This is a genomic window from Methylocystis iwaonis (assembly GCF_027925385.1).
In the GTDB taxonomy this organism is placed as follows: domain Bacteria; phylum Pseudomonadota; class Alphaproteobacteria; order Rhizobiales; family Beijerinckiaceae; genus Methylocystis; species Methylocystis iwaonis.
Genome location: NZ_AP027142.1, coordinates 595,642 through 820,544, shown reverse-complemented (window position 1 = coordinate 820,544; position 224,903 = coordinate 595,642). Strand labels below are relative to the sequence as shown.

General features: G+C 63.8%; 211 protein-coding genes, 2 tRNA genes, 2 pseudogenes and 1 riboswitch (2 of these 216 only partly in view). Of the genes and pseudogenes, 80 read left to right on the top strand and 135 right to left on the bottom strand.

What is annotated here, in order from left to right; translation table 11 throughout:
- Together QMG84_RS03920 and QMG84_RS03915 are read right to left on the bottom strand one after the other, a co-directional pair.
- Positions 1-76, bottom strand: partial view of a creatininase family protein gene (locus QMG84_RS03920; RefSeq protein ID WP_281930605.1) — the start only. The gene continues 722 nt to the left of window position 1, outside the view; 76 of the gene's 798 nt are visible here — the first part of the coding sequence; its start codon is at positions 74-76; the stop codon falls past the left edge of the window.
- A 186-nt stretch (positions 77-262) separates the two neighbouring features.
- The gene (locus QMG84_RS03915; RefSeq protein ID WP_281930603.1) at positions 263-784 is read right to left on the bottom strand and encodes a Spy/CpxP family protein refolding chaperone; all 522 of its coding nucleotides are present in this window, start codon (positions 782-784) and stop codon (positions 263-265) included.
- A gap of 124 nt (positions 785-908) precedes the next feature.
- On the opposite strand from QMG84_RS03915, the gene QMG84_RS03910 reads away from it, so the two are divergent.
- Complete coding sequence (locus QMG84_RS03910; protein WP_281930601.1) at positions 909-1,379, top strand: DUF411 domain-containing protein; 471 nt, start codon at positions 909-911, stop codon at positions 1,377-1,379.
- Here QMG84_RS03910 and QMG84_RS03905 read toward each other — a convergent pair.
- The gene (locus QMG84_RS03905) at positions 1,307-2,671 is read right to left on the bottom strand and encodes a BaiN/RdsA family NAD(P)/FAD-dependent oxidoreductase (protein WP_281930600.1); all 1,365 of its coding nucleotides are present in this window, start codon (positions 2,669-2,671) and stop codon (positions 1,307-1,309) included. The genes QMG84_RS03910 and QMG84_RS03905 overlap by 73 nt on opposite strands.
- Positions 2,672-2,749: 78 nt before the next feature.
- Here QMG84_RS03905 and QMG84_RS03900 point away from each other — a divergent pair, with 78 nt between their 5' ends.
- A complete protein-coding gene (locus QMG84_RS03900) occupies positions 2,750-3,772 on the top strand; it encodes an RluA family pseudouridine synthase (protein WP_281930599.1) in 1,023 nt (340 codons plus the stop codon).
- Positions 3,773-3,843: 71 nt separating this feature from the next.
- Complete coding sequence (gene smbP, locus QMG84_RS03895) at positions 3,844-4,194, top strand: small metal-binding protein SmbP (RefSeq protein WP_281930598.1); 351 nt, start codon at positions 3,844-3,846, stop codon at positions 4,192-4,194.
- Between the two features lie 268 nt (positions 4,195-4,462).
- Here the strand turns inward: smbP and QMG84_RS03890 are convergent, their stop codons facing one another.
- Positions 4,463-5,164 carry a hypothetical protein gene (locus QMG84_RS03890; protein ID WP_281930596.1) on the bottom strand — a complete coding sequence of 234 codons (702 nt, stop codon included), beginning with the start codon at positions 5,162-5,164 and terminating at the stop codon, positions 4,463-4,465.
- Positions 5,165-5,266: 102 nt separating this feature from the next.
- Positions 5,267-5,626 (bottom strand): hypothetical protein, encoded by a 360-nt coding sequence (locus tag QMG84_RS03885; RefSeq protein WP_281930595.1) that lies wholly within the window; start codon positions 5,624-5,626, stop codon positions 5,267-5,269.
- Between the two features lie 73 nt (positions 5,627-5,699).
- On the opposite strand from QMG84_RS03885, the gene QMG84_RS03880 reads away from it, so the two are divergent.
- Positions 5,700-6,122, top strand: coding sequence for a DsrE family protein (locus QMG84_RS03880; RefSeq protein WP_281930593.1), 423 nt, complete (start codon positions 5,700-5,702; stop codon positions 6,120-6,122).
- A gap of 171 nt (positions 6,123-6,293) precedes the next feature.
- Here QMG84_RS03880 and QMG84_RS03875 read toward each other — a convergent pair whose 3' ends face one another.
- The gene (locus QMG84_RS03875) at positions 6,294-6,539 is read right to left on the bottom strand and encodes a DUF6496 domain-containing protein (RefSeq protein ID WP_281930591.1); all 246 of its coding nucleotides are present in this window, start codon (positions 6,537-6,539) and stop codon (positions 6,294-6,296) included.
- Positions 6,540-6,659: 120 nt separating this feature from the next.
- On the opposite strand from QMG84_RS03875, the gene QMG84_RS03870 reads away from it, so the two are divergent.
- Positions 6,660-6,908 (top strand): hypothetical protein, encoded by a 249-nt coding sequence (locus QMG84_RS03870; RefSeq protein ID WP_281930589.1) that lies wholly within the window; start codon positions 6,660-6,662, stop codon positions 6,906-6,908.
- Between the two features lie 45 nt (positions 6,909-6,953).
- Here the strand turns inward: QMG84_RS03870 and typA are convergent, their stop codons facing one another.
- The 4 genes from typA to QMG84_RS03850 form a co-directional block, all read right to left on the bottom strand.
- Entirely contained in the window at positions 6,954-8,777 is a 1,824-nt protein-coding gene (gene typA / locus QMG84_RS03865; protein WP_281930587.1) for a translational GTPase TypA, read from the bottom strand.
- A gap of 234 nt (positions 8,778-9,011) precedes the next feature.
- Positions 9,012-9,896, bottom strand: a complete 885-nt coding sequence (locus QMG84_RS03860) for a DUF1259 domain-containing protein (RefSeq protein WP_281930585.1) — start codon at positions 9,894-9,896, stop codon at positions 9,012-9,014.
- 81 nt (positions 9,897-9,977) lie between these two features.
- Positions 9,978-10,565, bottom strand: coding sequence for a phosphatase PAP2 family protein (locus tag QMG84_RS03855; protein WP_281930583.1), 588 nt, complete (start codon positions 10,563-10,565; stop codon positions 9,978-9,980).
- A gap of 276 nt (positions 10,566-10,841) precedes the next feature.
- The gene (locus QMG84_RS03850) at positions 10,842-12,080 is read right to left on the bottom strand and encodes an argininosuccinate synthase (RefSeq protein ID WP_281930581.1); all 1,239 of its coding nucleotides are present in this window, start codon (positions 12,078-12,080) and stop codon (positions 10,842-10,844) included.
- Between the two features lie 200 nt (positions 12,081-12,280).
- Between QMG84_RS03850 and QMG84_RS03845 the strand changes: the two genes are divergently transcribed.
- From QMG84_RS03845 to QMG84_RS03830, 4 genes are read left to right on the top strand one after another with little or no spacing between them, the layout of a single operon-like run.
- On the top strand, positions 12,281-12,775 hold the full coding sequence (locus QMG84_RS03845; protein WP_281930580.1) for a hypothetical protein: 495 nt from the start codon (positions 12,281-12,283) through the stop codon (positions 12,773-12,775).
- A 45-nt stretch (positions 12,776-12,820) separates the two neighbouring features.
- The gene (locus QMG84_RS03840) at positions 12,821-13,249 is read left to right on the top strand and encodes a Fur family transcriptional regulator (protein WP_202073112.1); all 429 of its coding nucleotides are present in this window, start codon (positions 12,821-12,823) and stop codon (positions 13,247-13,249) included.
- A 1-nt stretch (position 13,250) separates the two neighbouring features.
- Positions 13,251-14,084 (top strand): TPM domain-containing protein, encoded by an 834-nt coding sequence (locus QMG84_RS03835; protein WP_281930577.1) that lies wholly within the window; start codon positions 13,251-13,253, stop codon positions 14,082-14,084.
- Positions 14,084-14,692 carry a TPM domain-containing protein gene (locus QMG84_RS03830; protein ID WP_281930576.1) on the top strand — a complete coding sequence of 203 codons (609 nt, stop codon included), beginning with the start codon at positions 14,084-14,086 and terminating at the stop codon, positions 14,690-14,692. Before QMG84_RS03835 ends, QMG84_RS03830 begins: the two co-directional genes overlap by 1 nt.
- A gap of 257 nt (positions 14,693-14,949) precedes the next feature.
- Here the strand turns inward: QMG84_RS03830 and purD are convergent, their stop codons facing one another.
- Positions 14,950-16,230, bottom strand: a complete 1,281-nt coding sequence (gene purD / locus QMG84_RS03825) for a phosphoribosylamine--glycine ligase (RefSeq protein ID WP_281930575.1) — start codon at positions 16,228-16,230, stop codon at positions 14,950-14,952.
- Positions 16,231-16,473: 243 nt separating this feature from the next.
- On the opposite strand from purD, the gene QMG84_RS03820 reads away from it, so the two are divergent.
- The 3 genes from QMG84_RS03820 to QMG84_RS03810 all read left to right on the top strand — a co-directional run bounded on the left by QMG84_RS03820 (position 16,474) and on the right by QMG84_RS03810 (position 20,018).
- Positions 16,474-17,157, top strand: coding sequence for a hypothetical protein (locus QMG84_RS03820; RefSeq protein WP_281930573.1), 684 nt, complete (start codon positions 16,474-16,476; stop codon positions 17,155-17,157).
- A gap of 159 nt (positions 17,158-17,316) precedes the next feature.
- Positions 17,317-18,969, top strand: a complete 1,653-nt coding sequence (ettA, locus tag QMG84_RS03815; protein ID WP_202073042.1) for an energy-dependent translational throttle protein EttA — start codon at positions 17,317-17,319, stop codon at positions 18,967-18,969.
- An 86-nt stretch (positions 18,970-19,055) separates the two neighbouring features.
- The gene (locus tag QMG84_RS03810) at positions 19,056-20,018 is read left to right on the top strand and encodes a hypothetical protein (protein WP_281930571.1); all 963 of its coding nucleotides are present in this window, start codon (positions 19,056-19,058) and stop codon (positions 20,016-20,018) included.
- Between the two features lie 47 nt (positions 20,019-20,065).
- Here QMG84_RS03810 and QMG84_RS03805 read toward each other — a convergent pair whose 3' ends face one another.
- On the bottom strand, positions 20,066-20,362 hold the full coding sequence (locus QMG84_RS03805; RefSeq protein ID WP_202073044.1) for a DUF3175 domain-containing protein: 297 nt from the start codon (positions 20,360-20,362) through the stop codon (positions 20,066-20,068).
- A 289-nt stretch (positions 20,363-20,651) separates the two neighbouring features.
- On the opposite strand from QMG84_RS03805, the gene QMG84_RS03800 reads away from it, so the two are divergent.
- Entirely contained in the window at positions 20,652-21,149 is a 498-nt protein-coding gene (locus QMG84_RS03800) for a transglycosylase SLT domain-containing protein (RefSeq protein WP_461649592.1), read from the top strand.
- A gap of 299 nt (positions 21,150-21,448) precedes the next feature.
- On the opposite strand, the gene QMG84_RS03795 is transcribed toward QMG84_RS03800, so the two are convergent.
- The 4 genes from QMG84_RS03795 to QMG84_RS03780 all read right to left on the bottom strand — a co-directional run bounded on the left by QMG84_RS03795 (position 21,449) and on the right by QMG84_RS03780 (position 23,756).
- Entirely contained in the window at positions 21,449-21,991 is a 543-nt protein-coding gene (locus QMG84_RS03795) for an LptA/OstA family protein (RefSeq protein ID WP_281930567.1), read from the bottom strand.
- Positions 21,992-21,998: 7 nt separating this feature from the next.
- Entirely contained in the window at positions 21,999-22,769 is a 771-nt protein-coding gene (lptC, locus tag QMG84_RS03790) for an LPS export ABC transporter periplasmic protein LptC (RefSeq protein WP_281930565.1), read from the bottom strand.
- A gap of 47 nt (positions 22,770-22,816) precedes the next feature.
- Positions 22,817-23,431 (bottom strand): ribonuclease D, encoded by a 615-nt coding sequence (locus tag QMG84_RS03785; protein WP_281930563.1) that lies wholly within the window; start codon positions 23,429-23,431, stop codon positions 22,817-22,819.
- Positions 23,432-23,501: 70 nt separating this feature from the next.
- On the bottom strand, positions 23,502-23,756 hold the full coding sequence (locus QMG84_RS03780; protein WP_202073048.1) for a hypothetical protein: 255 nt from the start codon (positions 23,754-23,756) through the stop codon (positions 23,502-23,504).
- A 297-nt stretch (positions 23,757-24,053) separates the two neighbouring features.
- Between QMG84_RS03780 and QMG84_RS03775 the strand changes: the two genes are divergently transcribed.
- Entirely contained in the window at positions 24,054-25,214 is a 1,161-nt protein-coding gene (locus QMG84_RS03775; protein WP_281930560.1) for an AI-2E family transporter, read from the top strand.
- A 278-nt stretch (positions 25,215-25,492) separates the two neighbouring features.
- Here QMG84_RS03775 and QMG84_RS03770 read toward each other — a convergent pair whose 3' ends face one another.
- The 4 genes from QMG84_RS03770 to QMG84_RS03755 form a co-directional block, all read right to left on the bottom strand.
- Positions 25,493-26,710 (bottom strand): lytic murein transglycosylase, encoded by a 1,218-nt coding sequence (locus QMG84_RS03770; RefSeq protein ID WP_434085970.1) that lies wholly within the window; start codon positions 26,708-26,710, stop codon positions 25,493-25,495.
- Between the two features lie 195 nt (positions 26,711-26,905).
- Positions 26,906-27,496, bottom strand: coding sequence for a hypothetical protein (locus tag QMG84_RS03765; protein ID WP_202073050.1), 591 nt, complete (start codon positions 27,494-27,496; stop codon positions 26,906-26,908).
- A 287-nt stretch (positions 27,497-27,783) separates the two neighbouring features.
- Complete coding sequence (locus QMG84_RS03760; protein ID WP_281930559.1) at positions 27,784-28,071, bottom strand: hypothetical protein; 288 nt, start codon at positions 28,069-28,071, stop codon at positions 27,784-27,786.
- A 124-nt stretch (positions 28,072-28,195) separates the two neighbouring features.
- The gene (locus tag QMG84_RS03755) at positions 28,196-32,365 is read right to left on the bottom strand and encodes an SEL1-like repeat protein (protein ID WP_281930557.1); all 4,170 of its coding nucleotides are present in this window, start codon (positions 32,363-32,365) and stop codon (positions 28,196-28,198) included.
- A gap of 384 nt (positions 32,366-32,749) precedes the next feature.
- Between QMG84_RS03755 and QMG84_RS03750 the strand changes: the two genes are divergently transcribed.
- The 6 genes from QMG84_RS03750 to QMG84_RS03725 all read left to right on the top strand — a co-directional run bounded on the left by QMG84_RS03750 (position 32,750) and on the right by QMG84_RS03725 (position 41,237).
- Positions 32,750-34,543 carry an acyl-CoA dehydrogenase C-terminal domain-containing protein gene (locus QMG84_RS03750; protein ID WP_281930555.1) on the top strand — a complete coding sequence of 598 codons (1,794 nt, stop codon included), beginning with the start codon at positions 32,750-32,752 and terminating at the stop codon, positions 34,541-34,543.
- A 167-nt stretch (positions 34,544-34,710) separates the two neighbouring features.
- On the top strand, positions 34,711-35,919 hold the full coding sequence (locus QMG84_RS03745) for an acetyl-CoA C-acetyltransferase (RefSeq protein WP_281930553.1): 1,209 nt from the start codon (positions 34,711-34,713) through the stop codon (positions 35,917-35,919).
- Between the two features lie 145 nt (positions 35,920-36,064).
- A complete protein-coding gene (locus QMG84_RS03740) occupies positions 36,065-38,272 on the top strand; it encodes a 3-hydroxyacyl-CoA dehydrogenase NAD-binding domain-containing protein (protein WP_281930551.1) in 2,208 nt (735 codons plus the stop codon).
- Positions 38,273-38,444: 172 nt separating this feature from the next.
- Entirely contained in the window at positions 38,445-39,269 is an 825-nt protein-coding gene (lgt, locus tag QMG84_RS03735; protein WP_281930549.1) for a prolipoprotein diacylglyceryl transferase, read from the top strand.
- A complete protein-coding gene (locus tag QMG84_RS03730; RefSeq protein ID WP_281930547.1) occupies positions 39,266-40,348 on the top strand; it encodes a class I SAM-dependent methyltransferase in 1,083 nt (360 codons plus the stop codon). The genes lgt and QMG84_RS03730 overlap by 4 nt, the downstream gene beginning before the upstream one ends.
- Before the next feature lie 109 nt (positions 40,349-40,457).
- Entirely contained in the window at positions 40,458-41,237 is a 780-nt protein-coding gene (locus QMG84_RS03725) for a purine nucleoside phosphorylase YfiH/LACC1 family protein (protein WP_281930545.1), read from the top strand.
- A 144-nt stretch (positions 41,238-41,381) separates the two neighbouring features.
- Here QMG84_RS03725 and QMG84_RS03720 read toward each other — a convergent pair whose 3' ends face one another.
- Both QMG84_RS03720 and QMG84_RS03715 read right to left on the bottom strand, forming a co-directional pair.
- Positions 41,382-42,692, bottom strand: a complete 1,311-nt coding sequence (locus tag QMG84_RS03720) for an IS4 family transposase (protein WP_281928760.1) — start codon at positions 42,690-42,692, stop codon at positions 41,382-41,384.
- A 176-nt stretch (positions 42,693-42,868) separates the two neighbouring features.
- Positions 42,869-43,888 carry a TonB family protein gene (locus QMG84_RS03715; protein ID WP_281930544.1) on the bottom strand — a complete coding sequence of 340 codons (1,020 nt, stop codon included), beginning with the start codon at positions 43,886-43,888 and terminating at the stop codon, positions 42,869-42,871.
- 229 nt (positions 43,889-44,117) lie between these two features.
- On the opposite strand from QMG84_RS03715, the gene QMG84_RS03710 reads away from it, so the two are divergent.
- Positions 44,118-45,797, top strand: coding sequence for a multicopper oxidase family protein (locus QMG84_RS03710; protein ID WP_281930543.1), 1,680 nt, complete (start codon positions 44,118-44,120; stop codon positions 45,795-45,797).
- A 13-nt stretch (positions 45,798-45,810) separates the two neighbouring features.
- Here QMG84_RS03710 and QMG84_RS03705 read toward each other — a convergent pair whose 3' ends face one another.
- The 5 genes from QMG84_RS03705 to QMG84_RS03685 form a co-directional block, all read right to left on the bottom strand.
- On the bottom strand, positions 45,811-45,978 hold the full coding sequence (locus tag QMG84_RS03705) for a hypothetical protein (protein ID WP_202073061.1): 168 nt from the start codon (positions 45,976-45,978) through the stop codon (positions 45,811-45,813).
- A gap of 113 nt (positions 45,979-46,091) precedes the next feature.
- Complete coding sequence (locus QMG84_RS03700; RefSeq protein WP_202073062.1) at positions 46,092-46,376, bottom strand: hypothetical protein; 285 nt, start codon at positions 46,374-46,376, stop codon at positions 46,092-46,094.
- 284 nt (positions 46,377-46,660) lie between these two features.
- A complete protein-coding gene (locus QMG84_RS03695; RefSeq protein WP_281930541.1) occupies positions 46,661-47,464 on the bottom strand; it encodes a Spy/CpxP family protein refolding chaperone in 804 nt (267 codons plus the stop codon).
- 209 nt (positions 47,465-47,673) lie between these two features.
- Entirely contained in the window at positions 47,674-51,213 is a 3,540-nt protein-coding gene (mfd, locus tag QMG84_RS03690) for a transcription-repair coupling factor (RefSeq protein WP_281930539.1), read from the bottom strand.
- Positions 51,210-51,515 carry an FAD assembly factor SdhE gene (locus QMG84_RS03685; protein ID WP_202073065.1) on the bottom strand — a complete coding sequence of 102 codons (306 nt, stop codon included), beginning with the start codon at positions 51,513-51,515 and terminating at the stop codon, positions 51,210-51,212. The genes mfd and QMG84_RS03685 overlap by 4 nt, the downstream gene beginning before the upstream one ends.
- A 170-nt stretch (positions 51,516-51,685) precedes the next feature.
- Here QMG84_RS03685 and QMG84_RS03680 point away from each other — a divergent pair.
- Positions 51,686-51,762, top strand: a tRNA-Asp gene (locus QMG84_RS03680).
- A gap of 189 nt (positions 51,763-51,951) precedes the next feature.
- Here the strand turns inward: QMG84_RS03680 and QMG84_RS03675 are convergent.
- The 13 genes from QMG84_RS03675 to QMG84_RS03615 all read right to left on the bottom strand — a co-directional run bounded on the left by QMG84_RS03675 (position 51,952) and on the right by QMG84_RS03615 (position 69,612).
- A complete protein-coding gene (locus tag QMG84_RS03675) occupies positions 51,952-52,794 on the bottom strand; it encodes a hypothetical protein (RefSeq protein WP_281930537.1) in 843 nt (280 codons plus the stop codon).
- Positions 52,795-53,119: 325 nt separating this feature from the next.
- A complete protein-coding gene (locus tag QMG84_RS03670; protein ID WP_281930535.1) occupies positions 53,120-55,531 on the bottom strand; it encodes a TonB-dependent receptor domain-containing protein in 2,412 nt (803 codons plus the stop codon).
- A gap of 107 nt (positions 55,532-55,638) precedes the next feature.
- A riboswitch (cobalamin riboswitch) is annotated at positions 55,639-55,830 on the bottom strand.
- Positions 55,831-56,205: 375 nt separating this feature from the next.
- Entirely contained in the window at positions 56,206-57,483 is a 1,278-nt protein-coding gene (locus QMG84_RS03665; RefSeq protein WP_281930533.1) for a glycerate kinase type-2 family protein, read from the bottom strand.
- A 331-nt stretch (positions 57,484-57,814) separates the two neighbouring features.
- Positions 57,815-58,786 (bottom strand): HpcH/HpaI aldolase/citrate lyase family protein, encoded by a 972-nt coding sequence (locus QMG84_RS03660; protein ID WP_281930531.1) that lies wholly within the window; start codon positions 58,784-58,786, stop codon positions 57,815-57,817.
- 62 nt (positions 58,787-58,848) lie between these two features.
- Positions 58,849-61,596, bottom strand: a complete 2,748-nt coding sequence (locus tag QMG84_RS03655; protein WP_281930530.1) for a phosphoenolpyruvate carboxylase — start codon at positions 61,594-61,596, stop codon at positions 58,849-58,851.
- Between the two features lie 125 nt (positions 61,597-61,721).
- Positions 61,722-62,609 carry a succinate--CoA ligase subunit alpha gene (gene sucD, locus QMG84_RS03650; protein ID WP_281930529.1) on the bottom strand — a complete coding sequence of 296 codons (888 nt, stop codon included), beginning with the start codon at positions 62,607-62,609 and terminating at the stop codon, positions 61,722-61,724.
- A gap of 17 nt (positions 62,610-62,626) precedes the next feature.
- Entirely contained in the window at positions 62,627-63,799 is a 1,173-nt protein-coding gene (locus tag QMG84_RS03645) for a malate--CoA ligase subunit beta (RefSeq protein WP_202073073.1), read from the bottom strand.
- Between the two features lie 77 nt (positions 63,800-63,876).
- Positions 63,877-64,506, bottom strand: a complete 630-nt coding sequence (fchA, locus tag QMG84_RS03640; RefSeq protein WP_281930527.1) for a methenyltetrahydrofolate cyclohydrolase — start codon at positions 64,504-64,506, stop codon at positions 63,877-63,879.
- A 1-nt stretch (position 64,507) separates the two neighbouring features.
- The gene (locus QMG84_RS03635) at positions 64,508-65,368 is read right to left on the bottom strand and encodes an NAD(P)-dependent methylenetetrahydromethanopterin dehydrogenase (RefSeq protein ID WP_202073075.1); all 861 of its coding nucleotides are present in this window, start codon (positions 65,366-65,368) and stop codon (positions 64,508-64,510) included.
- Positions 65,369-65,377: 9 nt separating this feature from the next.
- Positions 65,378-65,542, bottom strand: coding sequence for a hypothetical protein (locus tag QMG84_RS03630; protein WP_281930525.1), 165 nt, complete (start codon positions 65,540-65,542; stop codon positions 65,378-65,380).
- A gap of 13 nt (positions 65,543-65,555) precedes the next feature.
- Complete coding sequence (locus QMG84_RS03625; protein WP_281930523.1) at positions 65,556-66,497, bottom strand: D-2-hydroxyacid dehydrogenase; 942 nt, start codon at positions 66,495-66,497, stop codon at positions 65,556-65,558.
- 92 nt (positions 66,498-66,589) lie between these two features.
- Entirely contained in the window at positions 66,590-67,786 is a 1,197-nt protein-coding gene (locus QMG84_RS03620; RefSeq protein ID WP_165055706.1) for an aminotransferase class V-fold PLP-dependent enzyme, read from the bottom strand.
- An 89-nt stretch (positions 67,787-67,875) separates the two neighbouring features.
- Complete coding sequence (locus QMG84_RS03615; RefSeq protein ID WP_202073077.1) at positions 67,876-69,612, bottom strand: formate--tetrahydrofolate ligase; 1,737 nt, start codon at positions 69,610-69,612, stop codon at positions 67,876-67,878.
- 101 nt (positions 69,613-69,713) lie between these two features.
- On the opposite strand from QMG84_RS03615, the gene QMG84_RS03610 reads away from it, so the two are divergent.
- Positions 69,714-69,992 (top strand): hypothetical protein, encoded by a 279-nt coding sequence (locus tag QMG84_RS03610; RefSeq protein ID WP_202073078.1) that lies wholly within the window; start codon positions 69,714-69,716, stop codon positions 69,990-69,992.
- Positions 69,993-70,206: 214 nt separating this feature from the next.
- On the opposite strand, the gene msrB is transcribed toward QMG84_RS03610, so the two are convergent.
- Positions 70,207-70,623 (bottom strand): peptide-methionine (R)-S-oxide reductase MsrB, encoded by a 417-nt coding sequence (gene msrB / locus QMG84_RS03605; protein ID WP_202073079.1) that lies wholly within the window; start codon positions 70,621-70,623, stop codon positions 70,207-70,209.
- 126 nt (positions 70,624-70,749) lie between these two features.
- Between msrB and QMG84_RS03600 the strand changes: the two genes are divergently transcribed.
- Both QMG84_RS03600 and QMG84_RS03595 read left to right on the top strand, forming a co-directional pair.
- Positions 70,750-72,324, top strand: a complete 1,575-nt coding sequence (locus tag QMG84_RS03600) for a phytoene desaturase family protein (RefSeq protein ID WP_281930517.1) — start codon at positions 70,750-70,752, stop codon at positions 72,322-72,324.
- 482 nt (positions 72,325-72,806) lie between these two features.
- The gene (locus tag QMG84_RS03595; RefSeq protein WP_281930516.1) at positions 72,807-74,030 is read left to right on the top strand and encodes a PepSY-associated TM helix domain-containing protein; all 1,224 of its coding nucleotides are present in this window, start codon (positions 72,807-72,809) and stop codon (positions 74,028-74,030) included.
- A 76-nt stretch (positions 74,031-74,106) separates the two neighbouring features.
- Here the strand turns inward: QMG84_RS03595 and aqpZ are convergent, their stop codons facing one another.
- The 5 genes and pseudogenes from aqpZ to QMG84_RS03570 all read right to left on the bottom strand — a co-directional run bounded on the left by aqpZ (position 74,107) and on the right by QMG84_RS03570 (position 77,791).
- Positions 74,107-74,757 (bottom strand): aquaporin Z, encoded by a 651-nt coding sequence (aqpZ, locus tag QMG84_RS03590; protein ID WP_281931894.1) that lies wholly within the window; start codon positions 74,755-74,757, stop codon positions 74,107-74,109.
- 282 nt (positions 74,758-75,039) lie between these two features.
- Positions 75,040-75,363: pseudogene (locus tag QMG84_RS03585) on the bottom strand (HdeD family acid-resistance protein); the annotation flags it as partial.
- A 284-nt stretch (positions 75,364-75,647) separates the two neighbouring features.
- Entirely contained in the window at positions 75,648-76,793 is a 1,146-nt protein-coding gene (locus QMG84_RS03580) for a GSCFA domain-containing protein (protein WP_281930515.1), read from the bottom strand.
- Complete coding sequence (locus tag QMG84_RS03575; protein WP_202073084.1) at positions 76,793-77,557, bottom strand: hypothetical protein; 765 nt, start codon at positions 77,555-77,557, stop codon at positions 76,793-76,795. Before QMG84_RS03575 ends, QMG84_RS03580 begins: the two co-directional genes overlap by 1 nt.
- Before the next feature lie 3 nt (positions 77,558-77,560).
- Positions 77,561-77,791, bottom strand: coding sequence for a hypothetical protein (locus QMG84_RS03570; protein WP_281930514.1), 231 nt, complete (start codon positions 77,789-77,791; stop codon positions 77,561-77,563).
- A gap of 170 nt (positions 77,792-77,961) precedes the next feature.
- Here QMG84_RS03570 and QMG84_RS03565 point away from each other — a divergent pair, with 170 nt between their 5' ends.
- Together QMG84_RS03565 and QMG84_RS03560 are read left to right on the top strand one after the other, a co-directional pair.
- Positions 77,962-79,107 carry a class I SAM-dependent methyltransferase gene (locus QMG84_RS03565; RefSeq protein ID WP_281930512.1) on the top strand — a complete coding sequence of 382 codons (1,146 nt, stop codon included), beginning with the start codon at positions 77,962-77,964 and terminating at the stop codon, positions 79,105-79,107.
- Positions 79,104-80,096, top strand: coding sequence for an alginate O-acetyltransferase AlgX-related protein (locus QMG84_RS03560; RefSeq protein WP_281930510.1), 993 nt, complete (start codon positions 79,104-79,106; stop codon positions 80,094-80,096). The genes QMG84_RS03565 and QMG84_RS03560 overlap by 4 nt, the downstream gene beginning before the upstream one ends.
- On the opposite strand, the gene QMG84_RS03555 is transcribed toward QMG84_RS03560, so the two are convergent.
- The 3 genes from QMG84_RS03555 to QMG84_RS03545 all read right to left on the bottom strand — a co-directional run bounded on the left by QMG84_RS03555 (position 80,072) and on the right by QMG84_RS03545 (position 85,008).
- Entirely contained in the window at positions 80,072-80,383 is a 312-nt protein-coding gene (locus QMG84_RS03555; RefSeq protein WP_281930509.1) for a DUF2513 domain-containing protein, read from the bottom strand. The genes QMG84_RS03560 and QMG84_RS03555 overlap by 25 nt on opposite strands.
- 300 nt (positions 80,384-80,683) lie before the next feature.
- Positions 80,684-83,830, bottom strand: a complete 3,147-nt coding sequence (locus tag QMG84_RS03550) for an efflux RND transporter permease subunit (RefSeq protein ID WP_281930507.1) — start codon at positions 83,828-83,830, stop codon at positions 80,684-80,686.
- A gap of 11 nt (positions 83,831-83,841) precedes the next feature.
- Positions 83,842-85,008: an efflux RND transporter periplasmic adaptor subunit gene (locus QMG84_RS03545; protein WP_281930505.1), complete on the bottom strand. Its 1,167-nt coding sequence runs from the start codon at positions 85,006-85,008 to the stop codon at positions 83,842-83,844.
- Positions 85,009-85,312: 304 nt separating this feature from the next.
- On the opposite strand from QMG84_RS03545, the gene QMG84_RS03540 reads away from it, so the two are divergent.
- The 3 genes from QMG84_RS03540 to QMG84_RS03530 all read left to right on the top strand — a co-directional run bounded on the left by QMG84_RS03540 (position 85,313) and on the right by QMG84_RS03530 (position 86,930).
- Positions 85,313-85,609 (top strand): HdeA/HdeB family chaperone, encoded by a 297-nt coding sequence (locus QMG84_RS03540; RefSeq protein WP_281930504.1) that lies wholly within the window; start codon positions 85,313-85,315, stop codon positions 85,607-85,609.
- 21 nt (positions 85,610-85,630) lie between these two features.
- Positions 85,631-85,924 (top strand): HdeA/HdeB family chaperone, encoded by a 294-nt coding sequence (locus QMG84_RS03535; protein ID WP_202073092.1) that lies wholly within the window; start codon positions 85,631-85,633, stop codon positions 85,922-85,924.
- A gap of 133 nt (positions 85,925-86,057) precedes the next feature.
- On the top strand, positions 86,058-86,930 hold the full coding sequence (locus QMG84_RS03530; RefSeq protein ID WP_281930499.1) for an SDR family oxidoreductase: 873 nt from the start codon (positions 86,058-86,060) through the stop codon (positions 86,928-86,930).
- Here QMG84_RS03530 and QMG84_RS03525 read toward each other — a convergent pair whose 3' ends face one another.
- The 7 genes from QMG84_RS03525 to QMG84_RS03495 all read right to left on the bottom strand — a co-directional run bounded on the left by QMG84_RS03525 (position 86,931) and on the right by QMG84_RS03495 (position 93,611).
- Positions 86,931-87,866, bottom strand: a complete 936-nt coding sequence (locus QMG84_RS03525) for a nickel/cobalt efflux transporter (protein WP_281930498.1) — start codon at positions 87,864-87,866, stop codon at positions 86,931-86,933.
- Positions 87,867-88,104: 238 nt separating this feature from the next.
- A complete protein-coding gene (amoB, locus tag QMG84_RS03520) occupies positions 88,105-89,364 on the bottom strand; it encodes a bacterial ammonia monooxygenase, subunit AmoB (RefSeq protein WP_202074342.1) in 1,260 nt (419 codons plus the stop codon).
- 120 nt (positions 89,365-89,484) lie between these two features.
- On the bottom strand, positions 89,485-90,243 hold the full coding sequence (amoA, locus tag QMG84_RS03515) for a bacterial ammonia monooxygenase, subunit AmoA (protein WP_202074341.1): 759 nt from the start codon (positions 90,241-90,243) through the stop codon (positions 89,485-89,487).
- A gap of 318 nt (positions 90,244-90,561) precedes the next feature.
- The gene (gene amoC / locus QMG84_RS03510; protein WP_281927381.1) at positions 90,562-91,332 is read right to left on the bottom strand and encodes a bacterial ammonia monooxygenase, subunit AmoC; all 771 of its coding nucleotides are present in this window, start codon (positions 91,330-91,332) and stop codon (positions 90,562-90,564) included.
- A 568-nt stretch (positions 91,333-91,900) separates the two neighbouring features.
- On the bottom strand, positions 91,901-92,380 hold the full coding sequence (gene folK / locus QMG84_RS03505; RefSeq protein ID WP_281930496.1) for a 2-amino-4-hydroxy-6-hydroxymethyldihydropteridine diphosphokinase: 480 nt from the start codon (positions 92,378-92,380) through the stop codon (positions 91,901-91,903).
- Positions 92,381-92,383: 3 nt separating this feature from the next.
- On the bottom strand, positions 92,384-93,244 hold the full coding sequence (gene folP, locus QMG84_RS03500) for a dihydropteroate synthase (protein WP_281930495.1): 861 nt from the start codon (positions 93,242-93,244) through the stop codon (positions 92,384-92,386).
- Positions 93,237-93,611, bottom strand: coding sequence for a 4a-hydroxytetrahydrobiopterin dehydratase (locus tag QMG84_RS03495; RefSeq protein WP_281930494.1), 375 nt, complete (start codon positions 93,609-93,611; stop codon positions 93,237-93,239). Before QMG84_RS03495 ends, folP begins: the two co-directional genes overlap by 8 nt.
- Before the next feature lie 110 nt (positions 93,612-93,721).
- On the opposite strand from QMG84_RS03495, the gene QMG84_RS03490 reads away from it, so the two are divergent.
- The gene (locus tag QMG84_RS03490; RefSeq protein WP_281930492.1) at positions 93,722-94,690 is read left to right on the top strand and encodes a beta-ribofuranosylaminobenzene 5'-phosphate synthase family protein; all 969 of its coding nucleotides are present in this window, start codon (positions 93,722-93,724) and stop codon (positions 94,688-94,690) included.
- A 42-nt stretch (positions 94,691-94,732) separates the two neighbouring features.
- Here the strand turns inward: QMG84_RS03490 and QMG84_RS03485 are convergent, their stop codons facing one another.
- Positions 94,733-95,230, bottom strand: a complete 498-nt coding sequence (locus tag QMG84_RS03485; protein ID WP_281930491.1) for a cytochrome P460 family protein — start codon at positions 95,228-95,230, stop codon at positions 94,733-94,735.
- Between the two features lie 121 nt (positions 95,231-95,351).
- Between QMG84_RS03485 and QMG84_RS03480 the strand changes: the two genes are divergently transcribed.
- Complete coding sequence (locus QMG84_RS03480) at positions 95,352-95,813, top strand: MerR family transcriptional regulator (protein ID WP_281930490.1); 462 nt, start codon at positions 95,352-95,354, stop codon at positions 95,811-95,813.
- Between the two features lie 4 nt (positions 95,814-95,817).
- On the opposite strand, the gene QMG84_RS03475 is transcribed toward QMG84_RS03480, so the two are convergent.
- The gene (locus tag QMG84_RS03475; RefSeq protein ID WP_281930489.1) at positions 95,818-98,133 is read right to left on the bottom strand and encodes a glycosyltransferase family protein; all 2,316 of its coding nucleotides are present in this window, start codon (positions 98,131-98,133) and stop codon (positions 95,818-95,820) included.
- Between the two features lie 123 nt (positions 98,134-98,256).
- Here QMG84_RS03475 and QMG84_RS03470 point away from each other — a divergent pair, with 123 nt between their 5' ends.
- From QMG84_RS03470 to QMG84_RS03455, 4 genes are all read left to right on the top strand, one after another.
- Complete coding sequence (locus QMG84_RS03470; RefSeq protein ID WP_281930487.1) at positions 98,257-98,766, top strand: tetratricopeptide repeat protein; 510 nt, start codon at positions 98,257-98,259, stop codon at positions 98,764-98,766.
- A 133-nt stretch (positions 98,767-98,899) separates the two neighbouring features.
- Entirely contained in the window at positions 98,900-99,559 is a 660-nt protein-coding gene (locus tag QMG84_RS03465; protein WP_434085984.1) for an ABC transporter ATP-binding protein, read from the top strand.
- Positions 99,556-102,033, top strand: a complete 2,478-nt coding sequence (locus QMG84_RS03460) for an ABC transporter permease (RefSeq protein ID WP_281930471.1) — start codon at positions 99,556-99,558, stop codon at positions 102,031-102,033. Before QMG84_RS03465 ends, QMG84_RS03460 begins: the two co-directional genes overlap by 4 nt.
- Positions 102,034-102,256: 223 nt before the next feature.
- Positions 102,257-103,252: a lipocalin-like domain-containing protein gene (locus QMG84_RS03455; RefSeq protein ID WP_434085983.1), complete on the top strand. Its 996-nt coding sequence runs from the start codon at positions 102,257-102,259 to the stop codon at positions 103,250-103,252.
- A gap of 13 nt (positions 103,253-103,265) precedes the next feature.
- On the opposite strand, the gene QMG84_RS03450 is transcribed toward QMG84_RS03455, so the two are convergent.
- The 6 genes from QMG84_RS03450 to QMG84_RS03425 all read right to left on the bottom strand — a co-directional run bounded on the left by QMG84_RS03450 (position 103,266) and on the right by QMG84_RS03425 (position 109,281).
- Positions 103,266-104,573: a glycosyltransferase family 4 protein gene (locus QMG84_RS03450; protein WP_281930467.1), complete on the bottom strand. Its 1,308-nt coding sequence runs from the start codon at positions 104,571-104,573 to the stop codon at positions 103,266-103,268.
- Positions 104,564-104,860 (bottom strand): hypothetical protein, encoded by a 297-nt coding sequence (locus QMG84_RS03445; protein ID WP_281930466.1) that lies wholly within the window; start codon positions 104,858-104,860, stop codon positions 104,564-104,566. The genes QMG84_RS03450 and QMG84_RS03445 overlap by 10 nt, the downstream gene beginning before the upstream one ends.
- Entirely contained in the window at positions 104,857-105,867 is a 1,011-nt protein-coding gene (hpnA, locus tag QMG84_RS03440; protein WP_281930464.1) for a hopanoid-associated sugar epimerase, read from the bottom strand. Before hpnA ends, QMG84_RS03445 begins: the two co-directional genes overlap by 4 nt.
- 334 nt (positions 105,868-106,201) lie before the next feature.
- Positions 106,202-106,948 (bottom strand): CDP-alcohol phosphatidyltransferase family protein, encoded by a 747-nt coding sequence (locus QMG84_RS03435; RefSeq protein WP_281930462.1) that lies wholly within the window; start codon positions 106,946-106,948, stop codon positions 106,202-106,204.
- Positions 106,949-107,149: 201 nt separating this feature from the next.
- Entirely contained in the window at positions 107,150-108,343 is a 1,194-nt protein-coding gene (locus QMG84_RS03430; RefSeq protein WP_434085969.1) for a polysaccharide biosynthesis/export family protein, read from the bottom strand.
- Positions 108,344-108,597: 254 nt separating this feature from the next.
- On the bottom strand, positions 108,598-109,281 hold the full coding sequence (locus QMG84_RS03425) for a CDP-alcohol phosphatidyltransferase family protein (RefSeq protein ID WP_202073956.1): 684 nt from the start codon (positions 109,279-109,281) through the stop codon (positions 108,598-108,600).
- Between the two features lie 215 nt (positions 109,282-109,496).
- Between QMG84_RS03425 and QMG84_RS03420 the strand changes: the two genes are divergently transcribed.
- Positions 109,497-110,243, top strand: a complete 747-nt coding sequence (locus QMG84_RS03420; RefSeq protein ID WP_281930459.1) for an enoyl-CoA hydratase-related protein — start codon at positions 109,497-109,499, stop codon at positions 110,241-110,243.
- A gap of 6 nt (positions 110,244-110,249) precedes the next feature.
- Here the strand turns inward: QMG84_RS03420 and QMG84_RS03415 are convergent, their stop codons facing one another.
- Positions 110,250-110,735, bottom strand: a complete 486-nt coding sequence (locus QMG84_RS03415; protein ID WP_202073958.1) for a hypothetical protein — start codon at positions 110,733-110,735, stop codon at positions 110,250-110,252.
- A 127-nt stretch (positions 110,736-110,862) separates the two neighbouring features.
- Here QMG84_RS03415 and QMG84_RS03410 point away from each other — a divergent pair, with 127 nt between their 5' ends.
- The gene (locus tag QMG84_RS03410) at positions 110,863-111,567 is read left to right on the top strand and encodes an SOS response-associated peptidase (protein WP_281930457.1); all 705 of its coding nucleotides are present in this window, start codon (positions 110,863-110,865) and stop codon (positions 111,565-111,567) included.
- A gap of 168 nt (positions 111,568-111,735) precedes the next feature.
- Here the strand turns inward: QMG84_RS03410 and QMG84_RS03405 are convergent, their stop codons facing one another.
- From QMG84_RS03405 to QMG84_RS03370, 8 genes are all read right to left on the bottom strand, one after another.
- Positions 111,736-113,088 (bottom strand): FAD-binding oxidoreductase, encoded by a 1,353-nt coding sequence (locus QMG84_RS03405; protein WP_281931893.1) that lies wholly within the window; start codon positions 113,086-113,088, stop codon positions 111,736-111,738.
- A gap of 102 nt (positions 113,089-113,190) precedes the next feature.
- Entirely contained in the window at positions 113,191-113,319 is a 129-nt protein-coding gene (locus QMG84_RS03400; RefSeq protein ID WP_255537318.1) for a hypothetical protein, read from the bottom strand.
- Positions 113,320-113,502: 183 nt separating this feature from the next.
- The gene (locus QMG84_RS03395) at positions 113,503-114,765 is read right to left on the bottom strand and encodes a class I SAM-dependent RNA methyltransferase (RefSeq protein WP_281930455.1); all 1,263 of its coding nucleotides are present in this window, start codon (positions 114,763-114,765) and stop codon (positions 113,503-113,505) included.
- A complete protein-coding gene (locus QMG84_RS03390; RefSeq protein WP_281930453.1) occupies positions 114,762-115,490 on the bottom strand; it encodes a TlyA family RNA methyltransferase in 729 nt (242 codons plus the stop codon). Before QMG84_RS03390 ends, QMG84_RS03395 begins: the two co-directional genes overlap by 4 nt.
- A gap of 126 nt (positions 115,491-115,616) precedes the next feature.
- Positions 115,617-116,435, bottom strand: coding sequence for an ABC transporter permease (locus tag QMG84_RS03385; protein ID WP_281930452.1), 819 nt, complete (start codon positions 116,433-116,435; stop codon positions 115,617-115,619).
- The gene (locus QMG84_RS03380; RefSeq protein ID WP_281930449.1) at positions 116,435-117,187 is read right to left on the bottom strand and encodes an ABC transporter ATP-binding protein; all 753 of its coding nucleotides are present in this window, start codon (positions 117,185-117,187) and stop codon (positions 116,435-116,437) included. The genes QMG84_RS03385 and QMG84_RS03380 overlap by 1 nt, the downstream gene beginning before the upstream one ends.
- A gap of 193 nt (positions 117,188-117,380) precedes the next feature.
- Entirely contained in the window at positions 117,381-118,250 is an 870-nt protein-coding gene (mutM, locus tag QMG84_RS03375) for a bifunctional DNA-formamidopyrimidine glycosylase/DNA-(apurinic or apyrimidinic site) lyase (protein ID WP_281930448.1), read from the bottom strand.
- Between the two features lie 71 nt (positions 118,251-118,321).
- Complete coding sequence (locus tag QMG84_RS03370) at positions 118,322-119,032, bottom strand: L,D-transpeptidase (RefSeq protein WP_281930447.1); 711 nt, start codon at positions 119,030-119,032, stop codon at positions 118,322-118,324.
- A gap of 248 nt (positions 119,033-119,280) precedes the next feature.
- On the opposite strand from QMG84_RS03370, the gene ubiE reads away from it, so the two are divergent.
- Together ubiE and ubiB are read left to right on the top strand one after the other, a co-directional pair.
- Complete coding sequence (gene ubiE / locus QMG84_RS03365; protein WP_281930446.1) at positions 119,281-120,051, top strand: bifunctional demethylmenaquinone methyltransferase/2-methoxy-6-polyprenyl-1,4-benzoquinol methylase UbiE; 771 nt, start codon at positions 119,281-119,283, stop codon at positions 120,049-120,051.
- A gap of 8 nt (positions 120,052-120,059) precedes the next feature.
- Positions 120,060-121,622: a 2-polyprenylphenol 6-hydroxylase gene (gene ubiB / locus QMG84_RS03360; protein WP_281930445.1), complete on the top strand. Its 1,563-nt coding sequence runs from the start codon at positions 120,060-120,062 to the stop codon at positions 121,620-121,622.
- A 65-nt stretch (positions 121,623-121,687) separates the two neighbouring features.
- On the opposite strand, the gene QMG84_RS03355 is transcribed toward ubiB, so the two are convergent.
- From QMG84_RS03355 to QMG84_RS03340, 4 genes are all read right to left on the bottom strand, one after another.
- On the bottom strand, positions 121,688-122,188 hold the full coding sequence (locus QMG84_RS03355) for a hypothetical protein (RefSeq protein ID WP_202073967.1): 501 nt from the start codon (positions 122,186-122,188) through the stop codon (positions 121,688-121,690).
- 44 nt (positions 122,189-122,232) lie between these two features.
- Complete coding sequence (locus tag QMG84_RS03350) at positions 122,233-122,544, bottom strand: hypothetical protein (protein WP_202073968.1); 312 nt, start codon at positions 122,542-122,544, stop codon at positions 122,233-122,235.
- A 100-nt stretch (positions 122,545-122,644) separates the two neighbouring features.
- Positions 122,645-123,217: a GTP cyclohydrolase I FolE gene (gene folE / locus QMG84_RS03345; protein WP_202073969.1), complete on the bottom strand. Its 573-nt coding sequence runs from the start codon at positions 123,215-123,217 to the stop codon at positions 122,645-122,647.
- Positions 123,218-123,329: 112 nt separating this feature from the next.
- Entirely contained in the window at positions 123,330-124,478 is a 1,149-nt protein-coding gene (locus QMG84_RS03340; RefSeq protein ID WP_281930443.1) for a serine/threonine-protein kinase, read from the bottom strand.
- A 243-nt stretch (positions 124,479-124,721) separates the two neighbouring features.
- Between QMG84_RS03340 and QMG84_RS03335 the strand changes: the two genes are divergently transcribed.
- Complete coding sequence (locus QMG84_RS03335; protein ID WP_202074129.1) at positions 124,722-124,922, top strand: CsbD family protein; 201 nt, start codon at positions 124,722-124,724, stop codon at positions 124,920-124,922.
- A gap of 40 nt (positions 124,923-124,962) precedes the next feature.
- Here QMG84_RS03335 and QMG84_RS03330 read toward each other — a convergent pair whose 3' ends face one another.
- Entirely contained in the window at positions 124,963-125,343 is a 381-nt protein-coding gene (locus QMG84_RS03330; RefSeq protein WP_281930442.1) for a hypothetical protein, read from the bottom strand.
- 323 nt (positions 125,344-125,666) lie between these two features.
- Here QMG84_RS03330 and QMG84_RS03325 point away from each other — a divergent pair, with 323 nt between their 5' ends.
- Positions 125,667-126,893 (top strand): cytochrome-c peroxidase, encoded by a 1,227-nt coding sequence (locus QMG84_RS03325; RefSeq protein ID WP_281930440.1) that lies wholly within the window; start codon positions 125,667-125,669, stop codon positions 126,891-126,893.
- On the opposite strand, the gene murI is transcribed toward QMG84_RS03325, so the two are convergent.
- From murI to rimP, 8 genes are all read right to left on the bottom strand, one after another.
- A complete protein-coding gene (gene murI, locus QMG84_RS03320) occupies positions 126,872-127,678 on the bottom strand; it encodes a glutamate racemase (protein ID WP_281930439.1) in 807 nt (268 codons plus the stop codon). The genes QMG84_RS03325 and murI overlap by 22 nt on opposite strands.
- A 116-nt stretch (positions 127,679-127,794) precedes the next feature.
- Complete coding sequence (locus QMG84_RS03315) at positions 127,795-128,097, bottom strand: hypothetical protein (protein ID WP_281930438.1); 303 nt, start codon at positions 128,095-128,097, stop codon at positions 127,795-127,797.
- 242 nt (positions 128,098-128,339) lie between these two features.
- Entirely contained in the window at positions 128,340-129,242 is a 903-nt protein-coding gene (gene truB, locus QMG84_RS03310) for a tRNA pseudouridine(55) synthase TruB (protein ID WP_281930437.1), read from the bottom strand.
- An 8-nt stretch (positions 129,243-129,250) separates the two neighbouring features.
- Entirely contained in the window at positions 129,251-129,673 is a 423-nt protein-coding gene (gene rbfA / locus QMG84_RS03305) for a 30S ribosome-binding factor RbfA (protein ID WP_202073976.1), read from the bottom strand.
- Positions 129,674-129,820: 147 nt separating this feature from the next.
- Positions 129,821-132,475, bottom strand: a complete 2,655-nt coding sequence (gene infB, locus QMG84_RS03300; RefSeq protein ID WP_281930436.1) for a translation initiation factor IF-2 — start codon at positions 132,473-132,475, stop codon at positions 129,821-129,823.
- A complete protein-coding gene (locus tag QMG84_RS03295) occupies positions 132,468-133,217 on the bottom strand; it encodes an RNA-binding protein (protein WP_202073978.1) in 750 nt (249 codons plus the stop codon). Before QMG84_RS03295 ends, infB begins: the two co-directional genes overlap by 8 nt.
- A gap of 5 nt (positions 133,218-133,222) precedes the next feature.
- On the bottom strand, positions 133,223-134,827 hold the full coding sequence (gene nusA, locus QMG84_RS03290) for a transcription termination factor NusA (RefSeq protein ID WP_281930435.1): 1,605 nt from the start codon (positions 134,825-134,827) through the stop codon (positions 133,223-133,225).
- Between the two features lie 2 nt (positions 134,828-134,829).
- Positions 134,830-135,600 carry a ribosome maturation factor RimP gene (gene rimP / locus QMG84_RS03285; protein WP_281930433.1) on the bottom strand — a complete coding sequence of 257 codons (771 nt, stop codon included), beginning with the start codon at positions 135,598-135,600 and terminating at the stop codon, positions 134,830-134,832.
- 278 nt (positions 135,601-135,878) lie between these two features.
- On the opposite strand from rimP, the gene QMG84_RS03280 reads away from it, so the two are divergent.
- From QMG84_RS03280 to QMG84_RS03270, 3 genes are all read left to right on the top strand, one after another.
- Positions 135,879-136,295 (top strand): CopG family transcriptional regulator, encoded by a 417-nt coding sequence (locus QMG84_RS03280; protein WP_281930432.1) that lies wholly within the window; start codon positions 135,879-135,881, stop codon positions 136,293-136,295.
- 30 nt (positions 136,296-136,325) lie between these two features.
- On the top strand, positions 136,326-137,498 hold the full coding sequence (locus QMG84_RS03275; RefSeq protein WP_281930430.1) for an extracellular catalytic domain type 1 short-chain-length polyhydroxyalkanoate depolymerase: 1,173 nt from the start codon (positions 136,326-136,328) through the stop codon (positions 137,496-137,498).
- A 181-nt stretch (positions 137,499-137,679) separates the two neighbouring features.
- Positions 137,680-139,485 (top strand): hypothetical protein, encoded by a 1,806-nt coding sequence (locus QMG84_RS03270; RefSeq protein WP_281930428.1) that lies wholly within the window; start codon positions 137,680-137,682, stop codon positions 139,483-139,485.
- A 39-nt stretch (positions 139,486-139,524) separates the two neighbouring features.
- On the opposite strand, the gene QMG84_RS03265 is transcribed toward QMG84_RS03270, so the two are convergent.
- The 8 genes from QMG84_RS03265 to QMG84_RS03230 all read right to left on the bottom strand — a co-directional run bounded on the left by QMG84_RS03265 (position 139,525) and on the right by QMG84_RS03230 (position 147,033).
- Positions 139,525-140,565, bottom strand: coding sequence for a linear amide C-N hydrolase (locus QMG84_RS03265; RefSeq protein ID WP_281930426.1), 1,041 nt, complete (start codon positions 140,563-140,565; stop codon positions 139,525-139,527).
- 36 nt (positions 140,566-140,601) lie between these two features.
- Positions 140,602-141,276 (bottom strand): 4'-phosphopantetheinyl transferase family protein, encoded by a 675-nt coding sequence (locus tag QMG84_RS03260; RefSeq protein ID WP_281930424.1) that lies wholly within the window; start codon positions 141,274-141,276, stop codon positions 140,602-140,604.
- Positions 141,277-142,326, bottom strand: a complete 1,050-nt coding sequence (locus QMG84_RS03255) for an NAD(P)/FAD-dependent oxidoreductase (RefSeq protein ID WP_202073985.1) — start codon at positions 142,324-142,326, stop codon at positions 141,277-141,279.
- A gap of 298 nt (positions 142,327-142,624) precedes the next feature.
- On the bottom strand, positions 142,625-143,014 hold the full coding sequence (locus tag QMG84_RS03250) for a 2Fe-2S iron-sulfur cluster-binding protein (protein WP_210340712.1): 390 nt from the start codon (positions 143,012-143,014) through the stop codon (positions 142,625-142,627).
- Positions 143,015-143,262: 248 nt separating this feature from the next.
- The gene (locus QMG84_RS03245; RefSeq protein ID WP_281930420.1) at positions 143,263-143,811 is read right to left on the bottom strand and encodes an ABC-type transport auxiliary lipoprotein family protein; all 549 of its coding nucleotides are present in this window, start codon (positions 143,809-143,811) and stop codon (positions 143,263-143,265) included.
- 363 nt (positions 143,812-144,174) lie between these two features.
- Entirely contained in the window at positions 144,175-145,065 is an 891-nt protein-coding gene (locus QMG84_RS03240) for an MlaD family protein (protein WP_281930418.1), read from the bottom strand.
- A gap of 8 nt (positions 145,066-145,073) precedes the next feature.
- Entirely contained in the window at positions 145,074-145,880 is an 807-nt protein-coding gene (locus QMG84_RS03235; RefSeq protein ID WP_281930416.1) for an ABC transporter ATP-binding protein, read from the bottom strand.
- A 10-nt stretch (positions 145,881-145,890) separates the two neighbouring features.
- Positions 145,891-147,033 (bottom strand): ABC transporter permease, encoded by a 1,143-nt coding sequence (locus QMG84_RS03230; protein ID WP_281930414.1) that lies wholly within the window; start codon positions 147,031-147,033, stop codon positions 145,891-145,893.
- A gap of 120 nt (positions 147,034-147,153) precedes the next feature.
- On the opposite strand from QMG84_RS03230, the gene dgcA reads away from it, so the two are divergent.
- Entirely contained in the window at positions 147,154-148,137 is a 984-nt protein-coding gene (gene dgcA, locus QMG84_RS03225; RefSeq protein ID WP_281930413.1) for an N-acetyl-D-Glu racemase DgcA, read from the top strand.
- On the opposite strand, the gene QMG84_RS03220 is transcribed toward dgcA, so the two are convergent.
- On the bottom strand, positions 148,138-148,473 hold the full coding sequence (locus QMG84_RS03220; RefSeq protein ID WP_202073990.1) for a rhodanese-like domain-containing protein: 336 nt from the start codon (positions 148,471-148,473) through the stop codon (positions 148,138-148,140). It abuts the gene before it with no gap.
- A 218-nt stretch (positions 148,474-148,691) separates the two neighbouring features.
- Here QMG84_RS03220 and QMG84_RS03215 point away from each other — a divergent pair, with 218 nt between their 5' ends.
- The gene (locus tag QMG84_RS03215) at positions 148,692-150,506 is read left to right on the top strand and encodes a putative bifunctional diguanylate cyclase/phosphodiesterase (protein WP_281930411.1); all 1,815 of its coding nucleotides are present in this window, start codon (positions 148,692-148,694) and stop codon (positions 150,504-150,506) included.
- A 150-nt stretch (positions 150,507-150,656) separates the two neighbouring features.
- Here the strand turns inward: QMG84_RS03215 and ppc are convergent, their stop codons facing one another.
- Entirely contained in the window at positions 150,657-153,449 is a 2,793-nt protein-coding gene (gene ppc / locus QMG84_RS03210; protein ID WP_281930409.1) for a phosphoenolpyruvate carboxylase, read from the bottom strand.
- A gap of 284 nt (positions 153,450-153,733) precedes the next feature.
- On the opposite strand from ppc, the gene QMG84_RS03205 reads away from it, so the two are divergent.
- Positions 153,734-154,948 carry an LL-diaminopimelate aminotransferase gene (locus QMG84_RS03205; RefSeq protein WP_281930408.1) on the top strand — a complete coding sequence of 405 codons (1,215 nt, stop codon included), beginning with the start codon at positions 153,734-153,736 and terminating at the stop codon, positions 154,946-154,948.
- A 173-nt stretch (positions 154,949-155,121) separates the two neighbouring features.
- Here QMG84_RS03205 and murA read toward each other — a convergent pair whose 3' ends face one another.
- A complete protein-coding gene (murA, locus tag QMG84_RS03200) occupies positions 155,122-156,417 on the bottom strand; it encodes a UDP-N-acetylglucosamine 1-carboxyvinyltransferase (RefSeq protein WP_281930405.1) in 1,296 nt (431 codons plus the stop codon).
- Between the two features lie 344 nt (positions 156,418-156,761).
- The gene (locus QMG84_RS03195; RefSeq protein ID WP_281930403.1) at positions 156,762-157,979 is read right to left on the bottom strand and encodes a beta-ketoacyl-[acyl-carrier-protein] synthase family protein; all 1,218 of its coding nucleotides are present in this window, start codon (positions 157,977-157,979) and stop codon (positions 156,762-156,764) included.
- 217 nt (positions 157,980-158,196) lie between these two features.
- On the opposite strand from QMG84_RS03195, the gene QMG84_RS03190 reads away from it, so the two are divergent.
- The 6 genes from QMG84_RS03190 (at position 158,197) to QMG84_RS03165 (ending at position 160,988) form a co-directional block, all read left to right on the top strand.
- Positions 158,197-158,817, top strand: coding sequence for a 50S ribosomal protein L25/general stress protein Ctc (locus QMG84_RS03190; RefSeq protein ID WP_202073998.1), 621 nt, complete (start codon positions 158,197-158,199; stop codon positions 158,815-158,817).
- Positions 158,818-158,961: 144 nt separating this feature from the next.
- On the top strand, positions 158,962-159,567 hold the full coding sequence (gene pth / locus QMG84_RS03185) for an aminoacyl-tRNA hydrolase (RefSeq protein WP_281930401.1): 606 nt from the start codon (positions 158,962-158,964) through the stop codon (positions 159,565-159,567).
- Positions 159,564-159,812 (top strand): hypothetical protein, encoded by a 249-nt coding sequence (locus tag QMG84_RS03180; protein WP_281930399.1) that lies wholly within the window; start codon positions 159,564-159,566, stop codon positions 159,810-159,812. Before pth ends, QMG84_RS03180 begins: the two co-directional genes overlap by 4 nt.
- A 120-nt stretch (positions 159,813-159,932) precedes the next feature.
- Positions 159,933-160,256: a ComEA family DNA-binding protein gene (locus QMG84_RS03175; protein WP_281930398.1), complete on the top strand. Its 324-nt coding sequence runs from the start codon at positions 159,933-159,935 to the stop codon at positions 160,254-160,256.
- A 178-nt stretch (positions 160,257-160,434) separates the two neighbouring features.
- Complete coding sequence (locus QMG84_RS03170) at positions 160,435-160,707, top strand: ribbon-helix-helix domain-containing protein (RefSeq protein WP_281930397.1); 273 nt, start codon at positions 160,435-160,437, stop codon at positions 160,705-160,707.
- Positions 160,704-160,988 (top strand): type II toxin-antitoxin system RelE/ParE family toxin, encoded by a 285-nt coding sequence (locus tag QMG84_RS03165; protein ID WP_281930395.1) that lies wholly within the window; start codon positions 160,704-160,706, stop codon positions 160,986-160,988. The genes QMG84_RS03170 and QMG84_RS03165 overlap by 4 nt, the downstream gene beginning before the upstream one ends.
- 93 nt (positions 160,989-161,081) lie before the next feature.
- Here QMG84_RS03165 and rplA read toward each other — a convergent pair whose 3' ends face one another.
- From rplA to QMG84_RS03150, 3 genes are all read right to left on the bottom strand, one after another.
- The gene (gene rplA / locus QMG84_RS03160) at positions 161,082-161,786 is read right to left on the bottom strand and encodes a 50S ribosomal protein L1 (RefSeq protein WP_202074004.1); all 705 of its coding nucleotides are present in this window, start codon (positions 161,784-161,786) and stop codon (positions 161,082-161,084) included.
- Between the two features lie 4 nt (positions 161,787-161,790).
- Complete coding sequence (gene rplK, locus QMG84_RS03155; protein ID WP_165052563.1) at positions 161,791-162,237, bottom strand: 50S ribosomal protein L11; 447 nt, start codon at positions 162,235-162,237, stop codon at positions 161,791-161,793.
- Positions 162,238-162,404: 167 nt separating this feature from the next.
- Positions 162,405-163,460, bottom strand: a complete 1,056-nt coding sequence (locus QMG84_RS03150; protein ID WP_281930393.1) for a helix-turn-helix domain-containing protein — start codon at positions 163,458-163,460, stop codon at positions 162,405-162,407.
- Between the two features lie 117 nt (positions 163,461-163,577).
- Here QMG84_RS03150 and QMG84_RS03145 point away from each other — a divergent pair, with 117 nt between their 5' ends.
- The gene (locus QMG84_RS03145) at positions 163,578-163,994 is read left to right on the top strand and encodes a hypothetical protein (RefSeq protein WP_281930392.1); all 417 of its coding nucleotides are present in this window, start codon (positions 163,578-163,580) and stop codon (positions 163,992-163,994) included.
- Positions 163,995-164,021: 27 nt separating this feature from the next.
- Here QMG84_RS03145 and nusG read toward each other — a convergent pair whose 3' ends face one another.
- On the bottom strand, positions 164,022-164,552 hold the full coding sequence (gene nusG, locus QMG84_RS03140; RefSeq protein ID WP_165052571.1) for a transcription termination/antitermination protein NusG: 531 nt from the start codon (positions 164,550-164,552) through the stop codon (positions 164,022-164,024).
- A 27-nt stretch (positions 164,553-164,579) separates the two neighbouring features.
- Positions 164,580-164,771, bottom strand: coding sequence for a preprotein translocase subunit SecE (gene secE / locus QMG84_RS03135; protein ID WP_165052574.1), 192 nt, complete (start codon positions 164,769-164,771; stop codon positions 164,580-164,582).
- 476 nt (positions 164,772-165,247) lie between these two features.
- Here secE and QMG84_RS03130 point away from each other — a divergent pair, with 476 nt between their 5' ends.
- On the top strand, positions 165,248-167,581 hold the full coding sequence (locus QMG84_RS03130; RefSeq protein ID WP_281930389.1) for an ATP-dependent helicase: 2,334 nt from the start codon (positions 165,248-165,250) through the stop codon (positions 167,579-167,581).
- A gap of 196 nt (positions 167,582-167,777) precedes the next feature.
- Positions 167,778-169,001, top strand: a complete 1,224-nt coding sequence (locus QMG84_RS03125) for a carbohydrate porin (RefSeq protein WP_281930388.1) — start codon at positions 167,778-167,780, stop codon at positions 168,999-169,001.
- A 4-nt stretch (positions 169,002-169,005) separates the two neighbouring features.
- Here the strand turns inward: QMG84_RS03125 and QMG84_RS03120 are convergent, their stop codons facing one another.
- Positions 169,006-170,169, bottom strand: a complete 1,164-nt coding sequence (locus QMG84_RS03120; protein ID WP_281930386.1) for a hypothetical protein — start codon at positions 170,167-170,169, stop codon at positions 169,006-169,008.
- A gap of 327 nt (positions 170,170-170,496) precedes the next feature.
- Between QMG84_RS03120 and QMG84_RS03115 the strand changes: the two genes are divergently transcribed.
- Positions 170,497-172,089, top strand: a complete 1,593-nt coding sequence (locus tag QMG84_RS03115; RefSeq protein WP_281930385.1) for a L,D-transpeptidase family protein — start codon at positions 170,497-170,499, stop codon at positions 172,087-172,089.
- Between the two features lie 348 nt (positions 172,090-172,437).
- A complete protein-coding gene (locus QMG84_RS03110) occupies positions 172,438-174,252 on the top strand; it encodes an ABC-F family ATP-binding cassette domain-containing protein (protein WP_281930383.1) in 1,815 nt (604 codons plus the stop codon).
- 174 nt (positions 174,253-174,426) lie between these two features.
- Here the strand turns inward: QMG84_RS03110 and QMG84_RS03105 are convergent, their stop codons facing one another.
- The 9 genes from QMG84_RS03105 to QMG84_RS03065 form a co-directional block, all read right to left on the bottom strand.
- Positions 174,427-175,725 carry an MFS transporter gene (locus QMG84_RS03105; protein WP_281930382.1) on the bottom strand — a complete coding sequence of 433 codons (1,299 nt, stop codon included), beginning with the start codon at positions 175,723-175,725 and terminating at the stop codon, positions 174,427-174,429.
- A 57-nt stretch (positions 175,726-175,782) separates the two neighbouring features.
- Positions 175,783-176,631, bottom strand: a complete 849-nt coding sequence (locus QMG84_RS03100; RefSeq protein WP_281930380.1) for an NADPH-dependent oxidoreductase — start codon at positions 176,629-176,631, stop codon at positions 175,783-175,785.
- A gap of 214 nt (positions 176,632-176,845) precedes the next feature.
- Complete coding sequence (cysN, locus tag QMG84_RS03095) at positions 176,846-178,477, bottom strand: sulfate adenylyltransferase subunit CysN (protein ID WP_281930378.1); 1,632 nt, start codon at positions 178,475-178,477, stop codon at positions 176,846-176,848.
- Position 178,478: 1 nt separating this feature from the next.
- The gene (gene cysD, locus QMG84_RS03090) at positions 178,479-179,396 is read right to left on the bottom strand and encodes a sulfate adenylyltransferase subunit CysD (RefSeq protein WP_202074015.1); all 918 of its coding nucleotides are present in this window, start codon (positions 179,394-179,396) and stop codon (positions 178,479-178,481) included.
- Positions 179,393-180,157, bottom strand: a complete 765-nt coding sequence (locus QMG84_RS03085; RefSeq protein WP_281930375.1) for a phosphoadenylyl-sulfate reductase — start codon at positions 180,155-180,157, stop codon at positions 179,393-179,395. The genes cysD and QMG84_RS03085 overlap by 4 nt, the downstream gene beginning before the upstream one ends.
- Positions 180,158-180,245: 88 nt before the next feature.
- Entirely contained in the window at positions 180,246-180,752 is a 507-nt protein-coding gene (locus QMG84_RS03080; RefSeq protein ID WP_281930373.1) for a DUF934 domain-containing protein, read from the bottom strand.
- Positions 180,736-182,457, bottom strand: a complete 1,722-nt coding sequence (locus QMG84_RS03075; RefSeq protein WP_281930372.1) for a nitrite/sulfite reductase — start codon at positions 182,455-182,457, stop codon at positions 180,736-180,738. Before QMG84_RS03075 ends, QMG84_RS03080 begins: the two co-directional genes overlap by 17 nt.
- A 1-nt stretch (position 182,458) precedes the next feature.
- Positions 182,459-182,773: a DUF2849 domain-containing protein gene (locus tag QMG84_RS03070; RefSeq protein WP_202074019.1), complete on the bottom strand. Its 315-nt coding sequence runs from the start codon at positions 182,771-182,773 to the stop codon at positions 182,459-182,461.
- Positions 182,773-183,144: a 2Fe-2S iron-sulfur cluster-binding protein gene (locus QMG84_RS03065; protein WP_281930369.1), complete on the bottom strand. Its 372-nt coding sequence runs from the start codon at positions 183,142-183,144 to the stop codon at positions 182,773-182,775. Before QMG84_RS03065 ends, QMG84_RS03070 begins: the two co-directional genes overlap by 1 nt.
- A 372-nt stretch (positions 183,145-183,516) precedes the next feature.
- Here QMG84_RS03065 and QMG84_RS03060 point away from each other — a divergent pair, with 372 nt between their 5' ends.
- Genes QMG84_RS03060 through QMG84_RS03050 form a run of 3 tightly spaced genes read left to right on the top strand, consistent with a single transcriptional unit; the run spans position 183,517 to position 186,067 of the window.
- Positions 183,517-184,260: a hypothetical protein gene (locus QMG84_RS03060; protein WP_202074133.1), complete on the top strand. Its 744-nt coding sequence runs from the start codon at positions 183,517-183,519 to the stop codon at positions 184,258-184,260.
- A gap of 35 nt (positions 184,261-184,295) precedes the next feature.
- Positions 184,296-185,009 (top strand): hypothetical protein, encoded by a 714-nt coding sequence (locus QMG84_RS03055; protein WP_281930368.1) that lies wholly within the window; start codon positions 184,296-184,298, stop codon positions 185,007-185,009.
- 8 nt (positions 185,010-185,017) lie between these two features.
- Positions 185,018-186,067, top strand: a complete 1,050-nt coding sequence (locus QMG84_RS03050) for an NADP(H)-dependent aldo-keto reductase (RefSeq protein WP_281930366.1) — start codon at positions 185,018-185,020, stop codon at positions 186,065-186,067.
- A gap of 384 nt (positions 186,068-186,451) precedes the next feature.
- Here the strand turns inward: QMG84_RS03050 and QMG84_RS03045 are convergent, their stop codons facing one another.
- Positions 186,452-187,096, bottom strand: a complete 645-nt coding sequence (locus QMG84_RS03045; RefSeq protein WP_202074023.1) for a YqgE/AlgH family protein — start codon at positions 187,094-187,096, stop codon at positions 186,452-186,454.
- Positions 187,097-187,174: 78 nt separating this feature from the next.
- On the opposite strand from QMG84_RS03045, the gene QMG84_RS03040 reads away from it, so the two are divergent.
- Positions 187,175-187,987 (top strand): protein-disulfide reductase DsbD domain-containing protein, encoded by an 813-nt coding sequence (locus tag QMG84_RS03040; RefSeq protein ID WP_281930365.1) that lies wholly within the window; start codon positions 187,175-187,177, stop codon positions 187,985-187,987.
- 4 nt (positions 187,988-187,991) lie between these two features.
- Here the strand turns inward: QMG84_RS03040 and QMG84_RS03035 are convergent, their stop codons facing one another.
- From QMG84_RS03035 to mgtA, 3 genes are all read right to left on the bottom strand, one after another.
- Complete coding sequence (locus tag QMG84_RS03035) at positions 187,992-188,660, bottom strand: pirin family protein (RefSeq protein WP_281930364.1); 669 nt, start codon at positions 188,658-188,660, stop codon at positions 187,992-187,994.
- 105 nt (positions 188,661-188,765) lie between these two features.
- Complete coding sequence (locus QMG84_RS03030) at positions 188,766-189,980, bottom strand: PQQ-dependent sugar dehydrogenase (protein ID WP_281930362.1); 1,215 nt, start codon at positions 189,978-189,980, stop codon at positions 188,766-188,768.
- Between the two features lie 153 nt (positions 189,981-190,133).
- Positions 190,134-192,734, bottom strand: coding sequence for a magnesium-translocating P-type ATPase (gene mgtA, locus QMG84_RS03025; protein WP_281930360.1), 2,601 nt, complete (start codon positions 192,732-192,734; stop codon positions 190,134-190,136).
- A gap of 164 nt (positions 192,735-192,898) precedes the next feature.
- Between mgtA and QMG84_RS03020 the strand changes: the two genes are divergently transcribed.
- Positions 192,899-193,606 (top strand): right-handed parallel beta-helix repeat-containing protein, encoded by a 708-nt coding sequence (locus QMG84_RS03020; RefSeq protein ID WP_281930358.1) that lies wholly within the window; start codon positions 192,899-192,901, stop codon positions 193,604-193,606.
- Between the two features lie 6 nt (positions 193,607-193,612).
- On the opposite strand, the gene QMG84_RS03015 is transcribed toward QMG84_RS03020, so the two are convergent.
- The gene (locus QMG84_RS03015; RefSeq protein ID WP_202074029.1) at positions 193,613-194,425 is read right to left on the bottom strand and encodes an IS5 family transposase; all 813 of its coding nucleotides are present in this window, start codon (positions 194,423-194,425) and stop codon (positions 193,613-193,615) included.
- Positions 194,426-194,491: 66 nt separating this feature from the next.
- Between QMG84_RS03015 and QMG84_RS03010 the strand changes: the two genes are divergently transcribed.
- From QMG84_RS03010 to QMG84_RS02995, 4 genes are all read left to right on the top strand, one after another.
- Complete coding sequence (locus tag QMG84_RS03010; protein ID WP_281930357.1) at positions 194,492-195,919, top strand: TIGR03808 family TAT-translocated repetitive protein; 1,428 nt, start codon at positions 194,492-194,494, stop codon at positions 195,917-195,919.
- Positions 195,920-196,001: 82 nt separating this feature from the next.
- Positions 196,002-196,769 (top strand): class I SAM-dependent methyltransferase, encoded by a 768-nt coding sequence (locus QMG84_RS03005; protein WP_281930355.1) that lies wholly within the window; start codon positions 196,002-196,004, stop codon positions 196,767-196,769.
- Positions 196,766-197,998: a glycosyltransferase family 4 protein gene (locus QMG84_RS03000; RefSeq protein ID WP_281930353.1), complete on the top strand. Its 1,233-nt coding sequence runs from the start codon at positions 196,766-196,768 to the stop codon at positions 197,996-197,998. Before QMG84_RS03005 ends, QMG84_RS03000 begins: the two co-directional genes overlap by 4 nt.
- Positions 197,995-198,864, top strand: a complete 870-nt coding sequence (locus QMG84_RS02995; RefSeq protein ID WP_281930351.1) for a glycosyltransferase family 2 protein — start codon at positions 197,995-197,997, stop codon at positions 198,862-198,864. Before QMG84_RS03000 ends, QMG84_RS02995 begins: the two co-directional genes overlap by 4 nt.
- Here QMG84_RS02995 and QMG84_RS02990 read toward each other — a convergent pair.
- The 3 genes from QMG84_RS02990 to QMG84_RS02980 all read right to left on the bottom strand — a co-directional run bounded on the left by QMG84_RS02990 (position 198,859) and on the right by QMG84_RS02980 (position 202,396).
- A complete protein-coding gene (locus tag QMG84_RS02990) occupies positions 198,859-200,304 on the bottom strand; it encodes a lipopolysaccharide biosynthesis protein (protein WP_281930350.1) in 1,446 nt (481 codons plus the stop codon). The two genes, QMG84_RS02995 and QMG84_RS02990, sit on opposite strands and share 6 nt — an antisense overlap.
- 37 nt (positions 200,305-200,341) lie before the next feature.
- Positions 200,342-202,015, bottom strand: a complete 1,674-nt coding sequence (locus QMG84_RS02985; protein WP_281930348.1) for an outer membrane beta-barrel protein — start codon at positions 202,013-202,015, stop codon at positions 200,342-200,344.
- Positions 202,016-202,141: 126 nt separating this feature from the next.
- Complete coding sequence (locus tag QMG84_RS02980) at positions 202,142-202,396, bottom strand: DUF2312 domain-containing protein (protein ID WP_202074036.1); 255 nt, start codon at positions 202,394-202,396, stop codon at positions 202,142-202,144.
- A gap of 218 nt (positions 202,397-202,614) precedes the next feature.
- Between QMG84_RS02980 and QMG84_RS02975 the strand changes: the two genes are divergently transcribed.
- From QMG84_RS02975 to QMG84_RS02960, 4 genes are all read left to right on the top strand, one after another.
- Complete coding sequence (locus tag QMG84_RS02975; RefSeq protein WP_350356509.1) at positions 202,615-203,100, top strand: RDD family protein; 486 nt, start codon at positions 202,615-202,617, stop codon at positions 203,098-203,100.
- A gap of 67 nt (positions 203,101-203,167) precedes the next feature.
- Positions 203,168-203,905: an arginyltransferase gene (locus tag QMG84_RS02970; protein WP_281930346.1), complete on the top strand. Its 738-nt coding sequence runs from the start codon at positions 203,168-203,170 to the stop codon at positions 203,903-203,905.
- A gap of 123 nt (positions 203,906-204,028) precedes the next feature.
- On the top strand, positions 204,029-204,580 hold the full coding sequence (locus QMG84_RS02965; protein ID WP_281930344.1) for a LemA family protein: 552 nt from the start codon (positions 204,029-204,031) through the stop codon (positions 204,578-204,580).
- A gap of 147 nt (positions 204,581-204,727) precedes the next feature.
- On the top strand, positions 204,728-206,053 hold the full coding sequence (locus tag QMG84_RS02960; protein WP_413661903.1) for a L,D-transpeptidase family protein: 1,326 nt from the start codon (positions 204,728-204,730) through the stop codon (positions 206,051-206,053).
- Between the two features lie 111 nt (positions 206,054-206,164).
- On the opposite strand, the gene QMG84_RS02955 is transcribed toward QMG84_RS02960, so the two are convergent.
- Both QMG84_RS02955 and QMG84_RS02950 read right to left on the bottom strand, forming a co-directional pair.
- Positions 206,165-207,334 carry an alpha/beta fold hydrolase gene (locus tag QMG84_RS02955; protein ID WP_281930342.1) on the bottom strand — a complete coding sequence of 390 codons (1,170 nt, stop codon included), beginning with the start codon at positions 207,332-207,334 and terminating at the stop codon, positions 206,165-206,167.
- A gap of 247 nt (positions 207,335-207,581) precedes the next feature.
- Positions 207,582-208,064 carry a CC0125/CC1285 family lipoprotein gene (locus tag QMG84_RS02950; protein ID WP_434085982.1) on the bottom strand — a complete coding sequence of 161 codons (483 nt, stop codon included), beginning with the start codon at positions 208,062-208,064 and terminating at the stop codon, positions 207,582-207,584.
- Between the two features lie 229 nt (positions 208,065-208,293).
- On the opposite strand from QMG84_RS02950, the gene QMG84_RS02945 reads away from it, so the two are divergent.
- The 3 genes from QMG84_RS02945 to QMG84_RS02935 are packed head-to-tail and all read left to right on the top strand — an operon-like array spanning position 208,294 to position 210,593.
- The gene (locus tag QMG84_RS02945; protein ID WP_281930340.1) at positions 208,294-209,790 is read left to right on the top strand and encodes a sigma-54-dependent transcriptional regulator; all 1,497 of its coding nucleotides are present in this window, start codon (positions 208,294-208,296) and stop codon (positions 209,788-209,790) included.
- A 42-nt stretch (positions 209,791-209,832) separates the two neighbouring features.
- Positions 209,833-210,309 (top strand): glutathione peroxidase, encoded by a 477-nt coding sequence (locus QMG84_RS02940; RefSeq protein ID WP_281930338.1) that lies wholly within the window; start codon positions 209,833-209,835, stop codon positions 210,307-210,309.
- A complete protein-coding gene (locus QMG84_RS02935; protein WP_281930336.1) occupies positions 210,306-210,593 on the top strand; it encodes a hypothetical protein in 288 nt (95 codons plus the stop codon). The genes QMG84_RS02940 and QMG84_RS02935 overlap by 4 nt, the downstream gene beginning before the upstream one ends.
- 43 nt (positions 210,594-210,636) lie before the next feature.
- On the opposite strand, the gene QMG84_RS02930 is transcribed toward QMG84_RS02935, so the two are convergent.
- The gene (locus QMG84_RS02930; protein WP_281930334.1) at positions 210,637-212,766 is read right to left on the bottom strand and encodes a carbohydrate porin; all 2,130 of its coding nucleotides are present in this window, start codon (positions 212,764-212,766) and stop codon (positions 210,637-210,639) included.
- A gap of 245 nt (positions 212,767-213,011) precedes the next feature.
- Between QMG84_RS02930 and QMG84_RS02925 the strand changes: the two genes are divergently transcribed.
- The 3 genes from QMG84_RS02925 to QMG84_RS02915 all read left to right on the top strand — a co-directional run bounded on the left by QMG84_RS02925 (position 213,012) and on the right by QMG84_RS02915 (position 216,430).
- Positions 213,012-214,427, top strand: a complete 1,416-nt coding sequence (locus tag QMG84_RS02925) for a circularly permuted type 2 ATP-grasp protein (protein ID WP_434085981.1) — start codon at positions 213,012-213,014, stop codon at positions 214,425-214,427.
- A 137-nt stretch (positions 214,428-214,564) separates the two neighbouring features.
- Complete coding sequence (locus QMG84_RS02920) at positions 214,565-215,512, top strand: alpha-E domain-containing protein (RefSeq protein WP_202074136.1); 948 nt, start codon at positions 214,565-214,567, stop codon at positions 215,510-215,512.
- A gap of 93 nt (positions 215,513-215,605) precedes the next feature.
- Positions 215,606-216,430 (top strand): transglutaminase family protein, encoded by an 825-nt coding sequence (locus tag QMG84_RS02915; RefSeq protein ID WP_281930332.1) that lies wholly within the window; start codon positions 215,606-215,608, stop codon positions 216,428-216,430.
- 293 nt (positions 216,431-216,723) lie between these two features.
- Here QMG84_RS02915 and QMG84_RS02910 read toward each other — a convergent pair.
- Positions 216,724-216,859, bottom strand: a pseudogene (locus tag QMG84_RS02910) (transposase); the annotation flags it as partial.
- A 397-nt stretch (positions 216,860-217,256) separates the two neighbouring features.
- Here QMG84_RS02910 and QMG84_RS02905 point away from each other — a divergent pair.
- Both QMG84_RS02905 and QMG84_RS02900 read left to right on the top strand, forming a co-directional pair.
- Positions 217,257-217,331, top strand: a tRNA-Thr gene (locus QMG84_RS02905).
- A 389-nt stretch (positions 217,332-217,720) separates the two neighbouring features.
- The gene (locus tag QMG84_RS02900; protein ID WP_281930331.1) at positions 217,721-218,029 is read left to right on the top strand and encodes a hypothetical protein; all 309 of its coding nucleotides are present in this window, start codon (positions 217,721-217,723) and stop codon (positions 218,027-218,029) included.
- Positions 218,030-218,134: 105 nt separating this feature from the next.
- Here QMG84_RS02900 and QMG84_RS02895 read toward each other — a convergent pair whose 3' ends face one another.
- The 10 genes from QMG84_RS02895 to QMG84_RS02850 form a co-directional block, all read right to left on the bottom strand.
- Positions 218,135-219,232: an EscU/YscU/HrcU family type III secretion system export apparatus switch protein gene (locus QMG84_RS02895; RefSeq protein ID WP_281930330.1), complete on the bottom strand. Its 1,098-nt coding sequence runs from the start codon at positions 219,230-219,232 to the stop codon at positions 218,135-218,137.
- Positions 219,233-219,250: 18 nt separating this feature from the next.
- Positions 219,251-220,261 carry a flagellar motor switch protein FliG gene (locus tag QMG84_RS02890; RefSeq protein WP_202074057.1) on the bottom strand — a complete coding sequence of 337 codons (1,011 nt, stop codon included), beginning with the start codon at positions 220,259-220,261 and terminating at the stop codon, positions 219,251-219,253.
- Positions 220,262-220,279: 18 nt separating this feature from the next.
- On the bottom strand, positions 220,280-220,558 hold the full coding sequence (fliN, locus tag QMG84_RS02885) for a flagellar motor switch protein FliN (RefSeq protein WP_246744982.1): 279 nt from the start codon (positions 220,556-220,558) through the stop codon (positions 220,280-220,282).
- A gap of 154 nt (positions 220,559-220,712) precedes the next feature.
- Positions 220,713-221,645, bottom strand: coding sequence for a FliM/FliN family flagellar motor switch protein (locus QMG84_RS02880; RefSeq protein ID WP_202074059.1), 933 nt, complete (start codon positions 221,643-221,645; stop codon positions 220,713-220,715).
- Positions 221,645-222,514: a flagellar motor stator protein MotA gene (gene motA, locus QMG84_RS02875; RefSeq protein ID WP_202074060.1), complete on the bottom strand. Its 870-nt coding sequence runs from the start codon at positions 222,512-222,514 to the stop codon at positions 221,645-221,647. Before motA ends, QMG84_RS02880 begins: the two co-directional genes overlap by 1 nt.
- An 85-nt stretch (positions 222,515-222,599) precedes the next feature.
- On the bottom strand, positions 222,600-222,914 hold the full coding sequence (locus QMG84_RS02870; protein WP_281930329.1) for a hypothetical protein: 315 nt from the start codon (positions 222,912-222,914) through the stop codon (positions 222,600-222,602).
- A 328-nt stretch (positions 222,915-223,242) separates the two neighbouring features.
- Positions 223,243-223,668, bottom strand: a complete 426-nt coding sequence (locus QMG84_RS02865) for a hypothetical protein (protein WP_281930328.1) — start codon at positions 223,666-223,668, stop codon at positions 223,243-223,245.
- A gap of 73 nt (positions 223,669-223,741) precedes the next feature.
- A complete protein-coding gene (locus QMG84_RS02860; protein WP_281930327.1) occupies positions 223,742-224,089 on the bottom strand; it encodes a hypothetical protein in 348 nt (115 codons plus the stop codon).
- Between the two features lie 275 nt (positions 224,090-224,364).
- Positions 224,365-224,823: a hypothetical protein gene (locus tag QMG84_RS02855; protein ID WP_281930326.1), complete on the bottom strand. Its 459-nt coding sequence runs from the start codon at positions 224,821-224,823 to the stop codon at positions 224,365-224,367.
- Positions 224,824-224,843: 20 nt separating this feature from the next.
- Positions 224,844-224,903, bottom strand: the end of a protein-coding gene (locus QMG84_RS02850) for a DUF8776 family protein (protein WP_202074065.1). The gene runs 300 nt beyond the window's last position; the window shows 60 of its 360 coding nt (coding positions 301-360); its start codon lies beyond the right edge, outside the window; its stop codon occupies positions 224,844-224,846.

Genomic DNA, 224,903 nt, shown 5'->3' with positions numbered 1-224,903 from the left:
CGGCGATGACGCCGGACATGTCATGCGCGCGCATGTCGCGCAGGGAAAGCTCGGACCAGAAGCAAGAGGGCAGCATGGGCCGATTAAAGCCCGGCTGCGGTGAAAATGCGAGCCTGAAGGCCGGACCGCGCGCCTTCAGGCGCGCTCAAACTGTTGACAAAGCGGCGATGGCGCATTCGCCTTGTGAGACGGGCGCAGAATGCGAGCCTGAAGGCTCGCGGTCCATCGCGCGGACCGCGCGTCTTCAGACGCGCCTCATCGATCAGTCGGGACCGGCGCCGAACTCTCCCGGTCCCCTGCCGCCCATATGCCCCGGGTGGTGGCCTCCCATATGGCCCCGATGCGGATCGACCGCCCCTTCGACGAGCGCGCCGAAGCGGCGCTTCTGCGCCTCGTCGAGGCTGTCGTAGAGCGGCTTGGCGGCGGCGGCGATCTTATCCAATTCGCCGGCGTGCGCGACCATATGTTGCGCGCGCCGCTGCAAGGCGCCGAGGGCGTCCGAGTCAGGAGCCGGCGGCGCCTTGTCGCGCCTCTCGGCGAGATGCGCGATGCGCGCCTTGGCGATGTCGCGCAGCGCCGTCTCGAGCGCAGGCCAGTTTTTCTCCTGGTCGGATTTGAGTTGGAGACCCGCCTTCAATGCGGCGATGCGGGCGTCGGAAAAGGCGGCGATGTCCTGCGCGGAGGGGTGCGGCGGATGCGCGAATGGCTCGGCGTTCGCCGCTTGCGCGGCCGCCGCGCCGCAAAGAGAGAAGGCTGTGGCGATAACAAGAAGAGACTGACGCATGAGATGTCCTAAATCACTGTCCACGCCCCGGATTGTTTCGTCTCAGCTCGCGCGCGGCAATTTAAAGTTCGGTAATGTCGCGCTACCTTCGGCATGAGACCTAACCGGACAAAGGAACCTATCTGTGCCGCTCGACATTTCCCGTCGCCAGGCGACGCTCTTTTTCGCCGCCGCTGGCGCGCTTCTCTCGGGCGCCGCGCGCGCCGAGGACGCCAAGAAGATGATCGTGCACAAGAGCCCGACCTGCAGTTGCTGCGGCGGCTGGGCCGAGCGCATGCGCGCCGCGGGCTTCATCGTGGAAGAGATCAAAGAGCCCGACATGAACATTTTGAAAGCCAAGCTCGGCGTGCCGGAGCAAATGACGTCCTGCCACACCGCTGAGCTGGACGGCTACGTCATCGAAGGCCATGTGCCGCCGCAGGCCGTCGCGCAATTGCTGAAGGACCGCCCAAAGGTCACGGGCGTCGCCGCGCCCGGCATGCCGATGGGTTCGCCCGGCATGGAGATGGGCCCGCCGGAGACCTACACGCTGTATTTGTTCGACGCCTCGGGCGCGCGAGAATTCGGCAAATGGCTCGGCGACAAGCCCGCCTGACCGGCCGCGTCGAGCAAGCCCAGATAGCGGGCGGCGCCCCTGCCCGCGGCGCGTCCCGTGGCGAACGCCGCCTGCAGCAAATAGCCGCCCGTCGGCGCGTCATAGTCGAGCATTTCCCCGGCGACGAAGACGCCCGGCATTTTCCTCAGCATGAGATCGGCGTCGACCTCGTCGAAGGCGACGCCGCCCGCCGTGGAAATGGCGCGTTCCAGCCCGGCCACTCCCGAGACCTTGAGCGGCGCGTTCTTGATCAGCGTGGCCAGGGCCTCGGCGTCTCGCGGCAAGCCCTCCGGCTGCGCCTCCCGTAGAAGGCCGATCTCGGCCTTGGAGAAGCCGGCGCGGCGCAGGAAGGTCGCGTGAGACTGTTTGGGCGGGCGACGCGACAGCTTGCGGGCGAGGCAGACCTGGCTGGTGTCGGGGCGCAGATCGACGAGAAGCGTCGTCGCGCCATCCGTCTTCGCCGCCTCGCGCAGGCGCGAGGAGAGTGCGTAAACCGGCCCGCCCTCGAGCCCCTTGGCGGTCACGACCATATCGCCGCGCGCCGTCGCCTCGCCGTGGCGGAGCAGGACAGTCTTGATCGGCTGGCCCTCGAAATCGGCGCGGAAGATCGGACTCCAGCGGACAAGCGCGCCGCTGTTTGCGGCCGATAGCGGCGTCACCTCGATGCCTGCGGCTTTCAGAAGGCCGACCCAGCCGCCCTCCGAGCCGAGCTTGGGCCAGGAGGCGCCGCCCAGCGCCAGCACCACGGCGCCGGCTGCCCGGGAGAATTCGTGTCCGTCCGGACCTCTCAGCCGCAGGGCGCCGTCTTGGGCAAAGCCCAGGAAGGAGTGCCGCAGAGCGAAGGTCACGCCGAGCTTGCCGAGACGCGTGAGCCAGCCGCGCAGCAAGGGCGACGCCTTGAAGCTCGCCGGAAAGACCCGGCCGCTGCTGCCGATGAAGGTCGCCTCACCGAGCTCGGCGCAGAAATCGCGCAGCGCCTGAGGCGGAAAGGCGCGCACGAAAGGCGCGAGACGCTTCGCCGCCGCGCCGTAGCGCGAGACGAATCTGTCGAGATTTTCACTGTGCGTAATATTGAGACCGCCACGGCCCGCCATCAAAAATTTGCGCGCGGGGCTCGGCTTGTGCTCATAGATAACGACGCGCGCGCCAGCGCGGGCAAGGACCTCGGCGGCGAACAGCCCGGCGGGCCCGGCGCCGATCACAGCGCAGAACGGAGCGGCGGCGGCGTTAATGTGAGCGGCCTCCACGCGAACGGCGGCGGAAAATGCGAAGGGGGGATGGACTTGTCCCATCTCTTGTCACGCTTCTTGACCGGCGTTTTGTTGCGCCCCAGTTAGCACGGGCCCCCTGCAAGCGGAAGTAAACTTTATATGACGGTGGATGAAATTCAGCAAAATGACGCAGAGGGCGAACGCTTCGGTTTTGTCGTCGGGGAGGGCGAGACCGGCGCGCGGCTCGACCGCTTTCTGGCGGAGCGGCCGGAGCTCGTCGAGGCGCATCTCTCCCGCAGCCGCATCAAGGCGCTGATCGAGGAGGGGCGCGTCTCGCTCCGCGGCGCCGCCGTCAGTGATCCTGCGAAGAAGCTTTTAGCCGGCGACGCCGTGACGCTCGACGTGCCGCCGCCCGCCCCCGCCGAGCCGCAAGCCGAGGATATTGCGCTCAATGTCGTCCATGAGGACGCGCATCTCATCGTCATCGACAAGCCGGCGGGACTCGTCGTGCATCCCGCGAGCGGGCATGAGAGCGGCACGCTGGTCAACGCGCTCATCGCCCATTGCGGGGAAAGCCTTTCCGGCGTCGGGGGCGTGAAGAAGCCTGGCATCGTGCATCGCATCGACAAGGACACGACTGGCCTTCTCGTCGTCGCCAAAACAGACGCCGCGCATCACGGCCTCTCGGCGCTCTTTGCCGACCACGGCCGCACGCTCTCCCTTACACGCGAATATCTGGCCTTTGTCTGGGGCGTCCCCGACCGCGCGCATGGGACGATCGAAACCTATCTCGGCCGCCACTCGATCCAGCGCGAGCGCATGGCCGTCGTGTCGGAGTCGCGCGGACGCGAGGCGATCACCCATTGGGAGAAGATCGCCGATTATGGCGTCGCGTCGCTGATCCGCTGCCAGCTCGAGACGGGCCGAACCCATCAGATCCGCGTGCATATGGCGCATATCGGCCATCCGCTGATCGGCGACTCGACCTATGGCGCGGGGTTCAAGACCAAAGTCGCCAAGCTCCCCGAGGCGGCGCGCGCGGCGGTGGAGAAGCTCGGCCGGCAGGCGCTCCACGCGGCGACGCTCGGCTTCGAACATCCGATCACGGGCGAGGAGATGATGTTCGAAAGCGAGTTGCCGCAGGACCTCGCCGCATTGATGGCGGCGCTCGAAGAGATTTGAGCGCAGTTGAGGCCGGGGCAAAAATAAGCACTATACGCGAAGAGGGTTTTCATCGCTCGAGGAGGCAAAATATGTTGTCGCGCCGGTTAACCATCATCGCCATGATGAGCATGGGCCTCGGGGTCTTCGCGCAGCCGGCCTTCGCCGACCCCGCTTATCTGGAAGACGCGATCGCGGAAACCAGGGAAGCCATCGCGGCCGGCAAGCAGCTTCAGGCCGGCTCTTTCGTCGAGCACGCCGATCAAGCGATCGACCACGCGCGCAGCGCCGTCTGGCAAACGCCCGTCGACGAGATCCGCAAAGGCATCAAATTGATGCGCAAGGCGGTGAAGCTCGCGAAGGGCACGAATTCCGACAAGCGCATCGCCAAGGCGACCGAACAGGCGGAATTCGCTCTGGTGCAGTTCGAAGCGGTGAAGTGATTTGGGGGGCCATTATAGCGTTGGCCCCTACGCCGACCCATCCCCGCAAGCGCTATAGGATCACGCATCTCAGAACCGTCATGGCCGGGCTTGTCCCGGCCACCCACGCCGATGGGCATGGCTGACCTAGGGACGGGACCGTGTTTTACGCCAAGACCAATCCGCCCAGGTGAGCCGCCATTGCCCGGCGTGGATGGCCGGGACGAGCCCGGCCATGACGGTGTGGTGCGGCCCTACGCACAGATGACGTCGGTTATCGTCGCCTTCTTCACCGCCCCTCGCAGGCGGAGAGCGGCATCGGCTCCAGACGATAGACCTTGTCGTCGCTCTGCGTCTTTTTCTCTTGCCCGCAATAGGTTTCGAGCTGCAGGCCCATATTGGCGTTGCCGAGCATCATGAAATCCTTTTCGCCGCGCCGCAGATAAATGGTGCGCGACTCGCCGGTCGTGCAGCCCGTGGCCTTGGCGTTCTCGATGTCTTGCGGCGCGCAATCCGCCTCACTGCCCGTCTTGCAGAAGGCAGCGCTGCATTGCCACTGATCCTCGAAAGGCGTGCAATTATATTTGAGCGTCGCAGGCTTGCCGTTCTTTCGCGTCGTCACCGACGCCGAGACGCTCGCGCCGTCCGGCCAATCCGGCAGAAGCTTCTTGGCGCGGTCCGCGCCGATTTGCCGGAGGTCGCGCGACACACGAACGGAAACCGTCTGCTGCTGCGGATGCGACGCCAGATGCTGGGTCGAATAATCGCGGCCATAGCAGAACGGAACGTCGGGTTTGAGCCGCTCGCGCAGCGGCGCGCCCAGGCCGGCGTAGGGCGAATTGGTCTTGTTCGCCTCCGCGACACAGTCCTCGATCGGCCGCCGCTCCAGGCGGAAACTCTTGTCGTCGGCTCCGAGCCTCGATGTGACGTCGCCCGCTTCCTCATCCTCGGGATCCAGCAGAAGATCCGCGCCAACCCCATCGACGATCACGTGTGTATCGTCTTCCGCGCGCAGGCCGCCAATATGACGATCGCATTCGCCGCCGCATTGCAGGCTGGCTTTCGACTTGTCGTCGTAATCGTTTTTGTAGCACTAGCCGGAGACATTCTCCGGCTTCTTGGCGCCGCGCAGTGTGACCAGCGCCGCGACATGGGTCGTGTCGCGATTCGAGGCGTCCGCTTCGGGGTTCGCGTGCTTATGCGGGCTTTCCTCGCTGTGGCGCAGATTGGGGTCCTCCCAATAGGTCGAGGCCTTGTCCTTGCCGATCATGAAAAACAGCCGCTCGACCTTCTGATGCGGATGCGCGGCGAGATGCGCGGAATCATAGACCCTTGCGAAACAGAGCTTGCCCTGCGCGAAGATCATCTTCTCGATGCGCGAGGGCTCGTCGGCATGAGCGGCAAAGGGCGTAACCGCCGCGCTCATCACGAAGATCAATGTCGAAAATCGCACGCGCCCCTCCCCAGCTTCTGACGTTTCGCGGACTATGCCATAGTTTTCTTTTCTCGCATGAGGGCTGGCGCACATGGATAGACGCGGCGTTTTTCAGGGGGCTTTAGTGGCGGCGGCCGGCTGGTTCGGCGTTGCGCGGGCGAGCGAGGAACGCGCGCCGATGAAGGTGGTCTATCACCTCTCGGATTTCGAGAAGGCCGACTTCGTCCTGCACAATATGCGCGTGCATTACGAACACGCGACCGCCCCCACGGCGCTCGCCCTCGTCGTGCACGGCCCCGCCGTCCGCGCGTTCCATCGCGACGGGTCAGGCGTCACGCAGGAGCGCTTCGCGGGTCTCTCGAAGCGCGGCGTGACTCCTTACATCTGCGCCGTCGCCTTGCGCGGGCACAATATGGAAGAGAAGGATTTGACGCCCGGCTTTCAGGTGGTCGAAGCCGGCACGGTCCGTCTCGCGGAGTTGCAACGCGACGGCTATCTCTACATTCGGCCGTGATCACGCGAATGTTTTTGGCTTGAGCAACACGCGTGGGGCTTGTCATTCCCGACGGGCCGAAGGCCCGATCGGGAATCCAGAGCCGAGATAGCGTCGGTTGCTCTGGATTCCCGATCGGCTCGCTTTGCGAGCGTCGGGAATGACGGTGTGTCATCAAGAAAGAACGCCTAACTAACCGCCCTCTTTTTCGGCTTTAGCCGTCTTGCCGCTGCGTTCCTTCGCCTTGGTCTTGCGGAGGTTCTCCGCATTCTTCTGAGGCGTTTCCTCCTTGGAGGCTCCGGCCTCATGCAGGGCGATGGCGACGGCTTGTCTTGGATTCTCGACCTTCTTGCCGGCGCCGCTCTCGAGTTCGCCATGCTTGTATTCGTGCATGACGCGGCTCACGGTTTTCTTCTGTTCCGGCGACTGCTTGGGCATGACAGCGCTCCCGCTCGAGGAATGCTGACTGAACGCGTCGCGAAGGCGGATGATCCTAAATCGAAACATTCGCGCCCCAGCGCGCGTTATTCGATCATGTGGCCCACCGGGAGGTCGGAAATGTGGTCGAGCCGCCAACCCACGCGCCTTTGCAAGACGGTCGCGATCGCGCTCATTGTCACATTCGCGAGCGACGCGCTCGCGCAAACTATCTGGCTTCCAAGGCCGCCGGCCAGAATACACCGCTCGCAGCCGTCCTATGCCGGCGATTGCGGCCCCAACCCGCCGCCCGGCTATCGCTGGGACCTGAAAGGCTGGCGTAGCGGGTTCAACCGGGATTTCGAGTGCTACATGCTCGACGAATATTGAGCGCGCGCGGCCGACCAGCAGGGCCGGCCGCGCACGACATTTGTCCTACTCAACCAGCGCGGCCTTCGCCTTGCCGAACTTCTTGCGATCGTTCGAATCGAGATAGACCTTGCGCAGGCGGATCGACTTCGGCGTGACTTCCACCCGCTCGTCGTCCTCGATATAGGCCAGCGCCTTTTCGAGCGTCATCTGGATCGGCGGCGTCAGGCGCACCGCTTCGTCCTTCGATTGCGTGCGGATGTTGGTGAGCTGCTTGCCCTTGAGCACATTGATCTCGAGATCATTGTCGCGCGTGTGCTCGCCGACGATCATGCCGCGATAGACCTTCCAGCCGGGCTCGATCATCATCGGGCCGCGATCTTCCAGCTTCCACATGGCGTAGGCCACGGCCTCGCCCTGATCGTTCGAGATCAAGACGCCGTTGCGGCGGCCCTGAATCTCGCCCTTATAGGGCGCGTAGCTGTGGAACAGGCGGTTCATGATCGCCGTGCCGCGCGTATCGGTGAGCAACTCGCCCTGGTAGCCGATGAGGCCGCGCGTCGGCGCGTGGAACACGAGGCGCAGGCGATTGCCGCCCGAGGGGCGCATTTCGATCATCTCGGCCTTGCGCTCGGCCATCTTCTGCACGACGACGCCGGAATGTTCCTCGTCGACGTCGATGACGACTTCCTCGATCGGCTCCAGTATCTCGTCGCCCTCGCCCCGCTTGAAAACGACCTTGGGGCGCGACACGCCAAGCTCGAAGCCCTCGCGGCGCATGGTCTCGATCAAAATGCCGAGCTGCAATTCGCCGCGGCCCGAGACGATGAAGGCGTCGCCCATCGGCGCGTCTTCCACGCGAAGCGCGACATTGCCCTCGGCCTCCTTCATCAGCCGCGCGCGGATCATGCGGCTCGTAACCTTGTCGCCTTCCGTGCCGGCCAACGGGCTATCGTTGACGAGGAAGGTCATGGAGAGCGTCGGCGGATCGATCGGCTGCGCCTGCAGCGGCTCATTGACCTCGAGCGCGCAAAGCGTGTCGGCGACGTTGAACTTTTCGAGGCCCGCGATGGCGACGATGTCGCCGGCTTCCGCCTCATCGATCGGCTGGCGCTCGATGCCACGGAAAGCGAGAATCTTCGAGACGCGGCCTTGCTCGACCACTTTGCCCGTGCGGTCGAGCACCTTCACGGCCTGGTTCGGCTTCACGCTGCCGGAGAAGACGCGGCCGGTGATGATGCGGCCGAGATAGGGGTTCGCTTCCAGCAGCGTGCCGAGCATGCGGAAGCCGCCTTCTTCGACGGTGGGCTCCGGCACATGCTTGAGCACGAGATCGAACAGCGGGGCCATGCCGTCCTGCGGGCCGGTCGGCTCCTCGGCCATCCAGCCCTGCTTGGCGGAGCCGTAGATGATCGGAAAGTCGAGCTGCTCGTCGGTGGCGTCGAGGGCGGCGAAGAGGTCGAAGACCTCGTTGACGACTTCCGAGACGCGCGCGTCGGGCTTGTCGACCTTATTGACGCAGACGATGGGCTTCAGGCCGATCTTGAGCGCCTTGCCGACGACGAATTTCGTCTGCGGCATGGGCCCTTCGGCGGCGTCCACGAGCACGATGGCGCCGTCGACCATGGAGAGAATGCGCTCGACCTCGCCGCCGAAATCGGCGTGGCCGGGGGTGTCGACGATGTTGATGCGCACGTCCTTCCAGGTGATGGACGTGGCCTTGGCCATGATGGTGATGCCGCGCTCTTTTTCGAGATCGTTCGAATCCATCACGCGCTCGGCGACGCGCTGATTGTCGCGGAACGCGCCCGACTGCTGGAGGAGGCGGTCGACAAGCGTGGTCTTGCCGTGGTCGACGTGGGCGATGATGGCGATATTGCGAAGCTGCATGGCGGCTTTCGAGTAAACAGCCGCGACCCGTTCCGTCAGGCTTGAACTGGCCCGGAAGACGCGGCGGCGACTTTTGTTGCGATGCGGCGGCTTTTACAGGAGCGGGGCGGCGAAGGGAATAGAAAAGGGCGGATCGGGGCGCGTTGAGCGCCCTCCAGCATGGGTTTAGCTCGTTTTCTGCCTTTGGATGCTCCCCGCCGCTATGGTGGGGAGCGGCTCGCGAGGCTCCTGAGGCTAGCTTCTCTCCGGGGCGTGCACCGCGTCCAGGCCGGCGCGCAAAGCATGGGCGAGCTTCACGGCGTCGTCATTGGCCCAGAAATGCACGAAGAAAAGCCTCGGCTCGTCATCCAGCATGTGGTTGTGAAGCGCCGTGACCTCGACGCCGTTCGAGCGGAGCGCTTTCAGCAGCGGCTCGACCTCCCTGGCCTCGGCGACGAAATCACCGCTGATCGCCGCCTTTCCGCCGCCGGTGGGTTCGAAATTAAGGGCCGTCGCCGTGCCCATCGCCGGGGCGACGGTCATGCCGCCGGCCCTTATCTGGTCGCTACGCGGGAAGCTGAATTGATAGACGCCGCCATTATTCTTGCCGTGGGCGCCAAGGGCTTCGTCCAGCCGGGCGGCGTCGAAGCCGAGCTCCGGGGCTTGCTGGCCACCGCCGGAAGCCTCGAAAGGCGTGCCCGACGCCCCCAGAGCCTCCCGGACCAATTGCGCGAGTTTCGCGGGATCGCCCTGCGCGGAGACATGCATGTAGTAAGTCGCGGGCTGCGCCCGCAGAAGATGATTATGGACGCCGGTGATTTGCACCCCGGCGGCGAGCAGCGACGACATCACCGGGTTGATCTCGGGCTCGGTCAAGACTAGGTCGCCCATCATCATGGCGTCGCGGCCCATCGGCTCGAAGGCGACCCAGCCCCCAAGCGCGAGCGCCGGCTTGATATCCACGCCGTCGAGGGTGACGTGGAGATCGCTCCGCGGCAGTCCGTATTTGTGAACGGCGCCGCTGACGATCGGCTTTTTGCCGAAGGCGGCGTCGACGCGGGACCAGTCGACCTCGGCGGGCGCGGCCGGCGACGACAGCACAAGCGCAAAGAGCGCCAAGGTCGCAGGGATCTTTCGCATTGGCTTCCCTTTCGTTGAAGGCCTCCCCTCCAGCGAAATAGGGCCGCGCGCGCCGGCGCGCTGGGAAAAGGTCGCGCCTCGCTACAGGCCGAGATTTTCCCTGAGCCAGAAGGCGGCTTTGAACAGCCCCCCCTCTGAAATATTTGCGCCGAAGGCGAGATAGCTGGCGACAGACGTCGTGAAGGCGAGCGTCGGCGCGACCGCCTGGAGACGCGCCTTGACGTCGAACGGGCCGGCAAGACGGAAAAAGAGCGCGAAACAAGCCAGTCCGACCGACGCGCCGACGACCGTATCGGGGAAGGTATGGCCGCCGACGAGGAAGCGATTGAAGAACACCAAAAGGGCGACCGACCAGGACGCGGCGGCAAAAAAATAGCCCGCCGGGGACCGGGTCGCGAGCGCCATTCTGCCGAACGAGCAGAAGAAGAAGCAGGCCAGCGCCGCGTGCCCGCTGGGACTGTAAAGCCCGCCATAGCCATGGATGGCGAGGAAGACGATCTTGCCGAAAGAGATCAGCGCCGCGCACAGGCCCGCGGAGAAGATGAAAGCCGCCGCGGGTCGCCGCAGGCCGGCAAACCACAGCGCGGCGGCAAGTCCGACGCAGGCGGACAAGACGAGGTTCGACGCGCCGAAGGGCGTGAAAAAAGCCAGAAGCCTGGACCCAGTCACCGACAAGCCTCGAAAAAACTATTACCGAAAGCATACATTCTCATGTCACCGCCCTCGTCATGGCCGCCGAGATACGGAATCCGCTTGATTGGTTCGATGTCATTCCCGACGCTCGCGCAGCGAGCGATCGGGAATCCAGAGCAAAACCAGCGCTTTTGTGGCTCTGGATTCCCGATCGGGCCTTCGGCCCGTCGGGAATGACAAGGCCCCATGCGAGCTATTCAAACGGAAACGGCCCGACTCCCTTAGCCCATAAGGGGAGAGCGCCTCGTCCGGTTACTTCTTCGCCCCGCGCGCCGCGCGCTTGGCGAGCGTGCGCAGCCGCAGCGCGTTGAGCTTGATGAAGCCTTCGGCGTCGCGCTGGTCGTAGGTGCCGCCTTCCTCGAAGGTCACGAGATCCTGGTCGTAAAGCGACCACGGGCTCTCGCGGCCGACGAGCGTCGCCGATCCCTTGTAGAGCTTCAGCCGCACGCGGCCGGTGACGAGCTCCTGGCTCTTGTCGATCGCGGCCTGCAGCATCTCGCGCTCGGGCGAGAACCAGAAGCCGTTGTAGATCAGCTCCGAATAGCGCGGCATCAGCTCGTCCTTGAGATGCGCCGCGCCACGGTCGAGCGTGATGCTCTCGATGCCGCGATGGGCGACGAGCAGGATCGAGCCGCCGGGCGTCTCATACATGCCGCGCGACTTCATGCCGACGAAGCGGTTCTCGACGAGATCGAGACGGCCAATGCCGTGCTGGCGGCCCAGCTCATTGAGCTTGGCGAGCAGCGCGGCCGGCGTCAGCGCGACGCCATCGACCGCGACCGCATCGCCCTTCTCGAAGTCGATGGTGATATATTGCGGCTCGTTCGGCGCGTCCTCCGGATGGCCGGTGCGCGAATAGACGTAATCGGGCGTCTCCTGCGCCGGGTCTTCCAGCACCTTGCCCTCGGAGGAGGTGTGCAGCAGATTGGCGTCGGTGGAGAAAGGCGCCTCGCCGCGCTTGTCCTTGGATATGGGGATCTGATGCGCCTCGGCGAAGGCGATGAGATCGGTGCGGGAATGGAAGTCCCATTCACGCCAGGGCGCGATCACCGTGATGTCCGGCTCCAGCGCATAATAGCCAAGCTCGAAGCGCACCTGGTCGTTGCCCTTGCCGGTCGCGCCGTGGCAGACGGCGTCCGCCCCCATCTTGCGCGCGATTTCGATCTGTTTTTTCGCGATCAGCGGACGGGCGATGGAGGTGCCGAGCAGATACAGCCCCTCATAGACGGCGTTGGCGCGAAACATCGGGAAGACGTAATCGCGCACGAATTCCTCGCGCAGATCCTCGATGAAGATGTTCTCGGGCTTCACGCCAAGGAGCAGCGCCTTTTCGCGCGCCGGGCCCAGCTCCTCGCCCTGGCCGAGATCGGCCGTGAAGGTGACGACCTCCGCGCCATAGGTCGTCTGCAGCCATTTGAGGATGATGGAGGTGTCGAGGCCGCCGGAATAGGCGAGGACGACCTTCTTGATGTCTTTTTTGGCGCGGGTCATGTCGGGCTCGGTATTGGTGCTTGGTCGGCGCCGTTATAAGCCCGCCGCCGCCGCGCGCAAGCGTTGGGCCTGGGTTGCGAGCGGTCAGCGCCCGCCGGCGATGACAGAGGGCGTCATTCTCGGTGTGCGATAAATCACAAGCGAGGCGGGTCGGACTGCGCTAGGCTTTCGTTTCCGCCTTCCCTTTTTAGGAGAAGCTCGTGATCAGGAATGCGCTTGCGAGATTTGCCCTGGCCAATTGCGCTTTTTTCATTCTTTGCGCCCCGGCCCCCGCCAAGGACGAGCGGGTTTGGACGCTTTCGGGCCTCGAAGAAAAGAAGCCGGACTTGATTTATCTCAACTACGGCGTTCCCGAGACGGACGACAGCTTCGGCGCCTTTCGCTGCAAGCCCAAGAGCGGCGTCGTGACCTTCTTCGTCTCCGAGACGAGCGGGAAACTCAAACCCGGCAAGAGCGCCACCGCATCGCTTTCCATCGGCGATGTTCAGACGAAAATCGCCGGCAAGCTTTTGCCGAATGAAGAAGCGGGCGTGCCGAGCTTCGAAGGGCGGCTGCCGGCGAATGCCCCGATCTTCGAGGCGATGGCGACGGGCGAGACATTGGCCGCAGTCGTCGGTCCCTCCAAGCAGACCGCGCCGCTGAAGGGCGCGGCAGAGAAGGTGAAGAAATTCGTCGCGGCTTGCGCCAAGCCGTGACGGCGCGGCCTCGTCTTTCGCCCGGCGGGCCGCTACAATGACGTCATGAGCAGCCATCCGCCGCAAGATACGGCCAAAACCATCGCGGGGCTCACCCCCGCGCGCCGTCGCGCGCTCGACATTCTCATCGAGGCCAACCGGCCCGTCGGCGCCTATGAGATGATCGATCTCATGGCGAGCGCCGACGGCAAGCGGCCGGCGCCTGTTTCGGTCTATCGCGCGCTCGCCTTCCTCCTCGACAATGGGCTTGCGCATCGGCTCGAATCGAAAAACGCCTTCGTCGTCTGCGGCCATTGCCATGGCGCCGAGGAGCCGGTGGTGTTTCTCATCTGCGAGGAGTGCGGCGAGGTGAAAGAGGCGACCTCGCCCGGCCTTGCCCGCGAGCTCTCCGCGCTCACCAGCGAAGCGGGCTTCAAGGCGCGCACGCGCGTCGTGGAGATCGCCGGCCGCTGCGCGCGCTGCGCCGGCGCCTGACATGAACGCGCCGGCCTTTGCGCCCCGGATTTTGGCGCCCCGGACTTTGGCGCTGCGGGGCTGTCTCGTCTTCGTCTTCTGCCTCCTCGCGGCGCTGGCCTTGGCCGCCCCGAATTATCCGGCGCTCACCGGCCGCATCGTCGATCAGGCGGGCGTCATCCCGGAAGCGACGCGCGCCAGCCTGCTAACGAAGCTCAAGGATCTCGAAGACAAATCCAGCATCCAGCTTGTCGTCGCGACAATCAAAACGCTGGACGGCTACGACATCGAGACCTACGCCAACGGCCTCTTTCGCTTCTGGAAGCTGGGCGAAGCCAAGAAGAACAATGGCGTCCTTTTCCTCGTGGCGCCCAGCGAGCGCAAGATGCGCATCGAGGTCGGCTATGGGCTGGAAGGCACGCTGACCGATGCGCTCTCAAAGGTGATCCTCGCCAGCGCCGTCGCGCCGAAATTCAAGGCGGGCGATTATGGCGCGGGCATCGAGCGCGGCGTCGAAGGGATCATCGAAATCCTGAGCGGCGACTCGGCGGAATGGGTGAAAAAGGCTGCGCCGGCGCCCTCGGTGGTCGACGAGCTTCTTCCTTTGCTCATTTTCGCGCTCTTCGTTTTCATCTTCATCATGATGGCGCGAAGCGCCGGACGTCCGAAGGATTACCGCCACTATCGCCGCGGCGGTCCGCCGATCGTCATCCTGCCCCCGAGCCGCGGCGATTGGGGCGACGGCGGCTCTTTTGGCGGCGGCTCGTCCTGGGGCGGCGGCGACGGCGGCGGCTTCGACAGTTTCTCGGGCGGCGGCGGTTCGTCCGGCGGCGGCGGCGCCTCGGGAGATTGGTGATGCGGCTGACCGAGCAAGACCTCGAAGCAATCGCTCAAGCCATCGGCAAGGCGGAGCAGAAAACCTCTGGCGAGATCGTTTGCGCTTTGGCGCGCCGCGCGTCGGACTACGCCTATGTGCCGCCGCTCTGGGCCGCTTTTTTCGCGCTCGTCTCGCCCTGGCCGCTCGCCGAATTCACCGATCTTTCCGCCAAGACGATCTACGCCGCGCAGATCGGCGTCTTCATCGTCTGCGCGCTCATCGTCTCCTGGCCGCCGATCCGGCTCGCGCTCACGCCGCGCCTCGTCAAGAAGCGCCGCGCCGAGCGGGCGGCGATCGAGCAATTTTTCTCCCGCGGCGTCTCGGGCACCAAAGGCCGCACCGGCGTGCTGATCTTCGTCTCCTTCGCCGAGCATTACGCCCGCATCATCGCCGACGAGGGGTTGAACGGAAAAATCTCGGACGCGGAATGGAAGGCGGCGCTGGAGCCCCTGCTGACCTGTCTCGCCCAGCGCCGCTGCGCGGAAGGTTTTGTCCTGACGATCGACGAATGCGCGCGCCTCCTCGCGCGCGCCGCGCCGCCCGGCGAAGAAGGCGACGAGCTGCCGGATAAGGTCTATGTGAGTTGAACTTTCGCATAGAGGGCGCGCCCGGCGAGCGCTGCGCCGAACGGTCGCTCGCAAAACGAGCGGTCGGGAATTACCGCCGTCATTGCGAGGAGGCGGAGCCGACGAAGCAATCCAGCGCCGCACCGCTGCCCTGGATTGCTTCGCTTCGCTCGCAATGACGGGCTCTGAGCAAAACGACAGCCCGCCGGGAATGACGCGTCCCCATGCGAGCTATTCAAACGGAAATAGTGTTAGAAGCCCCCTAACCTCGCAAGAGATCAGCCGCGCCGTTCCCGCGCGACCTCGCGCCAGCCGATGTCGCGGCGGCAGAAGCCGCCCGGCCATTGGATGGCGTCGACCGCCGCATAGGCTTTGGCCTGCGCCTCCGAGACGCTGTCGCCAAGCGCCGTGACATTCAGCACGCGGCCGCCCGCCGCCAGCAGCCGCTCCCCCTCCAGGCGCGTGCCCGCATGCGTGACGATAACGTCGTCTATCGCCTCGGCGTTCGCGAGGCCGCGAATTTCCGAGCCGGTCAGCGGCGTGCCCGGATAGCCCTTGGCCGCGAGCACCACGGTGAGCGCCACGCGGTCGCAGAAATGCGGGCGCGCTTCGGGCAGCGCGCCGCGCGCGGCGGCGAGCATGATCGACAGCAAATCATCCTCCAGCCGCGGCAGAATGACCTGGGCTTCGGGATCGCCGAAACGGTTGTTGTATTCGATGAGCTTCGGCCCCTCCGCCGTCAGCATCAATCCGGCGTAAAGCACCCCCGTGAAGGGCGCGCCCTTCTCCTGCATGGCGCGCATCGTCGGCGCGATGATCTCCGCCATGACGCGCCGCTCGATGTCCGGCGTCACGACGGAGGCCGGCGAATAAGCGCCCATGCCGCCGGTGTTCGGCCCCGTATCGCCGTCGCCGACGCGCTTGTGGTCCTGCGCCGTGGCGAAAGGCGCGGCGCGCGTCCCGTCGCAGATGGCGAAGAAGGAGGCCTCCTCGCCCTCTAAGAATTCCTCGATCACCACCTCGGCGCCCGAGCGGCCGAAGAGCCCCGCGAACATCGCCTCCACGGCGCGCTCGGCCTCCTCCAGCGTCTGCGCCACCACGACGCCCTTGCCCGCTGCGAGCCCATCGGCCTTCACGACGATGGGCGCGCCCTTCTCACGCAAATAGGCAAGCGCTTTGTCCTTATCGGCGAAACGTCCATAGGCCGCGGTGGGAATGCCATAGTCGCGGCAGAGATCCTTGGTGAAGCCCTTGGAGCCTTCGAGCTGGGCGGCCGCCTGCGTCGGGCCGAAGGCGAGAATTTCGGCGCGCGCCAGCGCGTCCACCAGCCCGCCGATCAGGGGCTGCTCCGGCCCCACGACGACGAGCGCGACGCCCATCTCGCGGCAGAAGCGGATGACCGCGCCGTGATCCCCCGCGTCGAGATCGATATTCTCGCCCACCCGCTCGGTCCCGGGATTGCCGGGGGCGACATAGAGGCGGGTGAGCAGCGGGCTCTTCCCCAGCGCATTGGCGATAGCGTGCTCGCGGCCGCCCGATCCGATGAGAAGAATGTTCATGCGCTGTCCGCCCGAGTTGAACCGATGCCCGCTTCTAAAGCAGGATTGCGGAAAAGTGGAAATCGGATTTCCACCGGTGATGCGGCGAAACCAAAAATGAGCCGTCTTTCGCCGCGCCGCCAGTCTGCCCGGACGCCCGCCGGACAAGACGCGACGGCGGCCATTTAGCGACGAACGCCATGCTTGCTGGCCATTTATACGGCGCTAGCTACCGGCCCCGGGGGCCATGGCCGGAGTAAAGAAATGTCCATCACCCGAGAGGTCGCCACGCATGAAAATGCGGTTGCGTACGGCGGCTTGATCGACGCTATCGGCGGCGTCGCGACAATCGTCCTGGCCGTCTGCGGCCTGGTCAATATCGCGCCCGTCTACATGACAGCGATCGCGACGATTGTCTTTGGAGTCGCGCTTCTCATCCAGGGCGGCGCCATGGTCTCCGAATATGCGCAGATCGCCTTTCCCGCCGAGACGAGAGGCTTTACGGCCGAACAGTTCGGCGGCAACAGTCTGGCGGTCGTCTTCCTGGTCGGCGCGGCCGGAATCGTGCTCGGCATTCTGGCCTTGCTGGGCATTAATTCGGGCGTGCTCATGCCCGTGGCCGTCATCGCCTACGGCACGGCGCTCGTCCTGAGCAGCAACGCCGTCTGGCATCTCTTCCTGCTGCGCCGCGCCTCGCGCATGCAGGCGGTGACGTCGGGCCGATCGATGATCGGCGGCGAAATGCTCGCAAGCGAAATGGCCTCCGGGTCGGCGGCGCTGCAGGCGCTCGCGGGGCTTGCCGCGATCGTGCTCGGCATTCTCGCATTGGCCGGCAATGTCAACGATCTGACGCTGAACCTCTGCGCGCTGCTCGCCTTGGGCGCCACGCTCGTCCTGACGGGCAGCACGCTCAGCGCGACGGTCATGGGCTTCATGCGGACAACCTGACCCCGCGCCGACCGCTCGTTCCCGGCGGGCCTCAGGCCCAGCCGGGAATTCGGCGTTTGGAGAGCGGGTAGCCGGAACCGCCGGGGCCTCGCGCGCCCCCTCCCCACGGCCGCGAAAATGCTCTAAACACGGCGCCAACTTCTCTCGTTGCGAGGCGATATGGCGCGCCAGTTCATCTACCACATGCAAGGCCTCACCAAGACCTATCCGGGCGGAAAGAAGGTCTTGGACAATATCCATTTGTCTTTCTACCCGGACGCCAAGATCGGCGTGCTCGGCGTCAACGGCGCGGGTAAGTCGACCCTGCTGCGCATCATGGCCGGCATCGACAAGGAATACACCGGCGAGGGCTTCGTCGCGGAAGGCGCGCGCGTCGGTTATCTGCCGCAGGAGCCGCAGCTCGATCCGGCGCTCACAGCGCGCGAAAACGTCATGCTCGGCGTCGCGGAGAAGAAGGCCGTTCTCGACCGCTACAACGATCTCGCCATGAATTATTCGGACGAGACTGCGGACGAGATGACGAAGCTCCAGGACGAGATCGAGGCCAAGGGCCTGTGGGACCTGGACAGCCAGGTCGATCAGGCCATGGACGCGCTCGGCTGCCCACCCGACGACGCCGACGTCACCAAGCTCTCCGGCGGCGAGCGGCGCCGCGTGGCGCTCTGCCGCCTGCTGTTGGAGCAGCCCGACATGCTGCTGCTCGACGAGCCGACGAACCATCTCGACGCCGAGACGGTGAACTGGCTCGAGGGCCATCTGCGCAATTACCCGGGCGCGATCCTGATCGTCACCCACGATCGCTACTTCCTCGACAATGTCACGGGCTGGATTTTGGAGCTCGATCGCGGCCGCGGCATTCCCTATGAGGGGAATTACACGAGCTGGCTGAAGCAGAAACAGAAGCGCCTCATGCAGGAGGCCTCCGAAGACAAAGCCCGCCAACGCGCGCTGGAAGCCGAAAGCGAGTGGATCGCCTCCTCGCCCAAGGCCCGCCAGGCCAAGAGCAAGGCGCGCATCCAGCGCTATGAGGAGCTCGTCGCCAAGCAGGGCGAGAAGGCGCCGACCACCGCGCAGATCATCATTCCGGTGGCGGAGCGCCTCGGCGGCAATGTCATCGACTTCGAGCACATCACCAAGGGCTTTGGTGAAAATCTCCTGATCGACGATCTCTCCTTCAAGCTGCCCCCTGGCGGCATCGTCGGCGTGATCGGCCCGAACGGCGCGGGTAAAACCACGCTCTTCCGCATGATCACCGGCCAGGAAACGCCCGACAAGGGCACGATCACCGTCGGCGACAGCGTGCAACTGGGTTACGTCGATCAGTCGCGTGACGCGCTGCACGCCAATAAGACCGTCTGGGAAGAGATCTCCGAAGGCAATGAGGTGATCTATCTCGGCAAGCGCGAGATCAACTCCCGCGCCTATTGCGGAGCCTTCAACTTCAAGGGCTCCGACCAGCAGAAGAAAGTCGGCCAGCTCTCGGGCGGCGAGCGCAATCGCGTGCATCTCGCCAAAATGCTCAAGAGCGGCGCCAATGTTCTGCTGCTCGACGAACCGACCAACGATCTCGACGTCGACACCTTGCGCGCGCTCGAAGAAGCCCTCGTGGATTTTGCCGGCTGCGCCGTCATCATCTCGCATGATCGCTTCTTCCTCGACCGCATCGCCACGCATATCCTCGCCTATGAAGGCGACTCGCATGTGGAGTGGTTCGAAGGAAACTTCGCCGATTACGAGGAAGACAAGAAGCGCCGCCTGGGCGTCGACAGCGTCATCCCGCACCGGCTGAAGTATAAGAAGTTCGCAAGATAATCCTCACTGCGCCGGGCCGTGTTTTCCCGCACTGAGGCCCGGCGCATTGGCCTTTACCTTCGTCTCGCGGCTTGAAAGTTCGTGACATGAAGGTCCAATCGCAAAAACCTTTCCTTTGGATTCCTGGCCAGGGCTGCGACGCCGCCGCCCTCGCGCGCATGCGCGCCGCCTTCCCCCGCCCGCGCCAGCCCATGGGCGAAGCCTGGTTCATGGGCGAGACCCGCGCCATGTTTTGTGATTTGCTCGGCGATCTCTCAACGCTGCCGATCGGCGACATTCAGACAGCCCTCTTTGAAATCGCGAGCGGCACAAAAAATTTTGGCGAGCGCGCCGAGTGGACCGATTGGTATCACCATATTCTCGCACAAACCCTGCCGCGCGCTCACGAAAGACATATCAGCAGCTATGTCGAGACGCTCATCACGACCTTCATGTCCCTTTATTTCGATGGCGTGACGCGTGAACCCTATAAAGGCTTCCGGCGCGACGCGCTGAATACGCTCGGCCGCTCGATAATGAACCCTGAGTGCTGGGACGGCGAGCGGATCAGGATCGGGCGCTTCCTCCACCGCGAATATAATCCGCGTGTCGGCGTCTGGTTCTGGCGCGACGCCTCAGGCGACTTTTCCGCCTCCATGTTTTTCTGCCTGAAATACCTCGACGCCGAAGAAATCGCGCCTTGGCTCCGTTCGGTCCTCTCGATTCCCAATCCGCATTGGCGGGCGCAGATCATGGTTTGGTTCATCGGCGCATATGACCTTCTCACAGGTCGGATCGTCGATCCCTCGCGCTACGAAATTTCGGATTGCCCGAGCGTCTACTGGGACAGCGCTCATCTGCTGACCCGCGCCGCCTCAGACGGAGCGCCGACGCATTTTTTGCCCCAAGCCAATCGCGACGCGGCGCTGACGACCTTGGCGGCGGTTATGCTAGATGAGGTCTACCTCGACTGGCTGTGCTCTATCGCGGCGTTCGATTATCTGGAAAGCGAGCTTGCGGATTTGCCCGAGCGCTTTCGGATGCTCTACATTTTAGGCGCGGCGCCCTGAGCATGCCACGGTTCGGACCCACAGCGCGCCTGCATGTACCGCAGAGGCTAGCAGCCCGTCCGCCCGAACGCCTTCCGCAGCTCGTCCTTCGCCGCCTCCAGCACGCGCCGCCGCTCCGGGGCCAAATCCTTACCGGCGCGGTTGATATAAAAAGTGAGCATCGACATCGCTGAACGAAACGGCGTCGTCTTGCGGCGCGTGCTCGCCTCCGCCGAGCGTTTCAGCGACTGCGCGATCGCCTCGGGATCGTCGCGTGTAAAGACCCCCGCTTCGAGATCGAGCGCATTGCTGTGGCGCGTGACCTCGTTCGACCAGTAAGCGTTTTTGTCGTCCCGGCGCGCCATTCGTCCAGAAGTAGTCGGCGTCGGTGGGATCGAAAGGCCCGGCCGCGATCGCGGCCGGGCCGAGGTCACTGAAATTGCTCCTGAAAACCCGGCCCCTTGATTTGCCCCAGAAACAACTGCAACAACACGATTAAGGTGACGCTTTCGTTACGGGCCCGCCGTGCGGCCGCACACATGGCCGCCGCTTGGCTGGTCCACAGGCTCCCAGCCTACCGCCACGATTTCGCCATCTGGGCGTGGCGAGCTAGCCGAGTTGCGATTCATGCGGGCGATCGAGGGAATGTATTGAATGAAGTCAACGACCTGTGCCGCAACCTTGGCGGCTCTCGTCCTCGCCGGATGCGTCCAGACGGAATCGCCAGTGGCCTCCGCCCCAGAATCCTACGTCAATGAGCCCCGCCCGGAGACGGCGCTGACCGGCAAGGACGCGCTTCACGCCCGCATCGCCCATTTCGCCCGGATCTACGATATTCCCGAATCGCTCATCCATCGCTCGGTGCGGCGCGAGAGCAATTACAATCCGGCCGCCCGCCACGGTCCCTATTGGGGCCTGATGCAAATCCGGCACGATACCGCCAAGGGCATGGGCTACTCGGGCCCGGCGAACGGGCTGCTCGACGCCGAGACCAACCTCACCTACGCCGTGCCTTATCTCGCCAACGCCTATAAGCTCGCGGGTGGCAGCGAAACGCGCGCGATCCGGCTCTATGCCGGCGGCTATTATTACGAGGCCAAGCGGCGCGGCATGCTCGGCCTCCTCCACAAGGAAGCGCTGTCGCCGGAGTGACGCCCGTTTGAACGGCTCGGATTGCCGTTTGTCATTCCCCGCGGGCTGAAAGCCCGACCGGAATCCAGAGCAGCAAAGGCGCTGGTTTTGCTCGGCGCCCGTCATTGCGAGCGAAGCGAAGCAATCCAGAACAGCGATGCGGCCCTGGATTGCTTCGTCGGCTCCGCCTCCTCGCAATGACGGCGGGGAACCGACCAAGAATCCAGAGCCACAAAGCGCTGGTTTTGTTCTGGATTGCCGATCGCTCACTCAAGTGAGCGGCGCGAATGGCGCCGCACCAATCAAGGAACTGATAAAATTTACTGCGCCTTGGCGGCGCCGGGCGTGAAGGTGGAGCGCACGCGCCCGCCTTGCGCGCCGCCGCCCTGCACGGTCGCCATCCCGGTCGTCACGTCGTAGACGAGCCGCTCGCCTTTCACGATATTGTCGCCCTGGGTCAGGGTCACATTGCCGGAGAGATAAACCTTGCTCTCGGCCTTATCGTATGTGCCGTGGTCGCCCGTGCCGATCTGATCTTTCGAGACCAGCGTCACGGGCCCGTCGGCCTCGATATGCTTGACGCGGTCGTCGCTGTTCGCGCCGCCCGGCGCGCCCTTGCCCTCGAGCAAGATCGTGATGCGCGTGGCCTTCAGCGTCGAAGGGCCATTGGTGACGATCACGCTGCCCGAATAGACGAGCTTCTGCTCGTGGTCGAAATAATCGAGCTTTCCCGCGTCGATATTGAGCGGGTCCTTGGCGGTGGCGCCGGGAAGAATGCCGCCCGAACGGCCCTTGGCGGCGACGGGCGCCGCCGCGGCGGCGAATAGCGCGGCGAGGCCGGCGAGGATGATCTGACGTTTCATGCTTGTCTCATTGGGCCGCGGTCGGCTTGCTTGCCTGCGCCGGCGGGCCGTCCTCGCCATACAGCACGGAACGGACATTGCCGGAAAAGCTGGCGCGGCGCTCTTTTTGCGAAAACGTGACCGAGTCGGCGACGACCTGGCCGCCGTCGATGTCGAGGGTGACCGGCTTGTCGGAGGTCATCACGCTGGCCCTGAAATCCATGGCCGCGCTCTCCATCCGCATATCGAAACTCTTCTTGTCGGAGATGACCACGCCGCCGCTCATATCGGCGCGGTCGTCTTTGGTGCTGTAGCGGGCCTTGGCCGCGGTGAGCACGACGGGCTTTTCGCCCTGCGTTTCCACGCGCACGTCCAAGCCGTCGAGATCGAAAAGCTCCGGCGTCGTGATGTCCTGCACGCCGACGCGCGCCCGGATCTCATAGGGTTTGCCGTCCTTGCGGTAACCGACGAGCTTCGGCGTCTCGATCACGATGCGGGTGCCTTTGAGGGCGACGCGCGACAGGCTCAAATCGATGGGGAGAAATCGCAGAGAGCTCACCACGAGCCCGAGCGCGACCAGACCGACCGTGCCCCCGACGCCCCACAGAATCCAGCGCCGCAGCCGCGTGACGCGGGCCGTGTGGCGCAGAGCGTCGGGAAAGGCGCTTTCGCGGCGGGCCGTCAAAGCGGCGAGCCGGTCGCGGCCGCCGGGCGGCGGCGCGCGCAGACCCGTCCCCGACGGCGGCGCGCCGGCAGAGGGTGGGGCCGGTCTCACGTCAGCGGCGCCGCTGTTGCTCATGTCTCGATCATCGGGCGGCGGGGTGGCGAATTCGAGGCGCCCGCTGCTCATTCATGGGAAAAGATGTCCGTCTCCGGCCAGCCGGCGATGTCGAGCTGGGCGCGGGCCGGCAGGAAGTCGAAGCACGCCTGGGCGAGCTCCGTCCGCCCCTCGCGGGCCAGCATGACGTCGAGCTTCTCTTTGAGCTGGTGCAGATAGAGAACGTCGGAGGCGGCGTAAGCCTGCTGGGCGTCGGTGAGCGTCGCGGCGCCCCAGTCCGAAGATTGCTGCTGCTTCGAAATCTCGACGCTGGCCAGCTCGCGCACGAGCTCCTTCAGCCCGTGCCGATCGGTATAGGTGCGCGTGAGCTTGGAGGCGATCTTGGTGCAATAGACCGGCGCCGGCATGACGCCGAAGGTCTTGGCCAGGATCGCCAGATCGAACCGGGCGAAATGGAACAGCTTCAACACCTTCGGGTCGGTCAGCAGCCGCACCAGATTGGGCGCGCTGGTCTGGCCCTTGGCGATCTGGACAAGTTCGGCGTCGCCGTCGCCGAAGGAAAGCTGAACAAGACACAGCCGGTCGCGGTGCGGATTGAGGCCCAGCGTCTCGGTGTCGATGGCGACGATGGGCGATGTCGTAACCGCCGAGGGGAGGTCGCCTTGGTGCAGTCTGATGGTCATAGCGCCCGATTCGTTAGGAAGGCTTTCCCCATCCTATTCGAAAAGGCGGACGCATGTCTAAAATCCGCCTTTATTCCTTACCGCGGGCGCCGGGGCCGGTGGTGAAAGGATTCTCGCCCTGTTGAAGCCGCTCCCCGACGAACCGGGCCCAGCCGATCAGCAACTCCGCGATAGAAACCGTAATGGCCGCGTAACGGAAGTCGCGATTCCCGGCGAGCGCCCGCAAGGACAGGCCGAGGTAATGCGCTTCCACCAGCGCCTGCTCCAGCTTCGCGAGATCGCCTTCCGGCCCATGGGTGGCCTCGGCCTCGTCGATCTCCGCCATAGAAAATAGCTCCTGTCCGGTAATGTTGGCGTCCGCCAGCGGCAACAAGCGCGACCTTGGCGCGGCGACGAACATTACACGGCGGTAACATGCCACTGTAACTCAGTCGTTGCCGCAACAAGTCTGATTTGAAACGCTTTTTAACGAATGGACAGAAAAGCGCGCGCGGACGCGCCTGGCCGCATCCTAAAAAAATGGGTTAGCGGCGCCAGGCCCCGAAAGCGCGCACGCCCCTTGCCAGAGGAGCGGCGCGCGTCCACTCTCCGGCCGCATCACAGCGCATCGCAGGATTCCCGCGTGGCCGACGAGACAAACATCTTCAATGGCGCCGACCGGCGTTTCAACGCCGTCTTCATCGAAGTGTCGATACGGCTCTTCGTGATCGGTTTCCTGGTCTATTGGACCTTCGTCATCATCCAGCCCTTCGGGGCGATGATCGTCTGGAGCGTCGTTGTCGCGGTTGCGCTCTTTCCGCTCTTCGACAAGCTCTCGTCCTGGCTCGGCGACCGGGGCACGATCGCCGCCGCCCTCATCACCGTGGCGGCGCTGATCCTGGTCATCGGCCCCGTGACATGGATGGGCGTCGGCGTCATCGACCCGGTCAAAGGCGTGATCGCCGGCTTGAACAATGGCGACATCGCCGTTCCGCCGCCGCCGGAATCGATCAAAAGCTGGCCGATCGTCGGGGCGCAGATCCACGCCTATTGGGAGCTCGCCTCGACCAATCTCAAAAGCGCGCTCGCGCAGATCCTGCCGGAGCTCAAGCCTGTCGGCGAATATCTGCTGTCCATGGCCCGCAATGCGGGCCTCGGCACGCTGAAATTCCTGTTGTCGGTGATCCTCTCGGGCTTTTTGCTCGCCTATGCGAGCCAGCTCATGATCGGCATGCGGGCCCTGGCGCGGCGCATCGATCCGGCCAATGGGGAAAAATATCTCAGCCTTGCCGGCGCCACCATCAACGCCGTGTCACGCGGCGTGATGGGGCTCTCGATCATGCAGGCGGTGATCGGCGGCCTGGGCATGTATCTTGCCAACGTCCCGGGCGCGAATCTGCTGTCGGTCGCCATACTGGTGCTCGGCATTATTCAGATCGGGCCGCTGGTGATCGTCGCGCCGGTGGTTTTCTGGGCCTGGACAAATCTGTCGACCCCCGGCGCGATCGGCCTGACGATCTGCATGCTGAGCGTCAATTACATGGACAATGTGTTGAAGCCCTTCATCTTCGCACATGGGCTCTCGACGCCGATCCCGATCATCTTCATCGGCGTGATCGGCGGCGTGCTCGCCCATGGCGTCGCGGGCCTCTTCGTTGGCCCGGTGGTGCTCGCCGTCGTCTGGGAGGTGGGAAGCGCCTGGGTTGCGGAGGAAATCGCGTCGACGACGCCCGAAAAGGCCGCCGCCAAGGAGGCGCCGCCCCAGCTTTTGTCTTCGTCCCGCAGCGGGGCTGAAGCCGTTTGAAACCCCCTGGACCGCGAGCCTTCAGGCTCGCATAGGCTGCTGAGATAGTGGCGATAACGCCCCTTGTGCTTCGAGACGCCTGCTGCGCAGGCTCCTCAGCATGAGGATCTTTTGCTACTTCTCTCAAACACTTAGGCCTCATCCTGAGGAGCGAGCAAAGCTCGCGTCTCGAAGGACGAGGCCGCCTCCGAGGTTCGTCTACAGACTGCGCGAGCCTTCAGGCTCGCTTTTCCCTGAGAAAGATTCCTGGAGCGAGCCTGAAGGCTCGCGATCCGTTGTCAGCGGCCCCGCAGCGCCTGCAGCACTTTCAGGCTTGCCCTGCCGTTGCGCGGCAGGCCGACGCGGCTCTGATAGTCGGCGATGGCTTCCTTCGACTTGGTCCCGATCACGCCATCGGGGTCGCCGACCTCATAGCCCGCGCGGATCAGAAGCGACTGCAGCTCCCGCCGCTCCGCCCGCGACAGGCCCGGATCGTCCGTGGGCCAGGGCGTCTGAATGCCGGGACGCCCGCGCAGCCGGTCGGAGAGCACGCAAATCGCGAGCGCATAAGACTCAGCCGCGTTATAGGCGTAGACCGCGTCGAAATTCTTGGTCACGAGAAAGGCCGGACCGTTGCGTCCCGCCGGCAGCAGTAGGCCCGCGGCGCCGCCGCCGAGCCCGCTCCCGTCGAGACGAGTCACGCCGCGCGACTCCCAAAAGGACATCGGCTGCTTATGCGTGCGGCCGGAGGGGCCGGAATAGCCCTCGGGCAGACGCACCTCGAAGCCCCAGCGCTCGCCCGAGCGCCAGCCGCTCTTTCTCAGATAATTGGCGGTGGAGCCGAGCGAATCGGCTGCCGAGCTCGCAATATTGCGACGCCCGTCACCATCGAGATCGACGGCCGTCCCTAAGAAGGTCGAGGGCATGAATTGCGTGTGGCCGAAGGCGCCGGCCCAGGAGCCGATGAACTCATCGGCGCGAATGTCGCCGCTATCGAGAATCTTGAGCGCGGCGACGAATTCCTTGCGCCAATAGTCGTTGCGCCGCGGGGCCTCGCAGGCGAGCGTGGCTAGCGACTGCACGACCGGGCGTTTGCCGAAGCTCTTGCCGAAATCGCTCTCGACGCCCCACACAGAGACGACGGTCGCCGGATCGACGCCGTAATGCCCCTCGGCCGACTGCAGCGCATGGCCGTATTTATGCAGCATCGCGCGCCCTTCCTCGACGCGCTCCTCGTCGACGAGGCCGGCGACATAATCCCAGACCGGGGTCGTGAACTCCGGCTGCTTGTCCATGAAACTGACTGCGTCATTGGGCTCCAGACCGTCCGTCGCCGAGGCAATTGTCTGCTGGCTGACGCCGGCGCCCGCCGCCGTGTGACGCAGGCTCGAGAGACAGGAAGACCATTCCGCGCGGGCGGGGGCCGCAAGGAGGAGAAGCGCGGCCGAGGCCAGGAGGAGGTGATTCGCCTTCATGCAGGAAGGGTAGCCCAACAAGGGTTGTTTTTCATTCGCCATGCGCACGCTCGGCGCGTTGTCTCGGGCGCGGCAGGCTCGCTCTGTCGCCGCGCGCCGTTCGCCAGCGTTAACCGCCGCGCGCTTCGAAAATAAGGCGCAAGGAAGGAATTGTGGCGAACATACAAAATGCGCCGCCGGCGCATCACCGGCGGCGATCAAGATCGGTTGCGAAGAATTCGAGCAGTTCCAGCCCGCCTAGACAGGCCGGTTCGCGTTCCTGTTGCGGACCGGGCCCATGCGCTCCACGCCCTGAGCGTAGCTGATCACGTCATATTTGGCGTTGAAGCCCAGCGCCGCGTCGGCGACGGCGTCGGTCTTGCCGGCGGTGGAGAGCTTCTTGAGGTCGCCCTTCTCGAGATAGAGCAGCTCGAGCAGCTCGTTATAGACCGTCGCCTCGTCGATCGGCAGCACGTTATAGGTAATGCCGTCGATCTCGACCTCATATTTGGCGAGGAGGTCGATGTTGTTGCAGAAAATGAAATACTTCCCCTCGGGCGAGAACAGGCCCTTCGTCACCGAGGCAAGGTCGGTCAGCCATTCGAAGGAATGAAGATAACAAGCAAAGAACGGAATTGTCGGTTCTCCGACATTCGCGATTGCAATCACCTGGTCGACCGAACGCTCCGGCGGGCGCTTCTCATCGGCGAGCGTCTCCGCGAAAATCAGCGCCAATTCGCCACGAAAGCCATAACGGCCGGGCTTTTCCGTGGGGCCCTTGAGGACTGCGTTGAGAAGGCGGCCCTGCTCCTCGAGGGTCTTGAAGGCGGTATCGAGAATGCTCGTCATGTGGTTACTCTTCGCCATTGGAATTGGTGCGGCGAAGAACGAGCAACCGACGTGCCACTGCGCAAAAAATGAGCGCCGGACCGCATGCAGCGGTCCGGCGCTCTGTCTCTTATGCGAGATCCGCTTGGTTGGTTCGCTGTCATTCCCGACGCTCGCAAAGCGAGCGATCGGTAATCCGGGGCAACACGAGCTACTGTGGCTCTGGATTCCCGGTCGGGCTTTCAGCCCGCCGGGAATGACATGCCGCGAGGCAAGCTGTTCAAACGGAAATGGACTCGTGGAGTCTCTTATTCGCAGATACGGCGCGGGCGCGAGCCGATTTCGACGCCATATTCGTCGAAGACAGGGCGGCGCTCGACCCAGCAGCGCGGCGGCGGCGGCGGCGGCGGGGCGTAATAGACCGGCGGCGGCGGAGCCGGCTGAGCCAGTGCGCCGCCGGCGATAGCGCCGAGCGCGAAGCCGCCGATGCCCGCGGCCACAGCGGCGCCAGCCGAATCCGCCCGCGCCGGCGCGGCCGCAAGCGTCAAAGCCCCGATCGCCGAGACGGCGAGGATCGCGGCGGTGGTTTTTCTCATCCCGATTCTCCCAAAAAGCGGCCGCGGCTCTCAAAAAGCCTGCGACATCGCGACGTTATGCGTCAGGCGTCGATTAACCGTAAATGAACGGCGAAAACTTGACGGCTCGCGCCCTTCATAGCGCTCAAATCGCCGAGAGTTTAGCCTTTTGCGCCGGCTTCGTCCCGCCCTTCGCGGCGGCCGGATCCTTGACGCTTTCCCAGCCGCCCTTGGGCGGCAGCACGTCATTGGCCTCGCGAACCGGCTCCTTGGCGTGGAAGCCCGCCGCCAGAGATTTGGCGGTCGCAAGCTCCTTCGAGTCGAGCCGCGCGGCGACCTCGTCGCGCTTCTTGCCGGCGTCGGCGTCGCCCTGTTCCGCGGCGGCGGAGAACCACAGGTAAGACTGCGTGAGGCTCTGCGTGACGCCGAGCCCCCGGGCGTAAAGGATCGCCAGATTATACTGGCTGTCGCGCACGCCATATTCCGCCGCTTTGCGGAACCATTCCGAGGCCGCAGGATAATCCGGCTTGCCGCCGTCCCCGCCCTCGGCAAGCAGCACCGCGAGATTGTGCATGGCGCGGGCGTTGCCCGCCTCGGCGGCGGAAAGATAGTATTTGCGGGCGCGCCCATAGTCGCGCTCGACGCCCACGCCCTTTTCATAGAAGGAGCCGAGCCGGTATTGCGCCGGAACGAGGCCCTGGCTCGCCGCCTTCTCGAACCACTCCGCGGCGGCTTTCGCGTCGCGGGCGACGCCGCGACCGTCGGCGTAGCGGACCGCCAGCTCATATTGCGCCGCCGGCAGACCTTGCTGCGCCAATACTTTGATGACGCCGATGGCGTCGGGCGCCGACAGCGGGCTGGGGCTCGAGATCGATCCAACGGGCGTCGGATCGACCGGCGCATTTTCGGTATGGGGCGCGATCATGCGCGGCGGCGGCGCTTTCGGCGTCTCCGGCGCGCGGGCGGGAGCGGCGGGCGCAGCAGCTTTCGCCGCCGGAGCGGGCTCGGCCGGCGTGGCAACGGGGGCTTCGGCGCCGGGCGCCGTCTCAGCCGGAGCCGCGTCGCTCATCTCGTGATTGGCGTGGGCGTTGACGTCGGCGGTCTGGATGCCGACGCGGGCGATCTGATAGGCGCCGATGAGCAGCACCAAAGCGCCGAGGCCGAGCAACAGCGGGCGCTTGCGCTCCTGAATGGCGCCGACCAAGCCGCCCTTGGCCGGGTTCTGCTCCGCCGCCGGCGCGCTTGCCGGCCGGGCGGCCGAACGGCGCGCCTGCTGCGATTTTTCAGCCGCCTCGGCGTCCATGGCGGCCTGTTGCGCCGCGCGGCGCGCTGCCGCGATAAAGTCGGTCTGAACCGGCTCGGACCTTTCCTGCTTTGCCCCAGGCGACGCAAATCCCGGCTCGCGGCGCTGCGGGCGCGGCGCGCCCGGCTGCACCAGCAAATCCATCAGATTTTCGGCGTCGTCCAAGCCGCTGCGGGGAGCCGAGCGCGGCTCGACCGCCAGCTCCGGCGCGCGCCCGTCGCCCCGGCGCGGGGATGCGGCGGGGGCCGAGAATGGGGCGGCGGGCGCAGGGGCCGCCGCTTCGCTGCGCATGTCGCTCAGCTCGTCCTCGAACATCGCCAGACGGTCGACGACGCGCTCCAGCGTCTCGTGCACGGCGAGCAAAGTCTCATGCGTGCGCTCGCCCGCTTCGTCTTGAGCCTTGCGAATGTCGGCGAGCTCGCGCTCCAGCGCCTCACGAAGCGCGCCCGGCGCCGGGTTCGCCTGACGCAGAATGTCCTGCGTGGCGCGACGCACCGCTTCTTCGGCCGCGAGCGTCGTCGCCGCCTTGGTTTCCTCCATCTGCGCGACGAGGGCGGCGATCCGCGACTCGACGCCGCTGAGCGCCGCGCCGTTGCGATCATTGCGGTCGAGGCGCTGCGACAGGGCGCCGATCTGGCTTTCGAGGGCCTTCAGCGCCTCGGCGTCGCCGCGCGGATCGAGCGCCTGATTCATGCGCGTGGCGAGCTGCTCGACGAGCGCCGTCAGATCCTTTTGTTGCGTCTCGACGCGATAGGAGTCCTCGGCGCGTTGCGTGAGCGCGCCGTGCATGCGCTCGAGACGTCGGGCGATCTCGTCGAGCTGAGGATTGTCGAGCGCGCCCGGCTCGAGGCGCTGCGCCAGCGTCTCGCGAACCACGTCGATGCGCTGCGCCAGCTCGGCGAATTGCCGATCGGCGACGGGATGCGCCGACATCTCCGCAGGATCGAAGCGTTTTTCCAAGCGCTCGAGCTTGCGGCCGAGCTCCTCGAAACCCGGCGCATGCGGCCGATCGTCGAGAACAGAGTCGATCTTGCGGCCCAGATTGGCGATCAAATGCTCGAGCGAGGCTGTGTCCGCTGGCTTCTGGGCGACGGCGCTGTCGATCCGTTCGCCGAGATCGCGACCGAGCGCATCGATGCGCTGCCCGAGTTCGTCGAAGCGTTGAGCGCCCGCGCCGAGAACGGCCTCGTCGAACTTGCCGGCAAGATATTCGAGACGGCTGTTGAAGGTCTCGAAGCTCGTGCCGGTTTCAGAAGCGACGATCGAGCGGATCGACCGCACCAATTCGCCCATGTCGAGAGCCGCTGCGGCTTGCGCCGGACCGGCGCTCGCATGCGCGAGCCCCTCGACGCGCTGCGTCAGATCGAAAAGCCGCGTCTCGATTTTTTCCAGGGGCAGCGGACGCGCCGCCATGGCGCCGAGCTGGTCCTTGATCTCGCGCGCCTGCGTCGCAAGCTGCCGAACCGCCGCCATATCGGCGGCGTCGGGCGCCTGCATGGCGTCGAGCCGGCGGCCGATCGCCTGAACGTCGGCGTCGAGGCTGCGCAGGATCGGGCTCGGATCGAGGTCGCGCACGACGGCGCGCAATTCTCCTGCAATCCCCTCGGCAGGCGCCAGGAGGTCCGCGGCGACGCCGCGATCGCGCTGCGTCTCGATGCGGCGCGACAGGTCGCGCAACGCCGATTCGACGGAGGCGACGGAGGCGCGCGGCGCAAGATCGCCGACGGCGCGCGCCATCTCCTCGATTTCGCGGCGCAGACCCTCGATCTGCCGCATGGTCACGAGCTGCTGGTCGGCGCGTTCGCCGCCCTGCTGGCGAAGGCCTTCCACTTGCTGCAACAGGGCGTCGAGCGAGGCGTTCACAGTGGTGAAGCGCTTGGCGGGCGTTTCGTCGTCGGCAAGATCGGCCGCGGGAGCTGGGGCCGGCGCGGCGGAAGGCGCGGCGAAGTCGTCGAGGACGCGCTGACGCTGGGTGATCTCGGCGATGGCGTCTGCAAGCGGCCGGCGGGAAAGTTGCTGGCCCGAGCGCAGGCCCTGCTCCAGGGCGGCGGAGCTGGCGCCGCCCATCGCAGCGGTCGCCGCCGGCGCCGTCTGCTCGTCTTCGAGACGACGTGAAATGTCGTCGCGCCGACGATCGCGGCCGCTCGGCGCCGTGTCGACATCGCAGTCGTCCTCGGGGCCCGCCAGGCGGTCCAGCCGCGATTCGAGCCGCGCCAGGGCCGAGCGGATCGGCCGCACGCTCGCATTGGCGGAAGGCTGCTCGGCGAGCCGCGACTCGATGCGCCCGAGACGCTCGGCGAGAAAAGCGAGACCTTCCTCCGCCGTCTCGCGCCCGCGCTGATGCTGCTCCAGCAGGCCGGCGAGATTCTTCAAAGCGCGTGCGGTGTGGCGCTCATTGGCGTCGGCGCGTTCCGCGAAAGCCGAAACCGCGCGTTTGACGGCGGCGCTCTCGCCGCCGCGCTGGCCACGCTTGATCAGCTCGGCCAGATTCTCGAAGGCGCGCGCCGTTTGGCGCTCATGAGCCGCGACGCGGCGCTCGACGACCTCCGTCGCCTCGGCGACGATGGCTTCCGGATCGACGCGACGCTCGTCGCGGGGCCGCCGTCCAGCGAATTCCGGCTCGCGCCGGTCACGGCCGCGCTGCGAATGGGACGCAAAGTCGTCGCGCTCCCACGTGGAGCGCTCCTCATCTTCGTCAAAGGCGTCGTCCTGTCGCCGGCGGGCGGACGCGCGACGGTCGTCAACCTCGTCCCGCCAACGACGCGGCTGCCGGAAATCCTCGCGCTCATGGCGGCGCTCGCCGCTCGGGCGCGCGAGGCGGCGCGTGATTTCCTCCAGCCGATCGCCGCCGTCGGCGTCGAAGTCGCCCTCGTCGTCGTCCCTGGCGGGCTCCCGGATCGCGTCGTCGAGCCAGTCGCCGAGGCTTTTTCCCGAACGGCGCGCCTCGGCGCGAGCGGCCTCGCGCGGCTCGTAATCGGGACCACGGTATTTGCGGGAAAGACCCTTGCTCATAAGTCTATGTCCGGCGGATCCGACTGACGGATAGCTCGAGAAAAACTGGGGGAACCGACGCAGGGACCGCGCGAATCGCGCTTTACGCTCGACGCCGTGGCGTCGGTGACGGCGACTTTCCGTCAATCAAGGTAAATATGCCGTTAACCGCCGCCTGGGCGTCGCGGGCGCTCAACGCATCGTCACCAAAATCTGATCCGCTCGAGCAAGCGAATCGCTCAGCCCGCGGATAAGATCGCTGAAATAGACAGTCCATCAAAGCCGTTTTGAGCTGCGTTCATGTACTATTGCGCGGACCGGCGGCCCTCTCTACCTAAGACGCGAACGGCGTCCCTCCCCCGAGTCGGGGCCACCCGGCTCTGGGGAATCTGCAAGGAGCCCTTGATGCCGAGCTATAAAGCGCCCGTCGACGACACGCTGTTTCTGCTCAATGACGTCCTGAACATTCAACGATTCGGCAATCTGGAGGGCTTCGCGGACGCCTCCCCCGACCTGACGGGGCAAATTCTCGGCGAAGCCGGCAAGCTCTGCGAGGAGGTCCTCGCGCCGCTCAACGCCTCCGGCGACGCCAATGGCTGCAAGCGCCATCCAGACGGGAGCGTCACGACGCCCGCGGGCTTCAAATCGGCTTTCGAGGCCTATGCCGGCGGGGGCTGGATCGGCCTCTCCGCGCCGCCCGAATATGGCGGCCAGGGCCTGCCCTATTCGCTCACCATGGTGATGAGCGAGTTCGCCTCATCGGCGAACATGGCCTTCGCCATGTATCCGGGCCTCACGCAAGGGGCGCTGGCGGCGCTGCTGACGCATGGCTCGCCGGAGCAGAAGAAGCTTTACGCGCCGGCGATGATCGAAGGCCGCTGGACCGGCACGATGAATCTGACAGAGCCGCAATGCGGCACGGATCTCGGGCTGCTCACCACCAAGGCGGTCCCGCGCGCCGACGGCGCCTACGCGATCACCGGGCAGAAGATTTTTATCTCCGCCGGCGAGCATGATCTTTCCGAAAACATCATCCACCTCGTGCTGGCGCGACTCGAGGGGGCGCCGGCCGGGGTGAAGGGCATCTCACTCTTCATCGTCCCAAAGGTGCTGGTGAACGCCGACGGGTCGCTTGGGCAACGCAACGGCGTCTCCTGCGGCTCCATCGAAGAGAAGATGGGCATTCACGGCAACGCCACTTGCGTGATGAATTACGACGGCGCGACGGGCTATCTCATCGGCGAGGCCAATCGCGGCCTCAACGCCATGTTCGTGATGATGAACGAGGCGCGGCTCGGCGTCGCCATGCAGGGGCTCGCGCAGTCCGAGGTCGCGTACCAAAACGCGCTCGCCTATGCCAAGGAGCGCCTGCAGGGCCGTGCGCTGACGGGGCCGAAATATCCGGAAAAGAAAGCCGACCCGATCATCGTCCACCCCGACGTGCGGCGCATGCTGCTCGAGATCAAGGCCTTCAACGAGGCGGCGCGCGCTTTGGCGCTCTCCGCCGCGCTCGACAGCGACATTGCGCATCGCTCCGGCGATCCGGCGGCGCGACAGGCGGCGGACGACAGGCTCGGGCTGTTGACGCCGGTGCTGAAAGGCATGCTCACCGACGTCGGCTTCGAGAACGCGGTAAAGGCGCAGCAGGTCTTTGGCGGGCATGGCTACATTCGCGAATGGGGCATGGAGCAATTCGTGCGCGACGCCCGCATCGCCATGATCTACGAGGGCGCCAATGGCATTCAGGCGCTCGACCTCGTCGGCCGCAAGCTGCCGCGCGAGGGCGGGCGCGCCATCATGGCTTTCTTCAAGGAAGGCGCGGAGCTTCTGGGCGGCCATAGCGCCAATGAGGCGATGAAGCCCTTCGTCGCGCCCGCGCAGGCGGCGCTCGCCGATCTGCAGAAGGCCTCCATGTGGCTCATGCAAAACGCCATGGCGAAGCCCGACAACGCCGGCGCCGCGTCCTATGATTATATGCATCTCTTGGGGCGCGTCGCGCTCGCTTTGATGTGGGTGAAGATCGCCGCGGCGGCTTTGGAGAAGCAGGTCCGCGAGCCCGAGACGGCGGCGCTGATGGAGGCGAAGCTGACGACCGCGCGCTTCTATATGGAGCGCATGCTCCCCGAGACGAGCCTGCGCCTCGCGCGCATCGTGAGCGGCGCCGACACGATGATGTCACTGGCGCCGGAGATGTTTTAAGCAAGCGAATCCCTTCTCCCGCCCGCGGGAGAAGACGTCATGCCGCAAGCTTCTTTGAGATGACTCATGGCATGATGGATGAGGGCCCTCACCCGACCCTCGCGCACGCGAGGGCCACCCTCTCCCGCAAACGGGAGAGGGGAAAGCGATAAGAAAGAGGAAACACCATGCCCGAAGCCTATATCTACGACGCCGTTCGCACCCCGCGCGGGCGCGGCAAGCCGGATGGTTCGCTGCATGAGGTCTCCTCGCTCGGCCTCGCCAATACGGCGCTGAAAGCGATCAAGGAGCGCAACAATCTTGCCGGCGTCGAGGTCGACGACGTTATTCTTGGTTGCGTCGATCCTGTCGGAGAAGCGGGCGGCGACATTGCCCGCGCTTCGGCGATTGCCTCGGGCTATTCGTACAAAGTGCCCGGCGTGCAGATCAACCGCTTCTGCGCCTCCGGCCTCGACTCAGTGAATTTCGCAGCCGGCGAAATCATGTCGGGCCAGCACGATCTCGCCATCGGCGGCGGCGTCGAGAGCATGAGCCGCGTCGGCATCGGCGCCTCGGGCGGCGCCTGGCCGGTCGATCCGACCATCGCCATTCCCTCTTATTTCATGCCGCAGGGCGTCTCGGCCGATCTCATCGCGACGAAATACGGCTTCTCGCGCGACGACGTCGACGCCTATGCCGTCGAGTCGCAAAAACGCGCCGCGACCGCCTGGACGGAAGGCCGCTTTACGAAATCCGTCGTGCCGGTAAAGGATGTGAACGGCCTCACCATCCTCGATCGCGACGAGCATATGCGGCCAGACACCAATATGCAGTCGCTCGCGGCGCTGAAACCTTCCTTCGGCTTCTTCGCCGAGCAGGGCGGCTTCGACGCGGTGGCCATCCAGGCCTATCCGGCGATCGAGAAGCTCAATTACGTGCATCACGCCGGCAATTCATCAGGCATCGTCGACGGCGCGGCGGCCGTGCTTGTCGGCTCGAAGGAAGCCGGCGAAAAACTGGGTCTGAAGCCCCGCGCAAAAATTCGCGCCTTCGCCAATATCGGCTCCGAGCCGGCGATCATGCTGACGGGCCCGGTGGACGTGACCAAGAAAGTGCTCGCGCGCTCCGGGATGACGCTCGACGACATCGACCTCATCGAGATCAATGAGGCTTTCGCCGCGGTCGTGCTGCGCTACCTGCAAGCCTTCGATCTCGATCCCGCGAAAGTGAATCCGAATGGCGGCGCCATCGCCATGGGCCACCCACTCGGCGCGACGGGCGCGATGCTCGTCGGCATCGCCTTGGACGAGCTGGAGCGCACGGGCAAATCGACGGCGCTCGTGACGCTTTGCATCGGCGCAGGAATGGGAACTGCGACGATTATCGAGCGGGTGTGACGACGCCCCTCCTTCTCCCGCTCGCGGGAGAAGGTGTCATGCCGAAGGCATGACGGATGAGGGCCCTCACCCGACCCCGCTTCGCGGGGCCACCCTCTCCCGCGAGCGGGAGAGGGAGTCGAACAGATCTTTTGGGAGCGAAACAATGAACCTCGCCAATTTCCGCTTCGAGACCGGCGCCGATGGCGTTGCGCTCCTGACCTGGGACATGCCCGGCCGCTCGATGAACGTCATCAACCCGGAGGTGATGGCGGAACTCGACTCTGTCATCGACGCTGTGGTCAACAACGCCGACATCAAGGGTTGCGTCATCGCCTCGGGCAAGAGCGCCTTCTCGGGCGGCGCCGATCTTTCCATGCTGCAACAGGGCGCGGCGCAATACGCCAAGGCGCTGAAGGAGCAAGGCGAGGAAGTCGCGAACAAGCTCTTCTTCGAAAATTCGCGCAAGCTCTCGCTGCTCTATCGAAAGCTCGAGACCTGCGGCAAACCTTTCGCCATCGCCATCAATGGCGTGTGCCTGGGCGGCGCCTTCGAGCTGGCGCTCGCCTGCCATTATCGCGTGATGGCCGATGACGAAAAAACCAAAGTCGGCCTACCGGAAATCAAGGTCGGCCTCTTCCCCGGCGCCGGCGGCACGCAGCGCGTCGCGCGCATCATGCAGACCGGCGACGCGCTCCAATTCCTGTTCCGCGGCGATCAGGTAAAGCCGAAAGCCGCGCTCGGCGCCAAGCTCGTGCAGGAGATTGCGCCTCGGGAAGAGATCGTGGCGCGCGCCCGCGCATGGATTGTCAATGGCGGCAAGGCGCTGGCGCCCTGGGACGTGAAGGACTTCAAAAATCCTTCCGGCAAAGTGTTCTCGCCGACCGGCATGATGATCTGGCCCGCCGCCAACGCCATTCTGCGTCGCGAGACCTACAACAACTATCCTGCGGCGCGCGCCATTCTGCATGCGGTCTATGAAGGCCTGCAATTGCCGATGGATCAGGGCCTCACCGTCGAGTCGCGCTGGTTCGCGCATATTCTGCGCTCGAAGGAAGCTGCGGCCATGATCCGCTCGCTCTTCCTCTCGAAGAACGAGCTGGAGAAGGGCGCCCATCGCCCCGCCGACGTTCCGCCGACCAATCTCAAAAAGATCGGCATTCTCGGCGCGGGCTTCATGGGCGCCGGCGTCGCCTATATCAGCGCGCTCAACGGGCTCGATGTCGTGCTCATCGACCGCGATCAGGAGAGCGCCGACAAGGGAAAAGCGACGATCGACAAGCTCATCTCGGGCTCCGTCGCCAAGGGCCGCGCCACGCCGGCGGAGAAGGATGCGCTACTTGCGCGCGTTCACACCACCGCCGATTACGCCGCGCTTGCGGGCTGCGATCTCGTGCTGGAAGCGGTGTTCGAAGACCGCGCGGTCAAGGCTGACGTCACCAAGCGCGCGCAGGATGTCGTGGGCGGCGATGTGATCTTCGCCTCCAACACATCGACGCTGCCGATCACCTCGCTCGCGGAGACGGCGCAGAAGCCCGAGAACTTCATCGGCATCCATTTCTTCTCGCCGGTCGAGAAGATGCTACTCGTCGAAGTGATCGTGGGTAAGAAGACCGGCGACCGCGCGCTCGCCACGGCGCTCGATTTCATCCGCATCATCAAGAAGACGCCCATCGTCGTGAACGACACGCGCGGCTTCTACGCCAATCGCTGCGTGCTGAACTTCGTACGCGAAGGGCAGATCATGCTCACCGAGGGCGTGCCGCCGGCGATGATCGAGAATGTCGCGCGCATGGCCGGCATGCCGGTGGGCCCCCTGTCGCTCAACGACGAAGTCGCGCTCGATCTCGGCTGGAAGATTTTGCAGGCGACGAAGAAAGACCTCGGCGAAAAGGCGATCGACCCCGCCCAGGAGCGCGTACTCGGCTATATGGTCGAAAAAGAAGGCCGCTTCGGCCGCAAAAACGGCAAGGGCTTCTACGACTACCATCCGGACGGCAAGAAGAGCCTGTGGCCCGGCCTCTCGGCGCTCGCCGAGGCGCAGCTCGATCCCGATACGCTCGACGTCAAGGAGCTCGAGCAGCGCTTCCTCGTGACGCAGGCAGTCGAGGCCGCGCGCACCCTCGCCGAGGGCGTCGTCACCGATCCCCGCGAGGCCGACGTCGGCTCGATCCTGGGCTTTGGCTTTGCGCCCTTCACCGGCGGCACGCTGAGCTATATCGACGGCATGGGAACGAAGGCATTCGTGGCGCTCTGCGACAAGCTCGCCGCCAAGCACGGCCCCCGCTTCGAGCCGCCGCAGCTTCTGCGCGACATGGCGGCGAAGGGGGAGACCTTCTACGGCCGCTTCGGGACGCAGCAAAAGGCGGCGTAAAGCTTTCTCGTCATTGCGAGGCGCGAAGCGACTAAGCAATCCAGAGCCCCATCTCGGCCCTGGATTGCGTCGCTTCGCTCGCAATGACGGCGTCGGGGGACATGACATCCTCACGCGCCGCCGCTAGAAAGCTTAACGCGGCGCGACATCCGGGCCGCGCCGGACCCGTTTCATGCCCTTCTTCCTCCTGCCCTTCCCCATCGTCGATCCGGTCGCCGTCCATCTCGGCCCGCTGCCGATCCGCTGGTATGCGCTCGCCTATATTGGCGGCTTCATCTTCGGCTGGATGGGGCTGCGCGCGCTCGTCTCCAACGAGCGGCTCTGGGCTGCGAACCAGCCTCGGCCGACGCGCGAGGGCGTGGACGATCTTCTGGTCAACGCCGCGCTCGGGATCATCATCGGCGGGCGGCTCGGCCATGTGCTGATCTACGATCCATCCTTTTACCTCGCCCACCCGCTGGAGATCTTCCAAACCTGGAAGGGCGGCATGGCCTTTCACGGCGGGCTCATCGGCTGCATCATCGGCATGTGGCTGTTCGCCCGCGCGCGCGCCCTGCCCTTCCTCACCATCTCGGATATTTGCGCGGCCGTCGCGCCGATCGGCCTGTTCTTCGGTCGGCTCGCCAATTTCATCAAGCCAGAGATGTGGGGACGGCCCAGCGACGTTCCCTGGGCCATGGTTTTTCCGGGCGCTGGCGACATGCCCCGCCATCCGAGCCAGCTTTATGAAGCGGGGCTCGAAGGCGTCGCGCTGTTCATCCTTCTCTGGCTGGCCGCGCGCGGCGGCGCCTTAAGGCGGCCGGGACTCGTAACGGGGCTTTTCGGCCTCGGATATGGCGCCGCGCGCATCTTCTGCGAGTTCTTCCGCGAGCCGGACCCTGTGCAGGAGGCGCTGCCCAATGGCCTCACCATGGGCATGACCCTGTCGCTGCCGCTCGTCGTCATCGGCGCGGTCCTTCTCATCTTCTCGCTGCGCCGCCGGAGCGCGCTCGCATGACCGCGCTGAAACAGGAAATCGCCGCGTTGATCGCCCATGAAGGGCCGATGACGCTCGAACACTATATGAGCCTCTGCCTCGGACATCCGAGCTACGGCTATTACATGACGCGCGATCCTTTCGGCGCGGCCGGCGATTTCGTCACGGCGCCGGAGATCAGCCAGATGTTCGGCGAGCTGCTAGGCGTTTGGGCGAGCGAAGCCTGGCGCATGGCGGGCGCGCCCTCTCCCGCGCGGCTTGTCGAGCTTGGCCCCGGACGCGGCACGCTGATGTCGGACGTCTTGCGCGTCGCACGCATTGCGCCGCCTTTTCTCGACGCCATCAGCGTGCATCTCGTCGAAACCAGCCCGGCGCTGCGCGCGATCCAGGAGCAGACGCTCGCCGACGCGCCGAAACCCGTGAGCTGGAGCGTCGACGTCAACGACACGCCGCCGGGCCCGGCCATCATTCTCGCCAATGAATTCTTCGACGCGTTGCCGGTGCGCCATTACGTCAAGACGGCGCAAGGCTGGCGCGAGCGGCTCGTGGGCGTCGACGCCATGGGCGAGCTCACCTTCGGCCTGTCCGACCAGCTCGAAGCCTCGTTGAACGTCCCGGCGCGCGAGGGGTCGATCATCGAAGTGGGCGCCGTCGCGCAACGCATCATGAGCGAGATCGCGGCGCGGCTCGTGCGTGAGGGCGGCGCGCTTCTCGTCATCGACTACGGCTATCTCGAAACGTCGCTCGGCGACAGCCTGCAGGCTGTGGCGAAACACGCCTATGTCGATCCGCTCGCCGCGCCTGGGGAAGCCGATCTGACCACCCATGTGGATTTCGCCGCCCTTGCCCGCGCCGCGCGGGCGGCGGGCGCCAAAGTGATGGGGCCGGTGACACAAGCGCATTTCCTGTTGCAGCTCGGCATCGAGCGACGCGCCGAAACGCTGATGAAACGCGCGACGCCCGAGCAGCAGCGCGCCATCATCGACGCCCTGGACCGCCTGACAGGCGCGCAAGACCCGCGTCGGCAGATGGGAGATTTGTTCAAGGTCATGGCGGTGACGCATCCCGACATGCCGGATATGCCGGGCTTCATTGTATAGAGATCGCGTCATTGCGAGGAGCGAAGCGACGAAGCAATCCAGCCCCGTGATGTAGCTCTGGATTGCTTCGCTCCGCTCGCAATGACGGGATGCTTGGCTAGGATTCACGATGACCATCCCCACCGCCCTCACCGCGCCTAACCTCGACCTGCCCGGCGTGCGCCATGCCTTTTTCACCCGCGCGGGCGGCGTGTCGGAAGGCGTCTATGGCTCGCTCAATGGCGGGGTCGGCTCGATGGACGCGCCGGAGCGCGTCGCCGAGAACCGCGCGCGCATGGCCGCGCATCTTGGCGTCGCCACCGAGCGGCTGCTGGTGCCCTATCAAATCCACTCCGCCGACGCGCTCACCGTCAGCGCGCCCTGGGCGCCGCAGACGCGGCCACGCTGCGACGGGCTCGTCACGCGCGAAGCCGCGCTCGCGCTCGGCGTCACGGGCGCCGATTGCGGCATGCTGCTCTTCGCCGACGCGCGCGCCGGCGTGATCGGCGCCTGCCATGCGGGCTGGAAGGGCGCGCTCACCGGCATGATCGAAGCGACCGTCGCCGCCATGGAGGCGCAGGGCGCGCGCCGCGCCGACCTCCACATTGCGCTGGGTCCCGCGATCGGCGCGACGAGCTATGAGGTCGGGCCGGAGTTTTCCGCGCACTTCATAGAAGAAGACGCGAGTTACGCACGCTTCTTCGCGCCCTCAGTTCGTGAGGGCCATGCGATGTTCGACCTGCAGGGATTCATCGCCCATCGCGTGGCGCGGCTCGAGGCCGCATCGTTTCAGGCGCTGGGAATCGACACCTACGCCGACGAGGCGCGCTGCTTCAGCTATCGCCGCAGCGTGCACCGCAAGGAGCCGGATTATGGGCGGCTCGTGTCGGCGATTGGGTTGGTCGCCTGACCCCCTCCCTGTCCCTCCCGCGCCATAGGGCGTCTGGAAGACGCCCGTCTTTCGCCGGGCTATGCGCGAGAGAGGGGACGCTCGCGATCTACATGGTAGATGAAGGTGGCAGCCTGCCCCCTCTCCCGCGAAGCGCTATCGGATTCACACATCGTAGAAGGTCAGCGCGGCTCCGAACTTTATTCGTCGAAAGTCGTCGAGGCCCTGGCGCATTACTTTGGGGCCGGGCTTTCCGTAATAGGCGGTCCAGCCGCCGAGCCTGGCGACGACCCAGGCGGCGAAGGCGAGGCTGCCTTTGCGGTGGGGGTTCTTCTGGCGGGCCGTCGCGCCCTCGAGCTTCGCCGAGACGGCCTCGAGCAGCGCTTCGTCCTCGGGCTCGAAAGCGTCCGTCAGCAACTGGTCGGTCGCGCCGTCGCGCGCCTTGACCAGTTGCATGACCGTCACAGCGGCGACCGCCGTCGCCGCCACCAGCTTGATCATCACTTTCGGATCGCAGATGTCGGCCTGCTCGATCTCGAAGCCCGCCGTCTTCAGCGTGCGGAAGAATTCCTCGATGGTCCAGCGCATTCGATAGAGGTCGATCACCCGGCGCGCCTCGGCCAGGCTCGTCGCCGCATGGGTCGTGAGAAGCCGCCAATGAATGGGCGCGACGCCCTCGGCGGCCCCGACCTCGCGCACGTCGACCAAAGTCACGCCGACCGCGTCCGGCAAGTCGCGCGCGCCGTGGCGCGGCTTGCGCAAAGTGACCGGCGAGACGCGGACCGCGAGCGCCGCCTTGCGCGCCTTGCGTCCCGGAGCCGCCGGGATCTCGGCGACGAAGCGGCCCGCCTCGGCCAATCCGTCGGCGAAGGGGAACAAAAGCTCGATCGCATCCTCGCCGTCTGCGGCGATCGTCCGGTTCTGGCAGGCGCGCACAATCAGCTCCACGCCGCCCGGACGCTGCGCGAGATGCGCGTAGATGTCGCTCTCCCGATCCGAGACGACAGTGATCCGCTTCGCCGCCGCGAAATCCTCGCGCGCATGCGTCGCCACATCGAGCCAGCGCTGCGATTCCTTGTCCGCGAGCGCGCGCGAGCGCCGCGCCGCGACCTTGGCCCCCGTGTCGCGGTTCCAGACCTCGGCATGAGCGAGGCCGAGCAGCGCGCCCGTGCCGGCGTCGAGCGCCAGGGCCGCGTGCAGCAAAAGGCCGCGCGTCCCGCCGCCCTTGCCGACCGGCCCATAGCCGTTCGCCTGCGCGCGCTTGCCGCCGAGCGCCAGCTCGCTGGTGTCCTGCGCCACCACTATGTCGCGACCCGCCGCCCGCGCCGCTGTGAGCCCGGCGGCGTGCCGCGCCATCTCCTCGGCGGTCACCGCAGGATTGCGCAGGAAGCGCGCGAGCCGCACCTCCTGCGCCCGCCGCCCGCCGGCGATCCGACGGATGCGCGCGCACGGCCGCGCGACGAGGCCCCGATGCAACGAGACCCCCCTTTTTCCAGGCGGCGGTCGCCGAACCGCCCCAGTCCATACGAAATCGCCATGCCCCCACCCCGCGAATCAAAACGCGACCCACGGAATCAAACAGACCCGACCGAGGCAATCACGATGTGTGCATTCGATAGCCCGCTTCGCGGGAGAGGGTTGGGGAGGGGGCGCTACTTCGTCGCGTAAGTAAACAACATGGAATGCGGCAGCCCGCGCGGCGGCGCCGGGAATGGCGCGGCGGCGCGCACCGCTGCGAGCGCGGCGGAGTCGAGGTCAGGCAGGCCGCTCGATTTATAGACCGCCTGATGGGTGAGATTGCCCAGCTCGTCGATGTAGAAAGCCACGACCCCTTTGGAGGGCATCTGCAATGCGCGCACGCGCGGCGGAATGCGCATATGCGGCATGATGAGGCCGTAAAGGATCGTCAGATAGGTCGTCTTCGCCTGGCCGCCGGCAACCGGCGACAGCTTGGGCGGCGCCGCCAGCTTGAAGTCAGGCAAAGGCGCCAAGGCCGCGACCTGATCCGCGATCGACATGGCGTCGCCTTTCTTCGCCGGCTTGTTTTCCGCGGGCTCGGGCTTCTCCGTTGGCGTTGGGCTCTTTTCGGCGTGCTCGATGATCTCGGCGTCCGGCTTGTCGTCGACTTGCTTGTCGAGCGTCGGCGCGGGCGTCTTGTCGCCTTCCGCATTGTCCTCGCCGTCCTTGAGCCCCTGCGGCTTGTCGTCCTTGGGCGCGAATTTCTCCGTCTCGTTGCGCTTTGTCTTGGCCTCCTTCGCCTCCTCCGGCGTGTTCTGCTCGCTTTTCTCCTTGCTCTCCAGCTTGGGCGCGTCGGTCGCAGGCTTCTCGTCCTCCACCGGCGGCGGCGGCGGGGGCGGCGGCTTCTGCTCCTCCTTCTTTTCCTGCGGCGGGGGCTCGGGCGGCTGCGGGGGCTCCTCCTTCTTCTCCTCGGGCGGCGGCGGCTCGGTGATGATCTCGACGGGAATCTCTTCGGGGGGCGGCGGGAAATCCGCGTTGCGATCCTCCCACAGTAGAAGGGCGAGAATCGCGAGATGCAGCAGCAGGCCGATGAGAACAAAGGCCAAGAAACGCGGGCGCGGCGCCCGGCCGCCCACGCGCGGCTCGAACAGCCGCTCCATCGCAATAGCGACGAGGGCGGCGCCACGCGGCTTTTCTCTAACCGTTTCGTTCATCTCGGTGGAGGAACCCGTCCGGTGGGGCCGCTTTATGCCAACCTGGGTGAAATCGGGATGGAATTTGCCATAAGGCCCGCCTGCTTCGCAAATCTTCTGGCGTTTTTCGGGGCGATTAATCGGGGACGATCCGAAGGACGCCTCGCTGAGCGGGGGTTTTATGCGCGCCCCGCGCAACTTATATAAGGATTAACTAATGAAATGAGCGCTCAGGCGCCAGGGAAGAATCATGCGCAACAACCTCGGCCTCACGCGCCGCAATTTCCTCTTATCCGCTGCGGCCCTGACAGTTCCCTCCTTCGCCCGAGGCGAAGCCATGGCGCATATGCCGCCGAAAACCGCTTCCGAGAGCTTCAATCCCGATGTGGACATCGAGCTCGCCTGCAAAACCGATTCTGTCCGGATTCTTTCCGGCGACGCCACCAAGGTCTGGCGCTACGCCGGCAATCTGCTCAAAGGCCCGGCCAATACGCTGACGAACCTGCCGGACAGCTATCTCGGCCCGGTGATGCGATTCGTGAAAGGCCAGAAGATCCGCATCCGGCTCAAGAACGAGCTGCCCGAGTCGACGATTACCCATTGGCATGGGTTGCATGTGCCGATGGAAGCGGACGGCCATCCGATGGCCGCGATCGATCCCGGCCAGACCTATGTCTATGAATTCGAGATGCGCAATCGCGCCGGCTTCAATTTCTACCACCCGCATACGCATGAGGCGACGGCGACGCAGGTGTATCGTGGGCTCGCCGGCGGCATCATCGTGGAAGACGAAGAGGAACGCGCGCTCGGCCTGCCGTCCGGTGAATTCGAAATCCCCATCGTGCTCCAGGACCGAAGCTTCACCGACGATAATCAGCTCTTCTATGGCGGCGGCATGCATCGCAGCATGTTCGGCTTCTATGGGGACAGCGTCCTCGTCAACGGCCGCCCCGATTTCAGGCTCGATGTCGCGAGCCGCGCCTATCGCCTGCGTATTCTGAACGGCTCCAACGCGCGTATTTACAAGCTGCAATGGGACGACCGCACGCCGCTGACGATCATCGGCGTCGATGGCGGCCTGCTGGAGAAGCCGGAAACGCGGCCCTACGCCATGATGGCGCCGGGCGAGCGCCTCGACCTATGGGTCGATTTCAGCGGCCGGTCGGTTGGCTCCAGGCTGGTCATGCGCAGCGGAGAATTCGACGGCCTCGTGCCGCCGATGGCGCAGCGCATGAGCGGAGGGCTCATTGTCGGAGACGACTATCCGCTCTTCACCGTCACGGTGACGCGCGCCATGAGCGATAGTCCGAAGCTTCCCGAGAAGCTCTCGACGATCAAACATCATCGCCCGGAAGAGATCGCCAATCGCGACAATCCGCGCCCCATCGCTTTGTCCATGGGGCATATGCAGGTGATGATCAACGGCCGCACTTATTCCCCCGACGATCTCTTGGACATCGAGCGCGTGCCTGTCGATACGGTGCAGCTCTTCGAAGTTTTCCACGACCATGGCGGCGGCATGGGGATGGGCATGGCCGGAATGGGCATGGGCCACGGCATGATGGGTGCGGGAATGATGGGCGGGGGAATGATGGGAGGCATGGGCATGGGGGGCGGCATGATGGGCCGTGGCATGATGGGAGGCGGCATGGGCATGATGGGCATGATGAATATGGCCCATCCCGTTCATCTGCACGGCCAGCAATTCGAGGTGCTGAGCCGCACCTATACCGGCGACGACCCGGAAGCCTATGCTACCTTCAAGGAGGGGCTGATCGACAGCGGCTTGAAGGACACGATCATCGTCACCGGAGGCGAACGCCTGCGCATCACCAAGCCCTTCGGAGATTTCAAGGGCCGCTTCATGTATCACTGCCACAACCTCGAACATGAGGACATGGGCATGATGCGCGAGTTCTCGGTGGAGTGAAGCGCGCGCCGGCCTATTCTTCGGCGTCGGTATATAGAACGACCTCATCGGGAAGGCCAGCCGTCGCGCTCTTTTCGAAAGTCACGCCGGCGATGCGGGCGAACCCCGCCTCGCTTTCGAGCAGCACCACGGCTTCGCTCGGCAGTTGCTGGAGCTTGTTGATGAGTTCTGCGACGGTCATGGGAGCGCTCTTGCTGTCGGGGCAACGCCGTCAAGCAAGCCGCAGACCATAAGGACCGCGGGCCTTCAGGCCCGCATTCACAAAGCGAGCCTGAAGGCTCGCGGTCCTATCGGTCAGTCGCAGACGTAGCTCAGCTCGCTCTTGCTGATCTGATCCGCCACCCAGGCGGCGCCCTTGCCCCTATTGGCTTCGACGAAGGCCGACGCCTTGTTCAGATCGTCGCCGGAAAGCGTCACATTGCACATGCGCGCGACCTGGCGGCCGATCTCGACCTTGCGGGCGACCGGCGTCGGGCGGGAAAGAACGGCGCTGACCGCCTCGACGGCGGAGGGCTTGGCGAGCGCCGGGACGGCCGTCATGGCAAGCGCAAAGCACGCGAGAACGCGAATTCGTTTCATCTCTGTCCTTTGGTTTGGATGGGCGCATTCAACGAGCGCCCGCGAGTCCGGGACGCCGCACATGGCGGTTTGGTCTCTCAAGCGGACAGCCAATAAAGCCGTGGACAATGTGACGGCTTTAGGGCCGTAGCGGGGAATCACCGCGGCGCGGGGAACAAAGCAAATGAATTCACGCAGGCGCCCGCCGTCATCGCGAGGAGCGAAGCGACGAAGCAATCCAGAGCCCCATCGCGGCCCTGGATTGCTTCGCTCCGCTTGCAATAACGGCGGGCGTTAGATTGGTCTCAGTGCTGCATGCCGCCGCCGCTGTGGCCCATCATGCCGCCCATGCCCCCCATCATTCCACCCATCATGCCGCCGTCGCCCATGGACTTGCCGACCTTCATGATGCCCGTCATGGTTTCGCTGGCGATCTTCTTCTGCTCGTCGGAAAGCGCGGTGAAAAGCGGCTCGATCGCCGCCTTTTGCGCGCGCACGATCTCGAGATGGTTCGCCATGTGCTTTTCCATCATCGAGAGCTTGGCGAGCACCGACGGCTTGGAATGATCCGGCGCCTCCTCCGCGGCCGCGCAAATCGTTTGCGCCTTCTGCGCCACGGCGCGCCACGCGTCGGCGAAGCTGTTCCACGCCGGCTGCTGCTGATCGGTCAGCTTCAGCTCCGCCTTCAGATAGGCAAGGCGTCCATCGAGATGCTCGGTGAAGCCGCACATCATCTTGTGCATCATCTTGCCCATCATGGCGCCCATGCCGGCGCCTGCGCCATGCTCTGCGCCGCCGCCGTGGTTCATTCCGCCCATCATGCCGCCCATGCCGCCCATCATGCCGCCGCCGTGTCCCATGCCGCCCATGCCTTCGCCGCCGCCATGGTGGCCCGCGTGCTCATCCGATTTCGACGCATCGCCGGTTGGCGCTTCAGCGACGGTGGCGGGGGGAGTCTGCGCCTTGCCGGGGTCGATCCATTGAACCGGCGCGGGCGCGGCGGCTCCATGCGCTGAATGGTCTACTGGCTCGGCGCGCGCCAGAACCAGGCTGCAGGCGAGCGTAAGCGCGGTCGCGCTCGTCGTCATAAAAATGGCCGGAGCTCTCATTTTTCTCTCCCTCGTTCCTGAGTGCGTCTTGGCCGCCGCGCCATCTCAAACAATGCCACAGAACGCCGTTCGGCGGCGCCCCGCTTATTGTCGCGTGTCAAATCGGTCGGGAGGCGGCAGGTTTCAAAGCCAAAAAACAAATGCGGCCGCTCGAGAGCGGCCGCACGAAGCGCTATCAGAAATGCTGCAGGCGAAGAGTCGATCGCGCGTCAGCTCGGCTTTTTCTCCGCAATGCCGACGAGCGCGCGCAGGATACGCCGCGTGCCGGCGAGACGCTGCTTCATCGTGTCGAATTCGCGGATGAAGACGATGCGCATATCCTGCCGGACCTTGGCCGAGGCGCCCTGCTCTGCGACATAGCGCACGAGCCCGGCAGGGTCCGCGAAGAGATTGTCGCGGAAGGCGATGATGACGCCCTTCGGGCCCGCGTCGACCTTTTCGACATGGGCGCGGCGGCACATCGCCTTGATCGCGACGATTTCGAGAAGCTGCTCCACCTCCGGCGGAATAGGGCCGAAGCGGTCGATCATCTCGGCGGCGAAGGCCTCGATGTCCTGGTCGGTCTCCAGAGTCGAGAGACGCCGGTAGAGCTGCAGGCGCAGCGTGAGGTCGGGGATGTAATCCTCCGGTATCGTCACCGGCGCGCCGATGGCGATGGTCGGCGACCACACTTCCTCTTCCGGCTCCTCGACGCCCGCTTTCAGCAGCGTGATCGCGTCCGAGAGCATCTGCTGATACAGCTCGTAGCCGACTTCCTTGATATGCCCCGACTGTTCGTCGCCCAGCAGATTGCCGGCGCCGCGAATGTCGAGATCGTGGCTCGCGAGCTGGAAGCCGGCGCCCAGCGTATCGAGCGATTGCAGCACTTCGAGACGTTTCTGCGCCTGCGGCGTGATGGTGCGATTGGCCGGCGTAGTGAAGAGCGCGTAAGCGCGCGTCTTGGAACGGCCCACGCGCCCGCGCAATTGATAGAGCTGCGCAAGGCCGAACATATCGGCGCGCCACACGATCAGCGTGTTGGCGGAAGGAATGTCGAGGCCGGATTCGACGATCGTCGTCGAGAGCAGAATGTCGAACTTGCCGTCGTAGAAGGCCGACATTTTGTCTTCGAGCTCGCTCGGGCTCATCTGCCCATGTGCGATGACGAATTTTGCCTCCGGCAAATTCTCGCGCAGGAAAGCGGCCGCCTCTTCCAGATCCTCGATGCGCGGGCAGACGAAGAACGCCTGTCCGCCGCGATAGCGCTCGCGCAACAAGGCTTCGCGCACGATCAGCGGATCGAAAGGCGAGATAAAGCTGCGCACGGCGAGGCGATCGACCGGCGGCGTGGTGATGAGCGACAGTTCGCGCACGCCCGTCATGGCGAGTTGCAGCGTGCGCGGAATGGGCGTCGCGGAAAGCGTCAGCACATGCACTTCGGCGCGCAGCTCCTTCAAGCGCTCCTTGTGGCCGACGCCGAAATGCTGCTCCTCGTCGATAATGACGAGGCCGAGGTCGGAGAAATTGACGCCCTTGCCCAATATCGCATGGGTGCCGACGAGAATTTCGACCTTGCCTTCGCCAAGCTCCTTCTTGGTCTCGCGCGCTTCCGCGGTTCCCACCATGCGCGACAGCCGTCCGATCTTGATCGGCAAGCCGGCGAAGCGTTCGGTGAACGTCTTGTAGTGCTGGCGCGCCAGCAGCGTCGTCGGCGCGACGACCGCGACCTGCTTGCCATTGATGGCCGAGCAGAAAGCGGCGCGCAGCGCGACTTCCGTCTTCCCAAAGCCGACGTCGCCGCAAACGAGCCGATCCATCGGCCGACCCGAAGCGAGATCGTCGAGAACGGCCTCGATCGCGGCGAGCTGGTCTTCGGTCTCGTCATAGGGGAAGCGCGCGCAGAATTCGTCCCAGACGCCTTCTGGCGGAATGAGCTTGGGCGCCTGACGCAATTGCCGCTGCGCGGCGATGGCGATGAGGCCCTTCGCCATTTCGCGGATGCGGTTCTTCAGCCGCGCCTTGCGCGTCTGCCAGCCGACGCCGCCCAATTTGTCGAGCTGCGCGTCGGTGTCTTCGCCGCCGTAACGGGTCAGAAGCTCGATGTTCTCGACGGGCAGATAGAGCTTGTCGCCGCCCGCGTAATGCAGCTCCAGACAATCATGTGGCGCGCCGGCGGCGGTGATCGTCTCGAGGCCGACGAAGCGGCCGATGCCGTGATCGACATGCACGACGAGATCGCCCGCCGTGAGCGCCGCGACTTCGCCGAGCAGGTTCTCGGCCTTACGCTTGCGCCGCCGGCGCACGAGACGATCGCCGAGAATGTCCTGCTCGCCCACCAGCGCATAAGCGTCGGTCTCGAAGCCATGTTCCACGCCGAGCACGGCGAGCGAGACGCTCCCCTGCCCTTTCGCCAGTGCAGCCGGCAGGGAGCCAACGAGCGCAAGCTCCTTGAGCCCATGCTCCTGCAGCACATGGCCAAGACGCTCGCAGGAGCCATCCGACCAGCCGGCGACAACGACCGCCTTGCCGGCGCCGCGCAGAGCCTGCACATGATCCGCCGCGGTCTGGAAGACGTTCACTTCCGGCTCATTGCGCTCGGGCGCGAAATCGCGACCCACCCGCGCGCCGCAATCGATGGCGTCGGCGCGCTCGGAGGCGAAAGGCGAGAATTGCGCGTTGGCGCGCTCGGCCAGCGCGTCGCGCCACTCATCCAGTTTCAGATAAAGCGCGCTCGGCTCCAGCGGCTTGTAATTGGAGTTGGCGGGATCGAGATCATGCGCCTCCTTGCGGGCGTCGTAATAATCGGCGACCTGCTTCACGCGCTCGCCCGCCGCTTCTTCGACCAGCGCATCGAGCATCAAAGGCGCTTCGCCGAGATAATCGAAGAGCGTGTCCATCCGCTCATAGAAGAGCGGCAGCCAGTGCTCCATGCCGTGATGGCGCCGGCCCTCGCTCACCGCCTCGTAAAGCGCGTCGCCGCGCGTCTGGCCGCCAAAGCGCGCCGCGTAATTCTGGCGAAAGCGGCGCATTGTGTCGGAGGTGAGCCGCAACTCGCTCATCGGCGTGAGATCGAGCGCGCGCAATTGGCCGGTGGCGCGCTGCGTCTCGGGATCGAAGCTGCGGATCGATTCCAGCGTGTCGCCGAAGAAGTCGAGACGGATCGGCGCCGGCATGCCCGGCGGAAAGAGATCGATCAAGCCGCCGCGCTGGGCGTATTCGCCGGTCTCGTGCACCGTGCTGGCGCGTAGAAAGCCATTCGCTTCGAGCCACAACGCCAGCTCGTCGAGCTTCACCACATTACCCGGCGCGGCCGAGAAACTTTCCGCCGCGATCATTTTCTTCGGCGGCACGCGCTGCAGCAGGCAATCGGCAGTCGTCGTGACAATGCGCGGGCGCTCAGCCGAGGAGCTGGCGCGCGCGAGGCGCGACAGCGCGGTCATGCGGCGCGCGACGATATTGGCGTGCGGAGAGACGCGGTCATAAGGCTGGCAGTCCCAGCCGGGGATGTCCAATATCTCGACGTCCGGATTGGCGAAGCGCAGCGCGTCGCGGAAGGCGGCCGAGCGGCCCGCGTCGCGCGCGACATGGACGAAGACGGCCGGGCGCCCCTCGGCCTGCCGCGCCAGCGCGCGGGCGAGATCGGCGCAAAGAAAAGCGTCGAAGCCTTCCGGCGCATGGGCGAACAGCAGCTTCTCGCCCTTGGCGAGGCGCGCCCGCGCGCTCTCCAGCGCGCTGGCCGCGCCCTTGGTCTTCAGGGCCGTCTTATTCAATGAATCGGTCCGTCGTGCGTGTGGAAGGCGATGATGGCCTTAAGTAGGGCCGTGTCCCGCTCTTGCGGCGGCTCGGCGCCGCCCGCAAGCCAGCTCAAAAGCTCCGCGTCGGGAAGATCGAGCAGCAATTCGAGCTCGCCCAGCTCCGCCTCGGAGAGCGCGTCGATTCGCGCGTCGACGAAGTTGCCCATGAGGATGTCGAGCTCCCGCATGCCGCGCCGCCAGGCGCGAATCCGGATGCGCCGACGGCGGATGTCGCTTTCGCTCGGCCGATCGTCGCCGGCCTGTGGATAATCTGTCATGAACGGGGTCTTTTCGCCGCGACGCTAGGGAAACCGGGGGTCGCCATGCGGCATGGCTTAGCCCAGCGCGAGGGGAAAGAAAAGCGTTCGGCGCCTTTCGTGCGACAAGCGCTTGACATCCAAATCCCGCTGCCCTATCCCGCAGTCCTCGCGCGAACAACGCGCCGCGCGGGGGAGTAGCTCAGTTGGTTAGAGCGCCGGCCTGTCACGCCGGAGGTCGCGGGTTCGAGCCCCGTCTCTCTCGCCATTAAATCCCGTTGTAGAAATACGCCGTAACAGCCACGGCCAGTCGCTGACGCTGGCGATGCGTTCTTTTCTAAGATCGCGATGAGTCATGGCGCCAGAAGCGGATCTGCCCGGCACCAGGATGGGTGCTAGGCAGCACGCAGAATGTCGGTTGCTCAGGTGCCACGACAGGGCTGCGACTAGCGCCGACCTAATCGTTTCCAAGCAGCGTATTAATTCGTGCCGCTAGCTGAACAGAAAGCTGTTCGCGGCCCTCGGCATTGTTAAGATAACGGACATAGCGTAGGTGCCGAAGGTCAAATGGAATATCGGCGTCGGTTTGTGTGATTAAAATGACCTCCCGGCCCAAAGTGTGTGCGATACCGATTTCATAGAATACGTTGGGGTTTCTACCGGTGCAATCGCAGACAACGACACGCGATCTGTCTATCAACGACACGATGTCCTGGATGATCGCGGGATTTTCCCAAATCTCGTCGGCGCGACGACAGCGGAGGCCCGTCCTCTCAACGGTTGTGCGCAGAGCATCATAAACCGCGCCAAAACCCGCGTCGAATGGCATCATCACCGCCACGAGGACAGGCTCTATCTTCTCCTGCTCAGGTATCGTGAACACAGTAGGCCGCTGTCGTCTCGGCTGGAAATTTCGCAGGAGCACGCGATAAAGATCGATGTCTTTCACAGCCCAGTGATTTCGCGAAAACTCGAAATCGCGCGGCATGTCGAATTCAATTCTTCGATTGTATATGGTGCTATTCAGAAATGGCGGGACATCTGAATCCAATGTGTATTCTATGGAGATTTCTGCGCCGGCGATGCGGGCGCGGGTGATTGTCCCTGTATAGGCGAGTTCATCTCCTCTTCCTTCCTGCATGAAAAGGCAGGGAAACCTGATCAGCTTATCGAACAGGACAGTTGGGCCCTCCTTAAAATCAGCGGCTATAGCCTCATTGGTATACTCAAATAGGCGATCAAGAGGGAGTGTGTCACGCCCGCTTTCCCAGGGGACGCTCTTCATTAAGAGATTAAACAAAATCCCTCCATTAGCTGAGCGGCTGAACTTAGCCTGTCAGGCGCGGCTATCAAAATAGAACTAAACCGATAGAACATTCACCTGCGCAAGAAAACAAGCTGAGCTTTCGAGCCTTTCAGCAATTGGAGGATTGGCACCGTGAGAAGGCGCCGCCGGCAGATGAGGCAAGGCCTTTTGACAACCGCATGTCGAGCGAGCCGTCTTTACGGCGCGTGGGGGGCTCCCAAATGGGCACTCCCCCACGCGCTCGGCGTCAGCCCTGGTTCGACGCCAAGGCCACGCGGAAGCCGTTCACATTGGTGCGCGTCGGCCCCATCACTGGGCGTTAGTTCGAAAACGCTCGGAAAGGCTCCGCTACATCCGGCAGCTTTGTCACCGACGTATCGAAGTTCAATGGCCCCGAGAAGGTCACGCGCACAGCGGGCGGCTCCACGGGCTTGAAGTGGCGGTCCATCACGCCGATGGCGCAGACTGCGCCCGGCGCGACGCCCGCGCGGCACTGGCCGTAGAGCGGATCGCTCGGCAACAGCGAGCCATAGCCATAGGTGATCTGGTCGGAGCGCGAGTTGAAGATGTTGAAGGCGTCTAACTGCAACCGCCAGCCATCGGACCAGCGATAGCCGAGCCTCGCATTGACCGTGCCCGTCGCGGGCGATTTCAGAAAACCGTCTTCGGTCAGCGGGCGGGAGCCGATGTAGCGATATTTGATCGCCCCGAACCAGCCCGTCGCCTCACCCAGCTCCAGCCCGCCCATCGCCGTCACGGCGACGGCGTTTTGCAGGAAATTCCCCGGCGCATTGCCGAGGAAGGTTCCGTAAGGAACAGCCTCCGGCGTCAGCAGATCGGCATAGGCGAGCGCCTGCGCCGTGTCAAAGCCGCGATAGCGCGCATGCGCCAGCGCCACGTCGCCGTCGAAATTGATCCAGGAGAGGGGCCGATAGTGATTGGCGATCTCGACGCCGTAGCGGCGGCTCGGACGGCCGTATGTCGTCGTGCCGCTGTCGCCTTCGAATTGGTTCTCGGAGTCGAGATTGAGCCAGAAGAAGCTGATGCTCGAATCGAGCCCCTCGATGAATTTCGTGCGCGCCCCAATTTCGGCGCCGCGTGATTTCACGAGCAGCGGAATGGGCGCCACGCGCAGGAATGTATCTTGATCCGATAAAGCAGAAGTGTCGAATCTCTGCGCCGCGCCGCGTGCATCGGTCGAGTGGAAGCCCTCGCCGTAATTGGCGAAGAGTTCCGTCTTCGCCCAGGGGCCGAGAATGATGGACGCTTTGGGGCTGAATAGCGCAGCGTCCTTCGAGCCGCTGTTCCACGGGCCTGTCCATAAGAAGGCGGGCGCGCCTGTGCTCGCCGCCACGACCGGCGCGCCCCAGAGCGATTGCAGCGAAGTGACGTTGGCGTTGTAATAATCGAACCGCCCGCCCGCGATGGTCTTCAACCAAGGCGTCCAGCGCACGCTCGTATCGGTCCAGAAGCTGATGCTGCCCTCGCCGACCGCATCGTTGCGGACCGTCTCATAGGGCGTGCGGCGGAATGAGTTCTGCAAGCCGAGGCGAATATCGTCATAGCGGCCCTGCAAGCCGATGCGCGTCTCGATCGGCAGGCCGAAACTGTCCCATTTGATCTTGTGCTGGGCATCGACGCCTGCGATCCAGCGCCGATCGAACTGGCGGAATTGATCGCCGAGATTGGGGTTCGCGAGAAAATAGGTGAAGTCGTTGTAGATATCGAGCGTCGAGCGGACGAGATAGGCTTCAACGCGGCTCGCGTGATTGCCTTCCGTCTGGCTCCAGCGCGCGGAAAACGAGAAGCGTGTGGTGTCGCCGCCATCCGTCGGGTTCAGCGTTCCCCATAGCGGGATAAGACCGCCGACGACCGCGCGTTGCGGAATCTGGTTGGTCGCATACCACTTATTGGCGTAGCCCATGAAGGTGACGGACGCGCCGTCTTCCTGCGCGCCGCGCGACCAGCGAAACACGCTGTTGATCTTGCGCAGATTGTCGCCGCGCTCCCAGGGCCCGTTGTAATATTGCGACTCGACGGCGCCATAGGCCGAGCCTCCGGCAAAATCCTTGTAAGGCGCGACGGCGAGTGCGCGCCCGTAACCGAAATTGCCGCCGGTGATCTGATAAAAGCCCTTCTCGATCTTGTCCTTATATTGGAGATAGACCGAGCCGGCCGAGGCGAAGTCCCCGTCCTGCGCGTCATATGGCCCCTTGCGGGCAAGCACGTAACCGAGCAGCTCGGGGATGAGAAAATTCGAATCCGCATAGCCCTGGGCGTGCCCATGCGTGCGCATATTGAGCGGCATGCCATCGAGATAAAGCGCGAGATCGGAACCGTGGTCGAGGTTGAAGCCGCGCAGGAAATATTGGTTGGCCTTGCCGTCCCCCGAGTGCTGCGTGACGACGAGGCCGGGCACGATCTCCAGCGCCTCGCCAGGGCGCGCGAAGGGGATGGAATTGACTTCCTTGCCGGTGAAGAACTTCTCGCTCGATGCAGTGATGGGTGGCGGCGTAGGCCCGGCAAGCTCGCTCGCTGCGGGCGCGGTGGCGATGAGCGGCGATGAGGGCGGAGGCTGTCGTGGGTGAGCGGGCGTCGTCACGCGCGCCGCAGGACGCGCGGATGGGCGCGCGCCAATGCTGATGGTTGGCAACGCCTGCTGGGCGGAAGCGGCGTTCGAGAGAACAACGGTGACAGAGAGAAGCAGGCCAAAACGGCGGCGCGAAAACATGGGCTGACTCGCAGCGGACGTGGACCGTCACTGCGAATGGCCACAACCTCGTCGCATCACGACAAGAGCCGATGACCGCCCCGGTGCACCCCGCCCGGCGCTTTCGCGCGTGACCACGAACAACGGCAGGTCTCCTGACTTGCGGGTCGTCACGTGAGGCCGCCTTCCCGAGCTTGCGCCCAGTGGCCGCTTGGCTTCACGCTCACCGCTCACAGTTGCGGGGGCAGTTGCGGCATTGGGCCGGAGCCCGCACCGCATTCCCTTTTGATCCGAAAGGAACCGTTGTCTTGAATGAATAGGGCCCGCGAGGCTGTGTCAAGCTGGTTGATGCGAGTCATCGCAAGCCGCATGCGAAATAGCCTCGGCTCGATTGCAACCGGACGAAAAGAAAGTGATGCCTGTAATACGAGAGCCGCTTGATTGGTTCGGTGGTGATCCCGACGCTCACAAAACGAGCGACCGGAATTACCGCCGTCATTGCGAGGAGGCGGAGCCGACGAAGCAATCCAGTGCCGCATCCGCTGCCCTGGATTGCTTCGCTTCGCTCGCAATGACGGTCTTATGGCTCTGGATTCTCGGTCCGGCTTTCAGCCCGCCGGGAATGACACAGCCCCATGTGAGCTGTTCGACGGAAATCATACGCAGGCTCCCAAAGGGGCCTGCGACGCGCGACGTCAGCCCTGCTTCGGCACAAGGATCACGCGGAAGTCGTTGACGTTGGTGCGCGTCGGCCCCGTCACCACGAGATCGCCGAGCGCCTCGAAGGCCGTGAAGGCGTCATTGTTGGCGAAGAGCGCCTTGAGATCGACGCCCTTGGCCTGCGCGCGGGCGAAGCTGTCGGGCGTCATGATGGCGCCGGCGTTGGTCTCGACGCCATCGATGCCGTCGGTGTCGCAAGCGATGGCGGAGATGCCGCCGAAGCCTTCCAGCGCCAGCGTCAGCCCCAGCAGGAACTCCGCGTCGCGGCCGCCCTTGCCATTGCCGCGCACAGTGACGGTCGTCTCACCGCCGGAGATGATGGCGACGGGCGGCTGGAACGGCTGGTTGTGGAGCGCGATCTGCTTGGCGACGCCGGCGTGAACCAGCGCCACGTCGCGCGATTCGCCTTCGAGATCGCCGAGGATGCAAGGCGTAAAGCCCGCAGCCTTGGCGACGGCCGCGGCGGCGTCCAGCGAGCCTTGCGGCGTCGCGATGAGGATGTTTTCGACGCGGCTGAAAATGGCGTCGCCGGGCTTGGGCGTTTCGCAATCCGGGCTCGCGAGGTGCTTCAGCACGGCGGCCGGCGCGTCGATCTTATATTTGGCGATGACCGCAAGCGCGTCCGCGCGCGTCGTGGGGTCGGGCACGGTGGGGCCGGAGGCGATGACGGAAAGATCATCATTCGGCACGTCGGAAATCATCAGCGCCACGACGCGCGCAGGCGCCGCCGCGCGGGCGAGACGGCCGCCCTTGATGGCCGAGAGGTGCTTACGCACGCAATTCATCTCGGAGATATTGGCGCCGCTCTTCAAGAGCGCCTTGTTGACGGCCTGCTTTTCTTCGAGCGTCACGCCCTCGGCCGGCAGCGCCATCAGCGCCGAGCCGCCGCCGGAGATGAGCGCCAGCACGAGATCGTCCTCGGTGAGGCCCTGCACCTTTTGCAGGATGCGCTTGGCGGCCTCGCGGCCGGCTGCGTCGGGCACGGGGTGCGAGGCTTCGATCACCTCGATCTGCTTCGTTTGCGCGCCGTGCTCGTAGCGGGTGACGACCAGGCCTTCGAGCGGCCCGCCCTTCCAATGCGCCTCGACCGCCGCCGCCATGGAAGCGGCCGCCTTGCCGGCGCCGATGACGATCGTGCGCCCCTTGGGCGGCGCGATCTTTTCGAGATGCTTAGGTAGGCAAAGGGACGGATGCGCGGCGCCGACGGCGGCGTCGAACATGGCGCGGAGAAGCTGGCGATGGTCGTCGGACATGGGTTGCTGGCCCTATTCACAAATCTTGGGGTTTCTCCTTCTCTCGCGAGCGGGAGAAGGTGGCCCCGCGGAGCGGGGTCGGATGAGGGTCTTCGGCGTTGCCTGGGCCTGTCCTAATGGCTTTCGTATGAGAGGGAAACGTCGGCGTTATTCGCTTCGATCAGCCCAGCGTTTGAGCATCGTCGTGGTCTCAAAAAGAGTCGCACAAAACTGAAAGCACGGGAGTCTCAACGGCCCTCATCCGACCCCGCCTTCGCGGGGCCACCTTCTCCCGCGAGCGGGAGAAGGGAGAATCCCCCTCCCCGCGCAGGCGGGAAGGGGGCTTGGTCTTTTACGCCCCGATGGCGTTGGCCTTCTCGATGAGCGCCTCGGCCATGCGGATCGAAGCGATGTCGATGAGGCGGCCGTCGAGCGACACGGCGCCCTTGCCTTCCTTGGCGGCCTGAGCCATCGCGTCGAGGATACGGCGGGCCTTGTTCACTTCCGCCTCGGACGGCGTGAAGACCTCGTTGGCCAGCTCGATCTGCGAGGGGTGGATCGCCCACTTGCCTTCGTAGCCGAGAACGGCGGCGCGCTTGGCGGCGGCCTTATAGCCTTCCGGATCGTTGAAGTCGCCGAACGGGCCGTCGATCGGACGCAGGCCATAGGCGCGGCAGGCGACCATCATGCGGGTCTGGGCGGCGTGCCACTGATCCATCCAATAGTAGTCGCGGTTGCCCTTCTCGTCCTTGTCGGTGAGAACGCCGTAGTCCGGGTTCACGCCGCCGATGACGGTGGTGCGGGCGCGGGTCGAAGCGGCGTAGTCGGCGACGCCGAAGGACATCGCCTCGAGGCGCTTGGAGGACTGGGCGATGGCTTCGACATTGGCCATGCCGAGCGCCGTCTCGATCAGGATTTCGATGCCGATGCGCTTGGTGCGCTTCTTGTACTGCTCGATCTGCGTGATCATCATGTCGATCGCGTAGACGTCGGCCGGCACGCCGACCTTCGGAATCAGCACAACGTCGAGACGCGGGCAGTTCTCGAGAACGTCGACGACGTCGCGATAGCAATACTGCGTGTCGAGGCCGTTGATGCGCAGCGTCATCACCTTCTTGCCCCAATCGATGTCGTTGAGGCCCTGGATGATGTTCTTGCGCGCCTGCTCCTTGTCGTCCGGCGCGACGGCGTCTTCGAGGTCGAGGAAGATCTGGTCGGCCTTCGACTGGGCGGCCTTCTCGAACATGCCCGGCGCGGAGCCCGGCACGGCGAGTTCGGAGCGGTGCAGGCGCGGCGTGGCCTGCTCGATCAGGGTAAAGCTCATAACGATTTTCCTTTCTTCATTGGTCCCAAAGATGCGCCTGCTGGAAGCGCGTCAGGATGCATTTAGCCAGTGGCCCCGAGGCCGGCGGCGATGCAACTGATGGAGATGAGCAGAGGCGCTTTCACAGCCTCCTTCTCGTCCTCGTCTTGCGCCTCACGGAAGCGGCGCAGCAATTCAACCTGTTCGCGATTGACCTCATTGATGACCGGCAGCCGGTGCTCCAGCCGCGCCGCATATTCCTTGAAGCGGTCGGTGAGGTCGCGATCGCCGGTCACGCGCAGCACCATCTCGCGGGTGAGCGCATATTCGTCCTCGATCATCTTGAAGATCTTCTCGCGCACTGCTTCGTCGGCGACGAGGCTGGCGTAGGCCCTCGCGATCGAGAGATCGACGAGCGCCAGCGTCTTCTCGACCTCATCGAGGATGAGGCGGAAGAGGCGCGAATCCTCGAACATCCAGCGCAGCAATTCGAGGCCGCGATCGCCATGCGTGTCGAGATAGGCCTTGAGGCCGGAGCCCACGCCATACCAGCCGGTGATCGAATGGCGATTCTGCGCCCAGGCGAAGACCCAGGGGATTGCACGCAAATCGGCAAGGCTCTTGGCGCCGAAGCGGCGCGCCGGGCGCGAGCCGATGTTGAGCAGGGAAATCTCTTCGAGCGGGCTCGCCGCCTGGAAATAAGTGACGATGTCCGGGTCGGAGACGAGCCGCTCATAGACCGCGAAAGACGCAAAGGAGATCTCCTCGAGCGCCTCGTCGAAATCCTTGCGCGGCACCAGCGCGTCTTCGCGCTCGGATTTCAGCGCATGCTGGAAGACGGAGGAGGCGAGCAGCTCCATTTGATAGGCGGCCGTGCCGCGATTGGCGTATTTGAAGGAGACGACTTCGCCCTGCTCGGTGACGCGGAAGCGGCCACGGATCGAACCCGCCGGCTGCGCCGCGATGGCGTGGCCGGTCGGCGCGCCGCCGCGCGAGACGGAGCCGCCACGGCCATGGAAGAAGGCGATAGCGATGTCCATCTCCTGCCCCACTTCCGTGAGGCGCGCCTGCGCCTTGAACAGCTCCCAGTTCGACGACAGGAAGCCGCCGTCCTTATTGGAGTCGGAGTAGCCGATCATCACTTCCTGAAGATCGCCCTGTGCGCGGGTGCTGCGGCGGATGAGCGGAATCTGCAGCAGATCGCGCATGATCGCCGGCGCGTCCTGCAGATCAGTGATCGTCTCGAAGAGCGGCACGATCGGCAAAGTGAGATGATCGACGCCCGCGGCGTCGGCGAAGAGACCCGCCTCTTTCGCCAGCAGATAGATGCCCAGGACGTCATTGGCGGAGGAGGTCATCGACAGGATGAAGCTGCCGAAGGCCTCACGATCGAGCCGCGCGCGCATATCGGCGACGACCTCGAACATCTCGATGATGTCGCGCGTATCAGCGGTGAGCGTGTCACGCGGAATGGGGGCCGCGCGCGGCGCGTCGAGCTCCTTCATGAGCCACGCGCGCCATTCGTCGGACGTCACATCAGGGGCCGTCTCGCCCTCTGTCTTGATGCGCCACAATTCCTGCAGCGCCGAGGTGGTGCGCGTGGTGTTCTGACGAATGTCGAGACGCACCGTGCTGAAGCGGAAGATTTCCACCGCGCGGCGCAGCGGGCGCACGAGGTCGGTCGCGAGCGCCTCGCTCTTGGCGTCGATCAGAACGGATTCGAGCAGCAGCAGATCGCCGATGAGCTTGTCGGCGCTGGTATAGCGCGGGCCCGTCGTCGGCTCGTCATTTGTCGCGGCGAGCGTATTGTCGATCTTGCGCAGGATCGTCGTGACGAACTGGCGATAAGGCTCGTTGAAGTTGCGCTGCGCGATGCCGGCGCCGTCCGGCAGCTCCTTGAGGCGGCGCGACAGCTCTTCCTTGAAGGCCGGCGGAATGACGGCGGCGCGCTCGCTGATCGACAGCATGCGCACCAGATCGACCACGCGGTTGCGATAATAATTCAGGCTCGCCGTCGCGTTCAGCCGCATCGTCTGGCGCGTCACCTCATTGGTGACGAAGGGATTGCCGTCGCGGTCGCCGCCGATCCAGGAGCCGAACTGGAAGAAGGGCGTGACCTCGAATTTCTCCTGCGGATAATGGCGCTTCAGCGCGCGCTCGAAGGAGGAGAGAAGCTCCGGCGCGAGATCGAAGATGCTTTCCTGGAAGAAATGCTGTCCCCAGTGCACTTCATGCTCGACGGTGGGCTTTTCCAGATGCAATTCGCCGGTGAGCCACAAAAGCTCGATAAGGTCGTAGATCGACTTCACCAGGGCTTCGCGCTCGCGGTCGGTCCAGCGCGTGGATTCCAGTTCGCGCATCAAAAGATAAATGCGGCGGTATTTTTCGAGGATCGAAACGCGCTTGGCTTCGGTCGGATGCGCCGTGATGACCGGACGGATGCGCAGCGTCTGCAATTGCGCGCGCACTTCCGCCGCGCCGACGCCCGCATTGGCGGCGCTGGAGAGCACGTAATCGAACGTGCCGAGCAGCTTGTCATGCCCTCTTTCGCGCTCGATGCGCCGGCGCCGGCGCATGGCGTAGGCCTGCTCGGCGATGGAGACGAGCTGGAAGATAATCCCCTGCGCCTGCAGCGCGCGCGCCATCTGTTTCGGCGCAAGGCCGGCGCCCGCCTTCGAGTCGCGCACCACAGCTTCGATCTCGGGCATATGGCGGCGGATGACGGCGAGCAATTGCTCGCGCAGGAAGGCGGAAGCCTCCGTGACAGAACGCGTCGCGAAAGCCGAGGGCAGGCTGATCGCGCTTGTCGTGTTCTGGTTCTCGGCGGTCATAGAAGCTCCCTAAAAGCGTACGAAACGCCAGGCCGGCGGTCCGCGCCGGCGCATCCTTCACTAGAAGACGGCAACCGGGCTTTCGCGATCTACGTCGAGAACGCGAAAGCTCGATGATGGCGCCGTCAGGCCCGCTTGAGCACTTTGGCGACGGTCGAGCCGAACTCGGCCGGATTGGGCGCCACGGTGAGGCCGTAGGACTTCATGATCTCGGTCTTCTCGGCCGCGCTGTCGCCCGTCGCCGAGATGATCGCGCCGGCATGGCCCATGCGCCTTCCCTTGGGCGCCGTGAGTCCCGCGACGAAGCCGACGACCGGCTTGGAGAAGTTCTCCTTGATCCAGGCGGATGCCTCGGCCTCCTGCGGGCCGCCGATCTCGCCGATGATCAGCACCGCTTCCGTCTCCGGGTCCTTGTCGAAGAGGACGAGGTGATCGAGGAAGGACGAGCCGTTGATCGGATCGCCGCCGATGCCGACCGACGTCGAGATGCCGAGACCCAGCTCTTTTAGCTGCGAGGCGGCCTCATAGCCGAGCGTGCCCGAGCGCGAGATGAGGCCGACCGGGCCCTGCTTGTAGATATAGCCGGGCATGATGCCGAGCATCGCCTTGCCGGGCGAGATGATGCCGGCGCAATTCGGGCCGACGAGCATGGGCCGGCGGTCCTTCGGGAAGCGCAGGAAGTAGCGCTTCACCTTCATCATGTCCTGCGCCGGAATGCCGTCGGTGATGGAGCAGATGAGGCGGATGCCGGCGTCGGCGGCCTCCATGATCGCGTCGGCGCAGAAGGCTGGCGCGACGAAGGTGATCGAGGCCTGCGCGCCCGTCGCCTTCACGGCTTCCTTCGCCGTGTTGAACACCGGCACGCCATGATGGGTCTTGCCGCCCTTGCCGGGCGTGACGCCGGCCACGACATTGCTGCCGTAGTCGATCATTTCCTTGGCGTGGAAGCTGCCCTTGTCGCCGGTGATGCCCTGGATGAGGATCGGCGTCTTTTCGTCGATGAGAATGCTCATGATGTCCTCCCCAGCGCTTACTTGACGCTCTGCCACGCGGCGACGGCTTTTTGGGCGGCGTCGGCGAGCGTATCGGCCTGGATGATCGGAATGCCGCTCTCGTCGATGATTTTCTTGCCGGCTTCGACATTCGTGCCGGCGAGGCGCACGACGAGCGGCACGCCCTCGATCTTCTCCTGACGCACCGCGTCGACAACGCCCTGTGCAACCCAGTCGCAGCGGTTGATGCCGGCGAAGATATTGACCAGCACCACCTTCACGCGGCGGTCGGAGAGCACGAGACGAAAGGCGGTCGCGACGCGCTCGGGCGAGGCGCCGCCGCCGACGTCGAGGAAGTTCGCTGGATTGCCGCCAGCGTGCTTGATCATGTCCATCGTCGCCATGGCGAGGCCGGCGCCGTTGACGATGCAGCCGATCTCCCCATCGAGCCCGATGTAGTTCAGGCTGTGCTCATGCGCCTGCGCCTCGCGCGGATCGCTCTGCGAGGGATCATTCAGTTCGACAATATGACGGCGCCGGAACAGCGCATTGTCGTCGAAGGACATCTTGGCGTCGAGCGCCAGCACCTTGTCGTCCTTGGTGACGACAAGCGGATTGATTTCGAGCATGGTCGCGTCATTGTCGCGGAAGGCGCGATAGGCGCCCATGATCGTCTGCACCGCGCGCGAGACCTGCTTGATGTTGAGGCCGAGTTGGAAGGCGAGCTCACGGGCCTGGAACTGCTGCAGGCCGACCGCCGGCTCGACGATCACCTGCAGGATTTCGTCGGGCATGGTGCGCGCGATCTCTTCGATCTCCATGCCGCCATGCTTGGAGGCGATGACCCGCACGCGCTCGAGCTTGCGGTCGAGGACGTAGCCCAGATAAATCTCGCGCTCGAAGGGATCGGCGACTTCCACATAGACGCGCTGCACGGGCTTGCCTTCCGGCCCCGTCTGCCCCGTCACGAGACGCTTGCCGAGAAGGTCGCGCGCCGCCTGCTGCACTTCATGATAGGTGCGGCAGAGCTTCACGCCGCCCGCCTTGCCGCGCGCGCCAGCGTGGATCTGCGCCTTGACGACCCAGTGGGAACCGCCGAGTTCGGTCGCCGCATAGACGGCCTGGTCCGGGCTGAAGGCCACGGTGCCGGGCGGAATGGCGACGCCATGCGCGGCCAGAATTTCCTTGGCTTGATACTCGTGGACGTCCATCGGTTCCTCCCCTCGCGGTTCATTCGCGCTTATTGGGCGGCCGACGCGCGCGGGCGCGTCAGCCGCCTGTCTTGGCGTTAGCCAATCTTTCCGCGCACGACCTCATAGACCGCTTCGGTCTCGGCCGCCGCCTTGGCGAGCAGCGCGTTGACCTCGGCGAGTTGCGTCTCGGCGAAGTCGCGGTCCTTGATCGACTTGGCGTTGATGAAGACGTTGAGCGCGCAGCTACGCAGGCCGGCGTTGGCCGCGAGCACGGCGACGCCCGCGTCGCTGATGACGCCAAGATTGCCCTTGTCGGCGGCTTCCTTCGACAGCGCGATCACCTCGTAACAGACCTTGCAGGTGGCGAGAGGCGCGAGCGTCGCGGCCTTCAGCGCTTCCTGGATCGCCGCGGTGCGCGCCGTCTTCTCTTCGTCCGTCGCCTTCGGCAGGCCATAGGCGCCCATCAGCGTGTTGAAGGCGACGACGTCCTCGTCGATGCCTTTCGTGAGCGCCTCGCGGAGCTCCTCGGCGCGGGCGAGGGTCTTTTTGAGATCCTCGGAGACGGCCTCATAGTTCTTCTTGCCGATGGTCAGATTGCAGACCATCGACACCAGCGCCGCGCCCATGGCGCCAGACAGCGCCGCCGCGCCGCCGCCGCCAGGAGTCGGCGCGTTGCTCGCGAGTTCGTCGAGAAATTTGCCGATCGTTTCCGTCTTCGCGCTCATGTCAGGCCAGCACCTTCGCTTGGGCGTAAATGTTTTCGCAATCGAACAACTGGTCGGAGCTTTCGAACAGCTTGCCGACGCATTCGCGATGCAGTTTCAGCTTGAGGCCGCCGAGGCCCAGCGCGCCGATCACGATCTTGCCGTGGCGCTCCTTGGCCTTATCGATCGCCTCGACGCCGCCGATGCCGAGCGGCGGCTGCGCGTTGCAGTCGGCGAGAAGCTCGATCGTCGGGTCATTCTGCCAATCGGCTTCGTCGAGCAGCGGCACGCCGATGGCGCCCGCCGCGAACACGACCTGCGCGCCCTTGACGGCGGCGGCGCGGGCGGCGTTGTCCTTGGCCTCGATCGCGACGGGCGTGAAGCCGAAGCGCTCCTGAATGGCTTTAGCGGCCTCTTCCGCGCGCGCCTTGTCGCGCGAGGTGATGGCGACTTCGGCGCCCTCGATGTTCAGCATGGCGGCGGCGCGCATGCCGACCGGGCCGGTGCCGGCGAGAACGACGGCCTTTTTGCCCTTGAGATTGCCGGCCTTGGCGAGCAGCGCGACGCCAGCGGCGGCCGTCGTGTTCGAGCCGTTGGAGTCGAGCATGGCCGAGACGCGGAAATTGGAGAAGAAGCGCTTCTTCACCGCCTTGAACACGGCCTCGCCCGCGGTCATGGAGCCACCGCCGACGAAGATCGCCGTAAATTGCTTCTCCTTGGGGCCGCGCGTGTAAATACAGCCGTCGACGAGCGCGCCGACGCTCTCCGGCGTCACGCCGCCATAACCAATGATGTGATCGGCGCCGCCGTCGTAACCAACGACCGTGTCGAAGACGCTGGCGACGGGATCGGTGTCGAAAAGGAAAAGAAGCTTTTTAGTCATTAGCGTTCCTCAGGAGCGAACCCGCCACGCGTCATGGCCGGGCTTGTCCCGGCCATCCACGCCGGGACGCGATGAAATCGTCTGCGACGAGGCCCCCCGCTGCTCCGCCCGCTGCGCGGCGTGGATGCCCGCGACAAGCGCGGGCATGACGGCGGGGTAGACAATCGGGGCCATTTCCTTCACTTCTTTACGCCGTCACCACATTGCGCGGGTCGCCCGCGACGAAGGCGTCGATATTGTCGATGAGCTGATCCGCCAGCACCTGCATGGCTTCCTTCGAGGCCCAGGCGACGTGGGGCGTGATGATGAGGTTGGGGATCGTCGGATCGAGCAGGATGTTGCCGTTCTTCGGCGGCTCGACGGTGAGCACGTCCAACGCCGCGCCGGCGATGACGCCGTTGCGCAGCGCGTCGGCGAGCGCCTGCTCGTCGATGATGCCGCCGCGCGCCGTGTTGATGATGCTGGCGGTCTTCTTCATCGACGCGAGCTCCTTCGCGCCGATCATGTTCTTGGTCTGCGGCGTCAGCGGAATGTTCAGCGTGACGACGTCGGACTCGCGCAGGATGGTGGCGACATCGACCTTGCCGGGGATGTCCGTGACATCGTTGATCAGCACATTCATGCCGAGCGCCTTGGCGCGGCTTTCGACCTGCTTGCCGAGCGCGCCATAGCCGATGATGCCGAGCGTGGAGCCGGCGATGTCATAGATCGGGTAATCGAAGTAGCAGAACTGGTTGGCGTAGCCCCAGCGGCCGTGGCGCACGCTGTCGACGTAGTTCACCAGATTACGACGCAGCGCGAAGAGCAGCGCGAAGACATGCTCGGGCAGCGTGTTGTAGGCGTAATTGCGGATGTTGGAGACCGTGATGCCATTGGCCGTGGTGTAGGCTTTGTCGATCACGTCGGTGCCCGTCGCGGCGACGGCGATGAGCTTCACGTCGGGAAGCTGCTTCAAGGTCGCTTCGCGCAGCGGCACTTTGTTGGTGATGATGATGTCGCAGCCCTTGGCGCGCTCGACGATCTGGTCCGGCGCGGTCTGCGCATATTCCGTATATTCGTGCGGGAAATTCGGTTTGCGCACATTGGCGTCGAGCGTTTCGCGATCCAGAAAGACGATTTTGTGCGACATGAAGCTCCCCTCGTTTCCCTTATTCTTGCGGCAGCTCTCCTCATTGGGAGAGCCCCTCTCCCCACGCGAGCGCGGGGAGAGGGCGTATCAAATTAGACCTTCAGCAGCGGATTGGCGCGATACACCGCCTGAGCAGCGGCGACGCCGGAGCCGGCCTCGATCTTGATGCCGTTGTCGAGCATCGCCATTTCCGCGCCCGCGATGGCGCCGAGCAGCATCAGCTCGTTGAGGTCGCCGAGATGGCCGATGCGGAACACCTTGCCGGCGACTTCCGACAGGCCGGCGCCGAGCGCGAGGTTATAGCGCTTGTAGGCGGTCTCGATGACCTTGGCGGCGTTGTAGCCTTCCGGAACCAGGATCGCGGTGACCGTGTCCGAATCCCACTTCGGGTCCTGCGCGCAGGTCTTGAGGCCCCAGGCCGCGACAGCGGCGCGGACGCCGGAGGCGAGGTGATGGTGGCGCTTGTAGACCTGATCGAGGCCCTCTTCGAACAGGATCGCGAGCGCTTCCTTGAGGCCGTAGAGCAGCGGGACGGACGGCGTATAGGGGAAGTAGCCGTTCGCGTTCTGCGCGATCATGTCCTGGAACTCGAAATAGGCGCGGCGCATCTTGGCGTTCTTGCCCGCCTCGATCGCCTTCGGGCTCGCGGCCATCAGCGCGAGGCCGGCCGGCAGCATGAAGCCCTTCTGCGAGCCGGAGACGATCACGTCCACGCCCCATTCGTCCATCTTGAACTCGAGCGAGCCGACCGAGGACACGCCGTCGACGAACAGCAGCGCCGGATGCTTGGCGTTGTCGATCGCCTTGCGAACGGCGGCGATGTCCGAGGTCACGCCCGTGGCGGTCTCGTTGTGCGTGGCGAGAACGGCCTTGATCTCGTGGTTCTTGTCGGCCTTGAGGGCCTCTTCGATCGACTCCGGATCATTGCCGGTGCCCCACGGACGCTCCTGCTTGATCACCTCGAGGCCGAGGCGCTGGCAGAGGTCGATCCAGAGGTGCGAGAACTGGCCGAAACGCTGCGCGAGAACCTTGTCGCCGGGCGACAGCGTGTTGGTGATCGCCGCTTCCCAGCCGCCGGTGCCGGACGCCGGGAAAATGAAGGGCACGCCCTTGTCGGTGTTGAAGACCTTCTTGAGGCCCGGGAACAGCGGCTTCACGAGGTCGGGGAAGGTCGGCGAGCGATGGTCTTCCGAGGCGACCGCCATGGCGCGCACGATGCGGTCGGGAAGATTGGTCGGGCCCGGCACGAAGAGGAAGTTTCTGCCCGGGACTCTGGAATTCTGCGCCATTTCTATTTGCTCCTTTCGAGCGAAGCGTTTGCAGGATTGGAAGGAACCGCGGCGCCCTACTGAACGCCGCGGAATTCTCTATCGAGGCTTTAGAACAGGCCCGCGATGCGGCCGTTCGCATCCACCGCGATATTGTTGGCGGCCGGCACCTTCGGCAGGCCCGGCATGGTCATGATGTCGCCGCAGACCGCGACGATGAACTCGGCGCCCGCCGACAGGCGCAGCTCGCGGATCGGGATGATGTGTCCCGAAGGCGCGCCCTTGGCGTTGGCGTCGGTGGAGAAGCTGTATTGCGTCTTGGCGATGCAGACCGGGAAGTTGCCGAAGCCTTCCTTCTCCAGCTCTGCGAAGCGCGCCTTGATGCTCGCGTCGTAGGAGATGTCGGCGGCGCCGTAGAGCTCCTTGGCGATGGTGCGCACCTTTTCGGCGAGCGGCAGCTCGTCCGGGTAGAGCGGCTTGAAGTTCGAGGGCTGCGTCTCGATGGTCTGCACCACCGCGCGGGCGAGATCGGCCGCGCCGGCGCCGCCCGAACCCCAGTTGTCGGCGACGACGCACTCAACGCCTTCCGCCTTGCAGAGCTTGTCGAGCGCCGCCATCTCGGCCGCCGTGTCCGCCGAGAATTTGTTGATCGAGACGAGCACCGGCACGCCGAATTTGCGGACGTTGCCGATATGGCGCTTCAGATTCTCGAAGCCCTTCTCGACCGCCGCGACGTTTTCGGCCTTCAGATCGTCCTTGGCGACGCCGCCATGCATCTTCAGTGCGCGGATCGTCGCGACGATGACCGTCACGGAGGGCGTCAGGCCCGCCTTGCGGCACTTGATGTCGAAGAACTTCTCCGCCCCGAGGTCGGCGCCGAAGCCGGCTTCCGTCACCACGTAATCGGCGAGCTTGAGGCCCGCCTTGGTGGCGATGACCGAGTTGCAGCCATGCGCGATATTGGCGAAGGGACCGCCATGGATGATCGCCGGATTGTTCTCGAGCGTCTGCACGAGGTTGGGCGCAATGGCGTCCTTGAGCAGCGCGGCCATGGAGCCCGCCGCGTGCACTTCGCTGGCGCGCACGTTCTTCTTGTCGCGGGTCTGGCCGACGATGATGTTGCCGAGACGCTGCTGCAGATCGGCGAAGTTCGAGGCGAGACAGAAAATCGCCATCACTTCCGAAGCGACGGTGATGTCGAAACCGTCTTCGCGGGCGAAGCCGTTCGCCACGCCGCCGAGCGACGAGACGACCGAGCGCAGCGCGCGGTCGTTCATGTCGACGACGCGGCGCCAGCTCACGCGACGCGAGTCGATCGCCGGCTGATTGCCCCAATAGATGTGGTTGTCGATCAGCGCCGCGAGCAGATTATTGGCCGCGCCGATGGCGTGGAAATCGCCGGTGAAGTGGAGGTTGATGTCCTCCATCGGCACGACCTGGGCGTAGCCGCCGCCTGCCGCGCCGCCCTTCACGCCGAAGCACGGGCCGAGAGAGGGCTCGCGCAGGCAGCACAGCGCCTTCTTGCCGATGTAGTTGAGACCGTCGGTGAGGCCGACCGTCGTCGTGGTCTTGCCTTCGCCGGCGGGCGTCGGGGTGATCGCCGTGACGAGGATCAGCTTGCCGTCCGGCTTGCCTTCGAGCGAAGCGATGTAGTCGAGCGCGATCTTGCCCTTGTAATGGCCATAGGGCTGCACATGCTCGGCCGGAATGCCGAGCTTGTCTTTGGCGACCTCGATAATCGGCCGCATCTTGGCAGCCTGAGAAATCTCGATATCTGACTTGGGCGAAAGGTGCTGATTGTCTTTTCCGCTCGCGCCCGGCGCGGCGGCTGACGTAGGTGACGACATATAGCTCCACTCCCTCTCGAGCCCGTTTGCGGGCTCCGGAAATTTATCGGCCGCGGCGCGATGAGCGACGGCTTGCCGGCGCCGTTCAATGGTCCTGAGCCATGCTCGCGCGCGCCGGGCTTAAACCGACGCCGCCCCCGCGCGCAATGAGCCCATCGAACGACCTGATTTTGCCGTTTCGTATGACGGCAATAAAAATGAGCCGTCAAGCAGGCAAGCGCGCGCGCGGCGCCGATGCGGCGCCGCAGCAAAATCGGCTTTCCCGTTCGCGCGACGGCCCCGAATGGCTTGGCTGCATATACGACAAGCGGGGCAAGACGACTATCCTCGACCTACCCGATCGATCAGCGCCTGACTTGAACACAAAGAATCATAAATAACTTATATTTCTTACACTATCTGAATCGCCGTCAGACCGACATGATGGGGAGCGGAACGGACCAGGCGCGCTCCCGCGGTCAGGTCCGCCCCGCCCGAACCCATCCTGGATGGGGGTATGGGTGAAACCGATCGCGCAGGAAACAGGCAGGTGAAAAAATTTTTTGTCGCACCCGACCATCGCTGCGTCGAATCCTATGGGGCGATTGCGAGAGCTTATCGAACGGCCTCTTTTTCAGGAACGAAATTCAAAGCGACGCCATTGATGCAATATCGAAGCCCGGTCGGCTTCGGCCCATCCGGGAAGACATGGCCGAGATGCGAACCGCAGTGGCTGCAGTGCACTTCCGTGCGCTCCATGCCGTAGCTGTTGTCGGTCGTTGTTCCCAGCGCGCCCGGCAGCGGATCGAAGAAGCTCGGCCAGCCGGTGCCGCTTTCGAATTTCTCGCCAGAGCGGAACAGCGGCTGGTCGCAGCCGGCGCATTGGAAGACGCCGCGGCGCTTCTCGTGATTGAGCGCGCAGCTACCCGGCCGCTCGGTTCCGTGGCGGCGCATGACGTCATATTGTTCCCGCGTCAGCCGCGCGCGCCATTCCGCGTCGGTGCGCGTGACGGGATAGCTTTCATCGGTCATTGACGTTCCTCTGAAGGGAGCCGCGACCCGGCGGCGCGCCATGTTATGTTGGCGCCGACTCAGGCTTTGGCCATATCGCGCCCGCCATATAGGTGGGCTTTGACACAAAGAGGCGACGACGTCCCGATGAGCGACAAGAAATACGACGCTGTGGTGATCGGCTCCGGACTTGGCGGCCTCACAGCCGGCGCCCTGCTCGCCAATGCGGGCTACAGCGTCTGCCTGCTCGAACGCAACTTCAGCTTAGGGGGCGCCGCCTCGGTCTACAAGGTCGGCGATCTCTGGGTGGAGGCTTCGCTCCACCAGACGTCGGACGCGCGCAATCCGCGCGACGTGAAGCACCATATTTTGAGCAAGCTCGGCATCCTTGACGAGATCGAATGGCTGCCGACCGGTCCGCTCTACAAGGTCAAAGGCGGCCCCATCGGCGAACCTTTCGAGCTGCCGGTCGGTTTCGAGGCGGCCCATGACGCGCTCGCCGCGCGCTTTCCCGACAAAAGCGCCGCCATCAAACGCTTCTTGGGCGAAATCGAACAAATCCACGACGCCATGTGGACGCTCAAGCAGGCGCGCGAGGAAGGCTCGCTCGCCAAATTCACCCGCGGCATGTGGGAAGTGGAGCCCGCCGCCGCCGGCTGGATGAGTTCGCTCGATGAGATCTTCACCCGCGACTTCGCCGGCGCCGAAGGGTTGAAATGCGCGCTCGGGGCCAATCTCGCCTATTATGGCGACGATCCGCGTAAGCTCTGGTGGATTTTCTACGCGCTTGCGCAAGGCGGCTACATCGCCTCGGGCGGCGCATACATCAAAGGCGGCTCGCGGCAGTTGAGCCTCAAGCTCGCCAAATGCATCACCAAGGCGGGCGGCGTCGTGCGCATGGGCCGGCTCGCCACGCAGATCGAGACGGACGCCGATGGAAACGCCATCGCCGTGCGCCATGTCGCGCGCCGCACCAACGACGCCGACGAGCGCGTCGAGGCGCGCGTGGTGATGGCCAATTGCGCGCCCGCTGTCGCCGCCGCCTTGATGGAGGCGCCGGCGCGCGCCAGAATGGAGGAGACCTTCGGCGGCCGGCCGCTCTCGACGTCTCTTTTCTCGGCGAATTTTGGCCTTTCCGCAAAACCGTCGACCATCGGCATGACGGATTTCTCGACCATCGTCATGCCCTCGACCATGCAGCGCTTCGACCAATATGGCGACGGCGCCACGGCCATGGCCGACATGCCCAAGGGCGAATTGCCGCTGCATACGATCGCCAATTTCACGGCCGTCGATTCGGGGCTTTGGGATGAGCCGCCGGTGCTTCTCACCGTGCTGGGCCTCGACCGGCTCGACAATTGGAAAAGCGCGTCGAAGGAAGAAGGCGTCGCCCGCCGCGAGGCCTGGCTCGACGCTATTCAGGGGCGGCTCGAACAGGATTATCCAGGCTTTTCCAATCTCGTGACGTCGCGCCTGCTGCTCAACGCCTATTCCATGTCGAGCTATCTCAACACGCCGGAAGGCGCGGTCTACGGCTTCGCGCCGCTCCCCCCCGAAGCGCCGATATTGATGGGCTTCCCGCGCACGCCGGAGACGCCCATGGGCGGGCTCTATCTCGCCTCCGCCTTCGGCGGCGAGCATGGGTTCAACGGGGCGATGCTGTCGGGCGCCGAAGCCGCGCGGCTTGCGACGCGGCGCCTCGAAACGAATGGGGCGGAATAGTGCGCGTTGCGTTCGGCGGTGAAAATACGCTCCTTTGTTGAAGAAGATCGCTTCTCAGCGGCCCGGGCTCCGAATTCGGGTTAACAAGCAGACGTGTTCCGCCGTCATGGCCGCGCTTGTCGCGGCCATCCACGCCGCGCCGACGCAGAAAAGCTGAGAACATGAGCGGGAGCAACGCCGCTTCTTCTCCCTGCGTGTCGCAATGTCCCCGCGTGGATGCCCGCGACAAGCGCGGGCATGACGGGGCTGCGCAGGGTTTGTTAATCTGGATTCGGAGCCGGGTTACTTGCGTTTCGACGCGGTCGCAGCCTATCGTCGGGCCGACGAAAGCGACTGCGCAATTCGATTTCGACACATCACGAATATGAGATATTTCGAATCCCCCGATCCGGAATGAGAGTTGATGCGCGCTACGGCGATTCGCCGGCGCGCCGTTTTCCGCGATCGGCTCGATCAAAGTTGATTTTCTGGCGGAGGAAATCATGACTTCTATCGGTTTGCCTCGGGTCGGCGCCGCGCGGCGGCAGGTCGCGCTCTGGAGCTGGCGCAAGATTTGGCTGAAGACCCATCTTTGGCTGGGACTGGCGCTCGGGCTGTTCTTGTCGGTGATCGGGCTTACCGGCTCGGCGCTGGTGTTCTTTCAGGAGATCGACCAGGCGCTCAATCCGCAACTGCGGATCGTCACGGCGCCCCCCGAAGGCCGGACGGCGTGGCGCCCGCTAGAGGAGATCGCCGATGCGGCGCGTGGCGCTATTCCGGCCGAATCTTATCTCGGCTGGACCTATTGGCCACAGAAGGACGATCAGGCGTTTCTATTCTACTACCGCGTCGATAATCCGCAGTCGGGGAAACCCGATACGCGTCAGGTCTTCGTCGATCCCTATACGTTGAAGGTGACGGGGACACGTGTCTGGCATTCCAGCACGAACCTGTTCGATGACGCCTTCGTGGCATTCCTGTTCAAGCTGCATTACGCGATGCTTGTTTCCGGCATCGGTGATGTCACGGTCGGAATCATCGCCATCCTTGCTTTCGTTTCCACGGTGACCGGGGTCGTTCTCTGGTGGCCGAGAAACGGAAAATGGCGCAATGCCTTCTCAGTGAAGTGGCCCGCGAGATCGGAGCGGCTGAACTACGACATTCATCGCCTGGCGGGCTTGTTCCTGGCGCCGGTCGCCTTGGCCGTGCTGCTCTCCGGCGTTCATTTCAACCTGCCGGAGCAGTTCAAAGCCGTTGTCGAGTTGTTTTCGACGCTCACGCAGCCGGAGCGCTATCGCTCGGCGGCGAGCGGCTCGAACCCCGTCACGCTCGACGAAGCCGTCGCCAACGCGACTAAGGCGTTTCCGGACGCGCGCATCTATGCCGTGACAATGCCCAAGCCGCATGACGGCGCCTATACTGTCAATCAGTTGTTTCCGATCGGCTGGGGGCTCGAGGGCCGCCGGACCATCTACATCGATCAGTTCCGCGGCGACATTCTGCAAGCCAACGATCCGCTCTCCGGCGACGGCGATGGGTTCATTCAATGGCAGTGGCCGCTGCATTCCGGCTATGTCTATGGCTGGCCGGGCCGCATCGCGGTCTTTCTGTTCGGGCTGAGCTGGCCGCTGTTGTTCGTGACCGGGGTCATTCGCTGGCTGCAAAAGCGCCGAGCTCAGAGCGTCGCGAAAGAGCGGCGCGTGAATGTCCAAAGCCCATCGGGATAATTCTAAAAAACGAGCGGGCCGCCGCGATCGACGCGGGTCGAAACGCGGCGGCTCCGTGAACCGAGGAGAACCGCGCTTACGCCTTATCGGCGAGCGCGAAACGGTGGATAAGTCCGCCGAGCAGGCCGCCGAGCAGCGGCGCGACCCAGAACAACCACAACTGCTCCAGCGCCCAGCCGCCGACGAAAAGCGCCTGGCTCGTCGAACGCGCCGGATTCACCGAGGCGTTGGTGATCGGAATATCGACCAGATGGATCAAGGTCAGCGCAAGGCCGATGGCGAGCGCTGCGAAGCCGACCGACGCGCGGGCTTCCGTCACCCCAAGAATGACGAGTAGGAAGAAGGCCGTCAGCACCGTTTCAACCAGGAAGGCCGCTTGCAGCGTATAGCCGTTGGGCGAGTGCTCCTCATAGCCATTGGCGGCGAAGCCGTTGGCTAGCGAGAAGTCGATATTGCCCTGGCAGATCTTCAGCAGAACGAAAGCCGCGGCGGTCGCGCCGATAAGCTGGACGAGCCAATAGGGTCCGAGCTCCTTCCAGGAGAAGCGCCCCGCCGTCGCGAGCCCCAGCGAAACAGCCGGATTGAAATGGCCGCCCGACACCGGGCCAAAGGCATAGGCGCCCGTGAGCACGGTTAGGCCGAAAGCCAGCGATACGCCGGTAAAGCCGATGCCGAGCTGCGGGAAGCCCGCCGAGATCAGCGCGCTGCCGCAGCCGCCGAAAACCAGCCAGAAGGTGCCGAGAAACTCGGCAAAAAGCTTGCGTTGGAACCCTTCGCCGAAACCGAACCCGGTCGCGCTCCCGCTTTCATTGGCGAGAAAGCCGCTTGCCTCCCCGCCCTCTGCGCGCCGGAGCGAGAGGCCGAAACCCATCCAGCTCGCGCCGGCAAAGATGAGATCGACGCCGAGGAAGACGCCGAGCACCCAAAGGCTCGACACCGGCCATTGCGCCAGAATGACGCCGCCGAGCAGGAAAGTAACGGCCCCGGAGAGCGCGACCAAAGCCCATGGCGCGTTTTTTGGAAGCTGAAAGGCGAGAAAAATGCGCACGAGCCCCGAAGCGAAGAGGCCGGCGCCGAGCAGCAGCGTGAGGAAACCCGCTGCGAGCAGCGGGTTCTGCACCACCGCGCCGCCGCCGACGACATAGAGAAGGCCGATGACGATCCAGAGGAAAAATTTCTTCCAGCTTCGCATCGCGAAAGCATAGGCGATCTCGACGAGACCGCTCGCGATCATCGCGACGCCGACGATCAGCACGGTGGCGATGGTCGACAGAACAACGCTGCCGAGCGCCACGAAGCCGGCAATCGCCAGCAGCGCGCCGAAGGCGACCATCCAGCCCCAATTTTTCTGCAGCGGGGCGGCCTCGGCCGCTCTCATACGAATAATATCCGACGAGGAGAAACTAGACATGCCGCGTCCTCTCTGAAAAGCGCCAGAATATCCGGCGTGACAAAAATCAACGAACGGCCGCAAACGGCCGTTACGCCAATGCAACCTTATCTTGCGACGCAAGGCGAGCGTCATCCCGCGCCTTGCTCGACGGCAATTCAGCTTCGTCAAAATACTTCAATTTTCGGTAAGCGTCGGCGCGCGATCTTCGATCTCGCGTTCGCGCTCTATCCGGCGTCGTCCGTGGACGGATCGCGTTCGCCGCCGTCGGGGCTTTCCGTTATGGCCGGGATTGCGCCGCGCTCGAGCGCTTCTTCGTCACACATGAGTCGCATGGCCTCCGAGATCGCGTCCGTCGACGCCGAAGGGGCGGCGAGCGCCTGCCTCGTTTTGCGCAGGGCCGTCTCCATGAGATTACGTCGGATGAAGTGACGCTCGAAAATGCCCATGACATGCGCGACGCCTTCGCGCGTGACGCTGCGACGATCGGCCTCGAAATAGTCAGCGCCGGTGAAGCCGCCTGCGATAATTTCATAGGAAGGGAAATAGGCTGTTTGCGCGCATGTGCGTTCGATTATGTCGCAGGCGGCGCGCAAAATCGCTTTGGAGCAAAGCGTTGAAACCATCACGTGCCTGCGTTCGGCAGTCGCGACGAGCGGCACGGGCGAAACGGTTAAAATGACTCTGGCGCGCGGGTTTACGCTGCGCAAACCCTCCAGAAAGACGCTCATGTCCGCGACGACGTCGTCGACGCCGAGATTGATGAATTCATGCGCGGCGGACGAAAATTCGCCGCCGGCGACGCCCGGGCAAAGTGGAAACACCGCGCCGTCTTCGCGCGATCGCCAGGCTTCCGTCAGGCCGAGCGTGAAGACGAAAACGTCGAGGGTCTCGAATGCCGCGCGCACGGCGGCGAAATGCCGTTCGCGGTCGATGTCGAGCTCACGCGCGCAACTGAATCCGCCCGGCTGTATCTGCGGCCGAAAGGGGTCGATCACGGCGCCCGCGCCATCGCGCCAGTAATTCTCTTTCGGCGTGAAGCGGCCATAGGCGCGCTCGAAGAGCTGGAGAAGCTGCCGGCTCGTATAGACATTGCCGTAGCGCGCGGAATAGAGACCGTAATTCAGCGCCTGCGCCGCTTTTTCGCTGAGAAATGGATGCGGCTGCTCCGTCACCAGATAGTTGCAGCCGCCCGCGACGAGATAGCGCCCGATATGTTGAGCGAAGCAACTGCCGGCCGCCGCGATCTTCTCTCGCGCGCCGAAGCGGAATGGCGGCTCGACGACAGGATCGACGTCGGCCGCGGGGACGCCGGCCACGGCGTGGTGCCAATAGGCATAGGGCGGCAGTTTCGAATAGGGATGCGACGTCATCAGGCGACCAAGGCTCGCGACGCTTCCACCATGCCGATCACTTTTTCGACCATCGCTTTTCCAAAGGATGGATTGGCGTGAGTCGCATCGGCGCCCCACGCTTCGCGAATAAGCAGGCCGGGCGGCGCAATGAAGGCGGGGGGAACTTCGACGAAGACAATGTTTTGAGCGGCGCAGCTCTCACGATAGAGCTGACACGCGAGGCGCCACACTTTGTAGCGGAAGATTTCGGGCGACAGGCGATCGGCGTCGACCGCCTTTCGGAAGAATTCCTTGGGATAGGCCTTGATCTGACAGTCCGGCAAAGGCGGCGGTGGCGACAGACAATAAAGCGGCATGCGCGTCGCGCGCCGTAGCGCCGCGAGGATCGCGATCGTTTCCGCCATTCTGTCGCGCAAGGTTTCCCGGACCGCCGCTTCCGTCAACAAAGTGGCGCCCTCGGCGAGCGGCAGCGCGCTTTCTTCCCCGAGGATGAAATCGATGCGCTCGAAAGGTTGCGTGATCGAGAGCGCGATATGCTCATTGCCTTGGATCGACAATAAGCCGAAATCGGCGCCTTCCTGGGCGATGATCTCCGAGAGCCGCGGGTTCAGCGTCTGCCCGTCCTCCTCATCGAGGAGCGTTGGCGTGATCGCGGGGTCGAGAAGATAAACAAAGCGGGAGGACAACGGCGCGCCGCCGATCGTCGCTCCCTGATGCTGGAGCTCGTAACAACCCTCTGCGATCGCCACAATATGGCTATGCCCGAGCCCGAGTATCTTCATGCGTCAAACCCGCGCGTCGATCTCGACGCCGATCGGCTCGCCCTTTTGAATCGGGCCGGAAATTTGCCGAAAGACCCCTCGGACGCGATGCGCCTCATTCCCGACCCGGACGCGCCGATCGACGATCTCGGCATCGGCCGACATCGCAAAGGGGGCGCGGATGGCGATCATGTCCCGCCCTCGATAGCCATAGCGATAAAAGGCTTCGACCTCGATCGGCTCGTCTTGCGCCATAATATCCTCAATCAAATTGACGCCCCCGCGGGGGCGTCTCTCCCGCGCGGCAACATATTCGCCTTCAGGCCAAAGACCAAGAGAGCCTCAGATGCGGCCCCCCGGCAGGGTTTTTCTTGTTTTGCCGGCTGTGCTAAACGAGCCGATCTTTTCACTTGGCGCCCTTCCTCATGACCAATCCCTTCGAGATCGCGCTGCTTCAGGAGATTCCGACGCCTTCTACCTTCGACGAGCGCTGCTACCTCGCGGCCAATCGGGATGTCGCCGAGGCGGTCGCGGCAGGGCGGCTCGCGTCCGGCAGGGCGCATTTCAAGAAGTTCGGCGCGGTGGAGGGGCGGCGGCAGTTCGCCAAGCAGGATGAGCTCGTCACCTGCGAGAATTTCGATGAGGCGCGCTATCTCGAAAGCAATCCGGACGTCGCGCGAGCGGTCGAGCGCGGCGAGTTCCCCTCCGCCAGGGCGCATTTCGAGCAATTCGGCTTACGGGAGAGCCGGCCCCAGCGACGCGTGAGCCAGGTGCCTGCAATCCGCGCAAGAAAGCTCGACGCCTTGCGCCCGCTTCTCCTCGACCCCGAAAAGCCTCTCGAAAAAAGCGGCAAATATTGCTTCCTGGACGAAGCGACGCGCGCGCGCGACAGCCTCGACGATGAGATTCCGATCAGCGAGAACAGCTACGATCAGGAAACGGTCGAGCTGATCGAAAGCTGCCGCGACGGGCTGGTTCTCGATGTCGGCGCCGGCTTCCGGCCGATCTATTACAGCAATGTCATCAATCTGGAGATCGCAGACTATCCGACAACCGACGTCATTGGCGCCGCTGACAGCCTCCCGTTCAAGGACGCGTCCTTCGACGGCGTTATCTCGATCGCCGTCCTCGAGCATGTCAAAGACCCGTTTCGTTGCGCGCGTGAAATCGCGCGGGTCTTGAAGCCCGGCGGGTGGCTGAAATGCTGCGTGCCCTTTCTGCAGCCGCTGCACGGCTTTCCGCATCATTATTTCAACATGACGCATGAAGGCCTTCGCACATTGTTCGAGCCTTATCTCACCATCGAACGGCAGGAGGTAAATCCCGCCACGCATCCCGTCTGGGCGATCGCATGGCAGCTTCGATCCTGGGCGGAGGGCCTGCCGCCGAAGGCCCGCAAATCTTTCCTGCGCCAGCGGGTGGGCGATCTCATCGCCTACCCCGGCCCCATGCTGGAGCAAGCCTGGGCGAAAGAGCTGCCGGTGGAAAAGCAGTTCGAGCTCGCCGCCGCCACGATTCTCCTCGCGCGCAAGCCGCAGGCGCCCATGTCGATTACACAAGAGCCGCAATGAGCCATGCAAGCCTTTTCGTCCATCAGGGAATCGATGGATGGCTTTTCCTCGTCGGCGGCTCAAATTTCGTCTCGACACTTTACGAGCGAGACTCGGGGCATTTGCCCGATCGGGCGTTGGCGCGCTGGCGGGATCTCATCGTCGAGCGAAAAAGGCGGTGCGACGCCCTCGGCGCCAAATTCGCCCATCTCGTCGTGCCCGAGAAGCTGACGATCTATTCCCACAAAACAGCCGAGCCGCTGGTCGACGCAGATCTCGCGCCTTCGCTTCGATTGGGCCAACTCTTCGAGCGCGACCCCGCCGCTTATGGTTACGTCGACTTGGTCCCGCTCATGCGCACGCATCGCGACGACGTCGATCTCTATTGGCGCACGGACACGCATTGGACGCCCCTCGGCTGTCTTCTCGGCTATGAAATTCTGTGCGACGCGCTTGGACTTGAACGCAATGACGATCTCATCGCGCGCCCTTTCATCGAGGATGTCCGGCTGCTCGATCTGGGCTCCAAGCTCGAGCCTCCCGTCTATGAGACCATCCGCGAAGCCACATGGCGGCAAGATGCGACGCGCGTCTATGATAATGCCGTCGTGCGGCTCCTGGAAGCGCATGAATATGGCGGCGAAATCCATGTCGGATGCCATGCGGTCTTCAAAAACCCGCGCGCCAGGAACAAATGCAAGCTCTTGCTGTTCGGCGACTCTTTTGCGGGCGTCAGCCCCTATTTTCTGACCGCCGCCCTCGCCGAGACTGTCTCCGAGCTGGAATTCGTCTGGTCGGCGAATGTCGATTGGGCGCTCGTCAAGCGGTCAAAGCCCGATTTCGTCGTTACGGAGACTGCGGAACGCTATATGGCGATCCCGGCAAACGACCGCTTCAACTTGCGCAGGACTGAAATACGTCAGGTTCTACTTGGCCGCCGCAGGCGCTTCGAAGCTTGGCTCAGGGACTGGCGCGAAAAGCGGCGTCAACCTTCGAGCAAATCGACATAGGCGTTTTTGACCTTGTCCCACTGACGCGCATCCGCGACCAGATTGGCAAGCTCGACGCCGCGACGGGTGAGCTTGCGGAAAATCCAGGCATCGTCGCGAAAGGCGCCTGGCGCGTCGATGAATTCCGCCTCGCGAAGCATTTCGAGCGCGTCGACCACCTCTCCTCGGGTGCGATCCAAGCGGCGCGCGATCTCCTCCAGCGGCAACAGAAAAGCTTCTGGCGGCGAAAGCTGTCTTCCTTCGAGATCGAGCAGCAGCAACCGCATCAAATCGACGTCGCGCGCCATTCCTCCGTCTTTCTCTTTCGTTTGGCGTCGCCAATGAAAAACGGAATCGAACGCGAGCGCAAGCCTTTCGTCGCCCCGCTAAGGGCTTCGAATTGGGGTTGATGAGCGGACGTGTTCCAGCGTCATGGCCGCGCTTGTCGCGGCCATCCACGCCGCGCCGACGCTGAAAGGCTTAAGAACATGAGCGGGAACAACGCCGCTTCTTCTCCCCGCATGTCACAATGTCGATGCCCGCGACAAGCGCGGGCATGACGCGGCTGCGTAGAGGGTTTGTTAATGGATTCCGACGCCCTGTCGCCGCTACGGGCGCCAGGATCGTATCCCGAGCGCGCGTGACAGCACATAGAAGATCGGGGTGAAGAGAAGGCCGAAGATCGTCACGCCGAGCATGCCGCTGAAGACCGCGACGCCGAGCGACTGGCGCATCTCGGCGCCCGCGCCATGCGAGACAGCGAGCGGCAGCACGCCCAAAATAAAGGCCAGCGACGTCATCAGGATCGGACGCAGGCGCGTGCGGGCCGCCTCGATCGCCGCCGTAAAGCGATCCTTGCCGTCATTTTCGCCCTGCCGGGCGAATTCCACGATGAGAATGGCGTTCTTCGCCGCAAGGCCGATCAGCACCACAAGGCCGATCTCGACGAGAATATTGCGGTCGAGCCCGCGCGCCGCGACGCCGCTCATGGCGGCGAGAATGCACATGGGCACGATGAGAATGACCGCGAGCGGCAGCACGACGCTCTCGTAAAGCGCGGCGAGCAGCAAAAAAACGAAGACGACGGCGAGCCCGAAGGCGAGGATCGCAGTATTGCCGGCGAGCTTCTCCTGCAGGGCGATTTCGGTCCATTGGAAGCCGAAGCCCTGTGGCAGCGATTTGCTCGCCAGCCCCTCGATCATGGCGATGCCCTGCCCTGACGAAACGCCATGCTGGAGATTCACCTGCACCTCGGCGGCCGGATAAAGATTGTAGCGCGGCACGCGGAAGGGGCCGGTCGTATCGTTGAAGCTCGCCAGGGCGCCGAGCGGCGTCATCTCGCCGGTGGCGCTACGGGTTTTGAGCTCCGAGAGATCGCGCAGCGTCAGGCGATGCGGATTGTCGGCCTGCGCCATGACGCGGTAGGTGCGGCCAAGAATATTGAAGTCGTTGACGAAGACCGAGCCGAGATAGATCGACATGGTTTCGAATACGCGCGTGATCGGCACGCCGATCATCTCCGCCTTGGTGCGGTCGACGTCGGCAAAAATCTGCGGCGTGCGCGTGTTGAAAAGCGTGAAGGCCTGAGCGACGCCCGGCGTATGCATCGCCGGTCCGGCAAGCGACCAGGCGGCGCCTTCCAGAGCCGGAAGCCCCATGCCGCCGCGATCCTGCACATAGCCCTTGATGCCGCCGCCCGTGCCGATGCCCGGCACGGCCGGCGGCTCCAGCACGAAAACAAAGGCGTCCTTGATCGGCGCGAGCGCGGCGCGGATGTCGTCGCGAATGCCGGGCGCCGTGAGGCCGGCCCGGTGGCGCTCCTCGAAGGATTTCAGCGTGACGAAAATAACGCCGGCATTCGGCGCATTGGTGAAAGTTGCGCCGTCGAAGCCGGTGAAGACGACGCTCGACGCGACGCCCGGCCGGGAGAGGATGATGTCGGTCGCCTGCCGCATCACAAAGTCGGTGCGGTCGAGCGCGGCGCCCGGCGGCAATTGGAATGCGGCGATGAGATAGCCGCGATCGAGCGTCGGCACGAGGCCGGTCGGCGTGCGCCACAACAGCCCCGCCGCAATGGCGATCAGCACACCATAGACCACAAGCGAGGCGAGCCCGACCCGCACCAGCCGCGCCGTCAATGCGCCATAGCGCGCCGACATGGCGTCGAATAGGCGGTTGAAGCGCGCAAAAAAAGCATTGAGCGGATGGCGCAGAAACTCGAAGCGCCCCGCACGCACCGTATGCTCTTCGCCATGCGGTTTGAGAAGAATGGCCGCGAGCGCCGGGGAGAGCGTCAGCGACACAAAGGCCGAAATCAGCGTCGCGGAAGCGATGGTGATGGCGAATTGCTTGTAGAAGGCGCCCTGCAGCCCGGTAATATAGGCGACCGGGATGAAGACGGCGCAAAGCACCAGCGCGATGGCGATGAGCGCCCCGCCCACCTCGTCCATGGTCTTATGCGCGGCCTCTTTCGGCGTCATCCCCTGCGCCAGATAGCGCTCGACATTCTCTACGACGACAATCGCGTCGTCGACCACGATGCCGATCGCCAGCACAAGGCCGAAGAGCGACAGCGTATTGAAGGTGAGTCCCACCAGTTTCATCACGGCGAAACTGCCGACAAGCGAGATTGGAATCGCCACAACTGGGATGATCGCGGCGCGCCATGTCTGCAGAAAAAGGATCACGACCAGCACGACGAGGATGATCGCTTCGCCCAGCGTGCGAACGACCTCGTCCACCGACTGCTGAATGAATTCGGTCGGATTATAGACGATGGAATAATCGAGGCCGGCGGGGAACTGCTTCTTCGCCTGAACCATGGCCTCCTCCACAGCGGCGGAGGTGGCGAGCGCATTCGACCCCGGCTTCTGGAAGATGGCGATGGCGGTCGCCGCGTCACGATCGAGATAGGCGTTGACGGTGTAATCCTGTGCGCCGATCTCCACCCGCGCCACGTCGCGCAGCCGCACCTGGCCGTCGGCGTCGGCGCGCAGCACCACATCGGCGAATTGCGCCGGATCGGAAAGCCGACCGAGGGTTCGCACGGAAAGCTGGAAGGCGCCGGGAGACGCCGCCGGCGGCTGGTTGATTGCGCCTGCCGCCACCTGGAGATTGGCGGCGCGTAAGGCGGCGACAACCTCGCCCGCCGTCATGCCGCGCGCGGCAACCTTGTCCGGATCGAGCCAGACGCGCATCGAATAGTCGCGCGCGCCAAAGACGCGCACGTCGCCGACGCCTTCGAGGCGCGCCAGCTCGTCGCGCACATATAGCGTCGCGTAATTGGAAATATATTGCTGGCTGCGCGAAGCATCGGGCGAGCGCAGATGCACGACCATCATCAGATCGGGCGACGCCTTCTTCACGACGACGCCGAAGCGCTGCACTTCCTCCGGCAGCCGCGGCGTGGCGATGGCGACGCGGTTCTGCACCAGCACCTGAGCAAGATCGATATTCACGCCCGTCTTGAAGACGACATTGATCGTGAGCAGGCCATCGCCCGTCGATTGCGAGACGATATAGAGCATATCGTCGACGCCATTGACTTCCTGCTCGATGGGCGAGGCGACCGTCTGCGCGATGACTTCCGCCGAGGCGCCGGGATAAGTCGCAGTGATCATCACCGTCGGCGGCGCAATGTCGGGATATTCCGAGACCGGCAGCGCGCGCTGGGCGATGAGGCCGGCGATCGTGAGCAGCACCGAGATGACGGCGGCGAAAATCGGCCGTTCGATGAAGAAATGCGGAAAACGCATGCGCCCCTAGCCTATTTAACGGAGGGCGCAATCGCGCCTTCGGTTGGCGCGACGGTGGCGCCGGGCCGCACCATGGGATTGGCGAGGCCCGCGGTGATGACAAGATCATTGGGATCGAGGCCCGACAACACGACGCGCAATCCCTTATGGAGGGGCCCGAGCGTCACGGGCTTCGCCGCCACCTTGCGATCCGGCGTGACGACAAGCACGATCTTATTCGTCTGATCCGAGGCGATGGCGGCGTCGGGGACGAGCAACCCCGCGAAATCTCCGCCATTGACGCGCACGCGGCCAAAAGCGCCGGGGGTCAGGAACAAGTCCTTATTGTCGAGAACAGCGCGGGCGCGGATCGTGCCGGAATGCACATTGAGCTGGTTGTCCATGAAGTCGATCGCGCCGGAGCGCTTCCAATCGACCTCGTCGGCAAGGCGCACGAAAGCGGGAATCTTTCCCGTTTTCTCTCGGCCCGTCCCGGCTCGGGCGTAGTGCAGATAATCCGACTCCGACACATCGAACTCGAAATGGATGGGATCGAGGGCGACAAGCGTCGTCAAGAGTGTCGCCCCGGCCTGCACGAGATTGCCCACGTCTATGCGGCGGTCGGAGACGCGGCCGGCGATGGGCGCGCGCACCTGGGTCCATTCCAGATTGAGCTCCGCATTGCGCAAAGACGCTTCGGCGCCCGCCAACTGAGCGCGCGCCGAGTCCGACCCGCCGCGGCGCTGGTCCATATCGCGTTTCGTTATCGTCCCGCCGCCGACCAGACTCTCGCCGCGCGCTGCATCCTTGGAGAGCATAGAGGTTTGCGCCTGCATGCGGACAACGTCGGCGCGGGCGCTGTCGACAGCGATCTGATAGGGGCGCGGGTCGATGGTGAAAAGCAGATCCCCCGCCTTCACGATCTGGCCGTCGGTGAAATGGATTTTCTCGACGGCCCCGGAGACGCGCGGGCGCACCTCCACGCGCTGAACCGGGACAAAACGGCCGGTATATTCGTCGAAACGCGGCACGGTCTCGGCGAGCGGATGCGCAACCGTAACGGGCGGCGCGGGCGGCGCCGCTGGCGCCCCGTCCTGCGCGCCGGCGCCAAACCTCAGCGCCACGACGGCGATCACGGCAATAAGGCCCAGCGACACCCCAGCGAGGCGGCGATAAGCGCGCGGGCGCATCCAATCCATGTCATGTCTCTGTCAAAAAAAGCACTTGATGCTGCGGCGCCGAAAGTAAATCAGACGGCCGCCCGCGTCCACCGGCCGGGCGGCAAGGCCGTCGAAGACCACGAAACTCAGAATTAGCGTGGAATTAGAATATTTTCGCGAACGTGCTGCGACTTACGCGCAGTCTGTCTGCTCAGGTTTAAGCCAAAGTTTGTTTTTGGTCTGTATGTGATGTCCGCGCTTGCGCCGAATGGAGAAGCGCTTTTCACTTCGATTCGTCGATTGTGCGAACGACGCTGGCGCGCGTATTTTTTGGAGGAAACGCATGAATAAGCTGATTTTCGGGCTCGCCATGGCGGCGATGTTGGCGCCTGCGGCCGCGCAGGCGCAAGTCAAGTTGGATATGACCAAGATTACCTGCGGCGAATTGCTGGCGATGCCGGCGGAGGACCAAAGCGACTTCGCAGCCTTTATGAGCGGGTGGTTCGCGCAAAAGAGCGGCCGCACCTTTATCGATGTCAGTCTTTTTCTAAAGAACGCCGCGAGCGTGACCGACTGGTGCGCCTCCAACAAGTCCGAGTCCGTCATGGCGGGCCTGCAGCGCGCTTTCGACAAGAAATAACGACAAAGGATGGCCACACAAATGATCCGCAAGCTCATTCTTGCTGGCGCCGCGAGCGCCTTCGCTTTCGTCGCCCCGGCCTCTGCTCAGGTTACGATCGATATGTCGGAAATCACTTGCAAGGATTTCCGTGGTTATGACGCCGGCACGCAGGACTTCATCGGAAATTGGATGCGCGGTTACTTCAGCGCGAAGAACAATATTACCGTCATCGACTCGCGCTACGTCAAGCGGAACACCGCCAAGATTTCGCGCTACTGCAAGAAGCTCCCGAAATCTTCGCTGATGGACGCCGTTCTGAAGAACGCCCGTTAAACCCCTACGGCCCGGCCGATGGCTGGGCCCTTTCGTCGCGGCCGAGGGCGACTCCCGCGCCTTGGCCGCCGCTTGCCGTTCATCGGCTTTCGGCTATTTGTTAGCTCCTCTGGATTTTCCGGGATTTATCTGGATGACGGCATCGCTTCGGGGCAAAACGCTTTTCATCACAGGCGCCAGCCGCGGCATCGGTCTCGCGATCGCCAAAAAGGCCGCCCGCGACGGCGCCAATATCGCGATCGCTGCAAAAAGCGTGGCCGAAAATCCGAAAATTCCCGGCACGATCTACACTGCCGCCGCTGAAATCGAGGCGGAGGGGGGCAAGGCTCTGCCCCTGCCCTGCGACATACGTTTCGACGATCAGGTGGCGGCCGCTGTCTGCAAAACGGTCGAGACCTTCGGCAGTCTCGATATTCTCATCAACAACGCCAGCGCCATCGACCTGCGCGGCATCGACCTCCTCGACATGAAGCGCTTCGATCTGATGCACCAGATCAATGCGCGAGGCGCGTATCTTTGCGCCAAATTCGCGCTGCCGCATCTGCGCAAGGCCGAGAATCCGCACATATTGACGCTCTCGCCGCCGCTCGATTTGAACCCGAAATGGTTCGCCCCCAACCTCGCCTATACGATGGCGAAATATGGCATGAGCCTTGTCACCCTAGGCCTTGCGAAGGAGCTTGCGCGGGACGGAGTCGCGGTGAATTCGCTTTGGCCCGAGACGGCGATCGCCACCGCGGCCGTCGGCAATCTTTTGGGCGGCGAGGAGATCATCCGGCGCTCCCGCAAGCCCGAGATTGTCGCGGATGCGGCGCATGCGGTGCTGAGGCGCCCGTCGCGGGAATGCACGGGGAACTTCTTTATCGACGTTCGCGTGCTCGCCGAGGAAGGCGTGACGGATTTTTCATCTTATGCGGTCGATCCCGCCTATGAGGCGGTGCTCGACTTTTTTCTGGACGCGCCCATCAGCCCGCGTGTGCAGAAGTCGGCCTTCCACGGGAAATAGTCAGGCCAGCCCGCGCACGCCGATGGCGATCGTATAGAGGCCGACGAGCGCCACGAGACCGCTCGAAAGATAGGGCGCGCGCGCCGCGAGCCCCTCGAGCGCCGGAAAGCGCGAAACGGCATGGCGCACCCCGAGCGCCGCGGCGACGCCCACCAGAACGAGCGTGAGCGCCAAGCCGACGCTGAAAGCCAGCACGAGCGCCGCGCCAAGAGTGAATCGTCCGGCCTGCAGACAAAGCAGAAGGACGGTGATCGAGGCGGGACAGGGGATGAGCCCGCCGGTGAGCCCAAAGAGGATGATCTGTCCCGTGGTCGCCTCGCGATTTGCGAAGCGCCGCTCGATCTCGAGCGCATGCTCCCGCTCATGTGCGTCGGCGTAAACGGTCGAATCGACGGATAGAAGCTCGTTTTCGAACTCCTGTTCTTCGACGCTCGTGGCGAGCGCTGCCCCCGCGCCATGCGGGTGGTGATGATGATCGCCATGCTCGTGGGTGTGATGAGCGTGACCGTGGTGGTCGCTGTGATCGTGATCATGTCCGTGATGGGCATGGATGTGATCGACATCGGCATGGGCGGGCGCCGGCGAAGCGGTCGTGTTTCGCCACATGCGCCACGTCATCCAGACGGCGACGGTCAGGATCATCAAGCCCGAGACGATCTGCAGATAAGGCTCGTTGGCCTCGACGTTTATCTGATCTCCAAGGGACATGCCGATCAAAGCGACGAGCCACACGATCGCGGAATGGGAGATTGTCGCGGCAAGCCCTAGAAGCGCCGCCTGTCCCACTGTGCCACGCACCGCGACGATAAAGGCCGCCATCATCGTCTTCGAATGCCCCGGCTCCAGCCCATGCAAGGCGCCGAGCACGATGGCGGTCGGGATGAAGATCCAGGCGTTGCCGGCGCTGGCGTCGAAGAAAGAGGAAAGATTGGACACGTCCGCGCGGCTCCTCGCGTGGCGCGGTCGATCGGCGGCCAGGAAGGCTCGCCGTTCCTCGCGGCCATATGGCCGCCGGGAATGCGCCTGTTGGCCTTATCTAAAGGTTGCGCATTGCCCAAACAAGCGGCGGTCCGCGCCGGTCGGTCGCCCGCTTAGAGCTGGAGTGGTCCCCCCAAAACGCGACCGGCCGGACTTTCGTCCGGCCGGCGCATTAGTTCAGGCTACCGAGTTTCGCTTAGGGCATGTCGCCGGCGACGAACTTCGGAATGACCGGGCCGCCGATTTCAGCCGCAAAGCGCTTGCCGTCCGGCGTGAAGAAGAACAGCAGACCGCCGACCTGGCTGTCCGTGTCGTAGGCGAGGTCGGAGAGACGCTCGATGTCCCAACGCGCGTCCTGGATCTTCACGACGATTTCCTTCGACTCGCCCGGCGCAATCACGTCGTCGTTCGACAGACCACGGTCAGCAAGCAGGTAATCCGGGAAGTCAGGCTTCTGCGTGAACACGGTCGGGTTCAGGAAGCGCAGGCCAGCCGCCGTATATTCGCCGAGGCGAACCGGCTGCGACGTGCCGTTCTTGACCTTCACGTTGATCGTCAGCTCGCGGCCCGGAACCTTGTAGACGCCGCCGTTCAGCTCGGTCGACACCTGCTCCTTGCCCACGCCCACGGTGCCTTCCGTCTCGATCGGCGTCAGCGGCTTCTGCAAGCCGGCCTGAAGCGGGATCGTGCGCGGGAAGGTCGAGTTCGTCACGGCGTAGCCGACGATCGTCGCGAGGATCGTCAGAGCGAGAACGATCGCGCCGATGCGGCGGTCGTCATCGCCGATGACGTCGTCAGGACGGCCTTCGGCAACACGCAGGTAAGAGGCGATGATGCCCTTCCGGATGAACCAGAACAGGATCCACGCGGCGCCAACCGCCAGCCACGGCAGATGCCACGCGTAAACGCGGCTGATGCCGTAGTTCTCGAGGTCGACCGTCGAGCCGTCGAGGAGCGTCACCGGATCGGTGAAGTCCTTCATGTCGCCCTTGATCTCGATCCACTGGCCGGGTCCGATGATCGGGCCGCCGCCTTCGACGTTGATCTGAGCGTGAACGTGCCAACGGCCGGCGCGACGACCGCGCAGGTTGATCGAGAAGGCGTAGTCCTTGCCGATCTCCAGAGACACCGAACGAGGAGCGAACTGCTCGCCGATGAACTGAGCGGTGCGGACCAGAACCGGACCCGGCTCGCCGGCGTTCAGGAACGACACCTTCGGATTGGCGACCGCCTGCGGCCACGCCGAGAAGACGTGAACCTTGCCGGACAGGACCATGTCCTCGTTGACGTTGACCGTCGTCTTCGACCACTGAACGTCATACCAGTTCAGCGTGCGCATGCGAAGGAACGCCTGCTGGGACTTCTCGCCGTGCGCCGAGGCCGGAGCGACCGCTCCGAGCGTCGCCGCCACAGCAGCCGCCGCGCCGAAGGCGGCGAGCTTGACTAGCTTTTTCATGAACAAACCTCCCAGGTTCTTCTTCCGGCCGGCGCCTCGCGCGCCAGCCGATTTATTCATCCGCGACAGATCAGGCCAAACCGATGATCCAACCAATTTCCGCCGCGTCTTTTTGGGTGATTAGATCTGCTCGATCCGCTTGGTCGTGGAATACCAGCGACCCATGAACCACCACAGGAAGTACACCATCATCGAGACGAAGCCCGAGAAGAACGCCGCAACCGGCACAACGTCCTTACCGAAGGTGCGCAGCGTGCCGCGCTCGACCATGCGGATGTATTCCGGCATCGAGGTGCGGACGAAGTGCAGACCGATGAGATCGGCCAGCGTCATCAACTGACCATGCTGCTCGGTCGCCTGGTGGAAGGCGGCGATCGCCGGCCAGTTGTTCGGATAGAACAGCAGACCCCAGCCGAGCGAGCCGACAACCGCGGTGATCACATAGGAACCCGACAGGAGCAGGATCACGTCGAGCCAGATCGCCGGAACGATCAGAGCAGACGGGAACACGAGGCTGATCGGGAAGTAGGTCCAGCCCCAGAAGTTGACGTAGCGGTTGATCCACTCGCCGATCATCAGGCCCAGAACCGCGAAAACGGCGCCGAACGGAAGACGGAAGTTGACCCACCAGAAAGCCTGCGACGCCGCGCAGAAGGTCACGCCGAGGATCGGAATAACCGTCGGCCACATACGACGATCCTTCCAGTCGACCCAGAAGTCCCAGTCGCCCGCCGTCAGCATGAAGTGGACGTGGTAGCCGCCCAGGACCGCAAAGAACAGCAGAACCAGAAGCATCCAGTCCGTCGTCGCGACGCAACCCGCCGCCTCGGCGACGGAGTTGAACGGACCGACCGCCCCCCCGCTTTTCGATTGTGACATCACTCTTCTCCTTGGTGTTTCTCGAGCGCCTTAAGGCCCCGAGTTTCTTTTTGCCGCTGACCGGAAGCGTCGCGCCTCCGGACCGCGCCCGGACGATCGCCTCTAGGGCCCCGCCCGGCATTTCCTTTGGGCCGCGCTTGCGCGCCGCCTGAGCGAAGTCTTGCCTTTTCAGCCAGGGAACCCCCTGACTGCGACGCGAGAAGAACCACCCCAGTCGCCAATGGCGGCCAGAAAACGCTCCGTCTCTTGTCTAAAGAAAAGTCCCGCGCCCGAACCTTCCGCCCGCGCCCTTTCCGGGCGCGAGCGGGTCGTCACATTTTACTCGGTGAGGAGGGCGACGCCTTCCTTGCCGATCAGCGCATGGATGCGGCCGAGGATCTGCAGCACGACGCCGAACACGCCGAGCGCCATCCAGCCGAAGAACACGAAGCCCCAGTGCAGCGGCGCAACGAACAGCTCTTCCATGAACCAGAAGGTGTGGCCCCACTCGTTCAGGCCGACGTTCGGGATGATCATGAACGGGCCGATGGCGACGATCAGGAACGCCAGCGAGTAGCCATGAGCAAAATACGGAATGCGGGTCTTCGCATAGAAGAACGCGCCGACCGCGATCACCGAATAGATCGGGTAGCTCATGTAGAACTCGATGATGTGCGACGGCGTGAAGTCCGTGTCACGGATAACCGTCATGTGCCAGGTGCCGTCCTGCTCGGTGAAGAACGAGGCGCCCCAGTAGATGGCGATGCCGTAAACGACCAGCCACTGAACGAGGACCACCAGGCGGCGCATCTCTTCGCGCGGGGCCACGGCGTCGACGTTACGGTCGCGGGTCTTCCACAGGAAGCCGGCGAGCGCCAGACCGGAGACGAGCTCCAGCGGGATTTCGGTCCAAAGGATCGACATCCAGTAGGTCTGGAATTCCGGAGCGAACGAGTCGAGGCCGGCGCGCCAGCCGAAGACCTGCTCGTAAATGCGGACGATCAGATAGAAAACATTCAGAACCGCAAGGCCGATCCACATGCCGCGCAGATCGACTACGGACTCTACTTCAGCGGCTGCGCCGGCAGCCGTGCTAGTCGTCGAGCTCATATTTAACTCCTCCTATGTGCTCCCAGGGATGCGCGTGACCGGTAAAAAAGCTCCGCCTCCCGGAACGGAGCCGCTTCGTCCTCGTTTGATTAACGTGAGGCCGGACCCGCTGTTAACGGAGCCCAGGACCGTCCCGCCCTTTCTTGCCGCAGCTCTCGGACCCCGAACCCAAGAGAGAAATTCTCCCGAGAAGCTCGAACATCCAATAGGGCCGCCTTGTTGTTATCGGACGAACACCGACGTCGCCGCCTAAACAGAGACCCAAACTGGCCCTCCCGAGCCAAGCCAACAGACCCCGTTTAGCGTGGCCCAACCATTCCCTCTCACCAACATAATGACAATACCCATCAGGATAGCATTCAACTGTCTATCGAATAGTCCAAACAACCCCAGTGGATAGGGAATTGACTACCCTACTGTCCGGATTCGGGCGCATGGCGGATTTTTCTGAGACGGTGCAATATCCACATAAAACCAGAGCATTATGAGACATCATCGTCTCTTTTCGGGCGTCTTTCGGGGTCAGGATGCTGCAATGCGGCAATACCGACCATCGAGGGTAGGCCGTTCAGCCTTCGCTCCAGGGCCTGACTCCGTCGCAATCGACCCTTTGCAACGCTTCCGCGATCGGCGCTCCATCGAGCACGAGATCGGGCGCGATCTCGACAAGGGGGATCAAAACGAAGCCGCGGCCGAATAACTCCTTGTGCGGCAACGTCAGTTCTGGATCGTCGAGCGTGTGGTCGCCCAAAAACAGGATGTCGACGTCGATCAGCCGCGGCCCCCAACGGCGGCTCGGCTCGCGCCCCATGTCGGCCTCGATCGTCTTCACGGCGGCGAGAAGCTCGTAAGGCGACAAATCTGTCTCGCCAATCGCGCAGGCGTTAGCGAAATCCCCCTGGTCGGTGACGCCCCATGGCGGCGTGCGGTAGATCCGCGATGCCGCCGTCAATCGCGCAATCCCGCGCGTTTCCAGAAGATCCAACGCTTTGCGAATATTGGCCGGCTTGTCGCCGATATTGCTGCCGAGCCCAAACCCCACTCTCATGCGTCACCCCTTCGCCGCAGCGCCGCGCAATGTCGAAAAAACCTCGAAGGCCGCGCGGTGCTCTGCGACGTCGTGGACTCTGAAAATCTGCGCGCCGCCGACCGCCGCCATCAAATTGGCGGCAATCGTGCCGACCAGGCGCCCCTCGACCGCGCCGTCCGGCAAGTCCTTGAAGATAGATTTGCGCGAGACGCCGATCAGCAAGGGAAATCCGAGCGCGAGAAGCTCGGGGACGGCCCGCAGGGCCGCATAATTCTGCTGCCGGCTCTTGCCGAAGCCGATGCCGGGATCGAGCGCAATATGCCGCTCGGAAACTCCCGCGCGCCGCGCGATCTCGAGCGAACACTCGAAGAAGCGCAGCATATCCGAGACGATGTCGATCTCGGGCTCGGTCGCGTCGCGGTTATGCATGACCACCGCGCCGGCTCCAGCCTCGGCGATCGCCGGCGCCATATCGGGATCGCGCTGCAATCCCCAAATGTCGTTAACGATGGCGACGCCGACCGCCAGCGCCCGGCGGGCGGTCGCGGCTTTATAGGTGTCGATCGAGACCGGCGCCCCCGCCTCCCGCACCAAGGCGGCGAGCAGCGGCTCCAGCCGGGCCCATTCCTCTTCCGAGGCCACGGGCGTGTGGCCCGGGCGCGTCGATTCGGCGCCGACGTCGACGATGTCCGCGCCCTCGGCCGCGAGCCTTCTCGCCTGGGCGAGGGCTGCGTCCCGCGAGGCGAATAGCCCGCCATCGGAAAAGGAATCGGGCGTCACATTGACGATCCCCATGATGACCGGGCGCCGGCCAATGGGCGCGAAAAAGCGGTCCCGGGCGGCGGCGATCGCCTCCCGGTCGAACGAAAGGGCCTCAGTCATATTTGATATAGGCGAAGCGCTGGTCGGTCTCGGGCGTGCCTTCGAGGGGCCCGCCCTCCTGGCCGGGGCGCCAGCCGACGACCTCCTCGATCTTTTTTGCCAGCGCAAAATCCTTGTCGGTCACGCCCTTCGCGGTATGGGTCATGAACTTGACCTCGACCCAGGCGTAGGAGGCGGCGATGTCGGGGTGGTGCCAGGCGGCCTCGGCGAGATGGCCGATCGTATTGATCACCATCAGCGTGCCCTTCCAGCTATGAGTCTTGTATTTGCGGCGAATCCAGCCGTTTTCGTAGCGCCAGTGCGGCAGTTCCTTGCCAAGACGCTCGACGATCTCGTTCTCGGGCAGCGCCCGTTCTTCCTCGCTCATGCCGCCTCCCCTTGCCGCCGATCGCTTTTGCGGCGGCGCAACTTCTTTCGCCTGAGCCAGATATAGCCTAAACGAGCGTGAAGTCTTGCTCGATCGACACAAGGAACGACATGGCGGCCACAGTGAGCGTCGCGGCCACCGCCCGGCTACATCTCGGTTTTCTCGACATGAACGGCGGGCTCGGGCGCAAATTCGGGGGGCTCGGCCTCTCCCTCGACGCGCCCGCCACGCGGCTGACCCTCGCCCGCGCCGAAGAGAATAGCGTCGAAGGGCCGGAGAGCGCGCGCGGCGCGCAGTTGCTGGCGCGGGCGCAGGCGGCGCTTGCGCCGGGCGCCGCCCATGCGCTGACGATCCACGAGGCCATTCCCGCGCATTCAGGCTTCGGCTCGGGCACGCAGCTCGCGCTGGCGATCGCGGCCGCCCTACGGCGGCTCGAGGATTTGCCGCATGATTCTGCCGCCGACGCCGCGCTCATGTCGCGCGGCGCGCGCTCCGGCTTGGGCGCGGGCCTTTTTGTCACCGGGGGCGTCGTGGTCGACGGCGGGCGTGGGCCAGGGACGCTGACGCCGCCGGTCATCGCCAGGAGCGCGTTTCCCGAAGCGTGGCGCGTGCTGCTCATTTGCGACCCGACTTGCGTGGGCCTGCATGGCGCGGACGAACGCGAGGCCTTTGTGGCGCTGCCGCCATCCAGCGCGGCGGAAAGCGGAGAGCTGTGCCGCCTCGTGCTGATGCAGGCGCTGCCGGCGCTCGCCGAGCGGGACTTGGCGGCCTTCGGGGCCGCCGTGGCGCGGATACAGGAGATCGTCGGCGATTACTTCGCCCCCAAACAGGGCGGCCGGCGCTTCACCAGCGCCAAGGTCGAAGCGGCGGTCGGGCGGCTGACGCGCGACGGCGCGACCGGCGGCGGCCAGACCTCATGGGGGCCGACGGGCTTCGCCTTTGTCGAGAGCGAGGCGACGGCACAGGCAATTGTCGCGCGAATCGAGGCGCAGGCGCGCGCCGAAGGGCTCGCGATCTCGATCCACAAGGGGCTCAACAGCGGGGCGAAGATCGACGCGGTTTATGCTGAGATCGCCTGACGGAGCGGCCGCCTACCGCCGGCCAGCCCGCGATCAGGTAATTCAGGGAAGCTCCCCGGGCCGAGTAAACACCCAGTCCTGATCTTTCACGGTTGAGTGGCAGGCTACGCATTCTCGGGCGAAACCGGCCTTGTCATAAGGCTTTTGCTGCAAACCAACCCATTCGCCCCAGCCCCAACCGGCGGTGGCTGCGTATTTGGCGTCATCCTTGATCATAAAGGCGACGCTGCTGAAGGCGTCGGGGATTGTCGCCGCGGGGAACTGAGCGCTTTGCTTCTGTTTCCAAACCAGCTTGGCGAGAATGGCACCATTTGGCCAGGGGTTGGTCTTTCCGGCGCGCGCCGCTTCGACAGCGACGTCATTGCCCAGAATCGCGCGCAGGCTTTGATCATCCGAGCGCTGGGAAAGGCCAATCACGCGGAAATTTTTATAAGCTGGAGGCAGGGCGATGCGCTCGCCGGCTGGCGCATTTGTCTCCTCGCCACGCGATGGCAAAGCGAGCGCAAAAATCGGGATGAGCGGCAAAAGCCATTTTCTCATAGGGTTGGCTCCTTGAATAAAATCCGGGCCGGAAAGAATAACTTGCGACACAATCTAACGCTAACGTAAGAAAGTTGGCAATATGGCCGTACGCCTTCCCCCTCGCGATCAGAGGGATGTCATGAAAATCGGCGAGCTGGCCGAACGGCTCGACACAACGCCCCGAACGATCCGGCTTTACGAGGAGCTCGGGGTCATTGCGCCAGAGCGCACGCCCGGCGGCACCCGATTGTATCGCGAGAAGGATGCGAAGCGCCTCGAGGTCGCTTTGCGCCTGGCGCGGCTGGGAACAGAGCTCGGCGACATAGAGCGGCTTGCCCGAGTTCGGGAGGGCTGCGCGAGCGGCGCGGACGCCGCAGCCAGCGTTTCCACGCTGCTCGGCGAGTTGAAGGAGTGGATAGACGAGACGTTAAAAGATTTGAATGCTTTGAAGCTCGATCTTGAAACGGCGAACGCTCTCATTCGGCAATGTTCCAGATGCCGGAACAAACCTAACCGAAGCGCCTGCCCCGACTGCCCCATGGATCGCAATGTCGAGTCGACCGATCTCGGCCGACTTATCTGGGACCCGGACTGCCCATAAAAGCCTAAACGCCCGGCCTTTGCCCTCGCCTGCGCGAAATCTCGCGCAACAGCCCCGGAACCGGCTGGAAGGTAAAGCGCACCTCGTGCCGCCCTTCCGGAATCGCCACCGCCCGGAATAGCACATTGGCGCGCAGAATCTCCGCCGCCTCGCCGTCGAGCGTCGCAAACCACCACGGATGCCAGACGTCGTTGAGGATGAGCCAGCCGCCGCCGGGTGGCGCGTTGGTCTCGACCACGATCTCCGAATTGCCGTAAGAAACGAGCCGCGCCCGCGCGGCGTCGGGCGGCAGACCCTTACGCGTATGGCAGAGCGGCGGCTCTTCGAGCAGCACTGTCTCGCGGTAATCCGCCTCCGGCCACTCGCCCGTCGCGACCATGCGCGCGAAATCGACATGCATGGCGCAGGTCGCGACCATGACGCGCGGATAGGCGCTTTTGTTCTCGTAGAGATGGACCTTGCCGATCTGCGTCAGCTCTTGCAGGTCGCCCGGCTTGTAATGCTTGTCGATCGCCTCGATCGGCACGCCCGTCGCGACATAACGCAGGCCCAGCATGTCGGACAGCGGCGAGTGATAGGTCGGATAAAGCTTGGAGAATTCCCGCTGCTCGGGCAGCGCCACATGGTCGCCGGCGCCGGTCGCGTCCTCGAAGATCTTGAGACGGATCGGATTGTAGCCGAGATCGTGGTCGAGCCCATGGACGAGCGAGGCGTTGGGCCAGTGAAAGTCGATCGCCGCAAGCTCGACGCGGTCACGGCGGTCGGGCGCGGCGTTCTCTTTCAGCTTCTCCTCGAGGAAAGCGATCACCGGGTCTTTCGAATCTGTGCGAAGGACGTCGAATTGCTCCGGAGGCAAAGCGGTCGACTCATTGGGGCCGTTGCTGACGGCGAGATCGGCCGTCGCGAGCGCTGCGACGGCGGCCAGCAGCGCGAAGCCCCGCAGCCGCCCGGCGCCCACCGCGATGACCAACGCCGTCGCGCCCGCCACGAAAGCGGCGCTGATGGCGAGCGGCGCAAGGGCTTGCGCGAGATGCTCCCTTTTCGCGGCATAAGCGATGGCGAGCGCGAAAAGCCCCGCCAGGGCGCCGATGAGCAGAGGCGGACGCGGCGCCGCCACACGACGCTCGATGAGCGTGAAAGCGTAGCCGGCAAGAAGCGCGAAGGCGAAGCCGAAGAGGAAAGTGGCGTCGGCCGGTCGGCGCCAGAGATCGACGCCGGGGATATGGTAGAAAAACGCGAAGGCGGGGGTGTAACGGCCGAGCGCATAGAGCGCGAAAAAGACAAGAGCGCCGGCGAAGAAGCGCGCTTCCCTTTCCGCAAAGAAGCGGCGGCCCAGCGCAGCGAGCGCGGCGACGAGGGGAATCGCCCCCGCATAGACGTCCGTCATATTGCGGGCGAGGAAAAGATCCGCCTCGCCGACCGGCGGTCCCCAGAAGGCGGCGAGCGGTCCGTCGGTCCCGAACATATTCGCGGAGAGAAGCGTGAAAAAGGACGCTGGCGGCAGCGACCCCTTATAGGCGCCGTCGAGATCGATTTCCGGCCGGTTGGAATTGGCGGCGAGCTCCAGTGTGAAAGCGAGCGGCACGGCGATGATCGCGGCGCCCATGACGGCGCCGGCAAGAAGCGGCGCAATGGCGGAAGCGACGGGGGCGTCGTCGGTTGCTATCCGGTAAAGCGCATAAGCCGCCAGCATGAGCACGCTCAAATACGCCACCTGATCGCGCCCGAGCACCATGAAGGCCGCGACCGCGCCGGCCGCCGAGCCATAGGCCGCCGAGCGGCGATCGAGCGCGCGCGCCAACAACCACAGCGTCGCCGGCAACCATGAGAGGCTCATGATCTGGCCCGTGTGCTGGATGCGCCAGGCCGCCGAGCCGCCGAAAGCGAAAGCGAGCGCCGCGATCAAAGCGCCCGCCGCACTCCAGCCGCGATCGCGGAAATAGGCCACCAGCGTGAGGCCGCCCATCGCCAGCATGCCGAAGACGATCGCGTCTTCCAGCACGAAGGAGGGCTCCGGGATGAGCGCGGCGGCGAGAAGGAAAAACGGCGCGAAGATCAGCGACTGAGGATCGGCGATCTGCGGCATGCCGGCAAAGACATTGGGCGTCCAGAACGGCGACTGGCCCGAATGCAGCGCATGCGCCAGGAAGACGAATTGCGGCTGGAAATGCGCCTTCGCGTCCCAGGGGATGGTGACGCGGCCGGAAAGCCAGGGGAAGGCAAGCGCCAGCGCAGTGGCGAGAAAGAGAAGCGCGGCGAGGCCATAAGGCTCGCGGGTCTCGGCCTGTTCGATTTTCTTGTGCGGCGCAATCGTGCTCATGCTCGGCTTCTTAACGCTTAAGCGCCACGACGCAAAATACCGCAGCCGCTCTGCGGCTCCCTATTGCTGGCGCCATGTTTGCGACGGCGCGATGGGGGAAATTACGGATGGATGGCCGCCGATATGGATATTTTTCGCGAGGTGGAGGGCGTCGATTTCGGGACCCTGCCGGGGCCGGTAGACACATTGCTGCAGCAGGGCGTCGTCGCCTATCGCAGCGACAAAGCGCGCGCGGATCGCTTGTTTCGACAAGCGCTGGACCTCGCGCCCGAAGCGCTCGCCGCCTATTTCTGCCTGTATAAAATCCACACCTATATGGGCAATCTCGAAACCGCCAAAGCCGCCGCGCTGGATGGCATGCGTGAGGCGGCGCGCCAGGCCGGCTGGCCTGACGATCCCAGATTCTGGCCGGCAGGCCAATCTCATACGGACGGCCCGGCGCGATTTGCGCTCTTTACGCTGAAGGCCCTGACCTTCATCGAGCTGAAACGCGGCGACCGCAGCACGGCGGATGCGCAGCTCAAGATCCTCTCGATCGTCGATCCGGCGGGAAGCGTCGGCTGGCCGGTCATCGCGGCGCTTGCGGAAGGAGCGGCTGGCGCGAGCGGGATGCATTCTCCGCGATTGTCGTAAATGCGACGGGCGCAGCGAGACGCTTTCGCCTATATGATGGTTGGGCTCCCGCAACCATCATATAGAGGCCTTTCGCTTGCACGCTCCGTCGATCCGCACTGAGGCGGCCTTGCTGGACACGCTTTCAGCCCCGCTGCTGCGCGTCGTCAATTTGCGTAAATCCTACGCGACGCCGCAAGGCGCGCTGCCCGTGCTGCGGGGCGTCGACCTCTCGCTCGCAGCGGGCGAGACGCTCGCGCTCATGGGGGAGTCGGGTAGCGGAAAAAGCACGTTGCTGCATTTGATCGGCGCGCTGGACGACGCCGATGGCGGCGAAATCCTCCTCGATGGGATCAATGTCACAGGGCTGTCGGAACATGCGCGCGCCGCGCTGCGCCGCGAGACGATCGGCGTCGTCTTCCAGCAGTTCAATCTTATAGCGAGCCTCACCGTCGCCGAAAACCTCGCCTTTCAGGCCCGGCTCGCAGGACGGCTCGATCCACAATGGCAGGCGCGACTGACGCATCGCCTCGGCCTCGACGATCTCGTCTCGCGCTATCCCGAGCAGCTTTCGGGCGGACAGCAGCAGCGCGTCGCCGTCGGACGGGCGCTGGCGGCGCGGCCGCAGCTTCTGCTGGCCGACGAGCCGACCGGCAATCTCGACGAAGCGGCGGGTGACGCTGTCTTGGCGTTGACGCTGGAGCTCGTCGCCGAGACGGGCTGCGCCTTTCTCATGGTCACCCATAGCGCGCGTCTCGCCGCGCTTTTGTCGCGCCGGGAGAGGCTCGTCGCCGGAGCGCTCGCGACATCATGAGGCAGACGCTTTTCGCGCTGGCGGCTTTGCTCAGCCATTGGCGCCGCCACCCCGCCAATCTCGCCATGCTCGTGCTCGGTCTCGCCATCGCCACCGCGCTGTGGAGCGGCGTGCAGGCGCTGAACGCCCAGGCGCGCAAGAGCTACGACGACGCGGCGGCCGTGTTCACCGGCGGCGGCGCGCAGAATATCGTTTCGGCAAGAGGCGGGCTCTTTCCGCAGTCGCTCTTCGTGACGCTGCGCCGCGCCGGGGTGAAGGTTTCACCGGCGCTCGAAGGAACAACGCGGATCGGCGCGCGGACTATTCGGCTGATCGGCATAGAGCCCGTCACGCTTCCCGCCGCAACGACGCTCGCGCCGCTGCGCGAGAGCAAGGAGGCGACGAATATTCTCACCGGCGAGGGCCGCAGTTTCGCCGCCCCGCAGACCTTGAGCGACCTTCACATCTCGGAGGGCGCGCGGATCGTGACGGAGCGCGGCTTTACGCTACCGCCCGTCTACGCCATCGACGCCGCCCCGCCCGGCGCCGTCATCGTCGACATCGGCGTCGCACAAAAGGCGCTCGACAAGCCGTTGCGCCTCTCGCGGCTGATCCTGCCGCCTCAAACCCGGCTCGATCCCACGCGGCTGACGGAGGTTGCCGGCGACTCGCTGCGACTCGTCGAGCCGGACGAGGAGACCGATCTCTCGCGCCTCACCGATAGTTTCCATCTCAATCTCACCGCCTTTGGCCTGCTGGCTTTTCTCGTCGGCTTCTTCATCGTCAACGCCTCTTTCGGGCTGGCGTTCGAGCAACGCCTACCGATGGTGCGCACCTTGCGCGCGCTCGGCGTCTCGATTCGCGCGCTCGTCGCCGCATTGTTTTGCGAGCTTGCGGCCTTCACCCTTCTTGCGGGCGGGCTCGGCGTCGTCGGCGGTTATTTCATTGCGGCCGCGCTGCTGCCGGATGTCGCCGCGAGCCTCGAAGGGCTTTATGGCGCGCAGCTTCCAGGACAGTTGGCGCTCGACGCGCGCTGGTGGCTTTCGGGTCTCGGCATGGCCGGCGCCGGCGCGCTGCTCGCGGCGGGCAGCGGCCTATCGAAGACTCTGCGGCTGCCCGTGCTTTCGGTGGCGCGGCCGATGGCCTGGCGCGATGCGCACCACCGCTATCTGCGCCGACAGGCTGCGCTTGCGGCGCTCGCGCTCGTCGGCGCGACGCTCGCCTATTCTTTCGCCGAAGGGCTCGCGATGGGCTTCGCCGTCATCGCGCTCGCGCTGCTCGCCGCGGCGCTCTTCCTGCCCGTGGCGCTCGCGGCGATCCTATGGATCGGCGAGAGCCTTGCCCAGCGCCCGCTCGCGCGCTGGTTCTTTGCGGATGGCCGGCAGGAGATCGCCGGTCTCTCGCTCGCTTTGACGGCGCTGCTTCTTGCACTCGCGACCAATATCGGCGTCGGCGGCATGGTCGAAGGATTCCGCCAGACTTTCACGGGCTGGCTCGATCAGCGCCTCATCGCGGAAGTTTATTTCGAAGCCGCAACGCCCGCCGACGCGCGCGAGATCGAAGCCTGGGCGAAGGAGCAGCCGGAGATCGCCGCCATTCTACCTGTCTGGCGCACGAAGACGCGCATTTCCGACTGGCCCGTCGAAATCATCGGCTTGGCGCCGCATGAAACCTATTCCGCGCATTTCACCCTGCTCGAAGGCGGCGCGGACGCCTGGCGCGCATTGCACGAAGAAGACGCCGCGCTCATCAGCGAACAGCTCGCGCGGCGCCTGAAAATCGGCCTCGGCGCCATGCTCGACATTCCAACGCCGCAAGACACGCCGCAGGGCGTTTGGCGCGCGAAGGTCGTTGGCGTCTTCCCAGATTACGGCAATCCAAAAGGGCAATTGCGCATCGACCATGCGAAGCTTGCCCAGCATTTCTCGGACGCCTCCGGCGTGCATTATTCTCTGCGCGTGGCGCCAGTGGATGTCGCGCCCTTGATGGAAAAGATGCAGACGCGCTTCGGACCAAAGCTCGCACGCCTCGTCGACAATGCCGGGATCAAGAAAATCTCGACCAATATTTTCGAGCGCACCTTCACCGTCACCACGGCGCTTAACACGCTCACCCTCATCGTCGCGGCGATTGCGCTCTTTGCAAGCCTGCTGACGCTGAGCAATCTACGGCTCGGGCATATTGCGCCGGTGTGGGCGATTGGCGTCACGCGCCGGCGGCTCGCCGGGCTCGAGCTGTTGCGCATGATGCTGTTTGCGTCGGGCGCGGCGCTGATCGCGATTCCGCTCGGCCTCTTCATGACCTGGAGCCTCGTCGCCATCGTCAATGTCGCCGCCTTCGGCTGGCGCCTGCCGATGCATGTCTTTCCGTTGCAGTGGGGCGCGGTCTTCGTCGTCGCGCTCCTCACCGCGCTTTTTGCGGCGACGATCCCCGCCCTGCGTCTGGCGCGCAGCGCGCCTGTCGATCTGTTGAAGGTGTTCGCCAATGAACGCTAGGGCGTTGTCGATCCGCAATAGCAACGTTTGGTTGCAAGCCACGGTGTCATTCCCGACGCTCGCGCAAGCGAGCGATCGGGAATCCAGAGCAAAGCCGCCAATGTGGCTCTGGATTCCCGATCGGGCCTCCGGCCCGTCGGGAATGACGCCCCCCGGGTTAGGCCGCTCGACCGCGACGCGTAAGCTCCTGGCGTTCCTCCTCGCTTTCTTGCCCGCCTCCGCGATGGCGCAAAGCTATGGCGGGCTCGGCGACGCGGCGCCAGGCTTTGACCTGCCGAAACGCGGAACGCCGATCGTCTTCCCGAAAGACCATGGCGCGCATCCGCGCTTTCGCACCGAATGGTGGTATCTCACCGCCAATCTGGATGGCGCCGACGGGGCTGCCTATGGCATGCAATGGACGCTCTTTCGCTTCGGCCTCGAGCCGCCGCGCCAACAGAACGAAGGTTGGGACGACCGCAATGTGTGGATGGCGCATGCCGCCGTCACCAGCGCGAACGAGCATTTCTTCGCGGAGACCAAAGCGCGTGGCGGCGTTGGAACGGCGGGCGTCGAGGCCGACCCGTTCAAGGCCTATATCGACGATTGGTCTTTCGAGGCGCAGGGCGCCGACTTCGGCGAGGCGCGCGTTGTTGCGCACGCGCCTGAGTTTTCCTATTCGCTCGATCTCACACGCGGCGGGCCTTTCGTATTGCAAGGCGACGCCGGTTTCAGCCAAAAAGCCGAAACGGGCCAAGCCTCGCATTATTACAGCCAGCCTTTCTTCTCTGTCGGCGGAACGCTGAAACTGCATGGACGCGACATCGCAGTCACGGGGCGCGCCTGGATGGACCGCGAGTGGAGCAGCCAGACGCTCGCGCCCGATCAAAAAGGTTGGGATTGGTTCTCTTTGCATCTCACCAATGGCGACGCGCTCATGCTCTTCCGTTTCCGCGGCCCGCGCGACTATGTCTCGGGCAATTGGATTTCGGCAGACGGCGCCACGACGCTGCTTGCGGCCGACGAAATTTCGCTCACGCCGCTGGCGCAGACGGCGATCGGCGCGCATAGCCTGCCGACGCGCTGGCGCGTGCAAATAAAGAGCCGCGGCCTCGACATAGAAACAACGCCGCTCAACCCCAAAAGCTGGATGGGAGGGAATTGGGCTTACTGGGAAGGGCCCATCTCATTCCAAGGCTCGCAAGCCGGCGAGGGCTATCTGGAGATGACGGGTTACTGAGCCTTGCTGTTCGTCAATTCGCTCTCGCCGCAATCGTCGCGACGAACCGGTCGATCGTCTCGAAAAAATCCGACGGATCGCTTTTGATCGTTGAGGCTTTCATCCGCGCCAGAGTCGCTGCGCGGCGAGGAGAATCCGGGCCCCTATAATCGCGCACCGCTTGAAGCCACCCAAGGCCGTCGAGCGGATCGAGAAAATCGGGCGCATCGCCCCCCAGCTCTCGAAAGACGTCGAGATCTGAAGCGATGACCGGAACGCCCGCGGCCAGCGCCTCCGCCACCGGAAGGCCGAAGCCTTCGCCGAACGAGGGCATGAGCAGCGCGCGGGCGCCCGCCATCAGGCGACGCAGCCCCGGCGTCGAGAGCCCCCCTGCTTCGATGACACTCGCGCGCAACGATGGGCAGCGGGTCATCATGTCGACGACATTCTCATTGAGCCAGCCGCGCTTGCCGACGACGATGAGCTTGGGCGCCGGGCCGCCCTTGGCGAGCTCGCGCCAGACATTGAGCAACAAAAGGTGATTCTTGCGCGGCTCGATGGTGCCGCAGACGATGAAATAATCCCGCCCGCGCAGCGCCTCCGGCGACGCCGAGGGCGTCTCGAAAACGGGTGAAACAGGCAAAGGCGCCACGCAGTCCGGAATATCCGCGCGGCCATTCTCGGTTGCGAAAGCCGCGAATCGCTCGGCTACGGCGCGCGAGGCCGAAACCACGCCCGCGGCCATTCGCGCGATATTGCGGTTGCGGCGCGGATGCAGCGTAGCCTCGATGGGACGGAAAAACTCCGGGTGATCGACTGGAAGCAAATCATGGATGAAGGCCACCGGCTTCACATCCGGGCGCGCCTCCAGCCATCGCACATACCACTGGCGGTCAAGCAGGAACTGCGTGGCGTTGAAATAGACGGCGCCATTGGGCGCCTCGCTGATTGAGCGGCCGAGATGAAACGCCCAGTCGCGCAAGGCGCGCCAGTTGCGCGACACCCGCTCGAAGCCGGGTTTGCGGTCGAGGCGAATCGCGTCCGGCCCAGCACCCTCTCCCGCCAAAGCCGCAACGACGGAATGGTAGACACCGTCCTCGTCGGCGTCGGCCGCCTCGCGCCAATAGGCTTCGATCGCCTCGAGGGTTGCGAGCGCTTTTTGCGTGTCGGAAAGGCGCGGCCCCAAGGCGGTGCAAACCAGCGGCGTCGCGCCCTTTGCGAGAAAATGGCGGGCAAGCGCGAAATCGACGCGATCAATTCCATTGGGCGACGGATTGAGCCCGCGCGTCACGAGCCGGGTGACGTCATAGACGACGGGCGTCGCCGCGTCGGTCAGCGGCACGTCAGAGCGCCCGTACGGCATTTCCATGCTTCCAGCACGTCATTTGCTTCGCGCACCGCCCGCTGCGTCTCTTTGTCCAGACATTCGCGATAGCGGAAGACCGTCTTGATGAAGGCCTGCACCTGCGCGTCGCAGGCGTCCTCGGCGACAGGCGCGTCGATGCAGAGGGGCCGCGAAGGCGGCGCGCAAAAATCGAAGCCGCTCGGCTTCTCCCCTGCGACGCAACGATCCGCCAGGGCGAGAAAAATAAAGATAATCTGCGCGGCGGTCGCGAGCGACCGACTCATGCGCTCTTTCGACCTGAACGGCGCGGCGCGGCGCGAAACCAGGCGACGGCGTCCTCCACCGCGCGCTGCACCGGCCGGGTCGTATAACCGAGCTCACGGCGGGCTTTTTGATCGTCGAAAAACATGCGCGTTCGGGACATCTTCAGGCTATCGCAATGGAGAAAAGGCTCGTACCCTAAGAGGCGCGCGCCCCATTCATTGGCATAGGCCAGCGGCATCAGAGGGGTCGCCGGCAGTTTGAACTGTGGGCCACGCCGGCCCGTGACACGGGAAATTTCAGTCAACAAGTCGCACAAAGTCAAGTTTTCACCGCCCAGGATATAACGCTCGCCGATTTCGCCTCGCTCCATGGCGGCGAGGTGGCCGGCGGCGACGTCATCCACATGCGCGATATTGAGCCCGGTCTCGACATAGGCGGGCATCGCCCCGCGCATGGCCTCGGACACGATTCGGCCGGTCGGCGTGGGCTTGACGTCGCCCGGCCCCAGAGGCGCCGAGGGGCAGACGATAACGGCCGGCAGCCCCTCTTTCTCGACCATCCGTTCGACGAGATGTTCCGAGAGAATTTTACTTTGTTTATAAGCGCCGATCGCTTTTTCCGGGGAGAGCCGGTCGTTCTCGGTGCAGACGCAGCCATTGGCCGCGGCGAGGGTCGCGACGCTGCTCGTATGGACGACGCGCTCGACGCCTGCGCGCATCGCTTCGCGCATCACGATCTCGGCGCCCTGGACATTTACCCGGAACACCGATGTCGGATCCGGGGCCCAAATGCGATAATCGGCCGCCAGGTGGAAAACGCGGCCGACGCCGCGCATCGCCGCGCGGACGCTCTCGTCGTCGGTGACGTCGCCCTCGAAAACCTCACATGCGTCGGGGATATTTTGGCGAATGCTCGAGGTCCGAGCCAAGGCTCTCACTGGAAGACCCTTTGAAATCAAGAGCCGGACGACCGCGCCCCCAATGAAGCCGCTCGCGCCCGTGACCAGCACAAGACTATTATTAGACATGTTTCCCCAGCGCCAAAGCATTATCGCAGCCCAATGGCGCTATTGAAACACCACCAAAGTCTCTGCGCTTCGGCATTCTATAAATAGGGCGTGTGGTTTTCGAGCGTTGCAGTGAAAAAAAGAGGATCTGCTAAAAAGCAGAGCATTGATCGAAAGGTCAATGACCGCCGCTGCTCGATCTCGAATTCCCAATTATTCGAGGCCCATCGGTTCGGCGTCGTTCCCCATGCTCGCGCATCGAGCGGTCGGGCAAAACCAGCGCATTTGTGGCTCTGGATTTTATTTGCCGGCCAGAAATGACAGGCCCCAATGCGCTGCTCGAACGGAGTTGGCGTTACTGGGCTGTCTGTTCCGCCAAATCGACTTCGGGAATATCGAACAAGGGCTCCTGCCGAACAGCGGCGGGGGATGACGCTTTCTGAGCAGCGCGCTCCTCCTTCTGCAGGCGATTCAAGTCGCTGCGCACGATCCAGACGAAGCCGCAGAAAGTGCAGGCCGAGAGAAAGCCGATGACGACGTCTAGGCCGACGAAGGAATAGATCCGGCCGGTGGAAACAACAGGTCCGACCCAGGCGGCGATGAGCGCCCATGCGGCGACAAGAATACGGAATTCCGTCGCGCCCATCCCGCCATAGGACAAGCGGTGGACGCTCTCGGTAACCACGCGCAGATAGGTGTAGGAGCTCATCAGAAGATAGAGCGACAGGACCAGAAGCGCGGATGGAATCGTGAAGAAGGGAGAGAAGCCGAGGCCGACGACAATCAGCGTCTGCGCGATGAGATCGGCGGAATGATCGATAAAATACCCGTAATGATGGCGCTCGATCTGCCGATAGCGGGCAAGCGTCCCATCGAGCGAATCACCGAACCAGTTGAGCGCCAGCCCGGCAACCACGGCGACGAGAAACCATTTCGTCCACCAGCAAGCGATAAAGCCCGCCGAGGTCAAAACCGCCCCGACCAATCCCAACGCCGTCAAATGGTCCGGCGTCGTCCAGCCGGGCAAGCGACGAACCAGCGCCGCAAGCGCCGCGCGTTCGGCCCGAGCTAGCAAACTATCATTTATCCTAACGTTGGCCACGGCTCCCTCCTGGAACAACGTGTCGCAATGAGCCGCCGTTACGTCCATGTCGCTCATTGAAAAGTTGTACGATCCGAAATGTGAGACGCCGCCAAGGAGCGTCATATAAGGCGTCGCCCATGATATTGGCCCTCACAACTGTTCAAGGTCAAGAATAGATTCGCCCCATCCCGACCCTTATCCTACAAAACCTCTAGCTTATCAATGGCCGATACGGCTGACCGCCATCCCCTGGACTGCTGGTTGCGCGACCATCTGGACGAGCTGCACCACCTTGCCGATCTCGGCCAAAGGCGCGTTGGAGATGTAGATGATGTCCTTGTCGCGGACCGCGAATCGGCGCGCCGCGAAGAGCGCGGTCGGGTCCTTCATGTTCAAATGATAGGCGACCGGGATTTGCGGCTGCTGCAAAAGCTGCGGAGAAACATTCGGGAACTCGCGGACGAGCGTCGTCGGCTCGTAGCGCAGAACAAACAGGCCGTCGGGATCCGCGCGGTTGTCGTTCAGGCCGCCCGACTTGCCGATCGCCTCCTCCAGCGTGATGCCGCGCGCGTCGAAGGGGATTACGGCGTTCGCGCCAGCGGCGCCCGCGACAGTAAATGTCTGCGGCCGGCTTTCAACCGTCAGTATATCTCCCGGGCGCACATAGATATTCTCGCTCGGGTTCGCCAAAAGCGCCTGGAGCGGCGCGCGCGCGGTCCGGCTGCCGCGCGTGACGCTGATGAAGGTTTCGTGGACAGGCGACCGGTAACCGCCGGCCTGGGCGACAACGTCGAGAATTCGATCGCCGCGCAGATTGAGCGGGACGCGGGCGCCATTCGCCACTTCTCCCGTCACAGTCACCGTGTTGGTGACGTTCCGCGTAACATTCACGAGCGCCTGCGGCTCGATCGCCTTTCCGCGCAGACGCTCGACAATGGCGGTCTCGACCTGCTGCTGCGTGCGCCCGGCGACCTGGATACGTCCCGCATAAGGCACCGTCACGGAGCCATCATGCCCAACGATCTGCTCGGGAATGATGGAGGAGCGGGAGCCCGGGCTGACGCCGCCGGCCGACTCGCCGGCCGAGAACAGCCCGCCGGAAGCCGCCTCCCATACGGTGATCTGCAGAGCGTCGCCCATGCCGATCACCTGCGACGCGGAGGGGCGATAATCGCCGAAGAAGCCGCGCAGAGTGGGCGGCGCCCGACGCGCGAGAATATCCAGCGTGTGCCGGTCGACTTCCACCCAGGCAAAAGGCGCTTCGCCATCCTGCGCCATCGCCGAAACGCCCTTCACCATCTCGTCGCGCGACGGCCCGCTCGCCGGCGTGATTCCGCATGCGGCGAGCGCGCCGCACATGGCGAGAAGAGAAATGTGCTTGAGTAGATCGAGACGAAAAGTTGTCAAAGCCACTCCAACCGCGTCGAGGCTCTCCAAAGGAGGGGAGCCCAAAACTAACAGAAAGCGTACCACCGAACCAAGAACCAGACAGGTTTATTAAACTCCGCCCATCGCGATTCCCTTGTGATGTGGCGCTTATGTCACAGCTAATTATTAAGGTTTACTGACACCCCGCCAAGGATCGTCTGGTAAGGTTGCGGCAACCTTAATGCTGTCCAGCCGCGCCTATTCTTTGGCCGAACATGCGAGGACTTTGTGGCGAAACATTAGTCGTCGCGCCCGGATGCCGCCGTGATTTTCCGGCCATCGAAGAAAAGCTTCGCGAGCAAGCCGATAATTGCAAATCCGGCAAGCGACAAGACCGCGACGTCGATGGCGGGCTGCTTATCCCCAAGGCTCTGCGGCACACCCAGGAGGACGGCGGCGAAGGGCCAAAAAGCCAGTAAAATCCGAAATTCCGTCACGCCGATCCCGATATAGGCCATTTGCTCGACATGGCGGGTCGCCGCGCGAATATAGGCATAGGCCGCGAAGAGCAGGTAGCAGATCACCACGACGGTCGCCGCGCGCACAGTGAAAAAAGGCGAAAAGCCATAAGCGATCAAAACCGAGAGATGGGAAAATATCTCGCCGAGATGATGCGCCATGCCCTCCGCGGCAGCTTCCTGCTGGCGTTTGCGCGCGAGCGGCAGATCGACGGAAAGGCCGAACCAATTGATCGCCATTGCAATGGGGACGATCCATATGGCGTGCGGGAAATGATTGCACGCAATCAGGGCGATCGACGCGACCAGGGCGCCGCACGCGCCCACGCCCGAAAGCTGAATCGCTTCGACACGCGCCGGCAATGATTCGACGATATTGTCGATCAGGCGGAGCTCCGCGCCTCGAAGGAAGCTTTGCGTGCGCTGCGCGGGATTTCCAAAAATCGATGTGAAGAAGTCGCCCATTCCCCACCGCCTGGGCCGCACCTTTGCGCCATTATCCCCCATAAATTATACTTTTCGAATTGGCAACGAGCCACAATCTTGGCGGGAGGCGGTTCGCGGCGTTCGACGTCTCGGCGAGGCCGTCGCGGCGGATCACCGGCGCGAGCGACGAGGGGCTGCGCCCGATGGTCGAATTCTGACAAGCCCCTCTGAAATTGGACAAAACGGGTTCCGAAATGTCCGAGAAGGTTTTGAATGCGCGCAGCGAGGGCGTCCTTTGGCTCGCCTTCAACAGGCCGGAAAAAAAGAATGCGCTCGACCGCGAAAGCTACCTGGCGCTCATCGGAGCGCTCGACGAGGCGCGCCGCGACGCGGCCGTCCGCGCGGTCGTTTTCTCTGGGATAGGGGCGGACTTCACCGCCGGAAACGATCTCGGCGACTTCCGCGACTTTATGGAAAAACCGGAAGATTTCCCGGCGCTTGCATTCGTGCGAACGCTCGCGGCTTTTGAAAAGCCGATGGTGGCGGCCGTTGCGGGCGACGCCGTCGGCGTCGGCGCGACCATGCTTTTCCATTGCGACCTGGTCTATGCGACCCCGCAGGCGCGGCTTCGCATGCCTTTCATCGATCTCGGCCTCGTGCCGGAGGCCGGGGCGAGCCTCCTGGTTCCCCGGCGATTCGGCATGGCGCGAGCGTCTCAATATCTCTTGGCTGGAGAGGCGTTCTCAGGCGAGGACGCCTTCCGGCTCGGCCTGGTCAACGCCTTGGCCGAACCGGACGCAGTGCTCGAAATGGCGATGGCCGCGGCAAAGAAGCTTGCGCAAAAGCCGCCCGCAGCCCTCCTCGCGGCGCGGCGGCTGATGCGCGGCGATCCGGCGGAAATTTTGGCCCGAATCGACGAAGAAGCCGCCCTTTTCGCGCAGGCGCTCGCCTCCCCCACGACGCGCGAGAGGCTCTCAGCCTTCTTTGCGCGCGGCAGATAGCGTCCTTCAGCTTTCGATATTGGCGTAATTGACCAGGCGGGAGGCGCGCAGAAGGATGACACGCATCTTTTCGCCGCCGCGCGCGCAGGTCGTCTGGAGGCGCTCCATATCTTGCGGCCCTCCGTCGCGGAGCTGCCGCCGGACAGCGGCGACGCTCGCCAGCGCGATGACGTCGAGCTCAGCCACAAAGGTCTCGAAACGTCGCCGAAAATTCGGGCTCAGCTCCTCATAGGCCGCCAGCGCCGAATGCCGGCCGGGAAGCGGCGAGCGGCGGAAATATTCCTGATAGCTGACCGGACGCCAGGCGCAGAGATCCTCGAATAATTCCGGCATGATCGGAATCTGCTCGAGAATCATGACGAGTTCGTTGAACAGGTTGAGGTAGTCGTTGGCGAGCCCGGAGATGGGGTTGACCAGCGTCTTCGACTGCAACTGCTCGACCGCCCTCGGGCGCGCTTCGCTCGGCTCGATAAGTTGCACGTCCAAGTTCATCTGGTTCTCGCCAATGCACTCGCTATGAGCTTGAACTGAATATGATAAAAATTCCTTGCCCGGTCCTGCCCATTTGTGGCCAAGGCCTCTCCGCAGTCCCGCGGCAGAAGAAGTGAGTAGAAGGAAGATGTGCGGACGCTATGCGCTCACCTCCGCGCCCGAGGCGATCAGGAAGCTGTTCGGCTATCCCGAAACGCCTAATTTTCCGCCACGTTACAACATCGCGCCGACCCAGCCGATCGCGATCGTCGCGAGCGCGCGCCAGGATGGGCGTCCGGCGCCGCGCTTCATGCTGGCGCGCTGGGGCTTCCTGCCGGGGTTCGTCAAAGACCCCCGTGATTTTCCGTTAATTTTCAACGCGAGATCCGAGACGGTTCTTGAAAAAGGCAGTTTTCGCGCCGCCATGAAGCGGCGGCGCTGCCTTGTCCCCGCCGACGCTTATTATGAATGGCTGAAACTCGGCGCGGGGCGAAAAATTGTGCGCAAGCCCTACCTCTTCCGTCGCGCCGACGGGGCGCCAATGGGCATGGCCGGCTTGTGGGAGACCTATGCCGGCGCGGATGGCTCCGAGATCGACACAGCCTGTATTCTCACCACAGCGGCCAATGCGGCGACAATCGCCGTGCATGAGCGCATGCCCGCGGTTCTCGAGCCGAAGGACTTCGCCGCCTGGCTGGATTGCGACGACGTCAGCGCCGAAAGGGCCGCTGCGCTGCTGAGGCCGGCGGCGGATAGCGCGCTCGAATTTTTCGAGATCGCCCCCGCGATCAATAAGGCGACGGAAGACGGGCCACATTTGCAGGAGCCGCTCAGCCGCACGCTTTTTGGCTGATCATACGCGATCTGCTCGATTGGTGCGTTGTCATTCCCGACGCTCGCAACGCGAGCGATCGGGAATCCAGAGCGAAACCCGCGCTTTTGTGGCTCTGGATTCCCGGTCGGGCTTTCAGCCCGCCGGGAATGACACGTCCCCATGCGCGCTATCCAAACGGAAAAGGTATCAGATCAGCTTGCCGGGATTGAGCACGCCCCTTGGATCAAGCGTCTTCTTCAAGGCGCGCATCAGGTCGAGCGCGACGGGGTCTTTCACGCGCGCGAGAAGATTGCGCTTCAATCGCCCGATTCCGTGCTCGGCCGATATGGACCCGCCATAGTCATGCACGAGCCCATGGACGATCTCGTTCATTTCGTCCCAGCGCGCGAGAAAAGCCGCCTTGTCGGCTCCGACCGGCTGCGAGACATTATAGTGAAGATTGCCGTCGCCCATATGGCCGAAGGGAACGGGCCGCGCCTGCGGGAATGCGGCGGCGATTCGCGCACCGGCTTCAGCGATGAAGGCAGGGATGCGCTCGATGGGCACGGAGACATCGTGCTTGATCGACCCGCCCTCGCGCTTTTGCGCTTCCGAGAGACTCTCCCGCAGCCGCCAGAGGCTTTCGGCCTGATCGAGCGACTGCGCGATGGTGGCGTCGTGGGCGAGCCCCGCCTCAAGCGCCTGCGCAAGCGACAGCGCCGCTGTCCGTTCGGCCTCTCCCTCGGCAAAGCCGGCAATTTCGAGAAGCGCATACCAGGGATGCGGCGATAGAAGCGGATCGCGCGCGCCGGGAATATGCCGCAAGACAAGCTCGAGCCCCACGCGGGGAATCAGCTCGAAGGCATGCAGGCCCGGCCCGGCATGGCCCTTCATGAAGTTGAGCAGCGCCAGCGCTTTGGCCGGATCGTCGAGGCCAAGAAACGCGACGGCGCGCGAGCGCGGGCGCGGGAAGAGCTTCAGCGTCGCGGCGGTGATGACGCCGAGCGTGCCCTCGGACCCCACGAAAAGCTGGGTGAGATTATAGCCGGTGTTATCCTTGCGCAGCTTGCCGAGCGTCGAGAGAATCCGCCCGTCGGCGAGCGCGACCTCCAGCCCGAACACAAGGTCCCGCGCCGCGCCATAGGCGAGCACATGCACGCCGCCGGCGTTTGTCGCAAGATTGCCGCCAATCGTGCAGCTTCCCTCGGACGCCAGCGACAAGGGAAAATAACGGTCGACGGATTGCGCGATCTCCTGCGCCCGCGCGAGCGTCACCCCCGCTTCGAGCGTCATGGCGTCGGAGGATGGATCGACCTCGCGCACGCGATCCAATCTTTGCAAGGAAAGGACGATCTGCCGGCCGCTCATGTCCGGCGTCTGGCCGCCGACAAGGCCCGTATTGCCGCCTTGCGGAACAATCCCCACGCCGAGCTCATTGCAGAGCGCCAGGACACGGGCGACTTCGCCAGCATCTTCTGGTCTGACGACGCAAAGGGCGTCGCCGTGAAAAAGGTCGCGCGGCTCGGACAGATAGGCGTCCATATCCGCCGCATCGGTCACCACGGCGGAAGCTCCGACGATCGCCTTTAGGCGATCGCAGAGATCGGGCGCATTGAACGAATCACTCTGAGACAGAGAAGCGCCCTCGGGTTGAGCCGGGCCTCAGTAATAATTGCGACGCCGGCGGGCCATGGCGTCTTTCTTGCGGGCGTAGACGTAAGCGCGCGCCGCAGCGGGCGCACTCGCGAGGACGACACTGCATAATGCTGCGGCGATCAGCGCATTCATCATGATTATCTCCTTCCAGTTCCCGGAAATCACTCGATTTCCGCCTACACCCAGGAACACCAGCAAATCCTATGCCTGATTCTTTTCCTCGGCAACCGGCTCCGCTTCTGATCCTATCCGATGAGTCGTTTTTCCCGTCCCTCGAGACATTCTCGTCACAGGAATGTTACGTAAAAATTAAGGCTTTCACCCTAGAAGAGCCCGTTTTAACCGCTTTTGCCCGTCCCGCCGCGAGAAAACCGCGACAATTTCGACATGGGGGGCGTGGCGGAACTGATCAATGGGCGTGACGAGGGACAGTGAGTACCCGCCGTTGAGCAAAATTGCGGCGTCCCGCGCGAAACTTTGGGCGCCGCAAGAGACGGCGACCACCGTTTTCACCGCCGATTTGGCAATTTCGCGCGCCTGCGCCTGCGCGCCCGCGCGGGGCGGATCGAAAACCACGACATCGAAGGGCGCGAGCTCCTGCACGGAAAGCGGGCGCTCGAAGAGATCCCGCGCCGCGCCGTCGAGCGGCTTGAGCCCCTCCGAGTTGCGGGCGCTCGCGAACATGGCCTCGACCGCTTCAGCGGCGGAATCAAAGGCGGAGACCCGCGCGTTTTGCGCCAGACGCAACGCAAAGGCGCCGACGCCGCAGAAGAGATCGGCGATGCGTTTGCCGCCCTTGGCCGCTGCTAACACCCGCGCGGCGATTGCTTCCTCGCCAGCTTCCGTCGCTTGAAGAAAGCATCCCGGCGGAATGGAAACGCGCGCGGGGCCGATTTGCACGACGGGCGAACGACGCAAAGCCACCAGCCCGCCGTGGTTGGAAAGCCGCGCGAGATCATGCGCCTCGGCCGCCTTGATGAGCGCGCTCGTCTCATGTTCCTCCAGCGGGCCGGCGCCACGCAAATCGACATCCATGCCGTCGAGCGTCGCAGTGAAGGAGAGATCGAGCGGCTTGCCGCGCGCGGCGAGGATTTGCGCAATCGCCCGCGCCGCCGGCAGCGCGCCCGCAAGCTCGGGAACGAGCAGCGGGCAGCTTTCGATCTCGACGATCTCATGCGAACGCGCCGCCATGAAGCCGACGCGGGCATGGCCTCTCTCCATGCGCGCATGGAAGGTGACGCGCCGGCGCCCGGCGCCATGCGCATCGACAAGCGGCGCAACCTCGCAAGAGAGGCCCGCATTGCGCAGCGCCGTCACAACAAGGCCGCGCTTCCATTCGGCATAGGCGGCGGGCGCCAATGCCTGAACCGCGCAACCGCCGCAATGGGCGTAATGCGGACAGAAAGGCGCAATGCGATCGGGCGAGGGTTCGACGATGTCGACGAGCCGCGCGTGATCGCCCTCGACCTCAGCGATTACTGTCTCGCCCGGCAGCGCATAAGGCACGAAGACGCGCGCGTCGCCATCGAGGGCGACGCCCTCGCCGCGAAGACCGAGACGTTCGATGTAAAGCTTTTTCATGGTCTGGCCGCGTGAATGAGGAATTCGCGATTGCCGTCGCCGCCTTCGATGGGCGAAGCGACGACGCCGATGACGCGCCAGCCGAGCGTCTCGATCTCACGCCTCGCCTTGTCGCAGACATCGGCGTGAATCTTCTCGTCGCGCACCACGCCTTTCTTCACCGCCGCACGGCCGGCCTCGAATTGCGGCTTGATGAGCGCGACGAGATCGCAGTGGCTTGCGGCAAGAGAGAGCACATTGGGCAGCAGCGCTGATAGCGAAATGAAGCTGGCGTCCATGACGATCATGGACGGCGCTTCGTGAAGCTGCGACAGCGTCAATGTTCGGGCGTCCTGCCCTTCCATCGAGGTAACGCGCGCATAACGGCGCAGCTTCTCATGCAGTTGGTCATGCCCGACATCGATCGCCGCGACATGCCGCGCGCCGCGCGTCAGCAGCACATCGGTAAAGCCGCCTGTCGAAGCGCCAACGTCGAGACAATAGCGGTCTTTCGGATCGACGCCGAAGGCGTCGAGCGCATGGGCGAGCTTCACGCCGCCGCGCGACACCCAAGGGTAAGGCGCGGCGGCGCTGATCGTCGCGCCTTCCGCAATCGGCGCCGAAGGCTTGGCGACGACGCGCCCATCGACGGTTACGAGCCCGGCTTCGATCGCCTCGCGCGCTTTGGCGCGGCTTTCGAAATAGCCCCATTCATGAAGCGCCGCATCGGCGCGTTTCGTTGCCATTATGGTGATCCGGTTTGTTGCTCCGCAGCCGAGCCCGTCATTGCGAGCAAAGCGAAGCAATCCAGAGCCCCCGTAGCTGCCCTGGATTGCTTCGTCGCTGCGCTCCTCGCAATGACGGCAAGTGGCTCACTCTCCCGTCTGCAACAGCGTGCCGGCGCGGCGCGCGCTTTTCAGAAAACGGCCGAAGGCGACGGCGGCAAGCGAGAACATCGCGACGTCGATTGCAAAGCCCTGCGCCAACAGATCCCAGCGAATGACATGCTCGATCAGCACGGCGCGCAGCCCCTCGAAGACATAAGTCGGCGGCAGCATCCATGAGATCGGCTGCAGCCAGAAGGGCAAGGTCGAGACCGGGTAATAGACCGCCCCAAGCGGCTGCACGAAAAACATCAGCGACCACACGAGATTTTCCGCGCCCAATCCATATCGCAGCAAAATCCCCGACACCAAAAGTCCGATGCTCCAGGCGAAGAACATCAGCACCACGAAGAACGCGCCGAAAGCGACGCCGAGCGCCCAGAGGTTGAAACCGAAGAACAGGATCGCCATCAGCGTCACCGGCACGACGCCGACGAAGAGACGCAGGATGCTCATGAGAATGAGCGAGACGATGAATTCCGGCGGCCGCAGCGGGCTCATGAGAATATTGGGGAGATTGCGCGACCACATCTCCTCGATGAAGGAAAAGGAGAAGCCCTGCTGGCCGCGCAGCAGAATGTCCCACAGCAGGATCGCGCCGATGAGCGTGCCCGCCGCCTGCGCCGCTCCGCCCGGGGCCTGCAGCGCGCCCGCCTTCACGAGATAGGTTTGCAGAAAGCCCCAGGTGAGCATCTGCACCAGCGGCCAATAGATGATGTCGAGAATGCGCGTATAGGAAGCCCGCAGCAGATAGCTGTAGCGCAGGAGCATGGCGCCGACGCGCTTGATCGAGAAAGCGTCGCGCATCACGCCGCTCCTGCGCGCCCGCGCGCAACGTCGAGAAACACGTCTTCGAGATTGTCGCGTCCATAGCGCGCCAAAAGATCTGCGGGAGAGCCGTCATCGAAGATGACGCCCTCCTTCAGCATCAGCACGCGATCGCAGAGCCGCTCGACCTCGCTCATATTGTGCGAGGCGAGGAGGATCGCGCAATTATGCGTGGCGCGATGCGCCTCGAGCCGCGCGCGCACCCAATCGGCCGTGTCGGGATCGAGCGAAGCGGTGGGCTCGTCGAGCAGCAGCAATTGCGGATCGTTGATCAGCGCCTTGGCGATGGCGACGCGGGTCTTCTGGCCGGCCGAGAGGCGCCCCGTCTGGCGGTCGAGGAATTCGCGGAGCGCCAGGGCCTCGGCAAGCTCCTCGATCTTGGCGTCGACATCGGCCACGTCATAAAGCAGGCCGAAGACGCGCAAATTCTGCCGCACGGTGAGACGATGCGGCAGATCGACGTAAGGGCTCTCGAAATTCATGCGGCCGAGCACTTGGTAGCGCTCGCGCAGCAGATCATGGCCGAAGATACGGATCACGCCGGCCGTGGGCTCGATCAGCCCCATGACCATGCCGATCGTCGTCGTCTTGCCGGCGCCATTGCCGCCAAGGAGCGCCGTGACCGAGCCCGGCGGCAGCGAAAATTCGAGCGGCCCGACGACGCTACGCTCGCCGTAGGTCTTGCAGAGGCCGTGAACCGAAAGCGCCGGCTCGAGCGATGAGGGGGACATGGGAGAGGTTATGGCCCGCCAGCGCGGCCCGGGCAAGGCCGCCGGGGCGCCGCTTGGAGGCCGGCGTCATTGCGAGGAGCGTAGCGACGAAGCAACCCAGGGCAGCCATTGCGGCTCTGGATCGCTTCGCTTCGCTCGCAATGACGGGGTTAGACTACGGCGCCGGCCGCTGCGTTGCTCGGGGCCGTCGCCATCACTTCTGGCAGACAGGGCAGTAGAAGCTCGACCGCCCCGACTGCACGGCCCGAGCGATCGTCCCCTTGCAACCCTGCGTCGGACAGGCGGCGCCTTCGCGGTCGTAGACCCGGAAGGAATGCTGGAAATAGCCGAGCGACCCATCCGCCTGCCGATGGTCGCGCAGTGACGAGCCGCCCGCCGCCAGCGCCGCTTCGAGCACGCTTTTGATGGTCTGCGGCAGGCGCGCGAGCGCGGCCGTGGGCTTGCCGGCGGCCGTCACCAGCTTGCCCCCCTCGCGCAAGGGCGAAATCCCTGCCCCATGCAACGCTTCGCAAACGTAAATATTGCCGAGCCCGGCGATGAGCCGCTGATCCAGCAGCAAGGCTTTGGCCGGCGCCGCGCGGCCCCGGAAAGCGCGCGCCAGAAAGGCCGCGTCGAGCGCCTCGCCCAGCGGCTCGACGCCCAGGCCCTTGAAGAGCTTATGGGAGTCGAGCTCGGGCGTCGGAACGAGCAGCATGAAGCCGAAACGGCGCGGATCGTTGTAGGTCACGCGCGCGCCAGCCTCCATGTGGAAGACGACGTGATCATGCGCGGCGCTCTTGTCGCGCGGATGGTGGAAGAACCCCGGAATATCCCCGTCGACGCGGAAAGAGCCGCTCATCCCGAGATGCATGACGAGCGTCTCGGCCCCTTCGAGATCGGCAAGGAGATATTTCGCGCGGCGCCGAAGAGCGAGAATGCGCCTGCCCGTGAGGCGCGCGGCGAAATCGGGCGGAAAAGGAAAGCGCAAATCCTTGCGCCGCTGCTCGACGCGCGAAATGCGCGCGCCGGCGAGCGCGGGCGAAAGTCCGCGCCGGACAGTTTCGACTTCGGGCAGTTCGGGCATTCTATCTACAATCGCGCTTCGGGCGGCGCCCTTGGAAACGCAATAGCAAATTGCCCGCCATGGCCGCCAGCCTAAGTCGGCAGCACCGTCACCGGCGTTCCGATCGCCGCGCGCGTATAAAGATGCACGATGTCCTGGTTGATCATACGGACGCAGCCGGACGAGACATTCGAGCCGACCGTCTCCGGCTCCAGCGTGCCGTGGATGCGATAACCGAGATCGCGCCCCTCGCCGAAGAGATACATGGCGCGCGCGCCTAAGGGGCTGAGCGGCCCGCCGCGCACGCCGAGGCCGCGCGACGTGGGCTCCAGACGCGCCCTGATCTCGGGGTCGCGCGCGATCATCTCGCGCGGCGGCACCCAATCCGGCCAATCCCGCTTCATATTGATCCGCGCCGGGCCGGACCAGCCGAAGCCCTCGCGGCCGACGCCGACGCCATAGCGGGTGGCGCGGCCGGGCGCCTCGACGAAATAGAGGTGATAGGCGCCGGGATCGACGACGACCGAGCCGACCGGCTCCTCCCAGGGATAGTCGACCGTCTGGCGCAGGAATCGCGGGTCGATGTTCTGGTAGTTCACGGCCGGCACCGCGAAGCGCTCGCCGGGGTACGGCCCATAGGTTGCGGCGTAATTGGGCCGCGAGAGGGTGCGGGTCAGCTCCCGGCCGGGGGCGGAGGCGCCGCCCTCGGCAAAGGGGCGCGGCGCAAAGCAGCCGGCAAGGCCGGAGGCGCCGAGCGACAGAATCGAGAAAGAAAAAATACGCCGGGAGAACATGGGACGCATTACGACAGCCTCGACGCGCGGGCGCTTGGTTACCGAGGGCCCGATCGCGATTCACCATAAACGAAGCTGGTAAATAAAATGGGTTGCAGCGGGAGAGGGACCGCGAGGGGAGGACCGCGAGCCTTCAGGCTCGCTTCCAGAAGATGCGCGCCGGAAGGCGCGCGGTCCGGTCCAGCCGCCGCCCATAGCCATCCCGCCCGCGAGCGGCTATACCCACCCCCGATCTTCCAATGTCAGGCGAGCGTTAAATGACCGATTTCCATTCCGACCGAGACGGTTCGACCCATTTCGGCTATTCCGAGGTGCCGCTGTCCGAGAAGCAGGGCCTCGTGGACGACGTCTTTCATAAGGTCGCCCGCCGCTACGACGTGATGAACGATCTGATGTCCGGCGGCCTGCACCGGCTCTGGAAGGATACCTTCGCCGGCAAGATCAACGCGCGCAGCCGCAAGGGCTTCAAGCATCTGGACGTCGCCGGCGGCACCGGCGACATCGCCTTCCGCATCGCCCGCCAGGCGGCCCCCGACGCCGAGATCACCGTGCTCGACATCAATGGCGACATGCTGGAAGTCGGCCGCGACCGCGCCCGCGAGAAGGGCATCGACGCAAACCTCGAATTTGTCCAGGCCAACGCCGAATCCCTCCCCTTCCCGGACGCGCATTTCGACGCCTATACGATCGCCTTCGGCATCCGCAACGTGCCGCGCATCCAGGTCGCGCTGGAAGAGGCCTATCGCGTGCTCAAGCCCGGCGGCCGCTTCCTGTGCCTGGAATTCTCGCAGGTGAACGTGCCGGGGCTCGACAAGATCTACGAGGCCTATTCGTTCAACGTCATCCCTATGGTGGGCAAGCTCGTCGCCGGCGAGAGCGAACCCTATCGTTACCTCGTGGAGTCGATCCGCCAGTTCCCCGCCGCCGACGAGTTCGAGCGCATGATCCGCAAGGCGGGTTTCCGGCGCACGGGCTATGAGCGGCTGACCGGCGGCGTGGTCGCGATCCATTCCGGCTGGAAGTATTAAGGCGGCGGATGCTCCTTCAAACAGGCAACTTCCTGCGACTGGCGCGCGCCGGCTATATTCTGGCGCGCGAAGGGGTCTTCACGTCGCTCGACCCCAATCTTCTGCCGCCCGCCGCCGCGCCGCTCGTGCGCATCGCCAATCTCTTCGCCGTGGGCAAGGGCGAGAACGCCGGCGCCGCGCTGGTGCGCGCGCTCTCCCAGATCGGCCCGTCCTATGTGAAGCTCGGCCAATTCCTCGCGACCCGCCCGGATGTCGTCGGCGGGGAGATCGCCGACGCGCTCACGGCGCTGCAGGATCGCATGGCGCCCTTCGGCCGCGCGAAGGCGATCGACATCGTCGAAAGATCGCTCGGCAGGAAGGTCGATGAAATTTTTCTGAGCTTCGGCGAGCCGGTCGCCGCGGCTTCCGTCGCGCAGGTGCATATGGCCACCGCGCTCTACGACGGAAAGCCGCGCAAGGTCGCCGTCAAAGTGCTGCGTCCGGGCGTCGAGGGCCAGTTCGCCCGCGACCTGCGCGACATGTATATGGTCGCGCGCGTCGCCGAACGCTGGTCGTCGGAAGGCCGCCGGCTGCGCATGATCGAAGTCGTCGATACGCTCGCGCGCACGGTGAAGCTGGAAACGGACTTCCGGCTGGAGGCCGCCGCCGCTTCCGAATTCGCCGAAAATGTCGCGAATGATCCCGACATCAAAGTGCCGCATGTCGATTGGGATCGCACGGCGCGCGAAGTGCTGACGCTGGAATGGATCGACGGCGCGCCGCTCTCCGATCTCGAGCGCGTCGCCGCCGAAGGCCACGACCTCAAGGCGCTCGGCGCCCATGTGCTGCAGTCCTTCCTGCGCCACGCCATGCGCGACGGCTTCTTCCACGCCGACATGCATCAGGGCAATCTCTTCGTCGACAAGCAGGGCCGCCTCGTCGCCATCGATTTCGGCATCATGGGCCGGCTCGGCGAGAAGGAGCGGCGCTTCCTCGCGGAAATTCTCTACGGCTTCATCACGCGCGACTATCGCCGCGTCGCCGAGGTTCATTTCGAAGCTGGCTATGTACCGGCGAAACATTCGATCGAGGAGTTCTCGCAGGCGCTGCGCGCCATCGGCGAGCCGCTGCACACAGTCAACGCCTCGGATATTTCCATGGCGCGGCTCTTGACCCTGCTCTTCGAGGTCACGGCGCTCTTCGACATGCGCACGCGAACCGAGCTGGTGCTCTTGCAAAAGACCATGGTTGTCGCGGAAGGCGTCGCGCGCACGCTCGATCCCAAGCTCGACATATGGAAGACCTGCGACCCGGTCGTGCGCGGCTGGATCGAGGAAAATCTCGGGCCGAAAGCGAAGATCGAAGACGCCGGCAAGAGCATCGCGGAACTGGCGCGTCTCGCGACCCATCTGCCGAAGACGCTCGCCGACGCCGAGATGGCGATCGAGCGCATTTCGCGCATGGCCGACCAGGGCGTCGACCTCTCGCCGCATTCGATAGAAGCGATGGCGGAGACCCGCAGGCACGCGAGCAACCGGCTGCTGCTTGGTCTTACCGCGCTGACGCTGCTGGCTGCGTGGCTGTTTGGCTAGATGGACCGCGAGCCTTCAGGCTCGCATTTTTTCAAGCGAGCCTGAAGGCTCGCGGTCCATTGCGCCTAATGCCGCCGTCCGTTGGTCCAGGCGTCGACGAGCCGCGACGCCACCATCAGCCCGAGACCGGCGCCGACAAGCAGCGGCAGGTTTCGTGGCGCCGCGCGCAAAGCCGAGACGGCCGCCGTCTTGGCCGCAGTCGGCGCCACGTTTCGCGCCATATCATAGAGCGCCTGCGAGACATTGGACGACTGCAGGGCGCGCTGGATTGCGGTGATCGGCGAGGCTTCGGTGAGCGCCGCGAGCTCCGCGCTCGCGCGCGCCTGCTGAACCGCCTCCCGCCGCCGCGCGTAACCGTAGACGACGAGGGCGATCACCAAAAACGCGCCAGCAATTGCAAGATTGCCGAAAAGCGGCCCAAGCGCCTCATTCGCCCAATAGGCGACGGCCGCCAGGGCGAAGCCGAAAGCGATGAGCAGCGGAACCGCCGCCATCGCATTTCCGGAGAGGCGCGTGATCGTGGCGCCGACGGCGTTCTCGGCCCGTTTTATCATCGGCTCGAACATGACACGTCACCGCGATTGGATGAAAGATTACGCGCCGGGCCGGCTTATTTGCCCAATCTCCAGAAGGCGCCGAAGATGAAGCCGGCGAAGGCGGCGAGCATCACAGTTGTCGTCGGCTGCGAACGCGCAGACGTCTCGATCGCCGAGCGGAAATTGCCGAGCACCTCGCCCGTGCGCTGCGCCGCCTGTCCGCTGCGCTCGGTGACGGCGTTGAGCGCCGCATTGGCTCGGCCCATGCCCTGCTGAACGGCGCGCCCCATCTGCTCGGCGGCGGTCGACGCCTGTTCGGCGATTGCGCCTGTCATTTCGCCGTGCCCATTGTGTTGGCGCTGTTGCACATTGCGTTCCTCGGCCATTGCCGCCTCCGACGGTTCGAGCAAGTGGCGAGATAACGCGAGCCCGCGAGAGATGTTCCGGACAGCGGCAGGCGCGGGAGCGCCTTTGACCGCAGCGGCTTCAGGCGCCCCGAACCAGCGCCAAAAACTCCTCGCGCGTCCGCGGATCGTCGCGAATGACGCCGAGCAGCTTGCTCGTCGTGAGCTGAGAGCCCGGCGTGTTCACGCCGCGCAGCGTCATGCAATTATGTTCGGCCTCGATCACGACGCCGACGCCTGCGGGTTTGAGAATGTCCTGGATGGCGGATGCGATCTCGGCCGTGAGCTTTTCCTGAATCTGCAGGCGGCGCGCGAAGCCGTGCACGACGCGCGCGAGCTTCGAAATGCCGACTACGCGGTTCGTTGGCAGATAGCCGACATGCGCCCGGCCCAGAACCGGCAGCATATGATGCTCGCAGAAGCTCACGACGCGTATATTTTTGAGAACCACGAGCTCGTCGTAGCCGCCGACCTCCTCGAAGGTGCGCTGCAGATAGTCGCGCGGGTCGATGTCATAGCCGGAGAACAGCTCCTTGTAGGAGCGCGCGACCCGCGCCGGCGTCTCGATCAGCCCCTCGCGATCGGGATCGTCGCCCGCCCATTCGATGAGAACGCGCACGGCCGCTTCTGCATCCGCCTGGGTCGGCTTGGCCATTGGTTCAACTCTCCGGACCGCTTGCCGGGGGCGCGCTTTCCCAAAGAAAAACCGCCCCGTCGCCTTCACCTTGCGACGGAGCGGCTGATTTAGCAACCTGATACGGGGTTACTTATGGAATCACGCTGCGCGTGACGCCGCTGATCGTGGAGCCCACGGAGTTGAGCGTGCGCTTCATGAAGCCGAGGGGGCCGCCCTCGCTCTGAGGCGGCGGCGGCGGCGGCGGAGCGGGTTCCGGCGCAGCGGCGGCGACCGGCGCGGCCGACGCCACGGGCGCGCGCTCGGCCGGCGCCGGGCGGGGCTTTGCGTGCTTGGCTGCGGCGGCGGCCGGAGCGGCCTTCGGCTTTGCGATCTTGGCGGGCGCGGGCGGCTTGGGCGCCGGTTGAGCCGCTGGCGCCGCCGGCTCCGGCGGGGTGAACCGATTTGCGGGCGGCAGCGCGGCTGTTCTGGGCGCGGAAGGCGGCGTCAATCTCGCGGCGCCGGCGCCAGTCGACGAAAGCGCAGCCCCTGCCGCAGCGGCGGCGACGGGCGCGACAGCCTCGGGCGCCGCCGGCGGCGCCGAAACCGCCTCTACCCGCCTCGGGGCGGGCGCCGGCGCCGGAGCCGCGGGCTCAGGAAGCGCCGTAGCGGCCGCTTCGGGCGCAGGGGCCGTTGCAGGCTGGAGCTGTCCGTGAGCCGGCGCCTCTGCCGCCTGCGGCGGCGTCAATTCCGCCTTGTCGGTCGTTGGAGTTTCGATGACGGGAGTGAGGTCCTTCGCCGGTTCGGCGGCAGGCGGCTCGAGCGCCGCCTCACTGGCGCCGGGCGCCAGGGCCTCAGGTTCAGCCGGCAAGCTCAGATCGGCGACCGGGTCTTCCGCCGGGCGCCACTTGGTCAGCGTCCAGCCGAGGCTCGCCACGCCGATCGCGATAACCGCCAAGGAAACATAGACAAGCTTTCGGCGGCCGCCGCTCGCCTCGCTTTCAGCGACGGGAGCCTCGCCTTCTCCAGAGGACGCTACAGTCCAGCCCTCCGCCCCGCCCAGCGCAGGAGCGACCGGCGGGGGCGCAAAATTATTGGCGAGAGGGCGCGCGATCGGGGCGTCGGCGGCAAAAAGGCGCGGCGCCTCCAGAGCTGCGCCGTCCAGCGTCGCGGCGGTGGCTTCGGGCGCAAGGCTGACTGCTGGCGCCTTGGAAGCGCCGACCGGCTCGCTCTCGCGCTGCAAGAGTTGCTTGAACTCGGCGAAAGCCGCCATGAGTTCCTTGTCGTCGGCCTGTTGGGTCATGGCTACTCACTTAGCTGACGTCGCGCGCCGCCCTGTTCGCGGCGCTATTCCAAAAGCCGATCTCGGCGCTGACCAAATCTGGCGCGGGCCAATCCGGCTCATTCGTTTTCCGAATCGAAACCATAAATTGTGGCGGTTATTCGCCTCTTAAGCCCAGCTGCCGCCGGAACGTCGCCGCGGCGCATGCGTTTTGGGCCCATCGGCGGCGTCCCAAGAGCCCGCCAAGCGATCAGGAGACCCGACATGGATTGGAACCGCATTGAAGGCAACTGGAAGCAATTCAAAGGCAAGATCAAGGAACAATGGGGGCAGCTCACCGACGACGAGATCGATAAGATGGAAGGCAGCCGCGAAGTCTTTGAAGGCAAGATCCAGGAAAAATATGGAATTGGCAAGGATCAGGCGAAGCGCAACGTCGACGATTGGCTGAAGACCTTGCACTGAAGCAAAAGGCGGCCGACCAACCGGCCGCCTTTCTTTTTGCTTATTTCGTTCCGTATTTCTTCCAATAATCATGCGCCGCGTCGGCCGCGCACACTGCTTCCATCGAACGATACATCGTGCCGGACTGGTTGCGATATTTTTTTGCGCAGGCGTCTTTTTTCCGGCTGTAGCTTTTCTGCTGGGCGGGTTTCAGGCTCGACAGAAAGGCTTTTTCGCAAGTCTCCGTCACCATTGAGCCCCGCTGAATGTCGGCGGTCGATCCCCAAAGACAGGCCTCATAAAGCTTGTGAGCCTCGCCGCAATTCTTCGCTGCGGCGACCTTGGCCTCCTGCGCCTCGAGATCGGAACAGTCATCGGCGGCGGCAGGGAGGACCCAGAACGCCGCCAGCAGGCAAATCGACATGAGGTTCGTTTTGCGCATTCAAGTCTTCCTAATTGGCGGTTCCCATCCGATACCATTTCTGTTTGAACAGCTCGCATTCGGGGATGTCATTCCCGGCGGGCTGAAAGCCAGACCGGGAATCCAGAGCCACAAAAGCGCTGGTTTTGCTCTGGATTCCCGATCGCTCGCTTTGCGAGCGTCGGGAATGACACCGAGCCAATCAAGCGGATCTCGTATCACCCAGGGCGCGAGGCGCGACGACAAAGCGCAGTCCTATCTGGAACGAATGTAAGCTATCCAAATTGACGCGCCCGACGCGCTCTTCCTACTATCGAGCTAGGCAGTTTACGACGCGAGCGGCGATGCTTCCCCATTATTCCAAAGGCCGGGCCCTGATTTTTGCGCTTGCCGCGCTCACTTGGCTCGCCCCTAGCGGCGCCATGGCGCTCGACTCCGACGAGGCGGGCCTAACGCCTGTCGAGCGCCTGGGAAAGCGCGTTTTCGAGGATAAGACCCTCTCCCGCCCCGCCGGCGTCTCCTGCGCCTCCTGCCATGATGCGGCGACCGCCTTCCAGGGCTCCAACGGCTCGCCGGTCCCAGCCGTCGCGCGCGGCTCACAGCCCAATTCGCTCGGCAAACGCAATACCCCGACGATCCTCTACGCCTCTCTCGCGCCGCCCTTCGGCTTCATCGACGACAAGGACGAGGAGACGGGCAAGGTCGAGAAAGTCCCCGCGGGGGGCCAATTCCTCGACGGGCGCGCCAACGACCTCTTGGCGCAGTTCGAAGGCCCCCTGCTCGATCCGCTGGAGATGAACGCGCCCTCCAAGCGTTTCGCTGTGGAGGCGATCCGCGACGGCGCTTACGCGTCGCTCGTGAAGGAAGTCTACGGCGAGAAGATCTTCGACAATCCCGACGCCGCATTCGAGAAGCTCGCGCAGGCCGTCGTCGCCTATGAGTCGAGCGCGCGCTTCCATCCCTTCGCCTCGAAGTTCGACGACTATCTGCGCGGCAAGGCGGAACTGACGGCGATCGAGAAGAAAGGCTTCGCGCTTTTCAAAGACCCCAAGAAAGGCAATTGCCTCGCCTGCCACGTCGGCAAGGAAGACTCGCGCGACCCGAAAGATTGGCTTTTCACCGACTACACCTATGACGCGCTGGGCGCGCCGAAGAACGCGGCGATCGTGGCCACGGCGAATGCGCCCGACCTCGGCCTGTGCAAGCGACCGGGCCTCGAGAAGCTGGCGCCTGCGGGCTTCGATGTCGGCAGCGTCTGCGGGGCCTTCAAAGTGCCGACCCTGCGAAACGTCGCCGTGACCGGCCCTTACTTGCACAATGGCGCATTCACGAAGCTGCGCGACGTCGTCGCCTTCTATGCGACGCGCGACACCGATCCGGCGCGCTGGTACCCCAAGGCGGAAAAGTTCAACGATCTGCCGGCCGAATATCGCGCTAATGTGAACACGAAAGAAGCGCCTTACGACCGTAAGGAAGGGCAGAAGCCGCGTCTCTCCGAGAAAGATATCGACGCGATCGTCGCTTTCCTCGAAACGCTGACCGACAAGCCTCAGGTGGCGACCAAGCCATAGCGCGCAAGCGCGGCGCGCAATTGCGCGTCGGGTTTCGCCCCGCTGGTGAACACCGCGCTTGCCTGCCCCGTCGCGGCGAAAGTCTCCTCATAGCCCGCGTCCCGCAGCAATTGATCCACGCGCCGCGCAATCGCCGGCGCCGGGTCGATCCAGTCGACGGGCCAGGGCGCGAGGCGGCGAAAATCCTCGATGAGCAGCGGATAATGGGTGCAGGCGAGCACGACGGCGTCGGTGCGCGCGCCGCCCTCCTCCTTGAAGCAGGGGGCGATTTCGGCGCCGATATCCTCGTCGCAGACGCCCTGCCCCTGCATCCTTGCTTCGGCAAGCCGCGCCAGCATGGCCGAGCCGACGAGCGTCACGCGGCAATGCGCGGCAAATTGCGCAATGAGGTTCTGCGTGTAATCCCGCGCCACCGTGCCGGGCGTGCCGAGCACGGAAATCAGATGCGAGCGCGAGCGCTCCGCCGCCGGCTTGATGGCCGGGACCGTGCCAACGAAGGGGATGTGCGGCCAGTGGTCCCGCAGCGCCGGCAGCACGATGGTCGAGGCCGTATTACAGGCGATGACGACCATATCCATATCCGGCGCGTGTTTGGAGATGAGCTCCTGCATCACCTGCGCGACGCGCTTTACGAGGTCGGGCTCTTTCCAACCGCCATAGGGGAAGCCCGCATCGTCAGCGCAATAGACGTAATCCGCGCCGGGCCGCAGCTTGATGATCTCGGAGAAGACGGTGAGGCCGCCGAGGCCGGAGTCGAAGACGAGGATTTTTGGACGTCGGGTCATCGGCAGTTGTCAAAAAGTATCGGCAAATCTACCAACTCCATCCCGTGTTGCTCGCCGACGTCGACGCGATTTTTCGCTGCGCTTCCAAGGATGGAATGTCGGTGGAAAGCCTGTGCTCACTGCAGATTGAGCTGCTGCTCCACTCGGCGCAAGCGCGCTTCAAGCTCGCTAATGATGACGCCGTGACCAATGACGGCCGAGTGATATTCCACAACGGCGCGACGCAGCCCAACGATCTGATCGCTTAATTCTTTGCGCGTGACGCTGATTTTCTCATCCAGCGTGTGGATGTCTGATGCGACGTCCGCGCGTAGGGAATGCACCTCGGCGCGCAGGTCGGCGATATCTTCCTTGGTCGCCATATTGGCGCGCATCTCGCGGAGCAGATGCAGGACCAGATTGTCTTGTTCGTCGGCCATCGGCTGGCGGCTCCACTCGACGCCAAAGTGTTTTCCACGCCTCCAATATAGCTGATATCGGCGCGACCTCAAAACAGGCTCAAATAGTCTTGGATTTAAGTCGGGACGACAGCTTGGGGCCGTCCCGTTTAGTCGGAATTGCGGACTAAGCCCCTTGCAGGCCTTCCGCTTTCTCGAGAGCGCGCAAGGGCCGGGCGGCGCGACGGCTTCACATATTTCAGATGCGCAGTGCGCCGAGCCGATCAAAACGGCAGGTTGAACACGCGCGCGGGCTCCAACGCGCCCTCGATAACCTCGCCGAAAGCCACCGGCACGCCACCGCAGGCCGCATAGACAACGCCTTCCGCCGGCGCGTCGCGGCCGCGCAGGATCACCGAGCCGCCGCGCCGCAGCCGCGCCGCCGTATCGCGATCGACGACAACGCAGGGAAGCTCCGAAAGGCCCGCCTCGACGGAAAGCATCGCATCCGCCGCCATGCCCTGCGCTTCGATCTCGTCCAGCGTGTAGGAATCTTCTTCGATGAAGGGCCCGACGCGCGTGCGGCGCAGCGCCGTGACGTGGCCGTAGCAGCCCATCAGCCGCCCGAGGTCGCGGGCGATCGCGCGCACATAGGCGCCCTTGCCGCATTCCATGAAGAAGACGGTCTCCCCCGGGGAAAAGGCCTCGATCGTCAGCGAATGGATGGTAACGGCGCGAGCCTTGAGGTCCACCTGCGCGCCATCGCGCGCCAGATCATAGGCGCGGGCGCCGGCGATCTTGATGGCCGAAAACTGCGGCGGCGTCTGGAGAATGTCGCCCAGAAACTGCGGCATGAGCCCCTCGATCTCGGCGCGCTCAGGCCGCTTCTCGCTGGTGCGCGTGATCTCGCCGTCGGAATCGTCGGTGTTGCTCTCGGCGCCCCAGCGCACGGTAAAGCGATAGGCTTTCTCACCGTCCTGCACGAAAGGAACGGTCTTGGTCGCCTCGCCGAAGGCGACGGGGAGGATGCCCGACGCCAGCGGATCGAGGGTGCCGGCGTGGCCGGCCTTCTGGGCGTTGTAAATGCGCTTCAGGCGCGAGACCGCCTGCGTGGAGGTGAGGCCCACGGGCTTGTCGAGCACCACCCAGCCGTCGACGACGGCGCGATTGGATCTTTTCTGACTCATGATCTTCTTCAGGCGTTGTCCTGAGCGTCGTCGTCCGACGCTTCGAGGTCGCGCTTGACGCGCTCGGAATTGAGGATCGCGTCGATGCGCGACACAGTGTCGAAGCTGTCGTCGATGCGGAAACGGATGTCCGGCGCAAATTTCAGGTTCAGCTCATGCGCGATCTCGCCGCGCAGGAATTTCTTGTGGCGGTCGAGCGCGGCGATGACCTCCGGCTCGTCCTTGCCGCCGAGCGGCATGACGAAGATCGTCGCGAGCTTGAGGTCGGGGCTCATCTTCACGCGCGCGACCGTGACCACATGCTTTTCGAGCACGGGGTCGTTGATATCGCCGCGCGCGAGCATCCGCGCCATGGAATGGCGCACGAGCTCTCCCACGCGCAGCATGCGCTGCGACGGCGCGGAGCCGGCTGAATGATGGGATCGGGACATGGCTATGTTTCTGATCTCAATGTCGCTTGGCGAACGCCGTTACGAGCGAAGCGAAGCAATCCAGAAAAGCGCCATCGGCTCTGGATTGCTTCGTCGCTTTGCTCCCCGCAATGACGCGAAGGCGCGGGCGTTCTCGGAGCGGCCCTGTTACAGCGTCCGCTTGATTTCCTCGACGCGGTAGCACTCGATGACGTCGCCGGCGCGCATGTCCTGGTAGTTCTCGAAGGCCATGCCGCATTCCTGGCCGGCGTCGACCTCCTTGACCTCGTCCTTGAAGCGCTTGAGCGTCGACAGCTTGCCCTCGTGCACCACGACATTGTCGCGGATGAGGCGCACGCTAGCGCCGCGCTCGACCCTGCCGTCGGTGACGCGGCAGCCCGCGACCTTGCCGACCTTCGAAATGTCGAACACTTCGAGGATCTGCGCATTGCCCAGCATCGTCTCGCGCAACGTCGGCGAGAGCAGGCCCGACATCGCCGCCTTCACGTCATCCACGAGGTTGTAGATGATGTTGTAGTAGCGGATCTCGATGCCGGCGCGTTCGGCCGCTTCGCGCGCTTCCTTGTGGGCGCGCACGTTGAAGCCGATGACCGCGGCGTTCGACGCCTCGGCGAGCGCAATATCCGATTCGGAGATGCCGCCGACGCCCACATGCACAAGGCGCGCGCCGACCTCATCCGTGCCGAGCTTCTCCAGCGCGGCGGCGATGGCTTCGACCGAACCCTGAACGTCGCCCTTGATTACGAGCGGGAATTCCTTGCGGCCCGCCGTCTTGAGCTGGTTCATCATGTCGGAGAGCGAGCCGCGCGCCGTGCCGCCGCGGGCGGCGAGCTTGTCGCGCTTCATGCGCTCGCGATACTCGGTGATCTCGCGGGCGCGCGCTTCCGACTCGACAACCGCGACGCGGTCGCCAGCCTCGGGCGTGCCGTTGAAGCCGAGAATCTCCACCGGGAAGGACGGGCCAGCTTCCTGGCGCGTGGCGCCCTTGTCGTCGAGCAGGGCGCGGACGCGGCCCCATTGCGTGCCGGCGACGATAATGTCGCCCACATGCAGCGTGCCGCGCTGGACGAGCATGGTCGCAACCGGGCCGCGGCCCTTGTCGAGACGCGCCTCGATCACCGTGCCCTCGGCCGCGCGTTCGGCGTTGGCCTTGAGGTCGAGCACCTCCGCCTGGAGCGCAATGGCCTCGAGCAGCTTGTCGAGATTGGTCTTCTGCTTGGCGGAGACTTCGATTTCGAGCGTCTCGCCGCCCATGCTTTCGACCTGCACCTCATACTGCAGAAGCTCGGTGCGCACGCGCTCGGGCTTGGCGTCCGGCTTGTCGACCTTGTTGATCGCGACGATCAGCGGAACGCCCGCCGCGCGGGCGTGATTGATGGCTTCGATCGTCTGCGGCATGACGCCGTCATCGGCGGCGACGACGAGCACGACGATGTCCGTCACCTTGGCGCCGCGGGCGCGCATGGCGGTGAAGGCGGCGTGGCCGGGCGTGTCGATGAAGGTGATCGGCTGGCCGCCGGGCGAGGTCACCTGATAGGCGCCGATATGCTGCGTGATGCCGCCGGCTTCGCCCGCAACCACATTCGCCTGACGGATCGCGTCGAGCAGCGAGGTCTTGCCGTGGTCGACGTGGCCCATGATGGTGACGACCGGCGGGCGCGACTCGAGGTCGGCCTCGGCGTCGGGCGTGTCGAACAGGCCCTCCTCGACGTCCGACTCGGCGACGCGCTTGACGGTGTGACCCATCTCCTCGGCGACGAGCTGCGCGGTGTCGGCGTCGATCACATCGGTGATCTTGTGCATCTCGCCCTGCTTCATCAGCAGGCGGATGACGTCGACGGCGCGTTCCGACATTCGGTTGGCGAGTTCCTGGATGGTGATCGTCTCGGGGAGGATCACCTCGCGCAGCACCTTTTCCTTCTGCTCGACCTGCCCGCGGAACAGACGCTGCTGACGCCGTTTGAACGAGGCGACGGAACGCGTGCGCTCCTCGTCCGTTCCCGCGGTGGCGGTCGAGACGGTCAGACGGCCGCGATCCTTCATCGCGCCGCCGCGCGAGGGCGCGGGACGCGGCGGCGTCGGCGGCGTGAAACCGCCAACGGTGCGGGCGGGCGGACGGCGGATCGTCGTCGTCTCGACCTGGCCCGGCTGACCCGGTCGGGCGGCAGGCGCCGCAGGCCTTCCGGCCGGCGCGGCGGCCCTCGGCGCGGGCGCGGCCGGCCGCGACGGCGCGGCGGGAGCCGCGGCGTGCTGCTGGTCCTGCGGCAGGCGACGGCGGGCCTCGTCCTCGGCCTTGCGCTTGGCTTCCGCCTCACGAGCGAGGCGCTCTTCCTCTTCACGCTTGCGCGCTTCGGCGGCGGCGCGTTCGGCGCGCTCGCGCTCCTCGCGCTCGGCGCGCGCCTTGGCTTCGACCTCGGCGCGGCGTCGCTCATCCTCTTCGCGCGAGCGGGCGTCGACCAGCGCGCGGGCGCGAGCCTCGCGCTCCTCATCGGTCAGCGCACGCAGCACCATGCCGGCGGCGCCGCCACGCGGCGGCGACGGACGCTCCTGCCGCGGCGGCGGAGCGGAGGGCTTCGGGGCGGCAGGCGGGGGCGGCGCGGCAGGCGCAGCCGCCGCCGGCTTTTGCGGCTCGGGATGGCCCGGCGCGCGGCGCTTCACCTTCTCGACCACGACCACTTTCGAGCGGCCATGGGAGAAGCTCTGGCGCACCATGCCCTGCTCCCCCGCCGGGCGCTGCTTCAGATGCAACGTCTTCGACGGCGCGGCAGTCACAGTCTTGTCGCTATTTTCGCTCTCACTCATCCAGCTTCCGATCCTCGGCCGCTTCCGACCCGCTTTTTTCCACAGTCTCGTCCGGCCGCTCGCCAGCGTCCGGTTGTTCATCCCGCATCATCTGCGCCGCGAGGGGCGCGCCGTCCAGCGTCATGCCCCTATAAGCCGCCAGCCGACGGCACCGCGAAAGAAAACTCGTGCCCGGTCCGCCAGAGGCGACCGCTGCATGTATCACATTTGTGCGACCTAAAGCCAAATCCAATTGGCTCGACGTAAATAAGCCTATGATCGGTGGAACGCCATCGTTTTCCCGATTCGTCGCGACCTCGCCCCGGCGCGCGCTTTGTCGCAGCTTGCGCTTGCCGTCGGCGCCGCCGTCGCGCGCCTCGAGGAGCGCGCCGACGGCGCCCTTCTCGAGCAAATCCGCGACCTTGTTGAAACCCGCCGTCACCGCGCCCGCCTTGTTGGCGAGCGCCAGCATCTGCAGGCAATCAGCTTCGAGCAGGCGATCGACGTCCTCCGCGAGTTGCGGCGGGGTTTCCACCTGCTCCTTGAGGCTGCGCGCGAACATGCGCTTCTTCGCCGCCTCCGCGACCAGCGCGGCGCACGCGCCGACCCACACCCCCCGGCCCGGCAGACGCGCGCGAATGTCCGGCGCAATGACCCCATCGGGCCCGCGCACGAAGCGGATCATCGCCTCCGGCGGCTCTCGCCGCCGCGTGACGATGCAGGTCCGCTCGGACTCGCGCTCTTCTTTCGCCAAGGCCGTCACCGTGCTTATTCGCCCTCCGCCTCAGCCGCCTCGGTCGCCTCGCCGGCGTCGACCGCTTCCTGGGGCTGCTCGATCCAGCCGGCGCGCACGCGCGCGGTCATGATCATCGCCTCCGCCTCTTCGCGCGACAGATCGATGCCCGTGAAGAAGCCGTCGTGCTTCTTGGTCTCGCCGTCCTTCTTCTCGGTCCAGCCGACGAGATCGTCGGGCACGCAGCCCGCGAAATCTTCCATCGACTTCACGTCGTTCTCGCCGAGCCTGACCAGCATCGCGGTGGTCATGCCGTCGATCTCGCGCAATTCGTCGGAGACGCCCATTTCCTTGCGGCGGTTCTCGTTCTCCTGCTCCACGCGCTCGAGATAATTGCGCGCGCGCATCTGAATCTCGCCCGCCGTCTCCTCGTCGAAGCCTTCGATCGAGGCGAGTTCGGGAAGCTCGACGAAAGCCAGCTCCTCGACCGAGCGGAAGCCTTCCGACGCCAGCAGCCGGCCGACAACCTCGTCGACGTCGATCGCCGACATGAAGACGCGCGTGCGCTCCTCGAATTCTCTCTGGCGGCGCTCGGATTCTTCGGCCTCGGTCATGATGTCGATGTCCCAGCCCGTCAGCTGCGAGGCGAGACGCACATTCTGGCCGCGGCGGCCGATGGCCAGAGACAATTGGTCGTCGGGCACGACGACTTCGATGCGCGACGAATCTTCGTCGAGAACCACCTTCACCACTTCCGCCGGTTGCAGCGCATTGACGATGAAAGTCGCGGCGTCCGCCGACCACGGGATAATGTCGATACGCTCGCCCTGCAGCTCCTGCACCACCGCCTGCACGCGCGAGCCGCGCATGCCGACGCAGGCGCCGACCGGGTCGATCGACGAATCGCGCGACACCACGGCGATCTTGGCGCGCGAGCCCGGATCGCGGGCGACCGACTTCACCTCGATCACGCCGTCATAGATTTCCGGCACTTCCTGCTTGAAGAGCTTCGCCATGAATTGCGGATGGGTGCGCGACAGGAAAATCTGCGGGCCGCGCTGCTCGCGCCGCACGTCATAGACATAGGCGCGCACGCGGTCGCCGGGGCGGAACATCTCGCGCGGGATCATCTCGTCGCGGCGAATGATGCCTTCTCCGCGGCCGAGATCGATGATCACATTGCCATATTCGACGCGCTTGACGACGCCGCTCACGATCTCGCCGATACGGTCCTTATATTCCTCATATTGGCGATCGCGCTCGGCCTCGCGCACCTTCTGCACGATGATCTGCTTGGCCGACTGCGCGGCGATGCGGCCGAAGTCGAAAGGCGGCAGCGTCTCGGAAATCCAGTCGCCGGTCTGCGCCGCAGGATTGCGCTTGCGGGCGTCCTCGATCGAAATCTGCGTGGCGTCGTTCTCGACCTTGTCGACGACGAGCAGCAGGCGCGAGAAGCGCACTTCGCCAGTGCGCGGATTGATCTCTGCGCGCACCTCGGTCTCCTGGCCATAGCGCGAACGCGCCGCCTTTTGCAGCGCATCCTCCATCGAGGCGATGACGATCGTGCGATCGATCGACTTCTCGCGCGCGACGGCGTCGGCAATCTGCAAAATCTCGAGTCGGTTGGCGCTGACGGCCATTATCAATCTCCCTCGGAGCGGGCGGCGCGAGGCTTTGCGGGCCCCGGACCTTTCTTGAATTGCGTTTGTACGCCGGCCGGAACCAGCGGCTTGGGCTTGTTCTTCTGCGGGCTGCGGAAACGGCCCGGCCCGCGGCGCGGGCGCTCGTCCTCCGGCTCTTGCGGGACGCCGTCTTCTTCCTCGCCCGCCTGCTGAAGCTTGCCGGCGCGCAGCGATTCGCGGATCAGCGCCTCGGTGAGCATCAGCTTGCCCTCGTCGAGATCGGCGAGCGGCACGGTGACGAGCTTCTCCTCGTCGGAACGCGCGTCGGTGCGCTCGATCGCCAGTTTGGCGCCGCGACCTTCGCCCTCGACGCCCTTGATGATCCCGCGAAAGCGCTTGCGCCCGGATTCCACCGGATGCGTCAGTTCGACGCGCGCCTCATGGCCGATCGCGCGGAGAAAATCGGAGATACGGACCAGCGGCCGGTCGACGCCGGGCGAGGAAACTTCGAGGCGATATTCATTGGCGATGACGTCGGCGACGTCGAGCTCGGGCGAAAGCGCCTGGCTTGCCGCCTCGCAATCGTCGATGGTCATGATCCCATCGGGCCGCTCGGCCATGATCTGCAGCGTCTGGCCATTCTGCTGCATCAGCTTGACGCGCACGAGCCGGAAGCCGAGCTGCGCCAGCACCGGCTCGGCGACATGCGCCACGCGCGCGGCGACGCCGGTCTCGGAGACGAGACGGGGCTCGTCGAGCGGGGCGTCGATGGGAGCGGCGTTTTGCGTCAAGCGTGTCTGGTCCTGTCTGTTGAGTCCGCCAATGCGAAAAGAGCGGGTCCCGGCGGAGGGCCCACTCTCAACGGCGACCATTCGAGGATGGTCGTTATGAGAAGGAAGTGGGGAGCTTATATACCGAAGGGGTGGGGGGAGGCAAGGAAAAGAGCGGATGGATAATGTCTTTCGTTGAGTTGCCGCTCGGCCGTAGGGGCTCGGTTTAGACAATTGCGGCGCTTGAAAGCGACTGAACGCCATCCACATACCATCCAGCAGGATGGCGGAGGAGGGCGATGGCAGAAATTCACAGGCTGCGCGATAGAGCCGGCGACACTGAAAAAATCACCGTGAACGTCGGATATGTCGATCTCGGCCATATCGACCTTCTGGTGCGCGAAGGTTTCTATTCGAACCGCACCGACTTCATCCGCACGGCAATCCGCAATCAGCTCACGACCCATTCGGACGCGATAAAGCAATCGATCGTCCGCAACACGCTGGAGCTGGGCCTGAGGCATTTCAGCCGCACGGAACTGGAAACCGTGAAGGCCGCCGGTCGCATGCTTCGCATACAGGTCCTGGGACTCGCCACGATCGCCGATGACGTCACGCCCGAATTGGCGCGCGACACGATCGAATCGATCACCGTTCTCGGAGCGCTTCAAGCAAGCCCACCGGTAAAAGCGGCGCTTTCAGACCGGATCGGCTGAACGCTACCCCTTCCCTGCAGGAGACACTCAATGGGATCGTTCTTCGGCGACACGATGAAAAAGGCTATGCGGTTGGTCCGTGACCAGGCGCCCGCGGAAGCGACTCGCATGCTGTTGCACGGTCTCACGGGGGAGCCCCCGCTCCCCGCCACTCAGCCTGCGCCGCAAGAGCCGGCCGCTCGAACCGCGCCGAGGATCGAACCGCCGGTCGACGCCGCGCCGGGCGGCGCGACTTTCGCGCGGGGCTTGCGAATGCCGCTCGGGGAGACTTTGGAGCGCCTGCGCAGCGGCGAGCTTCCAAACCTCGGCCTCGGGGCGGAGGCCCTCGCGAAGCTCGGCAAAAGGCCCCGTGTGCATGTGCCGGACGGCGCATCCTATCTGTCACGCACATTCGCCTGTCAGGCGGGGACCCGACCTTACAAGGTCTACGTCCCGAGCAAGATGCGCGGCGGAGCGCCATTGGTCGTGATGCTGCACGGGTGCACGCAGAACTCGGACGATTTCGCGGTGGGGACCCGTATGAACAGTCTCGCCGAAGAGCATGGTTTTATCGTCGCCTATCCCGAGCAGCCCATGACCGCCAATCAGCTCGGCTGCTGGAACTGGTTCAACCAGCAACATCAGATCCGTGGTTCGGGGGAGCCGAGCATTATCGCCGGCCTCACCCGCGCCTTGATCTTAGAAATGGGCGTCGACCATGAACGCGTCTTCGTTGCTGGCCTCTCCGCCGGCGGCGCGATGGCCGAGGTCATGAGCGTGACCTATCCCGACCTCTACGCCGGGGCAGGCATTCACTCCGGGCTGGCCTATGGCGTCGCGACCGATCAAGCCTCCGCCTTCGTCGCGATGAGCGGCAAATTTGCCCAGCACGGCGGGCGGCAAGCCAGGGACCGCGCGCGCACGATTATTTTCCACGGTGCGTCTGATCGTAAGGTCCATCCGACGAATGCAGAACTCATTCTCGCGGAGGCGCAAGCGGGCGTTTCCCATGGCCATCAGGAAACATTACGGCAGGGAGTGGCGAATGGGCTTGAATATAATCACACGGTTGTCGCCGATGTGAACGGCCTTCCGCAATTGGAATATTGGGCCATCGAGGGGTTGGGCCATGCATGGTCAGGTGGCGCGCCCGAAGGCTCTCACACTGAGCAACGCGGACCTAATGCGTCGCGCGAGATGGTTCGGTTCTTTCTGGAGCGGTGAGCGGTCGCGCGCTCGACATACGGTTCCGTGTCATTCCCGACGCTCGCACAGTCGGACAAACAGGAATTACCGCCGTCATTGCGAGGAGGCGGAGCCGACGAAGCAAACCAGGGCCGCATCGCTGCCCTGGATTGCTTCCCTTTGCTAGCAATGACGGGCTCTGAACAAAACCAGCGCTTTTGTGGCTCTGGATTCCCAGTCGGGCTTTCAGCCCGCCGGGACGCGAGCTGCTCAAGACACTTTAGCTGGGCAGTTCTATCTTGCAGCTATCGATCCCAACCTTTTTCGCAGCACCTCGTGCCTCTCACATGGGTGGCGCGTCCTGGCCAGCGCTTCCATCGCAAAGGACTTGCTTGGTTGTCGGCCCACAGCGGCATGCTATAGCTTCGAAAGCCCACCCTCAATTTCAGGTCGCAAAATGGTTTTCTTATCCGCGTGGAAACTTTTTTTCGCTGGTGCGGCCGCGTTGTTTGGCTTCGCTACTCTGATGGATAAGCTCTCGTCAAACGAGCTACGTTCGCGCCTGCGTGAAATGATGATTCGAGATCACAGTTTTAGAAAAATGGGTTTAAATGAGTTCACAATTTTCTTTATCGAGAACACCTTTGGAAGGTTTTTTATTGGAAATCATTTGTCAGTTGCGAACTTATTAAAATCATTATCAACTACAGTAGCCGCTCTAATATGCATAATATTCGTATATTCTATAATTTATGACACAAGCCCTTTTTATTTTTTTAAATTCGCAGATAGTCAACCTCAGAATCTAAAGGCTATCTATATTGTAATCGTTGTAGGAACAGTGATTCTGAACGATTTAACCAGCGTTCTACAAACTGCAATGTTTATGCGCTTTGCCAGTAGCATTCGATCTTTCACTGACATGTTATTTCTTGGATTATGCGACTTAATCATTACAATAAATTTGTTTGTCTTCATTTTTCCTATCGCGATGACTGCTATCTTCGAGATAGATGATGCGACAGGCAGAGTAGTTGACCTATATGTCAGCTCATCGATTTTGGCAGAACCAAAAGATAGCCAGGCTCCGAAGTCAAAGAAAAGGGGTGCGACAGAAAAGGTCAGCGAATCGGAAAATGACGCACCCAACATTCGCTTTGCAAATGACGCTTCTTTTGGAAGTGACTTCAAAGAATTTATCAAGCACAACTCGCTCCGAGTAGATGAATTCCAGATAGAGCCTTACGAAATGAATTTTTCTGGACAGAAAAATTCACTTTCTGGAACAGAAATATATATGACATCTAAGGGAATAAATTCAGATGAAATTAGCAACACTCTATGGAAGGCGTTTGACATTCAGCTAGACAACGCACAACCCCCAAAGGCAGAGGACAATTTAGAAGAATTTCTACGTGAAGGAAAGACTTTCAAGCATGGCACCCTGCGTCTTGCGAATGGCTTCCACAACCATCCAAATTTAAACGTCTACTTTGCAGCCTACGCACAAAGCCATGTTGTTCAAGATCAATTCCTAGCAATTCCATTTCTAAGGATAGCAGAACAATCTATTAGAGGGCTGATGATAAGATTTTCTCCGACAGAGATGGATATTCCATACAAGAAAGCAAAAGAGTTTATTTTTCTGTGCGATTCAAAATTAATTTTTGAGGATAGCATACCCAACGTTTCCGAGTGCACGACCTATGCTCTCGCCTACATAGGTCCAGCACTACGGCACATATATTACTGGTCAAGAATATCTAATCCTCCCGTTGGCCCCATTATGGTATCGGTGTTCGCGTCAACCGGATTGTTCCTAGCGATGCTGTTTTATGCGTCGCTCGCACTCTACGTCCTTTCGGCTGTCACTCTACGAACAACTTGGATACTAGGCGTCGGTCGTGGGTGGTTTGATTTGGAGAAAAACCCGTTTGCCGTCTCCGCAGGCATCATTATCGTCACTGTGCTTCCAATGGGGCTCATTCTCGGACAAGTCGTGTCAATGATACTAGAGCCTCATTGATTCCAACTGCTCGCCATCTCATACAGAACCCCTCCCGCCTCACTTCGCCAAAAAATTGAACGCCTCCGCCTCCGCAAACTTCCCCGAAACCTCTCCCGACAGTATCGGCTTGCCGCTCAAATCGAGCTTCATGGGCTTTGCGCCCGGCTCCAATTTCAGCCTGTCGAGGTCCACCCAGAAGATCGAGGGGCTGTAGGCGCTTTCGAAATAATAGCGCTTGGCCGCCGTGTCGGAGACGGTGCGCCAGATGGTCGAGGCGATGTTCGGATGCTCCTTATCCGAAATGCTCAGCGGCACGGAGATGGCGCGGATCAGCGAGAAGGTTGTGGCGGTGGCGAGCCGCGGGTCCTTCTCCTTGGCGACGGCGTTCAGATTCCAGCTCACGCGCGCGAAACGGTCGGCGGAGCGGGCCGTGCCGGGCAGGAATTTCTCGCCGTCGACGTCCTTCCAATAAGATTCGATCGCAAGCTGCTGGTCGAAACTCGGCGAATTGGTCATCACGCGATATTGCGCGCCATGGTGGATGACGAGTTTGCCGCCGATATATTCGAAGATCGCGCTGTCGCCAGAGGCGTCGGCGAGGGAGAGATGGGCGCCCGCCTTATTGCCGTCCGGCAGGTCTGGCGCGACGAGGACGAAGGGCTCTTTTTGCAGCGCCGCCACGGCCTCGCCGACCGAGCCGAAATTATCGAGCGCGTATTGCCCCCAGGCGCCGATGGAGAGCTTCGGCTTCTTCGATTTGGCGGCGTCGCCATAGTCGGCCTCGACGAGATAGAGCACATTGGCGACGAGGCCTGCGTCGTTCATGCCGTCGACTGTCGCGAGATTATAGAAGGAGCTGATGACCGAGCCATGCTTGGCGGTCCATTTGATCGCCCCCTGCCCCACGCCGCCGTCGCGCGCCATGCCCTTGGGGAAGGACCAGAGATCGGTTCCGGGGTCCACCATCCAGTCCATGGAGCGGCCGATTTGGTAGGACTTGGTCCCCGTCTCGTACAGGATGCGCGTGCAGGCCTTGGCGGAGAGGCCGGAAAAAGCGAAGGCTGAGATGAGGCACAGACTGAAAAGGGCTTTCTTCATCGCGTGATCCTCCATGAGGCAGGCACGCGCGCGAGCCTATGGCGAGAAGGTTAAGCCAACATCCACCATGCCGAAATCGGCGGTGAGCACGCCTTGCGCCGCAAGCGCGAAATGAAACGAGCCGAGGCGCCAATGGTCGGCGCTCCACGCTCCATCGCCCATCGTCACGCGCGGCGGATCGGGCGAGACGGCGAAACTGTCGAGCGCGCGGGAGAGCCCCTGGCCTGTGGCCTTCACCACCGCCTCTTTCAGCGTCCAGATGGCGAAAAACATCTCGCGCCGCGCATCGCCCTCGACAGCGCGCAGCAGCGCGACTTCCTGCGGCGCGAAGAAACGCTCCGCGAGCTTCATGCTTTCCGCGCGCCGATCCTCGGATTCGACGTCGACGCCGATCTCGAGGCCTTCCGTGACGGCGACCGCCACCATGCCGCGCGTGTGGGTGAGGCTGAAACGCAGATCGCGAGGCGGGTCGAGGAGAAAAGGCTTGCCGAGCGCCGTCGCCGCAAAGCGCCACTCATGTGGCGCAGGGCCGGCGCGCCGGGAAAGCTCCGCCCGCAATAGCGCATGGGCGGCGATGTAAGAATGGCGGTCTTCTTCAAAGGCAAAGCGCGCGGCGCGCGCGCGCTCCGCCTCATCGAGCAGTGCGGCGAGCGCTGGCCATTGTTCGGGCGCAACGCCCGAAATGTCCAGCGCCCGGACCGCGACGTCCACTTAGGAGACGCCGAGCTTCTTCTGCAGATTGGTCGACGACGTCGTGTATTGAAACAGCAGCTTCTTCTCGGGATAGATGTAGCGATGCGCCTTCTGCGCCGCGAGCGCGCCCTCGTGGAAGCCCGAGAGAATGAGCTTCAACTTGCCCGGATAGTAGTTGATGTCGCCGACGGCGAAGATGCCCGGATGGCTCGTCTCGAATTTCTCGGTGTCGACCGGAATGAGATTCTCGTTGAGCTGCAGGCCCCATTCGGCGACCGGGCCGAGCTTCATCGTCAGGCCGAAGAACGGCATGAGACGCTGGCAGGGGAGCTTCAATTCGCTTCCGTCATTGCCCTTCAGAAGCGCGGTGGACAGCTCGCCGTCAGCGCCCTCGACCGTCGTGATCTGCCCGAGCTTGAAGGAAATCTTGCCGGCCGCGACCAGCTCCTGCATGGCCGAGACCGAATGCGGCGCGGCGCGGAAGGCGTCGCGGCGATGCACCAGCGTCAGGCTCTTGGCGATCGGCTGCAGGTTCAGCGTCCAGTCGAGCGCCGAATCGCCGCCGCCGACAATCACCACGTCCTTGTCGCGGAAGTCCTCCATGCGACGCACGGCGTAGAAGACCGACTTGCCCTCATATTGCTCGATCGTGGGGATCGGCGGCTTCTTGGGCTGGAACGAGCCGCCGCCGGCCGCAACGATGACGACCTTGGCGAGGAAAACCTTGCCGGCGTCGGTGGTGAGGCGGAAGGCCGGCTTCTCGGGCGTGCCGAGCGAGGTGAGCGTCTCGACCATCTCGTTGAAATGGAAGGTCGGATGGAAGGGCTCGATCTGCTTGAGCAGATTATCCGTCAGGCCCTGGCCGGTGATCTCCGGCAGGCCGGGAATGTCATAGATCGGCTTCTCGGGGTAAAGCTCCGAGCACTGGCCGCCGGCGCGCGGCAGAATGTCGATGACATGGCATTTGATGTCCAGGAGGCCCAGTTCGAACACCGCGAAAAGCCCGGCCGGGCCGGCGCCGACGATAACGACATCGGTTTCGATCGCGGCTTCGTTGACCTGGTTCATGTGTCAAATCCTCACATCAATGGCGGCGCGCATCGCCGCAGGCATTGGACGGCGAATGGGCGAATGCCCGCTCTCGGGTCGGAAACGGCCTGGCGAAGAAATCGGGGAGGATTTTCGAACGCGGCCAGCCGACCGGCGGATGAGCCATCCGCCGCCGCTCGCGTTCGTCTATAGCATTCGCCGCAAGATGCAACGCTAAACCGCGGCGCGGGGGGCGCCGCAATGGACCGCGCGCCCTCAGGCGCGCATTTTTAAGCGAGCCTGAAGGCTCGCGGTCCATTGGGGCGGTCCTTTTTTATCAGCCCTGCTGGGCGGGGGTCGTCACCACGAGCCCGTCGAGTTCCGGGCGCACGGTGATCTGGCAGCACAGGCGCGAATTCGGCTTCACGTCGAAGGCGAAGTCGAGCATGTCCTCTTCCATCTGCGAGGGCTTGCCGGCCTTTTCGACCCATTTCTCGTCGACATAGACATGGCAGGTGGCGCAGGCGCAGGCGCCGCCGCATTCTGCCGCGATCTCCGGGATGTCGTTGCGGCGGGCCGTCTCCATGACGGTGGAGCCGACCTCGCCCTCGACCGTGCGGGGCTGGCCGTTGGAGTCGACGAAGGTGATCTTGACCTTGGTCGGCGCGCCGCCGCCCGGTTCGGCGCCGTAGCGTGTCGCTGTGTCGTCGAAGCTCATCTTCACCATGACGCCCGTCTTCCCTGTGCGCAGTCAACGCCGAGGTTTCGCCAAACACCGCGCCCCCGAACGCATTCCGCCGTTCGGCCGCGCCGAACGCTCGATTTTTGCTGCGTTCGATTAGCATCGGCCCGTTTGTCGCGCTAGCCCCCAACAAGACTTCCGCGCATTTCCCAGGCGCCCCGCCGCGCGCCTTTTGGCCAAGAGAGTCCGACTCCCACCGCAGCCTCTCCCGAGAGCGCATTCCGCAAAGCGCGCTAGCGCCCGCGCGCCCAATCGGCCGTCTGGGCGAAGACCTGCGCCGCCGCCTGGGCAAGCGCGCGAACGGCGTCCGGCCCGATCGTTTCCGGCGTCGGCGCTTCGGCGGCGAAGCTGCGCCCCGCGCGCGTTGCGCCGCTGCTTTCGTCGACGATATAGGCGGCGATCTCCACGACAGCGACGTTGCGCGCCGCGTCGATCTCGAATCGCCGAATATCGGTCGCGAGCGCCCGGTTGCTTCCGTAGCCGATCCACGAAGCGGCGACGCCGCGGCGTTGCAGGGCCTCGATCATGCGCGCGCGCAGGAGACGCGGCAGAGGCTCCGACCATTGCGCGTCGGGCAGCAGAGCGACGCTGCCATCGGGAGCGCGCACGACCACGCGCGGGGAACTCGTCGGCGGCGTCGCGGTCGGCTCTCGGACCGCGAGAACAGGGCCGGCGGTCGCGACCGACACGGGGGGCGGCGCCACGGCGAGATCGAATGTTTCGCGCGGGGCCTGGACGCAGCCGGCGACAAAAAAGGCAAGGCCGGCAATAGATCCGCGCAATCTCGGCCTCGTGAAAATGCTCTCTCGCCCCATGCCTGGACGCCGCCCCTTCGCCTACCCGCCCGAGCCCGCGCGGCTTTGGCTTATCTAGCGCCGCCGAGCGAAGAAGACAAAGCCGCGCTTGGAGCGCATTCCGCGAAAGTTGGTAGCGTTTTGCGGAAAGAAGCGCTCCGTTTGAACAGCCTGCATGGGGGCTTGGTCAACGAGACCCGGTCGATTGGTTCAGCCCCGTCCCCGACGCTCGCGCAGTTCGGAAATTACCGCCGTCATTGCGAGGAGACGGCGCCGACGAAGCGATCCAGGGCCGCATCGCCGCCCTGGATTGCTTCGCTTTGCTCGCAGTGACGGGCTTTCGATTCAGCTTCAGCGGGCGCGATAGTCAGGCGTCGTCTGCGACGGACCCCAGATGAATTGCGAGGGGTCGCGCTCGATGGACTTGATCGCCTGGTCGAGCGTGTCGATCGCTTTACGGGCGTCGACCGCGAGCTGCTCATATTGCTTGAGGCCGTTCGTCGAGAAATTTTTGATATTGGTCGAAGCGCTGGCGACGTTACCCGTAATCGCCTTGAGCTGCTTGGGGTCGAGCGCCTTCAGCGTCTGCTCGCCCGCCGCCAGGAAGCGGTCGAGCCGCGCCGCGACGGGCTTCAACGAATGAGCGGCGTCGGCGGCGTCCTTGATGAAGGCCGAGATTTGGTCGGAGTTGTCCGAGAGGGTCTTGGTGAAAGCTTCCGCGTTTTTCAGCGTGCCCCGGATCGTGTCCTTGTTGTCGTCGAGAAGCGCGTCGAGCTTCACGATCAGCGCGGCGGCCTTGGTCGATAGCGACTGCACGTTTTCGGAGCGCTCGGCCTGAATCTGCGGGTAGCGACGCCCCTCCTCCGCGACGAGATCGGGCGCGCCGGGCGTGCCGCCGACCAGCAGCACGTCGGCGACGCCTGTGAAGCCGCGCGTCTCCAGCCGGGCGCGCGTATTGGCTTTCACCGGCGTATGCTCGTCGATCTTCACCAGAACGTCGACCTTGCTGGGATCGTTGTCGGAAATGGCGATGTGGGTGACCTCGCCGACCTTCACGCCGTTGAACAGCACGGAAGACCCGCGCGAGAGGCCGGAAACGGACCCCTCGAAGACGATCTGATAGGCGTCCTGCTTTCCGACCTGGCTCGGCCCGGAAAACCAGAAGACGAAACAGAAGGCCGCAAAAATCGTCGCCAGCGTGAAGGCGCCGATCAGGGCGTAATTGGCGCGGGTTTCCATCATCGTCCTCTTCAGTCGGGACCCTTCGCGGCGAATCGACCGCCGCGCGCCCCGTGAAAATAAGCCCTGAGCCAGGGATGATCCGATTCCAGCAGGGTGTCGAGCGGCCCCGCCGCAATCACTTTGCCATCGGCGAGCGCCGCGACCCGGTCGCAAATCGCGTAAAGACTGTCGAGATCATGGGTGACCATGAACACCGTCAGCCCGAGCGTTTTCTGCAGCGTCCCAATTAGTTCGTCAAATTCCGCCGCGCCGATCGGATCGAGGCCGGATGTCGGCTCATCGAGAAAGACGAGTTCGGGGTCGAGCGCCAATGCGCGGGCCAGCGCCGCGCGCTTGACCATGCCGCCCGATAATTCCGACGGAAATTTGTCGGCCGCGTCGGGTTTCAGCCCCACAAGGTCGAGCTTGAGCATGGCGAGCTCATCCATCAGCCGGGGCGAGAGATCGCGGGTCTCGCGCATCGGCATCTGGATGTTCTGCTTCACGGTGAGGCCGGAAAACAGCGCGCCGTTCTGGAACAGAACGCCCCAGCGCTGCTCGAGCGCCCGCCTTTCAGCCGGCGCCAGCGAGTCGCGATCCCTGCCGAAAATTCGGATGGAGCCGCCACGGGTCGGAACGAGGCCCAAAATCGCGCGGGTCAACACGGATTTGCCCTGCCCCGAACCGCCGACGAAGCCGAGCACCTCGCCGCGATAGACGTCGAGATCGAGCCCCTTCATCACCACCTTGTCGCCGAAGCCGACGATGAGGTCGCGCACGCTGATGATGACGTCGGCTGTCGCTCCGCCCGGGCCATTGTTGTCGAAAAAGCTCATAGAGGCCCGGCTAATAATGAATCGAGGCGAAAAAGATAGCGAAGAGGCCATCGAGCACGATGACCATGAAAATCGATTTCACCACGGAGGAGGTCACCTGCCGGCCAAGCGATTCGGCGGAGCCCTGCGTCGCCAGCCCATCGATCATCGCGATCAGCCCGATGACCAGCGCCATGAACGGCGCTTTGATGATTCCGACCATGAAGGTGTTGAACCCGATCGCTTCCTTGAGCAGTGAGGCAAAAGCTGCGGGGCTGATGCCGCCATAGCCCCAGGAAACCAGCATGCCGCCAAAGAGCGCCGACATATCGGCGATGAAGGTCAGGATCGGCAACGACAGGACGAGCGCCAGCACGCGCGGCGCGACGAGCACTTCGATGACGGAGAGGCCCATGACCCGCAGCGCGTCGATCTCCTCGCGCATCTTCATGGAGCCGATCTCGGCGGTGATGGCCGAGCCCGAGCGGCCCGCGATCATGATGGATGTGAGCAGGACGCCGAGCTCGCGCAGCACCAATATGCCGATCAGGTCGACGGCGTAGGTTGTCGCGCCAAACCGGATGAGCTGGTAAATGCCCTGCTGCGCGACAATGGCGCCAACGAGAAGATTGATGAGGATAACGATCGGCGCGCTACGCAGACCGATCAGCTCCATATGCGCGACGAGCGACGTCCCACGGAAACGGCGCAGATGCGTCGCGAGATAACCCAACACCGCGACGAATTCGCCCAGGAAGGCGACGCCCCGGTAGAACTCCTTCAGGCTGTAGACGATGGCGCGGCCGATATCCGACAGAAGCTCCAGCGCGAGCGGGCAAGGCTTGCGCCCCGGCGCTTCGAAATCGCGGTAGGCGGCTTCCTCGAGCAATATGCCGTGCTCGGGGCGCACATGTTCGAGCGCGACGCCGACATGCGATGTTGCGAGCGTGCGACGGGCGCGATTGATCAGCCAGGCGCCGGCGGTGTCGAGCCGAGAGACGCCGGAAAGGTCGATCGTCACGAAGTCGCTGCGGCGGCCGAAATCGACGACCTCCTGCGCTTTGTTCTCGAGCCGCCGGGAGGCAGCGAGGGTCCAATCGCCCGCGAGCGCCAGCCGCGCGCCGCCCTCGCGGGGCGAGACGTCCGGTGGAATCTGGGCGGCGTCGACTGCCATGTGGCCTCGTTCGGAAGGCGATTCAGCCTGAGCTTGCAAATGGTCTTAACTTCGTGACATGCGGTCGACAAGCGCGCAAGCGCACAGCATGAGCCGACCTACGAGCCCCCGGAGACGCCTTTGCGCATCGAGATGACTCTCGCCGTCGAAGCCTATCCCATCGCCGGACGCTTCGTCATCTCGCGCGGCGCCAAGACGCAGGCGCAGGTGGTCACGGCGACGCTGCGCGCCGGCGACGCCATCGGGCGCGGCGAATGCGTCCCCTACGCCCGCTATGGCGAGAGCGTCGAGAGCGTCGTCGCCGCGATCGAACGCGTGCGCGGCGAGATCGAAGCAGGCGCCGACCGCGCCGTCTTGCAACGGCTGCTGCCAGCGGGCGCGGCGCGCAACGCCGTCGATTGCGCCATGTGGGATCTGGAGGCCAAGCAATCTGGCCGGCCTGCCTCCGCCATCGCGGGCTTCGAGCGCCTCTCGCCGCTCGTCACCGCCTTTACGCTATCGGTCGGAACGCCGCAGGAGATGCGCATGGCCGCGCTCAAAGCCGCCGACCGGCCGCTTCTGAAGGTGAAGCTCGCCGGCGAGGGGGACGACGCGCGGCTCGCCGCCGTCCGCGAGGGGGCGCCGCATGCGCAGTTGATAGTCGACGCGAATGAGGCGTGGCGCGAGGAGACGCTGGTCGCGCAGCTCGACGCCTGCGCGCGCCATGGCGTCGCGCTGATCGAACAGCCCTTGCCGGCCGGACAGGACGGCATGTTGGCGGAAATCCCCCGGCCGATTCCCATCTGCGCGGATGAAAGCGCCCATGAGACGGCGTCCCTCGAGGCGCTCCGGGGCCGCTACGACGCGGTCAATATCAAGCTCGACAAGACCGGCGGCCTCACCGAGGCCCTGGCCATGGCGCAAGCGGCCCGCCAAATGGGATTCGAGATCATGGCGGGCTGCATGGTGGGGACGTCGCTCGCCATGGCCCCGGCGATGCTGATCGGCCAGATGGCGGCTTTCGTCGATCTCGACGGGCCATTGCTTCTGGCCAGAGACCGGCAGCCGGGCCTCGTCTACGAGGGCTCGACCATGACGCCGCCGCCCGCCGCGCTGTGGGGATGATTACATTCCCTGCTCGACCGGCTGGCCGGCGTTGAGCCAGGCGAGGATGCCGCCGCCGAAATGGGTGTTGCAGTCCCGCCGGCCGACGAGCCGGGCCTGCTCCATGGCCGAAACCGAACGCCGGCCAGAACGGCAGTAAATGACGACCTTCTGACCCGCGCCCGCGACAGGGAGCTTCGTCGGGTCGAAGCGCGAGAGCGGGTTGAACAGCGCCCCCTTGATATGGCCGGCGGTATATTCGTCGGCCTCCCGGACGTCGACGAGAAGGATCGAGCCGTCGGCGAGACCCGCCTTGAGCGCGTCGAGGCCGATGTCGTTGAAGGGAGAGGCGTTCATGAGCTTCGACTCCAGAGATTTCAGATCTACGGGACCAATCGCATGCGGGCGGCCCTTCCGTCCAGAGAGGGCGGGCGGCTGGATTTCTTAAGCACAAACCGGGCTATGAGAGCCGGCTGAGGGAATCCGCCTCAAAATTCAGCACAAGCCGCAACGTGGCATTTACGTTTCGAGGCCACAGTGGAGGACCCGAAAACAGCGCCGAAGGTCCGCCAAAAATGCAATTGCGCCATATCGCAAACCGCGGCCTGGAGGCGCCTGCTGCGAACGCCCTTCATTCATCCATTCTCAAAACGCCGCTCGTGACGCGGGAGCTTCCCGCCCCCCCGGTCGCCGCCGCGCCTGTCGCCGGTCCCGACCCTAGGGAGATTTTGTCGTCGATCGGCGAAGTCGTCTATGACTGGGAGATCGGCACGGATCGCCTGACCTGGGGCCCGAATCTCGGCGAAACCCTCGGGCCCATCGCCAGCGAAGCCCTCGACACCGGATTAGGCTATGGCGAGCGGGTCGCGCGGGAAAGCGGCGCCTCGCGCTACGACGCAATCATCCAGTCGGGCAAAACGGACACAGGAGAAGGCGTTCCCTATCAGGTGGTCTACGCCCTCGCCCAACCGCGTGAGCTCGGGCAAGGGCCGCTCGTTTGGGTGGAGGACACCGGCCGCTGGTTCGCCGGCCCGACCGGCAAGCCGGCGCGCGCTTACGGCGTCGTGCGGGTCGTCACCGAACGTCACGAGATGGAGCGCAAGCTCGCGCTGGGCGCGCAGATCGACCCGTTGACGGGCGTTTTGAACCGCGCCCAGCTCGGCGAGCATATCGCCCGCTTCCTCCAACAGGCGGAACGCTCGCGCAAGCCGTTCGCCGTGCTGCTGGTCGCGTTGGAAAATCTCTTCGCTCTGAATCGCACCTATGGATATGACGCCGGGGACGAGGTCATCGCGAGCCTCGCGCGGCGCCTGCGCGAGAATGTGCGCGCCTGCGACGTGGTGGCCCGCCACGCCGGCAATAAATTCGCTCTCGTGCTCGACAACTGCGACGCCGACGAAACGCTTTTCGCCGCCCAGCGCTTGCTCGACCTCGTCAAAGGCGCGCCCTTCGAGACATCCGCGGGGCCGATTCCCGCCTCGATCCGCATCGGCGGAGTCATCGGGCCGCGCGAGGGGCGAGTCCCCCATGTGCTCTTGCAGCGCGCCGAGGAGGCGCTCGACGTGGCGCGCCAGAACAATGGCAAGCGCTTCGTCGCCTATACGGCGTCGCTCGCGCGCGAGGACGCGCGGCTACGCTCGCTGCAGGTCGCCGACAGTATTGTCTCCGCGCTCAACGAGCGCCGCGTCGACCTCGCATTTCAGCCGATCGTCCACGCCGCGACGGGCGAAGTCGCCTTCCACGAGGCGTTGCTGCGGATACGTCTGCCGGATGGGACCGTGGCGTCGCCCGCGGCGCTGCTGCCTGTCGCGGAAAAGGCCGGGCTCGTGCGTCTGCTCGATCAGCGCGTCATGGAGCTTGCTCTGGAGCGGCTCGCCGCCGACCCTCAACTGCGCGTCTCGGTGAACTGCTCGGTGCTCACCGTGCTCGATCCGGAATGGCCGGAGCGCCTCAAGGCGGCGATCGCGATGAACCCGTCCGTCTCGGACAGGCTGATCGTCGAAATCACCGAAACGAGCCTGATCGAGGATTTCGAGACGACGCGGAACCTCATCGCCGTTTGCAAGGAACTGAACGTCAAAGTCGCGATGGACGATTTCGGCGCGGGGCATACCTCCTTCCGTAATCTGCGGGACCTCGACTTCGACATCGTCAAGATTGACGGCGCCTTCATCCAGAATATCACCAACTCACAGGACGACCGTTTCTTCGTCCGCACGCTGATCGACCTCGCGCGCCATCTCTCTCTCGAGGTTGTGGCGGAATGGGTGGAGGACGAGTCGACCGCGCGCATCCTGCGCGACTGGGGCGTCGAATATTTTCAAGGCGCGCTTTACGGCCGGGCGGCAGAGCGTCCCACGCTCGACGACAAGCGGACCGCGGCCAAATAGTACGATTTCGGTTTGAATGACGAGCCGCCCGTCATTGCGAGCGAAGCGAAGCAATCCAGGGCCGCTATAGCTGCCCTGGATGGCTTCGTCGCTTACGCTCCTCGCAATGACGGCGAGCGATAGGATTTCAAGCGATAGCCCGCGGGGGCGTCAGCCCGTGTTGCGCAGGCCGGCCGAGATGCCGTTGATCGACATCAGAATGCCCTCGCGAATCTCGTCGTCGATCATGCCGGCGCGGTGGCGGCGGATCAGCTCGACCTGGATGTAATTGAGCGGCGCGATATAGGGGAAGCGTTGGCGGATGGAGCGCGCCAGCGCCGGGTTGTCGGCAAGCCGCTCCGTCGTGCCCAATATCTGCGTCAGCGCGTCGATCGACCGCGCATGCTCGGCCTCGATCATCGCGAAAATGCGCTGCGCCAGAGCGCGATCCTCGACAAGCTCGGCGTAGTGCCGCGCGATCTGGAGATCGGTCTTCGACAGGATCATATCGATATTGGAGAGCAGCGAGCGGAAGAAGGGCCATTCCGCCGCCATGCGCTGCAACAGCTCGAGACGCGTCTTGTGATCCTCTTCGAGATAAGTCGCGATCGCCGAGCCGAAACCATACCAGCCCGGCAAGGCCACGCGCGCCTGCGCCCAGGAGAAGCTCCAGGGGATCGCGCGCAAATCCTCGATCTTGCGCGACGGCTTTCGCGACGCCGGGCGCGAGCCGATGTTGAGCGAAGCGATTTCGGTGATCGGCGTCGAGGCGAAGAAATAATCCACGAAGCCGTCGGTCTCATATACGAGGCCGCGATAGGCGGCCATGCCGGATCGCGACAATTCTTCCGCGATCTCCAGAAACTCCGGAGCGGGCGCCTTGTGCTGCGAGAGCAACGTCGCCTCCAATGTCGCGGCGACGAGCAGCTCCAGATTGACATGGCCGATCTGCGGATTGGCGTATTTCGCCGCGATCACCTCGCCCTGTTCGGTGAGGCGGATCTGGCCGTTCACCGTGCCCGGCGGCTGCGCCAGAATGGCGTCGTAGCTCGGGCCGCCGCCGCGCCCAACCGTTCCGCCGCGCCCATGGAAGAGCCGCATGGCGACATTGGGAATGGAGGCGAAAACGTCAGCGAGCGCGGTCGAGGCGCGATAGAGCTCCCAAATGCTCGTGAGAATGCCGCCGTCTTTATTGGAGTCCGAATAACCCAGCATGATGTCCTGCTGCGCCCCGGAATTGACGACGAGCCGGTGGATGCCCGGCAGCGCGTAGAATTCGCGCATGATCGGCGCCGCGTTGCGCAGATCGCCGATGGTCTCGAACAGCGGCGTGATGATGAGATCGGCCGCCACCGCCTCCGCGTCGCGCGGATCGAGCGTCCCGCGCATCAGGCCGCACTCCTTCTGCAGAAGCAGCACTTCCAGAAGGTCGCTCACGGTTTCGGTGTGGCTGACGATGTAATGGCGGATCGCTTCGTCGCCATAGAGGCGGCGCATCTCGACCGCGCGCTCGAAAATCTCGAGTTCGCTCATCGTGCGGTCGCTATAGACCCGATCCGGCAAACGCACAGGACGCGGGTCGGAGAGGAGCCGCATGAGAAGCTGCTGCTTTTCGGCCTCGGGCAGCGCGGCGTAGTCTTCCGCGACGCGCGCCGCCGAGAGAAGCTCCGAGAGCGTTTCTTCGTGACGGTCCGAGCTTTGGCGAAGGTCCAGCGTCGCGAGATGGAAGCCGAAGACTTCCACGGCGCGGATCAACGGCTCCAGGCGCTGCGAGGCGATCACTTCGCTGTGATGGACGCGCAACGATTCGTCGATCGTCACGAGATCGGCGAGGAGAGCCCAGCTATTGGCGTAGGGCTCGCCCGGCGCCAGCGCATGACGCATGGCCTGCTGGCCCGTGAGCTTCTCCAGCGTGCCGGCGAGACGCGAATAGACGCCGATCAGCGCACGGCGATAGGGCTCGTTGTCGCGATGCGGATTATCGTCGCCCGAACGCGCCGCAAGATCCTCGAGCGCCTTGGTCGCGCCGCCATAGCGCCGCGAGATCGACAGCTCGGCGCCGAGCGCATGCACCTCGGCAAGATAGAAGCGCAAGGCCGTCTCGCATTGCATGCGCAGCGCCGTCGAGAGCGAATCTGCCGTGACGTTGGGATTGCCGTCGCGATCGCCGCCGACCCAGGCGCCCATGCGCAGGAAGGGCGGGACGCGCAGCCCATCGAGCTTCGATTCGATATTGCCGTAGAGCCTCGGAATCTCGCGCAGGAAGGTGGAACGGTAATAGGATAGAGAATTCTCGATCTCGTCGCGCACGGTCAGGCGCGACTCGCGCAGAAGCTCGGTCTGCCACAATTGCGTGACGCGGGCGCGCAGCTCCATCTCGTTGCGCGTACGCTCCTTGCCCTTGAGATTCTCATGAGCGGCGAGCAGCGTGAAAATGGCGCGCTCCGCGTCGAGCAGGCTTTTGCGCCGCACCTCGGTCGGATGGGCGGTGAGCACGGGCGAAATCCAGCCGCGCGACAGCGCCGAGGCGATTTTGCCGGGCCCGATCGCCGCCTTGCGCAAATGCGAAAACGAGCGCGCGAGGCTCGGCTCGTCGAGCGTCCCGCCGTCGGCGAGCGCGCGGGCGCGTTCTTTGAGCGGGTGCAGATCCTCGGCGATATTGGCGAGATGCGAGAAATAGCTAAAGGCGCGAATGACCGACGTCGCCTCCTTGGCCGTGAGCGAACGCAACAAAGCGTCGAGCTTCGCGGCGGCGTCCTGATCCATGTTACGGCTGGCCGCGACGGACAGGCGGCGGATGGTCTCGATACGCTCGAAGGCCTCGTCGCCCTCATGCTCGCGCACAGCCTCGCCGAGCAGACGCCCGAGGAGGCGAATATCCTCGCCGAGAGGCTTCTCGGTCTTCGCCTCCGGCTCGACCGGGATCTTTGCCGGCGCTTCCTTGCTCTGTGCGTCGAGCTGCATGATTTACCCTTGAAACGAAACGCCCCACCCCGGGGATCGCTGCTGCTATAGCAGGCCCTGCGCCAGTTTTCGACGTGCACGGAAAGAGACAGTCTTTCAGACAAATGAACGCAAGGGCCAATTTCCACAAGAACTTGTGCCGCCAGGCTCCAGGCGATTCGCGCGCCGCTCTTTCTCCGCCGCCGGAACCCGGGCTCTCGCCGCGTAAAAAGCGCCCCCTCCCGCACGCCGCCCAAATCGGCTAAACTCTCCGTCTCGCGACCTTCCCCCGGAACAATGACAGAATGTCGGATTTTTATCGCATCAAGCGCCTGCCTCCTTATGTCTTCGAGCAAGTGAACCGGCTGAAGGCCAAAGCCCGCGCCGGCGGCGCCGACATCATCGACATGGGCATGGGTAATCCCGACCTGCCCGCCCCCAAGCATGTCGTCGACAAGCTCGTCGAGACCGCCGGCAAGGCGCGCACCGATCGTTATTCCGCCTCCAAGGGCATCGCCGGGCTGCGCCGGGCGCAAGCCGGCTATTATGCGCGTCGTTTCAACGTGAAGCTCGATCCCGAGACGCAGATCGTCGCGACGCTCGGCTCCAAGGAAGGCTTCGCCAATATGGCGCAGGCGATCACCGCGCCGGGCGACGTCGTGCTCGTGCCGAACCCCTCCTATCCGATCCACGCCTTCGGCTTCCTGATGGCGGGCGGCGTCATCCGCTCCGTGCCCTCGGCGCCGACGCCCGATTATTTTCCGGCGCTGGAGCGCGCCATGGCGCATTCGATCCCCAAGCCCATCGCGGTGATCGTCTGCTATCCGTCGAACCCGACGGCGGAGGTCGCCTCGCTCGATTTCTACAGGGATCTCGTCGCCTTCGCGAAGAAGCACGAGATTTTCATCCTCTCGGACCTCGCCTATGCGGAAGTCTATTTCGACGACGATCCGCCGCCCTCCGTGCTGCAGGTGCCGGGCGCGATCGACGTGACTGCCGAATTCACATCCATGTCGAAGACCTTCTCCATGGCCGGCTGGCGCATGGGCTTCGCTGTCGGCAATGAGCGGCTCTGCGCCGCGCTCGCGCGCGTGAAGAGCTATCTCGACTATGGCGCCTTCACGCCTGTTCAGGTGGCGGCGACGGCGGCGCTGAACGGCCCCGACGATTGCATCCAAGAGATGCGCGCCATCTACAAGAAACGCCGCGACGTGATGGTCGAGAGCTTCGCCCAGGCCGGCTGGCCGATCCCGGCGCCAAGCGCGTCGATGTTCGCCTGGGCGCCTGTGCCGGAGCGTTTCCGCTCGATGTCGAGCCTGGAATTCTCGAAGCTTCTCATCGAAAAGGCGGACGTCGCCGTCGCGCCGGGCGAGGGCTTCGGCGAGCATGGCGAAGGGTATCTGCGTCTGGCGCTGGTCGAGAACGAGCAACGGATTCGCCAGGCCGCGCGCAATCTGCGCCGTTTCTTCGACTCGGCGGATCAACTGCACAATGTCGTGCCGCTCGCGGCGCGGGGGTGATTGCGAGCCTGAAGGCTCGCGGTCCGATCCCGCCAGGACCGCGCGCCTTCAGGCGCGCACATCCCCACCCTGGCCAGAGACCGTCATTGCGAGGAGCGTAAGCGACGAAGCAATCCAGAGCCATGTCACGGCTCTGGATTGCGTCGCTTCGCTCGCAATGACGGAGAGGCGTCCTACCCCTGCCCGCTGACGCGCTCGATCTGCGCGCCGCAGCCGGAGAGCTTCTTCTCCAGCCGCTCGAAGCCGCGATCGAGGTGATAGACGCGATTGATCGTCGTCTCGCCGCGGGCGGCGAGCGCCGCGATGACGAGCGACACGGAGGCGCGAAGGTCCGTCGCCATCACCTGCGCGCCATCGAGGTGATCGGCGCCGGTCACGATCGCCGTGTCACCCTCGAGCTTGATGCGCGCGCCGAGACGCGCAAGCTCCTGCACATGCATGAAGCGGTTCTCGAAGATCGTCTCGCGGATGCGCGACGTTCCCTGGGCGCGGGTCATCAGCGCCATGAACTGCGCCTGCAAATCCGTCGGGAAGGCCGGGAAAGGCGCGGTCTCCACGTCGACCGGGGAAATGCCCGCCCCGTTGCGATAGACGCGCAAGCCCTCATTCGTCTCGGTGATCGTCGCGCCTGATTCACTGAGCGCATCGAGCGCCGCCTGCAGGCTGTCGGCGCGCGCGCCCGCAAGCAACACGTCGCCGCCGGTCATCGCTACAGCCATCGCGTAAGTGCCCGTCTCGATCCGATCCGGCATCACGGCGTGGCGCGCGCCGCCAAGAGACGTCACGCCCTCGATTTCGATCGTCGAGGTTCCTGCGCCACTGATGCGCGCGCCCATTTTGATGAGGCATTCGGCCAGGTCAACGATCTCCGGCTCACGCGCGGCGTTGCGCAGCACCGTGGCTCCGCGCGCGAGCGAGGCCGCCATCAGCGCCGTATGGGTGCCGCCGACCGTGACTTTGGGAAAGTCGATCTCTGCGCCGACGAGCCCGTCCTTGGCGTTACCGACCACATAGCCGTTCTCGATTTCGATATTGGCGCCGAGTTTTTCGAGCGCCATCAGCAGAAGATCGACCGGCCGCGTGCCGATGGCGCAGCCGCCCGGCAGCGATACGCGGCATTCGCCCATGCGGGCAAGCAGCGGCGCGAAGACCCAGAAGCTCGCCCGCATGCGCGATACAAGCTCATAGGGCGCAGTGACGTCGACGATGTCGCGCGCTGTGAAATGCACCGTGCGGCCGGAATTTTCCGTGTCGGTCGCGCGCTTCCCGGAGATGGTGAAATCGACGCCGTGATTGCCGAGAATGCGCTCGAGCTGCGTGACGTCTGCAAGCTGCGGCATATTTTCGAGCGTCAGCGTTTCCTTGGTGAGGAGCGAGGCGATCATCAGCGGCAGCGCGGCGTTCTTGGCGCCGGAAATCGGAATGACGCCGTTCAAGGGCGCGCCGCCGGTGATTTTGATCTTATCCATTAATCCTCGCTATCGCTTTTTTGCGCGGCCGCCTTCTGCGCCCGCTCGCGAGCTTTGCGGCGCGCCAAATTGGCGCGGAGCGCCGCGGAAAGCGCGGCGGCGTTCTTCTTGGTTCCGGCTTTGCCAGTTTTCGAGCCGGAATCCGCCTCTTTTGGGGCGCGGTCGGGCTCTTTCCCCTGTTCCGTCATCGCTCGTCAACCATGATAGAAAGCAAGGGCCTTCCTAGGCCTTTGCGGCAGGGGTGGCAAGCGCGGCGGCGCGCGGAGCAGGGCGGCCTGGACCGCGAGCCTTCAGGCTCGCCTTTTGCCTGCGAGCCTGAAGGCTCGCGGTCCAGGCCGCCCTGTTTACATCGCCTTCACGGCCAGCGTGCCGTTGATCCCCCCGAAAGCGAAGGAATTCGAGAGCGCCACACGGATCGGCATTTTGCGCGCCTCATTGGGGATGGCGTCGACCAGGCATTTGGGGTCGGCCTCCACGAAATTAATCGTGGGCGGCGCAACCTGGTCGCGCAGGGCGCTGATCGTCACGCAAAGCTCCAGACCGCCCGAGGCGCCCAGCGCATGGCCGTGAATTGGCTTGGTCGAGGAAACCGGCGGCGGCCGGTCGCCGAAAACGGCGCGCATGGCTTCGGACTCGGTGATGTCGTTGGCGTAGGTCGCTGTGCCATGGGCGTTCAGATAATCGACCGCCGAGGGCTCGATCCCCGCGCTCTCGAGCGCGAGCCGCATGCAACGCGCCGGGCCTTCGACATCGGCGCGCAGCGGATCGAAAGCGTCGCTCGTCGTACCGTAGCCAGCAAGCTCGCACAGCGGCGTCGCGCCGCGCGCCTGCGCCGACTCCAGCGTTTCCAGGATGAAGACCGCAGCGCCTTCGCCGAGCGTCATGCCGTTGCGCTTCATCGAGAAGGGCCGGCAGAAATCGGGGGTGAGCACCCGCAGCGCTTCCCAGGCGCGCATGGAGCCGTTGATGACGCAGGCCTCGGCGCCGCCGGCGACGGCGCGATCGGCGCGGCCGGCCCGCAGCATTTCAAACGCCTCGCCGATGGCCTGAGTCGCCGAAGAGCAGGCGGAGGCAAGCGCGAATGTCGGGCCTTTGGCGCCGTAGCGCATGCCGAGCGTCGTCGGCGCGGCGCTCGGGATGAGGCGCGGCACGGCGAGCGTCTCGGGACGCACGCCCTCGGCATACTCATGGTAGGAGGTGTCGTCGATCGTATGGGCCCCGCCGATGCCCGTGCCGATGACGACAGCCGTGCGCGGCCCGCCGATCTCCTTGCGCGCAAAACCCGCCTGGGCGACCGCCTCGTCGGCGGCGACGATGGCGTATTGGGTGAAAGGGTCGCAATAGGGCAGCAGCTCTGGCTCGATATGCGCGGACGCATCAAAGTCCGGGACCTGCGCCGCGATCTTGATGCGGCCCTGATAGGGTCGCGCGAGCTTCAGCGGCCGGACGCAAGACACGCCGTCCCGAGCCGCCGCCCACAGGGCTTGCGCCCCGACGCCCGCCGCCGACACGGCGCCCATGCCGGTAACGACGACCCGGCGGCGCGATTGGTTTATTGTCATGAAGCCTGATCCCCCCGTAGCCCCCTGTTGTGGTCCCGCCCTCAACTACGCAATATCAATCCTGTTAAAGGCGGTCGGCGATTCGACGCAAGCGAGGCGTTGACGCATCCGCCTTGCCTCAACCGCGCCCCTCCCCTATAAGCTCCCGCTCAGCGCCTGCGTTTCCGACACCCCTGGAGGCCAGCGGCGCTTTTTCTTTTTCTAAAGGACACCGAAAATGGCCGAGATGAAAACGCTCGCGGCCACGGTGCGCAGCGGGACCGGCAAGGGGGCCGCCCGCAGCGTTCGCCGTGAGGGCCGTATTCCAGCAGTGCTCTATGGCGGCGGCGAAGCGCCTCTACCGCTGTCGCTCGACAAGAAGGTCACGACTCAGTTGATCTTCGCGGGCCACTTCCTCACGACGATCTTCGAGCTCGAGATCGACGGCAAGAAGGAGCGCGCCATTCCGCGCGACTACCAGCTCGACGTCGTGCGCGACTTCCCGATCCACGTCGATTTCCTGCGTCTGAAGCCCGGCTCGCGCCTCAAGGTGAACGTGCCGGTCCACTTCATCAACCAGGAAACGTCGCCTGGTCTGAAGCGCGGCGGCTCGCTCAACATCGTGTATCACGCGGTGGAGATGTACGTGCCGGCCGACAACATCCCGGAGGCGATCGTCGCCGATCTGGCCGGCATGGACTTCAACGATTCGCTGGGCATGTCGCAGATCCCGCTGCCCGAGGGCTGCAAGCCCACGAATCCGGACAAGAACTTCACCGTGGCGAGCCTCGCCCCGCCGGCCGGCGGCGGAGAGGAAGCGGCTCCGGCCGCCGCCGCGCCCGCCAAGGGCAAGAAGTAATTACGACAAATCCCCTCTCCCGTGCGCGGGAGAGGGTGGCCCTCGCATCAGCGAGGGTCGGGTGAGGGTAATTCATCCGACGCGCCTTCCGCGCGACGCCTTCTCCCGCAAGCGGGAGAAGGGGAGAGCGTTAGGACCAATCCCATGCTGCTCTTCGTCGGCCTCGGCAACCCCGGCCGCCAATACGCCAAAAACCGCCATAACATCGGCTTCATGGCGCTCGAGGCCATCGCCCGTCGCAACGGCTTTGCGGCCGCCCGCGCCCGCTTCCAGGGCCTCGTGAGCGAAGGCAATATCGGCGGCGAGAAAGTGCTGCTGCTCCAGCCCCAGACCTATATGAACGAGAGCGGCCGTTCCGTCGGCGAGGCCGCGCGCTTCCATAAAATTCCCGTTGGCGACATTGTCGTCTTCCACGACGAGCTGGACCTCGCGCCGGCCAAATGCCGCATCAAGATCGGCGGCGGCGTCGCCGGCCATAATGGGCTACGCTCCATCACCGCCCATGTCGGCAACGACTACAAGCGGGTGCGCATGGGCATCGGCCATCCCGGCGATAAGGCGCTGGTGCATGGCTATGTGCTGAACGACTTCGGCAAAAGCGAGGAGCCCTGGGTCGAGGCGCTCTGCGACGCCATCGCCGACAATGCGCCGCTGCTCGTCAAAGGCGACGACAACGGACTGCAAAGCAAGCTGCATCTCGCCCTGGAGGCCAAGGGCTTCGACACGGTGAAGCGGGTCGGCGAAAAATGAGCCTTCGGCTGGTCGCGCTGCTGGTGGTTTTCATCGTCCCCGCCGCCGTCGCGCAGACGCCGCCCGCTGCGCCCGACACGGCCGCGCCGTCCCACGCGACGCAAAAACCCGTGCCCGTATTCGGCGACGATCACCCCGAGTGCGGGGAATGGAGCGACGGCTGCATCGTCTGCACGCGCGAGGGTTGCTCGTTGCCGGGCATCGCCTGCGTGCCGAAAGACCCCGCCTGCCGCAAAACCAAGTAACGGCCATCGAGACCACTTTGTTAAACGGCGGCTGAACGGCACCCTCAGCGGCTGTTCAGCCGGTTTGAACGAAACTCCAATCCATCGAGACACGATCTCGATCACCAGGAGTTTCAAGCGATGATCCGCAATCTTCTTCTCGCCGCCGCCCTCCTCGCCGCCGCCCCGGCCCTCGCCGAAGCGCCGGTCGCCAAGCCCACGACGTCCGCCCCGGTCGCGACCATGACTCAGGCGCCCTCCGCCAAAATGGCGGCCGAAGCCCAGCGCCTGGACCTCAATACCGCGACCGTCCAGCAGCTCTCCGAGGTGAAGGGCTTCAACAAGACGATCGCCGAAGCCATCGTAAAGGCGCGCCCGTTCAAACAGGTCGACGAGCTGGCGGCGAAGAAGATCGTCACCGGCGAGGTTCTCACCCAGGTAAAGGACCAGTTGATCGTCCGCTGAGACGGATGGAGAGCAAGCGCCCGCCGGTTCGGCGGGCGCTTTTGTTTGAGACGCAAGCTCCGAGTGAATTCCGGCGGTTCGGGCCGCCAGGCTCGAGAGAGCGCCCGGGATTGCGCTGTGGGTCCGTTGAAAGCGGTGGTAATTTTCCCTACCATCACGGCAAGGAGAGAACTGCGCGATGGGCAGGGTCGAAAAAATCAGCGTGGCCGTGACGGCGGAAATGGCGGCAATGATGCGAGAGGCCGTCGAAACCGGCGAATATGCCTCGGCCAGTGAGCTGATGCGCGAAGCGCTGCGGGATTGGAAGCTGCGCCGACAGCAGCGCGAGCAGGCAATTGCCGAATTAGGGCGGCTTTGGGATGAAGGGATGGAAAGCGGTCCTGCGAACGACGGCGAGGAGGCTTTCGCCCGACTGAGGGCGGACCTCTCGCCTAAGTTCCCTCAGAAATGAGTTTCAAGCTTCGGCCTCGGGCCGAACGCGATATCGAAGAGATCGTTTCATACATTGCCGAGGACAGTCCCTCGGCGGCGCTTCGATGGTTCGAAGGCCTCCATCGCACCTGCCAACGTCTCGCTGAAATGCCGAAGATGGGCGTCGCCCGCCCTGAAATCCGGCCTGACCTACGTGTCTTCGCCTCCGGCAACTATCTCCTGGCTTATCGTGAAGTTGATGACGGCGTCGAGATTGTGCGCGTTCTCCACGGCGCGCGGAAATGGCAGGAGCTCCTATAGCCGAGGCCCCGAGCTCCTGATCAGCGCCTCAGCAGAAAAACGAAAAGCCGGCAGGTTTCCCTGCCGGCTTTTCTCTAATCGGGTAATGAGCCCTTACGCCCCGGTGGCGCCGAGCGTTGCGACGTCGACCTTCACGCCCGGACCCTGGGTCGAGCTGATGGCGACGCGCTGGATATAGGTGCCCTTGGCGCCCTGCGGCTTGGCCTTGGCGACAGCGTCCACAAAGGCCTTGATGTTCTCGACGAGCTTGCCCTCGTCGAAAGAAGCCTTGCCCACCGTGCCCTGCACGATGCCGGCCTTCTCGACGCGGAACTCGACCGCGCCGCCCTTGGAGGCCTTCACCGCACCGGCGACGTCCATAGTCACCGTGCCGACCTTCGGGTTCGGCATCATGCCGCGCGGGCCGAGCACCTTACCGAGACGGCCGACGAGCGGCATCATGTCCGGGGTGGCGATGCAGCGATCGAAATCGATCTGACCGCCCTGCACCGTCGTCACCAGATCCTCGGCGCCCACCACATCGGCGCCGGCGGCCTTGGCCTCATCCGCCTTGGCGCCGCGCGCGAAGACGGCGACGCGCAACACGCGGCCCGTACCATTCGGCAGATTGACCACGCCGCGGACCATCTGGTCGGCGTGCTTGGGGTCGACGCCGAGGTTCATGGCGATCTCGACCGATTCGTCGAACTTGGCCGTGGCGCGGCTGCGCACGAGCTTTACAGCGTCGTCGACCCCGTAGAGCTTGGTGCGCTCGATGCCCTCGCGGGCCTTGGCGATGCGTTTTCCGATATGCGCCATGATCTTACTCCACCACCTCGAGGCCCATCGCGCGGGCGGAGCCGGCGATCATCGACATTGCGGATTCGATCGACGCGCAGTTGAGATCGACGATCTTCTTTTCTGCGATCTCGCGAATCTGCGCCTGCGTCACCTTGCCGACGACGTTACGGCCAGGAGTCTTCGAGCCCGAGGCCGGCTTCTTGCCGATCTTGAGGCCAACGGCCTTCTTCAGAAAGAAGGAGACCGGCGGCTGCTTCATCTCGAAGGTGAAGGAGCGGTCCTGATAGGCGGTGATGATGACGGGGATCGGCGTCCCCTTCTCCATCTGCGCCGTCTTGGCGTTGAACGCCTTGCAGAACTCCATGATGTTCAGACCGCGCTGACCGAGCGCGGGACCAATCGGCGGCGAGGGGTTCGCCGCGCCGGCCGGCACTTGCAGCTTTATGTAGCCGGCAATTTTCTTCGCCATTTGCTTTCTCCAACGAATGACGACGCCGCATGCTTACGCACGCGGGCCATCGGTTGCAGTCCGTGGTCCGATCCGTTCTCCCCGATGGCGTCAGGGCGGACCCGCCACGTCGGTTTTCGTTCCTGTTAGAGGAACGAAAAAAGCCCTCTGAGGGAGGGCTGACGGTCTTATAGCGGACTGGAGCGGGAAGGCAAATCATTTCGCATGCGGCGCAACCCGTTCCGCTCTTCGGGAGACGCCGCGCGCGCTTCTCTCGGGCTCACCCCAAATCTCGCCCGGAAGGCGCGGCTGAAATGCGCAGCGTCGGGGAAACCGAAATTGTCGGCGACCCGGCCGATTGGAACATGCTCGAAAGCAGGATCGGCAAGCTGTTGGCGCGCCGCCTCCAGGCGCGCCCGCCGAATATGGCCGGAGAGCGTCGCGCCGTCCTGCTGAAAGAGCTCCTGAAGCCTGCGCTCGGATAATCCGACGGCCGTGGCGACCATTTTCCCGCTCAAAGACTCACGGTGAAGATTCCCGGCAATAAAGGCCCTGGCCCGGCGCAAGGTCAGCGCCGCGCCAGCCGGCTGCGCATGGCCATATGTGACGGCAAGGCCCGCGGAAACGATTTCGAGACCCGCCGCGACGAGTCGGCGCGCGCTCATCGGGTCGAGCGCCGGCAGCCGCAAAACAAGGTCATTCCAGTAATTCGCCGCCAACCCGCCGGGAGCGGATGCGGACGACAAAGGCGCCGCGACGAAAGGACGAAGATCGCCGAGCGCCGCTTCGACGCTCGCGCGGTCGGCGGTCACGACAATAGCGCGGGTGCGCGCCGCGACCTCGAGCCGATAGGGGCTCACGCTTTCATAAAGGCAGAGATCGCCGGGCCCAAGGCGCGCGACGCGGTCGCGCTGAGAGATGCGGCATTCCCCCGAGAGAATGAGGGTAAGCAAGGCCGTCTCCGTCGACGCGCGTCGGATACGCTCTGCCGTGCGATCCAGGCGTTGGAACGCCGCGTCGACAAGGGTGAGCGACCCGTCCTGAAATGGATGAACCGTCATCGAGCCCGTGAAGGCCTCGCGGACCGGCGCGTCGCTCGGAGCGCGCATGTCGACATCGACGAGATGGTCGCCGACGGCGTCCCGCCACCGCCGCAACCGCTGCTCCAGCGAAAGGCCAGGCAAATCGAAGCGTAGATCGCTCGCTTCCATCGATACACCGCAGGAGTTCGAGGGCAGCGACATGAACGGTCGCTTCGCGCCTGGGGTCAAGTCTTTCCGCGCGTCCATGCAAGCTGACTGCTGCGAAAGGGGCCATACTGCAGACCTAGCTCAGCCACGCCAGTTCGGAAAGGAACTTAGATGCCGCTTGCCGCTTTTGCCCTCAGCGCCTCTGCCTGTCTCTTCGTCGCGCTCATCGAAGCATGGCTGCTCCTCATTACGGCGAAAGGAAGCGGCGCGGCGTCCCGCTGGATTCCAAATATCAAAGACCTGCTGAAATCGCACATCGACTATCTGATGATGGCGTTATTCTTATTTGTCTTTTTCGGACTGTTCCGCCTGCTTGCGGTCGTCCCCCCGGGATGGGTCGTCGCGAGCGCCTGTTTCGGGGCCTTTTTCAACCCGGCGGGCTTTCTCGTCTGCGCGCTCCGGCCCAGCTATGTCGTGTCGCCGCCCGGCGCGTTCCTCGCCTGGATGTTGCTGAGCTGCGTCGCGACCACAGTCGGCTTCGCAGCCGCAGGATGGATGATTGCGGCGGCGGCCCTGACCGCGATCTGACGCCGCCCCTCGCGAGCTCCCGCTGCGTCAGACTTTTTCGACCTGACCGAATTCCAGTTCGACAGGCGTCGGGCGGCCGAAGATCGAGACCGCCACCTTGAGGCGCGAGCGGGCTTCGTCGACTTCCTCGACCAGGCCGTTGAAGGAGGCGAAGGGGCCGTCCGCGACGCGCACCGTCTCGCCGACCTCGAAGCTAATCGTCGCCTTGGGACGTTCGACGCCCTCGGCGACCTGGCCCTTGATCCGCATCGCCTCGTCTTCGGAGATGGGCATGGGCTTGTTGTCGGCGCCGAGAAAGCCTGTGACCTTCGGCGTGTTCTTGATGAGCGAGAACACCGGGTCCGTCAGATTGCACTTCACCAGCACATAGCCGGGGAAGAACTTGCGCTCGGTCGACACCTTACGCCCGCGGCGCACCTCGACGACCTGCTCGGTCGGCACGAGGATTTCCTCGAAAGCCTCGGCCAGGCCCCGCTGGGCGGCGCCTTCGCGGATCGACTCAGCGACCTTCTTTTCGAAGTTCGAATAGGCGTGGACGATATACCAGCGCATGGCCATGGGGCGCGCTCAGCTCCTTTAAAAGAATTATTGGCCGGCCTGCAGCAGCAGGCCGACGCCGAAGCGCAAAGCGGAATCGACGACGACGAAGAAAAGGCTCGCGAACAGCACCATGAGGATCACGAGCCCGGTCGTGATCATCGTCTCGCGGCGGGTCGGCCAGGTGACCTTGTTCGCCTCGGTGCGCACTTCCTGCAGGAACGTAAACGGGTTGACCATTCGCTTGCCTGACTTGCCTGTGGCGCCGCAAAAGAACGCGCGCCGTAAAACAGTCGCGGCGCGGGACCTTCCGGCCACGCGCCACGTTAGAGGGCCTTATAGCGGGTCGGGGGCTGATCGCCAAGAGGGAAATGAATCCTAAGCTTGGCAGCATGACTCCTTCTCCCGCCTGCGGGAGAAGGTGGCCCGGCGAAGCCGGGTCGGATGAGGGCGAACCAGACGCGAGACGGCGCGCTGTGAGCCCGATTAGGCTGTCCGCCAGCTTCGCCAAGCTATGCCGGCCAAAAAATGCTTCGGCCGTTGCCTCAGAGTTGCCCCCAACTTCCGACCTTCCAGAACGCTGGCCCGGCCCTCATCCGACCCTCGCTGACGCGAGGGCCACCTTCTCCCGCGCGCGGGAGAAGGAGACTCCCTTATTCGTGATTCGCCTTCCGTTCTCCTATATGCTCGTCTGAGGAATCAGAAGGAGCAAAGGGTTGACCGATTTCGACGATTACGCGCCGCAAGCCGGCGGGCTCGCCGCCCGCGCCGCCGCGGCGGCGCAACGGCCGCGCTATCTCGACGGTCTCAACCCCGAGCAGCGCGCCGCGGTCGAAACGCTCGACGGCCCCGTGCTCGTCCTTGCCGGCGCCGGCACCGGCAAGACCCGCGCGCTCACCACGCGCATCGCGCATATCATGGCGCTGGGCCAGGCGCGCGCCTATGAGATCCTCGCCGTCACCTTCACCAACAAAGCGGCGCGCGAGATGCGCGAGCGCGTCGAAATGCTCGTCGGCGACGGCGCGCAGGCCATGCAATGGCTCGGCACCTTTCACGCCATCAGCGCGAAAATTCTGCGCCGCCACGCCGAGCTTGTCGGACTGAAGCCCAATTTCACCATTCTCGACACGGACGACCAGATCCGCCTGCTCAAGCAGGTGTTGCAGGCCGAAAACATCGACGACAAGCGCTGGCCCGCCCGCGCGCTCGCCATGCGCATCGACGGCTGGAAGAATCGCGGCCTTCTGCCGGCGCAAGTTCCGGCGGGCGAGGCCGAGAGTTTCGCCAATGGCAAAGGCGGCGCGCTTTACGCGCTCTATCAGGAGCGCCTCAAAATCCTCAACGCCGTCGATTTCGGCGATCTGCTGCTCGAGACGCTGCGGCTCTTTCGCGAGAACCCCGACGTGCTCGCGGATTACCAGAAGCGCTTCAAATATATTCTCGTCGACGAATATCAGGACACCAACGTCGCGCAATATCTCTGGCTGCGGCTCATCTCGCAGGGGCGCCGCAATGTCTGTTGCGTCGGCGACGACGATCAAAGCGTCTATGGCTGGCGCGGCGCGGAGGTCGAAAACATCCTGCGCTTCGAGCAGGACTTCCCCGGCGCCAAGATTGTGCGGCTCGAACGCAACTACCGCTCGACAGGGCACATTCTCGCCGCCGCCTCGCATCTGATCGCGCACAATGAAGGGCGCCTCGGCAAGACGCTGTTCACCGATGGCGAAGAGGGCGAGAAGCCGACGCTCACCGGCGTCTGGGACAGCCAGGAGGAAGCCCGCGTCATCGGCGAGGACATCGAGCAATTGCAGCGCAAGGGCCATTCGCTCGAAGAGATCGCCATTCTCGTGCGCGCCTCCTTCCAGATGCGCGAGTTCGAAGAGCGCTTCGTTGAGATCGGACTGCCCTATCGCATTATCGGCGGCCCGCGCTTCTATGAGCGCGCCGAAATCCGCGACGCGCTCGCTTACCTTCGCTGCGTCGGGCAGCCTTCCGACGATCTCGCCTTCGAGCGCATCATCAATACGCCCAAGCGCGGCCTCGGCGACGCGACCGTGCAATTGCTGCACGAATATGGACGGCGCGAGCGCATTCCGCTGATGCAGGCGGCGCGTTTTCTCGTCGAGACGGAGGAGCTGAAGCCCAAGCCGCGCGGCGCGTTGAAAAGCCTCGTGGCGGATTTCGAGCGCTGGCGCAATCTGATCGATTCGAAGCCGCAGCACGAGCTCGCCGAAATGGTGCTGGATGAATCCGGCTACACGCAAATGTGGCGCGACGACAAGACGCCGGAAGCCGCCGGGAGGCTCGAAAACCTGAAAGAACTCGTGCGCGCGATGGAGGAATTTCCCGACCTCGCCGCCTTTCTCGAGCATGTTTCGCTCGTCATGGAAACCGAGGAAAGCAAGGAGCAGGCGCGCGTCTCGGTGATGACGCTACACGCCGCGAAGGGCCTCGAATTCGAGACCGTCTATCTGCCGGGATGGGAGGAAGGGCTCTTTCCGCATCAGCGCTCGCTCGACGAGCAGGGCCGCGCGGGATTGGAGGAGGAGCGCCGCCTCGCCTATGTTGGCGTCACGCGCGCGAAACGCCGGGCGCGCATATTTTTCGCGAGCAACCGCCGCATTCGGGGGTTATGGCAACCGACAGTGCCGTCACGCTTCGTCGATAATCTGCCCTCGGACCATGTCGAAGTGGTCGAGGCGCCGAGCGCCTCGCAATATGGCGGCTATGCGGTCTCGCGCTTCGCCAATCTCGATGTCTATGGCTCGGATTATTCGACGCCAGGCTGGAAGCGCGCCAAGGCGGGCGCCACGACGCCGCGCGCCGAGCCGATGCGCGAGTCGCGCCCGCGCGCCAAACAGCCGATGACGATCGAAGGCGAGGTCGTCGCCCGCTCATCGACCAATGCGCGATATGGCGCGGGGTCGCGGGTGTTTCATTTGAAGTTTGGGCCGGGCACGGTCGCAGCGGTGGATGGGAATAAGTGCACCGTGGATTTCGACAAGGCCGGGCGGAAGATGGTGCTGGAGAGTTTTCTCCAGGCGGGGTAGTGGCCGAAAGGTAACGCCGATCCCGAAAATACAAGCAGGCCGGCCATCAGAAGGGCCATTTTGACTAATGGAGTAAGATTCTCGGAGCGGCGCAAATCGGGAGAGCCTGGTGATCAGAAGATCTCTTCCAAGGGTCGCGCTTGCGATACCAGCGCTTTTCGCGGCATCGACATTCCATGCGCGCGCAGAAGACGCCTTGTCGTCCTTGGCCACGCAATCTTCCCTGACCGACACGCCCGATGGCCCCAAGGCGCAATTGCGCCGCTTTGGCGTCGCGCCTGATGTTTGGGTGACGCAGTTCTATCAGGGCCAGATTGCCGGCGACGCGAGCCAAACATGGTTCTATGGCGGCAAAGTCGACGCCTTTCTAAAGATCGATGCGGAGAAACTCGGCCTGTGGCCGGGCTTCCACGTCAGCGCGCAATACGAGCATTATTTCGGCGATAACATAAACCGCAGGGACAACGCGCTCCTTCCCGTCAACACCGCTCAAGCCTATGTGAATAAGCAAGGCTACCACTCGGCGCTTTCCGTCTCCGTTACGCAAGATTTCGGCGAGCACGTCTCCGTCAGCGCCGGCAAGTTCAACATGATGACGATCGCATCCCAGACGCCGCTCCTCGGCGGCGGCGGCATCGACACTTTCATGAACAGGGCTTTCGCTTTGCCATCGACCGGGGTGGCCTACACCGCCGTCCGAGGCGGAGCCGCCGACAGGGTCGTCGTCTCCGCGCCTTACCTCATCGGCGGCGCTGTGACGTTCAAGACTGCGCCGGCAACCTTGACGCTGCTTGTCGTCGATCCGCGCAGCGCGCAGAATCCGCAAGTCATCGAACACCCCTTCGAAAAAGGCCTTGCGGTCGGCGGCTCAGTGACCATCCCAACAGAGATTTTCGGTCTTCGCGGGTTTCATACGCTCCGCGCCGCCTATAGCAACGCGCGCGGCATAGACCTGAACGACGTCCCGCAGGAGCGCCTATTAGCGGCGGTGGGCGGTCCCGTGATCACCAAGAAAGGATATTGGTTCAGTTCTTACGCGCTCCAGCAAAACCTCTTTCAAAGTAGGGATAAACCGTCGGTCGGTTGGGGGCTGTTTACGCTCGGGACCCTTTCTGACGGAAACCCCAACCCGGTCAAATGGAGCGTTCTCGTGGGCCTTGCGGGGAATAATCTGATCGAGGGGCGCGAGAACGACCGTTGGGGCGTCGGCTTCTTTCACTATGGGCTGACCAAGCCGTTGCTGAGCGCGTTGGAGGCGCTTGACGTGAGAAGACGCAGCGAGGGGGGCGTGGAAGCTTTCTATAATCTTGCGATCACGCCTTGGCTCCGCCTGTCGGCCGATCTGCAATTGATCGATCCCTGGAACCCGGCCAAACAACGAGAGACGTACATGGCGTTGCGTTTGCAAACTAAGCTATAGGCTCTCATAGGCCAGCTAATTTGCTGACAATCTTTTGGACCAACTCCGCCACGGGGTATTTGAACAGAAACAACGGGACCATTGGCAGCAGCGCGGCGACCATGACGGTTATCACTAGACGCGTGCTTACCGGAACGAGCCGCATATTGCGCAAGATTGCGACGCTGTTCGACAAATCAGCCAGCGACTGCAAATCGGCGGTGCCGAGCAAGGGTTCGGCCTGGGAGCCGGGCGCGCTCAGCCATTTCCTGTCGAAGTCATTGACGTAACGCGCCGCCAACACCGAATAGTCGCTTAAGCCCCTCTCTTGGCAAACCCTGAGTTTGAAGGCGAAAAAACACGGGGGAAACAACACCAGCACAAGGTCCAGGATCAGAGTGATCGCAAGCGCGGGGTAGATTGCCTCGAAAACCGATATTCCAGACGAAATCTCTTCCGCAAACGACGCGGACATAAGCGCCGAGATCGCGAGGACCAATGGGAAAAAGTAGGTCTGCGCGACTTCCAGATATCCGAGCCCGCCGGCTCCATCTGGATGAGCGGGCGCGAGGTGGAGTTTCAGCTTCGCCAACCGCCAGAGGAAGCACCACCAGAGCGCGATCCGCCAGAGCCACCGAAACAGCAGGAAACGAACGAGCGGCAGGCAGACCATCCAATACCAAAGGCCGGCCAGCCGAAACTCGCTGATGGCGTAGCCGAGCTCCGATCCCGTGGTCCTTCCAGAGAGGCGCATCTGCGCCGCGACCACAGTCAACAGCACAGTCGCCAGCAGGCAAATTGCTTCCGGAAGCCAATGGTCTCGCCACCGATTGGTCCGCGCGATCTCAGTCTCCAACTCCGGTAGCGCATTGTTGGGAACGACGCCCGAACGCACGATCAGGCTGACGAACGCCCTCAGTCGAACGTCGAGTAAGGATTCGCAAAGGAACAGCAACGGGATGACGAACAGTAGGCGGACGTGCGCGGCAATCACCGAGAGCGAGTAAAACTTGGAGCCTACCCCCTCGATCAACGCCAACGCGAACAGGATCGACCAGGACAGCAAGCCCAGCGCCAGTCCCAGCGCAAACGCGCTCCTCCCCTTGTGGACGAGGCCCAGGCGCCCCGCCAAACGGTGAAGCGGACCGCCGAACAACGAGAAATTCTCGAAGGTTCCGTATCCTTCCATAACTTATGAGTAAGGCGACGGCGCGCCGCGGGTCAAATGACGAGTCGCCGCAACCTAAGGCGGCGCAAAAATGACGCATTGCGGACGCCGCCCCTTCGCCACCTCCGCTCGCCCCCGACCCTCTGTCATGTTGCCCTCCCGCCACAGTGTCTCTTTTTGCGACATTCTGGCCGCCCGCCGTCATGTGCGCTGATTAACAGCCTGCCCCCCTCGCGCTAGATATTGTGACGGAGCCTGGCGCGGCGCTCCGGCGGCGACGCGTCCACATCCTTAATAATTCAGGTTTATGAAACCGACGCCGCGCACCCGGTTTCCAAGGGGCAGCCCATGCAGGCTCGCATATCTATTGCCCATTTCTTCCTTTCCGCCGCCGCGATCGCGACGGTTCTCGCCGCTGCGCCGGCTGGGGCGACGCCGCGCCGCGCCGATATTTTCGCGCCGCCCGCCTCCGTCGCGCTGACGGGCCTCACGAAGCTGCCCTCGGCGGCGGCGTTCGATCCGCTCGAAGCCCCGGAGGCGCCGCCGGTCGTGGCTGTCACGGCGGCGAAGCTGCAAGTTGAGCCCGCGGAGCCGGACAACCTCGATCTCGCCTGGAGCCTGCTGCCCGACCATCAGCGCGGGCTCGCGCTCGCGCTTCAGGACTGGACCTCTGTTCCCGAAGCCGCCCGCAACCCGGCGCGGCGGGCGATGCGCGCCAAGATCGCGGCCGCTTATGTGGCGCGCCAATTCGAGCCCTTCTGGACCGACGCCAATGGCTGGCGCGAGGGCGCGGCTTCGGCGGTCTCGCGCCTGCGCGCCGCAAATGAAGACGGGCTGGACCTCCACGGCGTAACGATCCCGGAAGCCGACAAAGGCGCGTCCAGCGCCGCCGACGAGCTTGCGCTCTCCGAAGCTGTCGCAACCTACGCCTTCCAGGCGCGCGGCGGACGGCTGCAGCCCGAGCGGCTCTCCCGTCTCATCGGCGCCAAAACGGCGCTTCCCGATCCGGCGCAGGCCGTGGCCGACGTCGCCGCCGCCGGCTATCGCGCGGGCGAGACGCTGCAGGGCTTTAACCCGCCCCATTACGGCTATCAGCAACTGCGGGAGAAACTGGTCGAGCTCAAGACGCGCGGCGCCAGTGCGCCGCCGCTCGACTCGCTCTTTGCCGCCGCCGAGGAGGGCGTCGCTCAGACCGACGCGCTGCCGCCCGTCAAATCGAAACGCCGCCGCATGGAGACGCTCGGCGGCCCGTCCACCTCGGCGCTGGAGAACGAGATCATCGCCAATATGGAGCGCTGGCGCTGGTTGCCGCGCGACATGGGCGACGATCGCATCGAGGTCAACATCCCCGATTTCGAGCTGGCGGTCATCCGCAATGGCGCGGTGACCCATCGCACGCGCGTGATCGTGGGCAAGGAGCAAACGCCGACGCCCATCTTCTCCGACGAGATGGTGGAGATCATCGTCAACCCGTCCTGGTATGTGCCGCAGTCGATCATCCAGAAGGAGTGGCACGGCGGGGTCGGCGACGGCTATCAGGTTTCCTATCGCAACGGGCAGATGGTGGTGCGCCAGCCGCCGGGCGAGAAGAACGCGCTCGGCCGCATCAAATTCGTCTTCCCCAATGATTTCGCCGTTTACATGCACGACACGCCGTCGCGCGGGCTTTTCGCGGCGTCCCACCGCGCTTTCAGCCATGGCTGCATGCGCGTCGATCAGCCCTTCGCTCTGGCGGAGGCCGTCCTCGGGCCCGGCTGGTCGGAGGAGCGAGTGAAGAAGCTTGTCGGACCCAACGAGCGCTACATCAATCTCTCCAAGCCCCTGCCGGTGCATATCGTCTATTTCACCGCTTATGTGGACGATATGGGACGGCTGGTGCAGCGGCCGGATCTCTACGGCTATTCGGCGCGGGTGCGGAGAGCGCTGGGCCTGGGGGGCTAGCCCCCGCGCCAGAGCCGGGAACCGCCAAAGCTCCAAATCCAGGCTAACAAACCCTGCGCAGCCCCGTCATGCCCGCGCTTGTCGCGGGCATCCACGCCGGGACATTACGACACGCGGGGAGAAAAAGCGGCGTTGTTCCGCTCATGTTCTTCAGCTTTCCGTCTCGGTGCGGCGTGGATGGCCGCGACAAGCGCGGCCATGACGGGGGCTCCGAATTCAGGGCGGGCGCGGCGCGTCGCTGTCGAATGCGAAATAATGCGCTGACATGCGCATCGCCGAGTAAAGTCGTGACAAACGCCGCGCGCCGGTAGAAAAAGCCTCTCCTCTAGGCAACATCCGGTTCGCGCAATGGCTCCCCCTCCCCTTCTCGCCCTTCAGGGCGTCATGCTTACCCTCGGCGGCAAGCCGCTTCTGGAAGGGGTCGAATTGTCGGTCGCGCCGGGCGCGCGCATCTGTCTCGTCGGCCGCAACGGCTCGGGCAAATCGACGCTTTTGAGGATCGCCGCCGGCGAATTGGAATCGGACGCGGGAACGCGCTTCCTGCAGCCGGGCGCCTCGCTGCGGTATCTGCCGCAGGAGCCAGAATTTTCTGGGTTCAAGACGACCGCCGCCTATGTCGAGGCGGGGCTCGGGCCGCTGGATGATCCCCATGTCGCCACGACGCTTCTTCTCGAGCTGGGCCTCACGGGCGAGGAAGACCCGTCGAACCTCTCGGGCGGCGAAGCCCGCCGCGCGGCGCTCGCCCGCGCGCTCGCGCCCGAGCCGGACATTCTGCTGCTCGACGAGCCGACGAACCATCTCGATCTGCCGACGATCCTCTGGCTCGAAGAAAAACTCGGCTCCGTGCGCTCGGCCATGGTCATCATCAGCCACGACCGCCGCTTCCTGCAGGATTTGACGCGCGAGACGGTGTGGATCGACCGCGGCCGGGCGCGGCATCTGGCGCGCGGCTTCAAGGAATTCGAACCCTGGCGCGACCGCGAGCTGGAGGAGGAAGAGAAGCAGGCTCACAAGCAGGAGCGCAAGATCGCCAATGAGGAACATTGGCTGCGTCATGGCGTCTCCGGGCGGCGCAAGCGCAACATGAAGCGCCTCGCGGGCCTGCATGCGCTGCGCGCCGAGCACCGGAACCGCGTCATGCCGACGGGCGAGGTGAAGCTGGAGGCGAGCGAAGCCAATCTCTCCGGCAAGCTCGTCATCGAGGCGATCAAGGTCAGCAAGAGCTACGGCGAGCGAACTATCGTCGAGAATTTTACGACCCGCATCCTGCGCGGCGACCGGCTCGGCGTCGTCGGCGCCAATGGCGCGGGCAAGACGACGCTCATCAAACTGCTGACCGGAGTACTGCCGCCCGACAGCGGCAAGGTGCGGCTCGGCGCCGCTTTGGAAATGGCGACCCTCGACCAGAGCCGCGCCAGCCTGAGGCCGGAGACCACCCTGCAGGACGCGCTCACCGGCGGCGGCTCGGATACCGTCGAGATTAATGGCGAGCGGCGCCATGTCGTCGGCTATATGAGGGACTTCCTCTTCAAGCCGGAGCAGGCAAGGACGCCGATCGGCAAACTCTCCGGCGGCGAGCGCGGCCGTCTGATGCTCGCGCGCGCCCTGGCCAAGCCCTCCAATCTCCTCGTGCTCGACGAGCCGACGAACGATCTCGACCTGGAAACGCTCGATCTCCTGGAAGAAATGCTCGCCGATTATCCCGGCACGCTGATCGTCGTCTCGCATGACCGCGACTTTCTCGACCGCATTGCGACGAGCGTGTTGATGAGCGACGGCGCCGGCCGCTGGGTCGAATATGCCGGCGGCTACAGCGACATGGTCGCGCAGCGCGGCAAGGGCGTCGAGGCCCGCGGCGCCGCGACGCGCGAGGCGCCGAAGGAGAAGGGGCCGAAAGAAAAGCCCGCCGAACGGCAGCCGGCAAGGGTCAAGCTCTCCTTCAAGGAACAGCATGCGCTGACGACCTTGCCCGCCAAAATGGAGGAGCTGAAGGTCAAGCGCACAAAGTTGCAGGCGCTGCTCGACGACCCTGAGCTTTACTCCAAGGACCCGGGGAGATTTGCGAAGGCGAGCGAGATGTTCGCTGCGGTGGAGAACGAACTCTCCGCCGCCGAGGAGCAATGGCTGGAGCTGGAAATCAAGCGCGAAGAGATCGAGGGGTAGTCAGCGTCATACGAAATCCGCTTGATTGGTTCGGTGTCATTCCCGACGCTCGCGCAGCGAGTGATCGGGAATCCAGAGCAAAACCGGCGCTTTTGTGGCTCTGGATTGCCGATCGGGCCTTTGGCCCGTCGGGAATGACAAGCGCCAATGCGAGCTATTCAAGCGGAATTCGTATCATTTGCGCGCATCGCGCGAAGCGCGCCCGATCCGCCAGATCATCGCCGCCCCCAGCAGCGGGCCGGCGGCAAGGACTAGCAGGGCGTCGGAGAATTCGCCCGTGGCGCCTTTGACGACGCCGATGAAATAAGGCCCCGCCAGCCCCGAGAGATTGCCGATCGAGTTGATCAGCGCGACTCCCACAACCGCATCGGTCGCGCCGATCGTCGATGTGCAGAAACTCCAGAAGGTCGGCAGCGCCGCGGCGGACCCTAAAGCCGCGACAGTCAGCGCGACCATCGCCAATACAGGCGTCGGCGCATAGGCGGCGCATGCAAGGCCGACGCTCGCGACGATCGCGGCGCTCGCCGTGTGAGCGACCGTCTCGCCGCGCCGATCCGAGCTACGGCTCCAAAGCCACATCGCCACGGCGCCACAGCCATGGGGAATGGCGGTGAGAAAGCCCGCGGCGAGGATGCTCGCGCCAAAGCCCTTGATGATCTGCGGCAGCCAGAAACTGAGCCCGTAAAGCGCAAGAACCAGCCCGAAATAGGCGACCCCAATCGTAAGAATGCGAGGATCGGCCAGCGCGCGCCAGTAATTCTCCTCATGCGCCGGCGCTTCACGCGCCAGCGCGGCCTCTAACCATCGGCGCTCGCTCGGGGCGAGCCATTTGGCGTCGGCGAGGCGGTCGGGCAGATAAAAGAAACAGACGAGGCCGAGCGCGATCGACGGCAACGCCTCTAGAAAATAAAGCCAACGCCAACCGGCGACGCCGGAGACGCCATCCATGGCCGACAGGATCATGCCCGAGATCGGCGAACCGATCGCGCTGCCGAGCGGCACGGCGATCAGGAACCCCGCGAGAATGCGCGCGCGCTGCGCCGCGGGAACCCAGTACGTGAGATAAAGAATGACGCCTGGCGGAAAGCCCGCCTCCGCCGCCCCCAACAGCACGCGGAGAACGACGAAGCTGTTCTCGCTCCAGATGAAAGCGGTCGCGGCGGCGATGACGCCCCAACTCACCATGATGCGCGCGAGCCACAGCCGCGCGCCGACGCGGTGCATGACGTAATTGCTCGGCGCCTCCAGGAGGCAATAGCCGATGAAGAAGACGCCCGCCGCCCAGCCGTAGAACTCGGGCGTGAAGCCCAATTCCTTGTTCATGGTGAGCGCGGCGAAGCCGACGTTCACACGGTCGAGATAGGAGACGAAGAAACCCGCGGCGAGAAGCGGCACCAGCCGCCAGGCGACTTTGGCGACGACGCGGTCGCCGTCGACTGGAATTGCCGCGGGTCTGTCGAGGGTGAGGGTCACGAGAGCGCCTGTCGCTGGAGGATGCGAGAAGCCGCCCTCGCCAATGTCGTGGTGGGTTTAGCGCAATTCGAAGCCGAGCGCCTTCAAAGCGTCGCGCAGGCGATCGCGGCCGCTCATCGCATCTGTCCCGCGCACGCGCGACAGCACCTGGCGAATCCAGCCCTGCTCGGGCAGTCCCTGCTCCTTCTGGAAATCCTTGAAGACCGTATCGAGCGTCTCGACCGCCTCGCGTTGCGCGTCGCCCCACTGATATTGCTCGCGATGCAGCACCGCCGCCTGGCCCAGGCGCGGCTTGACGCCGGCGTTGGCGGCCGGGTCGGGGACGCCGATGGTCATGCCGAAGACGGCGAAGACATTGGGCGGAAGATTCAGCTCTTTCGCCACTTCCTCCGGCTTGTTGCGCATGGCGCCGATATAGCAGCAGCCGAGCCCAATGGATTCCAGGGCGACGACGGCGTTCTGCGCGGCGAGCGCGGCGTCCACCACGCCGGTCATGAAGATTTCGAGATAGGGGAGCGCCGCCGCGTCGCGACCCCTCTCTTTGCCGAGGTTTTCGAGCCGCGCGAGATCGCACAGCCAGATCAGCAGGAGCTTGCAGTCGCGAATATGCTGCTGGCCGCCCGCGAGATCGGCGAGGCGATTCTTGCGGTCCTCGTCCTCGACGGCGACGACGCTCCAGACCTGAAGATTGGAGGAGGTCGACGCGGACTGAGCCGCAGCGGTGATGATTTCGAGCGCGCCGGGCGGCAGCGGCTGGTCGAGATAATTGCGGTGCGACCGGTGCGCGAGAAGCAGGTCGAGCGTGTCGTTCCAGATCGCGGGCTTCGGCGAATCGGCGCGGCGATAGCGCTCGAACATGGCCGCGGCGGGCGCGTCGAAATGATCCGGGCTTACGGGCTTGTTCATAATGGCTCCTACGCTGTCCCTCGGCTCGGCGCGACCGGCTGCGCGAATGCCGCCTCGGCGTCGGGGGACGGAGAGATCTCGGAAAGATGCGCCGGTCTTATACCCCATTCCGAGCGGCGCCGAAGCGGGATCATGCGCCCGCCTTCTCGATCGGACGACGCGGCAGAGCCCGGCAAGAACGCCCGTCTTTTCGCCAGAAAGGCCCTCGTCCGGCTCAAATTCCCGGATCGTTCGCCGCCGTCGGCCCCTCTTTGCTCTCCAGACCGAAGGCCGAGCGCGTCCAGAAGCGCTCATGGAAATGACGCAGCGCGGAGATCGCAATCGTCTGGGCGATCGCGATCTCGAACGACACAACGGCGTCGCTCAACAAGGCGTTCACGATGACGAAATTGATCAGGGTCGCCGGGACCAGCCAGGAGGCCGCCTTCAGCGCGCTGCGCTTGGGCGTCGACAGCACGCTCCCTTGATCGAGCGCGACGCCCTCCATCGAGGCATAGCTGACGTCGGTCAAAGGCGCCGCGACACGGCGGCTGGAGGCCGAAACCTCCTTCACCATGCCGACCGCGACAGTCTCATTGGTGATGCGATCAATCAGGATGAAGCCGCCGGTCTCGCGGTTCTCGACATAGGGATCACAGGCGACCACGGTTTCGAGCGAAAGCTGCGCCTCGCCGATTTCGTTGAAGGCCAGCGTCTCCTCCGCGCCAAGCGGCGTCGCCAGGCCGGTCTCGATCTCGATGCGCGACTGCACGAGGTTGACGACCGCGGGCGTCGTCTTCGTCCCGATCTTGAGCAGATAGCTCTTGCCGGTGGTCAGCGGCTCGCGCACAAGCCAGAGGAGCTTTGCCTCCAGCCTGTCGCCGACCTGCGCCGGTGAGACCGGCGAGCTCAACAGATCGCCGCGCGAGCAGTCGATTTCCTCGGCGAGCGTGATCGTCACCGACTGGCCCGATACGCCGCTCTCCAGATCGCCGTCATAGGTGACGACGCGCGAGACGCGCGTGTCGCGTCCCGAGGGAAGGATACGCACAATGTCGCCGGGGCGGATATTGCCGCCGCTGATGAAGCCCGAGAATCCGCGGAAATCGAGATTCGGGCGGTTGACCCATTGCACCGGCATACGGAAGGGCGCGATGCGCATGACGTCTTCGACCGCGACGCCTTCCAGATAAGCGAGGAGCGACGGTCCGTCGTGCCAGGGCATATGCTGGCTTGCATGGACGAGATTGTCGCCGTCCTTGGCGACGAGCGGCACAACATAGATCGAGGCGAAGTGGAGATTCTTCGCGAACTCGTGGAAGTCCGCCACAATCTTGCGGAACACGTCCTCGCTGTAGCCGACGAGGTCCATCTTGTTGACGGCGACGACCACATGGCGCACGCCGAACATGGAATTGATGACGCTATGGCGGCGCGTCTGCGGCAGAATGCCCTTGCGGGCGTCGACGAGCAGAATGGCGAGATCGGCGGTCGAGGAGCCGACCGCCATGTTGCGTGTATATTGCTCGTGGCCGGGCGTGTCGGCGACGATGAACTTGCGCTTGTCGGTCGCGAAATAGCGATAGGCGACGTCGATGGTGATGCCCTGCTCGCGCTCCGCCGCGAGCCCGTCGACGAGCAGCGCGAAATCGAGATCATCGCCCTGCGTGCCGTGCTTCTTGGAGTCGGTTTCGAGCGCGGCGATGAGATCGTCCGGCGCCAGATTGGCGTCGTAAAGCAGGCGGCCGATCAGCGTCGACTTGCCGTCGTCGACAGAGCCGCAGGTGATGAAACGCAGGAGCGGCTTGTCCGCGGCGATGCGCGCAACCGCCGGCGCGGGGGCTTCCATGACCTCGACGCCCTGCATCTCAGAAATATCCTTCCTGCTTCTTCTGCTCCATGGAGCTGGAGCCGTCCTGGTCGATCAGCCGGCCCTGCCGTTCGGAGGTGCGGCTTTCGCGCATCTCCGTGATAATTTCGTCGAGCGTGGCCGCTTCGCTTTCGATGGCGCCGGTCAGCGGATAGCAACCGAGCGTGCGGAAACGCACCATCTTGCGCTCGATGGTCTCGCCGGGTTCGAGCGTCATGCGCGCGTCGTCGACCATGATCAGCGTGCCGCTACGGCGCACCACCGGCCGCTCCTTGGCGAAATAGAGCGGCACTACGGGAATGTTCTCGCGCGCGACATAGTCCCAGATGTCGGCTTCGGTCCAATTGGACATGGGGAAGATGCGCAGACTCTCGCCCGGCGCCTTGCGAGTATTGTAGAGGCGCCAGAATTCGGGCCGCTGGTTCTTGGGGTCCCAACGATGCTGCGCTGTGCGGAAGGACAGCACGCGCTCCTTGGCGCGCGATTTCTCCTCGTCGCGGCGCGCCCCGCCGAAGGCCGCGTCGAATTTATATTTGTCGAGCGCCTGCTTCAGCGCCTCGGTCTTCATGATCTCGGTATGAAGCTTCGAGCCATGGACGAAGGGGCTGATGTTCATCTCAATCCCTTTGGGATTGATATATTCGACGAGCTCCAGGCCCCATTCCTTGACGATCTTGTCGCGAAACTCGATCATCTCCCGGAACTTCCACATCGTGTTGACATGGAGCAGTTGGAAAGGGAGCTTCGACGGATAGAAGGCTTTTCTGGCGACATGCAGCATCGCCATCGAGTCTTTGCCGATCGAAAACAGCATCACGGGCCGCTCGCACTCGGCGACCGCCTCGCGCATGATGTGAATGCTTTCAGCTTCCAAACGATCCAGATGGCCAAGCGAACGGGTCGGAAGCGCGCTCATTCGAAAACCTCCGGCGAGGCGGAATCAGGCGCCGGACCGCGACGCAGAACGCCATCCTCGCCGACATGCAGGCCGCACTCTTTCTTGTCGTCCTGCTCCCACCACCAGCGGCCGGCGCGTTCGTCTTCGCCGGGCTCGATGGCGCGCGTGCAGGGCGCGCAGCCGATGGAGAGGAAGCCCTTGGCGTGGAGTTCGTTCACGGGGATCGAAAACTCCTGGGTCGCGGCGACGATGTCTTCGCGCTTGTAGTCGAGGACGGGGTTGATTTTGATGACCCGGTAATTGGCGTCGAAAGCGACAAGCGGAACCTCGGCGCGCGCGGCGGACTGATCGGCGCGCAGGCCCGTGATCCAGCCGGAGACGCCCGCCAGCAGACGAGAGAGCGGCTCGACCTTGCGCACATGGCAGCAGGCCTTGCGCGCCTCGGCGGATTTATAAAAGCCGTTGACGCCCTGCTCTTCGACCAGCGCTTCGAGCGCCACCGCCTGCGGATAGGCGGCGCGAATGCGCCGGGCGTAGCGGGCTTCGGTCTCTTCCCAGAGCGCATAGGTTTCGGGAAACAGGCGTCCGGTGTCGATCGTCACGACGTCGATATCGAGGCCCTGCGTGAAGATCGAATGCGTGACGAGCTGATCTTCGACGCCGAAGCTCGTCGTGAAAACGATGCGGCCGGGGATGAACTCGCGGACGAGCTTGAGCCGGAGATCGAGATCAAGCGGCGCGAGACGCGGGCCGAGTATTTCCGGGATGGAAGGATTCATGATCTGAGCGCGCCCAAAGTGTCGGCGGACCGAAGGCCCAACCGGGAATCGAGCACCCAACGGGAGCCCTGGCGAAGCAACCAAGCCTTCATTTCGCCGCCGCCTTGCGCCGCGCTTCGAGAATAGAGCCCGGCGCGACATAACCGCGCTGATAGGTGCGCGCATGCGCCGTGCGCTCCGCCTGCCACTGCGATTCATCCTGCCGCTCGGCGAGATCGTCGGGAATTTCGATCGTGTCGAAACCGCAACCGAGCGCATGACGATACTGGTCGGCAAGCAACCGCCCGCTTGCGCGCAGCTCGCCCGTAAAGCCGGCCCTGCGGATCAGCCGCGCCAGCGAAAAACCGCGTCCATCGGCGAAGGCGGGGAAGACGATAGAGATGAGCGAGAGGCGCGGCAGCGCAGCCGCTAGCGGCTCGGGCTCTGTGGTGTTCGGCGCGAGGACGCCGAGCGCGACGCCTGCGTCGAGATGCGCGACCGCGTGTTCGAGACGCGACAGCGACACGATTATCTTGCCGCTCTTGGGCAGCGCCTCTTCATCGGCGAGGCGGCGCCAGGCGTCTTCGATAAAGCGGCCTTCAGATATCAGCGCCATCTTCACCCTCCCGCCGCAGCACGTCCTTGAAGCGGGCATGACCGATGCGCCGCCATGTTTCGATGAATGTCTCGCCCTCCTGGCGCTCGGCCAGATAGAAATCGACAATGTGTTCGATCACGTCCGGCACTTGCTCCGCCGTGACGCCGGGGCCAAGAATTTCGCCGATCGACGCCGAGAAGGTCGGATCGCCCCCAAGCGTGATCTGGTAGGATTCCTGACCCTTCTTTTCGAGCCCCAGAATGCCGATCGCGCCGACATGGTGATGGCCACAGGCGTTGATGCAGCCGGAAATCTTGATGCCCAATTTGCCGATGCGGCGCTGGCGCGAGAGATCGGAGAACCGCTTGGAGATCGCCTGCGCGATCGGGATCGAGCGCGCCGTCGCCAGCGCGCAGTAATCGAGCCCGGGGCAGGAGATGATGTCCGAGACGAGACCGGCGTTCGCCGTCGCCAGCCCCGCGCCGTCGAGCAGCTTCCACAGATCGAATAGATCGTCCTGCTTCACATGCGGCAGAATGACATTCTGCTCATGGGAAATCCGTAGCTCGCCGAAGCCGAAGCGCTCGCTCGCCTCAGCGAGAACGCGCATCTGCTGCGAGGTGGCGTCGCCGGGAATGCCGCCGATCGGCTTCAGCGACACGGTGACGATGGCGTAGCCCGGAACCCGGTGCGGCGCGGCGTTGACTTCCGCGAAATTGCCGAAGGCCGGATGGGTGACGCGTTCGGCCCGCAGTTTCGCCGACTCCGCCGGCAGCGCCTCGTAAGGCGGCGGCGTGAAGAAACCGGCGATGCGCTCGAATTCGGCAGGGTCATAGGAAAACGCGGAGCGATCCATCGCGGCGAATTCCGCCTCGACGGCGGCGCGCACTTCCTCGATCCCCTTCTCGTGAACGAGGATCTTGATGCGCGCTTTGTATTTATTGTCGCGACGGCCGAAGCGGTTATAGACCCGCATGACCGCCTCGAGATAAGCGAGGAGATCGGCCCGCGGCACATAGTCGCGGAGAACCTTGCCCACGAAAGGCGTGCGCCCGAGTCCGCCGCCGATCACAACCTGATAGCCGACTTCGCCCGCCGCATTCTTCACGATCCGCAGACCGACGTCGTGAACCATGATCGCCGCGCGATCATGCTCGGCGCCGGTCACCGCGATCTTGAACTTGCGCGGGAGGAAGGAGAACTCGGGATGGGCGCTCGACCACTGGCGCAGGAATTCGGCCGTAGCGCGGGGATCCTCGATCTCATCGGGCGCGACGCCGGAGAAATGGTCGGCTGTCACATTGCGGATGCAATTGCCGGAGGTCTGGATGGCGTGCATCTCGACCTCGGCGAGCGCCTCCAGAATATCCGGCGTGTCGATCAGTTTCGGCCAGTTGTATTGGAGGTTCTGCCGCGTCGTGAAATGGCCGTAGCCGCGATCATATTTATCGGCGATGTCGGCAAGGCGGCGCATCTGCCGCGCCGTCAGCGTGCCATAGGGGATGGCGACGCGCAGCATATAGGCGTGGAGCTGCAGATAAAGCCCGTTCATCAGACGGAAGGGGCGGAACTCCTCCTCCGTCAGAGAGCCTTCCAGACGCCGGCGCACCTGCTCGCGGAACTCCGCGACGCGCTCGCGCACGAAGGCGGCGTCGAATTCATCGTAGCGATAGGTCGTGACCGGCGTGTTCGGCCGCGCCAGACTGGGATCGTGAGCGGTCATCTCAAGCGCCTCCTTTCGCCTGCTTGCCAAGATCGGGGCGCACGCTCGGCCCCTTGAGGCGCATCTTCTCGCGATAGTGCAAGGGCGTCGGAACGCCGTCCGCGCCGACATCCACGTCGGCCAGATAAACGTCGACGACGCGATTCTTGGCGATCTCCGCCTTGCCGAAGCCCTCCAGCGCGGCGGCCTCTTCCTTGTCGCGCGCCACGCGGGCGCGCCGATGGTCGCGCTCCCAGCTTTCGGCGCCCAGAAACACGACCTCGCCGTCGGCAAGGTCGGAGGCCAAGAGTATCTGCGGATGTTTGAGCGCGGTCATCACGTCTCCTGCGCCAGCTTGAGGGAGAGGCCGCTCATCTCGTCGGACCAGATAATCTGACAGGCAAGGCGCGAATTTTCGTAGAGCATCGGCAGCTCGTCGAGTTTTTCGAGCTCATCCTCCCGCGGCGGCGGCACGCGGGCGGCCGAACCGGCGTCGAGCACCACGTGACATTCGGCGCAGGCCAGCGCGCCCCCGCACGTATTTTCCATGCCAATGCCGTAATCGCGCAATATCTCCATCAGCCGCCAGCCCTCTACGGCCGCCAGCTCGTGGATGACGCCGTTCCGGTCCTCGACGCGCAAGAACGGCGCCTCGGGCTCCAGTGGAACGGGGGATGGGTCGACGGCAGTTTCCAAGGCAATGCTCATGGGCTTTTCGTTGAGGCGGAAATCGCCACAGCAGTGGCGTTCTGTATTTCGAACGGTTAGATACTCTAAATCGCACGTAAGTCAATTCACTTCTAAAATATGCCATATGGACTAAAATCACATCTGTTTGCTGTTAAATATGGCGCCGCCAAATTTCATAGCTGGGACATGACAAGCGGCCAGAATCCATGTTTGTTAAGAATCAGGTGACCAATCGGAGCGGTGAGCGAAAGGGCTGCGCTCATCGCCAGAGGAGACCTCATGGTAAAAAGGCCAATAAAGACCGCGAAAGAAACGCCGCCTCCGAAAAAGGAGCCGGAGCCGCGCCGCGACGTGAGAGAAATCACGCCGCCTCAGCAATCCTCGGGAGCGATTATGAAACCAACGGTCATAGTCGTTGGCGCCGACAAGGGCGGCGTCGGGAAGACGACGATCGCGCGCGCGGTCCTCGACTTTCTTTCCCTCAACAATCTCGACGCCCGCGCCTTCGACACCGAGACGCCGCGCGGGACGCTGTATCGCTTCCATCCGGAAGAGACGATGATCGTCGATCTGACGTCGACCGCCGATCAGATGAAGATCATCGACACGCTGAATTCGTCGCAAGCGAAGGTCAGCGTGATCGACGTGCGCGCCGGCGGCTTGAGCCCCGCGCTCGAAGCGCTCGACGAGATCGGCTTTTTCGACGCGGTGAAAGCAGGCGAATTCCGCTTCATCCTGCTCCACGTCATCGGCCCCTCGATCGCCTCGCTCGACGAGATCGCCGAGATCGCGCCCTATATGTCCGACGCCAACTACTTCATGGTGAAGAACCATGTGAACGACACGACCTTCTTCGAATGGGACCCCCAGACCCACTCGAAATATTTCGAGGACGTGAACACCACAGGCGAGATCACCATCCCGAAGCTCGGCGAATTGGCATATGAACAGGTCGAGCTCGCAGGGACGCCCTATTCGACCTTCATCGCCAATCAGACGGCGGAAGGCGAACCGGCGGATCACTCTTTCGTCCTGCGCGGTTACGTGCGCACATGGCTCGCGAGAGTCGCGGATGAATTCGAGCGGGTCGGACTTCTCGATCTCGTCACATCGGGTGTGGCCAAGGCACGTTGAGACGAAGGCGGCGTCGCCCTCGTCAAGAGGATGAAATGAGTCGCCGCACCCTCGTCTTCTTCGTCTGCTCGCCGCACTCACGCACTGGCGTGACAACTGCGGCGCGGCTGCTGACCGATTATTATCTCTCGCGCGGGGTCCCTGTCGAAGGTTTCGACACGGATTCGCGCGAGCCTAACTACGCCTTGCTTTTTCCGAAGGTCGCGCGCGTTGTCGATATTGGCGACGTCAAGGGACAGATTTCCCTGTTCGACCGCCTGCTGGTCGCCGACGACGCCCCCAAGATCGTCGACGTCTGGAGCCGCTCCTACGACCAGCTCTTCGCCACGATCGCCGAAATCGGCTTTCTGGAGGAGGCGCGCCGCGCCGGCGTTGAACCGATCATTCTCTTCCAGGCCGACAGTTCGCAGACGGCTGCGAGCAACGCCCGGCTGCTCAACACCACCTGGCCGAATTTGTGGCTGACGGTCATCCACAATGAGGGGGCTGCGCCGCTGCGCGCCGAGGCGCACGACATCCTCGCCCGCTACCCCGCGCGCGGGAAATTGGTGATCCCGAAGCTCGAAAGCGCCATCGCCGCGGCCCTCGACGACGCCGAACTCTCGCTGTCGACCTTCTTGCACGCGCCGCCACCCCATATATCCATCGTCGTGCGCGCGGCGCTGAAAGCCTGGCTTCTCCCGATCTTCACGCAATTTCAGAGCTTCGAATTGCGCATGAATCTGCAATCGAGCGAATTTCTCCGTTAGGGCGCGATATGGAATACCGAAAACTTGGAGCCACCGACCTCTCCGTCTCGGCCATTTGTCTTGGCTCCATGACCTGGGGCCAGCAGAACACCGAGGCGGAAGGCCACGCGCAGCTCGACTATGCGCTATCGCGCGGCGTCAACTTCATCGACACGGCGGAAATCTATTCGATCCCCCCGCGCCCGGAGACGCAAGGCTCGACCGAGCGCATCATCGGCTCGTGGCTGGCCTCGCGCAAAAACCGCGACAAGGTGATCATCGCCACCAAGGTCACCGGGCGCGGCGAGGCGCATTGGCTGCGCGACGGGGGCGGGGGCACGGTCCTCGACCGTAAGAATATCCATTTTGCGATCGAGGGCTCGCTGAAGCGCCTGCAGACCGATTATGTCGATCTCTACCAGTTGCACTGGCCCGACCGCTCTTTGCCGCTCTGGGGCGCCGGCGGGACGACCTATCGGCCGCCCTCCAAGCGCCCTGAAGTTTCGATCGAAGAGACGCTGGACGCGCTGAACGAGCTGGTGAAGGCCGGCAAGGTCCGCCACATCGGCCTATCCAATGAGACGCCTTGGGGCGTCGCGCGCTTCCTGCGTGCGGCGGAGCTCGGCCACGGCCCGAGGGTCGTCTCGATTCAGAACGCCTATAATCTGATCAACCGCACGTTCGAGATGGGCCTCGCCGAATTTGCCGAGCGCGAGGCCGTCGGCCTCCTTGCCTATTCGCCCCTCGCGCAGGGCTATCTCACCGGCAAATATCAGGGCGGGGCAAGGCCGCCCGGCGCGCGCACGACGCTCTTCGAACGCGGCCAGCGCTATGAAACGCCGGGGGTCGAGGCGGCGATCGGCGCCTATCTCACGCTCGCCAAAGAGATCGGCGTCGACCCGGCGCAGCTTGCCCTGGCTTATGTCACGTCGCGCCCCTTCGTGACCTCGAACATCATCGGCGCCACCACGATGGCGCAGCTTCGAACCGATCTGGATTCAGAGAGCATCGAGATCACGCCGGAGATCGAAGCGCGGATCGACGAGATCCACCAGCTTCACAGCAATCCAGCGCCGTAAACAAAGATGCACGGCTCAGGCGCGCATCGTTGACAAACCTCCGAGGCGGCCTCGTCCTTCGAGACGCGAGCGTCGCTTGCTCCTCAGGATGAGGCCTAAGTGTTTGACGAAATTGCAGAAGCTCCTCATGCTGAGGAGCCTGCGCAGCAGGCGTCTCGAAGCACGAGGGGCGTCATCGCCACTTTATCAGCGGTTTAGGATGCGCGTATCATACTCAAACCGCTTGATCGGTCATTCCCGACGCGCGTAGCGCGATCGGGAATCCGGAGCAGAACCAGCGCTCTTGCGGCTCTGGATTCCCGGTCGGGCTTTCAGCCCGCCGGGAATGACATGCCCCAGTGCGAGCTATTCAAACGGAAACGGTCTCAGCCACGCATCCAACCGCTACGCGTGCCCCGAGATGGACGACAGCCGCTCCAAATCGACCCCCATGGACCGCAGGGCGCGCACATATTTGCTGCCGAGGTCCCGATCGAACAGCAGCGCCGGATCGGCCGGGCAATGCAACCAACCGTTCTTTTGAATTTCGTCCTCGAGCTGTCCGGCGTCCCAGCCCGCATAGCCGAGCGCGAGCAGCGCATGGTGCGGCCCCTCGCCCGCGGCGATGGCGCGCAGAATGTCGATTGTCGCCGTGAGCGACACGCCGTCGTCGATTGGCAGGGTCGAATTGTCCAGGAAGAAATCCGGCGAATGCAGCACGAAGCCGCGGTCGGTCTGCACCGGGCCGCCGGAGAGCACCTGAATCTCCTCGGCGCCGCTCGGCAGCCTGATCCGCTCTTCAGGCGCGATCACTTGCAGTTGCACGAGGAGATCGGGGAAGTTCTTCACCCGAGCAGGTTGGTTGACGACGATGCCCATCGCGCCTTCTTCCGAATGCGCACAGAGATAGATCACCGAGCGCGCAAAACGCTCGTCCGTCATGCCGGGCATCGCCACCAGCAACTGCCCGTCCAGATATCTTCGGCCGGGAGTCCGAGCGTCGCCAGCGGAAGACTCTTCGGAAACTTGCTTGGGGCGCAACCTACTCATAGCTTCATGCTACGCCCGCAACGCCCCCTTAACAAGCGGCGTGGATAAATCGCGCCAGCCGACCGGAAACCAGACCCGATGACTACGCCAAAGCCGAAGATGCGCGTCTTTTTCGCCTGCACAGCCACGCTCGCCGCGGCGCTGGCCTTCGCGCCGGCGCGGGCCGCCGAGCCCGCTTTCGCGACAGCGCCGGCCAAGGGAACGGTTTCTGCTGTCAGGCTGCTCTCCGCCGGCCCGCTGGAAGGGGCCGCCTATCGCGCTGGCGTCGAAATCAGCCTCGCGCCCAAGACCGCCACCTATTGGCGTCAGCCAGGCGAAGCGGGCTCGCCGCCCGTCTTCGATTTCTCGAAATCGATCAATGTCGCCAAGGTCGAAACCGCCTTTCCGACGCCGAAGCATCTGGACGAAGCGGGCACGATTGTCGCGGGCTACGACGAGACCGTGATCTTCCCCCTCAAGGTCACGCCGAAGGACCCGAAGGCGCCGGTGACGCTCGCCCTCGACCTCGACTACGCGGCCTGCGGCAAAATCTGCCTGCCCGCAAAAGCCGGGCTTTCCCTGGCGCTGCCACAGTCCGGCGCCTCGCCCTTTGCGAGCGTGATCAACGCCGCCGAGAAGCGCGTTCCGGTGAAGATCAGCGGGGCGGAAGCGGCCAAACGATTGTCATTGAAGAAGGACGGCGACTCCTGGCGGTTGAGCGTCACCGGGCCCGGTAGGGTCCAGGACGTTTTCGCCGAAGTCGCGGATCCGCTCTTTATCGAGAGCAAGCGCGAAGGCGCAAATTTCGCGCTGACGTTATTCTCGACTGGCCCCAAACCCAAAAGCGCCAACGCCACGCTAACCATCATCACTGAAAGGGAAGCTTTCGAGGCGCCGGCGCATTTGGAGTGAGGGCTCAGACCGCCATATCGAAGACCAGCGCCTCGGCGTCGTCGCGCCCTTCGAGACGAATGGCGTCCGCCTCGCTCACCGCGATCCCGTCGCCGGCCTCCAGGCGTTCGCCATTCACCATGACATGCCCGCGCGCGACCTGCACCCAGGCGGCCCGGCCCGGCGCCACCTGGTGGGACACGCTTTCGCCGGAAGCCAGCAGAGTTGCGTAGAGGTCGACATCCTGATGGATGGTGAGCGAGCCATCGCGTCCGTCGTGTGACGCGATGAGACGCAGGCGGCCGCGCTTCTCCTGCGGCCCGAAACGCTTCTGCTCATAGCCCGGCGCGAGGCCCTCGCGTTCCGGCAGAATCCAGATTTGCAGGAAATGGGCGGGGGCGCGATCCGAGGCGTTATACTCGCTGTGGCGCACGCCGGTCCCGGCGCTCATGCGCTGCACGTCGCCCGCGCGGACGATCGAGCCGACGCCCGTGCTGTCCTTATGCGCGAGCGCGCCGTCGAGCACATAGGAGATGATCTCCATGTCCTTGTGCGGATGGGTGGGAAAGCCGCCCCCCGGCGCGACGCGGTCCTCATTGATGACCCGCAGCGGGCCGAAGCCCATATGGTCGGGGTCGAAATATTGACCGAAGGAAAAGCTGTGGCGGCTGTCGAGCCAGCCGAAGTCAGCCATTCCCCGCTCGGCGGCCTTTCTGATCGCAACTTGCATCATCCCGCTCCAACTCGCTTGCTTTCCAAGCAAATGGCCCCGCGCCTGCCAAACGGCAATGCCGCGCCGTCACTCGCCGGCGATAATCGAGCGCCCGTAGCTGATCCGATAAATCGCGCCATTCTCGTCGTCCGTGACAAGAAGATCGCCATGGGGCGTCTGCGCCACGTCGACCGGGGTGCCGAGATAGGGCATCGAGCCCTTGTTCCAACCTTCGACGAAAGGTTCGCTGACGCCGCCCGTTCCATCCGGCCCGGGGCGCGTGAACATCAGCCGCGCGCCGACCGGCTGCGTCCGGGCGCCCGAGCCGTGCTGGGCCGAGAAAATGCCGCCCCGATATTTTTTCGGGAAAGTGTCGCCCGTGTAAAAAACCATGCCGAGGTCAGCGGCGTGGGCTTCTTCCTCCACCTCCGGAAAGATGACGCCCGGCGGTGGCTCATCCAACGCATATTCCGCCGTGCGCACATGCCCGCCGCCGTACCAGGGAAAGCCGAAGTGCAGCCAGGGGATCGGCGCGCGGTTCAATTCGCCGGGCGGCTTGTCGTCCCCCAGCTCATTCGTCTGATTGTCGGTGAACCAGAGCGACCCATCGGCAGGGTTGAAATCCATGCCCACTGAATTACGCACGCCGCGCGCGAAAACGTCGCGTTTAGAGCCGTCGGGATTCATGCGGATGATCCCGCCGACGCCGGTGCGCTCGTAGAAGGCGAGCTTCTCCTTCGGCGCGACGTCATAGGGTTGGCCGAGCGAAATATAAAGCTTGCCATCCGGCCCCACGCGGCAGACGCGCAACGTATGGCCGTCGCTTTCCTCCTGACGCGGGATGAGGTCGCCCTTCGCAACGACAATGCGCGCATGCGGCCGGCGCCATTCTTCTTCCGCGTTCGGAATGCTGAGGACGCGGTTGCGTTCGACAATGAAAAGCGTTCCCTCCGGCGAAAAGCACAGGCCGTGCGGCAGATCGAACTCGAAGGCCAGCTCCAGGCGTTCCACACGAACCCCGTGACCGCCGCCGGGCGTCAGCGCATAGACGATGTTATCGACGCCTGTGCCGATGAAAATCACTTTCCCTCTCGGCCCCACGGCGATGGTGCGCGCGCCCGGCGCACGCGCATATAGGGAGATGGAAAAATCTTCCGGCACACGCAGACCCTCGAGGATCGCGTCGATCTCCGCCGCGCTTCTTGCGCGTTGCGGCTCGCGCGGGCGCTGGGTGAGCGCGAGCGCACCCGCAAGGACAAGCGCGCAGGCGAAAACAAGAGTGGCAAGGAGCATGCGCCGCATCGGCGTCCTCCGAAGGGAAAGACGTCCTAGAGCGCATTCCGCTGATCCATGCGAGCGGAACGCGCGCTAGAAGCCCTTAAATCCCTTCGATCACGGCTTTGTTCCCGGCCAAGCGGGCGGGCGCGTCTTTGTCTCCCGTTGCGCTTGCCTGGATCAATCTCCGAAGCGTTTGAAGAAGGCCGTCTTGGCGATATGGGCAAGAATAGCGTAGCCGATGAGGAAGACGCCGATCGCCGGCCAATAGGATGCGGGCAGCGGCACAAAGCCGAAGGCGGACGCAAAGGGCGAATAGGGCAGCGCCGCGCCGATGAGGCAGACCAGAACAGTCGTCAGCAGCAGAGCCGTGCTCGCCCGGCTTTCGATGAAGGGGATTTTCTTCGTGCGGATGACGTGGATGATCAGCGTCTGGGTGAAGAGAGATTCCACGAACCAGCCTGTCTGGAAGAGCGCTGGATTATTCCAGCCGTCAAAGGCCGTAACCATAAGGATGAAGGTGGCGTAATCGAAGACGGAACTGGCGGGGCCCAGATAGAGCATGAATTTCGCGATTCCGCCAATGTCCCATTTGCGCGGCTGCGCGATAAACTCCTCGTCCACCTCGTCGGTCGGGATCGCGGTTTGCGAAAAATCGTAAAGAAGATTGTTGGTGAGAATTTGAATGGGCGTCATCGGCAGGAACGGAAGGAAAACGCTTGCGCCGAGCACGCTGAACATATTTCCAAAATTGGAGCTCGCCCCCATGCGCACATATTTCAGAATATTGGCGAAGACTTTCCGGCCCTCGACGACACCGTCGTTGAGGACGGCGAGGCTCTTTTCGAGCAGGATGATATCCGCGGATTCGCGTGCAATATCGACCGCCGAGTCAACCGAAATGCCGACATCGCCTGCTTTCAGCGCCGGCCCGTCATTGATGCCGTCACCAAGATAGCCGACGACATGGCCTTTGGCGCGCAGAGCGGCCACGACGCGCGCTTTCTGCGGCGGCGATAATTTGGCGAAGACGGTGATGTCGGAAACGCAAGCGGCAAGCGTCGCGTCGTCCATCGCCTCGATCTCGGCGCCGAGCGCGAGGCGTTCGACGTCCAGCCCGACATCGCGGCAGATTTTGCGCGTCACGATGTCGTTATCGCCCGTCAGGATTTTCACGGCGACGCCGGCGTTGTGCAGATCGGCGATGGCCTGGGCGGCGCTGTCCTTGGGCGGATCGAGAAAAGCGATGTAGCCGAGGAGCGTCAGCGCCTTCTCATCAGAGGGCGTGAAAACGCTCTGCGCGCGCGGCGCGGATTTATAGGCGACGGCGATGACCCGGAAGCCGTCGGCGTTGAGCATAGCCGTTTCGCGCTTAGCTGTTTCGAGATGCGAAGGATCGAGCGCGCCCTCAGTCTCGGCGGCTTCGAAACGTGTCGCCACGGCGAAAAGCTCTTCGACCGCGCCCTTGCAGATCAGAAGCCGCTCGCCGTCGTCGCGCTCCACCACGACCGATAGGCGGCGGCGCTCGAAATCGAAGGGTATCTCGTCGATCTTCTTGAAACTGTGCTGGGGCGAGAGCCGCTCTTCTATCTCTGCGTGTTGAAGCACGGCGACGTCGAGGAGATTGCGCAAGCCCGACTGGAAATGGCTATTGAGATAGGCAAACTCCAGGACGCGGTCGGAGTCTTCGCCAAAGATGTCGAGGTGACGCTTGAGGATGATACGATCCTGCGTCAGCGTGCCCGTCTTATCTGTGCACAGCACATCCATCGCGCCGAAGTTCTGCATGGCGTTGAGGCGCTTCACGATAACCTTCTCGCGAGAGATCGCCATGGCGCCTTTGGCAAGATTGACCGTGACGATCATCGGCAGCATTTCCGGGGTCAGGCCGACCGCGACGGAGACTGCAAAAAGAAAGGCGCCCAGCCAGTCGCCTTTCAGGTAGCCATTAACAAAAAACACGAGCGGCGCCATGACCGCCATGAAGCTGATCATCAGCCAGGTGAATTTTCGAACGCTCTCATCGAAGGCCGTAGAGCTATCGGCTTCGACGATCTTACCGGCAATGGCGCCGAAGTAAGTGTCCCTCCCCGTCACAACGACAATCGCTTCGCCATAGCCGCTCACGACATTCGAGCCCATGAAGGCGAGATTGTCGGCCTCCGAGAGATCGACCGGCGGCGCAACGCGATGCGCGAATTTTTCGACTGGCATCGACTCGCCGGTCAAGGGCGATTGATTGACGAAGAGATCCTTCGTCGTCAGCATGCGAAGGTCCGCCGGGATCATATCGCCCGCGGCGAGCCGCACAATATCTCCGGGAACCAGCTCTTCTAGGGAGATTTCGACGAAAGGACCGTCGCTGTCGACGCGCTCGGGACGGCGCACCGAGGCATGGGTGCGCACCATCGCGCGCAGCTTCGCGGCGGCGGCGTTGGAGCGATGCTCCTGCACGAAAGCAAGAAGAACGCTGAGGATCACCATTGCGGAGATGACAATCGCCGCCCGTCGATCGCTCAACGCCCAGGAAGCGACCGCGAGCGTGAGCAGAAGGCCGTTCAGCGGATTGAAGACATTGCGCGCCAACTCGCGAAAGACGCCGCCGCCCGTTTCGCTGGCGACGCGGTTGGGCCCATGCCGCCTGAGGCGGCGCGCCGCTTCCGCCTCGGAAAGCCCCTGAGGAGAGGCTTCTAGATCACGCGTGAGCGCATCCACGTCGTTCGAGGCCGCCCTTTCGAGCATCGAGTGAACGGCCTGGCTCTCTTTGGCGCTGAAGTTCATGGACGGGTCTGTTATCGAGGCCAATTCACGGTCTGCCACCGGCTGCCTCAGGATACAGCACCTTCATTGTTATGAAAGCCCGGCCTCCACCACCTTGACGCGCTAAGATTTCAAACATAGGCTTCAGCTATTGGCTCGAGAAAAGTAGTTCCAGGATTTTATACATGAATCGTCGCAGTTTCGTGAAGCTTCTTCCTTTGTCGATCGGCGCGGCGTCGGCGCCATCCTGGGCCGCTGACGGCCTCCCTATCTTTCACGTTGAGAGGTTCAGCGACCGCCTTTTCGTTGCCGCCGACCGGGTCAGCGATAAATCGCTCAGTCGAGCAACGCTGCAAGAAGCAATTCATCTCGCGTCTCGGCACGGCCTCGCATTGGAATTCGGCGAAGGGGTTTTTCGTACCCGCGGATTTGTAATCGACGCGCCTCTATCGGTGCGCGGAACGCCCGGCAGGACGATCATCAAACCGATGGGGCAGGAAAGCTTTACGATTGACGTGCGTCCACAAGCCGGGCGTGAACGTCTTTCTGGCGTCTCCTTGAGCGGCCTGACGTTCTCGGGAGGCTCCTTGCCGCACGCCATGGGCGTCAATCCTCTCGAGCGCCCGATCGACACCCTTCCTTATGCGCCAGAACGCTTCAACGGCTTGCTTACAGCTTGGCGCGTCGATGGATTTTCCGTCTCGGATTGTGTCTTCGAAGGGGCCCCGGAGGCCGCTGTCGCCCTATGGGAGTGCCAGGGGGCGCAGATTTCGAATAACAGGATCAGTCTCAGCCGCGTGGCGATGTTTTCCCATGCAGGGCGCGACAATGTCTTTTTTGGCAACGACTGCGCCGAGTCCGTGTTCGGCGTTTATCTCGCACATTTCGCCTAGAGGGTGTTATGCACTCTGTATTACGAAGTCGGCTGCGCGTTTGAGCATGAGGCAGGCAAAAGCGACGACGTGGAGGCCAGCGAGTGTGTCGGCGTAGCGTTCGTAGTCTTTGACCAGCCGCCTGCATCGGGTCGCCCAAGCGAAGGATCGTTCGACAACCCAGCGTTTGGGCAACAGCACGAAGCCTTTTTTCGCTTCGGAGAGTTTGACCACGCAGAGTTCGACGCCCTGCGCTTTGGCCGCCTCCGTGGCTTTCTCGCCGGTATAACCTTGATCGACATAAATAAGCTCGACGTTCTCGCCTGTGGCGTCCTGCACAGCGGCGGCGAGCTTGCCGACCTCGGCGCGGTCGTCGACATTCGCTGGCGTAACGTGCAGCGCCAGCAAGTGCCCCAGCGTGTCGACCGCCATGTGCAGCTTGGAGCCGCGCTTGCGCTTGGCGCCGTCATAGCCGGCCCGTGGACCGCTTTCCGGCGTCGAACGCAGCGTGCGGCTGTCGATGATCGCCGCGGTTGGCTCCTCGGCGCGACCGGAGGCGACGCGCAACAAGGCGCGCAGGTCCTGCGCAAGCTCTTCGAACACGCCCGCCGCCAGCCAGCGCTGCGATTGCTGATACACTGCGGACCAGGGCGGCAGATCGTTGGGCATGGCGCGCCATGCTATGCCGTAACGCAGAACGTAGCGCAGGCCGTTGAATAGCTCACGAAGCAAATGCTGACGTTGCGGAGCGCCCTCGTCCATCAGCGTCAGATACGGCGCAACCAGCGACCATTCCTCGTCGCTGACATCAGACGGATACGGTTTGCGAATCGGAGACATCCGATTCCATTAAGATAATCAACTACCAAAGTACATAACACCCTCTAGGACTTTTGGGAGTAAAATATGCCTTCGATTACATCCTCGCTAACGAATATCGTTTACTCGACTGCAGCGGGGACGGGCACGCTGCAAGGCGCCATCAATCTCGCGCAATCGACGGGGCTGCCGCTATTTATCGCGCCTGGCATTTATACGGAAGCATCCGTCATTATCGCTGGAACAGTGACGATTTACGCACGAAAAGATAGCGTGCAACTGAGATCGTCGACGAGCAATGCTTTCGTTATGCAGATTGGATCGGGAACGACTTCCTCCCGCATCCCGGGCGTTGTCATCAGGGGATTGAATTTCGACGGGGAGAACAAGCCACTAGGCGGACAAAATGGCCTGCTGCAGTTTTTCAATGCCGATCGCATGGTGGTGGAGGATTGTTTTTTCTGGCGCTCCACTTCGTCTGGTCTGTATCTCTATGGCGCTGAAGGCCGCGTCAGCGGCAACCGCTGCGACAATTGCAGCGCCTCCCTGAGCAGCGTAAACGGGGCCGGGCTGACGATAGAGAATAACTATCTTACCAACAGCCTCAACACCGGCATCGAATGCTATCGGTCGCCCTGGGCCGTATCGCAAACTTATTTTGATGGAACAATCATTCAACGAAATCGAGTGTATACCGTCCTCAATAATTCTGGCGGAAGCGGGCAATGGGGCAACGCCATTGCTTGCAATGGCTTGCGCTTCCTACGCATAGCCGATAATTTCATATCAAATGCCAATTACTCTGCTATCAGAGTAAATTATTGCAAAGACGTTACTATTTCCTCCAATCAGGTCGACGCCGCGCGCGAGGTGGCCATCTTTGTAGAGAACCCTGCCGATTATGCAGGCGGGTGGACAAATGTCGTCATCTCTGGGAACACATTGAATAATGTCGGCGGCGGAATAGTCTGTGTCAATAATAACGCCGGCAGCCATCGTGCGACAATAACTGGAAACGCCATATATTATGTCAAGAAAAACACTTTCACCGAATATACAGACGGCGTCAGTGGCGGCTATAGCCGCATAACACATGGCGTTGGGATTTGGCTTGCTGCGGATTGCATTGCCGATGGCAATACGATCGAATACGCGGAAGCGGCGGGCATAGCCGCGATCTTTTCTGGAACATGGAATGGCCAAGGCGCCCCGGATCAAAATACGGTTACTGCGCTCATCTCGAACAACATTCTAAAGTATTGCTACGTTGGAGTCGGTTATTCCGATAATGACCCGCGCACCTTTGCCGAAATATCCGGCAATATCATTGTCGGCGCGGGCGCCTTTCAGATCGTCAAAATGGCGGTGACGAGTCTGCCTTCGCCTGCGCCCGAGGGCAATTACTATGGTCCGCCCGCCCCGGTCGCCGGCGCGCCCGAAATGGGAGGCGTTTCCAACGCGGTCAGCACCCGCTGGTCATTCAATCGGAACAAGATCGTCAGCGCAACGGTGTGATCGGGCCAGCGCAGTCTCATTAACAGTTGCGCAACCGGGCCAACTTAGGCTGCGGCCTTCGAAACTATTTGGAAATCAGCGGATGGCTTTAAGCAGGGAACCCGCAAATGACATAGGTGCGATCGTCGCGAGCCTTGGCTATGATCCCGACTTCAACTGGGCTTGGGAGAATTACAAGCGCACGATCATCGAAATCGCACGCCAGAAAGGTTTGAAGCGCCATCTCGAAATCGGCGGCGGGCGCGATCCGCTCTTCCTGCCGGACGAAATCGTCACCCTGGGCTTCGACGTCACGCTCAACGATATTTCCGCGCGTGAATTGTCGCTCGCGCCGGCAGGCTATTCGACGGTCGTTTGCGACATCGCCGGCAAGGACGCCAAAGCCATCCTCGGGCCCGAGCGATACGACATCGCGTATAGCCGCATGGTGATGGAGCATGTCCCCGATGTTGCGAGCATGTGGGAAAACATTGCTTATACGCTCGCGCCGGGCGGCGTCGCTTTCAGCTTCTTTCCAACGCTTTATGCGCCGCCCTATGTCCTCAACCGCCTTATCCCGGAAAAAATTTCCCGCTGGATGCTGGAGACGGTGTTCCCCGATCGCAAGGACGACGGAGACAATCCGAAATTTCCGGCCTATTACGACCATTGCTTTAGCGACGAGTCGAAGATACTCCCGATACTGAAGCGCGCCGGTTTCTCTGAAGTAGTTGTCCTTCCCTTCTGGGGGTACAGCTATTTTTGGAAGTTTCCCGGCATCAAGCAGCTCGACGCGGCTTTTACGAATATCGCGCGCAAGCGCCAATGGCGCGCCTTTTCGAGCTTCGCCTATGTGATCGCAACAAAATGACTCTACGCATCATTGTCGTCACCGATCACGCGCATATCAACGGCGGCCTCGCCAAGGTCGCCATCGACAGCGCCAAGGGCTTTGCGCGGCGCGGCTATCGCGTCGATTATTTCTCCGCCGTCGGCCCGGTGGAGCCAAGCCTCACTGAGGCGGGCGTCACGGTGACGCTGCTCGATCAAGCCGATGTGACGTCAGCCTCTTCTCTCGCGCGCTTCGGCGCGCAATGGCTCTGGAACGCTGCGGCGGAGCATGGGCTGGCCCGCCTTCTCGCGACTTGCGATCCCGCCGAGACGATCGTCCATGTGCATGGCTGGGCCAAGGCGCTCTCGCCCTCCATCGGCCGGGCGCTGAGGCGCTCGGGCCTGCCGGTGGTTCACACGCTCCACGAGTTTTACCTCGCCTGCCCAAATGGCGGGTTTTACGATTACGGCGCGGCGCGCAACTGCGACTACAAAGCCATGTCGCTCGGCTGTATCGCGCACAACTGCGACTCGCGCGGCTATCATCGCAAGCTGATGCGCGTTGGCCGCCATGCGCTGATGCTCTATGGCAGCGGCCTTTATGAGACGGCGCGCCATCTCATATCCATCTCGAAGCTGCAACGCGAGGTGATCGCGCCCTATATGTCGAGAGACGCTGTTTTCTACGAGGTCGGCAATCCAATCGATGTGGCGGACCTGGGGCCGAAGGGCGACCATGCGCCGGGCGATTTCGTCTTTGTGGGGCGCCTCTCGGCGGAAAAGGGCCCGCGTTACTTCGCCGAAGCCGCGCGCCTTGCGGGCGTCACGCCCGTCTTCGTCGGCGATGGCCCTGAGCGCGAGGCGCTCGAAAAAGAATTTGCTGAGGCAAAGTTTCTCGGCTGGCGGAGCCCGCCGGAGGTGCGTGCGGCGTTGCGCGCGGCGCGGGCGCTTGTCTTCCCGTCCGTTTGGTACGAGGGCCAGCCGCTCACCGTCTATGAGTCGCTCGCCCTCGGCACGCCCGTGATCGTCAGCGATCTCTGCGCCGGGCGCGAGGCGGTCGTCGACGGCGAAACCGGCATCTGGTTCAAATCCGCCAACGCGCAATCGCTTGCGGCGGCGATCGCGCGTCTCGAGGATGACGGCGTTGCACGGCGGATGGCTGAAGCGGCTTATGCGCGCTATTGGGCGGCCCCGCTGACACTCGATCGCCACCTCGATTCCGTCGCGGCCGTCTATGATAAGGTTCAATCGCATTGGCGCGCGGCATGAAGATCGTCGTCGCCATCGCCACGACCGGGCGCCCGCATGTCGTGGGGCAATGCCTGCAGCGTTTCGCCAAATTCTCGCATGAGCTGCATCGCTTGCTGGTGATCGGCGCGTCTCCCGAAGACGCGCCGATTCCGGCGGGCGAAGCGGAGTTTCATGTGGCGCGCGCACGCGGCCTGACGATCCAGCGCAATCACGCTTTGGACCTTGTCGGGACAGACGCGGATATTCTCGTCTTCGTCGATGACGATTATGTTCCGGGCGAGGATTTCGTCGACGGCGTCAGGCGCTTGTTCGCCGAGCATGCTGCCATCGTGGCCGCCTCGGGCCATTTGATCGCGGACGGCATTCACCACCGCGAACCGCTCGATTTCGATCAAGCGGACGCCCTCGTCGCCGCCTATTCGCCCCCCTGCCCCGGCGATGTCCGAATGACCGACGAGACGGGAGCCTATGGCTGCAATATGGCTTTTCGCCTCGCCGCTGCGCCGCAAGCGCGCTTCGATGAAAATCTGCCGCTCTATGGATGGCTCGAAGACACCGACTTCTCGGCGTTGTATGCGCGCGTCGGCCGCGTTGTCCGCACCAATGCCTTCGCGGGGGTGCATCTCGGCGTTCGCTCCGGCCGCACCTCGGGCGTGCGGCTTGGCTATTCGCAGATCGCCAACCCACTTTACCTCTTGCACAAGGGAACCGCTTCCGCTCGCTTCGTCATGAACCTCGCGAGCAGGAATTTTCTGGCCAATCTAGCCAAATCGCTCGTCCCCGAGCCCGGGATCGACCGCTGGGGCCGATTGCGCGGCAATGTGCTTGCGCTTCTGGATCTCGCACGCGGTCGTTGCGACCCGCGCCGCGTGCTGGAGTTATGAGCGCGCCTCGACCTTCCTTTTCCGTAGCCGCGTCACGACGCTCGGCCAGATGACGCTGCGCAGATCCGCGATGTCGAACGCATAAGCAACGGCGCCATAGGCAGCGGCGCCTGCGAGAATTTGCATTGCAAGAGTAACGACGCCCGGCGCCATGGCGCGCATCGGCGCGCCCAGGAGAAGCATGGCGGATGTCGCGATTACAGCGCCAATCACGTCGCGGGCGCGTGGCCACATCGGCTCCAGGAGAAAGAGCATGGCGACAAGCGCCGCGAAGCCGGCGACGGATGAGATAGATTGCGCATAAGCGAAGCGCGTGGCGTCCGCGGTCGCGGGCAGCATCGCGATCGCCACAAGATCAGCGAGCAAGGCGATCAGCGCGGCAACGATCAGCGGCGTCAATCGATGCGCAAGCTGGAAGGCGGTGTTCACGCCGTAATTGGTCATCGCGAAAGCGAAGAGCGCGGGCGTCATCTGCGCAAAATATAGCGCGAATGGGCCGCGGAAATTCTCCGGCGCGAAGAGCGCCTCGAAGCTCGGGAGAATGAGCCAGGAGCCCGCGACGGCGGGCGTGACGATCGCAAAGACGACGCCGAGATTACGGGAGATCTGCGCCCGCGCCGCAATGGCCCCCGACGTCCGTTCCGTATGCACGGCGAGTTGGAAGAGAATGACGTCGATGGCGGAGCCGATCGCGCCGACGATTCGCACGCCCGTCTCGAAGGCGAGCGAAATCTGCCCAACTTCCGCGAAACCATGATCCCGCGCCAGCAGCGTGCGGTTGATAAGCGGCACGATCTGGTAAAGCACGCTGGCCAGGACGATCGGCGCGCCATAGGCGAGAAAGCGCGTCGCGAGCCTGCTCTCCGCCAGCCGAAAGCGCGTATTCGGATCGGCAAGCTCGCCCCTCGCCACAATGAGGCAGCCTGCAACCGAGATAATCATGCCGACGAGCGCCACATTGGCGGAGCCGAACACGAAAGCGCCGCCGACCGTCAGGGCGAAGGCGAGCACGTTCTTGGCGATGACCAGAGCGCCATAGGCCTTGTCATGGAAGCGCGCGCGCACGAGGGCGGTCGCCGTGTCGAAGAGCGCATTGGAGAGCGAGACGCCGACAGCGAGCGCGGCAAGGTCATGGCTCAGCGGGAGATCGAGCCCCAACCAATAGACAAGGAGCGCGGCGACAAGCGCGAGCGCCGCAAGCGCGGCAAACGCCAGATCGAGCGTCGAGCGGACTTCCGGATGCTCTTTGCGGTCCTGCTCGGAATAATAGCGCGTCGCCGCAAGCCGAAGCCAATCGAAGACGAAAGTCTGCAGAACGACCGCGACGGAAAGCGCCAGCACGAATCGCCCATATTCGGCAGGGCCCAGGAATTTCGCGACCAGCAGCCCGACGACGAAATTCAGCAGGCTGTTGAGGATGAAGGGAACCATCATCCACATTGCGACGCGCTCTCCTCGATGGCCTGCGGGCGCGGACTCAAAGCTGGAATCTCAGGCCCAAGAGATAAACATTCGCCGAATAGCCGGCGTTGCGGAACGAGCTGCTGAGCTGCTCATGCGTGAAGCTGCCGCGCAGCGTGATCGATCGCGTTAACTTGTATTCCAACCGGACAGCCGCGCTGCCGCCACGTTCGCGGACGTTCAAACTTGCGCCGGAAGCCGTCGCGGCAGCGACGACGACGGGCGAGTTCGAACTCTGGTAGTCGTTGAAGTAATAATTGCCGGTGAAGGTGATGTTGAGATTGCGCATCAGATCGTGCGAGAGCGTCGCGGTGATCGAACGCGTCAGCACGCCGCTGGCGTAGGCGAGCGTCGTTTCATTCATTGTCGTCGAGCCGCGCAGCGTCAACGTCGTCAGCGCGGAGGGCGTATAAATGAGCGCGGCGTCGATCACCGGGCCGCGCAGCTCCGCCAGACGGAAGTCGGCGTAGTTTCTTTGGCCATAGCCGCCGGAAATCTCGCCTTTCACCATCTCCGTGACGTTGAAGGTGGCGCCGCCGCGGATGGTGTAGCCCGTGCTGTCGCGATAGAAGCCATAAGGATCGACCGGCGAGTCGTGAATGCGCTTGTCGAGGGTTCCTTCCACGAAAGGCTTCAGATCCGGCGTAACCTCGTAGGAGGCTCGCAGCAGCCCGCCGAAGTCGTTGTAGCTCGTCGACGCCAGATTGAGCGTCGTGCCGTTCGAATATTGCGCGTCCTGATACCAGACGCGATCATAGGTGCCGCGCAGCGACACCTCGATCCGCGAGAATTTCTGCGTGACGCCGCCCTGCGTTCCGACCCCGAGTATGATCGGCCGGTTGACGACATAGACGCTCGACTGATCGGCGGAGATCGCCGGCGCGCCGGGCCGCTGCGTATCGAGCTGCAGGCGTCCGCGCAGATCGAGCGCGGTGTCGGTCGTCAGATCGTAGCGCGCGGTCATGGCGCCCTGGGCGTCGGCGCGGCTCGCGGTTGGATAGTCGAAATATTCCGAGTATCCGCCGCGCAACTCGCCTTCGAGGCTGTGGCGCGACCAGTTGGATTTGACCCGCAACCCGCCTTCGCCGCGAAAAAGCGTCGAACCGCGCGGGTTGTAGCTCGCAGACAGACGGTTGGGGTTATCGTCATAACCGCCGGACGTCTGGACGAAGGGGAACAGCAGCGTCGAGCCGACCGCGACGCCGAGCGGATCATAGGGGTTCATCTCGACCTTCGGCTTGCCCTTCGCCTTGATCGTCGGCTCGGCGGCGACTGTGACGGGCGGAGGCGCAGGCGCGAGAAGATGCTGACCAGGCGGCGCATAGGTCGACCGCAGCCGCAAAGCCCGCTGCTTGGCGACATAGGAGGATTTGTAAGGCTCCAGCGCCGGGAGCGGCGTTTTCGGCGAGAAGGGCGGCGGATAGGGCGCGCGCCGAGGCGGGTAAGGCTTGGGAAGCTTTTGCCGTTTCACCGGCGCGCCATAATTGGCCCCGGCGGGAAGGCCGGAAGTCTGGCCGAGGCCGAGGCTCCCTGCTTGGGGAGCGACGGCGGAGCCAGGGGAATCCAGCCGGCGTAGCGGCGGCTTATCCTGTCCCGCAAGCGTCGAGAGAGGCGCGCTCGCCTTTGGTTGCGGCAAGGCCTGCCCGCGCGCCGGCGCAGCCGCAGCCAATGCGGCGCAGAGCGCAGCCAACGCAACGCGGCTCTTCGAGCTTCCCGGCGGCACCTGATCCCTCGCCTGCGCCTGAAAGGCCCGCAAGACGGCGCGGGCGGCGCATGGCAAGGGTTAGGGCTTTATGGTTAACGCGAGCTTATCGGCCTATTCCATGCCGAGCGCGGAAAGGTAGAGCTCCATGATCTCTTCTTCCTCCTCGCGCTTATGCTTGTCCTGGCGGCGCAGGGAGACGATCTTGCGAATGATTTTCGGATCGAAGCCGGTTCCCTTGGCTTCGGCGTAGACGTCCTTGATGTCGTCGGCAATCGCGCGCTTTTCCTCTTCGAGCTTTTCGATTCGCTCGATAAAGGCGCGCAAATGACCGCCGTCGACGGCGGAGTCCACCGCATTGGTGTCCATGGTGCTTTCCCGCAAGAGTTGGCCGGCTCGGGTTTGGCCTGCCGGCGATTTCCGGCGAGGCTTGCGACAGCTTCGTGACCTCGTCAAGGCGGAGGCGCCGCTAATCCCCCATTATCTGTCTCCCAGAGCAAGGGCGCCTTGAAAGCGAGTCTGTGGCGTCCGACATTTGCCTGTGGCGCGGTGAGCGCTATGGGAGAGAGACGCTGTTGGAGAGAGACATGGCCGGCGACGGCGATTTTGGCGGTTACTCGAAGGGCGCGCCGCCGCCCTACCAGCGGGCGCAAGGCCCCTATATTCCGGCCGCGGCGCTCGAAAGCGTGCGCAGCCGGCGGATCATGGCGGTGGGGCTCGACCTCATCCTCGTCACGAGCCTGTCGGTGGCGCTCTTTTTCGGGCTTTTCATATTGAGCTTCGGCATGTCGGCGCTGCTGCTGCCGCCGATCTTCCCGATCGTCGCTTTCTTCTACAATGGGTTGACGGTCTCGGGCTGGCGCATGGCGACGCCCGGCATGGCCTTCATGGACCTCGAGATGCGGACGATGCAGGGCGAGCCCGTGCCCTTCCTGCAGGCGGCCGTCCACGCCGTTCTCTTTTACGTGACCTGGATGTTTCCGCCGCTGTTCCTGGTGTCCTTCATCACCAGCGACAAACGCTGTCTGCACGACATTCTGGCGGATGTGATCGTGCTGCGGCGATCGGCGTGAGGTCGCCATGGCGCGCAGCGGTTTCTAGCCCTATTCTTGCGATCGTCATCTACGAAACGAGACGAGCGTGACCAGAGAACCTCGCGACGCGCCACAGTTCTATCTCACCTCGCCGGCGCCGTGCCCCTATCTGCCGGGGCGGGCGGAGCGCAAGGTGTTCACGCATCTGATCGGCCTGCGCGCGCCGGCGCTCAATGACACGCTGACGCAATCCGGCTTCCGCCGCTCGCAGACCATCGCCTATCGTCCGGCCTGCGAACATTGCCGGGCCTGCGTCTCGGTGCGGGTCAAGATCGAGGAGTTCGTTCCCTCGCGCACGCAGCGGCGCGGGATGCGCCATAATGCCGACATCGCCGGAGAGGCGCGCCCGGCGCGGGCGACGCCGGAGCAATATGCGCTGTTCCGCCGTTACGTCACCGCGCGCCACTCCGATGGCGGGATGGCCGATATGAGCATGGTCGATTATCAGATGATGATCGAGGACAGCCATGTCGACACGCGGCTGATCGAATATCGCCTGTCGCCCGACGCGCAGGGGGCCGACGCCGACCGCCTGATCGCCTGCTGCCTCACCGATCGGCTCGCCGATGGCCTGTCGATGGTCTATTCGTTCTATGAGCCTCAATTCGAGGAGCGCTCGCTCGGCACCTTCATGATCCTCGACCATATGAGGCGGGCCCGCGTCGCCGGACTGCGAAATCTTTACCTCGGCTATTGGGTCGAGGGCTCGCATAAAATGGCCTATAAGGCGCGCTTCCTGCCGCAGGAGCGGCTGGGGACGGATGGATGGGTGCGGGTGGACTGAACAAGCAGGCGTTCGACATCTCCCCTGCCGCATTTACGCCAGAATAAGCATATTCCCAAAGGTACACACGCGGTAACGGTCCCTCAAAGCCCGGCGGATGAAGCTGCGCGCGGAGGGCTCGCTATGGCGCCGTTTCTGATCGCTTTTATTTGCCTTTGCATTGCTACGGCCGTGTTGGCGAGCCGCTATCTGCGCCTCCAGTCTCTGGATGCGCAATGCAAGGCCGCCGCCGAGCAGGTCGACGCCGAACTCGCCAATTGGCACGCGATGCTCCCGGCGCTGGCCGGCGTGATGCGCGCCTTTGCGCCGAAGGAGCGCGGGGCCGTCGATGTGGTCGCGCGGCTTCACGCCTCGGGGCGGCGGGCGGGCTCTCCTCAGGCGCGGCTTCTGGCGGAGGCCCGGCTCGGCGATGGCGTTCACGGTCTCCTCGCGCGCGCGCAGGCGACGCCGGAAATCCAGAGGCTCGATGATTTTCGCCAGTTGCGCGCGGCGCTCGAAGAGGCGGAAGGCGGTCTCGCCGCCGCGCGCCGGCGGCTCGCCACGGCGACCGCCGATTACAACCGCGCCCTCAGGCGCTTTCCTGAATGCCTGTTTACCGGGCGCCTGCGTCTAACGCCCCGCGACTACTACGATATCGCTGTCGACGACAGTCGCGCGGGGGAGACGCTGGTCTGAGCGCTGCGCGCCGCGGCCCGGGCGGGTCACAAAATCGCCGCCTATTCGGGCCTTGTTAACTCAGAAGCCGCAGATCATATGGACCTCAGCCGGCGTAGCTTGGGCCGCGCCGATCTTTTCCATTTCCCTCCGCGGCCGCGGAACAGACTGCGACTGGAGCGAACAGTGCATAAATCGGCGATCCTTCCCCTTTCACTCTGCCTCGCGCTCGGCGCGGCCTTTGCCGCGCGCGCGGAGACCGGGCAGGCCGAATGGGCGCAGCGCTACGACGCCGACGCGCGGCTGACCGTGTCGCGCTCGACCACCCCTATCCTGTCCGAAGCGACTGTCGCCGCGACGGAAGCCGCCATCGAGCGCTATCGCGAAATCGTCGCCAATGGCGGCTGGGCGGCGGTGCCGAGCCAGCAATTGCGGCTCGGCTCCAACGGCCCGGCGGTGTCGGCGCTGCGCCGGCGCCTCATCGTCTCGGGCGACATCGGCGCCGAAACCGGCACGAGCCCGGTTTTCGATTCCTACGTCGAGGCCGCCGTGCGCCGCTTCCAGGCGCGCCACGGCATCATCGAAACCGGCGTCGTCAACCAGCAGACGCTCACCGCGCTGAATATCCCCGCCGAAACGCGTCTCCGCCAGCTCGAGACCAATCTCGTGCGCCTGCGCAGCTTTTCCCACGACCTCGGAAATCGCTACGTCACCGCCAATATTCCGGCGGCTCAGGTCGAGACGGTGGAGGCGGGCCAGGTCGTTTCGCATCATATCGCGGGCGTCGGCAAGATCGACCGCCAGTCGCCGGTGATGCAGACCAAGGCCTATCAGATCAATTTCAATCCATTCTGGACGGTGCCCGCCTCGGTCATCCGCAAGGATCTGATTCCCAAGATGCAGGCGGACCCGAACTACCTGCACGACAACCATATCCGCGTCTACAACAAGGAAGGCCAGGAGCTGCAGCCCGAGCAGATCAACTGGCGCTCGCTCGACGCGATGAACTACAAGTTCCGGCAGGACATCGGCGGCGACTTCAACTCGCTCGGCGTGGTGCGCATCGACATCGCCAATCCTTACGGCGTCTATATGCACGACACGCCGGCCAAGGGCGTCTTCGGCGACGATTTCCGCTTCGTCTCCTCAGGCTGCATCCGCCTGCAGAATGTGCGCGACTATGTCGCCTTCCTGCTGCGCGAGACCCCGGGCTGGGACCGCGACGCCATCGACCGCGCTATCGCCTCGGGCGAGCGCATCGACGTAAAGATCAACCCCGCCGTTCCGGTCTACTGGGTTTACATCACGGCCTGGGGCACGCCGGACGGCGTCACCCAGTTCCGCGAGGACATTTATCAGCGCGACGGGTTGAACGCCCGGGTCGTCGACGCGCCGGACTATTCGCAGACCCCCGTGACGCAGCAGGCCGCTGCGCCGCAGGCGGCGGGCCCGCGGCCGCGCGGCGAGCCGCTACTGCCGCGGGACGAGCAGTAAGACTTGCGCCTTCAGGCGGCGGTCATAACGACCGCCGCTTTTTACGACATTCCTGTGGGCAGGACCTGTCCCCAACGCCGGGCGTGGGGAAGGCGCGGCGGCGCCCTTCATCTAGCTTCTGTTTGACCAGGAAGAAGCCGTCTCCTGCGTCCGCTTGATCTGACCTGGCTTCGTCTCGGGCCTTGCGACACGATCGACCGCCGCCTCGATCTGGTCTGGCGCGGTGTGGTGGGCCATGTGGCCGGCGCCAGGGATCACGATCAGCTCGCTTTGCGGCGCCTCGTCGTGAAAGCGCCTCGACTGGCGATCCAAATCGACCATCTTGTCGCCGTCGCCCGCCAATATGACGATCGGAAGCTTTAGCTCGGCATAGCGTCTTTGTAGCTGCATCGCCGAGGCCACCATCAGCACGCTATCCTCCGCTTCTGCGCCGATCTGGACGGGCCGCGCCGCAAAGGAATTCGGGAACCCCTTCTCGAATCTCTCCGTGACCGGGGCAGGCGAGAATAGCCACCGCAGAACGCCAGGCAGGAAGAGTCGCGTGAGAGGCGGCGAGATCGTGTAGCGCATAACATCGCCCAAGCCAGGCATCGCGGTAAAGGACATGAAGAACACGTCCGCTCGCGCTGTCGGATAGAAATAGCCCGCGATCAACACCAGCCCTTCGACCAGCGCCGGATACTGGAGCGCGAGGTCCAAGGCGATCAGCGAAGCGAAGGAATGGGTGACGACCGTCACGCGCTCGACGCCGAGCTGCGAAAACGCCTTCTGCAACAACTCGGCGTAGGCGCCAGGCGTCCATATGCGATGGGGTCTGTCGCTATATCCGAAGCCGGGGCGATCGAAGACGATGACCCTGTAGCGCTCCGCAAGCTTGTCGACGATGCCGCTCAGCAGGAAATCCTCGGCAAGCGTCAGATTGCCGTGGATGAGCGTGACGACATCGCCCTTCCCCTTGTCGATGTAGTGCAGGCGCACGCCGTCGACGTCGATGAACCGACCGATCGGGGGATGCTCGCTTTCGTCCTGGCGCGTCTTGCGGATGTTGTAATAGGCGAGCGCCCCCATCGCAGCCGCGAGCCCAACCGCCGCCGAACCGACGATAGCCGAAACGCTCCGGCTTGGTCTGGCTGCCTTGGTGAGCGCGGACTCGGCGCGCGTGGCGGCTTTTTCGACAGGGCCGCGCCCGTCGAGCCACTGCGACACGCTGGTTCCGACGGCGGCGCCGGACTTGGCGCCGGACTTGGCCAAGTCTTTTTGGATCGATTTCGTGAAGCTCATGATTGCTCTCCCGCGCTCGAAGGCACTTAACGCCCTCGATCCGCGGGGGTTTCAAACTTTGCACGTGAAAAGGAATGCGACCGCATTTGCGCTCATGAGCGCGAAATCATGGGAATCCGGGGCGCGGAATTGAGGCAATCTATGCATTGCGTCCCAATATGACGCAACGCAAGGCTTTGATTACACAGAACTTTACGCCCCGGGCATAAATAGTTACGGCGACGCAACGCAGCGCCGGGCCCCAGGTTTAATTTTTAGCGAAGTATTTCGCCCCGAGGTTCTGAATGATTTCATTCGCAGGCAGCATGCCCGAGCAGGGGTCGGCCTTGCTCTGCTTACAGAACTTCACCATCGCATCCTCGCCCGGCTCGACTACGGTATTGCGCGTCCCTGGCCGATAGGTGGTGTAGGCAGTGTTGCCGGAAACTCTTGTCTGCGCTGTGCTCGGCGTCGTGTATGTGGATTCGGTCGAGGCGTCTTCCGAGCTGATAATAGCGAAGTGCGTGAACCCTCGCGCAGTGGCGGTCTCCGCAGCTTTCAGCAGGATAAAATCCTGGACTCTCGCCTTGTCCGTAAAACTGTTTCCGCGTGAAGATATTCTTGCAGTGTCATTGGTGATCATTTGGGCCTCGGCGCCACCGGCCAGCCCTATGCCATCGCGGCTATATTCGGTCGCGCAGCCAGAAGACCAGAGAGCAAGGGCAAAGCAGAGAAGGGGCCGACCGCGCATTAGAAAAGAACCTCGAATTTCGCCCAGAAAATTGACCACTAAGCTTAGCTGTCGTCAGGGCGATACCAAAAGCAATGACCAAGGGCAAGCGCGGTCGCGAGGGGCGACGTCCCATGATGACGCAATCCAAGGCTTGGATTAACCGGAACTTTACCCTGTTTCGCAACGATGCGCCCCGGGCACAAATCGCCACGGCGACGAAACGCACAGCCGGGCGGCAGGAACAATAATGACCTCCACAATTCTCATCGCCGATGACGATCCGGTACAGCGCCGCCTGCTCGAGGCCATGGTCAAGCGCTTTGGTTATGCAGCGGAGACGGTCGAAGGCGGCGAGGAGGCGCTGGCGCGGCTGACGCGGGGCGGCGCGGAGCCTGTCGCGCTCTTGATCCTCGATCTCGTCATGCCCGATCTCGACGGCATGGGCGTGCTGACGCGCCTGCGCGACGCAAAGATCACGACGCCGGTGATCGTGCAGACCGCCCATGGATCGATCGAGGCGGTGATCTCCGCCATGCGCGCCGGCGCGCATGACTTCGTGGTGAAGCCGGTCGGCGCGGAGCGGCTTCAAATCTCGATCAAGAACGCGCTTTCGGCCGACGCGCTCGCGGGCGAGGTTCGCCGCATCAACCGCCGCGCGCAAGGGGCTTTGACCTTCAAGGATCTGGTGTCGCGCAGCGCGGAGATGCAGCGCGTGATCCGGCTCGGCGAGCGCGCCGCGCATTCCAATATTCCAGTGCTCATCGAGGGCGAATCGGGCGTCGGCAAGGAGCTCGTGGCGCGCGCGATCCAGGGTGGCTCGGACCGCAAGGGCAAGCCCTTCGTCACCGTCAACTGCGGGGCCCTGCCCGCCAACCTCGTCGAATCGATCCTCTTCGGCCATGAGAAAGGCGCCTTCACCGGCGCGACCGAGAAACATACCGGCAAATTTATGGAGGCCAATGGCGGGACGCTTTTCCTCGACGAAATCGGCGAATTGCCGCTCGATATTCAGGTGAAGCTCTTGCGCGCGTTGCAGGAAGGGGAGATCGACCCGATTGGCGCCAAGCGTTCCCAGCGCGTCGACATCCGCTTGATCTCCGCGACGAACCGCAACCTCATCGAGCAGGTCAAGCGTGGCGAGTTCCGCGAAGATCTGTTCTACCGCCTGAATGTCTTTCCGATCGGCATTCCGTCGCTGCGCTCGCGACGTGAAGACATCGCCGATCTGGCGCGGCGCTTCGCGGCGCGTTTCGCGGCGGAGGAAGGACGCAACATCCGTGGCATGACGGCGGAGGTCCTCTCGCTGCTCACGAGCTACGACTGGCCCGGCAATGTGCGACAACTCGAGAACACGGTGTTCCGCGCCGTCGTGCTCTCCGAGGGCGACGAGCTGACCGTCGCCGAGTTTCCGCAGATTGCGGCGCATGTCGAAGGCTATGACGTGCGCGTTCCGCCGGCGCCTGTATTTGCGCCGCCCGTCGACGCGCCGCGCGAGCGCGAGATCGTGCGCGTCGAAATCCGCGACCCCAATGTGCTGCCGCTTCTCGCGCCCAATGGCGAGATGCGCAAGCTCAATGATTTGGAGAAAGAGACGATCCGCTTCGCGCTCACCCATTACCGCGGACAAATGTCGGAGATTGCGCGACGTCTCGGGATCGGCCGTTCGACGCTTTATCGCAAGATGAAGGAATACGGCCTCGAAGAAGAGGGAGCGGATTCCCCCGCCGACAGCCTGGTGGCGTGAGGGGCGATTTTATGCGAGCCTCCGTTCCAAAGGAGTCAGCGCATGACACTCTACGATATCGAGGCCAAAACGATCGACGGCGCCACGAAGTCCTTGCGCGATTATGAGGGCAAGGCGCTGCTCATCGTCAATGTGGCGAGCAAATGCGGATTCACGCCGCAATATGCCGGGCTGGAAGCGCTTTACAAGACATATGCCGACAAGGGCCTCGTCGTCCTCGGCTTTCCCTGCAACCAGTTCGGCGCGCAGGAGCCGGGCTCGGAAAGCGACATCGCCTCCTTCTGCTCGGCGACCTATGGCGTGAGTTTTCCCATGTTCGCCAAGATCGAGGTGAATGGCGAGAATGCGCACCCGCTATATAAATTTTTGAAGCATGAGGCGCCGGGGATTCTCGGTTCCGAGGCGATCAAATGGAACTTCACCAAGTTTCTCGTCGATAAGACCGGCAAGGTCGTGAAACGCTACGCGCCCACCGATACCCCGCAGTCGCTCGAAAAGGACATAGAGGCGACGCTGTGAGCGCAGCAATCACAGTTGCGCGCCGCGAAGGCGACGATCCGCTGCGCTTCGATGTTTGCGTGCGAGAGGGAGACAGCGAAACGCGCCATCGCGTGACGCTGTCGGCGGCCGACGCCGCGCGCCTCGGGCGCGACGCCCCGGCCGAAGAAACGATAGCAGCCGCCTTCCGCTTTCTGCTCGACCGCGAGCCGAAGGAGTCGATCCTCCCAGGCTTCGACGTCAGCGTGATCTCGCGTTATTTTCCGCAGTTCGAGAACGAGATTGGCGCTTATCTCGCCAAATAGCGGCGGATTTTTTCCTGGATCGCAGGACGGGCGGACGCGGCGATCAAAATGCGGCGCGCAGCCTCAGGGCGAAGACATTGATCGGCCCGCGCGCGGCGTTGTGCGCGGGATCGACAATAAGCTGATAATCGAATGTTGCGTCCATGTTCTTGCCGAAGCCGAGCTTGTAATAGGCTTCTATGTTTTTCTCGCCGGCGTAGGAGAGCGCGCCATCGCCAATGTAAACGCTCGTGCCGCCCAATCCGAAATAACGCACGCGATCGCCATGCAGACCGCTCAGCGCCCCCGCGACGCCGATTTCGTCGTCGTCGCGCCCCCATAAAGCGCCCGCGGCGACGAGGCCCATCGAGAGCTGCCTGTCGACATCGGTGTAATCGACGGTTTCGTATCGGCCGTCTGTCATGCTCGCGCGCAGGAAGAACCCGAGATTCGGCATCAGTTGCTGCTTGATGTTGATCCCGCCGCCCATTTTCACCGCGCGGCGACGCGCCGGGCCCACCTGGGGAGGAAGCTGGCCGGTCATCAAGGCGTAGTCTATGAGGTCGTTGACTTTGCTCAGATAGCCATTGTCGCCATAAAGCAGGAATTTGATCGCGCCCGGCTGGTTGAATAGCGCGTAACGCGCTTCGATCTCCCCGACGCCCATGAACTGGCGAAAGAGTTGCGGCTCGATGTCGAGGCCGTTGGGAATTTTCGAGAGCTGAAAGACCCCGCCGCGAGCGGTCCACCAATCCTGTTTCCACTCGACCGCGAGGCCATGGGTATAGCCCCAGGAGTCGGCGGCGTAGTCGAAGGCGCCCATCGTGTTGAAGGCGAAATTCAAAAAGCCTGTCGTGGGATCATGTGCGTAGATATTGTCGTCGAAGACGTCGCCCACAGCAAATTTGCCGAGCGTTATGATGATGCGATCCTTATCGACGAGGCCGGAGATTTGGTTCTGCGTCGACTCCAGCACCTCGCTGTGCGAACCTTCATCAGGGTCCCTGCTGCGTTCGCCGTCGCTGAGCCCAATGATCTGGCGCAGAAAGTAGCGCTGGAATCGCATATACGGCGCAGCGCGGCCGACCTTCGCGACGGCGCTGTCCACATAGGCGGCGGAACCAACCGAGTTCGCCAAGCCATAGCCCTGATCGATTTCGGGATTGAGATAGACGGCGCCGCCTTCCCACAGCCGCAGGCCGAGAAAGGCATTCGTCGTCGAGCCAACATTGGCCTTGCCGCCCGACGGAAAACTATTTGCTCCATCGTATTGCGCCCGAAATCTCGGATAGCCCTGCGCAACGAGGGTCGTCTGCGCATGGACGCTATATCGCTCGGGGGCGTCGCCATTGCCCCCCTTGTCGCCTTCGTTGCCGCCGTTCTGACGCTTGCCGTAATCGATCGAGCCGGGAATCCGGTTTTCATCTCCGAAGTGATAGTTCAAGCCGAATCGAAGGATATGATTCTCGTTGCGCACGCGCGAGGCGTAGGCGAAACCCGCTCCGCCATCGAAGAGATGCGTGTTGAGCGATTGATTGAGAAAGAGATACTCGGCGCGAGCGGACCAATCTTTGGCGAAGGCGTATTCGAAACCCGCGCCAAGGACATATTTCATCCGGGACGACTGCGACCAGGGGGCCGAAAATTCGACGCCTGCGATCGATAGCGTCGCGGGCCCACGCGAGCCGCCCGCCGCGACTCCGCCGGTGACATACAGGAGCGCGCGATTGAAGGCGACGCCGGCGCGACCGCGTATGGTCGCGTAATAATTTGCGCTCGAATGGGATGTCTGCGTGAAGAAGGGGAGCCCGCCATAAGCGGGCGAAGCGCCATAGATCCCCGTCGGCCCCCGCCGCCCGTCAAGAAGGCCGAAATCAGTCTCGATGCCCCAGACCCAAGGCCCTCTTTGCCAATTATAGCCGGCCTGCGCGCCGACGGTGACGCCTGTCCGCGTGACGGAAGCTGGATAAAGGTCGAAGACCGTCGAGGTAAATCCGCTCCCCGCCTGGAGTCTCTCGCCGCCATGCAGCGGGAAGCCCGCGCCGAGGCTCGCGCCGATATACATGCCTGCCCAGGTAAAATCAGACGCCGGCGCGAAATCGGCAGTGGCCGGCTCGGCGGCGCGCGCGGTGAAAGAAGCGAGAAGCGCGCTTCCAAGGAGAAGGGCGGAGCCCGATTGTCGCAGGAACTTCATGAACCGCTTCTAACGCCGGTCAAATGACGCGCCGAAGACGCAAAAGAACGCACATGCTGAGATGACGAAAAAATCGGGTTTGTGTGATGCCACGGCAACGGTCGAGCCTCTCGCAGTCTGGCGCGCTTCTTGCCTCTGCCCTTCGCAAGCCTGATCGGAAGCCTGTAGGGGCCCCGAGCAAGAAGGCGCCGGGGCAAAGAGAGGAGCGTCGACAAGTGGATCAGCGCGTGACGCAATTCGATGAAATGGGTGGCCTCGACGGTCTGACCCGCGCTCCTTATCAAAAACTCTCGCAATGGCTCGCCGCCTCCCCTCCGGAACTTCTCGCCTCCCGCCGAGAACAAGCGGAACTCCTCTTCCGCCGCATCGGCATCACCTTCGCCGTCTATGGCGCGCAGGACGCCACGGAGCGGCTCATCCCCTTCGATATTCTCCCGCGGATCATCGCCAGAAGCGAATGGGCCGCGCTCGAGAAGGGGCTCGTGCAGCGCATAACGGCGCTCAATCTTTTCCTCAAAGACATTTATGGCAAGGGCGAAATCCTCAAGGCCGGCAAGATTCCGAGCGAGCTCGTCTATCACAATCCCGGCTATTGCCCCGAGATGGCGGGCCGCCGCGTGCCGCACGACGTCTATGTGCAAATCGCCGGCGTGGACATCGTGCGCACTAACGACCACGGGTTCTATGTGCTGGAAGACAACGCCCGGACCCCGTCGGGCGTCTCCTATATGCTCGAAAACCGCGAAGTGATGATGCGGCTTTTCCCCGATCTCTTCTCCATGCATCGCGTCGCGCCCATCGAGGATTACCCCGACGAGCTGCTGGCGACGCTGCGCTCGGTCGCGCCGCCCCGCGCGTCACACGAGCCGACCATCGCGCTGATGACGCCGGGACAATATAACTCCGCCTATTACGAGCACTCCTTCCTGGCGGACAAGCTCGGCGTGGAGCTTGTCGAAGGGCGCGACCTCTTCGTGAAAGACGACGTGGTCTATATGCGCACGACCGAAGGGCCGCGTCGCGTCGACGTCATTTACCGCCGCATCGACGACGATTTCCTCGATCCGCTCACCTTCCGCCCGGATTCGGCCCTGGGCGTTCCGGGGCTGATCGGCGCCTACCACGCAGGCAATGTGACGCTCGCGAATGCAGTTGGCACCGGCGTCGCCGACGACAAGGCGATGTACACCTACATGCCTGACATTATCCGCTTCTATCTCGGGCAGGAGCCGCTGCTGCAGAATGTCCCCACCTGGCGATGCCGGGAGCCGGAAGCGCTTTCCTATGTGCTCGACCATCTCGACGAGCTCGTGGTCAAAGAGGTCAATGGCTCCGGCGGCTATGGCATGCTCGTCGGCCCGCACGCCTCCAAGGCGCAGGTGGAAGAATTCCGCGCAAAGCTGAATGCGCAACCCGATAATTTCATCGCCCAGCCGACGCTTGCGCTGTCGACCTGTCCGATCTCTGTCGCCGAGGGCATCGCGCCCCGGCATGTCGATCTGAGGCCCTTCGTGCTGCAGGGCGCGCATGGCGTGCGCGTCGTGCCGGGGGGCCTCACCCGTGTGGCGATGACCGAAAGATCGCTCGTCGTGAATTCCAGCCAGGGCGGCGGGACGAAAGACACCTGGGTGATCGACGACGCGATCTTGGGGCAGGCATGATGCTCGACGCCCGCCCCTCCATCCACGAAATCGAGCGGCGCAGCCAGGAATCCGCCGAGACCGCAGCCCATCTCCCTGCCCCGCTCGAGACGATCAGACAGGACATCAGCCGCGAGCGCGCGCAAACGGAACGCCCTATGCTTTCAAGCACCGCCGACAATCTTTATTGGCTCGCGCGCTATATGGAGCGCGCCGATTTCCTCGCGCGCGCCATCGAGGCGTCCCGGCGCCTCGCGACATTGCCGAAAGCCTATGGCGGCGCCGAGACCGAATGGGAAAGCGTGCTTCTCTCCTCTGGCGCCGCGCAGGCCTTCGAGCAGACGGGCAAGCCGATTACCGAAAGCAATATCATCGAGTTCCTGACCTTCTCGCGCGACAACCCGGGCTCGATCCGCAATTGCATCGAATTTGCTCGCACCAACGCCCGCGCGGTGCGCACCGCCCTGACGGTGGAAATGTGGGAGGCGATCAACGGCGCCTATCTCGAATTGAAAGCGATGGAGGCGCGTCGCGGCGCCTATTCGGCCGACGAGCTCGGGCGCTTCCTCGATTTCGTCAAGCAAACCTCGCTCATCTACGACGGCGGCGCCTATCGCACCATGCTGCGCAACGACGCCTATTGGTTCTCGCGCGTCGGACTATTCGTGGAGCGCGCGGACAACACGGCCCGGCTCCTGGACGTAAAATACCACGTGCTGCTGCCGGATAAGGAAGTCATCGGCGGCTCGCTCGACTATTTCCAATGGGCGGCGATTTTGCGCGCTGTCTCGGCGCACACTGCCTATCACTGGGTCTATCGCACGAGCATGAAGCCCTGGCTCGTCGCCGATTTGCTCATCCTGCGCCCGGAGATGCCGCGCTCGCTCATCTCCTGCTACGAGAGCATCGTGCGCAATCTCGATAGTCTCGCCCGCGCTCACGGCCGGCAGGGCGCAGCGCAACGTCAGGCGCGCAACATGTACGGCAAGCTCGAAACGATGACCATGGAGCACGTCTTCCAGGGCGGGCTGCACGAGTTCATCCAAAGCTTCATCAGCGAGAACAACCGCCTCGGTTCGCTGATCTCCGAGCAATATCTCTTCTAGCTTCACGCGCTTTCGGCTGGCTAAATGGCGAGATGGAAACCGGCGCGGCAGGTAGAAACGACACGAAAGCCGCGCCTCTTCGACGAGCGTCCCATGCGTATCCGCATCCGCCACGAAACAACCTGCCGCTATCTCGAGCCCGTAAAAGCGGCGATCCAGAATTTGCGGCTGACCCCGCGCAATTCCGACGGCCAGCATGTCAAAAGCTGGCGCATCGACGTCGATCGTGACTGCCGGCTGATCGCGTCGGAGGACGCCTTTGGCAATGTGGTGCATCGCTTCACGGCCGACGGTCCTTTCGACTCGATCACGACCACGGTCGAGGGTGAGGTGACGACCTTTGACACGGCCGGCGTCGCCTCGGGCGCCCCAGAGCGTTTTCCGCCCACGCTCTATCTGCGTCAGACCCCTCTCACCGCCCCTACACCGGCCATCGCCGACTTCGCCCGCGCGACAACGGCCAGGGAGAACGGGACGCTCGCCTCGCTCCATGCGTTGCTTTCGGCCATCCACGAGAAAATTGCGTTGGAGACCGATGCGAGCGCCGCCGCGACGACCGCCGCCGCCGCCTTCGAAAGCGGGAAGGGCGAGTGTCAGGACCTTGCGCATCTTTTCATCGCCAGCGCGCGCGCGATCGGCGCGCCCGCGCGCTATATCAGCGGCTATTACCTCCGCGACGACAATGATTATGGGGTCGCCGGCCACGCCTGGGCGGAGGCCTATGTCGAAAATCTCGGCTGGGTCGGATTTGACCCGGCCAATTGCGTGTCTCCCGGAGAGCGGCACATTCGCTTGGCGATTGCGCTGGACAAGCTCGGCGCCGCCCCGATTCGCGGCGCGCATGCCGGCGGCGCCGGCGAAAGCGTGGATGTCAGGGTCCGGGCCACGCGGACACAGACTCAGTCTCAGGCGCAGTAGCGACGGACATCACGCTAGCGCGCTTTCCGCGCGCATGGAATCATGTGCCCGGAAAGCGCGCCGATTCAAAAGTTGGAGCGCATTCTTCGCAAAAGCCGATCAACTTTTGCGGGATGCGCTTCAGGCTGCGAATTGCTGCGGCGGCGCATTCTCCGCAGCGACTACCGGCGCCTGCTCGGCCCAGCGAAGCCGGTCGGCGTAAAGAAGCAATTCAACCGCGCCCGTTCTCTGCAAGGCCTCGAAGACGCGCGGCCAAACTCTTTTCTTGGCCCAGCGGTGATACCGCGTATAGGTTGTATACCACTTGCCGAATTCGGGGGGCAGGTCGCGCCAAGGAGCCCCTGTTCTGGCAACCCAGAAAACGGCCTCCAGAAAGAGACGGTTGTTGCGGCCATGGCACCCTGGATCGCCCTCTTTCCCGGGTAGAATATTTGCGACCGCCTCCCAAGCCTCGTCCGATAATACTCTTTCAGCCACCCCAGCCTCCTATCGCATTATAAAAATGAGGGACCAGCCCTGGTCCAAGCCACGCCGCAAAGGGCTCCGACCTATCGAATATGCAGAGCCCAAACGGCGCCGGCCGAGTTACAGCGACACGAATACTACCTTAGGTTGTATTTCTGATCAACCTGACAGTTTGCCTGGGATCGGAAAAAATCCCTGCAGCTCTCCCTTTTCGGGGACGAGCCGCCGCAGACGGTTCAAAGGGCGGGGCGACTCTTTACGCGATTGCTTTGGAGTTCATTGTCCTCGCCCTTGCCACTCGGGCCGCACTATGGCAAAAGGCCCTCGTTCCGGCCGCCGCGGGCGGTTTCAGGAATTCAGCGCTGCAGTAGCTCAGTGGTAGAGCACTCCCTTGGTAAGGGAGAGGTCGAGAGTTCAATCCTCTCTTGCAGCACCACTTTCCCCTCTTCCGTAGCAAGTCCCTTTGGCCTCGCCCGCAATGAGTCCACCGTTCGAGCGCCGGCCGAGGACAGCGCGGCGCGCGACCGCCATCGAGCTGCGAGCTTTCAAGCGCGCACAGCCTGGCGCCAGATACGCGGGATATTACAGCGGCTAGGCGCATTGCGTCGGACAATCCGCCGAGTGTAAGCTCACCCCCCCCGGCATCGAGAGGCGGCCATCGGCGAATCGCCATATGCACTACTACCTGTTTTTCAATGCAAAAGAGGAATAGGTTTAAGTTATTCTTCACCAACCACGGACATAATCCGCATATTCGATGGTAACGAGGCCAGTCTAACGATGGGTAGAGCGAACCAGATCGGCGCAGCACCAAATGCTCCTGCTATGCCGACGATCGAAGAATGTCAGCGACTGCGAGATCCACTTCGTGGGCAGCTCGAATTACTTGATTATGACGTTCGGAACGCCATTGCTCGCGGTTTGAACGATATAGAGTCGAATGGCAAAGACGATATCGTGTTCATGAACGCCTCTGTCACCGTGCTCCTTTCCATCGCAGCGCGCATCTTCCAAAGAGCGGCGGAGTGCGACGACACCCAGATTACCGAGCAGTCCTTTGTCCTTGGGGCGCAGGATGCGATCGGTTGGGCGAAGACGCGCCGGCTCCGCTACAATGTTGCGGGAGAAGGTTAGCGGAGCCCCTCCAGCGGCAAGCCCTGCTTACCCGGCGCCAGAGAGCGCCGGACGATGCTTCTATCGAGCTCGCGGAGCGCGCGCATTTATATCGGGGCCGCCGCCTCAGGGCATGCGCATGCTGCCGTTCCGCCCTTGCACGCCGCCGCGGCTCGACAGGAAGTGGATGAGTTCCGCGATCGGACGGAAGAATTCGGGGGGGATCATGCGATCGACCTCGACAAACTCGTACATCGCCCGAACCAGCTCTTTCTTTTCGAAGACAGGGATCTGGTTCTCCTCCGCCACCTGACGGATTTTCAGCGCGATAAGGTCCTTGCCTTTCGCCAGAACGAGCGGCGCCCCGCCCTCTTCCCTGACATATCTCAACGCGATGGCGTAATGCGTCGGGTTGGCGATCACGAGCGTCGCGCGCGGCACGGCGTTCATCATCCGCTTTCTCGCGCGGCTCTGGGCCAACGAGCGCATGCGCGCCTTCACCAATCCGCCGCCTTCAGCCTGCTTGATTTCTTCCTTCAGCTCATGACGGCTCATGCGAAGATCCCGCCGCCATTTGAAGCGCGTCCAGGCCCAGTCCGCGCCCGCGAGCAATCCGGCGACGATGCAAACGACGCTGGTAAGATGCAAGAGGATCGTGAGGATCAGCTCGGGCGCCAATCTCGGATCGGTGCGCATCGCATTGACGAGCGTCTCGCGGTCGACAATCAAGGAAAAGGCGAGGCTACCGGTAAGGATCGCGATCTTGGCGGTCGATTTGCCAAGCTCGACCAGCCCGCCCACGCCGAAAAGCCGCTTCCAGCCCTTAATTGGAGAGATGCGGCCCAGGTCGGGCGTGATCCTGTCGAAGGCGACGCGCGGCGCGCCCTGAACGAAGGACGCCGCGATCCCCAAACCCGCGATAAGCCCCAGAAAGGGTCCAAGAAAGCTGAGCGCCTCGCCGCCGACATAGGCGAAAAACCTTGCGAGGTCCTCGCCGGTCGAGATTCGGACCGTGCCCGCGTTCTCCAGCAAAAGCGCCAGCGTGCCGCTGAGACGCCCCGTGGATGCCCGGTAGATGAAAGAGAGGCAAAGAAATAGGCCGAGGAAGCCCGCGAAGGTCGAAACCTCCTTCGAAACCGCCGTCTGACCCCGCTCGAGAGCGTCGCCAATTTTCTTTTCTGTCGGCTCTTCTGTTTTGGAGTCTGCGTCTTCGCTCTCGGACATCGACGACCGCCTTCCGCTTTACGCGGCGCTTTCACGCAAGTCGACGAGCCCGGCCTCCGACAGTTTCAGCACCGTTTCCGCGATGGCGCGCTGCGCTTTGATAATCTCTCGTCTTGGCGGCGGATCTCCGGCAGTAAGCTCTGCCTCGACCATGCGCCGCATGCGCGCAGACAAGGACGGAAGTATCGCGCTGCGCAAGCTTTCGTTCGCCCCGCGTAGCGCCACGATGAGACGATCGGTCGGGACTTGATCCAGCAAAATGGCGCGCGCGCGAGGGCTCAGCGACGGAATATCCTCGAAGGTGAACAGCATTCCCTTCAGATCTTCGGCGATCGCCGGCTCGGTTTCCGCGACGGACTGCAAAATCTCCTCGATTTGATTGCTGTCCATCTGATTGACGATGGCCGCGACCTTTCGGCTCGCGCCAGCCGAGGAGCTCGACGCGCCCGCCCCCATCAAATCGTCTTGCAGCGCCGCTTCGAGCAAGCGGAGAGCAGAATCCGAGATCGGTCCAGAGGTGAGCATTCGGCGCATCACCTCATTGCGCATCGAGCTCGGCAAAAGAGCCAGGAACCTCGCCGAGACGGCCGGATCGACCTTCGATGCGACGGCCGCGATGGTCTGCGGATGTTCTTTGGAAAAATACTCGGCCAGCGTCGTCTCGGGGATTGTTGAGAGCCGCCGCCAGAAATGCTCGTTCGACTTGCCGAGCACCTCCGACATGATCTCGGCCACCTGCTCCTCCGGCACGACGCCCATCAGCAAAGCCTCGGCCTGCCCGAGCGTGCCCATCAGATCCGTCCCATCCATGGAAAGCTGGCCAATCAAATCCTCGATAAGCTGCTCCATGACGGCCGCGGGCACGGTGCCGAGACTCGCCGCGACTTTGGCGATGCGCCTCAGCTCGACCTGGTCGAAATGCTTGAGCAGACGCTGCGCAACGTCGCGATCGAGCGACAGCAAGATCGCCGCGACTTTTTCCGCGCCCGCCAGCGGTCTCGAGGGAAGGCTCGCAAGAGAGCTATCCATGAAATGCGATCACCAGTTCTATTGTTGCAGAGCGCTGAGAGTAGGATCGCGAATTTCGGTCAGGGACACGCCGAACCTCGTATTGTCGTCCTCGATGACGACCACCTCGCCACGCGCGATTTCCCGGCCGTTGATCATGATTTCGACGGGATCCCCGACTCGGCTGTCCAGCGGTATGACCGCCCCGCGTCCGAGGTTGAGAAGATCGGCCACCGGAATCGTCGTCGAACCTACCACGACCTGCAGCACCACGGGAATCTGCAAGATGGCGTCGATCTTTGGAGCGCCCGGGCGCATGTCCGGCTCACGAGCTTTGGGGGCCGCAGGCGCCGGCTCGGCCGCGTCCTCCATGCCCAATTGCTCGAATTGTTCCATGTCCTGCGGATCCATTATCGGTTTCTCACTTTAGCAGACATCGCCCCTCCGTGAAACGGTCCCATTTTACCGAACGTCACGGTTGATTGCCGATGATCCTGTTGATGAACTCCTGCTCGCCGTCGATCTTTTCCTCGATGCGAACCGTGTAGAAACCCTCTTTTTGCCCGAGTTCGCAATTGAAGAGCGATCGTGAACCGTTTTTCAGTGGGATCAAGCTCGTCGGAGAGAATGGGAGAGCAATAAGCTGGCCAACGTGGAAACATGCGACGTCGCCCAAGGTCATCCCACGCTTCTCCATGACGGCGGAGACCTTCACGGTCGCGCGGACGACCTGATCCCGGAGATTTTGCGCCCAGGCTGCGTCCTCTATATTGCCGTTGGCGTTCGGCGCGCGTGCGAGAACGTCGTTATACGGATCCAATGCGATGCGCGGGATCGCCAGAACAGCTTCTCCCTGACGACCCTGCGCCTGGAGAATAAATTTGCACACCACAATCGCTGCGCCTTTGCCGGCGAGCGTAAGCCAATCGAGCGTTTGCTCCGTGGATTCCAACTTGAACGACACCTCGACGACCTTCGAGAAGGCGGCCTGGAACGACTCTATCAAGGAGGTTATCGCATATTCAACGGCCCGCGACTCGACCTTGGTGAGCCCGCGATCATGTTGGGTGAAGGGGATTGAGACGCTCGCACCAAAAAGCAGATCGATAAGCATCAGCGCGACGTCCGCATTGATGCCCACCGCCACCTTGCATCGAAGCTCGGACGCCTGAAAGACGCTCGCGACCGCGGCGCTGATGTCTTTGGCGTCGCCCACGCGAACGGCGAGCACGTCTTTCACTTGGAAGTCGACATCGGCGCCGGTGGTCTCGAATAAAGCTTTCTCGAACCGCGTCGCGGCGTCGTCGAGGATGGCGCGAAGGACCGGGAGACGGCCAACCGTCGCAACGCCATTTGCAACCAGCGGCGCGCGGCCCGCAGACGGCCTCGAGAGATCGACCGACATCAAGCGGCCCCCTTGGCTGCGCCGTTCATCGCCTCGCTCTCCACCTCGTCGATCGAGGGGCGGTCATGAGAGGGAATGGATTTGCGGCCGTGCTCGATCGCCACTTGCGGAAGCGCCCCATTCATGAAGGCAAGCAGCGTCTGCTTTACGATCAGATAGACATGACATTCTTTTGTCCGCGCCACTTTCACCTTGAAGGCGAGGGGCGTGACGATGCCATATGAAACGAAAATGCCCGCGAATGTCCCGACCATGGCCGCGCCGATGAGCCCGCCGAGCAGCTCCGGCGACTGATCAAGGGCGCCCATCGCCTTGATCACGCCGAGAACGGCCGCGACGATGCCGAGCGCCGGCAGGCCGTCGCCGACCGCCGACAGCGCATGATAAGGCTTCAGGCGGTCATATTTGATCGAGGAGATTTCCTCGTCCATGAGATTTTCGATCTCGAAAGTGCGAACATTGCCGATAATATAAAGACGGCAGTAATCGCAGATAAAAGCCGTCATTTCCTGATTCTTCAAAACCCCCGGGAAGGCGTTGAAAATCGCGGATTCGGAGGGAGCGTCGATGTGGAGCTCGACTTCATTGCGCGCCTTGCTGCGGATCTCGCGCAACAATGCGTGCAGCAATCCGAGGACGTCGAGATAGTCGCGCCGCTTCGGGACCCTATCCAGCACAGCCTGAGCAATGGACTTGCCGGTGTCCAGAATGACCTTCGTTGGATTGGCGACGATGAAAGTCCCTAGCGCCGAGCCGAGAATGATCACGAATTCCCAAGGCTGCCAGAGCACGATCAAGTGACCGCCGAGAGCTGCGAAGCCGCCTAACATGCAACCCATCGTCACAACGAGACCGAGCAAAAAGCCCATTACGCAGCGCCCTTCATGTGTGCTTTCGTGCGTTCACATTAAGGATTTTGGCTTGCCCGGAACTGACAGCCTCAAGCTGGAGCGCTCACTTGCCCGCCCGGTTCCCGGGCGAAATGCCCAGAGCCTGGCTAAGCTCGCCGGGGCCTGGGCAGAAGGCCGACATATATTGCTCTGGAATATCGACCAGACTCACGATCACAATACGCCCCTCGGGCGTGCGCAACGCAACCGGATTGCTCGTCGAGAGATTGGGACAGGCCCTTATGAATGTGGAACGTCTTTGTTCAGCGGCGTTCCTTTGCCATAAGCCGAAAGCGACGCCGCCGGCAAGAAAGGCGGCCAGCATCGCCAGCCATCGCGAGTGACGGTCAGTGGCGGCCGCTTTTTCGATGATACTCATTCGCGCGCCTCTGAAACACATCGAATTCGAGCTGCGAGCGCCAACGGATATTCTGGCGTTTGGGGACTTGGAGCGCATCTCGAAAAGTTGATAGACTTTTGCAAAAAAAAATGCGCTCCAACTTTCTAAATCTTTGCGCTTATCGGCGCACGTGAACGCCGCCGAACCGCCAGCGCGTTTACAGAGCTGTCAAAATCTCGACTGCGTCTCACCGGGACATCCTGGCTGCAAACCGGCGCCAACAGACCGGGGTGACGCTTTCGGATCCTCGATCCAATCTGCGTTGGTTGGATGGTAGGCCGAATTGCTTACGAAATTCCGACCGGTTTCAGTCCGATTGAGAGTCTCTCTCGTCGGTCGCCAGAATGGAAGCGACGACGCTCGGGCCGAGCGGCTCGCATTTCCCGCCGGAACGCTCGCCGCCGCTTTGGACCGCGACGCGCGCCGCAGCAAGAAAAGCCGACTCATCGAAAGGCCGCCCCATCCGGTAAGATGTGAACTCCATCATAGACGCGGCGATCGACAAAATCACGGTCGCCGAGGCGCTGTAAACGAGCCTTTCGTTTTCACCATTCAGATGAGCGTCGGCGATGAGCCTGTCATGCGCCATCTGAATTTTCTGCTCGAGAGAGTCGAGCTGGTCTCTCAACCCCTGCGCCAACTGTCTGCATTCGGAAAGAGACGGCAAAACGACCTCGCCCCTGGCGTCCTTTCCGGCTTGAACGCGTCCAATCTGCAAAGTGGATTTTGTCATTCTGGGCTCCCACCGCGGCTGGAGACGCGATAAAAACTTCCTATTCGGAAATACTCTGCGCAACAGAACCTCGTTACCTGGAAAGATCGCAACGGCTTTCGCGGATTCTACCGTCGATCTGAATGAGTTCGCCTTTCAAAACGCCGAGCTGAAATGCGTGGCTGTCCTCGAACGGAGTGCCTAAAGGGGTCGGTATGCCGAGGGTCGTTGTTTGATCAGCTCGATAAAGATTATCCTGGTAAAGGTTAGTGAAGATTAACCGCTGGGTCAAGCGAGACCGTACTATCGCAAGTTCTTCACATGTGCGCCCGAAATCTGGCGGCGGATAAACAAAGATTGGCCCAATTTCTGACACCGGCAGCGAGCAACCGGCCAAGCACAGCGTCGCTGAAGCAATCACCAGACACTGAAAACGCCGCATTTTTCCTCCAGCGAAAAGAACGTCGCGCGCCTGCGCTCAGAGCGACGCCATTTTTATCGACGCGCGTATTCTGGGGTCAGTCAGCGAATACATGCAGCCTGGCCCGACGGAGGAGCGAGCCAAGCCTCGAGATTGCCTTTGCCCGCGTCCTCGCAGGCTGCCAATTTGAAGCATCTCGCTTGTGTGGAACTTACAAGAATCTGTCCGTCAGCGAAGAAAATTGTCGCGAGACATGGAAGCTACCGAATGCAAACGTCTCTATCTTGGCCTCGAGGCTATTTCGTCGGGCCGCTCGACTTTTTTTCTTGAATGAGCGCGTCGATACGCGCGTTGAGCTGCGCCATCGCGTCGTCAGCTTTCGGTCTATCTGCAAGCGTGAGACGGTCTGGATGAAAGCGCCAGGCAAGTTCTCGCCGCAACGCGTGCAACTCCAGCAACGACAAGGCTGGATTATTGAGCTGCAGGATCAGACGACGCAACTCCGATGGGGTGAGCTCGAATTTTCCTTGGACGACGGCCGGCTTGTCATCCCGAGCCGAGCCGTCCGATTCGGACGCGGCGTAGAGCTCATTGGCCCGGCGCGACCGGGCGCCGGCCGGCGGCTCGCGTGTGCGCGCGCAATCAAAGCGCTCGATTTCCAGTAGCCGCAAGTAAGCTTCGTCGTGGCTTGCAAGTTCCGCTGCGCCTTCGGACAAGCGCTCCACTTGTCCCAGAATATGCGCGAACTCGACCATCAATTACGCCCGCCAGCACACTAGAAAATTTCCAGCTCTCCGCTCGCATGGCTCGGGTGAACATGCCCTTCAGGCGCCGA

Excerpts from the sequence above, each read along its gene's own strand:
- QMG84_RS03715 (WP_281930544.1), bottom strand. The coding sequence starts at position 43,888 with ATGAACGAAACGGTTAGAGAAAAGCCGCGTGGCGCCGCCCTCGTCGCT.
- QMG84_RS03880 (WP_281930593.1), top strand. The coding sequence starts at position 5,700 with ATGGATAGACGCGGCGTTTTTCAGGGGGCTTTAGTGGCGGCGGCCGGC.
- nusG (WP_165052571.1), bottom strand. The coding sequence starts at position 164,552 with ATGGCCATGCGCTGGTATATCGTCCACGCCTATTCGAACTTCGAAAAG.
- QMG84_RS03395 (WP_281930455.1), bottom strand. The coding sequence starts at position 114,765 with ATGAAAAAGCTTTACATCGAACGTCTCGGTCTTCGCGGCGAGGGCGTC.
- QMG84_RS03120 (WP_281930386.1), bottom strand. The coding sequence starts at position 170,169 with ATGGAAGGATACGGAACCTTCGAGAATTTCTCGTTGTTCGGCGGTCCG.
- truB (WP_281930437.1), bottom strand. The coding sequence starts at position 129,242 with ATGAGTCAGAAAAGATCCAATCGCGCCGTCGTCGACGGCTGGGTGGTG.
- QMG84_RS03565 (WP_281930512.1), top strand. The coding sequence starts at position 77,962 with ATGACCAATCCCTTCGAGATCGCGCTGCTTCAGGAGATTCCGACGCCT.
- QMG84_RS03685 (WP_202073065.1), bottom strand. The coding sequence starts at position 51,515 with ATGACAGATTATCCACAGGCCGGCGACGATCGGCCGAGCGAAAGCGAC.
- pth (WP_281930401.1), top strand. The coding sequence starts at position 158,962 with ATGCTGCTCTTCGTCGGCCTCGGCAACCCCGGCCGCCAATACGCCAAA.
- sucD (WP_281930529.1), bottom strand. The coding sequence starts at position 62,609 with ATGAGCATTCTCATCGACGAAAAGACGCCGATCCTCATCCAGGGCATC.
- QMG84_RS03460 (WP_281930471.1), top strand. The coding sequence starts at position 99,556 with ATGAGGCAGACGCTTTTCGCGCTGGCGGCTTTGCTCAGCCATTGGCGC.
- QMG84_RS03340 (WP_281930443.1), bottom strand. The coding sequence starts at position 124,478 with ATGACCCAACAGGCCGACGACAAGGAACTCATGGCGGCTTTCGCCGAG.
- QMG84_RS03235 (WP_281930416.1), bottom strand. The coding sequence starts at position 145,880 with ATGAGCTTTTTCGACAACAATGGCCCGGGCGGAGCGACAGCCGACGTC.
- QMG84_RS03800 (WP_461649592.1), top strand. The coding sequence starts at position 20,652 with ATGAAGTCAACGACCTGTGCCGCAACCTTGGCGGCTCTCGTCCTCGCC.
- QMG84_RS03380 (WP_281930449.1), bottom strand. The coding sequence starts at position 117,187 with ATGTCCCCCTCATCGCTCGAGCCGGCGCTTTCGGTTCACGGCCTCTGC.
- QMG84_RS02915 (WP_281930332.1), top strand. The coding sequence starts at position 215,606 with ATGCGTATCCGCATCCGCCACGAAACAACCTGCCGCTATCTCGAGCCC.
- QMG84_RS03705 (WP_202073061.1), bottom strand. The coding sequence starts at position 45,978 with ATGACCGTCGCAGAACTCATCAACAAGCTCCAGCAACTGCCGAGCGAA.
- nusA (WP_281930435.1), bottom strand. The coding sequence starts at position 134,827 with ATGGCCGTCAGCGCCAACCGACTCGAGATTTTGCAGATTGCCGACGCC.
- QMG84_RS02895 (WP_281930330.1), bottom strand. The coding sequence starts at position 219,232 with ATGTCCGAGAGCGAAGACGCAGACTCCAAAACAGAAGAGCCGACAGAA.
- QMG84_RS03420 (WP_281930459.1), top strand. The coding sequence starts at position 109,497 with ATGTCCGAGAAGGTTTTGAATGCGCGCAGCGAGGGCGTCCTTTGGCTC.
- QMG84_RS03560 (WP_281930510.1), top strand. The coding sequence starts at position 79,104 with ATGAGCCATGCAAGCCTTTTCGTCCATCAGGGAATCGATGGATGGCTT.
- amoB (WP_202074342.1), bottom strand. The coding sequence starts at position 89,364 with ATGAAAAAGCTAGTCAAGCTCGCCGCCTTCGGCGCGGCGGCTGCTGTG.
- QMG84_RS03555 (WP_281930509.1), bottom strand. The coding sequence starts at position 80,383 with ATGGCGCGCGACGTCGATTTGATGCGGTTGCTGCTGCTCGATCTCGAA.
- QMG84_RS03445 (WP_281930466.1), bottom strand. The coding sequence starts at position 104,860 with ATGAGTCGGTCGCTCGCGACCGCCGCGCAGATTATCTTTATTTTTCTC.
- QMG84_RS03455 (WP_434085983.1), top strand. The coding sequence starts at position 102,257 with ATGGCGCAAAGCTATGGCGGGCTCGGCGACGCGGCGCCAGGCTTTGAC.
- QMG84_RS03870 (WP_281930589.1), top strand. The coding sequence starts at position 6,660 with ATGTGGTCGAGCCGCCAACCCACGCGCCTTTGCAAGACGGTCGCGATC.
- QMG84_RS03670 (WP_281930535.1), bottom strand. The coding sequence starts at position 55,531 with ATGTTTTCGCGCCGCCGTTTTGGCCTGCTTCTCTCTGTCACCGTTGTT.
- smbP (WP_281930598.1), top strand. The coding sequence starts at position 3,844 with ATGTTGTCGCGCCGGTTAACCATCATCGCCATGATGAGCATGGGCCTC.
- QMG84_RS03550 (WP_281930507.1), bottom strand. The coding sequence starts at position 83,830 with ATGCGTTTTCCGCATTTCTTCATCGAACGGCCGATTTTCGCCGCCGTC.
- QMG84_RS03410 (WP_281930457.1), top strand. The coding sequence starts at position 110,863 with ATGTGCGGACGCTATGCGCTCACCTCCGCGCCCGAGGCGATCAGGAAG.
- QMG84_RS03145 (WP_281930392.1), top strand. The coding sequence starts at position 163,578 with ATGCCGCTTGCCGCTTTTGCCCTCAGCGCCTCTGCCTGTCTCTTCGTC.
- QMG84_RS03010 (WP_281930357.1), top strand. The coding sequence starts at position 194,492 with ATGCCTTCGATTACATCCTCGCTAACGAATATCGTTTACTCGACTGCA.
- QMG84_RS03480 (WP_281930490.1), top strand. The coding sequence starts at position 95,352 with ATGAAAATCGGCGAGCTGGCCGAACGGCTCGACACAACGCCCCGAACG.
- QMG84_RS03780 (WP_202073048.1), bottom strand. The coding sequence starts at position 23,756 with ATGGCGGAGATCGACGAGGCCGAGGCCACCCATGGGCCGGAAGGCGAT.
- secE (WP_165052574.1), bottom strand. The coding sequence starts at position 164,771 with ATGGTCAACCCGTTTACGTTCCTGCAGGAAGTGCGCACCGAGGCGAAC.
- QMG84_RS02965 (WP_281930344.1), top strand. The coding sequence starts at position 204,029 with ATGGCGCCGTTTCTGATCGCTTTTATTTGCCTTTGCATTGCTACGGCC.
- QMG84_RS02860 (WP_281930327.1), bottom strand. The coding sequence starts at position 224,089 with ATGCGGCGTTTTCAGTGTCTGGTGATTGCTTCAGCGACGCTGTGCTTG.
- ppc (WP_281930409.1), bottom strand. The coding sequence starts at position 153,449 with ATGCAGCTCGACGCACAGAGCAAGGAAGCGCCGGCAAAGATCCCGGTC.
- QMG84_RS03535 (WP_202073092.1), top strand. The coding sequence starts at position 85,631 with ATGATCCGCAAGCTCATTCTTGCTGGCGCCGCGAGCGCCTTCGCTTTC.
- QMG84_RS03540 (WP_281930504.1), top strand. The coding sequence starts at position 85,313 with ATGAATAAGCTGATTTTCGGGCTCGCCATGGCGGCGATGTTGGCGCCT.
- QMG84_RS03045 (WP_202074023.1), bottom strand. The coding sequence starts at position 187,096 with ATGAGTAGGTTGCGCCCCAAGCAAGTTTCCGAAGAGTCTTCCGCTGGC.
- rplK (WP_165052563.1), bottom strand. The coding sequence starts at position 162,237 with ATGGCGAAGAAAATTGCCGGCTACATAAAGCTGCAAGTGCCGGCCGGC.
- fchA (WP_281930527.1), bottom strand. The coding sequence starts at position 64,506 with ATGAGCGCGAAGACGGAAACGATCGGCAAATTTCTCGACGAACTCGCG.
- QMG84_RS02920 (WP_202074136.1), top strand. The coding sequence starts at position 214,565 with ATGCTTTCAAGCACCGCCGACAATCTTTATTGGCTCGCGCGCTATATG.
- QMG84_RS03475 (WP_281930489.1), bottom strand. The coding sequence starts at position 98,133 with ATGAGCACGATTGCGCCGCACAAGAAAATCGAACAGGCCGAGACCCGC.
- QMG84_RS02925 (WP_434085981.1), top strand. The coding sequence starts at position 213,012 with ATGGGTGGCCTCGACGGTCTGACCCGCGCTCCTTATCAAAAACTCTCG.
- QMG84_RS03325 (WP_281930440.1), top strand. The coding sequence starts at position 125,667 with ATGCTTCCCCATTATTCCAAAGGCCGGGCCCTGATTTTTGCGCTTGCC.
- QMG84_RS03020 (WP_281930358.1), top strand. The coding sequence starts at position 192,899 with ATGAATCGTCGCAGTTTCGTGAAGCTTCTTCCTTTGTCGATCGGCGCG.
- mgtA (WP_281930360.1), bottom strand. The coding sequence starts at position 192,734 with ATGAACTTCAGCGCCAAAGAGAGCCAGGCCGTTCACTCGATGCTCGAA.
- QMG84_RS03795 (WP_281930567.1), bottom strand. The coding sequence starts at position 21,991 with ATGAAACGTCAGATCATCCTCGCCGGCCTCGCCGCGCTATTCGCCGCC.
- QMG84_RS03115 (WP_281930385.1), top strand. The coding sequence starts at position 170,497 with ATGCAGGCTCGCATATCTATTGCCCATTTCTTCCTTTCCGCCGCCGCG.
- QMG84_RS03255 (WP_202073985.1), bottom strand. The coding sequence starts at position 142,326 with ATGAACCAGGTCAACGAAGCCGCGATCGAAACCGATGTCGTTATCGTC.
- QMG84_RS03040 (WP_281930365.1), top strand. The coding sequence starts at position 187,175 with ATGACTACGCCAAAGCCGAAGATGCGCGTCTTTTTCGCCTGCACAGCC.
- QMG84_RS03100 (WP_281930380.1), bottom strand. The coding sequence starts at position 176,631 with ATGAACAAGCCCGTAAGCCCGGATCATTTCGACGCGCCCGCCGCGGCC.
- purD (WP_281930575.1), bottom strand. The coding sequence starts at position 16,230 with ATGAACATTCTTCTCATCGGATCGGGCGGCCGCGAGCACGCTATCGCC.
- QMG84_RS03240 (WP_281930418.1), bottom strand. The coding sequence starts at position 145,065 with ATGATGGAAACCCGCGCCAATTACGCCCTGATCGGCGCCTTCACGCTG.
- QMG84_RS03645 (WP_202073073.1), bottom strand. The coding sequence starts at position 63,799 with ATGGACGTCCACGAGTATCAAGCCAAGGAAATTCTGGCCGCGCATGGC.
- QMG84_RS03230 (WP_281930414.1), bottom strand. The coding sequence starts at position 147,033 with ATGGCAGTCGACGCCGCCCAGATTCCACCGGACGTCTCGCCCCGCGAG.
- QMG84_RS03085 (WP_281930375.1), bottom strand. The coding sequence starts at position 180,157 with ATGAATCCTTCCATCCCGGAAATACTCGGCCCGCGTCTCGCGCCGCTT.
- QMG84_RS03625 (WP_281930523.1), bottom strand. The coding sequence starts at position 66,497 with ATGTCGCACAAAATCGTCTTTCTGGATCGCGAAACGCTCGACGCCAAT.
- QMG84_RS03495 (WP_281930494.1), bottom strand. The coding sequence starts at position 93,611 with ATGAGCGAGGAAGAACGGGCGCTGCCCGAGAACGAGATCGTCGAGCGT.
- QMG84_RS03830 (WP_281930576.1), top strand. The coding sequence starts at position 14,084 with ATGCGGCTGACCGAGCAAGACCTCGAAGCAATCGCTCAAGCCATCGGC.
- QMG84_RS03635 (WP_202073075.1), bottom strand. The coding sequence starts at position 65,368 with ATGACTAAAAAGCTTCTTTTCCTTTTCGACACCGATCCCGTCGCCAGC.
- rplA (WP_202074004.1), bottom strand. The coding sequence starts at position 161,786 with ATGGCGCATATCGGAAAACGCATCGCCAAGGCCCGCGAGGGCATCGAG.
- QMG84_RS03015 (WP_202074029.1), bottom strand. The coding sequence starts at position 194,425 with ATGTCTCCGATTCGCAAACCGTATCCGTCTGATGTCAGCGACGAGGAA.
- QMG84_RS03810 (WP_281930571.1), top strand. The coding sequence starts at position 19,056 with ATGAAGGTCCAATCGCAAAAACCTTTCCTTTGGATTCCTGGCCAGGGC.
- QMG84_RS03915 (WP_281930603.1), bottom strand. The coding sequence starts at position 784 with ATGCGTCAGTCTCTTCTTGTTATCGCCACAGCCTTCTCTCTTTGCGGC.
- lptC (WP_281930565.1), bottom strand. The coding sequence starts at position 22,769 with ATGAGCAACAGCGGCGCCGCTGACGTGAGACCGGCCCCACCCTCTGCC.
- QMG84_RS03630 (WP_281930525.1), bottom strand. The coding sequence starts at position 65,542 with ATGGCCCCGATTGTCTACCCCGCCGTCATGCCCGCGCTTGTCGCGGGC.
- amoA (WP_202074341.1), bottom strand. The coding sequence starts at position 90,243 with ATGTCACAATCGAAAAGCGGGGGGGCGGTCGGTCCGTTCAACTCCGTC.
- QMG84_RS03615 (WP_202073077.1), bottom strand. The coding sequence starts at position 69,612 with ATGTCGTCACCTACGTCAGCCGCCGCGCCGGGCGCGAGCGGAAAAGAC.
- QMG84_RS03315 (WP_281930438.1), bottom strand. The coding sequence starts at position 128,097 with ATGGCCGACGAACAAGACAATCTGGTCCTGCATCTGCTCCGCGAGATG.
- QMG84_RS02890 (WP_202074057.1), bottom strand. The coding sequence starts at position 220,261 with ATGGATAGCTCTCTTGCGAGCCTTCCCTCGAGACCGCTGGCGGGCGCG.
- QMG84_RS02955 (WP_281930342.1), bottom strand. The coding sequence starts at position 207,334 with ATGAGCTTCACGAAATCGATCCAAAAAGACTTGGCCAAGTCCGGCGCC.
- QMG84_RS03205 (WP_281930408.1), top strand. The coding sequence starts at position 153,734 with ATGTCGGATTTTTATCGCATCAAGCGCCTGCCTCCTTATGTCTTCGAG.
- hpnA (WP_281930464.1), bottom strand. The coding sequence starts at position 105,867 with ATGTCTAATAATAGTCTTGTGCTGGTCACGGGCGCGAGCGGCTTCATT.
- cysD (WP_202074015.1), bottom strand. The coding sequence starts at position 179,396 with ATGAGCGCGCTTCCGACCCGTTCGCTTGGCCATCTGGATCGTTTGGAA.
- QMG84_RS03730 (WP_281930547.1), top strand. The coding sequence starts at position 39,266 with ATGACCGCGCTGAAACAGGAAATCGCCGCGTTGATCGCCCATGAAGGG.
- murI (WP_281930439.1), bottom strand. The coding sequence starts at position 127,678 with ATGACCCGACGTCCAAAAATCCTCGTCTTCGACTCCGGCCTCGGCGGC.
- QMG84_RS03075 (WP_281930372.1), bottom strand. The coding sequence starts at position 182,457 with ATGACCGCTCACGATCCCAGTCTGGCGCGGCCGAACACGCCGGTCACG.
- QMG84_RS03080 (WP_281930373.1), bottom strand. The coding sequence starts at position 180,752 with ATGGCGCTGATATCTGAAGGCCGCTTTATCGAAGACGCCTGGCGCCGC.
- QMG84_RS03065 (WP_281930369.1), bottom strand. The coding sequence starts at position 183,144 with ATGAGCATTGCCTTGGAAACTGCCGTCGACCCATCCCCCGTTCCACTG.
- folP (WP_281930495.1), bottom strand. The coding sequence starts at position 93,244 with ATGACTGAGGCCCTTTCGTTCGACCGGGAGGCGATCGCCGCCGCCCGG.
- QMG84_RS03785 (WP_281930563.1), bottom strand. The coding sequence starts at position 23,431 with ATGACCATCAGACTGCACCAAGGCGACCTCCCCTCGGCGGTTACGACA.
- QMG84_RS03530 (WP_281930499.1), top strand. The coding sequence starts at position 86,058 with ATGACGGCATCGCTTCGGGGCAAAACGCTTTTCATCACAGGCGCCAGC.
- QMG84_RS02900 (WP_281930331.1), top strand. The coding sequence starts at position 217,721 with ATGCCGACGATCGAAGAATGTCAGCGACTGCGAGATCCACTTCGTGGG.
- QMG84_RS03170 (WP_281930397.1), top strand. The coding sequence starts at position 160,435 with ATGGGCAGGGTCGAAAAAATCAGCGTGGCCGTGACGGCGGAAATGGCG.
- QMG84_RS03220 (WP_202073990.1), bottom strand. The coding sequence starts at position 148,473 with ATGAACGCCTCTCCCTTCAACGACATCGGCCTCGACGCGCTCAAGGCG.
- QMG84_RS03050 (WP_281930366.1), top strand. The coding sequence starts at position 185,018 with ATGGAATACCGAAAACTTGGAGCCACCGACCTCTCCGTCTCGGCCATT.
- lgt (WP_281930549.1), top strand. The coding sequence starts at position 38,445 with ATGCCCTTCTTCCTCCTGCCCTTCCCCATCGTCGATCCGGTCGCCGTC.
- QMG84_RS02855 (WP_281930326.1), bottom strand. The coding sequence starts at position 224,823 with ATGGTCGAGTTCGCGCATATTCTGGGACAAGTGGAGCGCTTGTCCGAA.
- QMG84_RS03900 (WP_281930599.1), top strand. The coding sequence starts at position 2,750 with ATGACGGTGGATGAAATTCAGCAAAATGACGCAGAGGGCGAACGCTTC.
- QMG84_RS02950 (WP_434085982.1), bottom strand. The coding sequence starts at position 208,064 with ATGCGCGGTCGGCCCCTTCTCTGCTTTGCCCTTGCTCTCTGGTCTTCT.
- QMG84_RS03725 (WP_281930545.1), top strand. The coding sequence starts at position 40,458 with ATGACCATCCCCACCGCCCTCACCGCGCCTAACCTCGACCTGCCCGGC.
- QMG84_RS03390 (WP_281930453.1), bottom strand. The coding sequence starts at position 115,490 with ATGGCAACGAAACGCGCCGATGCGGCGCTTCATGAATGGGGCTATTTC.
- QMG84_RS03005 (WP_281930355.1), top strand. The coding sequence starts at position 196,002 with ATGGCTTTAAGCAGGGAACCCGCAAATGACATAGGTGCGATCGTCGCG.
- QMG84_RS03110 (WP_281930383.1), top strand. The coding sequence starts at position 172,438 with ATGGCTCCCCCTCCCCTTCTCGCCCTTCAGGGCGTCATGCTTACCCTC.
- QMG84_RS03180 (WP_281930399.1), top strand. The coding sequence starts at position 159,564 with ATGAGCCTTCGGCTGGTCGCGCTGCTGGTGGTTTTCATCGTCCCCGCC.
- QMG84_RS03575 (WP_202073084.1), bottom strand. The coding sequence starts at position 77,557 with ATGAAGATACTCGGGCTCGGGCATAGCCATATTGTGGCGATCGCAGAG.
- QMG84_RS03860 (WP_281930585.1), bottom strand. The coding sequence starts at position 9,896 with ATGCGAAAGATCCCTGCGACCTTGGCGCTCTTTGCGCTTGTGCTGTCG.
- QMG84_RS03545 (WP_281930505.1), bottom strand. The coding sequence starts at position 85,008 with ATGGATTGGATGCGCCCGCGCGCTTATCGCCGCCTCGCTGGGGTGTCG.
- QMG84_RS02865 (WP_281930328.1), bottom strand. The coding sequence starts at position 223,668 with ATGACAAAATCCACTTTGCAGATTGGACGCGTTCAAGCCGGAAAGGAC.
- typA (WP_281930587.1), bottom strand. The coding sequence starts at position 8,777 with ATGCAGCTTCGCAATATCGCCATCATCGCCCACGTCGACCACGGCAAG.
- QMG84_RS03215 (WP_281930411.1), top strand. The coding sequence starts at position 148,692 with ATGCAATTGCGCCATATCGCAAACCGCGGCCTGGAGGCGCCTGCTGCG.
- QMG84_RS03750 (WP_281930555.1), top strand. The coding sequence starts at position 32,750 with ATGCCGAGCTATAAAGCGCCCGTCGACGACACGCTGTTTCTGCTCAAT.
- QMG84_RS03370 (WP_281930447.1), bottom strand. The coding sequence starts at position 119,032 with ATGCGTCCCATGTTCTCCCGGCGTATTTTTTCTTTCTCGATTCTGTCG.
- QMG84_RS02980 (WP_202074036.1), bottom strand. The coding sequence starts at position 202,396 with ATGGACACCAATGCGGTGGACTCCGCCGTCGACGGCGGTCATTTGCGC.
- QMG84_RS03400 (WP_255537318.1), bottom strand. The coding sequence starts at position 113,319 with ATGATGAATGCGCTGATCGCCGCAGCATTATGCAGTGTCGTCCTCGCG.
- QMG84_RS02990 (WP_281930350.1), bottom strand. The coding sequence starts at position 200,304 with ATGTGGATGATGGTTCCCTTCATCCTCAACAGCCTGCTGAATTTCGTC.
- QMG84_RS03490 (WP_281930492.1), top strand. The coding sequence starts at position 93,722 with ATGGCGGCCACAGTGAGCGTCGCGGCCACCGCCCGGCTACATCTCGGT.
- QMG84_RS03905 (WP_281930600.1), bottom strand. The coding sequence starts at position 2,671 with ATGGGACAAGTCCATCCCCCCTTCGCATTTTCCGCCGCCGTTCGCGTG.
- amoC (WP_281927381.1), bottom strand. The coding sequence starts at position 91,332 with ATGAGCTCGACGACTAGCACGGCTGCCGGCGCAGCCGCTGAAGTAGAG.
- QMG84_RS03415 (WP_202073958.1), bottom strand. The coding sequence starts at position 110,735 with ATGAACTTGGACGTGCAACTTATCGAGCCGAGCGAAGCGCGCCCGAGG.
- QMG84_RS03610 (WP_202073078.1), top strand. The coding sequence starts at position 69,714 with ATGCTCGCGCGCGCCGGGCTTAAACCGACGCCGCCCCCGCGCGCAATG.
- QMG84_RS03165 (WP_281930395.1), top strand. The coding sequence starts at position 160,704 with ATGAGTTTCAAGCTTCGGCCTCGGGCCGAACGCGATATCGAAGAGATC.
- QMG84_RS03850 (WP_281930581.1), bottom strand. The coding sequence starts at position 12,080 with ATGACCCGCGCCAAAAAAGACATCAAGAAGGTCGTCCTCGCCTATTCC.
- QMG84_RS03265 (WP_281930426.1), bottom strand. The coding sequence starts at position 140,565 with ATGAAGAAAGCCCTTTTCAGTCTGTGCCTCATCTCAGCCTTCGCTTTT.
- ubiB (WP_281930445.1), top strand. The coding sequence starts at position 120,060 with ATGCTCCTTCAAACAGGCAACTTCCTGCGACTGGCGCGCGCCGGCTAT.
- QMG84_RS03425 (WP_202073956.1), bottom strand. The coding sequence starts at position 109,281 with ATGGGCGACTTCTTCACATCGATTTTTGGAAATCCCGCGCAGCGCACG.
- QMG84_RS02870 (WP_281930329.1), bottom strand. The coding sequence starts at position 222,914 with ATGAGTATCATCGAAAAAGCGGCCGCCACTGACCGTCACTCGCGATGG.
- QMG84_RS03760 (WP_281930559.1), bottom strand. The coding sequence starts at position 28,071 with ATGAGAAAAACCACCGCCGCGATCCTCGCCGTCTCGGCGATCGGGGCT.
- QMG84_RS03770 (WP_434085970.1), bottom strand. The coding sequence starts at position 26,710 with ATGGCGAATGAAAAACAACCCTTGTTGGGCTACCCTTCCTGCATGAAG.
- QMG84_RS03620 (WP_165055706.1), bottom strand. The coding sequence starts at position 67,786 with ATGGCGCAGAATTCCAGAGTCCCGGGCAGAAACTTCCTCTTCGTGCCG.
- QMG84_RS03280 (WP_281930432.1), top strand. The coding sequence starts at position 135,879 with ATGGCAGAAATTCACAGGCTGCGCGATAGAGCCGGCGACACTGAAAAA.
- QMG84_RS03035 (WP_281930364.1), bottom strand. The coding sequence starts at position 188,660 with ATGGCTGACTTCGGCTGGCTCGACAGCCGCCACAGCTTTTCCTTCGGT.
- QMG84_RS03195 (WP_281930403.1), bottom strand. The coding sequence starts at position 157,979 with ATGACAATAAACCAATCGCGCCGCCGGGTCGTCGTTACCGGCATGGGC.
- QMG84_RS03000 (WP_281930353.1), top strand. The coding sequence starts at position 196,766 with ATGACTCTACGCATCATTGTCGTCACCGATCACGCGCATATCAACGGC.
- QMG84_RS03655 (WP_281930530.1), bottom strand. The coding sequence starts at position 61,596 with ATGACCGCCGAGAACCAGAACACGACAAGCGCGATCAGCCTGCCCTCG.
- QMG84_RS03030 (WP_281930362.1), bottom strand. The coding sequence starts at position 189,980 with ATGCGGCGCATGCTCCTTGCCACTCTTGTTTTCGCCTGCGCGCTTGTC.
- QMG84_RS03695 (WP_281930541.1), bottom strand. The coding sequence starts at position 47,464 with ATGAGAGCTCCGGCCATTTTTATGACGACGAGCGCGACCGCGCTTACG.
- ubiE (WP_281930446.1), top strand. The coding sequence starts at position 119,281 with ATGACCGATTTCCATTCCGACCGAGACGGTTCGACCCATTTCGGCTAT.
- QMG84_RS03570 (WP_281930514.1), bottom strand. The coding sequence starts at position 77,791 with ATGGCGCAAGACGAGCCGATCGAGGTCGAAGCCTTTTATCGCTATGGC.
- motA (WP_202074060.1), bottom strand. The coding sequence starts at position 222,514 with ATGGGCTTTTTGCTCGGTCTCGTTGTGACGATGGGTTGCATGTTAGGC.
- QMG84_RS03190 (WP_202073998.1), top strand. The coding sequence starts at position 158,197 with ATGGCCGAGATGAAAACGCTCGCGGCCACGGTGCGCAGCGGGACCGGC.
- QMG84_RS03595 (WP_281930516.1), top strand. The coding sequence starts at position 72,807 with ATGACTTCTATCGGTTTGCCTCGGGTCGGCGCCGCGCGGCGGCAGGTC.
- QMG84_RS03055 (WP_281930368.1), top strand. The coding sequence starts at position 184,296 with ATGAGTCGCCGCACCCTCGTCTTCTTCGTCTGCTCGCCGCACTCACGC.
- folE (WP_202073969.1), bottom strand. The coding sequence starts at position 123,217 with ATGGCCAAGCCGACCCAGGCGGATGCAGAAGCGGCCGTGCGCGTTCTC.
- QMG84_RS03385 (WP_281930452.1), bottom strand. The coding sequence starts at position 116,435 with ATGCGCGACGCTTTCTCGATCAAGCGCGTCGGCGCCATGCTCCTGCGC.
- QMG84_RS02995 (WP_281930351.1), top strand. The coding sequence starts at position 197,995 with ATGAAGATCGTCGTCGCCATCGCCACGACCGGGCGCCCGCATGTCGTG.
- QMG84_RS03150 (WP_281930393.1), bottom strand. The coding sequence starts at position 163,460 with ATGTCGCTGCCCTCGAACTCCTGCGGTGTATCGATGGAAGCGAGCGAT.
- QMG84_RS03755 (WP_281930557.1), bottom strand. The coding sequence starts at position 32,365 with ATGAGCAAGGGTCTTTCCCGCAAATACCGTGGTCCCGATTACGAGCCG.
- rbfA (WP_202073976.1), bottom strand. The coding sequence starts at position 129,673 with ATGTCCCGATCCCATCATTCAGCCGGCTCCGCGCCGTCGCAGCGCATG.
- QMG84_RS03805 (WP_202073044.1), bottom strand. The coding sequence starts at position 20,362 with ATGGCGCGCCGGGACGACAAAAACGCTTACTGGTCGAACGAGGTCACG.
- QMG84_RS02930 (WP_281930334.1), bottom strand. The coding sequence starts at position 212,766 with ATGAAGTTCCTGCGACAATCGGGCTCCGCCCTTCTCCTTGGAAGCGCG.
- QMG84_RS03175 (WP_281930398.1), top strand. The coding sequence starts at position 159,933 with ATGATCCGCAATCTTCTTCTCGCCGCCGCCCTCCTCGCCGCCGCCCCG.
- cysN (WP_281930378.1), bottom strand. The coding sequence starts at position 178,477 with ATGCAGGGCGTCGAGGTCATGGAAGCCCCCGCGCCGGCGGTTGCGCGC.
- fliN (WP_246744982.1), bottom strand. The coding sequence starts at position 220,558 with ATGCGCCCGGGCGCTCCAAAGATCGACGCCATCTTGCAGATTCCCGTG.
- QMG84_RS03700 (WP_202073062.1), bottom strand. The coding sequence starts at position 46,376 with ATGAAACGAATTCGCGTTCTCGCGTGCTTTGCGCTTGCCATGACGGCC.
- QMG84_RS03470 (WP_281930487.1), top strand. The coding sequence starts at position 98,257 with ATGGATATTTTTCGCGAGGTGGAGGGCGTCGATTTCGGGACCCTGCCG.
- QMG84_RS03820 (WP_281930573.1), top strand. The coding sequence starts at position 16,474 with ATGTCCATCACCCGAGAGGTCGCCACGCATGAAAATGCGGTTGCGTAC.
- QMG84_RS03835 (WP_281930577.1), top strand. The coding sequence starts at position 13,251 with ATGAACGCGCCGGCCTTTGCGCCCCGGATTTTGGCGCCCCGGACTTTG.
- QMG84_RS03660 (WP_281930531.1), bottom strand. The coding sequence starts at position 58,786 with ATGAGCTTTACCCTGATCGAGCAGGCCACGCCGCGCCTGCACCGCTCC.
- ettA (WP_202073042.1), top strand. The coding sequence starts at position 17,317 with ATGGCGCGCCAGTTCATCTACCACATGCAAGGCCTCACCAAGACCTAT.
- QMG84_RS03485 (WP_281930491.1), bottom strand. The coding sequence starts at position 95,230 with ATGAGAAAATGGCTTTTGCCGCTCATCCCGATTTTTGCGCTCGCTTTG.
- QMG84_RS03070 (WP_202074019.1), bottom strand. The coding sequence starts at position 182,773 with ATGACCGCGCTCAAACATCCGCAGATACTCTTGGCCTCCGACCTTGCC.
- QMG84_RS03350 (WP_202073968.1), bottom strand. The coding sequence starts at position 122,544 with ATGGCCGAGGAACGCAATGTGCAACAGCGCCAACACAATGGGCACGGC.
- mutM (WP_281930448.1), bottom strand. The coding sequence starts at position 118,250 with ATGCCCGAACTGCCCGAAGTCGAAACTGTCCGGCGCGGACTTTCGCCC.
- infB (WP_281930436.1), bottom strand. The coding sequence starts at position 132,475 with ATGAGTGAGAGCGAAAATAGCGACAAGACTGTGACTGCCGCGCCGTCG.
- QMG84_RS03335 (WP_202074129.1), top strand. The coding sequence starts at position 124,722 with ATGGATTGGAACCGCATTGAAGGCAACTGGAAGCAATTCAAAGGCAAG.
- QMG84_RS03765 (WP_202073050.1), bottom strand. The coding sequence starts at position 27,496 with ATGACGAGCATTCTCGATACCGCCTTCAAGACCCTCGAGGAGCAGGGC.
- QMG84_RS03710 (WP_281930543.1), top strand. The coding sequence starts at position 44,118 with ATGCGCAACAACCTCGGCCTCACGCGCCGCAATTTCCTCTTATCCGCT.
- QMG84_RS03665 (WP_281930533.1), bottom strand. The coding sequence starts at position 57,483 with ATGTCCGACGACCATCGCCAGCTTCTCCGCGCCATGTTCGACGCCGCC.
- QMG84_RS03355 (WP_202073967.1), bottom strand. The coding sequence starts at position 122,188 with ATGTTCGAGCCGATGATAAAACGGGCCGAGAACGCCGTCGGCGCCACG.
- QMG84_RS03840 (WP_202073112.1), top strand. The coding sequence starts at position 12,821 with ATGAGCAGCCATCCGCCGCAAGATACGGCCAAAACCATCGCGGGGCTC.
- folK (WP_281930496.1), bottom strand. The coding sequence starts at position 92,380 with ATGAGAGTGGGGTTTGGGCTCGGCAGCAATATCGGCGACAAGCCGGCC.
- msrB (WP_202073079.1), bottom strand. The coding sequence starts at position 70,623 with ATGACCGATGAAAGCTATCCCGTCACGCGCACCGACGCGGAATGGCGC.
- QMG84_RS03275 (WP_281930430.1), top strand. The coding sequence starts at position 136,326 with ATGGGATCGTTCTTCGGCGACACGATGAAAAAGGCTATGCGGTTGGTC.
- QMG84_RS02880 (WP_202074059.1), bottom strand. The coding sequence starts at position 221,645 with ATGTCGGTCGATCTCTCGAGGCCGTCTGCGGGCCGCGCGCCGCTGGTT.
- QMG84_RS03330 (WP_281930442.1), bottom strand. The coding sequence starts at position 125,343 with ATGCGCAAAACGAACCTCATGTCGATTTGCCTGCTGGCGGCGTTCTGG.
- QMG84_RS03580 (WP_281930515.1), bottom strand. The coding sequence starts at position 76,793 with ATGACGTCGCATCCCTATTCGAAACTGCCGCCCTATGCCTATTGGCAC.
- QMG84_RS02940 (WP_281930338.1), top strand. The coding sequence starts at position 209,833 with ATGACACTCTACGATATCGAGGCCAAAACGATCGACGGCGCCACGAAG.
- QMG84_RS03740 (WP_281930551.1), top strand. The coding sequence starts at position 36,065 with ATGAACCTCGCCAATTTCCGCTTCGAGACCGGCGCCGATGGCGTTGCG.
- QMG84_RS02945 (WP_281930340.1), top strand. The coding sequence starts at position 208,294 with ATGACCTCCACAATTCTCATCGCCGATGACGATCCGGTACAGCGCCGC.
- QMG84_RS03875 (WP_281930591.1), bottom strand. The coding sequence starts at position 6,539 with ATGCCCAAGCAGTCGCCGGAACAGAAGAAAACCGTGAGCCGCGTCATG.
- QMG84_RS03250 (WP_210340712.1), bottom strand. The coding sequence starts at position 143,014 with ATGGTGAAGATGAGCTTCGACGACACAGCGACACGCTACGGCGCCGAA.
- QMG84_RS02975 (WP_350356509.1), top strand. The coding sequence starts at position 202,615 with ATGGCCGGCGACGGCGATTTTGGCGGTTACTCGAAGGGCGCGCCGCCG.
- murA (WP_281930405.1), bottom strand. The coding sequence starts at position 156,417 with ATGGATAAGATCAAAATCACCGGCGGCGCGCCCTTGAACGGCGTCATT.
- QMG84_RS03600 (WP_281930517.1), top strand. The coding sequence starts at position 70,750 with ATGAGCGACAAGAAATACGACGCTGTGGTGATCGGCTCCGGACTTGGC.
- QMG84_RS03745 (WP_281930553.1), top strand. The coding sequence starts at position 34,711 with ATGCCCGAAGCCTATATCTACGACGCCGTTCGCACCCCGCGCGGGCGC.